Source organism: Hymenobacter monticola (assembly GCF_022811645.1).
Classification (GTDB): Bacteria; Bacteroidota; Bacteroidia; order Cytophagales; family Hymenobacteraceae; genus Hymenobacter; species Hymenobacter monticola.
In genome coordinates, this window is the sequence record NZ_CP094534.1 from 912,356 (window position 1) to 1,143,041 (window position 230,686).

The following is a 230,686-nucleotide window of genomic DNA, read 5'->3' on the forward strand; positions in this document are numbered from 1 at the left end:
ACGTCATGCGGAGCGTAGCGAAGCATCTTGCCCGCCATAGTAATCATTTACTTCTGCGGTAAAGATGCTTCGCTACGCTCTGCATGACGTTCTTTGTCGTTGTATTGCCCCCAAACCGAATGGAAGCCCAAGCCTACTATCAGCAATTTGAGCGCAACGTGCGCATCATCCTCGACGCATTGGCCGCGGGCCTCGACCTGCGCACCACCGCCCTCGAAACCAGCCTGCCCCTCGAAGTGTACGTGCTGTGTGAGGTGCTGAATCAGGGCGCCGGCGAGGATTTCGTGCTCTCGGCCAGCGGCGTGGCCCGGCTGGCCGAGTTTCAGCAGCAGTTTATGAAGCACGAGGGCCAGACGCTGGCTGCCATGCAGCGGGTGCTGGCCGACAAGCGCGGCACCATGCGCACGCCGGAAGGCCGGGTGCTGACCAAAGAAATGCTCATCCGCCGCCTCGAATTCTTCAACGAAGCCGCCCGGCAGGTGAACGTGATGCGCACCCAGCAGTCGCTGGGCAGCCCTTACCCCCACGTAGGCGCCAACAAATAATGCATCGTCTGCTTCACGAAAAAGGCCTTTCCGCACGCGTGTGGAAAGGCCTTTTTTATGAGCTGATACAACCAAATGCTTACTGCGGCGAGCGGCCCATCATGTGGCCGGCGTCCTGTGAGCGTATTTCGGTGTGGCCGTCCTTGCTGTGCTCCAGGTTCAGCTCGCCGTCGGGCTCTTTTTTCAGGTCGCTGGATACTTCGGCACCGGAGCTGCTCTTAGAAATGGTGACGCCGCCGTCGACGAAATAAATGGCGCCTGTAACGAAGCTGGCCTCGTCCGAAGCCAGAAACAGGTACACGTTGGCCACTTCTTCGGGAGTGCCGCGGCGGCCCATGGGCACGCCCTCCACGGTTTGCTTTTCCATTTTCGAGGTCATGGGACCGGTTTCCTTGTGGGTCCAGGCCGTGTCGATGGGCCCAGGCCCGACGCAGTTGGCGCGCACCCCGTTCTTGGCCTGCTCGCCCGCAATGCCCTTAATGAAGGCGTGTACAAAGCCCTTGGTGCCGCCGTAGGGCGTGTTCATGGGCTCGCCCATCTGGCCGGCCTCGGAGCCGGCGGCTACGATGTTGCCGCGCGTTTTTTGCAGCTCGGGCAATGCGGCCCGGCTCATGTGGAAGGTGGTGTAGATGTTGTTCTTCACCATGTACTCAAACGCCTCAACCGGGTACTTGTCTAGCTCTTCGGCGGCGGGGAAGGCGCCGGCGTTGTTCACCAGCACGTCGAGCTTGCCGAACTGGCCCACGGCCGTTTGCACGCAGGCCAGCGCGGTAGCTTCGTGCGAGAGGTCGCCCTGGAAGGCCACGGCCCGGCCGCCGCTGGCCAGGATTTCGTTGGTCACCTGCTGCACGGGGTCCTCGGCAAAGCCGGCGACCACGACGGCCGCACCTTCTTGCGCAAATTTTTTGGCGATGGCTTCGCCGATGCCCGCGCCGCCACCGGTCACGATGGCAACTTTGCCGCTGAGTCTGTTTGCCATGAAAATAAAAAGCCCAGTCTCCAGCTTGGGCCAGGGGTTAAGTGGAAAGGAAGGAAGGCCCGGGCTGGAGACTGGGCGGTATTTTCTTACCTTCTAAACCCGGGTTGGGTTACTACGGCCGCGCTTTTGCCGTACTTGCCTGCATGCTGCCCCGCGCTCCGCTCCTCACCGCCCGCCTCTGCCTGCGCCCCTACGAACCGGCCGATGCTGAGGCCTTCTTCGCCCTGCTCCACGCCGACCGGGCGCGCTTCCAGCCCTCCTTCCCCGACCGCCTGCAGGCCGTGCGCACTCTGGCCGATGCTCAAACCCTCCTTGGCACCTTCGCCGACGACTGGCGCACGGGCCGCTTCTACGTGTTCGGCATCTGGGAGCGCGCCACTGAAGTGTACCTCGGCGACATCTGCATTATGCCCCAGCAAAAAGGCCAGGCCGAAATCGGCTACTACCTAGCCGCTGCCGCCGAGGGCCAGGGCTACGCCCGGGAGGCGTTAGTGGCTACTACTGCTTTTGGCTTTGAAGCCATCGGCTGCCAACGCCTGCTGGTGCGCTGCTTCCTTAGCAACGAGAAAGGCCAGGCCGTGGCCCGCGCCGTGGGCTTCGCGCCCGAGCCGCCGCCCAAGCGCCCGCTCTGGTTCCGCAACTCGGACGCCCTCAGCCGCATCTGCCGCCTGTGGCTCACGCGCAAAGTGGAAGCAACCTAGGGCAACTCCGAGTTCTACTGCCCCACCCGCGCCCGCCGGCCGATGTTGCCCAGCAGCCATTCCTGCCGGAAATTGAAATACATGGCCAACGAATAATCAAGCGCGCCGCTGTTGAGGTCGTACACTGGCTCGACGCGCGCCGTGACGGCTGCCGCGTCCGAGATGCGGATGTCACGCATCAGGCGCACCATGATAATCTTGCGGTGGGGGTCCAGGAACCCGGGGTCCGACACCGTGCGCGAGGCGCTCTGGTAGAAATCGCCCCCCAGCGGCGAGAGGAAGCGCTGCCCCTGCCAATAGCTCACCATCACATCCAGAATACGGCTTTCAACGGTGCCGTTCAGGTACAGGCCCCAGCCGTTGCGAAACGGAAACTGCCCACGCGTGAACGAATAATCCTGGTAGCCCAGCACGTAGCCTTGGAAACGCACGGCCCGCACGGTGGGCCCTTGCAGTTGGTACCGCGTTTCCAGGCCCAGGGCGCCGTTGAATACGGTTTGCAGGGGCTTATCGAGCGTATCAATCTGCCCGCCGTGGTGGATGGCCGTGAACTGGAACGGGATGGTGGTAGTCCAGCGGCTACCGTCGCGGCTGGTGCGGTAGCTGGTGCTCAGTCCGCCGGCCACCTCTTCTTGGTAGTTGCTGTAGCGGTACTGCTGGCGCTGCCAGTCCACCCACTGGTCGAGGAAAAACCGATTGGTGCGAATGACCGTCTGAATGCCTTCCTCCAACGGGTTTAGCATCACCCGCTCAAAGTTGAACATCGGCTCGATGTAATAGTGGTGCAGGTGCGGGCGGATGTTGCCGAAGATAAGCTGCTGCTTGCCGTGCGTCCAGGTGGCCCGGAAGGTGGGCCGCACCGCCCGCAACTGCGGGTTGCCGAAGTCTTTCCACAAAAACACGCCGCCTTCCAGCCGCAGGTTTTGCGACGGGTAATAAACCAATTGCGGGTTCAGGTGCGTGCCGTAGAGCGTGTAGCCGTCGATGATTTTGTTGAAATACTCGTTGTCCTTGAAGAAAACGAAGGCATTGAGCGAAAGGCGCAGGTCGCCCTTGCGGAAGGTGTGCGCCCGGGTGTAGTCGGCTTTTTCCCAGGCGAGAGAATCAGGAGATAAGGCAGTGCTAATCTCGGCCGGGCGTCCCAGCGTATCACGCAACGCACCGGGCTCAGGACTGGTAAAGGCGCGGTTGTCCAGTTGGGCTTGGGCTGTTTCTACTCTAATTAGCAGAGCCACAACACCAACTAAAATTCTTAGATAATTCCTCATATATTTCCGCTTTCTGCGGCACGATTCCGGTGGGCGCTGTGTTAGAAAAAGCCGTCGCAAAAGGGGCTATTCGGAGGATTTACCAAAGAATAGATTTATCTGATTGCCACGTCGCCAAAACCCTTAACTTTACCAAACCTAATTCCTTTTTCCCAATCACCCCCCAATGGCACTAGCTACCAAAGCGGCTCCGAAAGCCGACAAAGTTGAAAAAGCGGAGCGAGGCGACATGAACGTCGCCGCCGAAAAAATGAAAGCCCTCCAGCTCACGCTCGACAAGCTGGACAAAGCCTACGGCAAGGGCACAGTGATGAAGCTCAGCGACCAGAAGGTGGGCGACATTCCGGCTAACAGCACGGGTTCGCTTTCGCTCGACATTGCCCTCGGCATTGGCGGGTTGCCCAAAGGCCGCATCGTCGAAATCTACGGGCCGGAATCGTCGGGTAAAACCACGCTCACCCTGCACGCCATTGCCGAAGCCCAGAAGGCCGGCGGCATGGCCGCCTTTATCGACGCCGAACACGCGTTTGACCCCATCTACGCCCAAAAACTGGGCATCGACACCGCCAACCTGCTCATCGCTCAGCCCGACAACGGCGAGCAAGCCCTCGAAATCGCCGACCAGCTGATTTCCTCGGGTGCCGTTGACATCTGCGTGATTGACTCCGTGGCCGCCCTCGTGCCGAAAGGCGAACTCGAAGGCGACATGGGCGACTCAAAAGTGGGCCTGCACGCCCGCCTCATGAGCCAGGCCCTGCGCAAGCTCACCGGCACCATCAACAAAACCGGCTGCTTGTGCATCTTCATCAACCAGCTGCGCGAGAAGATTGGTGTGATGTTCGGTTCGCCCGAAACCACCACCGGTGGTAACGCCCTGAAATTCTATGCTTCCGTGCGCCTCGACATCCGTCGCATCGGCCAAATCAAGGAAGACAAAGACAACGTGACCGGCAACCGCACCAAGGTGAAGGTGGTGAAGAACAAAGTGGCCCCGCCCTTCAAGGTGGTCGAGTTCGACATCATCTACGGCCAGGGCATCTCGAAAGTCGGTGAGATTGTGGACCTCGGCGTCGACATGGGCATCATTGCCAAGTCGGGCTCGTGGTTCAGCTACGGCGACCAGAAAATCGGCCAGGGCCGCGAAGCGGTGAAGACTTTGCTGCTCGACAACCCCGAACTGGCCGACGAAATCGAACAGAAAATCCGTACCATGGCCAAGGGCGACGTAGACGTCATCCCCGTAGACATGGCCGGCCCCGAAGACGGCGAAGACACGCTGTAATCGAGCCGAAAACAGTCAAAGAGAAAGCCCGTTGCCTTGTGCAACGGGCTTTTTTTACGTCCGTATCTTTGAGGATGCTTGGGCTGGCATTGCGTTTGTCTAGGGCTCCAATCGTTACCTCTACTTATCCCGTTATGAACCGCCGCTGGCTTCTTTTTACTCCTGCTATCCTGTTTGTACTTGCGTCGGCGCAGCTCGCGCTGGGCCCCGGCGATGCCGTGCGCCACGTGCCGCAAAGCAGCTTCGGTCGCGGCGAAACCATCAAGTACACCGTGCATTACGGCCTCATCAACGGCGGCGAGGCTACCGTGGAAACCGCCGGCGGCCTAGAGCGTGTGAACGACAGGCCCTGCTACAAGGCCACCGTGAGCGGCAAAACCACCGGCTCGTTCGACTTTTTCCTGCGCATCCGCGACCAGTGGCGCGCCTACATCGACACCACCAGCATCCTGCCCCTGCGCGCCCAGCGCGAGATTGCCGAAAAAAACTACCGCAAAAAGGAAACCGTCGAGTTCGACCACCTGCACGACGTGGCCGAAGTGACCGACCACACCCACAACAACGCCCGCTCCACGGTGAAAGTGGCCAACAACTCGCTGGAGCTGGTGAGCGGCTTCTACTACCTGCGCACCCTCAACTTCGACCGCATGCGCGTGGGCGATGTGGTGCGCGTGCCGGGCTATTTCGATGGTGAAAACTTCATGCTGGAAGTGACCTTTAAGGGGCGCGAGGTGGTGGAAACCAAGGCCGGCGATGTGCGCGCCTTCAAGCTGGTGCCCAAGATGCCGAACAACAAGCTGTTTCGGGGCGAAAACGCCATCTCCGTATATTTCTCCGACGACCGCAACAAGATTCCGGTGCTGTTTCAGGCCGAGATGTTTGTGGGCACCGTAAAGGTGGACATGTCGGGCTACAAAGGCTTGAAATGGAAGCTGAACATGGTTAATTAGCGGGCGGAGTAGCACCGCTACTCTGTTCTTACCTGTTTGTGCTTCCGTCCCAGTGGCGGCACTCCGGCCGCCCGCATGGATGCTCTCCCCTATTTTCTGCTGCATTTTGCCGTGGTGCCCGTTGCGGCCGCGGTGGCGGTGGGCCTGGGACGGTTCCGTCGGCTTGGCACTACCCAGCGCTATCTGCTTGCGCTGTGCTTGCTGGCTTTGCTGATGGAGGTGATTAGCCGGGTGCTTGCTTATTACAAGCAGCCCAACTTGTTTCTGGCCCCCGTTGATGCGGTGATTGAGTTGGTGCTGCTCGGGCTGATTTACCGGCGGGAGCTGCGGCCGGCCGGCATCAGCCGCCTTATTCCGTGGCTCCTGGGCGGGTTTGTGCTGGGCTCGGCGCTGGCTTACTCGCCAAGCGCTGACAAGCCTCAGTTCAGCCCGGTGCAGCACTTCATCGAGTGCCTGCTGGTGCTGGCCTTCGTGGGCTTTTACTTTCACCGCGAGCTCAACCGCCGGCACAACATCGGCCGGCTGGAGTGCGAGCCCATCTTCTGGATTTCGACCGGGCTGCTGCTCTACTTCCTCAGCAACATGTTGCTTTTTCTGGCCAGCAACTACCTGCTCACGCTTTCCAAAGAGATGAATGTGCAGGTGTGGGCCGCCCATGCGCTGCTGTACATGTTTCTGAACGTCATGTACGCCCTGGCCTTGTGGCTGCCCGAGCACCGCCCGGCCCCGCCACAGGTCACACAATCGTAACATCGCCCCGGCGTCATCGGGCGGTACTTTTGCGGAAACATTCCCTCGCTTCACTTTAGCCCCAACCGCCGTGAGCACTCCTAAATCCGCCGTGTACAAGATTCTGGTCGTTGATGACGACCCGGACATCGTTGAGTTGCTGGAGTTCAACCTCAAGAAAGAAGGCTACCAAACCGCCTCGGCCCCCGACGGCCGCAAAGCCCTTGAAATCGCCGCCGACTTCAACCCCGACATCATCCTGCTCGACGTGATGATGCCCCACCTCGACGGCATTGCCACCTGCCGCCTGCTGCGCGAGCAGCCCAAGTTTAAGGACACCTACATTCTGTTCCTCACGGCCCGCGCCGAGGAATTTTCCGAAGTGGCTGCCTTCGAGGCCGGCGCCGACGACTTCATTGCCAAGCCCATTAAGCCGCGCGCGCTGCTGGGCCGCCTGGCCGCCGTGAAGCGCCGCGACCAGGACCCGCACGCCGCCGTCGACGCCATCGACATCAACGGCCTGCGCATCGACCGCACGGCCTTCGCCGTGTACCAGGACGGCAAAAAAATTACCCTCCCGAAAAAGGAGTTTGAGCTGCTAGCCTTCCTGGCCGCCACGCCGCACAAGGTGTTCAACCGCGAAGAGTTGCTGCAGAACATCTGGGGCAACGATGTATTTGTGCTGGCCCGCACCGTGGACGTGCACGTGCGCAAAGTGCGCGAGAAAGTGGGCGACCACCACATCCAGACCATCAAGGGCGTGGGCTACAAGTTCAATGTAGACTAAGCAGACGCCGCCGCTCGTGGTTTTCGTGCCCACGAGCGGCGGCGCAGCATTTCATGTGGTCCCAGGACTATTCTTTTGACTGGCCGAAGGCGTAGCCAATCGACAGCCCGGGGCGCAGTTCCAGGCCGACTATTCCGCCGCGAATATCCAGCGTTCCCTGGTTGTCGTCCAGATTGTCAACTTTCCCACCGGCATACCCTACCCCCACAAACGGCTCGATGCTGAAGTGGCCGCTAATAATGCCCTGCCACCCCAACACGGCCCCGCCGCCGAAGGTGGTCAGCTTAGCCTTGTCCTGGCGGGGTGCATTGGACAGAAACGTGGAGGTTTCGGTAAAATCGAAATGCTGAAAACGCAGGTAGGGCCCAATAAAAAAGCCCCTCAATGCCTCAGTGCCGGGGTGAAACCGATATTCGCCGGTCAGACCAAAACCTTTGAATTGGGTTTCGGAAGCCAGCGGTCCGGAATGCTTGTCTTTGTAATTGGTGACGAAAAGGCCCAGATTGAGGCTCTTGTCAACGGCCAGCTCATGCTCTCAAAATACGGAGCCGGTCTGCACCGCCAGGCTCAAGGCGTTAATTTTGATGACGTTGGTTTGTGCCTGAACCGCCCCGGCGCTGGCGAATAAAACGGCAGATAAGAGTAGTGTTTTTTTCATTAAATTGAATGGTTGGTAGACCGGGCAATGGCTCCGGAAGCTTAAAAGTATGGATTAGTCTCCCAAGTCCATCCTTTTCATATTTGCGCATGAATCTCTCCTCCCGCACCATTGCCATTCTCATTGCGCTGCTGGTGGCCGGCGTACTAACTACTTATGCCCGCATTGGCCCCACGCTGCCGTTTCGAGAGGCGTTTCTGGCGGCGGGCGTCACGGTAGCGGCGTGTTTCCTGCTGGTGTACCTGTCGTTCGAAGCGCTGATTTTTCGGGAAATAAACGGCATCTACGCGGGCTTGGAGCACATCAAACGCAAGGAGTTTAAGAAGCTGAGCGCCAAGTTCCTGTTTCGGCCCGAGCCGGTGAAGCGCGTGCGGGACGAAATCCTGCAAATGGCCGAGCGCCGCCAGCAGGAGCTCGACGAGTTGGTACGCCTACAAGCCCTGCGCCGTGAGTTTCTGGCCGATGTGTCGCACGAGCTGAAAACGCCCTTGTTTGCCGCGCAGGGCTTCGTGCACACTATTCTGGACGACGAGGATGACGACATCGACCTGGCCACACGCCGCAAATTCCTGAGCAAAGCTGCCGCCAGCCTCGATACCCTCAATGCACTGGTGCAGGACTTGGTCACCATCGCGCAGCTCGAAAAGGGCGTGGTGCGCATGCGCCGCCAGCGCTTCGACCTCATTGTGCTGGTGCGCGAGATATTTGAGTTGCTGGAGCAGCAGGCGGCCCGGCGCGGCACCACGGTCGAGTTGTTTCCGCCCAGCCTGCCCGAATCAGGCCTGCTGGTCATTGCTGACCGCAACCGCATCCGCCAGGTGCTTATCAACCTGATTGACAACGCGATTAAGTACGGCCGTGACCGTGGCCGCGTGGTGGTGGCCCTGATAGAAGGCAGCCGCGGCGTGCGCATTGCCGTGCGCGACGACGGCAGCGGCATCGCCCCCGAGCACCAAAACCGCATCTTCGAGCGCTTCTACCGCATCGACAAAAGCCGTTCGCGCGAGTCGGGCGGCTCGGGGTTGGGCCTGGCTATTAGTAAGCATATCGTGGAGGCGCACAAGTCGACTATCAAGGTGAAAAGCACGGTGGGAGAAGGCACCACGTTGGAGTTCAAGCTGAGCAAGCCCAAGAGCGGCCCGGTGGGTAGCTAGCGTAATTCAATAAAAGATTCTAGCCTACTGGTATGCAAACAGGCATTCGCTATCTAGCAGAAGACGATACCTACAAAGTGTATTCTTTGTACGAAAGCGTGTACCTAAAAACGAAAGCAACTAGCCAGAAGCTCAGCGAAGCGGAGAAGGGGGATTTGCCTATTGCTTGGCATTACGGCGACCCGGCAGCAGCTATTCTCTTGTATTCAGGAAACCACGTTGTGGTGGTAGGCTGCGGCATTACGATTTATGATATCAAGCAACAGCTTGAAACGACGATGCTTGATGCGCCTGATAACATATGGTGGACGGATGGCCTGTATCAAGACGGAGCCGATGAGCCGACGGAATGCCGCTTTGTGAGCTTGCACGAAAATGGCGGCCTGCGCGTATTCAAGCTTAATGCGCTAACTCAGGAAGTACAATTACTGCCCTGAAGTACGCCTACAAACCTATCGCCCACCCGTAGCCGTACCTTTACGGCTGCCTATGAAGCTTCCGAATTTCTCCGACCTCGTCATTTTTGAAAACGACGACTACCTCGTCGTCAACAAGCCGCCGTTTCTGGCCACGCTCGACGAGCGGGTGGGCGGCGCGCCCAACATGCTGCGCCTAGCGCGCCAGCACCACGACGACATCCAGGCCGCCCACCGCCTCGACCGCGAAACCAGCGGCGCCCTGGCCTTCGCCAAAAACCCCGAAGCCTACCGTCACCTCGCCATGCAGTTCGAAAACCGCGAGGTGAAAAAGCAGTACCACGCCGTGGTGTGGGGCACGCCGCAGCTGCAGGACGAAGTGGTGGAGCGCAACATCGAAACCACGAGCCGGGGCAAGGCCCGCCTCGCCTTCAAAGGCAAGCCCGCCGAAACGCACTTCACCACTCTTGAAACTTACGCCCGCCACGCCCTGATGCTGTGCGAGCCCGTGACGGGCCGCATGCACCAGATTCGCCTGCATCTCATGTACCTGCAGGCCCCCATTGTGGGCGATAAGGACTACGGCGGCGAAGACTTCTACCTGTCGTCGCTGAAGAAGAAATTCAACATGAAGGAAGGCGAGGAAGAGCAGCCGTTCATCAAGCGCTTTGCGTTGCACGCCCTTAAGCTGCAATTCACCGGCCTGAATGGCGAGGAAATTTCCGTGGAAGCTCCCTACCCGAAGGATTTTCGGGTACTGGTGGAGGTGCTAGGCCAGAACCGATAATTATACCTTGAATTCGTATGCAGGAAACATGGGTCCGCTTTGAAAACTGGCTACAGACCAACGCGCCACAATTACTTAGTAACCTGAACCCCGGCGCTTCAGAAACTGCGTTAGACAAGTTGGCCAGGACATTGAACGTGTCACTTCCCGATGATTTCCTGGCTTTTTATCGAATTCATGACGGACAGCACAGCCAAGACGGCGGCCTGCTTAACGGCGAGGAATTACTGTCAACACAGCGTATGCTGGACGAGTGGACAGTCTGGAATGACTTGCTGACCAGCGGTGATTTTAGTGATGCTGAGTCTTCACCGGCCAATGGTGTGAGGGCGGACTGGTGGAATTCCCGCTGGCTTCCACTCACGTACGACGGCGCTGGCAATCATTGCTGCCTCGACTTGGCACCCGCTGAAGGCGGCCAATACGGACAGATTATCCGCATGTGGCACGACGATGCAGAACGCCCACTAATCGCCCATTCTTTTGCTGAATGGATGACAGATTATGTGCAAGGACTAGAAGCCGGCGAGTATGCGTTTAGTGAAGATTATGACGGCATTGTCTCGATAGACGACCTTTAGCCCTGCTGCAACGCGGAACTGCGCAAATGCCCCGCCAGCAATGCTCTGTTGGCAGCTGCCGCCTGGCTACCTCACCCGCTCGAAGATGATGATGCGCGTAGTGTCGTGCTCTGGATGTTCGGGGTGGCGGGGCAGGGCCGTTTGCCACCGCTCGCGGAAGCGCGTGTCGTTGCGCATGGTCGCCAGCGGCACCCGGGCCTCGGTGCGGGCAAACCAGTCGTCCCAAATCAGCAGCGCGCCCACGGGCAACTGTTCCAATTGGCCGTTCTGGTTCAGGCCCAGGCCGGGGTGCTCTTGCGGAGAAAAAGGATTATTGCCTGTGGCCACGGCTACGTAGGGGTATTCATAGGCCATGGGGCGCGTAGCCAGGTCGTCGGTTTGGCGCAGCCACTCAGCGGCTTCGTTCACCACTATCTGGTCGGGCGGCGGGGTGAAGTCGCGCTTCCAGCGGAAGGCGTTGCGGGCCCCCGTGAAGAGGAAAAGCACCGCTGCCACCGCAAAGCCAATTTGAATGCGTCGGCGGGCCAGCGGCGTGCGCCCTAGCAAGGCCAGTTCGGCCAGACCGCGTAGCGCCACCAGGGCAAACAGCGGCGTGGTCACGTCCAGCACCCGGGTCAGGCCGAAAGAATTGAACAAGCCTTTGGCCCAAAAAATGGTGTGCGCCGCGATAAACACCGTGACGCTGCCGTACACCAACAGCAGTTCGGCCACAAACAGGGGCTCTTGGCGCCGCGCTGGCCGGAAACAGTCGCGCAGCATGCAAATGCCGCCCACCGCCACCAGTGCCGACAACACCCAGCCCAGCAGGCCCGGCAGGCTCGCCACGAAATGCGGCCAGGCGCCGTGCCCGTACACCGAAATGGTGGCGTAGGGATTGTGCCCGAACACCCAGCCGAACTCGCCCAGCACGATGCCGCCCACGATGCTGAACAGCATGTAGCCCAGCACCACCAGCGGCAAGTAGCGCCACTGCCGCTCCCAGGCCAGGTACACCACCCAAATGCCAATCAGAATAAACCCTTCGGAGCGCACGAAAGGCAAAAATGAAATCAGCGCCGCCGACCAGCCCGGCCGGCCCGTCATGGCCAAGGCCACGGAGCCTACCAGCACCAGCCCAAACAGCGGCTCGGTGAGGCCTGAGAATTGAATGAGGAAGTAATCCGTCGCGGTGTAGCAAAACAGGATGGCCAGTTCCGGCATCGGCAGGCGCAGGGTGCGCGCGATGACGTAGGAGCACCACGCCGATGCGGCCACCACTGTGCATTGAAACAGCTTCATGCCAATGAAGCCGGCCTGCGCCGGCCCCGACGCCAGCAACGTAAATAGCGGTTTGGCCCAAGAGTCGAAATAATTCAGCGGGTACTGAAAGGCGTAGTGCGCAAACAGGTAGTGCTTCACGCTGTCGCCCGAGTCGTAGGTGCCTTTTGTGATAAAGGCCATGACCACGGAAATAAGGAAACCAGCTGCCAAGAGCAGTAGGGCGCGGCGGTTAGAAGCAGTGGTATCGGAAAGTGCAGCCGTAGGATTCATAAGCGACATTAAGCTTCAAAAGTACGCCCCAACCGCAAGCATCGCTATTTATTGGATTGAGCGGTGGGACCGGTAGTGAGGGAGTTTCAGAAAAACTACTGCAACACGTTTGCCTATTTCGCGACAAATCAGTACCTTTGTGTCCGTTTTTCCCGAAGCCTTCCGGGCTTTGAACTCTTATTCAATAGTTTAGCATACCTTTTTTTCGACTCATGGACCACCTGAGCTTCAAGACGACCCACGTCAATAAGGCCAACGCCCAGAAGAGCTGGGTTATCGTAGACGCCAGCGTGGCCCCGCTGGGCCGCGTTGCCAGCCAAATTGCCAACATCCTGCGTGGCAAGCACAAGCCTTCGTTCACCCCCAACTCCGACTGCGGCGACAACGTGATTGTCCTCAACGCCGACAAGCTGCGCGTGACGGGCAAGAAAATGACCGAGAAGGTCTACATCACCCACTCGGGCTACCCCGGCGGCCAGAAGCGTCGCACGGTGCGCGAGCAGATGGAGCGCGATTCGCGCCGCGTGATTGAACACGCTGTGAAAGGCATGCTGCAAGGCAACAAGCTCGGCTCGGCCCAGTACCGCAACCTGTACGTGTACGCCGGCACCGAGCACCCCCACGAGGCCCAGCAGCCCGTGGCAATCGAACTGAAAAACCTGTAAGCCAACGACGGCTTACGCTTTTATTTTTCCACTAAATGGCAATTACCAACACCTCTGGTAGAAGAAAAACCTCGGTGGCCCGCATCTACATGCAGGCCGGGCAAGGGAATATCACTATCAATGACCGGGACATGAAGTCGTACTTCAGCAACGAACTGCTGGAGAACGTCGTGAACCAACCCCTGGCAATTCTTGAGCAAGTCGGCCAGTACGACATCAAGGTGAACGTGCGCGGCGGCGGCATTTCGGCTCAGGCCGAGGCTATCCGTCTGGCTATCACCAAAGCTCTGGTTAGCGACAACGAAGAAACCCGTCCGGCTTTGAAGAAGGAAGGTTTCATGACCCGCGACCCGCGCATGGTGGAACGCAAGAAATTCGGCAAGCGCAAGGCTCGTCGTTCGTTCCAGTTCTCGAAACGCTAATCCAGGAGGAAATACATCATGGCCCAGACTACCTATAAGGACCTGCTCGACGCAGGTGCCCACTTTGGTCACCTCACCCGCAAGTGGGACCCCAAAATGGCGCCGTACATCTTCATGGAGAAGAACGGCATCCACATCATTGACCTCAACAAGACGCTGGTTTCGCTTGACTACGCAGCCCAGGCTATTCGCAACATCGCGAAGAGCGGCCGCAAAATCATGTTCGTAGCCACGAAAAAGCAGGCGCAGGAAATCGTTACGACGGAAGCCGAGCGTTTGAAAATGCCCTTCGTGACCGACCGGTGGCTGGGTGGCATGCTCACCAACTTCGCCACGGTTCGCAAGAGCCTGAAGAAGATGGCCACCATCGACAAGATGGTGAAAGAAAATACTGCCTACGCCGCACTGGCTAAGCGCGAGAAGCTGATGATGTCGCGTGAGCGCGAGAAGCTCGGCCGTGTGCTGGGTGGTATCTCCGACCTCGGCCGTCTGCCCGCCGCTCTGTTCGTAGTGGACGTGAAGCGCGAGCACATTGCCGTGAAAGAAGCGCAGAAACTGGGCATCCCGGTTTTCGCCATCTGCGACACGAACTCGAACCCCGAGCTGGTGCAGTTCCCGATTCCTGCCAACGACGACGCCTCGAAGTCTATCCAACTGATTGTTGGCGTGATTGGCAAGGCCATCGAAGAAGGCCTGTCGGAGCGCAAAGTTGACAAAGAAGACGCCGACCGCAAGGAAGCCGACGAGGCTGCCATTGCCGAGAAAACGGCTGCTGACGAAGAATAGTCTCTTCTATAGCTCTTTGAAAGAAGGGAACCTTCGAGTAGTCTAGGCTCCGGAGGTTCCCTTTTTCTTTTCCCTGAATTCCAACCCAACCAAACAAAATCTAATGGCCGCTATTACCGCCGCAGACGTAAACAAGCTCCGCACCATGACCGGTGCCGGCATGATGGATTGCAAAAAAGCCCTGACCGAAGCCGATGGCGACTTCGAAGCTGCGCGTGACATTCTGCGCAAGGCCGGTCAGAAAATCGCTGACAAGCGCGCCGAGAACGAAACGTCGGAAGGCTTCGTGACCGTGGCCGTGAGCGAAGACGGCACCAACGGCAAGCTGGTGGCTTTGGCCTGCGAAACCGAGTCGGTAGCCAAAGTGGCTAACTTCCGCGAGCTGGTGCAGCGCATTCTGGATGCCGCTGTGCGCACCAACGCTGCTAGCAAGGAAGAGCTGCTGGCCGTGAAAGAGGACGATGGCCTGACCATTCAGGAGCACATCACCGACCTGACCGGCAAAATCGGCGAGAAGCTGGACCTGACCTACGTGACGCTGACCGGCGAGAAAGTGGCTTCGTACATCCACTCCGACAGCAAGAAAGGCGTGCTCGTGGCGCTGAAAAACGTGGGCTCGGCCGATGCTGCTGCCGTGGGCCGCGACGTGGCCATGCAAATTGTGGCCATGAAGCCCGTTGCCGTTGACAAGGACGGTGTGGACTCGGCTACGGTGGAGCGCGAAATCGAAATCGGCAAGGAGCAGGCGCGTGCCGAAGGCAAGCCCGAGGCTATGCTGGAGAAAATCGCCCAAGGCAAGCTGAACAAGTTCTACAAAGAGCAGACCCTGCTGAACCAAGAGTTCGTGAAAGACGGCTCGATGACCATCGCCCAGCTGCTCGACAGCAAGTCGAAAGGCATGACCGTGACGGACTTCAAGCGCGTGGCTATCGGCGCTTAATTGCCGCTTGCAACCCATTGCAAAAAACCCGCTGGCGCAATGCCAGCGGGTTTTTTATTGTCCTTACGGTTTACGTTTATTCATTTGGCGGGTCATATCGGCCATACCGTTCAAATATTCTTGCAGCGGTCCCATTCCAATCGCAGCACGGCGTTTGTCTACGTTCTTGGAGTCGCGCAACGATACCGGAACAGCGACAACCTTGCTGTAATCATCGCCTACATTGCCGGTGTACTTTAGTTGGGTTCCGTATTCTTCGAGTTGACCCGTATTGATTGCCAAGCGGTCGACCAGGTACGCGTAATTAACCGGGTCGGCATTGTGCGGTTGCACTTCGCGTCGCATCAGCTTAAGAACTTTTCGTTGAAAATCGACGTGGGCGTCGGCGTGCTGCACGAGCAGCCAAAAGTTATAAGAACTGGTCTTGCCTACTTCTCGAAATCCGGGAAAGCCAAATTGACGCACAATCTTTTCCAGGACGGGCTGATGCCGCGCATAGTTGTCTTTTTCAACCTGTTCCAGATTTCTTCCGATGCTGTCGGGCTCCTGCCGCGTGATGCGTTGCATCGGCCATTGGTCTACGTTTCTTAAGCTGTCCAGTGTCTTGCTCAGCTTAGGATACAACACCGCCGTTTGGGCTTTAGCCGATACGCTCACAACTAACGCAACCAGCAACAAGCATATCAATTTTGCAGTAGTCATCAGTGCAGTGATTGCATGCTATTTAGTAAGGCAGAATCAGATAACGAAGCTAATAATAAAACTCATGACGATGACGAACTTAAGCGCGTAGCTATCGGCGCTTAATTGCGGCTGGTAACAGAAATGGAAAGCCCCGCTGGCATTGTGCCGGCGGGGCTTTTTCGCTTATATTCAATTTATGAATGATAATTCGCAGCCAGCACCAAAACCGTTGATACCATCCAATAGGCCTGAATTCGGTATGGGCCGTTTCTTCAAGTGGGTGGCCGGCACTTTCGCCTTCGAGGTATCGTGGATATTCATCTACATTGTTAATGCATTCACGTCTAAAATTTTTAATAGCATCACATTAATCATTGGAGCATTTGCGCTAAGCAACCTTACTTTACTTATCTATGCTGCATCTAAGGGTAGAGAGTCTATAATCGGGTTTGCTTGTGGTGTTTGTGCACCAGTTGGATTAACATTGCATTATTATCTATAACAACTAACGTCTCTGCCACGCCCGCACGCGCGCCTGCGAATTCTCCCGAATGTTCATGTAGAACAGCGCGTAATCGGCAATGTGGCGGGAGTAGCGCAGCTTCTTCTTGCCGGAGGGCGGGAAGTGCGGGAAGCCTTTGAAGCGCGGCGCGTGCACCCAGAGCTGGCCGTGGTGAATCTGAGCGTCGGTGAAATTGGGGTGGACGTGCCGGAAGCGGATGCTGACCGCGCCGCGGTTGAGGCTGGCCGGGGCAAGGGTAGAATCGAGCGTCCAGGTGAGGGGGTTGACGGCGATGCTGGGCTGAAACATGGTTGACTCGTGGCCGGCGTCTGAGGTGTTGTAGGCGACGAAGCAGTCGGTGGCGAGCGAGTCGGCGCAGGGCTTGATGGTGAGGAATTCGTTGGGCTTCACCTGGAAGCCGATGAGGTAAGCGGCCACGAGCTGGCGACGCAGCGCGGTGGGCTTGTCGAAAAACTCGTGGAGCAGACGGGTGGCGTGGTCGGTGCCCTGGCTGTGACCGGCGATGATGAACGGACGCCCCTGGTTGTAGTGCGCGAGGTAGTACTGGAAGGCGGCGCGCACGTCGGAATATGCCAGTTCTAGGGCTTTTTCACCGTTGGGCTCTTTGTCGAGGAAAGAGAATAGCGTGGCCTGGCGGTAGCGCGGCGCGTAGATGCGACCCGTGGCGTTGAACACGCTGGCCTGCTGCTTGATGGTGGTGCGGTCGGTATACTTGTTCAGCCACTTCTTGCGCACATCGCCGTTCCAGTGCCGGGGCGAATAGTAGGTGGTGGGATGCACAAAGAACACATCGACGGCCGCCGTGGCTTGCTCGTCGCGCAGCGTGGAGTGGCGCGGCACCGCATCGGCCGAGTCGCGCTTGGTGGGCAGGGCGGCCCAGCTGCTGGCCTGAGCGTAGTCCGGTGCGGGCGGGGGGGTGTATTTTTCAAAATCCCGGCCCGGCTTGAGCAGCAGCCGGATGCAGCCGTTTAGCGGCAGGAGCAGCGCCAGAATCAGCGCGGTACGGAGGAAAGGCGGTAGCGTGTGCATGTTTAAGAATGTCAGGCTCAGCATGACGTTCCTTTACTTCTCTAGTTGAGTTCCGGCCAATGCTTTAGTTCGCGCGGCGTGCCGTCGGCGTTGTAAAGCAGCGTCATGGGCTCGGCGGGCTTGGCTACTACATCGGCGAGGGTGATGTTCCAACGCAGCCACATTTCGGCCAGGGTTTGGGTGTAGGCGCTGTTTTCCCAGGGGTTGAAAATGGCGCCGGTCACGTCGTCGATGAGGGCGTCGAAGACGAGGTGGGTGTCGCCGGGGCGCGGGTGACGCGGATAGATGTCGGGCACGACGTGTAGCAGGTGGGCGGCGTAGTACACGCGGGCCTTGAACTCGGCTATCTGCACGGGGTGCAGCGGGCGCTGGGCATCGGCGTACACCTTGCCCATGGCCTGGCCCACGAGGCCCACATCAACCAGACAAGCCACCAGCACCGCCTTGTCGAGCTTAATGCTGAAAACAAGGGTGTTCAGGTCGTCGTCGTACTCGAATGGCGTCACGTCTTCGGTAGGGTCGGCTTCGAGCACGAACACGGAGCCGGGCACGAAATCGGCGTATTCGGTGGGCACGCGCAGGCCCTGCAGCAGCTGGAAAAACGCCTGGAAGCGACGCACCAGCGCGGCGTTTTCGGCCAGCGGGTACTTGGGCTTTATCAGCGGCTCAAACTCATTCAGCAGCTCGGTGATAAAGATGCCGTAGAACATTTTGCCCATCCACTGGAAGAGCGTGTCGTCGCCGAGGGCGCGCAGGGCGGCGGGGCCCTGCAGGCTGGCGGCTTCTACCCTACTTTCAAGCTCTTCGATGCGCTGGCGGGCGGCAGGGCTGGCAGGCAGGCGCAGGTCTTTGATGAGAACGGTGCGCTGGTCGAGCAACTGAATGGGACGCTCGGCCAGGTGGTAGCGGGTTTGCAGCCACTCGGCAAAGACGGGCACGGTATCGTCGGGGCCAACGGGCCGGCCGCTGAGGAAGCAGGTTTCGGGGCCGAAGCGCATGCCATCGAACGGGTCGTAGGGCAGCAGGTCGGCGGGAGTCAATGGGGCCATAAAGCAGTAGCGCGAACTTGGTGTTCCGCGTCGCCACGCGGCCGGCCGGAAAATCCGGCGCGGTGCGGGGACGCGAACTACAAAGTTCGCGCTACAATGGTTACGGTGATTTGGCCGCAGGCTTACGCTACTTCGAGAGCGAGTTGCCGGCTTTGAGCAATTGCTTGCTCAGATTGGTGAGCGGGCCGCTGTAGTCGCCGCCTGCGTCTTCGGCCACCTTGGCGGTTTCGGCCCCGAGGCTGGCCAGGATTTCGGCAATGTCGTGCGCCGGGCTCTTGGGGTCGGCCAGCAGCTCGCTGAGCTGATTCAGCTCCTGCTTAATTTTGGCCAGGCCTGGACGCTCGGAAGCAGCCAGCACGGCGGCCCAGCGCTCTACCTCGGTGCGGCCCTGGGGGCCGGAGTTGAGGGGCGTGCTCGCCGTCAGGAAGGTCAGGGTATCGTCGAGCAGGGCGGTATTTTGCTGGTCGCTCACGGCCAGGGGCACTTCGGGAGTGGGGGGCGTTTGCGGCGTGGAGGCAGTGGAGTCCATAGGAAAGCTGGGAATAGAGAATGCGTAGGTGGCTATACTAGCGCAAAGGCTAAAAAGTTAGCCCAGCCGTCGTCGCTGCACACGAATCGTGCCCGGCGTTGGGTTACCTTTTGCGACCTGTTTTGATTAAGCTCATCTGTTTACTTCAATTCCGTTTTCCCATGAAAATGTCGCTGAAATCCCTGCTCCTGGCTGCTGCCGTGGCCTTCGCCGCCACCGCCTGCGAAACCAAAACCGCCGAAACGACGACCGCCGCCGACGGCACCACCACCACCACCGTGACCACCGACAGCACGGCCCCCGCCGGCTCGGCCGCCGAAGCCGGCGCCAAAATTGATGCCGCTGCAGCCCGGGCTGGCGACAAGCTGGAGGCCGCTGGCGAAAAGCTTGACGCCAAAATGAACGCCGTCGGCGACAAGCTCGACGCAGCCGGCGAAAAGCTCGACGCCAAAATGTCTAAAGTTGACGACAAGCTGAAAGCCGCCGGCGACAAGATTGACGCTAAAATGGATGCCATGGGCAACGCCGCCAAACGCTCGGCCGAACAAACCAAAGCCAACGTGAAGGAAGCCAACCGCAACTAAGAACGGTTTCGGTTTGCATAGTAAAAGGCCCGTCTGCAGTTGCAGGCGGGCCTTTTCGTTTCAAATGCCGCGGAGAGAGGGCGCGTGCCCAAACCAGCTAAGCATACGCCAGTTCCAGCAGCACGTCGTAGTAGGGCCGGCCCAACGTTTGGGCGCGCAGCCAGGCGTAGAAGCTGAGCACTTGCAAGTCTTCGCGCTCCGAAGAAAGAAAATTGGGCATGTGCCAAACCCGGTTGGTAAATTCTGGCTGGCGCGCATCGGCAGGGTTTTCAATCACCTCGCGCACCAGGCTCAGGTACAGGAGCACGGCCTGGTAGGGCCCGCCCACGGGCACGGCGGGCGTGTCGGCGTCGGCCGGCACGCCCGGAAACTGCTCGCGCAGGTTGCGGTCGATGGCGCGCAAACGGCTCAAGGCCAACTCCTGGTTGCCCATTTCAAACTGAATGAGCAGCTCGCCGATGTTGCGGTTCACCATCCACTCTAGGCCCAGGTGCTGCTCCAGCCAGTGGTCGGTGCGGTTGAGGCTGAGCATGCTTTGGTTGGCTTTGGCGAATTTGCCTTCGGCGAAGTAGTGAAACGAGAGCTGGAAGCGGGCCGTGAGGTCGTCGGCAGCCGTCAGGGGCTTGGGGCCGCGCAGGGCATTTTCGAGCAGGGCAATGCTTTCGGCGTTGCGGCGCAGGAAGGCGTAGTTGGCGGCCAGCAGGAAGGTGAAGCGCGGCACCAGCTCGCCAAACTGCCGGGCCGGGCCAGCGGCAATTAGCGCCCGCCCCTTCTCCAGGTACGCCACCGACTCCTCGAAGCGGCGCGAGCGGTAGAGCGCGTGCGCCAGCATGTAGAGCAGCCGCAGCTGGTGCCCGCGCTGGGCCGGCGCAAAGCCGTGGCGCCGCTCCATGAGGTTGTAGCAGCGCTCGATGAAAGGGGCAAACGAGGTGAAGTCGCGCCGCACCAGCATGGCGTTGCGGGCAATGGACATGAGCCGGCTCAGCAACGAGGGCGAGCGGGCGAAAGCCTCCTGCAGGTCGTACTCGGCCAGAATCTGCTGCACAATGCCGTCCACGGCCACGGTGGCGCGGCCGCGGGCGCGCGACTCGCGCAGGCGCTGGCGCAGCAGGCTGTCGGCAATGTTGGCGCGCTCTTCCTCGTCAGCGGCCTTTTTGTTGGCGCGGTAGCGGGGCAGAATCTCATCGAGCGGCACGGCGTGGGGCGTGCCCGCGTACTGAATCTGGAGGTTGTACACCGCGTTTAGGGGCTCGTACTGCTCGTTTTCGCGGGCCAGCTTTTCGGCCTTGCGCAGGGTGCTCCAGGCCAGGCGCGGAATGCCGGTTTCGAACAGGTACTGGGCCAGGGTGAGCTGCCCGCGCACCGAGGCCGCGGCCGTGGTGTCGAGCTGGCGCTGGCGCAGCAGCAGGAAATCGGTGAGGTGGCGCAGCAGGCGCTTGCGCACCGCGTAGTAGGCCACGGGGTTAGGCTCGTCGGGGTAGAGCTTGGCGATGAGCTGCTCGGTTTTGAGCTCTTTGGCCTGCACCAGCAGCTCGTAGAGGCGCGAGTCTTGCCGGCCGGCGGCCTTGCGGCGCTGCCGCTGAATGAACACGCCAAAGTCGCGGCGCTCGTCGGGGGCCAAGGTTAGCAGCGTGGTGCGCAGGTCGTCCATGCGGCCAAATTACGGCGCGGCAAGCCGTTCGGGCTTTATCGGCGAAGAGGCTAGCAAAAAGCTTGTCATGCTGTGCGCAATACAGCCTCTCGCCGGTAGTGGAGATTTTCAATTGTCAGTATTTGCTTCAGCACACGAGCCCGCCGCTGCGCTCTGCATGACATATTTACACGCCCGTTCACACGAGCTAACGGCACTTTTATAAGCTCAGCCATAGCTTTTGGGTGGGTTACCTTTTGCTTGGCGGCCGATTAAGGGTAACTTTTTCAATCATTCCTTTCCTTAAAACATCATGAAGACCTCCTTCAAATCCCTGCTGTTGGTAGCTGCCCTGGGCACCTTCACCTTCGCTTCGTGCTCCGAGAAAAAAGCCGATGACGCCGCCACCACCACCGAAAACGCTGCTACCGCCACTGGCGACGCCGTGGAAGGTGCCGTAGACAGCGCCAAAGCTGACATGGCCCGCGAACCCGGCGACACCGCCGTGGTGCGCAACACGCCCGCCAACGGCGTGGTAGAAGAAACGCCCGCTACTCCCCAGAAGTAAGCGGCTTTCGCCCCGAACGCAAAAAGCCCCGCCAGCTGCATGGCGGGGCTTTTTGCGTTTTGAAGTGTCGGGTAATGAAATAATGATGGGTGCAAAATTCGGGCATTCGCCTCGGCGCAATAAACTCAGCCATTGGGCGGGGCGTACAAAGCCCACCAAACGACGTTTTTCCTTTTCATTCCCACCTCTTTCACTCATGGACGTTAACAACAATAACATCGGCGACAGCACCGAGCTCCGCGCTCGCGGCAACTGGGACCAACTGAAAGGCGAAGCCAAACAGAAATGGGCCGGCCTCACCGACGATGACCTGACTTACCACGAAGGCAAACAGGACGAGTGGTTTGGCCGCCTGCAAGAGAAAACGGGCGAAACCATCGACAGCATCAAAAACTGGTTCAACGAGAAAACCGACAACGCCACGGCTTCGACCACCGGCACCGAGTGGCGCGCCCGCGGCAACTGGGACCAGGTGAAAGGCCAGGCCAAACAGAAGTGGGGCAACCTCACCGACGACGACCTGACCTACGAAGAAGGCAAACAAGACGAGTGGCTCGGCCGCTTGCAAGAAAAAACCGGCCATGCTGTCGACGACATCAAGGCCTGGTTCAACCGCACCTTCTAACTTTCCGCATTTCCCCCGATGAAGTAAACGTGCCTTCCAGCTCCACACGCGGCTGCTTCGTCTCAAAAGGCCCCTTCTGAATTCAGGAGGGGCCTTTTCTTATCCGCTATTTCCGTCAGGTCAACTTTAGGTCTTTGCATCCGTGTAAGGAGTTCGCCTTTCCCTCCAAATTATGTCCGCTGCCGATACTCTCTTGTCCGCTGTCCCTACCTCCCCGGCTGCGGGCATCAAAACCCTGGCCCGGCTGGGTTTTGCCGCCATTGGGGTGGTGTATTTGCTCATGGGCGTGCTGGCACTCCTCGCGGCAGCCGGCCAGCAGCAGGGCGCCCACGCCGACAAGGAAGAGGCCGTGCAACGCCTGCAAGACCTGCCCGGCGGCCGTGTGCTGCTCGGCTTTATTGCGGTGGGGCTCGTGGGCTACATCGTGTGGCGCTTCACGCAGGCCGTGCGCGATACCGAAAGTAAGGGCTCTGGTGCCAGCGGCCTCGGCATGCGGCTGTGGTACATCGTGAGCGGCTTGTTCTATAGCGGCCTGGCGCTCTATGCCGGGCGCCTGGCGTTGAACGGCCGGGCCGAGAAAGGCAGCGACGCATCCAAGACGCTGGCCGCCCACGTATTGGGCTGGCCCGGAGGCGACTGGCTGCTGCTGCTGGGCGGGCTGGTGGTTATCGGCATTGGGCTGTTTCAGGGGTTCCGGGCCTATTCCGGCCGTTTCCACCGCGACGTGGACGCCAGCGCGCTGCCCGACAGCCAGCGGCGCCTGGTGTACCGCACCGGGCAGGCCGGCTTCACGGCCCGGGGCGTGGTGCTGGGTCTCGTCGGCTACTTTCTGGTGCAAGCGGGGCAGCAAGCCCGCGCCGGCGCCGTGGGCAGTACCGACGAAGCCTTCGACTTGCTGGCCGCCATGGGGCCGGTTGTGCTGGGTGTGGTGGCCGCCGGGCTGGCGGCTTATGGGCTCTACATGCTGGTACAAGCCAAATACTCGGTGCTGCGTGGCATTTAGGTAGTTGCTCGTTCGGCCACGTAATCAGCCAGGTAGGCATACCGCTCCGTGAGCTGGCCGCCCCGGGCAATGGTGGCCCGCGCAATCACGCCCTCCGCGTCGTTGCCGACCAAGTGAGGAAATACATTGTCGATGAGCTGGCGGCCGAAGTCGCGGCTGGCGTTGCGGGGCAACTCGCAGGGCAGGTTGTCCACGGCCATGATGGTCAGGTTGCCGGGCCGGGAATAGGCCGGCTCCAGCTCGCCGGTGGTGGGGTTGTAGTCGAAGGCCGGGTCGGCGATGGTGCTGCTGCGCTTGGTGGTCGGAATGGAGCCGTCCACGTCGCAGGTCACGTCGGCAATGGTGTTGATGCGGAAGCCGGGCATGCGGGTGTCGGCTTCTTCGAATAGCCGGGGCGCTGCCGGGTGCCAGTAGGCGCAGGCAATCAACAAATCAGTGACGGGCACAAACAAGCCAAAAGCCGACTCGTACTCCTGCGGGTTGCGGTGGAAATCGGGCGTGTCCCACACCCGGCCGTCGCGGCGGCGGTTGTAGTCGGAGCTGCACAGCTGCGTGTACACCGGCTCGGCGAAGTCGTGGTACAGGTAGTCGTACACGCTCACCCGCCTGATGCCCATGCGGGTGAGCACCTCCAGCGCGCCCTGTGCCACGCGGCCCGAGCCCGTCACGGCCATCTTAATGGGCGGGAGCTTCTTCACCTTGAAAAATTCCTCCTGCATGTCGTCCATGTCCACGCACTGGTGGGCGGGCTTCAGGTCGTAGAGGCCATGCTTGCGCCCGTAAGTGAGTAAGCCGTTGTAGGCGCCCACAATGCCGGCGTAGCGGCCAAAGGCCACGATGCGCTCGCCTTTTTCATTGGTGAGCAGCTCGTAGTCGATGAGGGTGATGTTCTTCTTCAACACGGCTTGCAGCAGCTTGCGGTTGGCGGGCTGCTTCTTCACAGTGTGCGAGAAAAAGAGATAGGTTTTGTTGGGGATGAGCTGGTCGACGGGTACTTCTTTCACGCCCATCAGCACGTCGCAGGCGCTCACGTCGTCGCGCACCTCCAGGCCCAGGTCGCGGTATTCCTGGTCGGCGTAGCTGCGGATGGGGCTGCTTTGCGCCACCACGCGCAGGCCCGGAAAAGTGGCCTGGGCTTCGACACATTTTTTGGGGGTGAGGGGCACGCGTTTGTCGGGCGGGGTTTTGCCTTCGCGAATGAGGCCGATGGTGAAGGGCATGAGCGGGGTGGGCTGGAGAATGGATGGGCTGGCAAAGCTAGAAATTTTGGGCTGTCGGGGCGGTACTTGCCCCTGTTTGGCGCTGAACAAAACGGTTGCTTCGGCCCTTAAGACCGGGCGGGGGCAAGCCCCGCCCCTACCGCCCCGGTCCGAATTATCTGCTGCGGCGGGAAGCCTTTCGGGGCTACCTTTGTTATCTCGGAAATCAGCTCTCTCCCCACCCCTTTTTCGCCTTTATGTCGTTGAAATTCTCGTCCGTTGACGTTTTCGAAGCTCGCCACAACGCGCCCGGCGCCGACGAGCAGGCCGCCATGCTCCGCACCATCGGCGTGGACAGCATCGAGCAGCTCATCAATGAAACCGTGCCGCCGGCCATCCGCCTGAAAAAACCCCTCGACCTGCCCGCCGCCCTCAGCGAACGGGCTTTTTTGGCGAAGTTCAAGCAGATTGCCAGCCAGAACCAGGTGTTCAAGTCCTACATCGGCCTCGGCTACCACGACACCACCCTGCCCCCCGTTATCCAGCGCAACATCCTGGAAAACCCCGGCTGGTACACCGCCTACACCCCCTACCAGGCCGAAATTGCCCAGGGCCGCCTCGAAGCCCTCATCAATTACCAGACCATGGTGATTGACCTCACCGGCCTCGAAATCGCCAACGCCAGCCTGCTGGACGAAGGCACCGCCGCCGCCGAGGCCATGCACATGCTGCACAGCCAGACCAAGAAAAAAGGCGCACACCAATACTTCGTATCGGAGCAGGTGCTGCCTCAAACCATCGACCTGCTGCGCACCCGCGCCACGCCGGTCGGCATTGAGCTGGTGGTGGGCGACCACCGTCAGGTGGACCTGAGCAACGAAGGCTTCTTCGGCGCCATGGTGCAGTACCCGGCCGCCGACGGCGAAGTGTTTGATTACAAAGACTTCATCGTTCAGGCCCAAAAAAATAACGTGTTTGTGGTGATGGGCGCCGACCTGCTGGCACTCACGCTGCTCACCTCGCCCGGCGAGCTGGGCGCCGACGTGTGCGTGGGCAACTCGCAACGCTTCGGCGTGCCGATGGGCTACGGTGGTCCGCACGCCGGTTTCTTCTCCTGCAAAGACCAGTTCAAGCGCGTGATTCCCGGCCGCCTCATCGGCCAGAGCGTGGACGCGGCCGGCAACAAGGCCTACCGCATGGCCCTGCAAACCCGCGAGCAGCACATTCGCCGCGAAAAAGCTACCTCCAACATCTGCACCGCCCAAGTGCTGCTGAGCGTGCTGGCCGGCATGTACGCCGTGTACCACGGCCCGCAGCGCCTGAAGCAGTTTGCCGTGAACACGCATGTGCTGGCTCAAACCCTCGAAGCCGGCCTGAAAAAGCTGGGCATCGAGCAGACCAACGAAAGCTACTTCGACACCCTGAACCTGCGCCTGGAAAGCGCCGAGCTGGCCCAGGCATTGAAGAAAGAAGCCGAAGCCGCCCGCATCAACTTCCGCTACTTCGACGAGGTGCGCGTGGGCATTTCGCTCAACCAGAACACCGAGCTGCACGACGTGGCCGACATTCTGGACGTGTTTGCCAAAGTGCTGGGTCAGGAAGCCGAGCAACTGACCGAAGCCGTGGAAGCCGACGAGCTGCGCGTGCCGGCCAGCCTGCAGCGCACCAGCGAGTACCTCACGCACCCCATCTTCAACACGCACCACGCCGAGCACGAGATGCTGCGCTACATGAAGCAGCTCGAAAACAAGGACCTGAGCCTGGCGCACAGCATGATTCCGCTGGGCTCCTGCACCATGAAGCTCAACGCCACCGCCGAAATGATTCCGGTGACCTGGGCCGAAATCGGCGGCCTGCACCCCTTCGCTCCCATCGAGCAGGCTCAGGGCTACCAGCAGATTTTCTCGGACCTGCAGCACTGGCTGTGCGAGGTGACCGGCTTTGCCGCCGTGAGCCTGCAGCCCAACTCCGGCGCCCAGGGCGAATACGCCGGCCTGCTGGCCATCAAAGGCTACCACGATGCCCGCGGCGACCACCACCGCAACGTGGCCTTGATTCCGGCTTCGGCCCACGGCACCAACCCCGCTTCAGCCGTGATGGCCGGCATGCAGGTGGTGGTGGTGAAGAGCACCGAAGACGGCAACATCGACGTGGCCGACCTCAAGGCGCAAGCCGAGAAGCACGCCGCCAACCTGAGCTGCCTCATGGTGACCTACCCCAGCACGCACGGCGTGTACGAGGAAACCATCGTCGACATCTGCGAAACCATTCACCAGCACGGCGGCCGCGTGTACATGGACGGCGCCAACATGAACGCCCAGGTGGGCCTCACTTCGCCCGCCAACATCGGCGCCGACGTGTGCCACCTCAACCTGCACAAAACCTTCTGCATCCCGCACGGCGGCGGCGGCCCCGGCGTGGGCCCCATCGGCGTGGTCGAAGACTTGGTGCCCTACCTGCCCGGCCACGCCGTGGTACCGGTAGAGGGCCGCGACGCTGGCTCGGTATCGGCCGCGCCGTGGGGTTCGGCCAGCATTCTGCCCATCAGCTACGCCTACATCTCGATGATGGGTGGCGACGGCCTGAAGCGCGCCACCGAAACCGCCATCCTGAACGCCAACTACATCAAGGCCCGCCTCGAAAGCCACTACCCGGTGCTGTACTCGGGCAGCAACGGCCGCTGCGCCCACGAGATGATTCTGGAATGCCGCCAGTTCAAAAAGGCCGGCATTGAGGTCGAAGACATCGCCAAGCGTCTGATGGACTATGGTTTCCACGCCCCCACCGTGAGCTTCCCGGTAGCCGGCACCCTGATGGTGGAGCCCACCGAGAGTGAAAGCAAAGACGAACTGGACCGCTTCTGCGACGCCATGATTTCCATTCGCAAGGAAATCGCGGCTGTGGAGGCTGGCCAGGCCGATGCCAAAGAGAACGTGCTGAAGCACGCCCCGCACACCGCCGCCACCGTCCTCACCCGCGAGTGGACCCGCCCCTACACCCGCGAGCAGGCCGTGTACCCCATGGACTATGTGCGCGCCAACAAGTTCTGGCCCAGCGTGGCCCGCATCGACTCGGCCTACGGCGACCGCAACCTCATCTGCAGCTGCACGCCCATCGAGCAATACGCCGATAAGGAAGAGGACCTGGTGCAAACCGATAAAGGCCCGTCGTACTAATCAGCTGTCATTGCGAGGCGCAGCCGAAGCAACCGCAGGTCAGCGTAGCTAATCCATCCTGTTCTCAGCGACCAGCCATGTAAAGTGACAAAGCCCCGGCACCATTGCGGTACCGGGGCTTTTTGGTAAAAGGGCGTGTCTGGTGTTGACAGGACGGATTAGCTACGCTGTCCTGTGGTTGCTTCGGCTGCGCCTCGCAATGACAAATACCTGTTACTTATCCCCCCGCACGCCAAAGCAGCGGCGGTCCATGTAACCAGTTTGCACTAAGCCTGCCTTTTCCAGACGCACGCGCACGAAGTAGGCGTTGATGGTATCGAGCACTTGTACGGTGTTGCCGGCGGTGGTTTGCGTCAGCACGTTGGAGGTTTTGGTCATGCCGTCGTACACGGGGCAGTCCACGATGGTGTTGTGCGGTACCGGCACGGTGTTGGGAGCGGTGCGCCGGACCTCGTCGCGGGCGGAGGTGCAGGCCGTGAACATGCCGGCAATGGCCAAAGCCAACAAGGCAGTACTTTTCATTGACGAAGCTGGAAAAGGATGAGGGGAATTCGGGGGTAAGGTAGGACAAAATCCGGTTATCTCAATCTGGGACGGTTGGAAATTCATCGCTCAAACCCGGGCTTCGTTCGACTAAAATGTGAACGACGGCCCCAAGTTTTTCGTTAGTGTAATAGCTTCCGAAACAGGCTCATGGGCTTTCGCTGCGCTTGTTTCCGTGCCTCTCCTAATCCGTATTCTAATCGTCTTTATGAACCGCATCACCCGTTCCCTGGCCCGCCCTGTTGGTTTAGCTGTGGCTGCCATTGCCTTGTTGCTGGGCCCCAGCGCCTGCTCGCCGGCCGCCCGCGTGGGCGTCACCAACGACTTCGACCACGCCGTTAACTTCCGTGCCTTCAAAACCTGGGCCTGGTACCCACAGCAGCCCAGAGACGCCGAAGGCGGCCCCGCCAAAGGCTACGAGTCTTTCCTCGACAAGCGCATGCGCGCCGCCGTGGCCGCTGAGATGACGGCCAAAGGCCTCACTGAAGTGACCACCGCCCCGGACATCTACGTGGCTTATAGTGCCCGCGTGGAAGACAAACAACAAGTGTCGCCCTATTATAACGGCCTCGGTTACCCCTACGGGTATGGCTATGGCTATTATGGCCGCGGCTACTCGCCCGTGACGCAGTACAAAGCCGGCACTGTAGTGATTGACATCATCGACGCCCGCCGCAAAGAGTTGGCGTGGCGCGGCACCGGCCAAGCCCAGGTCGACCAAAACACCATTGATGAGGCTGAAACCCACCGCATCGTGAACGGCATCCTGAGCACCTACCCGCCGCAGAACAACAACGCCCGCCGCTAAGGAGGCGGGTTGCCTGCAACCTCTTATCTCTCAAAAAGCCTCTTCTGCTCGAAGAGGCTTTTTTTATGCACTCAATTCACCTATTCTCGTGCGCGTCTTTCACTTTTCTTTCCTGGCGATGGGTCTGTTGCTAAATAGCTGCCAAGCCGTTTTTACAGGCATCTACGGTATTCGTGAACCCAAGCCGCTGGCAGCAAGCAGCTTGCCCAGGCTGGCAGAAACCTACGGCATCCCGCCAGGCAGCCACAATGCGGTGCTCGACACTGGTTTTCGGCGCATGCTACGTTGTATGCACCAGCAAGACGCCAGTGTAGCCAAAAACCATTGGCAGTTTTTACAGGCTATGTACTACAACGCGGCAGGCCAGCAGCAGTCCTTCCATATCAATTGCTATGCGGGCGGCTTCCCCAACCTGCAATGGGAACGTGACGGCATTATGGCGCATTTTCCGCCGGCCCAGCAGGCCCCGCGCGATTCTGCCCTATCCCTGGCAGCGCATCTGCAACACGTTTACACGGCTGGCTTGCCAACCACCTGTGCCCCCGGCGGACTACACCGTGGTGGTGCACTGGAGCCGCTTCATGACGCGGCAGAGCCGCCGGCTCATCCAAGCGGTGCGCCGCAACGCCGCCCTGGCACCTGCGGGCACCCGGGTGGCGCTCATATTTGTCAACACCGACGATTTCTACTACCTTACTTATAAGCGCGACGATGAGCGCAGGGCCGCCCAAGCAAAGGGCCCGGCTTACTAGCCGGGCCCTTTGCTTGCTGTCCATTTCTTTATAACCTTACACCGGTACGTTCACGTGGCGCTCGGCGTGGTAGGAGCTGCGCACCAGCGGGCCGCTTTCCACATACTTCAGGCCGCGGCGCAGGCCCTCTTCGCGGTAGTGGGCAAACTGGTCGGGGGTGATGAACTCGGCCACGTCGAGGTGGCGCTTGGTGGGCTGCAGGTACTGGCCCAGGGTGAGGATGTCGAGGCCGTTGGCCACGAGGTCGTCCATGGCCTGGTACAGTTCGTCGGGCTTCTCGCCCAGGCCTAGCATGATGCCCGATTTGGTGCGGTGGCCGGCCAGCTTCGTGCGGCGGATTTGCTCCAGGCTGCGGTCGTACTTGGCTTGCGGACGCACCAAGCGGTAGAGGCTGCCCACAGTTTCGATGTTGTGCGAAATCACCTCCTGGCCGCCCGAAATCATCACGTCCAGCGCGTCCCAGTTGGCTTTCACGTCCGGAATCAGGGTTTCGATGGTGGTGCCGGGCGAGAGTTGCTTGGTAAGCACCACGGTGTCGCGCCACACGCTGGCGCCGCGGTCTTTGAGCTCGTCGCGGTTCACGCTGGTGATGACGGCGTGCTTCACCTTCATGAGGGCAATGGCTTCGGCCACGCGGCGGGGCTCGTCGAGGTCGTACTCGGTGGGGCGGCCGGTGGCCACCGCGCAAAACGAGCACGAGCGGGTGCAGATGTTGCCCAGAATCATGAACGTGGCCGTGCCCGCGCCCCAGCACTCGCCCATGTTGGGGCAGTTGCCGCTTTCGCAGATGGTGTGCAGCTTGTGCTCGTCGACGAGGCGGCGCACGGCGGCGTATTCTTCGCCCACGGGCAGCTTCACGCGCAGCCAGTCGGGCTTGCGGGGGCGGGCGGGGGCAGCCGTTTCGGGCTGGATAACGGGCAAGTCTATCATCTTCGGATATCAGTTAGCAGCTGACGGAGCGCGTCAACCCTATGCAAAAGCAATTCGCAGCCAAAACGTTTCAACCAAACGGCTACACAAAAATAAGCACGAACGGCTGCGCGTTTGCGCAGCCGTTCGTGCCAAGCGGGGTGGTGCCCCTTAATGCTTCATTCAGAGGAAATACTGCTGCCGGTTTAGCTCCGGTGGCCGAAATACAGCGTCAGGTACACCGAGGGAAAGAACTGGCGGTTCACGGCCTGGTTTTCGGGACCAGCGTAGGGGCTGAGGATGACCATGCGCTTGGTGAAGGCTTCGACCAGCACGCCCACTTCCAGGCCGGTCACGGCGTCGCGGTAGCGGCCGTACTCAAAGCTGAGGCCGCCGCGCACGTGGAAGCCCGGCACCACCTTGGTATCGCTGATGCCGCTGAAGAGGGGACCGTGGTCGAGAATGGCTGGCAAAAACGTGTGCTTGAGCGGGTCGTACTGCTCGTTCACGATTTCGTCGGTAGACAGGTTGGGCACCTGCGTGCGGGCAAACGTGCGGTCGTAGGAAATGTAGTAGGGCATGAGCAGGCCGATGGACGGCCCCACGCTCAGCAAGCCGTTCACCTGCACGCCGGCATCGGCGGCTTTGCGGAAGAGGATGCGCTGCATGCCAAACGAGGGGCGCAGCACAAACCCGTAGTTGGTTTTGCGGTCGATGTAGCTGCCGCCCACGGCGGTGTTGATGCGCTCTTCTTTGGCGTTTTTCAGCATCACGCCCTCCAGGCTCCAGAAGCGCAGCAGGCGGTCGTCGAGCACGCGGGTAGAGCGGATGGACGCGCCGCCAATCAGGCCACCCTGGGTGTTGAAATTGATGCCGTAAACAAACTCTTTGCTGTACGACTGCTCATCGGACGGCGCGTCGGGCACCGGCGCGGAGCGCACGGGCGCCTGGGCCGGCGCTTCGGACGCCGGAGCCGAGGAACGGGGCGCCGGAGCGGCCGGGCGCGCGGGCCTGTCCTGCGCCTGGGCAGTTGCGGCCAGGCCAACGGCCGCCAGCAGGCCAAGAATACGGGGAAGGGAACGAAGCATAATCAACCGAAAAAGAGCCTCAATGGCCGCCACCGGCGCGGCGCAGGACTTGATACGTAATTTAGCGAAAGAAGAAACTACTTGGTAAAGGTAACTCGCTGACTTGATGAACACCGCCACCGCCCGCTATGCCGGCAACCTCCGCACCGAAGCCACGCACGTCGCGTCCGGCACCACCATTCAAACCGATGCGCCGGTGGATAACCACGGCCGGGGCGAAGCCTTTTCGCCCACCGACCTGGTGAGCACCGCCCTCGGGGCCTGCATCATCACGACGATGGGCATTGTGGCCGAGCGCCACGCCTGGGACCTGACCGGCAGCAGCTTCGACGTCACCAAGCACATGAGCACGGAAGCCCCGCGCCGCATTGCGCAAATCGACGTGACGCTGAGGCTGCCGGCCGCACTGGATGCCAACGCCCGCACCGTGCTGGAGCTTGCCGCCCACACCTGCCCGGTGGCCCTGAGCCTGCATCCCGACTTGGTGCAGAACGTGGTGTTTGAGTATCGGTAAGGGAAAGGTAGAATCGGCTGTCATCCTGAGCGCAGCGAAGGACCTGTTCACGTTCCAACGACTTGTTCTGACGTGAGAAGGTCCTTCGCTGCGCTCAGGATGACAACTTTTCAATAATTGCCTACTTCACCACACTTTGCACGTCGCTCAGGCGGATGCCCATGTGCGAGGCGTCGTAGGTGCACTCGCCGTCCTGGATGAGCAGCAGCTGGGGCGACTCGTGGCGCACGCCAAACTGCTCGGCAATTTGGGCCGAAAGGGGGCGGAAGCGCAGCAAATCGAGGTAATAAATGGGCAGGTCGAGGCCGCTATCGGCCCACTGGCGCTCAATCTTGCTCTTGGCCGCCGCGCTGATGGAGCAGGTAGTGCTGTGCTTGAAAATAAGCACCGGCTGCTCGTGCGAGGCCCGGGCCAGGTCGGTGAGCTGTTCGGGTTGGGTGAGGGGAAGCCAGGGAGTCGACATAGGAAATCGTAGTTAGGAGCGAATAAAGCGAACGGTCCGACACGCCGCGGGGCGCCAAATGGACGCCGGAATACTACAACAGTTTTTAAGCTAGTTGATTCCCGCGCGGGCGGTCATTTTTTATCGTCGTTGCGGGCGGCCAGCTTGCGGCGCTGGCGCTGCTCTTTGCGCACCAGGGTGGTGGTTTTGTCGCGGCGCAGGCCCAGCAGGCCGGCGGGCTTCACGTTGGGCGCGGTGCCTTTTCCGTAGTTCACACCGCGGGCAATGTCGGGCTGGGGCTGCGTGCTTTTGCCGCGCTTGAGCTGGTCAGCCGTCACGTCGAGGTGGCTGTCTTTGTAAGGCGAGTCGGTGCGCTTGGCCTCGCGCAGGGCGCGGCGGTTGGCGGCCTTCACCTTGGCCGGGTTTTCCTTCACAATTTGGGCGTGCGCTACCCCGCTGCCCAAGGCTAGCAGCAGCAAAGCCGATAGGGCGCTACGGCTTATCGCCGCCAGCAGGCGCTGCATCGGGCGCTGATTCTTCCTTGGGCGCTTTGGGAGAAGCACCGTGCTCGTAATCGGGTTTCTTGTGGAGGCCATATTTGAAGAAGTCACGGATGGATTGCCAGGGACGGAACGGTTTGTGCTGCTTGTTCACCTTGCGGCGCTTGAGCTTGGGCTTTTTCATCAGCCCTTTTTTGTCGTAGCGCACAGTTGATTTTTCGGGCAGGGTGCGGGCCGCCGGGGCTTGCGACGGGGCCGTGACCGTGCCCCCGCTGGGCGTCGACACATCGGTGGCAGCTTCCACATCGGGCCCGCCTTCCACCGACTTTTCTTTCTTTTTGGCGTGGCTAAAGGCCAGCAAGCCTTTCTCTTTCTCCTTTTTGGCCTTCTGCTGGGCGATGTATTCGGGCGAAGGCTTGGGCGTAGGCAGCCGGTACGGATGGAACACCTTGTGATAGAGCGAGCAGCTGCTCAGCAGCCACGCGCCCAGCAAGTACCAAAGAACAACGGAAGGTATACGTGTCAGCACCGTAAAACGGACAAATTCAGGAAGAAAGCAAAAGAAAGGTACGGCCTGGCCGCGCGAAAACCGCGCCAACCCCGCGCCGCCTAGTAGTTGCGCAGGGCCTGCACCTGCTCGCGCAGGCGCTGCTGGGGCAGGAAAGCGGCCTCCAGCGGCGGCGCAAACGGAATGGCCGTATCGAGCGAGGCCACGCGGCGTACGGGCGCGTCGAGGTGCTCGAAGCAGTTCTCTCCTATCCAGGCCGCAATTTCGCCGCCGATGCCGCCCGTCATGGTGTCTTCGTGCAGGATAAGGACGCGGCCGTTTTTGAGCACGGTGCGGCGCACGGCTTCCTGGTCCCAGGGCAGTAGGGTGCGTAGGTCCAGAATGTCAGCCGACACGCCCAGGTCCTGGCACACGTCGAGGGCCCAGCGCACGCCCATGCCGTAGGTGATGATGCTCAGCTCATTGCCCTCGGCGGCCAGCGCGGCCTGGCCGATGGGCGTGGTGTAGTAGGCGGCGGGCACGGGTCCGCTCATGCTGCGGTAGAGCATCTTGTGCTCGAAATACAGCACCGGGTTGGGGTCTTCAAAGGCAGCGCAGAGCAGGCCCTTGGCGTCGTGCGGGTTGCTGGGATACACCACCTTCAGGCCGGGCACGTGCGTGAACCACGCCTCGTTGCTCTGCGAGTGAAACGGGCCGGCGGCCGAGCCCGCGCCGGTGGGCATCCGGATAACCACGTCGGCGTTCTGGCCCCAGCGGTAGTGGCTCTTGGCCAGGTTGTTCACAATCTGGTTGAAGCCGCAGGTCACGAAATCGGCGAACTGCATTTCGACCATGCTTTTCTTTTTCTTGATGCTCAGCCCCAGCCCAATGCCCACAATGGCCGACTCGCACAAGGGCGTATTCCGCACCCGCGCCTTGCCAAACGCGGCCACAAAGCCTTCGGTGATTTTGAACACCCCGCCGTAGTCGGCAATGTCCTGGCCCATGAGCACGAGGTCGGGGTAGCGCTCCATGCTCTGCTTCATCCCTTCGGAAATGGCGTCGATAAAGCGCTTTTCGGGCGCAGCGCTGCCCGCGGGCGCGTCCGTCACGGGCGCTTCGAAGGGCTGGTACATGTCCGCAATTTCCTCGGCGATGTCGGCCGTGGGCATGGGCACGGCGTCGGCTTCCTGCAGGCCGGCCTCAATGGCGGCCTTGATGGTTTCGCGGATGCTGTGGCGGGCGGTTTCGGTGAGGATGCCTTCGGCCAGCAGCCACTTTTCGTAGTTTTCCACCGGGTCTTTGGCGGCCCATTCTTCCATCAGGCTCTGGGGCACGTACTTGGTGCCGCTGGCTTCCTCGTGGCCGCGCATGCGGAAGGTGAGGGCCTCCACCAACACCGGGCGCGGGTTTTCGCGCAGGTCCTCGGCCAGGCGCTTCACGGTGGTGTACACTTCGAGCACGTTGTTCCCATCCACCTGCACGGCTTCCATGCCGTAGGCGGGGCCTTTGTCCACGAACGACTTGAAGCGGAACTGCTCGTTGGAGGGCGTGCTGAGGCCGTAGCCGTTGTTTTCAATCATGAAAATGACGGGCAGCTGCCATACGGCGGCCACGTTCAGGGCCTCGTGGAAGTCGCCCTCGGAGGCACCGCCGTCGCCACTGTAGGTCAGGGTCACCTTCGGCTTTTTGTCGAGCAAATCGGCCAGGGCGATGCCGCCGGCCACAGCCAGCTGCGGGCCGAGGTGCGAAATCATGCCCACGATGTGGTGCTCGTTGGTGCCGAAGTGGAAGCTGCGGTCGCGGCCCTTGGTGTAGCCGGTGCGTTTGCCCTGCCACTGCGCAAACAGGCGGCCCAGCGGCACCTCGCGGCCCGTGAACACGCCCAGGTTGCGGTGCAGCGGCAGAATGTATTCGTCGGCCTCCAGGGCCAGGGTGCTGCCCACCGAAATGGCTTCCTGCCCAATGCCCGAAAACCACTTGCTCACCTTGCCCTGGCGTAGCAGAATCAGCATTTTTTCCTCAATCAGCCGCGGGCGCAGCAAGTGCTGATAGAGGTGCAGCAGGGTTTCGTTGGAAAGGTCTTGGCGGTCGAAGGTCATAAAAAGAGGGGTGGGTTGGGAGCGGCAAAGGTAGCGGGCCTGCCGCAGGTCGACACCGCCCCGGCTACTCTGGCCCAAGATTCTGCTCACGGACGTGAAAATGGAAAAGCAACCCCAGGCAGCCGTTGTGCTGTCGGCGCATTCGCCGGGGGCAATGCGTCAGTATGCCGCCCGCCTGAGGCGCTCCGAAACGCTAAGAAATGAGAGCAGCATGGCCCAGCGGGCGCACCCAACGCCTTTGCGAACCGGCCGCAGCCTGGCCCAGAGCCCAGCCTTTATCTTCGGCACCCATTTTCTGCCTGTATTTTAGGCCCGCGCCAATTCCCACCCAGGCCGTTGCCGAAGGGCTCTCCTGCTCACAGGAGAAACCTTTCGCCGAAGCCTCATTCTTAAATGAAGAAACACGCTCTCTCCTTTATCCTGGCTTTGTTCGTCCTGTTGGATTTGGGCTACACGTTTGTGCAGAGCTACCAATTGCCCCTCGACGGTGACCTGAGCCCCATTGTGCTGCCGGCGGCCGACTGCCGGCAGGTGCTGGGCGACCCTTTTGGTTGGGCTGCCCTCACCCGCCACGAGATATATGTGGCCCCAAACCGCTTTTTTGCGCACGCCGCCATGGTCGTGTGGTTTAAATCGGTGCCCTTGGCGCTGCAGCGGTTCATTAGTCCCATTAGCAGTGTGTACGCGGCCTGCGCCCTGTTTGCAGTGCTGGTGCAGAGCCTGTTGCTCTACGTGCTGGGCGTGTACATCAGCGGGAGCTACCGGCTGGGTGGGCGCTGGTGGCTGGCGGTAGCGCTGGTGGTGCCGCTGTTTCAGATGGCGGGCTACAACGACCAGATGGGCATCATCGACCAGTGCATTACCTACACGTTTTTCTACGCCTTCCCCATGGCCTTGCTGCTGCTGTTGCTGCTGCCCTTCTACCGGGCCGCCTTCCAGGGCCAGCCAATGCCGTCGGGCGGGCTGGCGAGCATGGCACTGGTGGGCCTTATGGTGGTGCTGGCGTTCAATGGCGTGATTGTAACGGCCGCCATGGGCGTGCTTTTTGTCTGCATCGCGCTGCACTGGGCGGCGCAGCTATGGCGGGTGGGTGCCCGCCTGGGGCTCAAACAAGGGCTGGCCGCACTACAGTCCCTGCCCAGGCGGCCGCTGGTGCTGCTGGGCATTTTTGGCCTGTTGTGCCTGTATTCCATCTACCTGGGGCTCTTCGAGCGCGAGAGTCTAAACCATTCCCTTCCCTTGTGGGAGCGGTACACGCGCATCCCGGCGGGCATCTTGTGGCAGTACCGCAAGCTGGGCATGCCGCTGCTCACGCTGGCTGTGCTGGCCAATGCCCAGCTCCTGCGCCGGCTGCTGCCCCAGGCGCCCGGCAGCCAGCGGGCCCTGCGCCTGCTGCGGTGGCTGGGAATATTCGCCCTGATTTTCCTGCTGCTATTGCCCCTGGGCGGATACCGCGAGTACCGGGAGCTGATTGTTCGTCGCGACTCCGTTCTGCCCCTCATCCTGGGGATGGTGCTGGCATATGGCCTTTCTACGTACATTTTGCTGCAACACCTCCCGGCTAGGCCCCGGCGGTGGTACCGGGGGGCTGTGGTAGCATTCTCCCTCATCTACCTCTACGCCGACCGGCACCTGCCCAATGTCTCGAACGCCTGCGAGCGGGCAAACCTGGCCCGTTTGGAACAAGCCACCGAGCCCGTGGTCCGGCTAAGTGCCGACTGCACCCTGATGTCGTGGGAGCCGCTGCCCCAGGCCCAGGACTCCGAGCTCAACGCCCAGCTTTTCGAATACTGGAACATCAATAAAGGCGGCAAGCTGTATTACCAGCAGGGCCAGTAAGAGGCAAGGTGCTTGCCCACAGGCGGTTGCAAAAACGCGTACTTCTTTGTTTTAAAATTGGCTGGCTTTGGGGCCGAACCCAACGAACCCCTCCGTAGTTTGCCCTTTGTTCTTTACGTTAGTTATGATTCATTTCCAGGAATTCACCCTCGACAACGGCCTGCGCTGCATCGTCCACGAAGATTTTTCCACGCCCATGGCCGTGCTCAACGTGATGTACGACGTGGGCTCGCGCGATGAGGACCCCGGCCACACCGGCTTTGCCCATCTGTTTGAACACCTCATGTTTTCGGGCTCGGTGAACATCCCAAGCTATGACGAGCCCCTGCAGCGTGTGGGTGGCGAAAACAACGCCTTCACTTCCAGCGACATCACCAACTACTACCTTTCGCTGCCCGCCGCCAACCTCGAAACCGGCTTCTGGCTGGAATCCGACCGGATGCTGAACCTGGCTTTCTCGGAAAATGGCCTCGAAGTGCAGCGCAAAGTGGTGGTGGAAGAGTTTAAGCAGAGCTACCTCAACCAGCCCTACGGCGACGTGTGGCTGCAGCTCAAGCCCCTGGCCTACCACACCCACCCCTACCAGTGGAACACCATTGGCAAGGAGATTTCGCACATCGAAAACGCGGTAATGGACGACGTGCGCGGCTTCTTCCAGAAGCACTACGCGCCCCAGAACGCCATTCTGGTGGTGGCTGGCGCCGCCAGCGCAGCCGAGGTGCGCCGCCTGGCCGAAAAGTGGTTCGGCCCCATTCCGGGCGGGCCGGCCTACCAGCGCCACCTGCCCCAGGAGCCCGCCCAAACCGCAGCCCGCCACCACACCGCCCAGGCCCCGGTACCGCTGTCGGCACTTTACAAAGCCTACCACATGCCCGCCCGCGGCGACGCCCGCTACCACTCCGTGGATTTGCTGAGCGACATGCTCGGCCACGGCAAGTCGGCCCGCTTGCACCAGCGCCTCGTGAAGGAGCAGGCCTTGTTTAATAACATTTCGGCTTCGCTCACCGGCTCGCTCGACCCCGGCCTGCTCGTCATCAGCGGCAAGCTGAACGCGGGCGTCGACCTCAAAGAAGCCGACGCCGCCGTGGAAGCCGTGGTGGCCGAATTTCTGGCCGCCGACGTGGACCCGCAGGAACTCGAAAAAGTAAAAAACCAGGCCGAAAGCAGCCTGGTTTTCGGCGAAATCGACCTGCTGAACCGTGCCCTGAACCTGGCCTACAGCAAGCTACAGGGCGACGCCAACTTGGTGAACGAGGAAAGCCGCCGCATTCAGGCCGTGACCGTGGCCAGCGTGCGCGCCGCCGCGCAGGAAGTGCTGCGCCCCGAAAACTGCAGCACCCTCTACTACGAAGCCGTGCCGCAAGAAGCGCTGGCAGAGGCGGAATAACATCAACGCGTTGACGCGCTTAAGACACAAAAAGGTCCTGTTGAGCAAGCTCAACAGGACCTTTTTAGATTTTCCCGGTGCCTATTTTTTCTTGGCTTTCACCTTGGTTTTGCCGGGCGCCACCGGCAGGTTGCTGTCGCGGCTCAGGGAGCTGTTAGCGGGCTTAGCGTAGCGGGGGCGCGGGGTGCGGTTGTCGTTGTAACCGCCGTTGGCGGTGTAGCCCACCTGCCGGCGCATGGGCGTAGCGGGGGCCAGGTACATCGAGCCGTTGCGGATGTCCTCGGGCACGCCAGCACCGTAGGGCTTGCCGGTGTGGGGGTTGATTTTGACGGTCGTTTTCACCTTGCGCGGGCCGCGCGTGGAGTAAGGGGTGAGTTTTTTGCTGCGCGACTGCGCCGAGGCATTGGTGGCAGCAACGGCGAGCAGGAACAGCGAAGCGAAAAGGTAGCGGAACATATGGCTGACGAAAAAAGATGAGACGAATTGATTGCCAACAGGCCGGTTGGCACCGGGCGAAAGCGAATCGGCTTCCATTCATACGCACAACTGCCGGGGGCGGATGGTGCCATGAAATGGAAGCCGATGCAAAAATAAAGCGGAGCAGGCAGCAGTTAGTTGCCGAGCGTGGTTTGGGTGGCGGCGGACTTGCGGGCCGGACGCACGCTGTAGGGGGTCAGGCCGTTGCTGGTGCGCACGTGCACGGGCATGCCGGGGGCGGCCGAAATGTTCTGGTTGTCGATTTCGCCGCGCGAAGTGGTAGCGGGCAGCACATCCGTGGTGCCCCAGCCGTCGTTGGAAGCCACGGCCGTTTGGGTGTTGTTTTCGATGGGCGGCCAGCCGTCGTTCAGGGGCGCGGCGGGGGCCGATTTTACGGCCACGCGGCGGGCCTTTTTGGCTTGGCGGGCGGCTACCTTAGCAGCTTTGGTGGTTTTCTTGGTGGCCTTCACCGGAGCGGTTTGGGCGCTAGCTTCAGCCAGCAGGAACATCGACAGGGCGAGGGTGAGGAAGGAACGAAGCATGGCTGAAAAGAATGAATGTGGAGTTGAAAAAGTTGATTACCGTAGCTGAGAGGACATATTCCAAACGCGTGCCAACTTTTTCAACTGCTGATTTTCGACCATCAAAAAAGCCCGGCCGGCCCGCAAACGCAGACCAGCCGGGCCAATGTCCCGACCAACACCGCAGTTTTATCGCGGCGTGAGCGTGGTGCGGCTTTTGGTGCGCGTGGGCGCGGGGCCGTTGTAGCCCTGCACGTTCTTGGGGTTGTCGACATTCACGGGCATGCCGGGGGCGGCGTAAATGCTCTGCCCCTTGCCATCAGCGGCTTCGGTGGAACCCACGGCGCCGTTGCCACCGGGGCCAATGTCGTTGCGGCCGCCGGAGCTGGCCGATTTAGAGGCCGACGCCGAACCGGCGGCCGGCTTCATGGTGGTGTTGCGGGTGGCGGACGTTCGGGTGGTTTTTGTGGCTGTCGCCTTGGTAGTTTTGGTAGCGGGGGCCGACTGGGCCGCCGCTTCGACGACAAAAGCTAGCGCGAGCAGGACGGAAAGCAGAGAGCGAAGCATGAACGGGGTGGTGAGGGGTGAAAGAAAAAGCAGCTTGGTGCCCTGCAGCAGCGCGAAGAAGCAGACGGCTTCCGCATGCTACGGTGGCGTTGGGCATACGCGAAACCTCACCGCCCGGTACATGCGTGCACGAAAGTTTTGTACCCGTTCGCCCCTGGCCTTGGTGCCACCATCCAACGCCAAACGGCCCGGCCGCCCCACCCAAAAGGTGAAGCAACCGGGCCGAATGATATAAATGCCGGTGCGGGCCGGGCTGGCTTACCAGCCCAGGGGCTCGGGGGCTTTTTTCTTGGGAGCCGCTTTCACGGGTGCTTTCGCGGGGGTTTTGGCTTTGTCGGCAGTGGCACCGCCTTTGGCGGCGGTAGCTGCTGTGCCGGCCATGGCATCGGCCGCGGGAGCCGCGGCGGGCTCAGGAGTAGCGGGGGCAGCGGCAGCAGCCGGCGCGGGCGCGGCGGCCGGCGCGGCGTCTACGGGGCGGGGCGGCCAGGGCTTTTCGCGGCGCGGCTTGCGGTTGAGGCGACGCTCGCGGGCGGCAATGGCATCGTCTTCCATCACGTGGCGGCCGCCGCGCATCATCACGGGCGCGCCGGGGGCCACCGAAATGCCGCCCACGCTGGCGCTGTTAGAGGCAGCAGCCCCGCCTCCGCCAAAGCCTTTATCGGCGGCGGGGGCAGCAGCGGCAGCGGCTTCCAGCGACGGAGCAGCTTCGGGTGCGGCGGGAGCTGCGGCCGGAGTAGCACCGCCGCTGGCCGTGGCCTTGGTGCTGGTGGCGGCGTTAGTTTTCGTTGTGGTTTTCTTGGCGGGAGCTTTTTTGGGGGCATCACCCCAGCCGCCGGTGTCCCAGCCGGCTTGGGCCGAGGCGGAAGTCGCTACACCTCCGAGAATAAGCAAGAAAAATAGCGCACGTTTCATGGTTAACACTTTAAGAGAGATGAAGGAAGATGAATCAGGAATTGCGGTAACTGAATGTGTTGGTGAATCGTTCGGCAAGGGCCGGGCCCTTGCCGTAACTTTGCGGCCTATGATGCAGGAATCCATTGCCGCTCTTACGGCCGAAATTACGAAGGCCGAACTGAATAATCCCGCCGCCCTCGATGCTTTTCGCATCAGCTACCTCGGCCGCAAGGGCCGGCTGGCCGATTTGTTCGACCAGCTCAAGACCGTGCCCAACGAAGAGAAGCGCGCCGTGGGCCAGCAGCTCAACGCCCTGAAGCAGCAGGCCCAGGCCCGTTTCGACGAGGCCCAGCAGGCCGCCGAAGCCGCCGCCGACAACGCCCCTGCCAACCCCGACTTCGACTACACCCTGCCGCCCGTGCCCAACGCCCTCGGCACCCGCCACCCCCTGAGCCTGGTGCGCGAGGAGATGCTGCGCGTGTTCGCCCGCATCGGCTTCGCCGTGGCCGAAGGCCCTGAAATTGAAGACGATTGGCACAACTTCACCGCCCTCAACTTCCCCGAAAACCACCCGGCGCGGGACATGCAGGACACGTTCTTTGTGGAGTCGCGGGCTGGTGGATTGGTGGATGCAGCGGCTGAAAACGATTCAACCCACCAGTCCACCAATCCACTACCTCACCTTCTAAGAACCCACACCAGCACCGTACAGGTGCGCGTGATGGAAAACGAGCCGCTGCCCATTCGGCGCGTGATGCCAGGCCGCGTATTTCGCAACGAGGCCATTTCGGCCCGGGCGCACATGATGTTCCACCAGGTAGAAGGCATTTTCATTGACGAGGGCGTGAGCTTCGCCGACCTCAAGCAGACGGTGTATTACTTCGTGCAGGAGCTGTTCGGGGCCGACATCAACATCCGTTTCCGCCCCAGCTTCTTCCCCTTCACCGAGCCCAGCGCTGAAATCGACATCACTTGCCTGATTTGCAAAGGCGCGGGCTGCAACATCTGCAAGTACTCGGGCTGGGTGGAAATTGGGGGCTGCGGCATGGTGGACCCCGCCGTGCTTGAAAACGCGGGTATCGACCCCGAGAAATACTCCGGCTATGCTTGGGGCATGGGCATCGAGCGCATTGCCATGCTCAAGTATCAGATTAAGGACCTGCGCCTGTTCACGGAAAACGATATGCGCTTCCTGCGCCAGTTCGAGGCGCTGTAACCATCCTTCCTCCTCAGCCGGCCAGCATGGGCTTCTTGTCATTTTTCAATAGGAAGCCGGCCGGGCCGGTTTCGCCGGCCGTCCGCGAGGTATTGTTTGGCGACGTGCCGGTGCTGGAATGGCCGCGGCCGGATGCCCCGCACCGCCAGGAGCCGCCCTGGTCACTATTTGCAGCCGCCCAGGATGCTTACCGGAGCGGCGACGCCGCGGCGGCTATTGCGGCCTTGCAGCAGGTACTGGACACGCCGGGGCTGGAGTCGCGCCATTACCTGCAGGCGTGGCATTTTCTGCGCACGCTGGGGGTGGCACCGTCTTCGGATGAGGCCCGCCGGGTGCTGGGCGTGGTGGTAGAGGTGTCGTTGCCCGAAGGGCTGGATTTGGTGGTGGCTTACGCAGATTTAACGGCCCGTTATTACAACCACAGCGGCGCGGGCGTGGTGTGGGAGATGGGCAACGATTTGGCCGACGCTCCAATCCAAAACCTGTTGGCGGCGGGCCAGACCGTAGTCAACGTTATCGGGCCGTCGCAAGAAGCTCGGCGTGCGGCCCCGCCTACGGGCCATGTTCGCGTCAATTCCCTTACAGCCGGCGGCCTGTACTTTGGCGAAGGACCGTTCAATACACTGTTTAACGACCCGCTGGCCAGCCCGGTCATAGCGGGCGGACTGGCGTTGATGCAGGCGCTCATTGCCTATCAGGCAGAAAATCCGCCCGCCGAGAAATAGGCCGGGCCTAACGGTGGTCAGCTTACTTTGCGGAGCCCTCCTCGTGTTCAGCAATTTATGCAAGCCGCTACCCCCGCCCGCCTCGACCCTTTCTTGAGCCAGAAGCTGCGCTTTTGGTCGCTGATGGCCATGGTGCTGCTGGTGTACGTGCACGCCTATAACCTGCACCCACGCTACCTGCAGCCCTTCACGCCGGTGCAGGAGGCGCTGGGGCCGGGCACCTGGCTGCAATACTTGCTGGCCAACGGGCTGCTGCGGTTTCGCATTCCCATTCTGTTTGCCATTTCGGGCTACTTGTTTGCCTGGCGCGAGGGCGCCGAGCCGCACGGCCAACGCGTGCGGCGGCGCTTGCGCACCCTGGGCCTCCCCTATTTGCTTTGGAGCTTAATATGGCTGGCGGCGCTGTGGGCGCTGGAGCAGTTCCCCGTCGCCAAACAGGCGGTGCTTGATGCCGAAATCAGCCCGTTCTGGCCCCGGCAATTGCTCAGCCAGCTTACGGCCGGTGAGCTGGTACAGCGCTGGCTGGTGGAGCCCGCGCCGTTTCAGCTGTGGTTTTTGCGCAGCCTGCTGGGGCTCAACTTGGTATATCCGTGGCTGCGGGTGGCCGTTTTGCGCAAGCCCGCCATCTACTTCAGCGTGGCGGGGCTGCTGTGGTTTTTTATGGTACCGGTGCCCTTAATTGGGGACGAAGGGCCGCTGTTTTTTGGGTTGGGCGCGTGGTTGGCGTTGCGCGGCAAAGACGTGCTGGCGCCACCCGGCTGGTTGCGGCCGGGGTTGCTGGCGGGGCTGTGGCTGGGCGCGTGCCTCCTCAAAACTTGGCTGGCGTTCCAGGTGGGGCCACCGTTTTCGCTGCCGCTGGCCCTTTCCATGCTGGCGTTGCACAAGGTAGGCGAAATCAGCGGGATGCTGGTGGCTTGGTTTGGGCTCAACGGGCTGGTGCGCTGGTGCATGGACCGCAACTGGTTTCAGTGGCTGACGGGCTTTTCGTTTATGATTTACGTGTTGCACGTGCCCTTAGTGAACTATGCTACCGAACTGGCGTTGCGCTATGGACGAGCCGTGCCACATATCCATTTGCTTACTTACCTGCTCCTGCCTTTGCTGGTAGTGGCTGTGAGTGTGGGCCTTGGTGCGCTGCTGCGCGCGGTGGCACCCGGTATTTATGCGGTGCTCACTGGTGGTCGGGGACTGGCTACGTCGTAATTTTGGGGTTCGGCCGGCAAGCAATCTATCCTATTCGCGCTTGCCGCCTTGTTTTTCTGAAGTGGCCGGTGCCCTTGCGCCGGGTTCCAAATCAGCGAAATCCCGGTTAATCAGTTTAAATCAGCGATAAGTGAAAGTTAGAAATCAGACCCAGAATAAGGTAAACGTCATCACCCTCGGCTGCTCGAAAAACATCGTGGACTCGGAGGTCCTGATGGGCCAGCTGCAGGCCAACCAGTTTGATGTGACGCACGAGGCCGAGAAATCGGACGCCAACATCGTCATCATCAACACCTGCGGCTTCATCGACAACGCCAAGCAGGAAAGCATCGACACCATTCTGCGCTACGCGGACGAGAAAGAGGCCGGCCGCCTCGAAAAACTCTACGTGACGGGCTGTCTCTCGCAGCGCTACAAGGACGAGCTGGAAGTGGAAATCCCGCAGGTAGACGCCTATTTTGGCACCCTGGAGCTGCCCCAGATGCTAAAAGTGCTGAATGCCGACTACAAGCACGAGCTTATCGGTGAGCGCCTGATTACGACGCCGCGCCACTACGCCTACTTCAAAATCGCGGAGGGCTGCAACCGCCCCTGCTCGTTCTGCGCCATCCCGCTGATGCGCGGCAAGCATGTGGACCGGCCCATCGATGACCTCGTGAAAGAGGCCAAGCGCCTCGCCGGCATGGGCACCAAGGAACTGATTCTCATTGCTCAGGACCTGACCTACTACGGCCTGCAAGCCTACGGCGAGCGCAAGCTGGCCGACCTGCTTCGCAACCTGTCCGACGTGAACGGCATCGACTGGATTCGCTTGCAGTACGCCTACCCGTCGCAGTTTCCGCTGGATGCGCTGGACGTGATGGCCGAGCGCGAAAACATCTGCAAGTACCTGGATATGCCTTTACAGCACGGCTCTGATAACATGCTGAAAACCATGCGCCGCGGCATCACCAAGCGCCGCACTATCGAGCTAGTGGACACCATTCGGCAGCGGGTGCCGGGCATCGCCCTGCGCACCACGCTCATCTCCGGCCACCCCGGCGAAACGGAGCAGGACTTCCGGGAAATGTATGATTTTGTGGAGCAGACGCGCTTCGAGCGCCTCGGCATCTTCACTTACTCGCACGAGGAAAACACGCACTCGCACACCTTGGTGGACGACGTGCCGGCCGAGCTGAAGCAGGAGCGCGCCGACGCCATCATGGAGCTGCAGCAGGGCATTTCGATGGAGCTGAACGAAGCCCGCGTGGGCCAGACCTATAAGGTGCTGTTCGACCGCAAGGAAAGCGGCCATTTTGTGGGTCGCACTGAGTTCGACTCGCCCGAGGTGGACAACGAAGTGCTGGTGCCGGTGGAGAAAAACACCTTCGTGCGCCTGGGCGACTTCGCCAACGTGAAGATTGACTCGGCTTCGGATTTCGACCTGTACGGGCACTTGGTGTAATCCTGAACGGCTAGCCGTTTTCAAGACGAAAAGCAACTTTTCCGGCGGGGCCGGGTTTAGTGCGGACTTTTGCTACTGGCAAGGGTTCGCACCGAACCCGGCCCCGCTCGTATTACCCCCATGCCCACTCGCTGTACCACCCTGCCCTACGCCGAAACCGGCGCTTTCTCCGGCCTGCTCACCGATTACCTGGCCCAGAAACCCGCCTTGGCACCTTTTTACAACCGCTTTCCGTCGCCGGAAAACTTTGCGGCGCAAATGGAGGAAAAGCAGGCCAGCTACAAGCCCGAGGCCCGGCAGCGGCTAGTGATAGCACTACGCGAGCAATACGGCAGCGCCGCCCCGGCCGCTACCGCCGCCAACATCGAGCTGCTGGCGCAGGAAACCACCTTCACCGTCACCACCGGGCACCAGCTCAATTTGCTCACCGGGCCGCTGTATTTCATCTACAAAATCGTGTCGGCCATCAAGCTGAGCCGGGAATTGAAGGCACAGTACCCACAGTACGATTTCGTACCGGTGTACTGGATGGCCACCGAGGACCACGACTTTGCCGAAATCAACCACTTCTCGCTGTTCGGCAAAACCTACGCCTGGGATGCGGCCGGCACTGGTGGGCCAGTGGGCCGACTCTCCCTCGACGGCCTTAGCGAGCAGCTGCTGAGCCAGCTGCCGCCCGAGGTGCCGGCGGTTTTTCACGAAGCGTATTCCACCTCAAAAAACCTGGCCGAGGCCACGCGCAAGCTGGCCGATGCCCTGTTTGGCGAGTTTGGGTTGGTAACGCTGGACGCCGACCGTCCGGCGCTGAAACAGGCGCTGGTGCCGCTGCTGACCAAAGAAATTCAGGAGCAGGCGTCCAACGCGGCGGTGCAGGCCACCAACGCACGCCTCACCGAGGCGGGCTACAAGCCGCAGGTGTATTCGCGGCCCATCAACCTGTTTTTCATCACCGACGAAGGCAAGCGCGAGCGGCTGGAACCCGACGCCGGCGGCGCCGACTGCGTGGAAGTGACCATCCGCAACACCGCCAAGTGCCACAGCCAAGCCGAGCTATTGGAGTTGGCCCAGACGCATCCCGAGCAGTTCAGCCCCAACGTGGTGCTACGCCCGGTGTACCAGGAAATCCTGCTGCCCAACCTGGTCTACATCGGCGGCGGAGCTGAGGTAGCTTATTGGTTCCAGCTGAAGGACGTGTTTGCCGCGTTTGGCGTGCCCTATCCTATCGTTCTGCCGCGCAACTCAGCCGAGTACATCAGCCGCGCTAACGCGGGCAAGCTCAAGAAGCTGGGGCTGACTTCACTGGAAATTTTCCGGCCGCTGCCCGAGCTGAAAAAGCAGGTAGGCGCCGCCCTGGGCCAGGAGGAGGTGAGCCTGAAAGAGCAGCAGCAAGCCCTGGCCGCCGCCTTCCAGCAGGTGCAGGACGTGGCCCAGCGCCTCGACCCCACCCTAGTAAAAACCGTGGCCGCCGAAGCCCAGAAAGCCGCTGCCGGCCTCGCCGGCCTCGAAAAGCGCCTGAGCAAAGCCGCCGAAACCAAGCACGAAACCGCCTACACACAGCTGGCCGCCCTCAAGGAAAAGCTGTTTCCCGGCGGCGGCTTGCAGGAGCGCAGCGACAACGTACTCAGCATTTTGATTAACAACCCTGAATTTATCGGGCAACTGGTGGAGGCGTTTGAACCGCTGGCGCTGGAGTTCACGGTAATGACTGAAGAATAGCCTAGCTTTGGCTGGCCGTCTGTTCTGGCCTCTTTCGCTCATGCTTCAGTTTTTTCGCTCGCTTTTCACAAAAGCAACCCCTGCCGCTCCCGACCTATCCTATGGCCTGCTCACTCAGCTTGAAATTGAGCCGCTGCTTACGGGTAATCAATGGGAAAAACTGGAAGCCACTGCGGCCGCGCTAGCCACCGACGACCTCACCCGCCTCTTGGATGGCTGGTGCCTGAGCCACCGCTACGCGCCGGCGATTCAGCGCTACCTGGCGGCCGGCGGCTCGGAGCTGCGCCAGTTGGTGGCGGGCGTGCACGCCACCTTTCTGGCCTGGGAAGCCCGGGGCGGCCTCATTGCCACCGAAACCACGCAGGGGCAAGCGGATGGGTTTTTCCACTACCTCAACCAGGCTTACGAACACCTCAACCAGCCCTTTGAAAACCCGACATTCCAGGCCGAAGCGGCCGCCCGGCTGGTGCGGGTGGGCATGGGCTTGGGCGAGCGGGAGCTGGCCACCGAAGCCTTTGCTCTGTGCGCTGAATTGGTTCCTACCCATTTGATGGGTCATTACAACTACATGCGGCTCGTGTCGCCGTGGTGGCACGAAGGCTTGGAGGACTTAACAAGCTACGTCGATTCGATTGCTGACCCGGCATTGCGGCGCTTATTCCAACTGCTGGCCTTACACGAGATTCATAGCTATCTGGCCCACGACAAGAATAGCAACGCCACCGCTACCAAGCTCCTGAAAAAGGACTATCAGGCGCGCATCGACCAGGTGCTGGCCGGGCCGGGCCGAGCCGAAAGCAACTCCTTGGCAGCCGTGTATTATAACAATTACCTGGCGGGGCTGCACCACCTCCTGGGCAACGTCGCTGCGCGCAACCAGCTTATTCAGGCATTGGGGACGCACTTCACCCCCTACCCCTGGCAGTATTTCGGTCTGAATAACGCCCCCGCCGTGCAGGGCCTTTTAAAGTCCTAATGCTTGGGCTGGGAGCAAAAAAAGCCGACCTGCGCCGCACCGCCCTGGCCCGCCGCCTGGCCCTGGACGCCGGCGAAGTAGCAAGCCGCAGCGACCAGTTGCGCGAGAACCTGTTCCGGGAATTTCCGGTGGCGCAGTGGCAGTGGCTGCACCTGTTTCTGCCGCTGGGAAAGCGGAATGAGCCCGATACGTGGAACGTCATCCGCTGGGTGTGGGGCGAAGAACTGTCGCTGCGCCTGGCCGCGCCCGTGGTGCAGCCCGACGGCGTTTCGCTGAAACATTACGAGCTGCTGCCCGACACGCAGCTTACCCGAAACCGCTGGGGAATTGACGAGCCTGTGCCCGACCCCATTACCGCGCCCGAGGTATCGCCGGGCGTGCTCGATGCCGTGCTGGTGCCGCTGCTGGCCGTGGACCGCACGGGCCAGCGCGTGGGCTACGGCGGGGGCTTCTACGACCGGTTTCTGGCCCAGTGCCGGCCGGGCACGCAGTTCATCGGGCTGAACCTGCTGGACGACGAGCCAATAGAGCGCATTGCCGACGTGCTGCCCACCGATGTACCGCTCACGGCCTGCATCACGCCAGACCGGGTGTGGCAGTTTTAGGACAACCTGATAGAACGGGATTTAAGAAGTTTAGTATGGCGTTAAAAAATTTATTTTTCCGACGTAAAACACTAGCAATAAGCTATTCATAAATAGCGTTGGCCGGGTATCTATCACCTCAAAAGGACAGAACTCATGGCCGAAATTCAACCGCAAGCCGCCGGGCCGAACAAGGCTGGCAAGCGCCGCGCCAAGAAGATGTCGACCCGCATCGACATGACGCCGATGGTGGACCTGGCGTTTCTGCTGCTCACCTTTTTCATGCTCACCACCACGTTTGCCAAGCCCAACAACCTGGAGCTGCACATGCCGGTGAAAAGTGAGGTGCCCACAGGCATTCCCCTGTCCAAGGCCCTGACCATCATTTTGGGAAAGGGCCACAAAGTCCACTACTTCTTCGGCTTAAATGCGCCCGCCGACAAAACCGTGGCCGCGCCGGAGCTGAAAACCACCACGTTTGCGGCCGATGGCATCCGGCGGGTAGTGTTGGCACAACAGCGCCTGCAGCCCGGCCTGGTGGTGCTCATCAAGCCCAGCGAGGACTCCAAATACAAGGACATGGTGGACATCCTCGATGAGATGAACATCACCCAGCAGCGGAAATACGCGCTGGTCAACATTACCCCCGCCGACCTCACCCTCCTAAAAACCGCAACGTTATGATGACCAATACCCAACTGGCCACGGCCAGCCTCAACGACATCGTGTTCGATGGTCGCAACCGCCAGTACGGGGCCTACCAGCTCCGCGCCCTTTACCAACGCCACGTGACGCGGGCGCTGATTATCGCCACCACCATTTTTGCGCTGATTCTGGTGTTTCCGCTGGCCGCGCAGTGGCTGAAGGACAAAATGCCTGTTGCGCCCCCCAAAAAGCTGGTGGAGCTCAACCCCATCATCCCGCCCCTTGAGCCCGATGTGGTGACGCCCCCGCCGGCCGAAAGCCGCCCTTCCACGCCCCCGCCCCCGCAGCCGCCCACTGTAAAAAACGTGGTGCCCGTGGTGGTAGAAGACAAAAAAGCGCCCGAGGAAAGCGAAGTGCCCGAACAAGAGGAACTGAAGGACAAAGCCTCCGGTGTGCGCAATATTGAAGGCGACAAGGACGCCAGCGTCGAAACCAACCTCGACGACCTGAAAACCGGCAAAGGAGAAAACGTCATCAGCGACGTGGTGGCCCCCACCACCTACACCTACGTGGAGCAAATGCCCCAGCTGCCTGGCGGCGGCGGCATGGGCGCCATCGTGGCGGCCATTCAGAAAGCCTGCCGCTACCCCCACAACGCCCAGAACCAAGGCATTGAGGGCAAGGTGTACGCCAGTTTCACGGTGAACTCGAAAGGCGACGTGACCGACATTAAAATCGTGAAAAGCGTCGGCTACGGGCTGGACGAGGAAGCCATTCGCGCCATTGGCACGCTGCCCAAGTTCATCCCCGGCAAGCAGAACGGCCGCGAGGTGAATGTGTCGTTCACCGTGCCCGTTACGTTCAAGATTCAATAGGCGAACAACTGTCCTTGCGAGTACGCGCGCTGTCATTGCGAGCGTAGCGAAGCAATCCGTCCTGTTAGCACCAGACACGCTCTTATTCCAGAAAGCCCCGGTGCCGCAATGGTGCCGGGGCTTTTTAGGGGCTTTAGCTTCGCTGGCCTTCGGTTGTCACAGTGTTAGGTTGGTCGCTGAGAACAGGACGGATTGCCGCGCTCCACTGCGTTCCGCTCGCAATGACCGAGGCTTACCTCTTCGCCGCCCCAGCATCCTCTACCCGCGCGATGCGCGCCTGGCCCCACGGTGCGATGCTGACGTGCACGCGCAAAGGGTGCAAGCGGCCGGCTTTTTCGCGGCGCAGGCCGCTGCCCTCGGGCACGTAGTAGCGCTCCAGGTTGAAGCGCAACGTGAGCGAGTGGCGGTACACATCGGTCACCCAGGCGCGCAGCACGGCCTGGTTGGGCCCGGGCGTGGGCGCTGTTGGGTAGATGCCGACGGTGGTACTGAGGCTGTCGGCCCCGGCGGCCAGCAGCACGAACACGCCCTGCCGGCGGCGCGGCGGCGCGGCTTCGCGCCACTGGCTCAGGGGCGCTTCGCTGATGGTGTAGCGCAGGCGCACGAAGTCGCCCCGGAGCAGGTCGCGCGGGTCGACGGGCGTGGTGGCCAGCACGATGTGCTGGCCCAGGGCCGTGGTGGCGTAGCCCGCCCCCGCCACGCCCAGCACGTAGAGCACCTGCGCGGCCACCAGCAGGCGCAGCAGCGGCCGGCGGCGCGCCGGGTCCGAAGCCCAGGTGAGCAGGTTGGGCATTTTTGGAGGGCTGAGGGTTAAATTATGAGTGTTGAATTGGCGCGTCGGGGCTGGTGGTGGCAGCAGTGTCTGCGGGCGGCGCGGAAGCAGCAGAGGCGGCCAGCGTTTGGGCGTTGCGGCGGCGCAGGTACCAGCTCAGGCCGAGCAGCAGGACGCCGCCGAGCAGGAAGAAAAGGGACTTGTCCAGGAAAGCCCAGGTCAGTTTGAAGTAAGCCACGGCGGTGGCCGCTACAAACAGCACCGCGCCCAGCGTGAGCTGGTCAGAATCCTGGTTGCGGTGGGCGCGCGCCAGCACCGAGCCGGCGTGGGCATACAGCACCACCAGCGTGGCCACCGCCAGCGGCAGCCCACCCGGCAGGTAAAACCCCGGCAGCAGCAGCAACCAGTCGAGCAGCGTATTCAGGCGGCCGTGTGCCCGCTTGCCGGCCACCGACAGCCCAAACACCGCCGCCAGCGACGCCAGATACGGCAGCAGCGGCGGCCGTAGCACGTTGGCATAGGTATCGGTTTCGCCGAAGGTGGCCAGCCCGAACATGAACAGGTAGGCCGCCACCAGCGGCGGGCCTTGCAGGGCGCGGGCGCCGGCACGGTTGGCCTGCCAGTCGCCCGCGGCGTAAATGGCCATAGCCGGCACAAAAAACCAGGTGATTTTGGCGTGGAGCACGGCCACCAGCAGCCCCGCCTGCCACAGCAGGCCCACGGCCAGCACCGTGCTGCTCACCACCGCCGGCCGGCGCCACCAATAGTAGCCCAGCCCCGCGGCCACCAGCGCCGCCGTGGCGTAGCTGAAGCTGCCCAGCACCTGCACGCAATACGTTTGCACGGCCGCCCCAATGAGCACCGTGAGCAGCACCAGCAGCCGCGAGCCGTACACGTAGCTCAGGGCCGTGCCGGCCACTACCCAGGCCAGCAGCCCGCTCACGTCGTAGCCCACCAGCTGGTAAAGCTGACTGACGAGGATGATGCTGGCCCCGAACAGTATCAGCCCCAGCCCGATAAGGCCGTGGCCCAGGTCGGCGATGCCGCGGCGCAGGAAATAAGCGCCCGCCCCGTACGAACCCAGCAAGCTGCCCAGCAGCAGCGCCAGCCGTAGCGCGGCGGGCAGGGCCTGCCAGTTGGCCGCCACCACGCTCAGGGCACTCAGGCCCACCAGCACGCTGCCCAGCAGCGGCAGCAGGCCCAGCGTGGGCGCGTCGGCGGGGTAGCGGGCCAGCAACTGCTGCTGCTGCGCCTCGCTGATGAGGCCGTCGGCCACCCAGCCGGGGCTTTCGGTTTCGAGAAATTTACGACTCATTCTGGCTGCAACATACGGCAACGGGCGCCGTCAGGGCTTCTTCCACCATTTCGGTTACTTGGGCATCCAGCCCGTGATACCAGTCGATGTGTGGCGACGACTGGCCGCAGCCGCCCGGCGCGGTGGGGCACCAGGTGCGGCGGTGCCGGTACCGGCAGCGCGGGCACACGGCGGCCGTGTCGAAGGTGTTCCAGCTGCAGCCGCAATGGCATTGCCAGTGCGCCCCGCCGTCGGGTTCCCAGTGGCAATGTGGGCAATAGATTTCCAGCGTCGAATCAGTAGGCATAGCGGAGAGCTAAAAGGGGCTAAGAACAACGAGTCCGATACCGCTCAAAAACTAAGCCGCCACGGTTTTGCGCGCCCGCGTCATTTCGCGCTTGCCGGGGGGGCCGGGCAGCTTTTCGGTGTGCCAGCCGGCGGCCCGCAGGTTGCGCCGGAACTGGCCCTGCGCACAGTAGCTCACCAGCACGGCACCCGGCGCGGCGGCGGCGTAGAGCTGGGCAAAAATGGCTTCCGTCCACAGCTCGGGCTGCTTTTCGGGGGCGAAGGCGTCGAAATAAATCAGGTCGTAGTAAGCGGCGGGCAACCGGGCCGCTTCCAGCGCCTCGGGCAGCTTGGTGAGGAAAAAGTGGGGCGCCAGCGGCACGGTTTCAGCCCAAGGCGCGGCGTGCAGCCGCTGGAGCAGCGGCACGGCTTCAGGCGACTCAACAGTCCACTTCTGAGCCAGCTCGGCTACTACTTCGGGCGGCAGCGGCACGGTTTCGAGGGCGTCGTAGGCCACGGCGGCACCGGCGGCCTGGGCGCGGCTCAACGTGAGCAGGGCATTGAGGCCGGTGCCCAGGCCCACTTCGAGCAAGTGCAGCGGCCGGGCGCAGGGCCCACCCCGGCCGGCTTCGAGCAGCGGCAGCAGCCCGGCTTCGATGAACACGTGCTCCGACTCCTGCCGGGCGCCGTGGCGTGAGTGGTAATGCTCGTCGAGCGCCGGCACGTAGAGCGTGGCCGAGCCGTCGGCCGTGCGCCGCACTTCTACCTTTGGCGACTCCAAAAATTGCTCACTGCTCATTGCTAACTGTTAACTGATTTTATGCCCCGCGTAAAAGTAGCCCTGCCCGATGCCTTCTCCTTTCGCACCGAAATCCCGGTGCGCATCACCGACCTGAACTACGGCGGCCACCTCGGCAACGACGCGCTGCTCAGCATCCTGCACGAGGCGCGGGTGCAGTTCCTGCGCTCATTGGGTCTCGAAAACGACTTTGACCCCGTGAGCAAGCTCGGCCTCATCATGGTCGATGTGGCGGTGGAGTACAAAGGCGAGGCTTTTCACGGCGACGTGCTGCACCTGCAAATGGCGGCCACCGATGCCAGCAAGTACGGCTTCGACGTGGTGTACCTCGTGCACAACCAGGCCGGCAAGGAAATAGCCCGCGCCAAAACCGGCATGCTCTGCTTCGACTACAACGTGCGCAAGCTGCGCCTGCTGCCCGAAGCGCTGGCGGCACAAGTAAGTTAGGTTTTTATACGTTATTTATTTTTTATTGCACTTGATATATTTATCTTTAAGCCCAGAATATTGATAAGCGGTTCATGCCCCTACTTTTACCCTCTTTTTTCATTCGCATCCAACGGTCGCTACTTGGTGTGTTTTGGCTATTATCGGCCCCCGCCATTGCCCAAAAGCTACCGATTGCCACCAGTGCCCCAGAACCAGTGTACGCAGTGGTGGAGCAGATGCCCCAACTGCCCGGCGGCGGGGGCAGCGCGGCCGTTGTGACGTTTCTCCAACAGCACGTCGTTTACCCCGCACCGGCGGCGCAAGCCCGGGCCGAGGGCCGGGTGTTCGTCAGCTTCACGGTCTCGCCTGCCGGCAAGGTGATGGACGCAGCCGTGGCCAAAAGCTTCCGGCCCGACTGCGACTCGGCGGCGCTGGCGGGTGTGCGGCAGCTGCCGCGGTTCGAGCCCGGCCAGCAGATGGGGCGGCCGGTGCCGGTGCGCTTCACGCTGCCGGTCACGTTCCGCCTGCCGGCGGCGCAGGCCGCTCCGTCCGACTCGACCAAGCAGGTGTATACCTATGTGGAGCAAATGCCCCTGTACCAAGGCGAAGAAGGCACCAAAAGCCTGAGCGAAGACCTGTTGCGCGAGTTTCGGGCGGTAGGTGGCAGCGGCTGCCCGGTGCCCAGCTTCCAGATTCTGGTTTCCATGAAGGTGGGCCCAAGCGGTACCATCTACGACGTGAAGAGCCTGCGCAACCAATCGGCGTACCCAGCCGCTAAGCAGCCCACCGAGGGCCGAGGCCCCCTGCCGTCGGCCTGCGACCAAGCATTGGCGGCGGCGGCCCGTAAGCTGCCCCGCCTCACACCCGGCACGCAAAACGGCCGCCGGGTGGCGGTAAGCTACACGTTTCTGCTTAATAGCAGCGGCCAGTAGCGCGGAAGCAATTTGGGAGGCGCCTTTGGGAACCCAACGCTTTGCTGGCTTGTATCTTTGCACTATGCTGCTCGAACTGCCCCTCGCCCCCGCCGTTAAAAAACGCGACATTCGCAAAACCTCGCCCGACGAGCTCAAGGCCTTTATGGTGGAGCACGGCGAGAAGCCTTTCCGCGCCAAGCAGGTGCTGGAGTGGCTGTGGAAGAACACCGCCGCCACGTTTGAAGAGATGAACAACATCTCGGTGGCTACGCGCGAGCTGCTCGATAAGCACTTCGTTATTAACGGCGTGACGGTGCAGAACCAGCAGCTCTCGAACGATGGCACCATCAAATCGGCCTTCCGCCTGTTCGATGGCAACATTGTGGAGGGCGTGCTCATCCCGCATGACACGCGCATGACGGCCTGCATCAGCTCGCAGGTGGGCTGCTCGCTCACGTGTAAGTTTTGCGCCACCGGCTACATGGACCGCAAGCGCAACCTCGACGCGGCCGAGATTTACGACCAGGTGGTGCGCATCCGGGAGCAGTGCGAGGCCCAGTACGGCACGCCGCTCACCAACATCGTGTACATGGGCATGGGCGAGCCGCTGCTCAACTACGCCAACGTGGTGGAAAGCGTGCGCCGCATCACCGCGCCCGACGGCCTGAACATGGCCCCGCGCCGCATCACCATCAGCACGGCCGGCATTGCCAAGATGATTAAGAAGCTGGCCGACGACGACGTGAAGGCCAACCTGGCCCTTTCGCTACACGCCCCTACCGACGCCAAGCGTAACGAAATCATGCCCATCAACGAGGCCAACTCCCTGGCCGCGCTGAAGGAGGCCCTGCAGTACTACCACCAGAAAACCGGCCGCAAAGTCACCTACGAATACATCGTGTTCGAAAACTTCAACGACGAGCTGGAAGACGCCGCCGAGCTGCTGAAAATTGCCAAATGGCTGCCCTGCAAGGTGAATTTGATTGAGTATAACCCCATTGAAAACGCCAGCTACCAGAACGCCGACGCCGACAAAATCACGGCCTTCCACAAGTTCCTGGCCGACCGCGGCGTGCAAACCAACATCCGCCGCTCGCGCGGCAAAGACATCGACGCCGCCTGCGGGCAGTTGGCCGTGAAGGAGAAAGCCGCCGCATAGCGCCCACCAGTTCACGCCAATTAAAAAAGGCCCGCCTGAGTATCAGACGGGCCTTTTTACGGTAGGTAGCGGCTCGTTATTTCACCCGACCAAAGCGAAACGTGACCTCGGCGTAAGGAAAAGCATCGGTGTAGTTCTGGCTCACCCGGCTGTAGGTGTACTGCTCGTCGTAGGCGGTGTGCACGTACATCAGCCCCAGGCTGCCGCTGATGCGGGGCCACGCCACGCGCAGGCCGGCGATGCCGGCCAGCCCCGTGCTTTTGCGGTTGGTGTCGGTGTAGCGCACGAGGTAGCTTTCGTTCATCAGGAAGATGCGGCGGCTGACGCGGGTGGCCCCGCCCAGCATGAACACCGGCGTGCTGCCGAAGCCCCCGCTGCCGCTGAAGCCGAAGCCCACGCCGCCGGTCAGGTTGTGGTCGGCACTGCCCACGGTGGCGTTGGCGTAGGTGACGCCGGCGGTGTAGCCGCTCACGAAAACCACCATGGCCCCCGCGCCGAAACGCAGGTTGTCCTTGGCCCCGAAGCTGACCTTGGGCGTGAGCCCAACCAGGTTGTAAGACCCCAGTCCCGGAATGAACGAGGCGATGACGCCCATCGAAAAATTATCGGTGATGCCGTAGTTCGCGCTCAGCAGGAAGATGTCGATGTCCTGCACGTAGCCTTCGCCGCGGCGCAGGTTGCGGGCCGTGGGACCGAAGAACAGGCGGTTGCCGTTGCCTACGTAGTCGTAGCCCCGGCGCGACTGCCCGTCGGTGAGCAGCACCAAATCGCGCAGGTTGGCCCGTTGCACGCGCACGGTGCCCAGGTCTTTGGTTTCGAATTCCATTTCCTGGGGGCCTGCTGTGCGCAGCACCCCCACGAAGCTGTTGCCCGATTTCAGCTCCACGCTGTAGGAGCGGCCAATGATTTCGGGCTGCGCGCCGGCCGCGCCGGAACTGCGGGCCAAGGCGGCGCCGGAGCCCCGGCCCGGGGCAGTGGTGGCGGCTCCCGCCGCGGCCGGCTCCAGTTCGCGCAGGCGCCGCTCGATGACTTCGCGCACGGCCTCGAACTCCATCGGCAGGCTGGGCCGGTTGAGCACCTGGCCGTCGCGCTGGCGGATGCGCAGCGTGAGGGCGCTGTCGGGGGCCAGGGCACGCACGAAACGGGCGTCCAGAAAATTGTCGGCGGCGTAGTTGGGAAACAAGCCAAAACGGGCTTTTTCCGCCGCATCGATGACCTCGCCCACGGCGGGGCTCGCCACCAGGGTGCGTTCGGCGGGCGCCTGGGCCCGGGCCGGGACACTGGCAGCTAGCGCCAAGCCTGCGAAACCAATACGTAGTAAAGAGTGCATACGAGGATGGGAATTTTCCTCAAAGATGCTGTTTTACAGGCAATACATTGCAAACTTAAATAGTTGGCACAAGGACATTACCGCAGCCCATTCCCGGCACCCAACGGCCAAGAGCCACCCCGTTATCTATCGTGTTATCAGCCTTTTGCAAATACCAACCCCTAAAAAAGCGTTGGCAAAAAAGGACATTACGGGCACTAATCCTTCCAGCGGCCCGTGGAGCGGGGGCGGCCGGTGGCAATTTCCTCGCTCGATTCGCCGGGGGCAATTTCCTCCAGCTTCACGCGCACGGCGTGGGCCTTGGGCTGCACCTTCTGGCCGAAGGCATCGGCAAACTCCTGGGTGAACTCAGCCCCGAAGAAGATGATGAGCGACGAGTAGTTGACCCACAGCAGCAGCACAATGGCCGAGCCCGCCGCCCCAAATGCCGAGCCGGGGTCGGACTTGGCGATGTAGAAAGCAATGAGGTATTTGCCGATAACGAACAGGATGGCCGTGATGAAGGCGCCAATGCCCACGTCGCGCCAGCGGATGATGGCATCGGGTAGGAAGCGGTAGATGAGGGCAAACAGCAGCGTGGTGATGCCCAGCGACAGCAGCACATCGACGATGTGAATGACGATGACGCCCACTTCGGGAATCTGGCGCTGCAGCCAGTCGGTGAAGGTAGTGAGCACGGCGCTGACCACGAAGGAGATGAGCAGCAGCAGGGCCACGCTCAGGATGAGGCCGAAGGAGAGAAAGCGCTGCTTGAGGTAGGCCCCGATGCCGATGCCGGTGGTTTTCACCTTCAGGTTCCAGATGTCGTTGATGCTTTCCTGCAGGGTGACGAAGAAGGTGGTGGCCGCAAAAATGAGCGTGGCCACCCCAATGGTGGTGGCCACCGGCCCGCGCTGCTGCACCGTGAACTTGGCAATGCTATCCTGCAGGAACTTCGCCGAATCGGCCCCTACCAGCCCCTTCAGCTGCCCGTAAATCTGGCCGGTGAGGGCTTCGCCCCCAAACGCCGCGCTGGCCACCGTGATGACGATGAGCAGCAGCGGCGGCAACGAAAAAATGGTGTAGTAGGAGAGCGCCGCCGCATGCCGGAACGAGTTGTTGTTGCTGAATTCGCCGGCCGAGGACTTGATGACGGCCAGGATATCGGAAAATTTGTAATGCGTAGCCATGCAGATAGGGAAGAGGTGCGTGCAGCACCTACTACGGGCGGTGGGAGGCCGCGTTATCAGAAAAAAAGATAACCTCTTCCGTAGCCGCCGTTGCACGTCGGCGCCGGCTAGGGTTTTTTGAGCGTCCAGCGCAGCACCTCAATGGGAGCATCGCGCAAGGCCGCGGCCAGCTCGGCGTCGTCGGCAAACTGCAGCTGCGTGAGCGTGCTGGCTTCCACACTCACCTCGATTTCGGCCGCCTGAAACGGCCAGGGTTCCACCAATACCGGCCCGCCGGCCACGGGCTGGCGCAGGTGGTAGCGGCGGCCGTCGGGGCCGTGGTGAATTTCGAGGGTGCGGCCCATTTCGGGGATTTCGTGGCGGCAAAGGATGAGCGAGAGCCGGTCGGCCCAGTGCAGCAGGTCGTAGGCCTGCTGGGCTTCGGCTTTGCGCAGCTTGAGGGCCCGGCGCCACTGCTGCTGCCGGACTTTCAAGTCATCCAGAAAGCTATCAATCTCTTTAGATTGGCCCCGCAGGCCTTCGTACAAGCAACTCAGGTGCAGGCTGGTGAGCAGGCTGCGCCAGCGCCCCTGGAAGCGCGCGGCGGCCAGCACCCCAGTGGCCTGTTCCAGCGAAAACTCTTTTTGGGTGAAGTTGGCAGGCGCGCCGGCGGCGGTGAGGCCGTAGTGGCCGCCGCGGCCGTGCCAGGCGGCTTGCTCGTCGTCGTGCTGGGCCACGGCGGCCAGCAGGCCCACCCAGCGGTCGGGCGGCAGGGCGGGCGGCCAGTGCCAGGCCAGCTGCATGGCCAGCAACGCATGGGCCTGCTGGTAGATGACTTGCCAGCCGGCGGGCGTGGAGTTGACTATCATTTGGAACAAAAAACAAGCTTGGGTACATACGGCAGCTGATTTGCATACCGTTAGTTGCCCAGGCAGGTTGTGAACACAAGCGCACAAATTCGGACGCCAACCGCTGCCTTTGCTTGCCGTACTTTCGGCCATGTCTTTCCCTACAGCCGGCCCGCCCCCGCCCCTCACCGTGGGGCTGCCCGATGGCCGCCGGTTGGGCTACACGCGCTACGGCGACCCGGCGCACCGAGCCGTGGTGTACCAGCACGGCTTTGGCACCTCGGGCCGGGCCCTGCCCCCCGATGCGGCCCTGCTAGCCCGACTGCAGCTCCAGATTCTGGCGCCCGACCGGCCCGGCACGGGCCAGTCCAGCGTGTACCGGCCGCTCACTTTTCCTTCGTTTGCCGATGACGTGGTGGCCCTGCTCGATGCGCTGGGCATTGCGGGGCCAGTGGGCGTAATGGGCTGGTCGGTGGGCGGGGTACACGCGCTGGCGCTGGCGGCGCGGCACCCGGCGCGGGTGGCGGCTGGCCAGCTGCTCAGCACCTGCCTCCCGCTGGGCGAGCCCGAAGCCTACCGCCACCTCTCGCCGCTGTGGAAGGCGCTGCGCTGGGGCCAGGTGAGCTTTCCGTGGCTGAACCGCACCACCTTTCTGTGGCTCAGCGGGCAGTGGCGGCGCCACCCTGACCGCACGATTGATTGGTTTATCCGCCTCATGTTTGCGGAAGAAAAACGTGTGAGCCACCAGCACCGCGCCCTGCTGCGCGACGCGGCCGCCTGGGGCTTTGCCCACCACGGACGCGGCGTGTACGACGACGCCCAGGCCTGGTGCCGCCCGCCCGGATTTCGCATTGAGGACGTGCAAGCGCCCGTGCGCCTCTGGCACGGCGCGGCCGACGGTGTGTGGGCGCCAGGCAACATCCCCTACCTGGCCCAACGGCTGGGCGGGGCCCCCGTGCACTTGCTGCCGGGCCAGGGCCACATGCTCTACCTGGAAAACTGGACGGCTATTCTGGAGGAAATGGCGGGAATGATGAATGCTTAGGATGACAGACGATAGTAGATACGTTACTTCATTCGCACCCGCATTTGATGCCAGCCGGGCTCTTCGTAGTGGTAGCTGAGCAGAAACCCGCTGGTTTCGCAAATCTGGCGGGCAATGGGCAGGCCCAGGCCCACGCTGCCCGGCGGCCGGCCGGGGTTGGCCCGAAAGCGGGCGAATAGTTGGTCGGCGGGCAAGGCTTGGGGGCGGCCGGTGTTTTGCACCGTGAGCAGTTGGGGCGTGAGGGACACGCGCACCACGCCGCCCGGCCGGTTGTGCCGGATGGCATTCACCACGAGGTTGCTCACCAGAATATCGAGCAGCGAGCGGTTCACGGGCAGCAGCACCTGTGGGGCCAGGTCGGTTTCGAGGGTGAGGTCGGCGGCGTCAATCTGCTCGCGCAGCTGCTCCAGCTGGGTGCGCAGGGTGGCGGCCAGGTCCACGGTTTCGGTGGGGAAGAACAGCTGCTGGTCGAGGTGCACGAGCAGCAGCAGGCTGCGGCACAAGTGCGTGAGGCGTTGCGTGACGGCCAGCAGCGGCTCGATGTGGCCGGCCTGCTCCTCCGTCAGCCCGGGGGCCTGCACCAACGAATCGAGCTTGGTGCGCAGGATGGCCAGCGGCGTTTGCAGCTCGTGGGCCGCGTTTTCAGCAAACTCGCGCTGGCGGTGGTAGAGGCGCTGGTGCTTGGCGAGCACCCGCGTCAGGGCCGCGTTCAGGGCCTTGAACTCCGGAATATCCGTCGGGGCCAATACCGGCGCGTGGTGCTGGTCGAGCTGGTACTGCTGCAACACGGCCAGCGTGTGGTAGAACGGCCGCCAGTAGCGCCGCGTGAGCACGTGCTGAATAAGCAGGATGCCGCCCAGCAGCACCGCCAGCAGGATGGCCCCGGCCACCGTAATGCCCACCAGCAAATCCCCGTCATCGAGCACTGACGTTCGCACTTCCAGCCGATAGGGCCGGCCCTGAAACCGGACGACCTCGGCTATTTGGCGATACTGCTGCGGCTGGCCGGTGATGGTGTTCAGCATCATCCGGTCACGGAATTGGTCGGGCCGGGCGGGATATTGTCCAGCCGCCAGGGGCACGAACTCCACGTTGTGGTCGATGCGGTGCCAGAACGCCAGGTCGGCGGGCGTGCGCAGCTCCAGGCGCGCGCTCCGCTTCACGCGCATTTTGCGCCGCGTGAGGGTACGGTCCACATACACGTAGTACAGCTTGCGAATGACGGTGTAGTACACCCACGTGCCCGCAGCGGCCACCATCGCGGCGTAGAGCAGGAAAATGACGGTGGTGCGGGCCAGCAGCTTCATGGGGTGAGTAGAGTGATTGGTAGAACAACGTAGGGGCGGGGCTTGCCCCCGCCCGGGCATTTGCGCCGTCACAACGATTCTGTTCAACGGCGGGCGGGGGCAAGCCCCGCCCCTACCTCTTTCAGGTCGCCCTTCTCACGCCGCCGGCTCCGGGTCGAACCGGTAGCCCAGTCCATACACCATCCGAATGTGGTTGGGCGCGCCAGCCTCCGTCAGCTTGCGCTTGAGGTTTTTGACGTGGGCGTACACGTTCTCGAAGGTATCAAACTGCTCGGCCGCGTCGCCGGAAAGGTGCTCGGCAATGGCGCCTTTGGTGATGACGCGCTTCTGGTTGGCCAGCAGTAGCAAGAGCAGGTCGAACTCGGTGCGAGTGAGGTTGAGGGGGCGGTCGGCCACGGCGGCGCGGCGGGCGGGCACATCCACGGCCAGCTGCCCCACGCGCAGCAGGTTGGTGCCCTGGAAATGGCGGCGGCGCACCAGCGCGGCCACGCGCGCGCTCAGCTCGGGCAGGTAGAAGGGCTTGGGCAGGTAGTCGTCGGCGCCCAGCTCCAGGCCGGTGATGCGGTCGTCGACGGCGGCGCGGGCCGAGGTGATGATGACGCCGGCGGGCTTCTGCTGGCGCTGCAGCTCGCGCAGCAGGTCGAGGCCGTCGCCACCGGGCAGCGTGAGGTCCAGGATGATGCAGTCGTAGTCATAGAGCAGCATTTTTTCCTGGGCCTGCGCGTAGGTAGTGGCCGTTTCGCAGTGGTATTGCTGGGCTTGCAGATAGCGAACCACGGTGTCGAGCAGTTCGGGTTCGTCTTCTACAAGGAGCAGCTTCATGGGTAGCGTTGGGTGGGATGTAGCGTGGACTCTGCGAGTCCGCGCATGGCGGGCGGTCCTGGCGAGGCGCGGACTCGCAGAGTCCACGCTACAATTCACCAGACCGCAAACGATTTTTCTACAAAAGCCAATTTCTTCCAAATGTATTCTAAATCGTCGGGCTACTTCGCTGCATCAACACCCCGCCGCCGGCTGGCCGGGGCCTTCCTCCTTCCCCAAATCCCACCCAATGCTCTCTCTCCTCGGATTCCTGATGATTAGTACGTTCATGTACCTCATCATGTCGAAGCGCATGTTTGCCATGACGGCGCTCATTCTGATTCCCATCGTGTTTGCCCTCATCGGCGGTTTTCGGGCCGAAATCGGAGACATGATGCTCGACGGGGTGAAGAAGATTGCGCCCACGGGCATCATGCTCATCTTCGCCATCATGTACTTCGGCATCATGACCGACGCGGGCCTGTTCGACCCCATCGTGGCCAAGATTCTGAAAGTGGTGGGCGGCGACCCGCTCAAAGTCGTCATCGGCACCGCCATTCTGGCTTTGTCGGTATCGCTCGACGGCGACGGCACCACCACCTACATCATTGTGGTGGCGGCCATGCTGCCGCTCTACCGCCGCCTCCGGATGAACCCGCTCATTCTCACGGCCACCGCGTTTCTGGCCAGCGCCGTGATGAATATTCTGCCTTGGGGCGGCCCCACGGCGCGGGTGCTGTCGGCCCTGCACCTCGATAGCTCGCAGGTGTTCACGCCCCTCATTCCGGCCATGATAGTGGCAGCGGGCTGGGTCATTTTCGTGGCTTACGTCTTCGGCAAGCGCGAACGGGCCCGCCTGGGCATCGTCACCATTACGGAGGATGCCGACGAGCTGGTGGCCGAGGCCAACCACGAGGACCTGAGCCTGCGCCGTCCCAAGCTGCTGTGGCTGAACGCGCTGCTCACGCTGGCGCTGCTGGTGGGTTTGTTCATGGACGTGGTGCCGCTGCCGGTGCTGTTTATGGTGGCCTTTGCGCTGGGCATGCTCATCAACTACCCCAAGCTGGGCGAACAGCGCGGCCGCCTGAATGCCCACGCCGGCAACGCCGTGATTGTGGCGGGCATGGTGTTCGCGGCGGGCATTTTCACCGGCATCCTGGCCGGCACCAAGATGGTGGACGCCATGTCGCAAACCATCGTCACGCTGATTCCCAACTCCTTGGGGCCGCACCTGCCCATCCTCACGGGCCTCACCAGCGCGCCGTTCACTTTTTTCATGAGCAACGATGCCTACTACTTCGGCATTCTGCCGCTCGTGACGAAGGCGGCCAGCCAGTTTGGGGTGAGCGTGGAGGCCATGGGCCGGGCCTCGCTGCTGGGCCAGTCGGTGCACCTGCTGAGCCCGCTGGTGCCCAGCACCTACCTGCTGGCCGGCCTGGCCGGCGTCGATTTCGGCGACCACCAGCGCTTCACCCTGAAGTGGGCCTGCGGCACCGTGCTGGTGATGCTGCTGGTGTGCCTGCTGCTGGGCGTGGTGCCGGTGTAGCAGATGTAGCGTGAACTCTGCGAGTCCGCGCCCCGCGTGAACAGCCAATACCGCCATCATCCGCCCATGCGCGGACTCGCAGAGTCCACGCTACAAACCTTCCATCCCACCCGCCACCCCGGCGGCTAAATTCCCACATCCAAAATGAAAAATATTCTCCTGCTTTTTGCCTGCCTTCTGCTGCTGGCCGGCCCGGTCCACGCCCAAAACCGGGGCAAATACAACGACTGGCTGCAATACACCGGCACCTATTCGCTCAACCAGCGGTTCGATATCAACCTGGGGGCGCAGTACCGCGCCTACAACGGCCTCACCGACAAGCGCCTGCTGCTGGGTCTGGCCAACTTGCAATACAACCTCAAAAGCCTGCCCATGTCGGTGGCGGCCGGCTACATGTACCTGCAGCTCCAACCCTACACCAATGCCGAACAGACCGACAAAGCCGACAACCGCGAAAACCGCCTCTACCAGCAGGTGATTGTGAATAACAAGCTGGGCCGGGCTCGCCTGCTGCACCGCTACCGCATTGAGGAGCGGTGGACGGCCACCGACTTCCGGCTGCGTTTTCGCTACCTGGCGTCGCTGCGCCTGCCGCTGGGCCCGAAGACGCTGGAAAACCCCAAATGGTACGCCACTATTAAAGACGAAATCCGCATCAGCGACCAGGAAAACCCCTTCGACAGCAACCGCGTGTGGGGCGGCGTGGGCTACGTGCTCAACAAGCACCTGGGCGGCGAACTGCTCTGGATGACGCAGTTCAACGGCGGCGCCGACCGTACGAATTACGTGGCCTTCATCCTGCGCCACGACTTTGGCTGGTCGGCCGACCGGCCCGAGCGCCGGCCACGCTTCCTGCCGCAATAATTTTCCGCTTTACTTCGCTTCATGTACGCGCCCCTTCAGCAAATTATTGACAACCCGTTGGCCGCTCTGGCCATCGTGGGCAACCTGGTCATCATCGAGAGCCTGCTCTCGGTAGACAATGCCGCCGTGCTGGCCACCATGGTGGGCGACCTGCCCCGCGAGCAACGCAAAAAAGCCCTGCGCTACGGCATTTTCGGCGCCTATATCTTCCGGGGGCTGTGCATTTTGTTTGCCTCTTTCCTCATCCAGTTCTGGTTTTTGAAGCCGCTGGGCGGCCTCTACCTGCTGTACCTGGTGTACGACCATTTCCGGGCCGGCCCGCCGCACGACGAGGAAAAAATTGAGAAGGAGAAAAGCTGGTTTTACCGCAACACGCTGGGGCTGTTTGGGAAATTCTGGGCCACCGTGGCCCTCATTGAGCTGATGGACCTGGCCTTCAGCATCGACAACGTGTTTGCCGTGGTGGCCTTTACCGACAACATCATTTTGATTTGCGCGGGCGTGTTCATCGGCATTCTGGCCATGCGGCTGGTGGCGCAGGGCTTTGTGCTGCTCATGGCCAAGTACCCGTTTCTGGAAACGGCCGCTTTCGTGGTCATTGCCTTGCTGGGTATTAAGCTAATGCTTTCCCTGGTAGAGCATTTCCTGCCGGGCCACCCCTTCAGCGTCTTCCTCACCAGCGAGGCGGCCGATGTGGGCCTGACGGTGCTCACCGTGTCCTGCTTCCTAGTGCCTTGGGCAACGTCGCTGCTCTTCAACGTGCCCCAGCGCCCGGCCGGCAACCGCGCCGCCGAAGCCCGCCGGGGCGAGGCCAGTTAGCAACCAGGCCCCCGCGTGGCCCGAGTACCCCGAAGCTCCTGCTTCGGCCCGCGTTAGCATCGTTCAACGGGCCGAAGCAGGAGCTTCGGGGTACTCGGGCCACGCGGGGCCTACCAGAAAACCAGTATTTTTTACCTCAAAACACTCCCTGGAGGGCCCGCTCCGACTACTGTGGCCCGCCGGTTGCTAGTTTCGAAGGGCATTCGGCGGCTTCCACGCTTCCGCCAGCGCCCCGTTTCTATGCTCCCCACCCTTACCCTTCTCGCGGCCCTGCTCCTGCCCCCGCAAGACGCGCCAATTGACACCACCCGCCAGTTCCGGGGCTACGGCGACTTGTCGTACGTGTGGGGCACCTTGGCCCTGCGCAACGGCAAGGTGCTACGGGCCTTCGTGCCCACCGCCACCCTGCGCGGCTACAGCATGGTAGTGCCTTACTACCCGCAAGCCCCCGCTCCCACCGGCAAGCCGCCCCGCCCCAAGCTGGTGGCCGCCCCCAATGTGCGCTGGATGCGCGCGGGCAGCCAGTACTGGGAGGTGCTGGGCCACACCCGCGCCGAGCCGGGCAGCCTGGCCTTGCGCCGGCAGGCCGGCTCCGTCGAGTTGTTTACCGTGAAGGCTACGGCGCCGCCCATTCTCACCGCCCTGGGCCCCAACCCCGTGCTCAGCTCGCCCGTGGGCACGCCCCAACGCGTCGAGCTTCCGCCCGACGACTGGTACCTGCGGCGGGCAGCCGAGCCGCCTGTGCTGGTGGAAATAGGCAACTTTGCCAGCCAGGTGGCGGCCTTTCTGCACGACGCCCCCGAGCTGGCCCGCAAAGTGGCCGCCGGCCAGCCCGGCTACCGCTACGAAGACTTGGAAAGCATCATTCAGCAATACAACAACCAGCGCGCGCGCCGCTAGCCGGCCTACAGCAACTGGTGCTGTGCCGCCAGCCGGATAAGCGCGGCCGTGTTGTTCACCTCGAACTTGGCCAGCAGGTTGCGGCGGTGGGTTTCGACGGTGAGGGCGCTCAGAAACAGGCGGTCGGCGATTTCCTGGCTGGTCTGCCCTTGGGCGATGAAGCCCAGTACTTCTTTCTCGCGGCGCGTGAGCGGGGGCACGGCCGCCCGCGCCGGCTCGGGCTGGAGCAGCAACTCCTGCACTTCTTCGCTGAAATACTTCTTGCCGGCCTGCACGCGGGCAATGGCCTCGGCCAGTTCCTCGGGCGAGGCGTTTTTGAGCACATAGCCAGCCGCGCCCTGCGCCATCATGCGCGTCACGTAGCTTTTCTCGTTGAGGGTAGTGAGGGCCAGGATTTTCAGGCCGGGGTATTCGCTCACCAGCCGGCCGCACACGTCGAGGCCGCTCTCGTCGGGCAGGCTGATATCGAGCAGCACCACGTCGGGGCGGTGGGCGGCCACGGCGGTGTAGGCTTCGGCAGCGGTGCCGGCGGTGGCCACTACTTCCAAGGCGGGCATGGGCGCCAGCAGGGCCCGCAGCCCGGCCACTACCATGGGGTGGTCGTCAACGAGGAGCACACGGGTGGGGAGCGTCATGGCAGGGGCAGTGGGTTGGAAATGCAAAGATGGGGCGGCAGGAAGTAAGGCCGCGCACGCCTGTTATCCTGAGCGCAGCAAAGGACCTTTGCAGGCTTGCAGCAATTTGATTACTGCTAGTCGTTCAGCGGTGAGAAGGTCCTTCGCTGCGCTCAGGATGACAGAAGGCGCGGTAAAGGTGCTGCTTCTTTGATGGCACTTGTTTGCTTGCGCGTCATTCTCTCTCCACCCGTAAATCCAGACTAAACGAAGTGCCCTGCCCGGGCGCCGACTGCACTTCCAGTGTGCCGCCGAGGTAGCGGGCGCGGGCCTGCACGCTGCGCAGGCCCACGCCGGTGCTGGCCACGGCGGGGTCGAAGCCGCGGCCGTCGTCCTCCACCACCAGGTGCAGCTCGGGGCCGTGGCGCATCAGCTGCACCAGCACTTCCTGGGCCTGGGCGTGCTTGAGCACATTGTTCAGCAGCTCCTGCACCAAGCGGTAGAGCTCCACTTCCAGCTTTTGGGGCAAGCGGGTTTCGAGGCCGTGGGTGTGGAGCTGCACGTGCGCGGGGCCGGCCTTTTGCGTGCTGGCGCAGAGGTCCTGCAGGGCCTGCTTCAGGCCGAAGGCCAGCAGGGCTTCGGGCATGAGGTTGCGGGCCACGCGGCGCAGCTCGCCAATGGAGCTGTCGAGGTGCTCGATGGATTGGCTGACCAAGCTGCTGGCTTCGTCGGGCCGGACGGCACGCTGGCGGGCCGAAGCCAGGTAGTGCTTCACGGTGGAAAGCATGCCGCCGAGGCCGTCGTGCAGGTCGCGGGCCAAGCGGCGGCGCTCTTCTTCCTGGCCCTGCAGCACGGCCTGGGCGGTGAGCAGGGCCTTTTCCTGCTCGCGCTGGCGGGCGGCCTGGCGCTGGCGGTACCGGAGCAGCGCCGCTGCCAGCACGCCAGCTGCCACTAATGCCAGCAACAAGGCCAGGTACACGGCGTTGAGGCGGCGCTGCTGGCGCAGCACCAACTGCTCGGCGGCCTGGGTTTGGCGCAGGGCGCGCAGCTGGGCGGCCTGTTGGCGGGTGCGGTAGCGGGTTTCGAGCTGGGCCACCTGCGCCCGCACGGCCGTGCCAGCCAGGGTGTCGCGCAGCTCGTGGCCGCGGCGGTAGTAGCGCAAGGCCTCGGCCCACTGCCCGGCCTGCTCGGCCAGCCGGGCCAGCCCATCGAGGTTGTCGGCGAGCTGGCGCGGGTCGCCCAGTTGCTCGCTGATACGCAGGCTGCGCTCCAGGCTGGCGCGGGCGGCGGGCAGGTCGCCGGCCTGGGCAGCCAGCTGGCTCAGCTCAATCAGCAGCTTAGCTTCGTCGCCGGCCGCGCCCTTACGCCGGGCAAAGCCCACGGCCTGCTCGAAGGCCTGCCGGGCGGCGGCCGGCTGCCCGGTGCTGCGGTAGTACTGCCCCAGCGTGAAGTAGTACTGGTCGGCGTAGAGCTCGCCGCCGGGCAGCAGCGGCCGGGCCGCGCGCAGAACCTGGCCAGCGCTGTCGGGGCGGGCATGCTGCAGGTGCAGGCGGGCCAGCTGCAAATACACGGGCAGGAGTTCGGGCACGGGGCCGGTGCGGGGCGCCAGAGAGGCGGCCAGCCGCCAGTAGCGGATGGCTTCGGTGGGCTGGTTGGCGGCCTGCAGGCTGTTGCCGAGGTTGGCATACACCGTGAGCAGGGTGCGGCCGGCCTCGGGCAGCGGGGCCAGGTAGGTGGCGGCCTGCAGGTAGTTGCGCACGGCGGCGGCGTACTGGCCCTGGCGGTCGGCCACGTTGCCGCGGTTGTTGGCAATGGCGGCCAGCAGCCGGGCCAGGCGTGGGGCCGGCCGCTGGCGGTAGAGTGGGGCGGCGGCGGCCTGGGCGAGGGCGCCGTAGCGGGCGGCGCGGGCATTGTCTTGGCGCAGAATGGCCAGGCCGCTCAGCTGCAGCCAGCTGTGGGCTTGGCCGTAGCCGAAGCCCGCGGCCTGGCTCAGGGCCAGGGCCTGGCGGGCGTAGCGCAGGGCCTGGGCGGTGTCGGTGGCGGCTAGGGCGGCGGAGAGGCGCAGGGCGGTTTTGGCACGGGCCGTATCGGAGGGCGCGGTTTGGAGGGCGCGCAGCAGGCTGTCGGGCGGCGCGGTGGGGGCCTGGGCGGCCAGCACAACGGGCAGTGGCAGCAGGGCCAGCAGCCCCGCGCAAACAAGATAAAAGCGTGGCCTCATCACCGTCAAAATTGGGCAGAATCCGGCGAAAAACCGGGGCCCGGGTTGAAACTACTGGTTTTTCGGGAGGCAGAATTACTGCTTTCCGGCGATTTCGCGGCGTGGGGACCGGGGCCAACTTTGCATCACCAAACAACGCTCTTTTTCAACCCCTTAACCACCTAATATCATGCAAAAAATTGTCGCCTCCGCCCTCGCCGCCACTGCCCTGCTGCTGGGCAGCACCGCCGCTTCGGCCCAAAACCACGCCCTGAAAGCAAACCTGCTCAGCCCCCTGTTCAAAACGGGCTCGTTCTTCTACGAGCACAAGCTCAACGACGCCAGCAGCCTGCAGCTGGGCGGCCTGGTAACGTACTGGGGCCTGGGCGACACCAAGATTTCGGGCTTCGCCATTACGCCCGAGTACCGGCGCTACCTCTCCAACGACAAGCAGGCGCTGGAAGGCTTCTACGTGGCCCCCTTCGCGCGCTACCAAAACCTGGGCCTGAGCCTGCAAACCAGCACCGACGACGGCAGCGCGGCCACGGCCAAAGCCACCCTGCACACCATTGGCGGGGGCGTGGTGGTGGGGCACCAGTGGGTGTTCCGCCGGCGCATCACGCTCGACACGTTCTTCGGCCCGTCTTATAACTCCAACGTAGCCAAGCTGGAAGCCAGCGGCGGCGGGGCTTCGGAAAGCTTCGACCTGGGCTCGTTCCAGGGGTTCAGCCTGCGCACGGGCGTCACGCTGGGGGTGGCGTTTTAGCACCGACCCTGTGCTGGCGCGGGACGCCGCGCCAGCACAGGGCCCGGGAGCGGGCGTATCGGCTGTTTTGCTTATAAGTCCTTGCTGGCCCGATAGGCAAATGGGCAAATGAAAAACGGACAGAAAAAGCGTGTGGCTGCACGCAACCAAAGCGCGAGCAGCGCGGTCAGAAGCAAAAGCGAGTACCGCAGGGGTGGCCGTGCTGCTAAACGTTGCCTGCCAACGTTTTTAAGGTCACCTTGCGGCGGCGTTGCAACTCGCTAGCGGTTTTTGCACTCTCCACTGTTGCACCATTGCCCTCTTTCCCCATGAAAAAGTTTACCTTGGATTTGCGCACCGTCTTTTGCGCCGGCTTGCTGGCCGCACCCGGCTTGGCCCACGCGCAGGCGCCCACGTGGCAATGGGCCGCGGCGCCCAGCGCCATCGTCGACGACAATACGGGGTTTGGGGGCTCCAGCATTTCCGCCGTGGCGCAGGACGCCTTCGGCAACACGGTGGTGGCCGGCAGCTTCTACGGCACCTTCACGCTGGGCAATACCACGCTGACCAGCGCCGGCTATAACGACATTTTCGTGGCCAAAATCAGCCCCACCGGCCAGTGGCTGCAGGCCGTGCGGGCCGGCGGCGCGGGCCAGGACGGGGCCGCAACCCTGGAACTGGACGCAGCTGGCAACGCCTTGGTGGGCGGCAGCTTTGGTAATCTGGCGCCGGGCGCCACGGCGGCGTTTGGCCCCATTACCCTCCTTTCTGCCGGAAACGCCGATGCCTTTGTGGCCACGCTCAGCACCACCGGCCAGTGGACGCAGGCTGTGCGCGCCGGCGGCACCGGCGCCGACTACGTGGCAGACCTGGTGCCCGACGGCACCGGCAACGTCCTGGTCGTGGGCAGCATTGTTGGCGCCGGCAACCTGGGCAGCTACGCCTTTAACGGCCCCGCCGGCGCCATGCAACTGTTTGTGGCCCGGCTCAACCTAGGCACCGGCACCTGGACGCTCCTCAACCAGGGCACGCCCCCCTACGGCGCCCAGCCCAGCGCCATCGCCCTCGATGCTGCCGGCAATGCCGTGGTGGCCGGCCGCTGCGGCAGCGGCATCACCTTTGGCAATACCACCCTGACTTCCAACCGCGGCGAGGGCACCTTTGTGGCGCGCCTGAACACAAGCAGTGGCCAATGGACCCAGGCGGTGGCCCCCGTGCAGTCGCGCAACAGCGCGGCCCCGCCCACCACCATCAACTCGCTGGCGGTAGATGCGGCCGGCACCGTGGCCGTGACGGGTGTACTGATTGAAACCGCCACCTTTGGCAACACCGTGCTGACCAGCGCGGGCAGCTACGACGTGTTTGTGGCCAAGCTCAACGCCGCCGGACAATGGACGCAAGCCGTACGCGCCGGCGGCGCAGCCAACGACATTCCTTACTCCGTCGTCTTCGACACGGCGGGCAACGCCATCGTGACGGGCCTTTTCGGGCCGTACGGCAGCTTCAGCCCCACCTTCTCGGCCGACTTTGGCAGCAACACCATCACCAGCGACGGGCAGTACGATGCCTTCGTGGCCACGCTCAGCCCCGGCGGGCAGTGGCTGCAAGCCGTGCGCGGCGGCGGCGGCGGCAGCGACATTGCGGGCCCGACCGTGGTGGACGCCGCGGGCAACATCACTGTGGCCGGCTACTGCTCCGGCCCGGCTGCCTTTGGGCCCTACACCCTCAACACCACCAGCAGCTACGGCATGGCCTACGTGGCCCGGCTCAGCACCAACATGCTGGTGACCCACGCCACCGCGCCCGTGCCCGCCGAGGTATTTGCCCTGGCTCCCAACCCCGCGGCCGGTGCTGTGCGCCTCACCTGGCCCGAAGCCAGCAGCAGCGCCCGCCCGGCGCAGCTGCTCGATGCGATGGGCCGCGAGGTGCGCCGCCAGCTGCTGCCTGCCCGCACCACCACCGCCACCTTTGATGTAACCGGCCTGACGCCTGGCCTGTACATGGTGCGCTGCGGTGCGGCCACCAGCCGCCTGCAAGTGCAGTAGGGTTGGTGCAAAGGCCCATCGTAAACGTTAAAAAGCCCGCCTGAGTCGTCAGGCGGGCTTTTTAACGTTTACGATGGGCATCAAGCCGGCTGCATCTGCTTCAAATGCAGCAGCATGTCGGCCGTCATTTTGTCGAGGTCGAAATCGGGCTGCCAGCCCCAGTCCTGGCGGGCCTTGGCGTCGTCGATGCTGGCGGGCCAGGAGTTGGCGATTTGCTGGCGGGCATCGGGTTTGTAGGTGACTTCAAACCCGGGCACGTGCTTCTGAATGCTGGCCGTGATTTCGGCCGGCGAGAAGCTCATGGCCCCCAGGTTGTAGCTGGTGCGCACCTTGATTTGCTCGGCCGGAGCGTGCATGAGGTCCAGTGTGGCCTTAAGGGCGTCGGGCATGTACATCATGGGCAGGTAGGTGTCTTCTTCGAGGAAGCACTCGTAGTTTTCGCCGGCCACGGCCTTGTGGTAGATGTCGACGGCGTAGTCGGTGGTGCCGCCGCCGGGCAGGCTCTTGTAGCCGATGAGGCCGGGGTAGCGCAGGCTGCGCACATCCAGCCCGTGCTTGCGGTGGTACCACTCGCACCACTGCTCGCCGGCCAGCTTGCTGATGCCGTACACCGTGTTGGGGTTCATGATGGTGACCTGCGGCGTGTTATCGCGCGGCGTGTCGGGCCCGAACACGGCGATGGAGCTGGGCCAGTACACCTGGGCCACGCCGTGGGCCACGGCCGCTTCGAGCACGATGAGCAGGCCGTCCATGTTCAGCTGCCAGCCGAAGAGCGGATTTTTCTCGGCCGTGGCCGAGAGCAGCGCGGCGAGGTGGTAAATCTGCTTGGGCCGGTACTGGCGGATGAGCTTGTCGAGGCGGGTGCGGTCGAGCACGTCGAGCAGCTCGAAGGGGCCGCCGGCCAGCATGTTGGGGTCTTTGGGCGGGCGCACGTCGGCGGCTACCACCAGGTGGGGGGCGTAGCGCTGGCGCAGGGCGGCCACCAGCTCCAGGCCCAGCTGCCCGCAGGCGCCAATGACCAGCACCGAGCCGGGTAAAACAGAAGTAGCGGGGTCGCCGGAAGTGGGGGTCATGGAGCGCGTTGAATGAGGGGTGGGATGGGAGAATGGGCGCAAAGATACCGGGCCCGTTGCAGCCCAAGCGTGGCTTGCTCCGTATTGTCATCTTCCACGTTGCTTGTGCGCCTCACCCAGGGCGCCCGGTCCTATGCCTGAATCCTCTCCCCTCTACTCGCTGCTTTACCGCAGCGAGGCTTCCCGTGCTGTGCACGAAGTCACCCTCGGCACGCTGGTGCGCAAGGCCCGCCTCTACAACCAGCAGGCCCGCATCACCGGCATGCTGCTCTACGCCAAGGGCCATTTTCTGCAGCTGCTCGAAGGCCCCGAGCCCGCCCTGAGCGACTTGTACGCCCGCATCAACGACGACAAGCGGCACTACGACGTGACCACGCTCTCGTATGGGGCCATCGAGTTGCGCTCGTTCGGCCGCTGGCCCCTGGCCTACGCGTCGGTCGATGCCGCTTTTCTGGACAAAGTGGCCAAGTGCCTGCCTCAGCCCACCACGGTGGGACTCACAGCTCCCCCCTGCCCCGAGGTGGCCCAGCTGCTGCGCGACTTTGCCAAGGAGCACGACCAGGCCGCGCATTAGGAGCCGTTCGAGTTGGTGTTTCAAGCTATCTGGGCGATGTAGAGACGCGTATTCGCGTCTCGCCGTGGAACGGTATCGCCCTATATAAAAGCCCGACGGTGCCAACGACGAGACGCAATTATGCGTCTCTACCTCGTGCCAGACAACTCCGAAAATCACCCAAAACTGCTCATAAGCCGGAGCTGGCGCTTCCGGTGGCCCCCGCGGTATCTTTGGACATATGACGACCCGGCTGGCTTCCCTGTTTTTTCTATTGAGTGCATTGCTGTGCGGCACTTCCGCACACGCCCAAACCCCGCCCTACCGCAACCTGGTGATGGAGGGCGGCGGCATCCGCGGCATTGCCTACGGCGGCGCCCTGCAGGAGCTGGAGCAGCGTGGGGTGCTGGCCGGTATCCGGCGGGTGGGCGGCACCTCGGCCGGCGCCATTCAGGCGGCGCTGCTGGCGGTGGGCTACTCGGCCCAGGAAATCATTGATGTGGTGAACGCCACACCCGTGCAGCGGCTCAACGACGGCCGCTTCATCTTTTTCGGGGGCACGCACCGGCTTATCACCCAATACGGCTGGTACCGGGGCGACGAGTTTGCCACCTACCTCAGCGAGTTGGTGGCCCGCAAAACGCAAAACCCCAACCTCACCCTGGCCGAACTGCACGCATTGGCGCAGAAAGAGCCCAGCCGCTTCCGCGACCTCTACACCACCGGCACCAACCTCACCCAACAGCGCGTGCAGGTGTTCAGCCACGAAACCAACCCCACCATGCGCGTGGCCGATGCCGTGCGCATCAGCATGAGCATTCCGCTCTACTTCCGGGCCGTGCTGCTCGATGCCCAAAACAACGTCATCACCGGCGACCCGGCCCCCGGCCAGCCCACGCAGGTGCTCGTCGACGGCGGCCTGCTGGCCAATTACCCCGTCGACTTATTCGACTACCCGCGCTACCTGCCCGCCGGTTTCACTGGCCCCACCGATGCCCGCGGCCGCGTCTACAACCCCGAAACCCTGGGCCTACGCCTCGACCGCGCCGAGCAGATTCCGCTCGACGCCTCCCCCACCGGCCGCCAGCAGCTCGCGCCCTACGACATCCAGGACTTCAACTCCTATCTGGCCGCTCTCTACACCGTGGCCCTCGAAAACCTCAACCCCGTGCAGCCCGCCGACCAGCGCCGCACGATAAATATTGATTTTCTGAACTTCAGCCCAAAAATTAAGCGGATTTCGGACGCCCAGAAAAAGCAGCTGATGGACAGCGGAAGGCGGGGCGTGCAGGCGTTTATGGCACGGCAGGCAGGCAAATAATTTTGTAATAACCCGATTACGGCGACGATAAGCCACTCATGAAAACCTACTTCCTCCGTTCATGAGCTCAGCAACAGGAGCAGGCATTCTGGCTCTATTGCTGCTAATCGTGGCGCTGCCGTTGCTGATAAGCACCGACGAGTACTTCCGTAATCAAAAGCTCGCTCAGCCAGTCGTTCATTTGATATATAGACCGTGGCGCGAAATGAGCTTTTGGTGGACATTATTGCAGACCTTTTACGGGCTTGCGTTGCTTGCGGGAGCGGTACTTACGACGATTAAATTAGGAATCGACCCGTTTGCTTTTGTTTTGAACACAGTGCTTTTGCTCGTGGCCTGGCGTTGTTTTCCGGCTATTTGCTTATGGTGGGCTTACTGGCAATGGGATGGCCGGGCTTCTCTTCGCTTCGACCGGGCGAGAAAGGAAATAACATACACCAACCGGGAAATCAACTTCAGTTTTTCAGTGTCGGAAATAGAACGGTTTGTACGTTGTACTCCCACTGCTACCCGGGCTGCAAGTGCCGGTTATAGCTATGCAATACTATACCTTACGGATGCTCGCGAACTGCTAGTAACTTCATTGTTGTGCGATGCAATTGACTGGCTATCTGTTTTACCAGTAGTCAAAGCCGAAGCTATCACTCGGCGTTTTGCATGGTTACCCACGGATTCTAACTTCAAAAAGTTTTTCAACCCTTTTTCCAGATAGTACCCAACTGAAACAAGGGGGGCAGCAACTTATAGTTGCTGCCCCCTTGTTTCAAACCGCTGCTAAACCCTGGCTAAGCTGCCCGAAAACCGGAAGCTTGACGAATGCTGCGCTCGTTGCCGGTGGCAGGGTCGGCGTAGGAATGGTCGCCCACTTCCACCGACAGGCGCTTGCCTATCAGCTGCTTGGTGTCGAGGTCTTTGCCGGCTTCGGGCTTGATGCCGACGGCGGAGTATAACTGGAGAATAATGGGGTGACCGGCTTCGGAATTGTAGAAGCGTTGCGACACGAAGCCGTCTTCGTTTTCCATGCGGGCGGCGAAAAACGGCACGTTCTGGTGCTCGCTGGTGCCCTCTTCGATGTCGGTGATTTCGACCGTGTGGCGGCCGTCGGGCAGGAAGCCTTTGTCCTGGCCTTTGTCAACTGCGATTTTCATATAACTAAATTTATTGGGAGAAAGAAGCTAATTTATTTAGCTTAACGATGCGGCCGGGCCAAGGTTACAAAGCTTCGGCCGGAGCCACCGAAATATCCACCGAATGCGTACTTGCCAGGCCACAGGCCCAGCCGGTTCGGCCCGGTATCTTTGGGGCCATCAATCACTAGCCCACCACTCCACCACTCCACCAACCCGCCTATGTACGCCACCCTCCAGCCCGACCTGCAGCAGCAGCTGCAGGAAATCAAAGATGCCGGCCTTTTCAAGAAGGAGCGCATCATCACCTCGCCCCAAGGCGCCGAGATTGAAACCAACGAGGCCGGCGACGTGCTGAACTTCTGCGCCAACAATTACCTCGGCCTGAGCTCGCACCCCGAGGTCATCAAAGCCGCCAAAGACACCATCGACACGCACGGCTACGGCATGTCGTCGGTGCGCTTCATCTGTGGCACGCAGGACATTCATAAGGAGCTGGAAGCCAAGCTGGCCGAGTTTCTGGGCACCGAGGACACCATCCTCTACGCCGCCGCTTTCGACGCCAACGGCGGCGTGTTCGAGCCGCTGTTCAACGAGCAGGACGCCATCATTTCCGATGCCCTGAACCACGCCAGCATCATCGACGGCGTGCGCCTGTGCAAGGCCCAGCGCTACCGCTACGCCCACAACGACATGGCCGACCTGGAGAAGCAGCTGCAGGACGCCCAGTCCAAGGGCACGCGTCACCGCATCATCGTCACGGACGGCTCGTTCTCGATGGACGGCACCATTGCCCAGCTCGACAAAATCTGCGACCTGGCCGACAAATACCAAGCCCTGGTGATGATAGACGAGTGCCACTCGATGGGCTTCCTGGGCAAAACGGGGCGCGGCACCCACGAGTACCGCAACGTGCTGGGCCGCGTCGACATCATCACCGGCACGCTGGGCAAGGCCCTGGGCGGAGCCATGGGCGGCTTCACCTCGGGCCGCAAGGAAATCATCGACATGCTGCGCCAGCGCAGCCGCCCCTACCTGTTCTCGAACACGCTGGCCCCGGCCATTGTGGGCGCCAGCCTGCGCGTGCTGGAGCTGCTGACCGAAAGCACGAAGCTGCGCGACCAGCTCGAAGAAAACACCAAATACTTCCGCCAGCAGATGACCGCCGCCGGCTTCGACATCACGCCCGGCGAGCACCCCATCGTGCCCGTCATGCTTTACGACGCCAAGCTGGCCCAGGAGTTTGCCGCCAAGATGCTCGACGAAGGCATCTACGTGGTGGGCTTCTACTACCCCGTGGTGCCGCAGGGCAAGGCCCGCATCCGGGTGCAGCTAAGCGCCGCGCACACCCGCGCGCACCTCGACAAGGCCATTGCCGCCTTCGAGAAAGTAGGCCACGAGCTGGGCACGCTCAAGGACCGCGCCGCAGCTGATGCCGCGCCTACCGGCCCGCAGGTGGTGACGAACACGCCGTGAAGTAGCCCTTTGCTTGTCTGCCGATAGTGCTAATGGACTAGCTATGCAACAAAGACGCTTCTTTGTCTCTGTTTTTCAAAGCTTTTGTATTATACCCCGCCACGGTCCCAGGCCATCGTGGCGGGGTTTTCTTTCACAGAAACGGCTTACCAAGCAGGCGCCATAATTTGTTTAGCAATCAGCTTTGTTTGTCACCTTTAGAAAGCGCTGTCGCTTCTAATTGGATTTCTTTCGCATCAGCGTTAAGGACATGCGTCGGCCCCGGCTACGGGTTTGGCGGTGAGCCAGGCATCAAGGAGGTGGTCGAAAGTGACGGGGTCGGCCATAAACTCCAAAATACCGTGACCAGGGCGCTTGCCCGCCGCCGCCATGCCTGGGGTGAAATTGAACAAGTAGGTATCGGCGCGGCTGCCCGCTTGACGCAACAACGGCACCACCCCAATGCGCGGTGGCGTGGTGCCATCGCCGCAATATTCCGCTTTGCGCACGCCCAGCGTCGTCGAGCCAAAGGCAGTAGCCGACAGCGGGCCCTTGCCGGTGGCAATGTCGTGGCGGTTTTGCCCCACCACAAACCGTTGGTAGCCATCGGGTGCCGCCTGGGTAAAGAGCTTGCCGGTGGCGTCGGTGCGGTGGGCAAAGTCCATAAAGTGCAGGCTCGGCATGGCCGGCGCCACAAAGGCTACGCGCACCTGGGCGGCATGGGGAGTAGCGTATTCGGGTTGCTTGACCAGGGCGCGGTAAGTTTGATTGCGTAGCCGCGGCCCCTTGGCATTGCCAAGCACGGAGGTGCTGTTCCAGAGTGCAACGCTGAGCAGCGGCGCGCCGGTGCTGTGTCCAAACAGGTAAAGCGGGGTGGCAGGATCTAAGCTGGCCAGCACCCGGCGCAGGCCCAGCCCCACCGGATACATGGTGGCCTGGGCCTGCTTCCAGATGCGAAGCAAGCCCACGCCGCTGGCCGTGCGTCCGTCCCAATACACCTCCAAAAATTGCACCCGGCGCCCTTTGAACTGATTGGTGCGAATTTCACGCTGCAGCGCCGGGTACCAGCGCGTGGCCCCTACTTCATTGTTGAAGCCATGCACCAATACGACCAAGACTTCGGGCCGCGAGGTGCGCAGGTGCTGGTTGAAACGCGCGATGAACTGGGTGAGCATGGCTTCCTGCAGCCGCCGCCACGCGGGGTAGTTTACAGAGGTATCGGCCGGGTTCGATGGAGTCAGCGGCACCCCGTAGTGCGCTTGTAGTCGTTCGTACTCCAAACGCTGTGCAGCCTGTTCTTTGCGGGCCGCGGGCAATTGGTAGTAGTCCTGCAAATCGGCGCCGGCTTTAGCCAGCCTTTTGTTGTCGACCGCTAGGAAGGCATCCGCCCCCGGGTAGAGGTTGCCATTGCGGTCAAAGTAAAGGCGCGCAATGTCGCCGCCGGTGGTGGCACCGTTGCTGCTGGCCTCCCAGCCGTAGTACACCGGACGGGCACACCCAGCAATAAGTATCCACAGCACCAAGAAGCATTTTGTATGTAAAAGGCGGGCAGAAGAAGACCGATTCATAAAAAAAGAAACATGAGTTCATGTAATTGAAGGCGCTACAGCTCCACTTCACAAGGGGATGCTGGCCACGGGGCTCCGTTTGATGCAGGCACCCGCCTCAAGCCTCTTCTTTAGTACACGGCCGATGAGAGCGAGCGGGTGGCCGGGGTGGGGCTGTTGGCGCTGGCAGGCAGCAGGGCCCCTAGGCTGATGGAATAGCCCACTTGCAGTTGCGCAAAATCGCGCTGCCGCGATTTTGGAAATACAAAGTTGGTAACGCGGAAAAAGAGCTTGTTGCTCGGCGAGCCAAAGGGGTAATAATAAAATTGCGCGCCGGGCCGCAGCACCCATTGCGCCTCATTGTTGGCAATGGGCGGCTGGTAGCTCTGCACGTTGTGGAGCAGGGTGGTGAAGAAAAAATCACAGCCGAAATTGCGCTGGCGCCGCACCGTGGCCAGCACTTCAAACCCGTACAAATTCTGGTAAGCGTTGCGCGAACGCAAGGTGTCGCGGGTGCCCAGCGGGCCGGCCACGCGCGCGATGGTGCGCGTCCACGAGGTGTTGAGTTGCCAGGTCACGTGACCTCCTCCGTCGAGCGTAAGCAAATTCAAGTTGGCCCCAAAACGCAGGTAGTTGCGCTGCAGAAGCGCGGGCCGGTCAATCAGCCCATTGCGGTTGGTGCGCAGTGTATCGAAACGGGTATCGAGGCGCGCCACCGACACGAAGGGCCGAACTGCTCCGAAAAGAAACAGGTGGCTGTTGCTCCAGGCCGGATTAGGGTTGAGTAGCAGGTTGCTGGCAATTTCGGTGGTCACCAAGGCGTTGGGCTCGTTATTGAGCGTGGCCAGCAGGTCGGTAAAGAGGCCTACTTCGAGCAAGCTGCCCAGCCCGCCGCCCGTATGAATATCGTAGCTTGGCTTTTCCGGCGTCAATTCCCAGTTTTCGTTGTCGGGCAGAAAGCGGCGCGAACCCATGTGCGTCACTTGCACTAGGTCAGAATAGCGTACATACTCGTTGGCCCCGCCCAACACCCCCAGGTAATTGAGCGAAGTCACCGGCTTGTTCAGCACCAAACTGGTGCGGGCGTTGGTAAAGCGCACGTCCTTCACCAATTCGTTGCCTTTTGAGTCCAGCACTTTACCATACACATTGGCCCGGGTGATGCGCCCATTTTCCGTGCTGAACTCCATGCGTGTCAGCTTAAAAACACTGTCCGGCACCTCCTGCCAATCCCCATTGGCAGCACGCTTATAAATTGGATAACTGCCCTTGGGATGCAGCGACATGGTGGCGATGTGTGACTCATCGCTGGCGTCGCGGGTGTCTGATTTCAACCGGGCGCGCAAGCTATCCACCACGGCTTTAAGCACGGCTTGGTCCGACCGTAGCTTTTCAACTTCTTTCTTGGTGGTGTCGGCGGAAGCGCTGCCGCTTTGTCCGCTGGGCTGTTCGGCCGGGCTGGGCGTTGCAGGAGGCGTTGTCTGATTGGCAGCGGACCGAGCGGGGCTGGTGCCTTCCACTACAACAGGCCTCGTTTGGGCCCAGGCTCCTTGGGCAAGCATTGCCAATAGGCAGCTTAATTGGTAGACTTGTTTCATGTATTAAATCAAAAAGGGTAGTTTTTGACGACCAGCGTTTCCAGTCACTTTGAATGATGACGCTAAATAAAACAATAAAATATATAATTTATGTATTTGTGTGATATATCTTGATTAATCATTCCTTTTTCAATTCTTATTATGTTGTACAATTGCTATTTTATCTTCTTTATTGTATTCAGACCATATACCATTTAAATTACACGAGGCTATCATCTTATCATCTAAATTCTTACAAACAAAGAAGCCCCGCTGGCAATGCCAGCGGGGCTTTTTAATGAGCCGAAGCGAAAGGCTACTGGCGCACCACGCGCTGGGTGAGCACGCCTTGCGCCGTCAGCACCCGGAAGGTGTAGACACCCGAAGCCAGCTGGCCGAGCTTGAGCTCGGCCGTGCCGGCCGCCACCGTGCCGGTGTGCACCACCTGGCCCAGGGCGTTGAGCACGGTCAGCTGCGAAGCCTTGGCGTTGACGCCGCTCAGCTCCACGCGCAGCTGGCCGTCGGCCGTCGGGTTGGGGAACACGCGCAGGCTTACGCCAGCCAGCGTGGCCGTTTGCGTGCCCAGCACCGTGGCCGTCACCGCCGCCGAAGGAATCGAGGTGCAGCCGTTGGCCGAGATGGCCTGCACCGTGTAGGAGCCGCTTTGGTTACCAGCCGTCAGCGTCAGCGTGCCCGTCGTGCTGGGCGTGCCCACGGCCGTGGCCGTGCCGTTCACGGTGCGGTAGAACCGGTAGGTCACGCCCGCCAGGGCCGGCGTGCTGAGCTGCACGGCCCCGCCCGCCTGCGGCGTGGCCGTGAGCACCGGCTGGCCGATGCCGAAAACAACGGTGAGCGTCGCCGACGAGCTCGACGCGGCCGACCCGCTGCAGGCGCCTGTGGCGGCTACGGTATTGGTGATGGTGAAGGTGCCGTCGATGTTGGTGTTGGCCAGGGTGATGACACCCGTCACCGGGTCGATGCGCAAGCCAATGCCCGTGGTCGAGAACGTGCCGGCCACCGCGCCGGGCGCCAGAATGGGCGCCACGGTCACGGGCGAGTTGGTGCAGTACGTGCCGGCCGGGTAGCTGAACGAGGAGTTGGGCGGCGTGGAGAGCGTGAGTACCGTGCGGGCCGTCTGGGTGCAGGCGGCCGAGGGGCCGGTGGGGGTCAGGGTCAGGGTCACCGTGCCGGCGGCCACGTCGGCGGCCGAGGGCGTGTAGGTGGCGTTGAGCGTGGTGGCGTTGGGCGCGAACGTGCCCGTGCCCGAGGTGGTGTAGGTGCCGCCCGTGGCCGTGCCGGCGATGCTGCCGTTCAGCGTGTAGGGCGAGCGGCCGCAGCTCGTGGCCGTGGCCGCGCCCAGCGTGGCCACCAGGCCCGGCGTCACGTTCACCTGTATCGGCGTGCGCGCGGCGGTGCTCACGCACTCCGACCCAATCTGCCAGTTGTAGAAGAAGTAGTAGTAGCCGGCCAGAGTGCCGTCAGTGATGCGCACCGTGCCGCTCGGCGACACGTAGGGGAAGGCCGTGGCCGGCGTGGAAGTGCCACCCGAGAAGTCCCGAATCAGGCTTGGGGTAGCCGTGCTCAGGTACAACGTGTAGTTGCCAGCAGCAGGCACTGCCAGGTTGAGGGTGAGGACTGCGGGCGAAATAGCGGCCGAGGTGTTGGCCGGTACGGGAACAGTAACGGAGGCTACCGGCGTCCCGCTCGTCGTGCTGCCCGTCAGCAGTTGCACGGTGGCCGTGCCGGCAGCGGCGTTAGCCGACCGGTACACGGTTACGCTGGTGATGGTAGTGGCGCCGGTGGTGGTGAAGTACAGGCCGCCATTCGTATTCGTGCCGTCGGCACCCGAGGTCGCGGGCTTGCCCACGTTTTCCTGCCCGCCCGAGAAGGCTTCGGCGTAGTAGGTGGTGCTGGCCGTGAGGGCCGGCGTGGTGTAGGGGTTGCCCGTGCCCACCAGCGTGCCGCCGGTAGCCGCCGTGTAGTAGCGCACGTTGATGCCCGTCGGCACCGTGGCCGAAAGCGAAGCCGTACCGCCGGCGCACACGCTCAGCGGCGACGGAGCGGCCGTGATGGCCGGCGTATTCACCGTGATGGCCGATACGTTGCTGTACACCACGTTGGTGTTGCAGCTCACTTTGTAGCGGTAGTAGGTGGTGCTGGTGAGCACCGGCGTGGTGTAGGTGGCGCTGGTGGCGCCGGCCACGTCGGTGAAGGTGCCGGTGGCGCTGCTGCTGCTTTGCAGCTGAATGCTGCCGTTGGCGAAGCCCGCGAGCGACAACGACGCCGTGCCGCTGAAGCAGAGGCTGCTGCTGGCCGGCGAGAGCGTGCCCGCCACCGGGGCCACCACCGTGCGGGTCACCGTGGCCAGGGTGTTGTTGGCGGTGTTGAGGTCGCCCACCACCGAAGCAGTAATGGCGAAGGTGTAAGCCCCTACAGCCGACATGTCCAGCGTGCCCGGCAGGGTCACGGTCTGGGTGGCGCCGGTCGCCAGCGTGCCGGTGCTCAGCGTGGCCGAGAACGAGCGGGTCTGGCCCGAAGGCAGCGTCACCACCACGGTCACGGTGCCGGCGTTGGTGGCAAAGTTGAGGGCGGCGCTACCGTTGTTGCGAATCTGCACGCTCACGGCTTCGGTGGGGCTGTAGCAGGTGGTGTTGGCAGCGGGCGTGAGCAGGCTGGCAGCAGCCACGTCCACGGCCACGGGCGTAAACTCGTAAGCGCCCATATCGGGGGCCGCGCCACGGGCGGTGCCAGCGATGTCATCGGTCACGCGCGCCAGGGGCGTGCCCGAGTTGTTGAGCAACACATTGCCCGGCGTGAGGTTGGTGGCGCTGGTAAATACCGGGTCGGTCGATACACTGTTCTGGTCGAAGGCGTTGCCGTTGGCGGCCTGCCAGTTGGCCAGCGTGGCGAAGTTGGCGTTGTAGTAGCCCACGTTGCCGGAGGGCACGTAAATGTCGTTGTAGTTGCTGCTCGTGCCGCTCACGGTGTAGTATAGGCCGTACTTGGTGCCGGTGCCCGCGCGGGTGACGCTCACCACGTTGTTTTTGATGTCAGCGCTTGTGCCCGAGCTGTAGATGCCGTAGGTGGTGCTTGTAGAACCCGCTTGGTCGGCGCTGTTGATGCTGTTGTTGTAAATCCGGCTGTTCGCCGAGCTCGCACTGTAAATAATATAGTGCGAACCAGCGCCGTTGAGGTTGTACAGCACGTTGTTCACCACGTCGTTGGGCGTGGCAGTCGTGGGCGTGGTGCCGTTGGACAGGTAAATGCCGTAAAGCGTGCTGGTCGAAGTCGGGTTGCCGGTGAAGGGGTCGTGCACGCGGTTTTTCTCGATAGCCAGCCCGCGTGAAGAGAAGCTATACAGGCCGTAGAAGGTGCTGCCGTTGGTGCGCAGCGGCCGGCTCACGTCGTTGCCGATGAACTGGGCGCCGTCCTGGTAGCCCGCGTACACGCCGTACAGGTAAAAGTCGCGAACGTTGTTGTTGCGCAGCACATTGCCCGTGTTGAAGGCCGTGGTGCTGTTGCCGTAAAGCGTGATGCCGTAGTAGCCGCCGTTCACCGTGTTGCCTTGCAGCGTCAGGTTGTTGGCCGCGTTGCCGCTCGTGGTAGCGCTGGCCACCGAACCGTTTACCGCGATGCCAACAAAGTTGCTGCTCGTGCTGCTCAGGTCGTTGTTGATGGTGCAGTTGGTGATGCGGTCATTGTCGGCCGCGTTGGTCAGCAGCACGCCGTAGCCGTAGGTGGCCGCGGGCGTCGCGCCGGCGCCCCCGGTCGGGTCAATCACCAGGTTGTTGATGGTGGTGTAGTCGGTGCCATTGAGCTGCACCACCGCCCGCTGGTTGCTGTTGGTGGAAGCAAACTGAATGGTGCGCCCGCCGCCGTTCACCACGATGGTGTTGGTGGCACTGGTGCCCGCCACTTCGTTCAGCAGAAATTGCTCGTTGTAGGGGCCGCCGCTCACCGTGAGCGTCACCGGGCCGTTGATGCCGTCGAGGTTCAGGCGGTTGGCCGCGTCGGTGAAGCTGTTGAAGTTGGTGCCGCCCGTGGGCTGCGCGTTGTTGATGGTGTAGGCGCCGCTGAAGGGGTTGGCGGTTTGGGACGTTGCCGACACGTTGTCAATCACGGCCGGGGGCTGCGTGCCCACCGAGCCGTCGTTGCGCCAGGTAAACACCAGGCGCTGCGTGGTGCCCGCCACGCTGGCCGGCAAGCGGAAAGAGGTGCGGCCAAAGGCGGCCTGCAGGTTAATGTTGCCGCCGAGCTGCACGGCGCCGGCCGTGCCATTTGTGAGTTGCGTGCCGGCCACCGGTGTCACCGTGGTGGGCACCAGAAACACCTGAATGTAGTCGAAGGTGCTTTCGCCGCCGGCCTTCCAGTCGAAGCCGAGCTGCAGGATATTTTGCCCGGCCGGGAACGTCACGTCGCGGTACATGTGCGCCACCGACAACGAGGTGATATCATAGGCGTTGCTCGTGCCGTTGTCGTTCGAGACATAAGCCGCTTTGGTGCCCGTCGTCGTCGGCCCGTTGCCGCCGGCCGTGCCCACGTACCATTGGTTGACTTGGGTGCCGTTGACGATGGTGAAGGAGCTGGTGGCGCCCTCGAACGTTTCGTTAAAAACGGTAGTGGTTTGCGCCTGGGCACCGAAGCCGCCCAGCAACAGGGCGCCCGCACCCAGCAGCCGCGCCAGGCGCTTACCGGGCATGAGGGCACTGAGCCGCGAAGACCGCAGCCCGTGAAGTAAATTTTTGTGCATGAAAAATGAAGGTAAAAGTGAACGGATACGAGAGGGTGTAGGAAGGGAAAAGTGTAAAAAAAGAATCTATGGGTGGTAGAGACAAAGGCTTGGGTAGGGCCTTATGCGAAAAAGTCCGGCGTGAGGGCGGCAAAGAAACGGTCCTCAAACCCCATCAGCACCAGCAGGCCCGACCGAACAGTCTCAGAAAAGTAAAGCTCAAACGGCTGAAAACCTAATTAAACCCCCATCGAAATTCCCTTGAAGACTTAGCAAATCTCTATTTTATCGATTGATAATCAATAAACAATCAATTTATTTTTATTAAAGCCAAAGATTTTAATAACCCGCCAGGCCTGGTCACCAACGCCTTGCTTAGCTTATGCGGCAATGCAAAGGCTGGCTTTATACTTCTAAGCGACCAGGCAACGGCATTTTTGTCGTAAACAAAGAACGGAATCAACAACCAGGGCCCACAAAAAAGCCCCGCCGGCAGTACCGGCGGGGCTTTTTTGTGTAGCGTCGCAGCGCCGTGTGTGTTTATTGGCGCACCACGCGCTGGGTGAGCACGCCTTGCGCCGTCAGCACCCGGAAGGTGTAGACACCCGAAGCCAGCTGGCCGAGCTTGAGCTCGGCCGTGCCGGCCGCCACCGTGCCGGTGTGCACCACCTGGCCCAGGGCGTTGAGCACGGTCAGCTGCGAAGCCTTGGCGTTGACGCCGCTCAGCTCCACGCGCAGCTGGCCGTCGGCCGTCGGGTTGGGGAACACGCGCAGGCTTACGCCAGCCAGCGTGGCCGTTTGCGTGCCCAGCACCGTGGCCGTCACCGCCGCCGAAGGAATCGAGGTGCAGCCGTTGGCCGAGATGGCCTGCACCGTGTAGGAGCCGCTTTGGTTACCAGCCGTCAGCGTCAGCGTGCCCGTCGTGCTGGGCGTGCCCACGGCCGTGGCCGTGCCGTTCACGGTGCGGTAGAACTGGTAGGTCACGCCCGCCAGGGCCGGCGTGCTGAGCTGCACGGCCCCGCCCGCCTGCGGCGTGGCCGTGAGCACCGGCTGGCCAATGCCGAAGATGACCGTGAACGTCGTCGACGCAGTGCCCGTAGTCGAGCCGCTACACGCACCCGTTCCCGCCACCGTGTTGGTCACGGTGAAGGTGCCGTCAATATTCGTGTTAGCCAGCGTAATCACGCCCGTCACCGGGTCGATGCGCAAGCCGGGAGCCGTGGTGGCAAAGGTGCCGGCCACCGCGCCGGGCGCCAGCACCGGGGTCACGGTCACGGGCGAGTTGGTGCAGTACGTGCCGGCCGGGTAGCTGAACGAGGAGTTGGGCGGCGTGGAGAGCGTGAGTACCGTGCGGGCCGTCTGGGTGCAGGCGGCCGAGGGGCCGGTGGGGGTCAGGGTCAGGGTCACCGTGCCGGCGGCCACGTCGGCGGCCGAGGGCGTGTAGGTGGCGTTGAGCGTGGTGGCGTTGGGCGCGAACGTGCCCGTGCCCGAGGTGGTGTAGGTGCCGCCCGTGGCCGTGCCGGCGATGCTGCCGCTCAGCGTGTAGGGCGAGCGGCCGCAGCTCGTGGCCGTGGCCGCGCCCAGCGTGGCCACCAGGCCCGGCGTCACGTTCACCTGTATCGGCGTGCGCGCGGTGCTGATGCAATCGTTGCCTACCAAGATGTTGTAGAAGAAGTAGTAGGTCGAGCTGGCGCCGCCGATGTAGCCCCCAATAATCGATACCGCCCCGCTGGGCGTGGTGTAAGGGAAACTGTTCACGTTGTCGCGGTACAGCGTGGGTGGGGTGCCGGTGGTGGCGGTTATCAGGCGGTAGGTGCCGGCAGCCGGCACGGCCAGGTTCAGGGGCAGCACGGTCGGAATCAACGAGCTGGCGCTGCCGGCCGCCACTGCGAACGGGCCCGCGGTGGCCACCAGGTTGCCGGTTACGTTGTCGCGCAGCTCCACGGTCAGGCTGCCCGCAGTGGCAGTGGCGTTGTACACCGTAGTCTCCTGAATGGTCGTGGGGCCATTGGTCGTGAGCACGATGCCGGTGTTGGTACCGCTATAGCCGCCGTTGGTCTGAACGGATGTCGCTTTGCCCACCCGCTCCGCGCCGCTGGCGAAGGCTTCGGCGTAGTAGGTGGTGCTGGCCGTGAGGGCCGGCGTCACGTAGGGGTTGCCCGTGCCCACGGCCGTGCCGCCGGTGGCCGTGGTGAAATAGCGCACGCTGATGCCCGCCGGCACCGTGGCCGAGAGCGAGGCCGTGCCGCCAGCGCACACGCTCAGCGGCGAGGGAGCCGCCGAAATCACCGGGTTATTTACCGTCACGGTGGCCACGTTGCTGTAGGCCACGTTGGCGCCACAGGTCACTTTGTAGCGGTAGTAGGTGGTGCTGGTGAGCACCGGCGTGACGAAGGTAGCGCCGGTGGTGGCACCGGCCACGTCGGTGAAGGGGCCGGTGGCGCTGCTGCTGATTTGCAGCTGAATGCTGCCGTTGGCCGGACCGGCCAGGCTCAGCGAGGCCGTGCCGCTCACGCAAATCGAGGACGAAGCCGGCGAGAGGGTGCCGCCCACCGGGGCCAGCACGTTCAGCGTGGGCGCGGGCGTCAGCAGGTCGTTGGTGGTGTTGCCATCGCCCTGCACCGTGGCCGTGATGGCGAAGGAGTACGTGCCCAGGGCCGTGAAGTCGGCCAGGCTGGTGAGCGTCACGTTCTGCGTGGCCGTCGAGGCCAGCGTGCCCGTGTTGATGGTTTGGGTCAGGGTCTGGGTCGAGGCGTTCGGGCCGCTGATGACGACCGTCACGGTGGCGGGAGTGGTGGCGAAGTTGAGCGCGGCCGAGCCGTTGTTGCGAATCAGCACCGTCACGGGCGTGTTGGCGCCGAAGCAGGTGGCCGTGCTGTTGTTCAGCGGCGACACCAGGCGGCCGGGGGCCAGGTCCGTCACGGCGGGCGTGAACTGGTAGGCGCCGAGGCTGGGCGCGGTGGCCGGGCGGGTGGCGCCGGAGTAGTCCACTGTGATGCTCAACGGCGTGCCAGCGGCGGCCACGACCGGCGACACCGGTAGCAGGTTGGTGTTCGAGGTAAACACCGGGTCGGCGCTGATGGAGTTCACGTCCTTGGCGGTGGCCGTTTTCAGCGCGGCCAGGGTGGTCACGTCGGCGGCCACGTAGCCGAGCACGCCGTTGGGGGCGCCCACGTAGTAGTCGTTGTAGTCGCTGGTGCCCAGCACGCTGGCGTTGGTGTAGTACACGCTGTAAGACTTCACCGTATTGGTGGTGGCCGCGCTGGCAATGGTGTTCGCAAAAATGTTGTTGCGCACGTCCAGGCCCGTTACCGAGGTGGAGGTAACGGCCAGACCCGCGCTGACGTTGCTCGGCGTGGCGTAGCTCGCATTGGGCGAGTAAGTGCCGGACAGGTTCACCGTGTTGTAGTACAGCTTGGTGCCGGCGCCGCCCGTTAGGTAAAGGCCGAAGGGGTTGTAGGTGCTGCTGCTCGAATAAGCCCCCGTAAGAATGTCGGAAATCAGGTTGTTCGAGATTTCCGTGTTGGTCAGGTTGTTTGTGCTGCTCAGGCTGATGCCGTAAGCGCCGTAGCCGCCGGTGTTGAGCTGGCGCAGGCCCGAAATAGCGTTGCGCGAAATCACGGCACCGGTCACGTTCTCGTTCAGCACAATGCCGCCAATGTTGGAGGCGATGGCCGAGCCATCGATGCCCAGAATGGTGTTGCGCGACACGAGCGGGGCCGTAGCCCCCTGCAGGTCGATACCGCGGTAGAGCACGTTGCCGAACGCCGCCGTGCCCGTGCCCGACGGTACCGCCCCGATGCGGTTGCCCACAATCTGCAGGCCGTCGTAGGAAGTGGGCACGCCGCTGGCTTTGGCAAAAATGGCCTCGAAGGTCGCCGTAATGGCGTTGTTCTCAATCACGAGGTTGTCGTTGTCGTCGCCGTAGGTGAAAGCGCTAGGCGTGGGAATAGCCACCGAAAGCCCCGCCGAGGCGTAGATGCCAAACGAGTTGTTGTTGCTGAACGAGTTGCTGCTGGACGAGCTGCTGCCCACCAGGTTGAGGTTGCGCAGCGTGATGTTGGTCGAGCCGTTGCCCGCGCCCTGGCTGCCCACCCACACCACGGCGTTGGCGGCGGTGTTGGCGCTGGTCAGGGTCAGGTTGCGGATGCTGCCGCCGGCGGTGTTGGCCCCGTCGAAGGTGATGTAGCGGGCATTGCTGAATACCACCACGGCCGCCGAGTTAGTCGGGCCCGTCACGGTGGCGCTCACGCCCGGGGCCGGGCTGATGAGCAGCGTGTTGGTGGTCGAGGCCGAAGGAATGTTGCCGAAGGTGATGGGGAAGGTTTCGCCCGTCGAAGCCGAGTACGTAGCGTCGAGCAGCAGGAACGTCGCCGGCCCCGTCAGCACGTTGATGGCGTAGGCGTTGGCCGCGGCCGTGAGGGTGGCAAACACGCGGTTGGCGGGCGTGCCGGCGGGCGGTGTGGAAGTGCCCACGTAGTACACGCCGCTCAGGTTGCCCACAATCTGGAACGAGGCCGGTGCCGCCGGCGCCGTGGTGCCGGGCGGGTTGATGCCACCGCCACCGCCGGGGCTGGTGCTGGCATTGGGCGTGGCCACCAGGTCCTGGGCCGATACGTAGTATTGAATCACGTCGCCCTGCGTCACGCTGCCGCCGGGCAGCAGCGCGTAGTTGAAGTTGAAGGTGTAGCTGCTGCCGCTCACGCTCGTGGCGTTCACAAACACGAAGGCGCCCGAGGTGCCCCTGCGGTAGTACAGGCGCGGGGCGTTGGCACCCGTGGCCACGCCGGCGGGGTCCGAGATGGTCACGACCAGCGCGGGGCCGGTGGTGCTGACGGTGTTGTTCAGGGGCGTGTACGTCAGCACGGGGCCGCTCAGGTCGAGCGGCTGGTAGGTGCCCTCGTAGGCGCCTAGGTCGGGCGCGGTGGTGCTGCGCGTCGCGTTGGCGTAGTCAGTGGTGATGCCGCTGATGGGCAGGCCCCCGCTTTCAATCTGCGTCGGTGTGGTGGTGCTCACCTTCAGGAAGTTGGCATTGGTGCCGCTGGTGCTCACGAAGGGCGGGTTTTCCGTCACCGAGTTGATGTCGCGGCCCGCCATGAAGTTCTTGTAGTCGGCCAGCGTCTGCTGGGCGTTGACGAGGGTCCCACTCTGGCCTTCCACGTAAATCAGGTTGGTGGCCGAAGGCGTGCCGGCGTAGTACAGGTTGGCGTTGGTCGTGGTGGTCAGGTTGACGGGCACCACGCCCGCCGTGCCCGCGGTGCGGCGCAGGGCCACGGTCACGCCCGTGCCGTTCGCCGTCGAGGTGTTCACCACCACGTTGTTGCGCAAGGTGATGGGCGAGGTATTCAGCGAGTTGTAGGTAATGCCTGAGGTACCGAAGTTGGTGCCCGTGCTGGTCGCGTTCAGGTAAATGCTGTTGTACTGGGCATTCACCACGGTGCCGCCCAGAAACAGACCCGAAATGGCCGTCACGCTTGAGGCATTGGGGGCGCTAATGTCACCCACGAGGTTGTTGGTCACGTTGGTCGTCGCACCCGAGGCGTAAATGCCGTACACGATGGGCGAAGCGCCCAACGCCGTCAGGCCCGATATCCGGTTGCGGTACACGTTGAGGGTGCTGCTGCCGAACAGGTTCGTGCCCCACAGGTTGTTGCCGCCGCCGTTGATATTCTGCATCACGTTGTCGTAGTACTGGGCCGACGAGGACGAGCCATGGAAGCCGTAGAAGCCATAGATGCCGCCGGTAGTACTGGTGCCGCTGAAATTGCTGATGGTGTTGCCAAACACGTTCTGCGTAGCCGTAGCCCCGGTGCCGATGTACACGAAGTAGGACGAGCCCGTGGTCGCCCCCGGCCGGGTCCAGCCGCTGAGCGTGTTGCCCGAGATAACCAGGTTGGCCACCGCCGCCGTGCTGTAGATGCCGTAGAAGGTCGCCACGTTGGCCGTGGCCGACGACATAGTCACGTTGTTGTTGTTGATGTTGACCGTGCCGTTGGTGGCGGTGGTGTTTGCGCCGCTGCCGCTCTGGATGCCATAGATGGAAGTAAAGCTGGAGCTGGGAGCGTTCGACACCAAGTTTACCGTGTTGCCCAGCAGGTCGGCAACGCCGCCGGTACTCGTCAGAATGCCGTAGAGCGTACTGGTGGGGCCCACCGCAGTGCCCGTTGGGGTCGACTCCAGGCTATTGCCCTGCACTTTCAGCGCGTTCTGGTAGATGGTGTAGATGCCGTAGGCCGTGGCCGTGGTGCCGAAGTTCGAAATGGTGTTGCCCGTGGCCGTGGTGCCGCTCACGATGCTGCCAACCTCGTTGTTCTGGTCGTAAAAAGCGTAGGGGCTCGAAGCAGCGAAACCCGTCACAGAAATCCCGTTGTTGACGCCGCTGATGGTGTTGCCGTAAAACTTGTTGTTCGAGTTCGTGCCATCCGCCGTGGTAGGCGTCAGCTGCACCGAGCTGAGGGTGGTGGGCAAGTGGTTATTGGCATAGATGCCCACCGTCGACAGTCCCTTTTGCAGGGTGATGACGCAGTTGCGGATAATCACGTTCTGGCAGCCATCCACTGTGGGCGTGCCGTTTTTTAGCAGCGCAAAGCCCCATTCCATCTGCGTCACCGGGCTGGTGTTGGACGCCGGGTCGAGCAGCGTCAGGCCATCAAACGTCACGTAGTCGGAGCCCCGCAGCACGATGATACCGTCGTTCGGGGCCGAGGTCCCAACGCCCGCCGTGATGGTGGGGTTGGCGCCGGTGCCCGACTTCTGGAACACGATGGGGTTGGCCGCCGTGCCGGTGGCTGTGATGAGGCCGGCGCCGGGCGAGGCGAAGGTTTCGGTGTAGCCCGCCGCCACGTTGAACGTGACGCCGCCCGGGCCCACGCCCTGCGCGTTCAGGTCGGTGATGGCCGCCGCCAGCGTGGCGTAGCCGGTGCTGCCCGCGCCGGGAATAGCCTTGGCGCCGCTGAGCTGGGCCTGCGCCCCCAGGCTGCCGAGCAGCAGCAGCCCGGTCCCGAAGACCTTGGCCAGACCGGCCCGGCGCGACAGTAGCCGCAGCAGCAAATCCTGCGGCTTCAGAAGTAGATTTCCTTGCATGTGCTGGAAGATAAAAGTGGGTGATGGAGAGATTGCCGCGCCCCGGCCAATGGCCGGGGCGGCCACCGCTTCGCGCCAGCGCCGCTGGGGGCGGCGCACGGCCAAGACAGCGTTGTGTAAAAGATTTTTCATGCGGGTGGAATGAGGGTGGGAAAAGCGGCAGGGTGCAGGCAGAACAAGGCCCCGGAAAGTGGCAAAGCCCCTCCGCATGCGGTGGCGCTAATGCCTGGCATAGCCTAGCCGATGGTGCGCAGGCGGCTGATGAGTTCGGGCAGGTAGAGGCGGCCCACGGGCAGCACCTGCTTGCCCACCTGCACCAGCAGGCGGGTGGGGTCGAGGCGCTCGATGTGTTCGATATTGACGAAGTAGCTGCGCTGAATTTGCACAAACCGCTCGGCGGGCAGGATGCGGGCCAGCTCGCGCATGGGCATGCGCACCGGGATGCTGCGCTCGGCCAGCATCAGGCTGCACGTCTTATTGTCGGCCGCAATGCTGAAAATGTCGCGCAGATGCACCTTTTCCAGCAGTCCGTTTTCTTTCACGAAGACTGATTCGGCGGCTCCCTGGGCAGGCCTCGGCTGCGGGGCGGCATCGGGAGTGGGCCAGGTGCTGCTGGCAAAGTTTTTCACGGCCAGGGCAATGGCGCGGTGCAGCGTATCGGCCACGGCGGGCTTGGTCAGGTAGGCCGCCGGGCCCACGGCCTGCGCCAGCTGAAAGGTCTGCTCGTCGCTAAACGAGGTGAGGAAGATGAGCGGGACGGGGCTATGCGCCAGCAGCTGCTCGGCCAGCTGCAAGCCGTTGGTGGCACCGCGCAGGCCAATGTCCAGCAGCACCAGGTCGATGGGCTCGGTGCGGTACAGGGCCATCGCTACTTGCGCACTCGCTGCCGGGCCCACCGTTTCGTAGCCCATGCCCAGCAGCATCGACTCGACCTGGTCGGCATACAGCGGCTCGTCTTCCACCACCAGCACCCGCACGGCCGCCAGGGCCGGCTGTTGGTCAATATCAGCGAACAGCTGTGCAGAACTCATAAAGCGAATGTCAAATGGTTATCAGCTACTTTGCCCGCGCTGCGCCTCGACTCCATTCACCGTGAGGCCGCGCTTGCTAACAGGAAGGCAATTGTAACCCGTGCCGCCCGCCCGGCCATCTTTCCCGGCGCGAGAAGACGATTTTGGGGTGTAAACGAGAAAATTTCGGGTGTCAGCCGCGCAGTGCCGAGCCCGCCGGCTGGCCGGGGCGCGGCAGCGAAAGCGTGGCGGTGGTGCCCTGGCCGGGGGCGCTACGCAGGTCCAGCTGCCCGCCTTGCAAGCGGGCAAAAAGCCGGCTTAGCCGCAGCCCCAGCCCGGCCCGGCCCCGGTAGGGGTCGGCGGCCGGCTGCGGCTGGTCGCTCATTACCCGGCGCAGCTCCGGCGCGCCCATGCCCGGTCCGGTGTCGGCCACGGCCAGCTGCAGCTGGTGGGCGTGCGTGTCGGCCACGCTGACCGTGATGCGCCCCCCGGGGGGCGTGGCCTGCAGGGCGTTGTTGACCAGGTTGCGCAGAATGGTGAGCGTCATGTTGCGGTCGGCCAGCACCAGCTGCTCTTCAGTGGCGGCGGGCACTTCCAGCGCGATGCCGGCCGTGTGGGCACTCGGCTGGTAGAGCGTCACAATCTCGGCCAGCAGGTCGGCCACCCGCAGGGGCTCCGGCACGGGGCGCAGCTCGCCGCGCTGCGACAAGGCCCAGTTCAGCAGGTTATCCAGCAAGGCCCGCAGGCTCTCGGCCGCCTGGCGCACGCGCCCGCCCAAGCGCAGCAGGCGCACGGTGTCCTGCCGCTCGCTGTAGGCCGTCAGCAAATCGGCCAGGCCGCCGAACGCCATCACCGGGCTGCGCAGGTCGTGGGCAATGAGGGCGTAGAGGCGGTCTTGCTCGGCGCGGGTGGCCTGCAGCTCGGTGCGCTGCCGCCGCAGCCGCCCGGCCAGCACGCCCGCCACCACCAGCCCGGCCACCACGGCCACCAAAAAGCTGCTCAACCCCCACAGGTACTGGCGCTGCTTGCGGGCCTGCAGCGCCTGCAGCTGGTTGCGGTTGGTCAGCTCCCGCACCCGGCTCCGTTCCAGCTCGGTGTCGAATTGCAGGCGCAGCTGGCTCAGGTTGGCTTCGCGCTCCACCAGGTTCAGGCTGTCGCGCAGCTCATGGGCTCGCTTGGCCAGGGGGTAGGCCTCGTTTCCGCGCCCGAGGCCGGCCAGCGCGTCGGCTACGATGTTGAGACAGCCCACCACCAGCGGACTTAGGTTGAGCTGCCGGGCAATGGGCAGCGCGGGCTGCGTCATGGCCAGGGCGTCGGCAAACCGGCGCTGCTCCAGCAGCAGCGTGCCCATGAAGATGCGCGTTACCACCACGCCGTACGATTTGCCCGCTTGCTGGAACAGGCGCAAGGCGCTGCGATGGTAGTAATAGGCCGAATCGAATTGCTGGTCAAAGGCATGCACCAAGCCTAAGCTGTTCAGGTACTGCCCCATGTTGGCTTTTGGCAGCCGGGTGGTACGCAAAATATTCAAAGCCAGGCGGGTGTGGTACAAGCACAGCCGCGTGGTGGAGTCCGGGTACGGTCGGCCCGACTTGAGCCAGCTGAGGTACAGCATGCCCAGGTTGTTGTGCGTCACGCCCAATTCTTCCGGCTCGGCCCGGTACTGCGGCCGCTGCAGCTGCTGAAGCGCCTGCTGGAAATACTGCTGGGCGCTCACAAAGTCGAGTTGCAGGCTGGCAATTCGGCCCAGCCCCAGCAGCGCCCGGGTGAGCAGGCGCTGCGCCCGGGGCAGGCCCATCGCCCGGCGCACCGACTGCTGGTAGTAGCGCACCGCCGACACCAGGTCTGTCTGTCGGAAATAATTATCGGCCAGCTGGTTGATAAGCGCTACTTCGCCGTAGGCATCGCGCAGCTGCCGGGCCAGCCGCAGGCCCTGCTGCCCATATAGAAGCGCTTGCGCGCTGTTTTCGCTGGCCGTGGCTTTGGCCAGCTGTTCGAGCAGGCGCACGCGGTTGGTATCGGCGGGTGTGGCCGTCAGGCGGTGCGTCAGGCTGTCGAGGTAGGGGTTGGCCGGCTGGCTTTGGCCAGGGCGCGCCCATCCCAGTAGCAGAACCAGAACAACGTATAGCCTATTCATTCACAGACTGCCAAACCATAACGCCAAAGGTATTGCTTTTGCAAGTACTTGCTTCGGCTGCAATGTAAACACCACTACGCCGCCCTGGGGCCCTACCCCTAGGCGGCGGCCTCCGACTTCAGGGAAGCCGATGCCGCCGGGCTGCCGGCGCTGCTCAGCAGCCACTCGTTCAGGCGGGTGCGCAGCTCGGCGGTGGCCAGGTTGCGGTACACTTCGCCGTGGTGCACCAAGCTCATGGCGCCGGTTTCTTCGCTCACCACCAGCACCACGGCGTCGGTGATTTCGCTCAGGCCGATGGCGGCGCGGTGGCGCAGGCCCAGCGAGGCGGGCACGTCGGGGTTTTCGCTCACGGGCAGGATGCAGCGGGCGGCCTGAATGCGCCCGCCGGCGATGATGACGGCGCCGTCGTGCAGCGGCGACGTTTTGTTAAAAATGGACAGCAGCAGGCGCTTGCTTATTTCGGCGTCGAGCCGGTCGCCCGACTCGGCGAAGCTGGTCAGGTCCGACGCCTGGGCGAAGCAGATGAGGGCGCCGGTGTATTTGTTCGACAGGCTTTTAGCGGCTTCCACAAACGGGCCCACGGCCAGCGGCGTGGCCTCGGCGGGGCGGCCCCAGCTCCAGCCGCGCATGCGCTCCAGGGCCGTGGCCTTGCCCACGTTCAGCAAAAACCGCCGGATTTCCTGCTGAAACAGGATGATGCTGGCCAGCACCCCCACGCTCATGAACTGGCCCAGAATCTTGGTGAGCAGCTCCATGCCGGTGGCTTTTACCAGCAGGTAGAGCACGTAGAAGGATAGTAGCCCCAGCGCCACGTTCAGGGCCACCGAGCCGCGCAACAGCTTGTAGAGCTGGTAGAGCAGCACCGTCACCAGCAACACGTCGGCCGCGTCAATCCAGCCGAAGTGCAGGAAATTGATGGGAAACGGGCCGGTCATGGGCGAATGGGTGAAGGGTAGCGGGAAAGGAAGCAGCTCGGCTTCCCTTGGCTGAAAGTGGCGCATCGGGGCCTGGGCGTTGCACGGCCGAGGCTTCGTCCTTCAAATTACGGCCTTTATTCGGCGTTTGGAAAGGTATGCGCAAATAATTCTATGGTTTGCCGGGCTTCGGCCACGTCGTGGGCGCGCAGCAGATGAGCGCCGCCCTGCAAGGCCACCATATGCAGGGCCGTGGTGCCGTTGAGGGCCGCTTCGGGGCCGAGGCCGAGGGGGCCGTACACCATGCGCTTGCGCGACAGCGCGGCCAGCAGCGGCAGGCCCAGCGCCCGCAGCTCGGGCAGGCGGCGCAGCAGCTCGTGGCTCTGGGCGGCGGTTTTGGCGAAGCCGAAGCCGGGGTCAATCAGCACGTCGACGGCACCGGCCTGGCGCAGGGCCGTGAGCCTGTCGCGGAAGTAGCGCAGCAGTGTAAGCACCAAGTCGTCTTCGTAGTGCGTCAGCTTGGCCATGGTTTGGGGCGTGCCGCGCAGGTGCATCAGCACGTAGGGCACGCGCAGGCGGCCCACGGTGGCAAACATTTCGGCATCGAGCGTGCCGCCGCCCACGTCGTTCACCAGGTCGGCGCCGGCGTGCACGGCGGCTTCGGCCACGTCGGCCCGAAAGGTATCGGCCGAGAGGAAAGTCTGGGGAAACTCCCGGCGCAGGGCCGCAATAGCAGGCAGCAGGCGGCGGGCTTCTTCGGCGGCCGGAATGTCCTCGGCCCCGGGGCGGGTGCTGTAGGCGCCGAGGTCGAGCACGGCGGCGCCGGCCTGCAGCATGGCTTCGGCGCAGCTGAGCAGGTCTTTCTCGGAGGCCACGCGGCTGCCGGCGAAGAAGGAATCGGGCGTGAGGTTGAGGATGCCCATCACCTGCGGCCGGTGCAGGCTGAGCAAGCGGCCGTGGGGGCTTAATAGGGTAAGGGGGTAGGAGGGTATGGGGGCAGGAGGGAAAAAGGACATGGGAACAACAGGGGAATATGGGGTCAATATCCGCACGTGCTACCGAACTTGCAGCGGGGATGAGCTATTGGCGAAAAACACTCCTACCCCCCTACCCTCATACCCTCCTGCCCTAACCTTGAGCACCCCCGAACACTACGACCTGCTGCTGGCCCGCTGCCGCACGCTGTTTCTGGCCAAAACCCACGACTACGGCACGGCGTGGCGCATTCTGCGCCTGCCCTCGGTCACGGACCAGATTTTCATCAAAGCCAACCGCATCCGCACCATACAGGAAACCGGCGTGCAGCTGGTGGCCGATGATGTGAACGAGGAATTTGTGGCCATCATCAACTACTGCCTCATTGCCCTGATGCAGCTGCACCTGCCCAAGGATACGCCGCTCGACATGGCCCCCGACGCCGTGGCCGAAGCTTACGACCACGAAGCCGCCGAAAACCGCCGCCTGTTGCTGGCCAAAAACCACGACTACGGCGAAGCCTGGCGCCAGATGCGCGTGGCCAGCATCACCGACCTGATACTGATGAAGCTGCACCGCGTGAAGCAGCTCGAAGACATCGGCGGGGCGGCGCTGGTGAGCGAAAGCGTGGAAGGCAGCTACCGCGACATGCTGAACTACGCCGTGTTTGCCCTGATTTTGCGGGGCGAGCAATAGAACGAGTACCCCGAAGCTCCTGCTTCGGCCCGTTGAACGATGCTAACGCGGGCCGAAGCAGGAGCTTCGGGGTACTCGTGCCAGGCAACGCAATGAGCCGTTTGGCCATCTACTCTGGTGTACCTGTCTTCAACAATGAAATCCCTCCTGCTTTCCTTCCTGCTCGCCGGCACTGCCTTCACCGCCGCAGCCCAGGCGCCCAGCCGCGTCGACTCACTTCTCAATGCGGCCCAGCAAGCCAGCAAGAAGAAGGACTACCCGGCCGCCATTGCCGCCTACCAGCAAATGGCGCACGAGCCCGGCGTGAAGCCGCGCTACAAAGCGGTTGGCCTCTACAACATGGCCTGCTACTACGGCCTGCTGGGCGATGTGCCTAGCGGCCTGGCCAACCTGCGCCGCGCCATTGACGCGGGCTACGTCGACAGCAAGCAGATTAGCTCCGACTCGGACCTGGAGAAGCTGCACGCCGACAAGCAGTGGCCCAAGCTGCTGGCCCGCGCCCGCCAGCTGGAGGCAAAGCAAACAATCAGCCGGCCCGAGGACGTGAAGCTGACCACCAGCGACATCGACCATTTCTGGACCGCCTACGCCGCCGCCCGGCGCGACACGGCCCAGGCCCGGGCCATTTTCCGGCGCGAGTACTTTGACAAAGGCTCGACGGGTCTGCGCGATTACTACGAGCTGAAAATCAGGAACGATGCTTCTTTCACCAAGCGCATTCTGCAGCGGCCCAACTACTACAATTCCATCAAGGCTACCACGCTGGCCATTGCCAACGAGAAGCCGAAGATTGTGGCAGCCTTCTGGCGTTTTCAGGAGCTGTACCCGACGGTGCGCTTCCAGAACATCTACTTTGTGGTGGGCGGCTGGGTGTCGGGCGGCACCGTATCGGACGCGGGCCTGCTCATCGGGGCCGACCAAACGGCCAACGGCCCGGGCGTGAACACCTCGGAGCTGAACCTGGTGCAGCGCAACCGCTGCGCTCCCGTGTCGGAGATGCCCTCGCTGATGGTGCACGAGCTGGTGCACCGCAACCAGGGCCCGCAGGACGGCACCCTGCTCAGCTACACCATTAATGAAGGCATGGCCGATTTCGTGGCCGAGCTGGTGACCGGCCACATCACCAACGCCCGCCTGCATCCCTACGGCAACGCCCACGAGAAAGAGCTGTGGGCCGATTTCCAAAAAGAAATGCTCGGCACCGACCCCGACAACTGGATGGCCAACGGCAACCAGGAAACGCCCGAGAAGCCCTGCGACCTGGGCTACTACGTAGGCTACCGCATTGTGCAAGCCTACTACAATCAGCAGCCTGACAAAAAGCAGGCCCTGGCCGACATCCTCAACATCCGCGACGCCAAGGCCTTTTTGGCTAAGAGCGGCTATGCCGAGGCAGTGGCGCGGCGGTAGACTTTCCGACAGGTCGCTTTGCCTAACGCCGGTTTCAACTTCCGGCCCGACCTTTATGCAAACATTGCGCGTTGCCCGCGCGTTTGCCACCGGCTTACTTTGCTCTTATGTCTCCCAACAGCTCCGCTCCCGCCGTTGCTCCGGCCCCTCACTTGTTGCGCACCGTCACCCGCGTGTGCTGGTTTGTGCTGGGCGCCATTTTCATTTTTTCCGGCCTCGTCAAGCTCAACGACCCCGTGGGCACGGCCTACAAGCTGGAAGAATATTTTGAAGTCTTTGCCGTGGCGGTGCCGCCGCTGGAGGGCTTCTTCCTGTGGTTCAAGAACATTTCGCGTACGCTTTCCATCATTCTCAGCTCGCTCGAAGTGATTTTGGGGGTGGCGCTGCTGCTGCGCTGGCACCTCAAAATCACGCTGTGGGTGCTGCTGGGCCTGCTGGTGTTCTTCGGCTTCCTCACGTTCTACTCGGCGGCTTTCAACAAGGTGACGGACTGCGGCTGCTTCGGCGATTTCATCAAGCTCACCCCTTGGACTTCGTTTGCCAAAGACATGTTCCTGCTCGCGCTGTGGTTTATGGTGTTCACGCACCAACGCTTTCTGCGCCACTCGTTTGTGCAGGGCACGTTCGGCATCATGGTAATGACGTTTGCCACGGCCATTGCCATCGGCATCGGGGTGCGGGCCCTGGGCCACCTGCCCTACTTCGATTTCCTGCCCTACAAAGTGGGCAACGACATTGGCAAGCTGATGAAGCCCGCCGAGCCCGCCCGCTACCGCTACACCATGACGCGCAACGGCGAAACCAAGGAATTCGACGCCTACCCCACCGACACCACCTGGAAATACCAAGCCATGACGTCGCTGAACCCCAAAGAGTCGACCCCGGTCATCACCGATTTCGAGGTATCAGACGCGGAAGGCAACTCCTATACCCAGGAGCTGCTGAAAGGCAGCAAGCTGGTGCTCATCGTGCAGAACACCAACAAGACGGACCGCGACCGGTTTGCCGCTATCAACGCCCTGATGGAGGGGGCGGCCAAGTCGCGCCGCGGCATCACGGCCCTCACCATTACCAGCACCAGCGCCGCCAAGTTCGACTCCTTCCGCCACGACGTGAACCTGGCCGGCCCCTATTACTTTGCCGACGCCACCGTGCTCAAATCCATTATTCGCTCCAACCCCGGCCTCATGGTGCTGCACAACGGCGTGGTGAAAGCCAAGTACCATTACCACGACCTGCCCGCGCTGTGGGAAGTGGAAAAGGTGCTGAAAGAGTAATCTTTTAGTGGTTAGTGATTAGTGGCTAATTATTAAGCATTTCCTCTGTTGCTGCCTTTGTCGAACTTAACCACTAATCACTAACCGTTAACCACTAAAAGACATTGTTCGCCTTCATCCTCCGTCGCCTAGGCCAGGGCCTGCTCGTGCTGGTGGGCGTGGCGTGCACGGTGTTTTTGCTCTTCAACGTGCTGCCTGGCGACCCGGCGGCTCTGCTGGCCGGCCAGCGCACCGACCTGGCCACCAAAGCCGCCATCACCGCCGACCTCGGCCTCGACCAGCCCCTGCCCACCCGCCTGCTGGGCTATCTGAATGATGTGTCGCCGCTGGGCCTGCACCCGGCCGACTCGGCCGGGCGGGCGCGCTACGGCGGTGTGGCCGTGCTGCCGCTGGGCTCACGGGCTTTGGTGCTGAAAACGCCTTATTTGCGTCGCTCTTTCCAGAGCAACAAGGACGTGCTGCGCATTCTGCTCGATTATTTTCCGGGCACCATGTGGCTGGCGCTGGCGGCCATGCTCATTGCCAGCGTGGGCGGCGTGGCGTTTGGCGTGGCGGCGGCGCTGCGGCCGCAGTCGTGGCTCGACAGGGTGCTGGTGAGCACTTCGGTGCTGGGTATTTCGGTGCCGTCGTTCGTGGCGGCCATTCTCATTGCCGTCACGTTCGGCTTTTACTGGAGCCGCTGGACGGGCCTGAGCCTCACCGGGCAGCTGTATGAGACGGACCCGTTTTCGGGCGAGCGGCATTTGGTGCTGCGCAACCTGCTGTTGCCGGCCGTGGCGCTGGGCATCCGGCCGCTGGCCATCATCACGCAGCTCACGCGCTCCAGCATGCTCGATGTGCTGAGCCAGGACTACATCCGCACGGCCCGCGCCAAGGGCCTGAGCCGCGGGGCCACCGTGTTGCACCACGCCCTGCGCAACGCCCTGAACCCCGTGGTGACGGCCGTGTCGGGCTGGCTGGCTTCGCTCATGGCGGGCGCGTTTTTCATCGAATACATCTTCAACTGGAAGGGCTTGGGCACCGTGACGCTACGCGCCGTCGAAAACCTCGATTTCCCGGTGGTGATGGGCGCCACGCTGTTCGTGGCCGCGCTATTCGTGGTCATCAACATTGCCGTCGACGTGCTCTACGCCGTGCTCGACCCGCGGGTGAAGCTGGGGTAGTTAATCGCCTTTAGGCCGCCTGTCATCCTGAGCAGAGCGAAGGACCTTATCACTGTCAAACGATTTGTAGTAATTCAAACGGCGCGGACGTGATAAGGTCCTTCGCTCTGCTCAGGATGACAAACAACATCAAAACGCCACCCTTTCCTACCGCCTCCCTGATACCCGGCGGCTCGGGCCACCTCAGCCTCGTGGGCTTGCCCGGCGCAGGCAAAACCACGCTGGGCCGGCAATTGTCCGCGCACTTCAACCGCCCGTTTCTAGACCTGGATATTGCCATTGAAGCCCATACCGGGCGTAGCGTGCGCGAGCTTTTCGCAGTAGAAGGTGAGGCCAGCTTTCGGGAAGTGGAGTCGGCGGTGTTGCGCAAGGCGCTGAATTACGCCGGAGCGCCGCTGGTGCTGGCCACGGGCGGCGGCACGCCCTGCTTCTACAGCAACATGGAGTTGCTCAACCAAGCCGGGCCGACGCTTTGGCTCGACGTGCCGGTGGCCGTGCTGGCGGCCCGCCTGCCCCCTGAAGAAGTGGCCAAACGCCCCCTACTGGCCGCTGCCGGCGGAGCCGAAGCGTGGCTGCGCGAAACCCTTAAGGCCCGAATGAAGTTTTACGCCCAAGCTCGACTACGTTGCTCGTCAGCGTGTACGTTGCCAGCCGTGGTGGCGCAGTTGGCGGGCATTGGTTTTGCCTTGCCCGGCACTTTGCCCCCGGCATTGTAATTTTGCCTCTTCATTATTTCGTCGTTCGCTAGTCATATGCAATCCGTATCCACCGAAGAACCAGACGTTAAGCCAACGCCCGCATTCGATGTCAACACCCCCATGCGGCCCAAGCACAAGGGTTCGGCACAGCTGTTTCAAAATCCTTTGTTGGAGCGCCTGTCGCACACGCACATTGCCCTGCCGGTGGGCATTTTCGCTATTACGGGCATCCTGAGCATGTATTACGGCCTCACCCGCGGCTTCATGACCGGGCTGGGCGCGCTTGGGCTGTTTTTGGCGGGGCTGCTGGCGTTCACGCTGGTGGAGTACCTGGTACATCGCTACGTGTACCACATCCCGGCCACCACGCCGGGCCGGGCCAAGTTCCAGTACACCATGCACGGCGTGCACCACGAGTACCCCAAGGACAAGACGCGCCTGGCCATGCCGCCCATCATCACGGTGTTTGTGGCCTCGCTGCTGTTCTTCATTTTCCGCTTCAGCTTTGGCTCCTATGCGTTTGGGCTGCTGTCGGGCTTCACGTTCGGCTACGCCATGTATCTGTTTGTGCACTACGCCATTCATGCCTACGCGCCGCCCAAAAACTTCCTGAAAGTGTGGTGGACGCACCACAGTCAGCACCACTACCGGCAGGATGAGGTGGCCTTTGGCGTGAGCAGCACGCTGTGGGACCACATCATCGGCACCATGCCCAGCAAGCGCAGCGAGTAGTTTTCCATTCGCTTACTATGCAAAAAAGCGCGGCTCCTTCGCAGGAGCCGCGCTTTTTTGTGGGTTGGCCGGCCAACTTAGGAGCGCGGGCCACGCATCTTGTTCACGATGAAGAACAGCAGCGCCACCACCACAAACACGGCAATGATGCCCGTGTAGGCACCGGCTTTGAAGATGCCGGCAATGGCATCGCAGCCGGTGAGCGTGGTGGCCAACGCGAAGAAAAAGAACAGCAGGGTTAGGCGGGAGGCATTCATGACATTGGGAAAGGAAGGTTGAAAGAAGTAGGGCAGTGCTTGGTTGCTGCCGCATAATAAGCTGTTACTAGGGCTGTGCGGAAAAGGTTGGATAGAGCGGCGTTGCAGGTGGGCGCGCGTCTGGATTCGGCTGTCATTGCGAGGGCAAAGCCCGTGGCAACCGAAGGTCAGCGAAGCTAATCCGTCCTTTTCCCTACAACCAGCCTTTTATGCGATAAAGCCCTGCTAAAGCGAAAAGCCCCGGCACTGCGTAGTGCCGGGGCTTTCTGGTATAAGGAAGTGTCTGGTGTTAACAGGACGGATTAGCTTCGCTGCCCTTCGGTTGCCACGGGCTTTGCCCTCGCAATGACAGATGGTACTCGTTGCCAACCGCATGGTGCCTCTTACCAGCTACCGCTGGCGCCGCCGCCGCCGCTGCTGCCGCCCCCAAATCCGCCAAAGCCGCCGCCGCCGCCTCCACCGCCCCAGCCGCCACCGCCGCCGCCGAAGCCACCGCCGCCGAAAATGATGGGGGGTACAAAGCCGCCGCCAAAGCCGCGGTTGCCGCGCCCTCCTCCCCCGCCGCGGTTGCGCAGCATGATGAAGATGAGCACCATGACGGCGATGATGACCCAGAACGGGATGCCGGAGCCGCTGCGGTCACGCGTGCGCGGCTGGCGGGCATCGGCCGGGTCCATTTTGTACTCGCCTTTGGCGAGGGCAATGAGTTGGTCGGTGCCGCGGTCGAGGCCGGCGTAGTACTGGTTTTCGCGGAAGGCGGGCACCAGCGTGTTGCTGATGATGCGCTTGGCGATGGCGTCGGGCACGGCGCCTTCGAGGCCATAGCCGGTCTGGATGCGGGCCTGGTGCTCCTGCTGGGCCACCAGAATGAGGATGCCGTTGTTCTTGCCTTTGCGGCCGATGCCCCAGCTTTCGTAGAGGTTCTGGGCGTAGTTGGCAATTTCGTCGCCGCCCAGGCTGGGCACGGTCACGACGGCGATTTGCGAGGAGGTGCTGTCGTCGTAGGCCACCAGCTTGCGCTCCAGCGCCTCGGCCTCGGCGGGCTGCATCAGGCCGGCCAGGTCGTTGACCAGGCGCGGCGGGTTGGGGCGCGGGGGCACGCCCTGGGCCGCGGCCGTGAGGCTGGCCCAGGCCAACAGCAGCACCAGCAGCCAACGCCACGGCACGGGCCGCAGCGCTAAGAGGCGGGCGTCAGCCACGGAGTTTTTCATGCGTCGGAAGACGGCTTCTGGCCGCCGAAGGAAATAGAATCGTCCAGCTCGTTCTGGTCGGTGCTGGCATTGTAGGGGAAGTAGCGCTTGAGCTGTTCGCCCACCATCTTGATGCCGCGCTCCAAGCCCAGCACGTAGTTTTCGTGGCGGAACTGCTCCAGCACGGCTTCCTTGGTGGTTTCCCAGAAGTCGTCGGGCACAGCGGCGTTGATGGCCGAGTCGCCCACCACGGCAAATTGCCGGCTTTTCCAGGCCAGGTAAAACAGCACGCCGTTGCGGGCGGCGGTCTTGTGCATGTTCAGCTCGCCAAACACCTGGGCGGCGCGGTCGAGCGGCTCGGGCGTGGGGCAGGTGTCTTCGAGGTGCACCCGGATTTCGCCGGAGGTCGTGACCTCGGCCTGCCGGATGGCGGCCACCAGGGCCGCGTCCTGGGCCGGAGTGAGGGGAGAAGTCATGGGCGGGAATAGTTAACTCCTGTCATCTTGAGCGTAGCGAAGGACCTTCTCACGGAAGCACGAAATGCAGTAAACCAATTTGTGCTTTGGTGAGAAAGTCCTTCGCTACGCTCAGGATGACAGGTAGGAAGCTTTAAAACTGCACCGTGGGGGCCTTGCTGGCAGCCGGGTCGGCCTCGAAGTAGGGCTTGGGCGGGAAGCCGAACATGCCCGCAAACAGGTTGTTGGGGAAGGAGCGAGTGAAGGTGTTGTAGTCGTTGGTGACGGCATTGAACTTGTTGCGCTCCACGTTGATGCGGTTTTCGGTGCCCTCAATCTGGGCTTGCAGCTCCTGGAAGTTGGCGTTGGCTTTCAGGTCGGGATAGTTTTCCGACACGGCCAGCAGGCGGCCCAGGCCGGCCGATACCTGGCTCTGGGCTTCCTGGAAGCGCTTGATGTTTTCGGGCGTGAGGTCGTTGGCGTTGAGCTGCACGCTGGTGGCCTTGGCGCGGGCTTCCACCACGCTGGTGAGGGTGCCCTGCTCGAACTTGGCGGCGCCCTTCACGGTGTTCACCAGGTTGCCGATGAGGTCGTTGCGGCGCTGGTAGGCGCTTTGCACGTTGCCGGCCTGGGCCTTCACGGCCTGGTCGCGCTGCACCATGCCGTTGTAGCCGCACGACGACTGGGTGAGCAACAGGGCCAGGCCCGCGAAATACAGAAGAAAGCGTTTCATTTTAGAAAAAAGAAGGGGTGAAGGTGAAAGAAGCGAAGGTTTTGCCGGGGCGCCGAAACCTGGCGCCGCTGGCCCGGTTTAGGCCCGGGCTTGGCGCAAAGTACGCAGCTTGGCCCCAGTAGTTGTAGCTTGCTGCTTAGCTGGGCGTGCCCGGCCTTCTTTGCTCCCCTTTCATCGGATTCTTCCCCGGTTCATTACAATGAAAGTCGTCATTCCCGTTGCCGGCATCGGCTCGCGCCTGCGCCCCCACACCCACACCCAGCCCAAAAGCCTGGTGCCGGTGGCCGGCAACACCATCCTGGGCCACATCATCGACCGCCTGCGCGTGGCCGGGCTCACCGAGTTTGTGTTTGTGGTGGGCTACCTGGGCGATAAAATTGTGCGCTACGTGCGCCGCAACTATCCCGACCTTAACGTCACCTTTGTGCTGCAAGAGCCTCGCGAGGGCCTGGGCCACGCCCTGTGGCTGGCCCGTGAGGAGTTCCGCCACGACCCTGACGGCGTGCTCATTATGCTCGGCGACACCATTGTGGACGTGGACCTGCCCGCCCTGCTGGCCACACCCGGCTCGGTGCTGGCCGTGAAGGAGGTGAAGGACCCTACCCGCTTCGGCATTGTGGAGCTGGGCGCGGGCGGCCGGGTGAGCAAGGTGGTGGAGAAGCCCAAGATTCCGAAATCGAACTACGCCATGGTGGGCCTCTACAAGCTGGCCGACGCCGACAAGCTGGCCCAGGCCCTGGAGTGGCTGCGCGAAGCCGAGGTGCGCACCCACGGCGAGTTCCAGCTCACCGACGCCCTCATGCACCTCATCGAGGAAGGCGAGGCCATGACCACCTGCCCGGTAGACAATTGGTTTGACTGCGGCCGCAAGGAAACCCTGCTCGAAGCCAACGCCCGCCTGCTGAACACCGCCGAATTCCTCGACGACCGTGATTACTCAGAATTTCCCGACTCGGTGATTATTCCGCCGGTGAGCATCGGGCGGGGCTGCCAGATTTCGCAGTCCATCATTGGCCCCAACGTGGCCATCGGCGACAAAACCATCATCAGCCGCACCATCCTCACCGACTCCATCATCGGCAGCTACTCGGAGCTGCGCTCGGCCGTGATGCACGACTGCATTGTGGGCTCCGATGCCTCGTTCCGCGGCATGAACCACTCGCTCAACATCGGCGACAACACCGAAATCGACTACAGCTGAGGGCTGAAGCTACCGCCCAATAACCTCCGCGCCTTGGCGGTGTTTTAGCGGCATGCTCTCCTTCCTGCATTCTTCGGCCAGTGTGGTGCATCTGGTGGCCGCGGGGCTGGCCCTGGCCACGAGCACGCCCCTGGTGCTGGCGCCCAAGCGCACGCGGCGGCACCGGTACCTGGGCGCGGCGTACGTGGCCAGCATGGCGGTGCTGCTGCTGAGTGCGTTCCGTATGTATTTTCTGTTCGGCCGGTTCGGCATTGTGCACTACGGAGCGGTGGCCAGCACGCTGGCCCTGGGCGTGGGCACGGGCGCGGTGCTGACGCGGCCAGTGCTGCCCGCGTGGCGGCAGTGGCACTACCTGGGCATGGGCGTCTCGGTGACGGGCTTGTACGCAGCGCTGGTGGTGGAAAGCACCTACCGCTTGTTTCCGGCCGCCTGGTTCTGGTGGGTGACGCTGGGCCCGGCCGCGGCCGTGCTACTGGCAGGGGCACTGGTGCTATGCTGGCGCTTTCCGCCCTGGCCGCGCAGCAGCATGGCTTTGCCATCGGCCGACGAGGTGGCTGCGAACCAGGCTTGGGAATCTTCCGATATTTATCGCTACGCAAGTGCCGCAGAAGCTCCCAAAACGCGCTAAACTGAAACGACGGCTTATTAGAAAGAGCTTCTGCCGGGCAGGCACCAACGGATGGTAGAAACGAAAAAGCCCCAACTGCTCGCGCAGCCGGGGCTTTTTTCTATCGTCAATCAAGCCTGCTTAAGAGCCGGCCCGGGGCAGGACCGGCTCAGACGGGCTAGTTGATGACCACGCGCTTGGCCAGGGTGGCATCGCCGGCGCGCAGGCGCAGGGTGTAGACACCGGCCGCCAAATCGGCGGTGGACACCGTGAGGCGGGCACCGGTGGCGGGCAGGGGCGCCGACTGCGTGCGCACTACCTGACCCAGGGCGTTGAGCAACTCTGCCTGCACGTGCTTAGCGCCGGGCACAGCCGGCACCACTGCCGTGAAGCTCTCGTGGGCCGGGTTGGGGAACACGCTCACGCCAGCCGCCGCAAGGGCGTTGGCAGCGGCGGAGATGGTCACGTAACGCACGTTCACGTTGTCGAGGCCGATGTCGGTGCTGCCGTTGTCGCCGGTGGCGCGGAAGCGAATCACGCTCGTGGCCGTGGCCGTGGGCAAGGACACGGTGTAGGTGGTCCAGGCCGTGTTGGTCACCTGCGTGAAGAGCGGCGCGCCGAAGGTGGTGCCGCCGTCCGTGCTCAGCAGCACCTCAATCTTGTCCGTGCCGCTCGTGTTGATGTAATCGAACGTCACGGCAGGCGTGCCGGTACCGCCGCTGATGTTGGCGTACAGGTCGAAGGTGGCAAACTCGGTCACGGGCGAGACGTTGCCGGAGTGGTAGCGGGCCGAGAAGTTGGAGCTGGCACCACCCGCGTTGCTGCCGGCCGGCGTGTAGCCGTAGTTGCTCGAACCGCCCGTCCAGTTGGCGGCCGCCCCGTCGTCGTAGCGGCGGAACGAAGCGTCCGGGTCGGTGGCGCCGGGCGTGAGCTTCCAGTTCAGGCTCGGCACGTCGCGCAGGGCGCAGTTGCTCACCCACGTATTTTCAAACGTCTGCGTGTACGGCACCGTCGCATAGGTCGGCGTTACGCAGTTGAAGGGCGTAGTGAACGTGACCGGGGCGGAAGTCGTCGAGGTGCTGGTGCCGCAGTTAGTGGTCAGCGTGACGGTGTAGGTGGTGCCGGGCGTGAGGCCGGTGAGGGTGATGGGCGAGGTGGTGGCGTTGGCCTGGGTGGTAGCCGGCGAGGTCGTTACCACGTAGCTGGTTGCGCCGCTCGGGGCCGTAAACGTTACCTGGGCCGTGGTGGGCGTGAGCGTGGCCGCGGCCACAGCCGCCGCCGCCGCCGGGGCGCAAGCCACGTAGTTCACGTTCACGTTGTCGAGGCCGATGTCGGTGCTGCCGTTGTCGCCGGTGGCGCGGAAGCGAATCACGCTCGTGGCCGTGGCCGTGGGCAAGGACACGGTGTAAGTGGTCCAGGCCGTGTTGGTCACCTGCGTGAAGAGCGGCGCGCCGAAGGTGCTGCCGCCGTCGGTGCTCAGCAGCACCTCAATCTTGTCCGTGCCGCTCGTGTTGATGTAATCGAACGTCACGGCAGGCGTGCCGGTACCGCCGCTGATGTTGGCGTAGAGGTCGAAAGTAGCAAACTCGGTCACGGGCGAGACGTTGCCGGAGTGGTAGCGGGCCGAGAAGTTGGAGCTGGCACCACCCGCGTTGCTGCCGGCCGGCGTGTAGCCGTAGTTGCTCGAACCGCCCGTCCAGTTGGCGGCCGCCCCGTCGTCGTAGCGGCGGAACGAAGCGTCCGGGTCGGTGGCGCCGGGCGTGAGCTTCCAGTTCAGGCTCGGCACGTCGCGCAGGGCGCAGTTGCTCACCCACGTGCTTTCGAACGTCTGCGTGTACGGAACCGTCGCATAGGTTGGCGTTACGCACGGGAAAGCCGTCGTGAACGTGGTGGTAACCGTGCCCGACGTACCGCCCACCGAGCAGTTGCTGGTCACATTTACGGTGTAGGGCGTACCGGCCGTAAGGCCAGTGAGCACCAGCGGCAAGGCCGTGGTGGCGCTGCTCACAGTGTAGGTGGTGGTGGCGGGCGTGGTGGTCACGGTGTAGTCGGCCACGCCCGAGGCGGGCGCGGTAAACGTGAGGCTGGCCGTGCTAGTGGTGATGGAGCCAACGGTCAGGGCCGTGGGCGCGGCGCAGGCCGTGGACGTCACAAACCGGGTTTCGGTGGGCACCGAGGCCCCGGCCGCGTAGTTGGCCACAATGCTCACGGCGTAGCGGGTGTTGGCCGCCAGGCCGGTGAGCGAGAAGGGCGAGGCCGTGACGGTGAAGGGGCTGCCCGCGACGGCCGGCGTCACAGTAGCCATGTAAGAGGTGGGAGCCGTGGCGGCAGTAGCCGGGGCCGTGAAGTCAATAGTAGCTGTGTTGCCGGTGATGGCCGAAGCCGTGGGCCGGATGGCCGTCAGCTGCGCCGTGGCCGAAGGCGTGTAGATGAAGGTGAGGCCCGAAGCCGGCACCAGCGCGGGCCCCACGGCCACCGTCGAGGTGTTGGTGACAGTGGCAGCGGTGTTGGTCAGGTCCCAGCCCACGGCACTCGCGCGGTTGTTGAAGTCGGTGTTGGCCGCGCCGCGCAGGCCCACCTGCGGGTTGGTGCCCGCCGATACGCCGGTGAAGCTGCCGTAGACAATGCGAATGACGTTGGTGGTTTCGGCCAGGCGAATCTGGTAGTTCTCCACGCCGCCCACGCCGCCGTAGGCACCCCAGTTGGCGTACTGCACCACAAACTCGCGGTTCGGAGCCGTGCCCTCGGTGGAGGTGCTGATGGCCGCGCCCGCGTTGCTGCGTCCGCCGCCGTCGAGGCCGAAGGCCGAGACGGCGCCGGCGTAGGCGGTGCTGGAAGAAAGGGGCACGTAGCTGCTGGCGCTGGGCGCGGTGGCGCCAAACGTGATGAAGCCGTTGGAGCTGACGCGCAGGCTGGTGTAATCCGTACCCGCGAAGTTGAAGGTGAAAGGAATGGTGCTGGCGGGGTACACCGTGTTATCGTCGGTGATGCCGGCGCTGATGACGGTGCCAGTGATGGCCGTGTAGGTGCCCGTGGTTTGGGTGAAACCGTAGGCGTCGGCCCGGCTCTGGGCCTGGCTTAGCTGCGGCAGCAGCCAGACCAGCAGTGCCAGGGCGCTGGCCCAGCCGCCCTTCCTCCAGGAGAAAGGCGGCGTGAAACGTAAAGAAGATGCCATGAATAAAAAGGGGAAAAAGGTGGAAAAGTAAGAGGGTGAGATGCAAAGCTAGTGCTTTGGCCCGGGCGGGCATCGGCTGCCACGCCCCCCAACTTGGGGAAGCAGCGCCAGCGCGCCCAGTTAGCCGAGCATTTGAAGCAATAAGCACCAGATTATAAGGCCATATTGCCAAGCCCTGCTGCGGCAGTATAGCCCGACAATCCGTTCCAAGCGAAACTGGGAATCAGGCCCCTGGCGGCAACAAACTTGTCCGGCTGGTGGGCAGGCCGTGGCATGCTGGCGCGGCGGCTTTCCGCCCCCGTGGCGCCGCTGTGCGGCATATGGCGCTTAGAAACTATAAAAGTTCTATCCGCGCCGGCCGCGCCGCCAGCAGCAAACCGGTGGCAGAAGCGAAAGAAGCCTTGGCTGCGTGTGCGGCCGGGGCTGCTTTGTGTGAACCCGTTTGCTACAAAATAAAGGACTCCCTTTGGCGGTGTGTTAGATGTACTCACGAATCCGACTCCTTATGCGACAACGAAAAGCCCTCACATCGATGCCTTGTCCTTACCCACATCTTTGAAAGCGCTGGCTGATAGGCCAGCGCTTTTTTAGTTAGCTGAAATTATAGGTTCTGAGCGTTGCGAGGCGCGCCCATTCTACCAAACAGTGCCATCCTACGCCAAAGGGTTTGCCAACTTGGCGGCCCGTTGCCGCCGGGCTATTTGCTTAGCTCCTGAATGGCTCGTTCCTCTGCTTTCGTGGCCGCTACCGCGTTGCTTTCCAGCCAATAAGGGTATTCGTACCGGGTCCCCCGGCGGAATAACGGGCCCGCGTAGCGCTGCGCGTGGGGGATTGGAGCGGGGTTCGCGCCCAAATCCGTCACCACCAATTCGCTGGAGAAATTATACTGGGTTGGGGCTTTCGCCAACGCCACCACTTGCCACCCCCGCTCCATGCGAACAAACGCGGGATACACCCGGCCGTGCACCTCCCGGTATTCCAACCGCTTGTAGAACGTGGTCACGTTGGCGGACACGACACCCGCGCGCACGCTGTAATTGTACGGTTGCAAGGCCACGGGTACTTCGGACTCAATGCGCCGAATGTGCAGCGTGGTGGGGTCAATGTACACCGTCGCCTGCCGCAGGTGGCGTTCGGCGCGGGTGCGGGGCGTGCAGGTGATGACGTAACCCGTCGCCTCGTTCGTCTCCGCATCGGCGACCAGCACCTGGAGACGATACGTATAAAAATAGAACGCCGTGCTGTCCAGAAAAGGACTGCTTTGCAAGATGTTATAGTAATCGCCGGCCATTGTCACATCCAGGGGTTTGGGGAGCAACGCGGTCAACAGCCCCCCGCCGTGGGCGGGGGATTCCCCGACCCGCGACTGCAACACCTGGGCTTGGACGGTCGGGTGTTCGGGTTGCCGGGGATTGGCTTCCAAATAATAATCAATCAGCGCGTCGGCAAATTTGGTGTACACGCCGTCGCGGGTCACAAACTCCCGGTAGTAGGTTTTGAGCAATAACGGGCTGGCCATGTCGGCGCGCGTCTGGCGCACCGCTTGGTTGAGCAACGCGGTCGGCGAGGGCCCCGTGACGCGCACGGGGGCCAATTCCATCGCTTGGGGCTGCAAGGAAAAAACCGGCGGGTTTGCCAGCAGGGTGGCCGAAAGCGCCTGTTTCTGTGCCGCGTAGCCCAAGGCCTGCACGAGCACGGTATCTGCGGCGTGGCCGGCCACCTGCAAGCGAAAGGCCCCCTCGCCGTTGCTGACGGTGCCCACCGTTGTGTGCAAAAGGCTGACCGAAGCGTACGGCACGGGACGCTGTGTTTGGCCGTCCCGAACGGCACCCGTTAGCACCAGCGGTGCCAACGCTTGCCCCGTCGCGGAGCCGGCGCCCAAACTTCGCCCCAGCAGCAGAAAAGCGAACAATAACAAACGCATAGCAACAGCAACCTGAGCGGTGGTCAACCGGAGATGGAATGAAAAAGTCCCCTTGCGCGAGCAAGGAGACCTTTCGGTGCGACACCACGACCACCCGCGCTAGTCAGTGGTCCTGGTGTCGCACAGGGTTAGCCGCGGCGGCTCACGGCGCGGGCGGCTCGTTCCAGAAGATGATGGACAGGACCGCCACCACGGCCGCGCCGATGATAAAGCCGCCGTCCAAGGCCACCAAAAACAAGTACCACCCCAGCCGGTCGCCCCGGGCCGCGACGGTGGGCTTGGTGGGCCCTTGCGTGGTGGGGTACCACAAATTGTCGGGGTTTGCTTGCGCCGTTAACCAATACAGCGCGCTGTGCTCGGTGACCGAGGCCATCGCCAGCAGGCGGGCCGTCGCGGTCGCGTCCAGTCCGGCGTTTTCCACCAGGTCGGAAAAAGCGGCCACTTCTTGGCGCAGGTGCTCAAAAGTGCCCGCCGTCACCGTTTCCGCGTTGAGGTTATTCGCCGCGTATTGGTCCAAGGCATTGGCCAGGTAATATTCCTTTTCAGAAATAAGGTTTTGCTCGTACAGATACTGCAACGGATTGGTCATGGTGACCAACGGCGTTACCGCTTCTTTGAACGTAGCCCACGAAACAGGCGTCTGGGCCGGCAGATTCAGGCTTTCCGCGAAGGACACCGCATTCTCACAGGCAAAGTTGTAGACTTGCTCGTGGGTGAGGGAGGAAAACCCGGGTTGATGGGCGATGGCATCCAGCGTAAAATTATGGAAGAACCCCGCACGTCTTGCAATTTCATTGTCGGTCATAGAATTGAAAGTAGTTGATTTGGGATGAGGAAGTTAGCGCGCTTCAAGGTACTAACGTTTTTTTTCATCTCCATCGTATGCGGTGAATAGAATACGTCGATGCACCATAATCTTTGCGACGAGCTTTTGCCCCATGCCTTAAATGAAAAGCGCCGGCCTACCGGCCGGTGCTTTTTTTAGTCTTCCTCCAGCCGAAGCTGCGTGGCCAGCCGTACGCCTTCAACCAGTTGGCGCAAACTCAGCAGCCCCCGCCACAGCGTTTGCCAGCCCGGCGGCCCGTCGCCGGCGCGCCCCAAGTGTCCACCCAGCCCGGCCAGGGCGTAATACACCTCCCGCACGGTGGTAAGCGGACGTTGGCACTGCCCCCGCAGCACGCGCAAATAGCTGACCGACAAGCCGGCCCGCTCGGCCGGCGCGTCTGGCTGCTGGCGGCTGTGCTCGCGCAGGGCCACCAGGGCCAGGGCTACCACACTCAGCACGGCCACGGCCGCGAACAGGCGGGCCGCCGTTTGCAGTTGCAGCCGCTCGGCACCCAGCCCCGTTTTGAGGGCCTTGTGGAATTCCTCAATCAGCCAGCGGCTGGCGTACTGCCGCCCCACGGCCTGGGCCTGTGCGAGGTCGGTCACGGGAAAATCAGTCAGCAGCAGCCATTCCAGCCCCGGGATGCCATCGGCCCGCACTTCCCACACGCGCACGACCGTCGCGGCCACCGGCGCACCCTTGCCCGTGGCGCCCCCCGGCCGCTGGGGGGCCCGCAGGGCCAGCGGCGGGCTCCAACTCAGGTGCAGGGTCACCTGCCGCGCCGGCTGGCCCGGCCGTCCGCGCAACGACAGGGCCAGCGTGCCCTGGCTGGGCTGGGCGCGGGCGCGCTCGAAGAGGCGGCCAGCTGGTTCCTTGGCGGGCCCCACCACCAGGCCCCGGTCCTGGGCAGCGCGCACCACGAACCCCAGCCCTTGCTGCTGGCACTGGTACAAATGCTCATAGACATCCGCGCCCCGGTCGGCCACCACCACCCAGCGGGTGTCGGGTGGGGGGCTGCCCACCGCCCGCAGGCTCTGCGTCCACAGGGCCGATTCGCGGGCCCGGGCCTGCCGCAGGCGGGCCTGGTTGTGGGGACCGGCTTTTTCGGCGTCAGGCGCGGGCTGGCGCACATGAAACTGCTGGTCCAGCAGGCCCAGCAGCGGCAAGGGGGGGCGCTGGGCCCGAGACGGGGCGGGTCCGTCGGCGGGCCAGGCGGCGGCTAGCAGCGAATGGAGCAGCACCCCCTGGTGGCGAACCGTGCCCGGCCCCACGGGCCCCAGGCCCGGGCGGCGAGTGGCCGCCTCGGGCCAGAGCAGTTCGGTGGTGTCTTCCAGCAGCAGGTAGGTGCCCGGGGCCTGGAGCTGATGGCTAACCACGTGGCGATGCGGCTGTTGAAAGGCGTCGGGCGTGGCCTGTGGGTGGTCGAGCAGGCGATAGGCGGCCTTGCTGGCCCCGGCTTGGCCCTGATTCAGGCGCGGGATGCTGGCCCCGGGCTGGCGACACCAGCCGGCCGCGAGTAGCACCAGCCGCCGGCTCCGGCGCGCGTCCCCCAACGGTGCGGCCCCAAAATGATGCTGCGCCCAGCTTAGCGGGTCGCAGAAATGCGTAGCAATCGACATGACCGAAAGCTACGCGCTGGCCAAAAAAAACGCCGGCCTACCGGCCGGCGCTTCTCAATAAGATGTGGGTAAGGACAAGACATCGATGCAAGGGCCTTTTTCGCTTATTTCGTTTTAGTTCGGCTCCGCTTTCAGGTAGCGGTTGACCGTGTCTATTGATATTTCCAGTTCCCGGGATTCTGGTCTTTGTCGCTGGTCGACACCCGGTCGTAAAGGGCTACTCGCATGGTTGAAGTCACCCCTCAATAAACGACGTTAAAAGTGGCTTGGCAACCCTGCGTATTATGGAGGTACGGGAGTTTACGAAACTCATCACTCTTGTGCGTTTCGTAAACTTTGATTCGTAGACAAGTTTTTTAAACTCCGTCAGTGCTGCAAGGGCCTATTGGCCGCCTTTTGCCGAACTGCTGGAGTAGTTTAGCAAACCGAGCGTATGTTTAGCACCCGAATTTTCCCGTTGTTTTAGAAGTGCTCAAAACCTCATGAACCAGGAAAAGCCGGAACAGAACGGATGGGTGTTGGGGGTGTGGCTCGGCTGCTTGCTGCTGGTGGGACTACTTTGGTTTACCCCCCTGGAGTTGGCCCCACGCCCGCTGGAAAACCTGCCTCGCTGGGGGCTCTGGCTGTTGGCGGTTCCGGCGTGTCGCCGCCTGCAGGCCCATTGGACGCGGCTGCGCCGGTTATGGGCGGCCCTGCCGTGGCTGTTGTGGGGGCCACTGGCCCTGGTGCTCACGCTTTATGTGCTCGGTTGGCTGTCGGACAACCGCCCGCAAGCGGGGTACTGGCTCGGGGTGAACGTGCTAGAGTGCGTGGCCGATGACCGGGTGTCGCGCACGACGCATGTGCTGTTTCGAAGGGGGCGCCAGGAAGTGGTCCACCAAGTGCTCGTGCCCTTCCACGCGACGGCTCCCCGCACCTTGCGGCTGTGGCGAACCGTGCAGGTAACGCACGTGGTACCGGGCGTGCGGTGGATTACGTGGTTGCCCGAACCGGCGAATCTGGACGCCTCCTGGCAGGCCGCGAACCTGGACGGGCGCGATGCGGAGGAGCAGTACTACATGGCGTATAAGCAACTCACTTTAAGCAACGACTCGGCCCTGCACCGGCGGCTACGTGCCGGGCAATGGAAACGATTGGCGGCGGTTAGGCAGCAAATGAGGGAGCAACGGAAAGCGCCACAGCTACGCGACAAATAGAGCCCACCACCCGGCGTTTAGGCAAACGGTCCGAGAGGAGTACGAGGATTGAGATTCGCTACTTTGCCAGCGTGATAGAACGAGAAAATCGCAAAACACTTCTTTACCTGCTATCGAGTACGGTTGTATTAGTCGGCTTCGTGCTCTGGCATTACCCACTGGGCCGGGCCACAGACCCAACGAATGGCGTGGTGTTGGAGGCAGCCAGTGATGTTCCTCGGCTGCGCATTGTCTGGGCTGTGGCGCGCACTTCCCTCCTGTTGCTAGCATTGCCGGTTTTGTATGCGACACTCAGAAAGCCATCGGCCTGCCGACTTTGGCTATTTTGGGCGTTGCTCGTTGCTGGCTGGCTGTTTGCAGGGGATTGGTACCCCAAGGTGGACTAAGTCGCGCCGGTGAGGATTTAGCAATTCAGGTCATCGTTCAAGGAAACGGTAGTAGTTTGAAAGGGACAGTTGTTCAAATTACGCCCTGAAAAAGGCCCCGAAAACTGCGTTTCCGGGGCCTTTTGGCGGGTGTCAAAAAGTATTCAAAAAGCAATCTGATGTGGAACGCGGGGAGTCGCTCGGCGCTGGGCGGGCTATTCCGTGAACGTCTGGGCCGGCGTTTGGGCAATAACGGTGCTGGTGTTGCCGCTCACGCGCTGCAAGTAGTAGTAGCACGTGATGGGATGGGCCGGGGCCGGGTTGGTGCGGTCCCAGATGAGGCTAAGGGGGTACTGCAGCGTGAGGGTGCCTTTGCGGTTGGGCAGCGTCACGTTGTTGGAACCGACGGAAAAGGTGCTGTTGCTGGTGGTTGAGGCAAACAGAATGGCCACCCGGTAGCCATCCGACGAGGTTTCCCCGTCGGCCAAGGAGTATTTCAGTTGCGCCGTGAGGGTGGACGTGCGCGAAACAATGGCGCCGGCCGCGGGCGTCAAGGATTCGAGCGTCAAACTTGTTACTTCGGGGGGGACGGGGGCCGGCTTGGCCGCTTCTTCTTTCTTGCCGCAGCTGAGCAGCAGACTGCACAAGAAGCCCATTGCCGATGATTTAAGGGAAAACGCCATGAGGAGAATGGGAGGGTTCGTAGATGCCAAGATAAGCCCGCGGCGCCGAAGCGGCTCTGAATCGGCCACCAGTACCGCGCCAGTTCGGCGACCGCTTCGGCGAAAGGAGGGGTTTATTTACCCGGCACCGGCTTGACCACAATGGAGTCGAAGAACCGGCGGCGCTGCGCATTGCCGCTCGTGCCCGTGCTGTCCTGTTGGTCGCGGGGAGTGAAAGTGAAGCCGTACGAGGTCGTGCCCACGAGCAGGTGCCGCGCCACCGCAAGGACGGGTTTCCCGCTCCCCCGGCTCACGTGCCGGTACGCGAATTCCACGCCTTCCCCGCCCGCCGTCGGAAAAGGGGATTGGGCCAGCAGCGTGCCGTGCTCGTGCCGGAGCACCCCTTGGAGCATCCGCTGATAAAAGGCGGCGCGGGTGGCGGCCAACGCGGCCTGTTCGGCGGAAAAGCCGGTCGCCGACTGGACGACCTGATAAGTCCCGTACGCGTCGGTGGTGAGGTACACGTGATTGTTCTTGACCTGTTCCGGCGACAGCGTTTTGGCCTGTTCCGGCGACAACGTTTTCGCCACTGCCAGTTCGGTCGGCTGGACGGGCAATTGCACGGAGACCCGCTCATCGAGGGCAAAGGTGACCCAGTCGGCCCGGGCAAACGCAGCCAAGGACAAGCCGCCAACCAGCAGCCAGAGGAGGAAGTGGGACTTTTTCATGCCACAAGGTAAGAAGCAGTACCCCACCGGGAAATGGGCCCTCCCCAGCGGTCGGTTTTCCCCGTCTGTCTCATCCCATTCCAGCCTGTCGAATACGTGAAAAGCCTGGTAACCAGACGCGAACGATTTACTGGTGTTGGAAGAGGACGGGTGATAGACGAGATGCGGGAGGAGCCAACAGCCAATGCTTAGGTTTACGAAAACGGTAGTTTTAGTGAAAGATAGCCTATTCAAATTACTCTCAAAAAGGCCCCGAAAAACTGCATTTTTGGGGCCTCCAGGTGGGTATCAAAAAGTATTCAAAAAGTAATGTTTTTAAATACTTTCTGCACCTTACTTAACTGCTGCGCTGCTTCCATAAGTCGGCATCAAGGGCGGCGAATGCCACTACTTTGCGTGGATGGCTGAAACTGCAGAAGCCCTGCCTGCGTCGCCAGATTCTCCTGCCCCGCCACCACGCCGGCCGCTGGGGTAACCGCAGCGCCTGCCCCCCGAAGCAGTGGATGCCGGGCTCTCACCCCAATAAAAAAGCCCTGCCGGAATACCGGCAGGGCTTTTTTCAACTCAGCGTCTCGCTATTCGAGTACGAGGCGGGTAACGGCTGTTTCGCCGTTTACCTGCACGCGCACCGAGTACACGCCGGTGGGCAGGCCCATGGCGTCAAACGGCACGCGGGTACCGCCGGCGGTCAGGCCCACGGTCTGGCGGCTGATGGTCTGGCCCAGCACGTTCACCAGCTCAACCTGGGCGGTGCGGGCAGCAGGCAGCGCCGGCAGGCTCACGGTGAAGGCCTGGCGGGCCGGGTTGGGGTACACGGCCAGCTCGCCGCCGCCCAGGGCGGTGCGGGCGGCCAGCACCGTGTTGAACGTCACGGTAACGGGGCTGGAAGTGCCGCCGCCCGGGTAGTTGGCCACAATGGTCACGGTGTAGGCCGCGCCCGAAGTCAGGCCCGTCAGGGTCACCGGCGAGCCGGTCACGGTCTGGGTCTGGGCCGTGCCGCCGGCACGGGTGTAAGTCACGGTGTAGTTGGTAGCACCAGCCGCGGCCGTAAAGGCAATGGTAGCGCCCGTACCCGTGATGTTCGAAACCGTGGCATTGGTCGGGGCCGGGGCCGTGGTGGTGAAGGTGGTGGTAGCTGCCGTCGAGGTCTGGCCGCCGCCGCAGTTGGTCACCACGCTCACCGAGTACTGCAGACCAGCTTGCAAGCCCGTCAGGGTCACCGGCGAGCCGGTAGCGGTCTGGGTCTGGGCCGTGCCGCCAGCGGCCGTGTAGGTAACCGTGTAGCTGGTGCCGGCGCTGGCCCCCGTGAAGGAGAGCGTAGCCCCGGTGGCGGTGATGCTACCCGCGGTGAGGCCGGTCACGGCCGTGCAGGGAGTCAGGGTGGTGAAGGTGGTGCTGGTAGCAGCCGAGGTCTGGCCACCGCCGCAGTTGGTCACCACGCTCACGGTGTAGGCCGTGCCCGAAGTCAGGCCGGTGAGCACCACCGGCGAGCCGGTGGCCGTCTGCGTCTGGGCCGTGCCGCCGGCAGCCGTGTAGGTCACGGTGTAGCCCGTGGCACCAGCAGTCGGCGCCGTGAAGGTGAGCGTAGCACCGGTGGTGGTGATGCTGCCAGCCGTCAGAGCGGTCGGCGCCGAGCAGGGCGCGAGGGTGGTGAAGGTAATGCTGGCCGAGGGCGAAACCTGGCTGCCGCAGTTGGTTACCACGCTCACGGTGTAAGCCGTGCCCGGGGTCAGGTTGGCCAGCGTCACCGGCGAGCCAGTGGCGGTCTGGGTCTGGGCCGTGCCGCCAGCAGCCGTGTACGTCACGGTGTAGCTGGTGCCGGCGCTGGCGCCCGTGAAGGAGAGCGTGGCGCTGGTGGTGGTCACGTTGCTCGTAGCCAGGCTGGTCACGGCCGTGCAGGGCGTCAGGGTGGTGAAGGTAGCAGTGGTAGCCACCGAAGTCTGGGTAGCGCTGCAGTTCGTCACCACGCTCACGGTGTAAGCCGTGCCCGAAGTCAGGTTGGCCAGGGTCACCGGCGAGCCGGTAGCGGTCTGGGTCTGAGCCGTGCCGCCAGCAGCCGTGTACGTCACGGTGTAGCTGCTAACACCCGTGGCGGGTGTGAAGGTGAGCGTAGCGCCCGAAGTGGTGATGCTGCCGGCCGCCAGGGCGGTCGGGGCCACGCAGGGCGCGGTACCCGTGCCCGTCACGCAGATGGTGAAGGCACCTTGCGTATCATTCGAGCCGTAGCCAGCCACCGAGATGTAGTAAGTCGTGTTGGCCGTGAGGCCGGTCAGGCTCACCGGACCGGCTACCGTGTTGTTGGCCGAGCCGGCCGAGCAGTTCACCTGCGTGAAGGGGCCGGCGTTGCTGGCGGCCGAGAATACGCGCACCAAACCGGCCGGGACGCCGGTCACCGTCACCGTGGCGGCCGTCTGGCCGGGCAGCGTGGTGAAGGAGTACCACACGTCCTTGGGGCTGGCGGCGATGCCGCAGGTGCCGGGGTTGGCGTAGCCGTTCACCGTGGTGGTGGTGGCACCGGCGTTGGTGCCGTTGGTGGGCGTGCAGGTGCTGCTCACGGTCAGGGCAGTGGCACCGGTCGGGTTGTCGTTGGCCGGCGCGGGTACGGGGGCGCCCGAGGTGAACACCACGGTTACCGGTGCAGAAGTGCCGCCGTTCGAGCAGTTGGTCACAATGGTAACCGTGTACGAGGTGTTTGGCGTCAGGCCCGTGAGGCTGATGGGGCTGCCCGACAAGGTGCCGGTCGCGGGGGGGGCAGTGCTGCCCGTTTCGTTCAGCGTCAGGGTGTAGTCGGTGGCGCCGGTGGCGGCCGTGAACGTCAGCGAGGCTGTAACCGCGGTGGCGGTTCCACCAGTATTGGTCACGGCGGCGTTGGTCACGCCCGCGCAGGTGGCCGGAGCGCTGCCACCCGTCACGCAGATGGTGAACGTTCCCGCAGTGGTACCATAGGAGTACACGCGCACGTAGTAGGTTTGGCCCACGACGAGGCCGCTGAGCGTGGCCGTTTCGGTGCCACCGGAAAGCGTAGCGTCGGCGCAGCCGATGTTGGTGCTAGAGGCGCAGCTGCCGCTGCGCACGTCCACCACGGCATCGAAAGTGGCGCTGCCCACCACCGTCACGGTGTGTGAGGTGGCCGTGGCCACGAACCGATACCACACGTCGTCGTCGGCGTTGCCGGTGAAATTGCCGCAGGCAATGGCCGCCAGCGTCTGCGTGGCCCCGATGGTGGTGCCGTTGGTGGGCGTGCAGGTAGCGCCCGTCGTCAGGGCGATGGCCCCGGCGCAGTCGTCGTTGGCCGGTGCCGAAACGGCAGCGCCCGAGGTAAAGGTCACCGTGACGGGGGTCGAAGTACCGCCGCCAAAGCAGTTGGTCACGATGGTCACCGTGTACGGCGTGTTCGGCGTCAGGCCCGTCAGGCTGATGGGGCTGCCCGACAAGGTGCCGGTGGCGGGGGTGCCCGTACCGCCGGTTTGGGCCAAGGTCAACGTGTAGTTTGCGGCGCCCGTGGCGCCCGTGAACGTCAGCGTCGCATCCGCCGTGGTAGCAGTGCCGCCGTTGGCAACCACCGTCGCGTTGGTCACACCCGCGCAGGTAGCCGGGGGCGTCACCACGTCGAAGCGGTAGGTGCGGCCCGCGTCGGGGCCCACGTTTGCCCGGTAATTGTGGGTGCTCGTGCCGTACTGGCCTGTGATGAAAGTAGAGGTGGACCAGGCACCGGAAGAGCTCGCCTTGTTCACCAGCACCGTTTGCCCGCTGGCCGCGCCCGAACCCTTGATGCCCACCGTGGGGTAACGTGCAATGGCGGTATTGGCCGAAGCCGTGGCCGTGTTGTACACGAACTCGACGCGGTTGCTGGTTTCGTAAAGCTTGACTTGGAACGAGAAGTTGGCGTATTGGCTCAGGGTGGTCGTGCCCGACTTGTCGCTCACGTTTTTCCACTGAATGGTGCACACCCGGTTGGGCGCGGCACCGGTGGTGGCCACGCGGTACTCGGTGTTGCCGGCCGAGCCGGGGCCCAGGTCTTGGTTAAACGGCATAATCAGGTTCACGTCCGCCGCACTGGTGCTCGAAATCGGGTCCACGCCAGGAGCTTGGCCGGTTTCGTAGTTGGCAAACAGGTTGGTCACCGAAGGTGCCGCGCTACCCAGGCGGATGAGCCCGTTGGTGCTGAGCACGAATTGCGTAAACGACGCCCCGTTGTAGCTGAACGTGAAGCCGATGTTCTGCGCAGCCGAGTTGGCGTCGTCGGTGTTGGCCGTGCTGATGGCCGTGCCCGTGGTGCCCAGGTCGGTGTAGGTGCCAGCCACGTTGGCCGCAGTGGCCGTGGAGTAGTTGAGCACCTGCCCTTGGGCGGCGCCGGCTCCAAGCAGGCCGCCCAGCAGCAGTGCCCAGCGCCTCAGTTTTGGAATGGAACGTATGGGTTTTGTCATACTAATGATGAAATGAAAAAGAGAAAGAAACGGAAAGAAATGAACGGTTAATTATGGCGCTGCAAGGCTATTTGTTGTGGAAAGCCCATTCGCGTGCTAAAGTAAGGACTAACAGCTCATATGCTCAGCTTGCCAGCCAACTTACTATTCTCATGGTCCCATTCAACCGGTGCTTTCTGCTGACGTTTGCCCGCTCCAGCACTCACCGAATGCTATAAAATCGGGCTTTTTGAGAAAACAGCAATTGGCATTCACTGTCCACCGGCTGGGCAGGAAGCAGCTAAGGGGCTTATTCATCGCTCCTACTGTCCAAGTAGCCGCATTTGCGCGCCGAAACGGGGCTTCCAGCAGGCGTTCTGCTGCTGAGCAAGGCGCGGGGCGCCGCCTGCCTCCATTATTTTCTACGCCAGCAACCCGCCCACCCAGGGCGGGCCCGGCCGCAGTAGCAACAAACCCATAATAAATAGCGCCCCAGGCCGTACTTTTCGGGCAAAACCGCGCTGCTTATGTCCTTCCGCTTTGTTCTGGCCGCTCTGGCCCTGTTGCTGCTCACCGGCCCGCTCCGCGCCCAAACGGCCCTGGGCCAGCCCTCGCTCGACGAAAGCAAGGTGCAAATCTGGTGCGCCACGGTGCGCTTTGTATACGACGACGCCGGCCGCCCCAACCTCAAAAGCACCGTGCGCTGCGAGGGCGGCAACCTCGACGCCCTGGCTGCCAGCATCCGGCCCGACAGCCTGCGGGTGTACTCGCTGCTCTACCAGCCCCTGGAGGGCCGTGGCGCCCTCTACCAGGGCAAGAAGGACAACCCCGCCCGGCTGGCCGCCCTAGCCAAGGCCATTGTGAGCAAGCTGAAAAGCTCGCCCGCCCGCCGCAAAGACCCGGCCCGCATGGCGCGTGTGGCCGCCCTCGAAACGGCCCTGACCAACTACGTGACCTCGGGCACGCCGCTGGGCGAAGTGCCCGCCGCCATGGCCCCCGAGAAGCCCGACACCACCGCCGTACCCGGCGCCCCCGGCCCCGCCGAAGCCGCCGAAGCCCAGGCCGCCGCCGAGCGCGACGCCGCCCGCCCCGACGGCGCGGCCCTGCCCACCACCGGCCCGGGCAACCTGCTTTTCCGCTTTGCCGCCCCGCTCTCGCTCATCCTGAGCATTCTGAGCTTGGTACTCTACATCATGCTGCGCGTCACGCTGGGCCATTGGCGCCGGCAGCAGCGCCGCGAAACCCTGGAAGCCAAGCACGCCGCCGCCGCCGCCCAAACGGCCGCCGCCGAAACCAACGCCGCCGTGGCCGACTCTCTGGCCCGCGTGAAGCGCGCTGAGGCCCTGGTGCTGGCCGCTTCTGAAACCAATGCCCCCGCCACGCCGGCCCTCGACCAGCTCAGCCCCGCCCAGCGCCTGGAAGTGGAGCGCCTGGTGAGCCAGCGCGTGGACGAGGAGCTGCGCTGGCTGCGGGCCAACCTGCCCGAGCTGGTGGCCGCTGCGGTGGCGGCCCCGGCGGCGGCAATGGACACACCGGCTGCTCCGGCCGCTGCTGCTGACGATGTGTAGGCTGCGTTCGGCTGCTTAACCCCACCCCCGGCCCCTCCCCCCAGGGGAGGGGAGCCACGGCATGGCTGACGCTGTTCTATTTGAATTTTTACCTTCTAAAATATACAGAATACTCTTAAATCGTCTGGCTCCCCTCCCCTGGGGGGAGGGGACGGGGGTGGGGTTAAGCACCTGAACTACATTCAATTTCTTACATTTATGAAAGCTGCTTTCCGCCCGCTCGTGCTGCTGGCAGCCCTGGTGCTGCCGGCCTGCCGGGCCAGCTCGCCGCCGGCGCGCAACACCCTGCCCCGCCGCCAGCCCCTCACCGAAGCCACCACCCCCGAAAACGCCGAGCCCAGCCGCAAAGCCGGCCTGGAGCTCGTGCCCGACACCACCCGCCGTGACCTACCCCAACAGCCGTAAAACCGACACCACCGACACCTATTTTGGCACCGCCGTGCCCGACCCCTACCGCTGGCTCGAAGACGCCGACTCGGCCGAAACCGCCGCTTGGGTGAAGGCCCAGAACGAAGTCGCGTTTGATTACCTAAGCCAAATTCCGTTTCGGGACGCCATTCGGGCCCGCCTCACCCGCCTCTGGAACTACGAGCGCTACAGCGTGCCCGAACAGGTGGGCGACGAGCTGGTGTACGCCAAAAACGACGGGCTGCAAAACCAGGCCGTGGTGTACCGCCAGCGCGGCAATGAGGCGCCCCGCGTACTGCTCGACCCCAACCAGTTTTCGGAAGACGGCACCACCGCCCTGGCGGGCATGGAGTTCAGCAACGACCACCGCTACCTGGCCTACGCCACCAGCCGTGGAGGCTCCGACTGGAACCAGGTCCGCATCATGGACCTGCGCACCCAGGAGTTGCTGCCCGATGTATTGGATTGGGTGAAAGTCTCGGGTACGTCGTGGACGGCCGACGGCTTCTACTACAGCCGTTACGACGCGCCCGCTCCCGGCGAAAACGACCTCTCGGGCAAAAATGAGTTTCACAAGGTCTACTTCCACTGGCTCGGCACGCCGCAGTCGGACGACCGGCTGGTGTATGAGAACGCCGAAATGGCTTTGGGCTTCCGCATGGCCGGCGCCACCGAAGACGAGCGATTTCTGTGCCTCTACCTTACCGATGGCGTGAGCGACGGCAACCGCCTGCTGGTGCGCGACCTGAACGTCCTGGCCCAGGCCGACAGCTGGGTGACACTGTTCGGTTCATATGAATTCAACAACACCGTCATCGGCAGCGTGGGCGGCGAAGTGCTGGTATATACCAACTACCAAGCGCCCAACTACCGCCTGGTCGGCATCGACTCCAGCCGGCCTGCCGAAGCCCACTGGCGCGAGGTGCTGCCCGAAACTGCCAACAAGCTCGAAGGCGTGAGCCAGGCGGGCGGCTACCTGCTGGCCAGCTACCTGCACGATGCCAGCTCGCAGGTGAAAGTGTACTCAGAGCAGGGCGAGTTTCGGCACGACGTGGCGCTGCCGGCCATCGGCACGGCCAGCGGCTTTGGCGGGCGGCGCGAGGCTACGGCGGTGTACTACGCTTTTACGTCCTTCACCTACCCCACCACCATCTACCGCTACGACGTCGCCACGAACACCAGCGCCGTGTTTCGCGCCCCAGCAGTGGACGTGCGGCCCGCCGACTACGAAACCACCCAGGTGTTCTACCCCAGCCAGGACGGCACGCGCATTCCGATGTTCATCGTGCACAAGCGCGGCCTGGAGCTGAATGGCCAGCACCCCACCTACCTCTACGCCTACGGTGGCTTCAACGTGAGCGTGACGCCGGCCTTCTCGGTGGCGCGGATGCTGTGGCTCGAAAACGGCGGCATCCTGGCCGTGGCCAACCTGCGCGGTGGCGGCGAATACGGCGAGGACTGGCACCGCGCCGGCATGACCCCGCACAAGCAAAACGTGTTCGACGACTTCATTGCCGCCGCCGAGTACCTCAAAACAAACCGCTACACCGACACGCAGCACCTCGCCATTGCGGGCGGCTCCAACGGCGGCCTGCTGGTGGGGGCCGTGGCCAACCAGCGCCCCGACCTGTGCCGCGTGGCCCTGCCCGCCGTGGGCGTGATGGACATGCTGCGCTACCAGAAATTCACCATCGGCTGGAACTGGGCGCCCGAATACGGCACCTCCGACGACGAAGCGCAGTTCCGTAACCTACTGGCCTTTTCGCCCCTGCACAATCTGCGGCCCGGCACCGCCTACCCCGCCACGCTCATCACTACCGCCGACCACGACGACCGGGTGGTGCCCGCGCACTCCTTTAAGTACGCCGCCGCCCTGCAGGCCGCCAACGCCGGCCCCTACCCTACTTTGATTAGAATCGATGTGAACGCCGGCCACGGTGCCGGCAAAAGCACCGCCCTGCTCATCGACGAGTGGGCCGACGTGTGGAGCTTCTGCTTCGCCAACATGGGCGTGACGCCAGTGGTTGAAATGTAGGGGCGGGGCTTGCCCCCGCCCGGGCGTCTGTGCCGCTGTCATATTTTCGTTCACTGACGGGCGGGGGCAAGCCCCGCCCCTACTCCCTCTAGCTTATGCAAATCGGAATCAGCTCATTTGGCGAGGTCGCCCCCGCCCACGTGGCCGGCCAGGACCACGCCGCCGCCCAACGCATGCAAGAACTGCTGGCCATGGGCCAGCTGGCCGATGAAGTGGGCCTCGACGTGCTGGCCCTCGGCGAGCACCACCGGCCCGACTTTATCATCTCGGCCCCCGAAGTCATTCTGGCCGCTGTGGCCGCCGTCACCAAGCGCATCCGCCTCAGCAGTGCCGTCACCGTGCTCAGCTCCGTCGACCCGGTGCGGACCTTCCAGAACTTTGCTACGGTGGACCTCATTTCCAACGGACGGGCCGAGATTATCGCCGGCCGCGGCTCTTTCATTGAGTCGTTCCCGCTGTTTGGTCAGGATTTGAAGGACTACGATGCGCTTTTCATTGAAAAGCTGCAGCTGTTGCTCAAAATCAATGAGAACGAAGTCGTTTCCTGGAAGGGCAAGCACCGCGCGGCCATCGACGCCAAGGGCGTGTACCCGCGCCCGGCACAGGCCAGAATTCCGGTTTGGATAGGCGTGGGCGGCACGCCGGCCTCGGTCATTCGGGCCGGGCAGCTGGGGCTCCCGCTCACCATTGCCATCTTGGGCGGGGCGCCCGCGCAGTACGTGCCGTTTGCCGAGCTCTACCGCGAATCGGCCCAGAAGGCCGGGCACGACGTGGCCGCCCTGCAGCTGGCCATCAACTGCCACCTGCACGTGGCCGACACGGCCCAGCAGGCCCGCGACGAGTTTTTCCCGCCCTACTCCACGCTCATGAACCGCATCGGCCGCGAGCGGGGCTGGTCGCCCATGGACCGCCGCCACTTCGACTACCTCTGCGGCCCGCAGGGCCCGCTGCTGGTGGGCTCGCCGCAGGACATCATCGACAAGCTGCTCTACCAGCACCGGCTGTTCAACAACACCCGTTTCCTGGCCCAGCTCGTCATTGAGGGCATTGCGCACCAAAGCGTGCTGCGCTCCATCGAGCTGCTGGGCACGCAGGTGGCGCCGGCCGTGCGGGCGGCGCTGGGCGTCACAGGCTCCGAATCCACAAAAGTTTCGGCCTGAGAAGCAACCCCGAACGTCCCAAAGCGGTCAGCAGCAGAAAGGTAATATACAAACTCAACCGTTCTGCTATGCGTCATTTCGTCTTCTTGCTGCTCTTACTGAGCCAACAGGCTTATGCTCAAAATGTCACGGCCTACAAAATACTGCCGGCCAATGCGTCCGCCAACGACAACCTCAAGCTGGTGCTCACGGTGGCCCACGGGGGTTGCGGCGGCTACTTTAGCTACAGCGTCACCCGTTCGGGCAATGCGCTGGCGGTGAGGGGGTGCTACCCGGCTGTCGTCATCGCCATGCCCTGCGTCACTTCCGACACGGTGCAGCTAGGCCGGTTGCCGGCCGGCACCTACAGCGTTTCTGCTGCCAGCTACATTGCCCAAACGGCCAGCGACTGCCCGGGCACCGCTGTGGTGGCGCCCGGGCCGCCCAATGCCACCGGCAGCTTCACCGTCGGGCTGGCGCTGGCTAGCCGGGCAGCAACCCCGGCCTGGACGCTTTCGCCCACCGTGGTGCCCGCCACGGCCACTGCCCTGGCCCTATCCGGTGAGGCAGCCTGGCAGCAAGTGGCCATTTACGACGTGAGCGGCCGCCAGCTGGCCCGTTACGCGGCTCCGGCCCTGCCCGTCCTGAACGGCAGCCCGCAGGTGCCCGTGCTTAGCCTGGCCCCGGCCCTTTATCTGTTGCGCGTGACGGACCAAAGCGGCCTCACCAGCACGCGGCGCTTCGTCCGGCAATAGCTGCGCGGCACCCACGAAAAAGCCCCGCCTGCATGCACAGGCGGGGCTTTTCACTTCACTAATTTGCTACTAGTAGCGGTACAGGTCCGACTTGAACGGGCCTTCTACCGGCACTTTGATGTAGTCGGCCTGCTTGCTGGTCAGCTCGTCCAGCTCCACGCCGATTTTGGCGAGGTGCAGGCGGGCCACCTTCTCGTCGAGGTGCTTGGGCAGGGTGTACACCTGGTTTTCGTACTGGTCAGCGCGCTGCCACAGCTCCAGCTGGGCCAGCGTCTGGTTTGTGAACGAGTTCGACATCACGAACGAGGGGTGGCCGGTGGCGCAGCCCAGGTTCACAAGGCGGCCTTCGGCGAGGATGATTACCTCTTTGCCGTCGATGGTGTAGAGGTCCACTTGCGGTTTCACCGTGTCCTTGGTGTGGCCGTAGTTCTGGTTTAGCCACGCCATGTCGATTTCATCGTCGAAGTGGCCGATGTTGCAGACAATGGCCTTGTCCTTGAGGGCGCGGAAATGCTCCTCGCGGATGATGTCGCAGTTGCCGGTGGTGGTGATGACGATGTCGGCGCGCGGAATGGCGTTTTCCATCTTCTTCACTTCGAAGCCGTCCATGGCGGCCTGCAGGGCACAGATGGGGTCAATTTCCGTGACAATAACGCGGGCACCGGCGCCGCTCAGCGAGGCAGCGGTGCCTTTTCCTACGTCGCCGTAGCCGGCCACCACGGCCACTTTGCCGGCCATCATCACGTCGGTAGCCCGGCGAATGGCGTCCACGGCCGATTCTTTGCAGCCGTACTTGTTATCAAACTTCGACTTCGTCACCGAGTCGTTCACGTTGATGGCGGGGAAAGGCAGGGTGCCGTTTTTCACGCGCTCATACAGACGCAACACGCCAGTGGTAGTTTCTTCCGAAACACCTTTGATGCCGGCGGCTAGCTCGGGGTAGCGGTCCAGCACCATGTTGGTGAGGTCGCCGCCGTCGTCGAGAATCATGTTCAGGGGCTGGCGGTCTTCGCCGAAGAACAGCGTCTGCTCGATGCACCAGTCAAACGAAGCCTCGTCCATGCCCTTCCAGGCGTACACCGGGATGCCGGCGGCGGCAATCGCGGCGGCGGCGTGGTCCTGCGTCGAGAAGATGTTGCACGACGACCACGTGACCTCGGCGCCCAGGGCGGTGAGGGTTTCGATGAGCACGGCCGTTTGAATGGTCATGTGCAGGCAGCCGGCAATGCGCGCGCCTTTGAAAGGCTGCGAAGCGCCAAACTCCTCCCGCAACGACATCAGGCCGGGCATTTCGGCTTCAGCGAGGCGGATTTCCTTGCGGCCCCACTCGGCGAGGCTCATGTCTTTTACTTTGTACGGAACGTACGTTTTCGTCGTGGTTTCCACCATGATGCGGATTAATTTGGTGTATCGCGTGTCAACTGCAAAGATACTCGATTTGTTCAGCGGTGCGGCACACGAAAAAGCCCGCGCTGCGGGCGCGGGCTTTTCTGAAATCAGGCGAACCGGCTAGAATGCCTGCCGTTAGTTGTTCTGGATGACAACCGCCTGCAGTTGTTGGGCCGCCGGTACGGTTTGGCCAGTTGTGGGCACAAGGCCTCGCACCACAACCGTGTAGATTTTGCCCGCTTCGTACGTTTTGCTGCCCGTTCCGGAGCCCGAGCCATCGCCCACGGCAAGTTGCTGGGTAGCAGGGGTGCCGCCGATAATGGTCAGGTTGAGGGGACCGGGGGCGAGGCGCACAAAATCGGAGGCCGCACCAAAGGGTACGTCGCCGGTCAGGGGAGTGCCGGGCGTGGGCGGCGATACCGAAGGCCCGGCCAGGCGCACGGGGCTGGGGGCATTGAGGCCCAGGTGCACAATCCGGATTTTGGCCTCGCCCGCAACCGGCGCCGCCAAATTATCGGGCACCGAGAGCAGGGCCAGGCTGCCCAGCGTATTATTGGGCGAGTAAGCAAACACCGAATAGCTCTGGTCCTTGGCGACGGCCAGCGTCTGCGTGGCCACTACCTGGCTGCCGTTGTTGGCGCGAATGGTGGCGTTTCCGGCATTCACATTCGAATAACCCGCGCTCTGGCCATAGTTGAGCTGGCTCAGTTGCTGGTCATTGCCAAAGAAGGTAATCTGCGCGTTGGCGGCAACGGCCGCGTTCGAGAAGGTCACCTTGCCCGTGTCGGGCACGGGGGTGGGCGCAGGCGTGTCAGATTTACCGCAGGCGGCCAGCAACATGGTGGCGGGTACCAACGCCCGCAGTGCACGGGAAAGGACGAATGTTTGCATAACAAAAGGAGCTAAAAAGAGGAAGGCAAGCCGTCCGAAACACAACCGGCCGACCCGGCCTGAACGTGTGCGCCAGCTGGTTTGTTGAGGTGACACTGCAAAAAAGTGCGGCTCATCGGAGTTTTCTCCCCCTGGGCGCATTCTATCTTTGTTATATGCACAAACTTACCGGGTTGAATTCGGCAACGTTGCGCCTCCGCGCTACGGCAGCTACGGCCTTGATTTTTACAGCCCTTGCCTTGGCGCAGGCGCAGCAGGCACCCGCCACCATCCGCCTGCACCCCGACGATGCCGCCCGCGGCCTCAACGGCTCGCAGCACAATTTCGACTTCCTGCCGCCGGGCGTGGGCGGCGAGCAATACCAGACGGCTGGCTTCTTCGGCCAGAAGCTGCGCCCCTACCTGGCCGGCAACCCCGAGGCCGTCGGTTTTCTCAACCAATACCGCCGCCAGAAAACCGTGTATTTGATTGACCGGGTGGTGGCCGTGGGTTCGTTCGGCCTGTGGGGCCAGCAGATATTTGCCGGCGATGAGAAGCAGTATTTCAACAACACGCAGAAAGTGGCGTTGGGCGTGTTTGCCACCAGCCTGCTGGCCACGGTGTTCATCAACCGCAACACCAATACCTATATGAAGCGCGCCGTCGAAGCCTACAACGCCGGCCCGGCCCACGGCAGCGCGTGGCCCCGCCTGCGCCCCACCGCGGTGGGCCTGGGCCTGGCCCCCACGGGCCAGCCGGTGCTGGGCCTGCGCTGGGCGGTGCGCTAGGGAGTAGTAAGTATTGCGTAGCCAGAAACGCGATTTGCGCCCCGAAGCCCGAAACGCTTGCCGCTTGTTACCCAATTCTTACCACCGACTCCAACCCGTCCCTTTTCCGTATAAGCCCTTTCATGGACTACCCCTTGCCTGAGGCAGCCCGGCGCTACGTGGCCGCGCACCTGCACGACGACCCCGCCCACCTGGCCCTGCAGGCCCGCCGCCACCCCGGCTTGCCAGTGCCCGAGCTAGTGCGCCAGATTCAGGCCCGCCAAAAAGCCCGCACCAAGCTGCCCGACTGGGCCGACAACCCCGACCTTATTTTCCCGCCCGCGCTGTCTGTGGAGCAGGCATCGTCGGCGCGCACGGCCGCCTTCAAGGCCGGCCTGGTGGACGGCGAGCGCCTGGCCGACCTCACCGGCGGCTTCGGGGCCGACTCGGCGGCATTTGCCGCCCGCATGAGCCACGTCGACTACGTGGAGCGCAACCCGGCCCTGGCCGAGGTGGTGCGCTACAATTTCGGCCAGCTGGGCCTCACCAACGTGGACGTGCACGCCGCCGAAGCGCTGGCCTTTCTCAAGGAAACCACCCAACACTACGACTGGCTTTACCTCGACCCGGCCCGGCGCGACACCGCCGCGCGCAAGATTTTTCTGCTGCGCGACTGCGAGCCCGACGTGGTGAAACTCATGCCCCTGCTGCTGCACAAAGCCGATAAAATCCTGCTCAAAACCTCGCCCATGCTCGACATCGAGCAGGCCGTGCAGGGCCTGGGCCACGTGCGCCGCCTTTGGGTGGTAGCCGTCGACAACGAGGTGAAGGAGGTGCTCTACGAGTTGGGCCAGGAGCCGGCCATCGACCCCGAACGCTACGCCCTGAACCTGCGCCGCGACGGCACGCAGCAGGAGTTCCGCCTCAACCGCGCCCGCGAGGCCCGCGCCACCCCGCGCTATGCCGAGGCGCAGCAGTACCTCTACGAGCCCAACGCGGCCGTGCTCAAGGCCGGGGCTTTCCGCAGCATCGGCACGGCGTTCGAGCTACTCAAGCTGCACCAGCACAGCCACTTGTACACGTCCGATGTGCTCCGGCCCGACTTTCCGGGCCGCATCTTCCGGGTGCAGGCCGTGGAGAAAGCCGACGGCGCGGCCCTCAAAGCCCACCTCGGCCCCGAAGCTCGCGCCCACGTCACCACCCGCAACTTCCCCGATTCGGTGGCCGATTTCCGGCGCCGCACCGGCATTCGGGAGGGCGGCGACGTGTACCTGTTTGCGACCACCGACCTGCGCAGCCGGCCCGTGGTGCTGGTGTGCACCAAAGTGGCGCCGGTCGCGGTTGTGTCTTAGTTGCCGCCCGGGCTCTGTGGTGGCGGGCGTGGCTTTTTTCTCAGCAGCGCAGCCCCCTTGGCCAGCAGTCCGTACAAACAGCCATTCCGCCGGCTGGTGGACTTCGTTAAGCTGCTTGTTTGCTATGCGTTTTACCAACAAAATATGCCTGGTCACGGGCGGCACCTCGGGCATTGGCCAGGCGGCCTGCCTGCGCCTGGGGGCCGAAGGTGGCCAGGTGGTTGCCCTGGGCCGCGACAAAGCCGACGGGGCAGAAACGGTGCGCCTCATCACCGAAGCTGGCGGCAACGCCGTGTTCATGGCCTGCGATTTGGCCAAGCCCAAGGCCATTGAAGCCACCGTGCAGAAGGTGCTGGCCAAATTCGACCGCATTGACGTGCTGGTGTGCGACGCGGCCATGATGACCTTCGACCCGCTGGTGAAGCTGGACCTCGACCAGTGGGACATGCTCATGCGAGTGAACCTGCGCTCCTTGGCCCAGCTCACCCAGCTCTGTCTGCCGCACATGCCCAAAGGCAGCGCCATTGTGGCCGTGAGCTCGGTCCACGCTCACCAGACCACGGCCAACGTAGTGCCCTACGCCACCAGTAAGGGCGGCATGGAAGCGTTTGTGCGGGGCATGAGCCTGGAGTTGAACTTCCGCCAAACCCGCATCAACGCCGTGGCGCCCGGCGCCGTCGACACGCCCATGCTGTGGAGCAACCCCAACGTGAAAAGCGGCAAGGAGAAAATCGACAAAGCCACCGTGGGCCGCCCCGACGAGTTGGCCGCGGCCATCGCCTTCTTGGCCTCCGATGACGCCAGCTTCGTGCACGGCACCACCCTGGCTGTCGATGGCGGCCGGCTGGCGCAGTTGTAGGAGTCCGCCCGGCACTCGCCACCATTTCGGGCTGCGGGCAATACCCCGAAGTTTCGTACTTTTGCCCAGCGCCCGCCCGCCGTCTATCTGGCTGGGCGGGCGCCTTTCTTTTCTTTTTGCTCTTTTCGCGCACTCAATGCCCTATCTGTTTACTTCCGAATCGGTTTCGGAAGGCCATCCCGATAAAGTTGCCGACCAGATTTCCGACGCCATTCTCGATGAGTATTTGCGTCAGGACCCCACTTCTAAAGTAGCCTGCGAAACGCTTGTGACTACTGATTTTGCCCTTGTAGCCGGCGAAATCAAGTCCAAAGCCCACGTTGATGCCGAGCCCATCGTGCGCGCCACCATCCGCCGCATCGGCTACGACAAGCCCGAATACCTCTTCAACGCCGACACCTGCGAGGTGATGAACCGCCTGCACGAGCAGTCGCCCGACATCAACCAGGGCGTGGAGCGTGCCAAGGATGAAGACCAAGGCGCCGGCGACCAGGGCATGATGTTTGGCTACGCCAGCCACGAAACGGCCAATTACATGCCCCTGGCCCTCGACCTCTCGCACCGCCTGTTGCAGGAACTGGCCGCCATCCGGCGCGAGAAGAGCGACATGCCCTACCTGCGCCCCGACGCCAAAAGCCAGGTCACCATTCGCTACTCCGACGACCACAAGCCCGAGGCCATCGACACCATCGTCATCAGCACCCAGCACGACGAGTTTGATGCTTCGGAAGAAAAAATGCTCGAGAAAATCAAGGCCGACGTGCTCAGCATCCTCATCCCGCGCGTGAAAGCCGGCCTGAGCGTTGACGTGCAGGCCCTGTTCACGGACGAGATTACCTACCACATCAACCCCACGGGCAAGTTCGTGATTGGCGGCCCCCACGGCGACTCCGGCCTCACCGGCCGCAAAATCATCGTGGACACCTACGGCGGCAAGGGCGCCCACGGCGGCGGTGCCTTCTCAGGCAAAGACTCCTCGAAAGTGGACCGCTCGGCGGCTTATGCCGCCCGCCACATCGCCAAAAACCTGGTGGCCGCCGGCGTGGCCGACCAGGCCTTGGTACAAGTGGCCTACGCCATCGGCGTGGCCCAGCCGGTGGGCGTGTTCGTCACCACCTACGGCACCATCAAGGCAAAAAACGGCAGCGGCCAGCCCCTGACCGACGGCGAAGTGGCTGAGAAGGTGCAGAAGCTGTTCGACCTGCGCCCCTACGCCATCGTAAAGCGCTTCGGCCTGCAAAACCCCATTTTCGCCCAAACGGCCGCTTACGGCCACATGGGCCGCCCGCCCGGCACCGTGAACGTGGTGATGCCCGACGGCGAAACCAAAACCTTCGAAACCTTCACCTGGGAAAAGCTCGACTACGTGCCGCAGATTAAGGCCGAGTTTGGTCTGTAATCAGTGATGAGTGGTTAGCGGTTAGTTGCTGACGTCATTATCACCATTCAGCAAAAAGCCCCACCTGTATTTGCAGGCGGGGCTTTTGTTTGGAAACAGGCGGCAATACTAACCGTTAATCACTAACCACTAAAACCTAGTGGCTCATCGTCTTCTCTTTGTACCGCGTAATCTGGCGGCGCAGGCTTTCGGTGGCGGCATCCGCGGCGGCTTCGAAGGAAGCGGCGTCTTCGGCGCTGAACAAGGTAGAGCCCGGCACGAAGAGCTTTATTTCGACCGTTTTGTTGTCAATCCCGTCTTTGTTGTTGAGGCGCATGATTACCTCACCATCGGTGAACTTATCATAAAAAGTTTCCAGCTTGTTGAGGCGTTGCTGTACGAAGTCAAGCAATTTCTTGTCGGCGTCGAAGTGCACCGAATGCATCTGAACTTTCATAAAGAAGTTGATTAAGAGGTAAAAAGGGTGTGGTAAACTCAGGCCCGGGGATGGGCCTGTTCAAATACGGATTTCAGGCGGTCGACGGACAGGTGGGTGTACACCTGCGTGGCGGCCAGGCTGGCGTGCCCCAGCAGCTCCTTAATGGAATTGAGGTCGGCCCCCTTGCCCAGCAAATGCGTGGCAAACGCGTGCCGCAACGCGTGTGGATGCTGCTGCGCGCTGGACGTCGTAATCTGGCTCAAATACTTCTTCACGGTCCGGTACACCAGCTTTTCGTACATGGGCTCGCCCTTGTCGGTGAGCAGCAGCGGCCCACCGATGGCCCCAAACTCGTGTGCCCGCCGGGCCTGGTATTTCTCAATCACCAGCTTCAGCGTGGGGTTCAGCGGCACAATGCGCTGCTTGTTGCCCTTGCCCGTGACGCGCACCGTGCCCGCGCCCAGGCTCACGTCGTCGGGGTGAATGCCAATGAGCTCCGACAAGCGAATACCGGTGCCGTAGAGCATTTCCAGCACCATCTGGTCGCGCTGGCCCACAAAGTCGTCGCTGAACTCGAAGGTGTTGAGCAAGCCGTTCAAGGCTTCTTCGGGCACGAACTCGGGCAGCTTCTTGGCCATTTTCGGCGCCTTGATGCGCAGCATGGGGTTGCTGGCAATGGTGCCGGCGCGCAGCAGGAACTTGTAGTAGGAGCGCAGGCAGGCCACTTTGCGGTTCACGGTGCGCGGGTCCAGGTCCTGCTGCATCAACTCCACCACCCAGCCGCGGATGAGCGGGTGCGTGGCTTGGGCGGGGTCAGCCAGCTCGTAGGCCGATTTCAGGTAAGCGGCAAACTGGCCGAGGTCGGTTTGGTACGAGGTGAGCGTGTGGGCACTGTAGCGCTTCTCAAAGCGCAAAAAATCGAGGAAAGCATCCATACCAACAGCAAAAATGCCCGGCGTTGGGCCGGGCATCCAATGTAGCACTATTTTATTTTCTAACAACTAACCGTTACTATACGGACGCGAAAAAACCGGCTGGACTGCCCAATAGAGCAGTCCAGCCGGTTTTTAACAAAGCTAACCGAAGCCTACAGCAGCGGGCTATTCGCCGGGCTGGCCGTAGGTGGCCAGCTTGTACACTGCCTTCTGCTTCATCTTGCGCTGCGTGATGCTGGGCTTCTGGAAGAACGTGCGACGACGCAGCTCTTTCAGCACGCCGGTGCGCTCAAATTTCTTTTTGAAGCGCTTCAGAGCGCGGTCAACCGATTCGTTGTCTTTGATTTGAACGATAATCATATCAGGGAATGAGGGGAGTTTTCAGAAGAGGGCGGCGTAAACCGGGCCGCAAAGATAGCAACTGTTCGCTTTCCAATCAAGCGTTTCGCTTCAATTATTGCGCGTGAGTTGACTTCTCATCGGACAAATCCGCTGTGTTGTTTGCTTTAACCACCTGCTTTTCCGGTTGACGTGGACGCAGCCGTACCGTATACACGCGGGCAAACTCAGGGTTTGCCGCGATGACTCTTTGTAAAGTAGGCTCCAAAACAACCGACGACTGAGGACGGTGCATGTGCGTGTACCGACGCAGATAAGCGGCGTATTCGTCCCGAATTATCCAAATCACACCGGGCTTGACGGCTAGGCGCTTTAAGCTTTCTTCAAAATCGCGAGTGCCCGTGAGTTGATTCCGCAACTCTACCAGTGAGGGTTCCAGCGTTAGCCAACTCATCAGCGTGACCACGGGTTTGTCGGATAGTTCGTAAGTGGTGAAGGGAGAGAGCATTTCATATGCCCACTCCACCCCTGCCGATACCAGTGTCTTATGCTGGGCCAACGCGTAGATTTGTTTCAGGTACGCTTCGTTCTGTGCTTGGCTGAGCTTATACTCCCGGCTGTCGCGCCACAGCTTGTAACTAAACAAAGGCAGTATCGCATAGAGCGCCCACCGCCACACAGCAGGGAGCCGCAACGGCCCAAGACTTCTCTGGGCTATGTAGATAACGATGCCCGCGGTCCATACGCTCAAAAGCGGCGATGCCACGCGCAAGGGCAGTTTCATGGCAATGGTCAAGACCAGCAACAACGCGGTAAAGGCAATTTGGGCCAGCCAAAACTCCCAGTTTTGAAGCCACTTCTTATTCCAACTCAACCACAGGCCGACGGCCATGGGGAACAGAACCAATAAGGCATAATAGTCCCGTAATACGTAGAATGATGCAAATGCTTTGTGCAGAATGGTTTGCCGGACAAATATATCCTGGTCAAAATGAAAAACTCGCTGAAACAGCTGCTCATTCACCACCGTTGAATCGCCCAAAGACCAGTGTTGCACCGACAGAATGCCTAAACTATCGGCTTTGGTAACTGGCTTGGTCTGGTACAGCAAAAAGTCAGAGTAGCTAGCCTTCCACACGTCCAGGCGGCGATAGGTCTTTTCCACCGGCGTGTACGAAGAAGAAATCAGGACGCTGCCCATCACCATCAGCCCCCCTGCGCTGAGCACAGGCACAACGGCCCGGAATCGGCTTAGCCACCAAGCCCCCGGAATGGCTGCTACCAGCCCTAAAATGCCGGCACTCGGCCGAATACACCATCCCAACACCACTGCCACCATGCCGATACCCAAAGCCGACCATTTCCCCCCCCGATGGGCTGCAAAGAGCACTCCGCTTCCCACCAGCAATACGGGCAGGCGGGTGAAGTTCATCAGCAACGCCGTTTCTTGCCAGGCAAACCAGTAGAGCAAAGCAAAACAGCTCCCCATGGCCAAGGCCGACATCCTGGGTTGAAGCACCTCGAACAAGACGTGGTACAACAAGACTAGGCTGCTGTAGAGCAACAGGTAAAGTGTAATGCCAAACCACGGCACCAACGGCGCTATTTTATACAAAGCAGCTAGCAAAAACGACAACCCGTGGAAATACAAATGCAGATTCCCTACCGGGCCGGGCGCGGCTTGCCCACGCATAACTTGCGTAATAGCTACGTCGTCGTTTGACTCATAATAATATCCAAATAATATACCAGTCAGTCCAATTAGCAATGCTGGCAATATCCAAACTAAGAATGTCTTAGTGCGTAGCAGTTCTTTCATCACAGCAAAAGTAGCTGCGTGCTATGCTTTTTCCACCACCTTCAAGGCGCAAGTTAAGGGCTGCAGGTGCTACATTTGGTGTCGTATATTGTTTGGCCTGAAACACACAAACAGCTTCTGCTTATGACCCCTGATATATCTGTCATTATACCCATTTATAACGAAGGCTCCAATATTAATATGCTGCATAGCAGGCTGTCAACCGTTATGCAAGGGCTTGCTCTGCCGAATGGCTTCGAGTTTGTGTTTGTAAACGATGGCTCCAAAGACAACTCGTTGTTCTTGGTTCGTAGTCTGGCCGATGCCGACCCCATGGTGCGCTACATAGATTTAAGCCGCAACTTTGGCCACCAGATTGCTGTGTCTGCCGGCCTTGATTTGGCTCGCGGCAAAGCCGTGGTCATCATCGATGCCGACTTACAGGACCCTCCGGAACTGATTGTGCCTTTATACCACAAGTTGAAGGAAGGCTACGAGGTAGTGTACGCTAAGCGTCGCTCGCGCGAAGGCGAAAGCGTCGCCAAAAAATTCACCGCAAAGTTGTTTTATCGGATACTAGCCCGCATCACCAACATCGAAATTCCGGTCGATACCGGTGACTTTCGCATCATCTCTCGGAAAGTTGTGGAAGCATTGCGGCAGATGCCCGAACAAAACAAGTTCTTAAGAGGCCAGATTTCGTGGATTGGCTACCGCCAAACATTTGTGGAATACGACCGCTCGGAACGGGCAGGCGGCGAAACTGGCTATACCTATCGCAAAATGATACGCTTGGCGCTTGATGGCATCACGGCTTTTTCCGATGCGCCTTTGAAAGCGGCCACGCTCATGGGGTTTGGCGTTTCCATCATTGCTTTTTTTGTGATGCTGTACACGCTATATTCAAAATTCATCCTGCACGACTACCAGCCGGGCTGGCCATCACTGATGATTAGCATACTGTTCTTGGGCGGCGTGCAGCTCGTAGCCGTAGGCATAATTGGTGAATACGTTTCCCGCCTGAGCGCCAACGTTCGGCGTCGCCCATTGTATCTCATTGCGGATACCAATCTGCCTCAAATAGACAATTCACCTATTGAGTCGACAAATTACTAACCTCCACACAGCTGTTATCCCTCGCCAGTTACCCACTCTTAAATGTATTGAGAGCGGGCACTAGCGAGGGGTAATAGCTGTATGGGCCAGGATACTATGTGCTTAGCGCAGCAGCTCTGTTGCGCTACTTCAGCAGCACCCGGGCAATGACCAGCTTCTGGATTTCGCTGGTGCCCTCGCCAATGGTGCAGAGCTTGGAGTCGCGGTAATACTTTTCGGCGGGGTAGTCTTTGGTATAGCCGTAGCCGCCAAAAATCTGCACTCCTTCGTTGGCCGTGCGCACGCACACTTCGGATGCGTAGAGCTTGGCCATAGCCGACTCGCGGTTCACGTTCTGGCCGGCGTCTTTCATCGCGGCGGCGCGGTAGGTGAGCAGGCTGGCGGCTTCAATCTCGGTGGCCATGTCGGCCAGCTTGAAGGCAATGCCCTGAAAGTTGCTGATGGGCTGGTTGAACTGGTGACGCTCCTTGCTGTACTGCAAAGCCGCTTCGTAGGCGCCCTGCGCAATGCCCAGGCTCAGCGCCGCAATGCTGATACGGCCGCCGTCGAGCACCTTCAGGCTTTGCACGAAGCCGTCGCCCACCTTGCCAATCACGTTGCCCACGGGCACTTTGCAATCGGTAAAAATCAGTTCGGTGGTTTCGGAGGCGCGCATGCCCAGCTTGTCTTCCTTGCGGCCGGCGGCAAAGCCGGGCGTGCCCCGCTCGATGATGAAGGCCGTCATGCCGTGCGAGTCGCCTACTTCGCCGGTGCGGGCGATGACGACGGCCACGTTGCCGGTTTTGCCGTGGGTAATGAAATTTTTAGCGCCGTTGAGAATATAATTTTCGCCGCTCTCGTCAAGCACGGCCGTAGTGCGCATGTTGCCGGCGTCGGAGCCTGTGTTAGGCTCGGTGAGGCCCCAGGCGCCAATCCACTCGCCGCTGGCCAGCCTGGGCAGGTACTTGTGCTTCTGCTCCTCGGAGGCGTGCTGCAGAATGTGGCCAGTGCAGAGCGAGTTGTGGGCGGCCATACTCAGGCCAATGCTGCCGTCAATTTTGGAGAGTTCGGCAATGGCTGTGACGTACTCCATGTAGCCAAAACCGGCGCCGCCGTACTCCTGGGGCACCAGCACGCCCATCAGGCCGAGTTCGCCGAGCTTGTGAAAAACATCAACGGGAAATTCCTGGCTTTCATCCCACTTCATCATGTGGGGCTTGATGTGCTGGGCGCCAAAGTCGCGCACCATCTGCGCAATCATGGTTTGGTTTTCGGTGGCTACGGCTTCCATGGAAGTAAGAGCGGTTGGTGGGAATTGTGAGTACGTGAGAAAGTATTTTCCGAAGCGAACAACTGTTCGTTTTGGCTACACGAAAGTACGCGTTTCGGCGTTGGCAACGGCGGAGCCGGGGCCGCGCGCCGGGGCCAGATGTTGAACGGGCGCGGCAAAAGCGTTACTTTTGAGGCTTTTTGGGGGGAACCCGCCGCCGATAGCTGCGGGAATTTCCGGATTTTTTTCTTTGATTCTGCACTCCTTGGCCTTCATGCCGTCTTTTTCTCTTCGCCGCCTGGGGCGGCTGCGGCTGCTGGCCTTGCCCGCTCTGCTGTTTTTTTCGTCGTGCGTTTCCACGAAATACTATCAGAAGCGGACGCTTTTCCGCCTCACCGACAGCCAAGGCCGCCAGCTCGACAGCACCAAGCTGCGCATTGCCGTGAACCGCACCGAGCGCAATTATGTCATTCAGCCCAACGACTTTCTGGAAGTGCGGGTGAACACCAACCGCGGCGAACGGATTCTGGACCCCAACGGAGAGCTGCAATTTGGTTCGCCGTCGGGCTCGCTGCCCAGCCGGGGCAGCGTGGTGGGCGGTGGCGGGCGCAGCGCCCAGCCCGCGCGTGGTGCGGGTTCTGGTTCGGGGTCCGGGGGCTCGGAGTTCTTGGTGCAGGCCGATGGCGCCGTGGTGCTGCCCATGGTGGGCCGCATCCGCATCAGCGGGCTATCGTTGCTGCAGGCCGACAGCCTGTTGGCCACCCGCTACCAGGAGTACTACGTTCAGCCCTTCGTGACCACGCGCGTGACCAATAACCGCGTGATTGTGCTGGGCGCGGTGGGTGGCCAGGTCATTTCCCTCACCAACGACAACATGAACCTGCTGGAAGTGCTGGCCCTGGCGGGCGGCATCGACGGGCAGGGCGGCGGCGGCGCGGGCCTTTACCGCAACGGCGGCCGGGCCGACAATATCCGCATTATCCGGGGCGATTTGAAGAACCCACGGGTGCAGCAAATCGACTTATCGACGTTTGATGGAATGCGGCGGGCCAGCCTGCAAATCGAGCCCAACGACGTGATTTATGTGGAGCCCATCCGCCGCCCCTTCCTCGACGCGCTGAGCGATGCCTCGCCAATTCTCAGCTTGGCCAGTTTGGTGTTGACTTCTACATTCTTTATTATCTCTCAGGTTCGGCGCTAACCGCTTCGCGGCTTCAGCGCACACAGTTCACCTTTGGGAGCGGCAAACCTGGCAATTATTAGTGCAATGGCTATTAACGAAAACCTCGAGCTCGAACAACTCATCCGCAATGCGGCGGGGGGGGGCACAGCTCCGCCGGCCCTACTTCCCAACGACCCCGGCGCCGAGGATGACGACTCGGCCGGCCTGGACATAACCACACTGGTGCTGGTGGCGCGCCGCAGCCTGCTGTGGACGCTGCTGCTCATCGTACTGGGCGTAACGGCCTCGTGGCTGTACCTGCGCTACACCAAGCCGGTGTACCAATCGGCGTCACTGCTAAAAATTGACGAGCGGGCGCAGGCCGCCGACCTAGGCATTGCCGCGCAAATAGGCCCGGCAGCCGACAAAGGCCGGGGCGGCAAGCTGGCCGGCGAGGTGGAGTTAATCAAGTCCGACGTCATCTATCAGCGCCTCAAGGACTCCCTGGCCCTCGACGTGAACTACTACGTGCAGGGCACCGTGCTCGAATCGGAGCTCTATGGCACATCGCCCTTCCACGTCAAATACACCATCAGCGACCCTTCGCTCTACAATCGAAAATTCAGCCTGAAATTCTCCAGCCTGCAGCGCTTTAAGCTGGAGTTTATAAACCAGGGAAACACGCTGGGCGGTGAGTATGCCCTGGGCCAGCCCATCAACCTGCCCGGCATTCAGCTGCAGATAGACGGCACGCCCCGGCTGACCCAGGCCGCCTTGGAGCAGGATTTTCACTTCACCGTCCAGGACGGGCAGGCCGTGAACGCCTACCTGGACAAGAACCTGGCTGTGGAAATTGTGAACCCCGACGCCAATACCATCGGGATTTCATTTAAGGATTTTACACCCGCCAAGGCCCGGAGCATTGTCAACAAGATTGACACGGTGTACAAGGAGGCGAAACTGGCCCAGAAAGCGCTGTCGGTGGATTTGCAAACCAAGTTTCTGGACAAAACCCTCAACGATACCAAGCAGCAGCTGCAGGAGGCCCAGGCACGGCTGCAAGCCTACATCGAACGAAGCAGAACGTACGATGCCAATGCCGAAGCCGGCGCCCTGACCACCCGACTGGAAAAGCTGGAGCTGGACCGCGCAGCGCTGAACGAGAAACTCGGCCTGCTAGCTGAGCTCAGCCGGCTCATCAAAGAGGAAAGCATCACCTCCTCGGAGGACGAGCGGGTAGAGCAAAGCATTCCCGCCATTACGGGCCTCGAAGACCCACAGCTCGCCTCTGGGCTCAACGAGCTGAACGACCAGCAGTGGCAGCTGCGCCGGCTGCGCCGCTCCAGCACCGACAAAACTGAGGGGGTGCAGGTGCGCATTGCCAACCTGGAATTTACGCGCAACAAAATCCGGCGCGCGCTGCTGCAGGACGAGAAGCTGCTGCGGCGCCAGATGGGGCTACTGGACCAGCAGAGCAGCAAGCTCAATGCGGAGTTGGAGGGCAAGCCACGCCAAGCCACTGAGCTGGACCGCCTGCGCGGCCCGGTGGAGCAGTACCGCAAGCAATACCAGGACTTGTTCCAGCGAAAAATTGAATTTGAGATTCAGAAGGCCGGCAACATTGCCGACTTCACGGTACTGTCGCCGGCTTCGCTGCCAACGGCGCCCATTTTCCCCAACAAGCTCTTGGCCTACGCCATTGGGCTGGCGGGCGGCCTGCTGCTGGGCCTGGGCCTGATTGCGGTGCGCTACTTCATGCACAACACCATCACGACGGTGCGGGAGCTGGAGCGCAGCACCAAGGCCTCGGTGCTGGGCATCATCCCGACCTACGACAAGGAAAAGATGGAGATTTCGCGCTTGGTGGTGGATAAAAACCCCAAATCGGCCATTTCCGAAGCCATCCGCTCCATCCGCACGAACCTGGATTTTATCAGCTCTTCGAAGAAGAAACGCTTGATTTCGGTGACGTCGACCATCTCGGGCGAAGGCAAAACCTTCGTGACGGTAAACATGGCGGGCATCATTGCTTTGTCGGGGCAGCGGGTGATTATTCTTGACCTGGATATGCGCAAGCCCAAGGTGAACCTGGCCTTTGGCACCGAAAACACGCGGGGCGTGAGCACCATCCTCATCGAGCGTCACTCGGTGCAGGAATGCATTCAGCAGACCAGCATCGAGTCGCTGCAGTTCATTTCGGCCGGGCCCACGCCGCCCAACCCGTCGGAGCTGATTCTGAGCGACCGGTTCGATGCCATGATTGAGGAGCTGTACCGCAGCTACGACGTGATTTTGATTGACACCCCGCCGGTGGGCCTCGTCACGGACGGCATCCTGATTATGCGCAAGGCCGACATCCCGCTCTACATCGTGCGGGCCGACTACTCGCGCAAAGCCTTCATCAAAAACATGAACCGGCTCATGCGCAGCAACAACTTCACCACCATGTGCACCATCCTCAACGACGCGCCGTCGGGAGCTGGGTATGGGTATGGATATGGCTACGGGTACGGGTATGGCTACGGCAACTACGGCGGCTACGGCCAAGGCTACTACGAGGAGCCGTCGAGCCGTCCCCTGACCTTTGGCCAGAAGCTGAAGAAGTTTTTCACCTAACGCCCGGTACACACCATGGCTTCGTTCTGGCAAAAGCTTTTTGGCGGGGCGGCGCCCGAGCCCGCGCCGGCCGCGCCCGTAGCGGCCCTGGCCACGCTGGGGGCCGACATGCACTCGCACCTGCTGCCCGGCCTCGACGACGGTGCCGAAACGGTGGAACACTCGCTGGATTTGCTGCGGGCCCTGCGCGCCCTGGGCTACCGCAAGCTGGTGATGACGCCCCACATCATGGGCGACTTCTACAAGAACACGCCGGAGGGCATCCGGGCGGCCTTGCAGCTCATGCGCGAGGCCGCCACGGCCGCTGGCCTCACCGACGTGGAGCTGAGTTGTGCGGCCGAGTATTACCTGGATGAGTTTCTGGGCCGCAAGCTGGCCGATGGCACCGAAATGCTCACCTTCGGCGGCGAGAAGCGGTATCTGCTGTTCGAAACGTCGTACATGAACGAGCCGCTCAACCTGTACGAAATCATTTTCGAGATGAAATCGCAGGGCTACCGGCCGGTGCTGGCCCACCCCGAGCGCTACACGTACTTGTACGGCCGCTTCGCCGAGATTGAGAAGATGCGGCGCGACTACGACGTGCTGCTGCAAGTGAATCTAAACTCTTTGGCCGGCTATTACTCGCCGGGCGCCAAGAAAGTAGCTGAGCAACTCATTGATGGCGGTTTGGTTGATTTTGTGGGCACCGACACCCACCACCTGCGCCACACCGACACCTTGCTACGCCGCACCGTGCCACAGCCGTACCTGGAGAAACTGCTGAAGCTGCCGTTGCTGAACAATACGCTGTAAGCAATGATTAACGATTAATGCTCAGTGATTAGTAGTTATAAAACAGCTATTATCTCAAGCAGCCATTAATCATCAACCGCTAATCATTAATCACTAAAAAAATGGTTTTCGTCACCGGCGGCACGGGCCTCATTGGTTCCTTTCTGTTGCGGGCCCTGCGCGAGCGGGGGCTGCCGGTGCGCGCCCTGCACCGGGGCGCGGTGCCCACCAACGCTGCACCGGGCGTGGAATGGATAGCCGGCGACCTCCTCGACACCGAGCAGCTGCGGGCCGCCCTCACGCCCGACGTGACGCACGTGTTTCACTGCGCGGGGCTGGTGTCGTATGCCCCGCAGGACGAAACGCTGCTGCTGCAAGTGAACGTGGAAGGCACCGCCGCCGTGGTAGACGCCTGCCTGGAGCGGCCGGGCATTCGGCTGGCGTATGTGTCGTCGGTGGCGGCGCTGGGTTCGCCGGCGGGCGCGGCCACCGCTACCGGCACCCTCACGGTGACGGAGGCAGCTACCTGGGACCTGGGCGCTGCCCACCCGGCCTATGCCACGTCTAAATACCTGGGCGAGCTGGAGGTGTGGCGCGGCGTTGCCGAAGGATTATCGGCCGTTATTGTGAACCCCTCGGTGGTGCTGGGGCCCGGCAACTGGAACCGCAGCAGCACCCGGCTGCTGCGCTATGCCCACCAGCAGCACCGCTTTTATACCCGGGGACTGGTCAATTTTGTGGACGTGCGCGACGTAGTGGCGCACTTGCTGGCCTTGGCCCTCGACCACCCCGAGCTGAGCGGGGAGCGCTACATTTTGAGCGCCGAAGCCGTGCCGCTGGGCGAGTTTTTCCGGCAGGCCGCGGCGGCCCTGGAACGGCGCCCGCCCACGGTGGCCGTGCCCGACTGGGCGGCTGAAGTTATCTGGCGGCTCGAGCACGCCCGCGCCGTGCTCACCGGCGCCCGGCCCCTCATCACCAAAGACACGGCCCGGGCCGGCCGCCGGCCGGTGGTGTACGCGCATGGCAAAGTGCAAAGCACTACCGGGCTCACTTTCCGTCCGTTAGCTGATACGCTGGCCTGGTGCGCAGCTGGCTTGCGCGAAAACCCAGCCAGCGCCCCGGCGGTTATCGTATCTTAGCAAGAGCCGGATTGCACGGTTTTGCCCAATATTTGTTTATCATTGAGAGAGTACTAGCAAGTGGAGTGAACAGCGGTTTGCTGACGGCTTAATTTTCTGGATTTGCCGCCGCGTCTGCTCGTTCGCAAAACCCCGATTAATCCACTTAACTGCGATTTTATGCGCATGAACGAACATTTTGAAAACCACCGGACTGTGCTGGATACCGTGCGCCGCTTCGAGCGCATGCTGGCCCAGCAAGAGTCTGTTTTCTTCGACCTGGAGGACTTCGAGAACATCATCGACCACTACGTTACCAACGCCGAGTTTGACAAGGCCCTGCAGGCCTGCGAGGCCGCGCTGGGCCAGTACCCTTTCTCGACCGAGCTGCTGATTGACCGCGCCCAGGTGACGGCCATGCGCGGCGACTATACCGAAGCCGAGCGCCAGATTGACGCCGTGGCCGAGCTCGACCCCACCAACGCCGACGTGGCCGTGACGCGGGGCATCATCAGCACGCAGCGCGGCGAGTTTGCCGAGGCAGTAGAGTTTTTCAAAGCTGGCCTGGAGCAGGAGCCCGAGCGCGAAGACATTCACTTCAACCTGGGTTTGGCGTTTCAGAGCTGGCAGAAGTTTAAGAGCGCGGCCAAGCATTACAAGCAGAGCCTGCGCCTGAACCCCGACAACGAAACCGGCGTGCAGGAGCTGCTGCACTGCCTCGACATCACGGGCCGGCTCGAGGAGCACGAGGAGTTCTTCAAGCGCTTCACCGACGACGACCCCTACTCGCCCACGGCCTGGTATAACCTGGGCCAGTACTGGTACCGCCGCGAAGACTTTGCCAAGGCTGCCGAGGCCTTCGACTTTGCCGTGACCATCAGCCCCGACTTCCACGACGCCCATCACTGGCTGGCCGATACTTTTGTGTGCCAGCAGGAATACAAGAAGGCCATTACCGAGTTTGAGCAGGCCTACCCGGCCGGCCAGCCCACCGATGAGGCCCTGTGCAACATCGGGGAGTGCTACGAGAAGCTGCGCGACTGGGAGCCCGCCCGCAAATACTACCGCCAGGCCCTCGAAATCAACCCTGAGATGGACGAGGCCTGGTTTGGGCAGGGCGTGCTGCTGCAGGAGCAGGGCCGCTGGTTCGAGGCCATTCACTACTTCCGCAAAGCCACCGAGCTGTATGGGGAGAGCGGCGAGTACTGGTCGGCGCTGGGCGCGGCCGAAAACCACGTGGGCAACGTGGTGAGCGCGCTCGAATCGTACGAGAAGGCCACCGAGGTGGCTCCCGACGACGTGCAGGGCTGGGTGAGCTGGAGCGCCATTCTCTACGAGCAGGGGCACTACTCCGAGGCGGTGGACCTGGTGCGCCACGCCGTGGAGCTGCACCCCATGGAGGCGCATTTCCACTACATGCTGTGCGCCTACCTGCTGGCCGATGGCCGCATGCGCGAAGCCTACAACACCCTGGAAACGGCGCTGACGCTCAACTACGAGCAGCACGTGCTGCTGTTCGACTACTTTCCGGAGCTGCGGGAGCAGCCGGGGCTGCGCAAATTGATTGAGCAGTTCCGGAAATAACATTTCCCTCGCTTAGACGCTACTTTTGTAACCGCCCGTTCGTGAGAACGGGCGGTTTTTTGTTGCCGGTCCCACCCGTTTCCGGCCGCTGTTTTCGCCTTAACTAACCTCTTTTACCCCCAATTGATGAATTACGACCTTTCTCAACTGCCCGAGCGCACGGCCAAGCCCCGCGAGCAGGGCTATACCATGGTGATGGACAAAGGCATGAGCCTGCGCGAAGTAGAAGACTTTCTGGAAGTGAGCGCCACCTATACCGACGTGGTGAAGCTGGGCTGGGCCACCTCCTACGTGGTGCCCAACCTCAAGCAGAAGCTCGAAATCTACCGCGCGGCCGGCATTCCGGTGTACTTCGGCGGCACGCTGTTCGAGGCCTTCATCATCCGCAACCAGTTCGATGATTACCGCCGCCTGCTCGATAACTTCGGCATGGAGTACGCCGAGGTATCGGACGGCAGCATCGACCTCGACCACGGCCGCAAGTGCGAGTACATCCGCGAGCTGAGCAAGAGCGTGCGCGTGCTGAGCGAAGTGGGTTCGAAGGATGCTGAGAAAATCATTCCGCCCTACAAGTGGATTTCGCAGATGGAAACCGAGCTCGAAGCCGGCGCCATCAAGGTGATTGGCGAGGCTCGCGAGGGCGGCAATGTGGGCCTGTTCCGCAGCACCGGCGAGGTGCGCTCGGGCCTGGTGGAGGAAATTCTGACCAAGATTCCGTCGGAGCGCATCCTCTGGGAAGCGCCCCAGAAGGCCCAGCAGGTGTGGTTCATCAAGCTGCTCGGCACCAACGTGAACCTGGGCAACATTGCCCCCAACGAAGTGGTGAGCCTCGAAACCATCCGCCTGGGTTTGCGCGGCGATACCTTCACCCACTTCCTCGACATGGACGCCGTGGACCCCATGTTTCACCCGGCAGCTAAGAGCACCAAGCCCGGCACCTCCATGCCCCGCGGCTAAGGCCGCGGGTACTCAGTCGGGCATCCGCTCCGCTGCAGTATAGCTAAACAGCAAAAAGGCCGGCCCCCTTGCGGGAGCCGGCCTTTTTCGTGCGGGTGGCGCAGGTTACTGCTTCACCACTTTCAAGTTCTGAACTGCGCCCGAGGGCAGCGTCACGCGCACCATGTAGATGCCGGACTTCAGCTCTTTCACGCCGCTCACCGGCATGTCGGACACGCCCTTGCTCAGCTCAATCGACTCTTCCCGTACCGTGCGGCCGGTCATGTCGGTGATGCGCAAACGGCCTTGGCCAGCTTCATCCGACTGCACGGCGAGGTGCAGTTCGTCGTTGGAGTCGTAGGGGTTCGGGTAGGCCACCAAGGTAGCGGCAACAGCCTTGCCATCGAAGTTGACAGTGCGGGGGCCGAAGTAAGCGTCCTTGCCGTCGAGGTCGAGCTGGTGCAAGCGGTAGTACACCGTCTTGGCGCTGTAAGTCGTCTTGTCTTCGTAGCTGTAGTTGGTCAGCTTCGTGGAGTTGGGAGCAGCGCTGGGCACGTAAGCCACGGTGCGGAACTCTTTGCCATCGGTCGAGGACTGCACCTCGTAGCCTTTGCTGTTCTCCTCGGTAGCGGTCTGCCAGGTCACCAGGGCGTTGTTGCCGAGGCGCTTGGCGTCGAACGCCGTGAGGCGCACCGGCAGCGGGTTGTTCTGGTCGCCGAGGGTGAAGGTAGCGAAGTTGGTTACGCCCGTCTTCGTTACGGTGTTGTTCGCCACATCCACCGCACCGTCGCGGCCAATAGCACCGAAAGTGTTACCCGAGTTCGTCGATAGGAAGATAATCAGGTTCGGCTCGGGAATGCTGCCGGTGCCGGGCGTGATGGTGTTGGGACCATTCAGGTTCCGGGTTTCAGCGTCGCGGTAACGGAAGACCATTTGAGCCACCAGGCCGCCGGTCGTGGTTTGCGGGTCGCTGGGGCGCACGCCGAAGATGCGGCGGATGCCGAATCGGCCGGCCACGGGCGAATAAGCTTCCACCGTGTTGCGGGTCACTTCTACGATGCCGGGGTTGTTAGTATTGGCAGCATCACCGAAGGTCAGCGTCATACCCATGTTGCCATAAGTCCGGGTTTCGCCCACCAGCACGCCTACGCGGCTCGTGCGCACAAAGCCGTACAGGAAGGATGCATCCGTTTCGCCGGTGAGCTGGGCACCGTTGTTCGAGTTAACCAAGCCACGGTCGGACAGAATCACCACGTTGGCACCGGGGTTGCTGATGTTGGTCGACAAAACACCCGCGTTGGCATTGGGAGCCGTGTAGGGGTTGGTGGCGGCCGGTTGGTCGCCGGTCGATACGCCGGTCAGGAAGTTGAGCGACTGCGAAATGTTCATAATGCCGCTCAGCGTCTTATTGCCACCACCGGAGATATCAACACGGATGAAGCTACCGTTTGAGATGGTCTGGTTGGTGCCGGCAAACTCCATGATGGTGCCTTCGCGCTGAATGAAGCTGTCCTGAATGTTGCTGAAGTCGCCGTACACCTGCAGCTGGCCTTGCTCGAGGCGGCAGATGGAACGCGAAGCCTGCGAGGTACCACCCAAAACCAGGTTGCGGGCGCGGGCCGGACCGGAGTTGGTGTTGTCGTAGAGCACCGCACCGGCGGCCGTTGTTTTACGCGAGTCGGAGTTGACGTTCGGATACGGAACGCTGTTGCCGACGCCCAGGTCACGCACCAGGGCATTGATACCAGCATTCGGCACACCGTTGCTCCAGTTGCGCACGTCAAACCAGTTGTCGTTGAAACCACCCGTCCAGATGGTGTTGGCGGCAAGCGTACCCGAAACGGTGAAGTTGGCCGTGTAATAGGTATTCGCCGTGGGCGGGTCGGTAATCGTGACGGTATTACCGGTAGCACTGTTAAAGCCGTTGGCCTGGTAATACACTTCCAGCACGTAGGTGCCAGCCTGGGTTACCGCAGGCGTTGCAATCAGGTTAGGCTGCGAAAGGCCGGTGCCGGCCTGACTGGGGTCGAGCACAAAGGTTTTGGTAGTCGAAGTAGAACTACCCGTTTCCGTAAGGGTAATGGGTTGGAAAGCACTGACAGCAGCGCCGTTCAACGGGCGGGTGCGGTAGTAGAGCACCACGCTGGCAATGTTAACCGGCCCAGCTTGCGTTACCGTTACCGAGGTACCGCTGAGCAGCAATTGTCCTGAGTTCACATCATAAGCACCACCCGTAGCCGAAGCGCTCAGGTTAGCACCCTGGAAAGGGTTCGGCGTGGGGGGGTTGATGTTATAGGTTTCGAAGGAATTGGTAGGATTGGGGTTTTGGCTAGTAGCCGGGGGAACACCGTTGGGGTCGAACGTGATGGTGTTGGCCGTAACCGTGGGAGGAGGCGTCGGAATACCAGTAACCGTAAAGTAAGCCGTGTAAGGAGTACCAGCAGGGTCAGAAACAGTCGAGCGCCCAAAGTTGGCCTTAAAGGTCACTTCTACGCCATAATCACCAGCACTAGTAACCGATGAGATTAAATCACGCAGGGCATTGGTTTCGCTGTAAACAGAACCACCTGTGGTAGTAGGCACCAAGTTAATGGTTTGCAGAGGACCTACGTTCGCAAAAGTAGTGTTGTTAAACACTTGATATTCAAGGCGCACACTAGTCGGGGCAGCAGCACCTGTTTGCGTCACGGTAACTTCCCCGCCATTGATGAGCAGTGCACCTGGCGTATTGATGTCGTAACTACCGAGTTGGGCGTTATTAAAGTTGGGAGAAACGCTTGAACTGCCACCATAAGGCGTATTGGTATTACCAGGCGTGGTTTTATCAATGAAGATGGTGCTGTTCGTCAAAGTACCTTGTGCCTGCACGTTCAGTGCCGAGCCCAAGCCGACAAAAATGGCGAAGAGAGGAAGCAGGAAGCTTAGGAAGCGCCGCTGTCGCAACAGCTTCTGAGTAAAGGTTAAAGTTTGCATTGGATTGGGAATTGGATGTTAAAGGGAGGGAAACGAAAATCTCGTGTTTCGTCACGAGGCGCGTATACGCAGGGGTCAAAAAAAGGTACAGTTGTTACCAAAAAGTCAAATATTTTGTTAAAATGTTTTAAATTAGCATTATGCTATATTGAGCAAAAGCAGTTCCAGCCAATTTCTTGGTAGCCGTACGAATCACCAGGCTGGGGCTAATGGATTACGCTGTAGGGAACAGAAGCCAGCGCCTTTTTCTCGGCGGGCAGTTCCACTCCCAGCAAATCATGCACGCTTACTCGAATCTTGTTGGAAAGTTGCGTGATGGGCAAGTCATTGCTGTCGTAACCAAAAGGATTTTCAATTTCGTTGCCAATCATCTCGAGGCCCAGCATGGCGTAGGCCCCAATCATGGTGATGGGCACCATCCACCAGCCGCACGAATCTACGAGCACCAACGGCATTATCATAATAAACACCGTAATATAGCATTTGATAAAAAAGCTATAGGAATAGGGAATGGGGGTGGCTTTGATGCGCTCGCAGGTGCCGTTCACGCTCATCATGCTCAGGTAGTGCTGCTTGATGTTGATGAGGTGAATGGGGTCAAAAATCTGAACCTGACGCAATTGCTCCACGCTCTCCATGAGCACGGCAATGATGGTAGAGGCCACGTTTTCGGCCTTTTGCAGGCGGTCGATGATGTCGGGCGTGGCCTCCATTTTGTCGAAGCGCACGCGGTTGCGCAGGCTGCCTTCGAGGGCGATGGGGAAGTTGGAGATGAGAGCCGCGAAGTAGCGGCGGCTCGATTTGGCCTCGCGCGGGAGCAGGGCGTTCATTTCCATGGCCAAGCCCCGGCACTGCGACACCAGCACGCCCCACACCTTGCGGCCTTCGTAGTACCGGTCGTAGGCCGTGTTGGTGCGGAACACCAGCAGCAAGCTGAGCAGAATGCCCAGAATGGACAGGTACTCGCGCCCGATGCGCACGTTCATCGTGTGGAAGTCGAGGCTTATCACGGCAATGGCCGAGCCATAGAGGCCCACCAGCGCCACGCGCTTCAGCAGCAAACGAATAACGGCGGAGGTGTGGAAGTGCTTCAAGGCCCGCCACCAATCGCCCCCTTGATAAACAATCATCGGTCGAGTAAAATATTAAGCCTGCAACGGCAAAGGATTGGCAGAGGTTGGGCGTTTTTTTTTGGTGCCACACTGCGGTGCTGCCTCCGAGCCGGCGGCTGCGGTGGCGGGCCAATCATACGGCGTGCCAACTTTTAAGCAGCGGGCACAAATCGGGGGCCTCAACGAGGAGGCTTTTCGCCAGTTCCAGGGCCAAACGGCCACCGGAGCTGGATTAAGCGGAAATTTGAAAGCTTAAAAAAATGATGACAAAATTACAACTTCGTTGCGCGCCAACCAACCGGCCTTGGCAGCCAAGGCCAACTATGCAAGTGCTGGAAGCATGAAGCCCAACGGCTAAAGGCTTAGGATAATTTTTAAAAAGAATGGAATACCCCCGCCAAATCGGGGGCTGAGGGCGGGCCGCTGCAGCTTTGGCGCCGGGACTTCGGCCCGCGACGGTTTTCTTTGTGGTTCACTTTACGCCCGGCATGGAAATTATTAAGCACTTCTTCGACTTATTGCTGCACCTCGACAAGACGCTGGTTAGCGTGGTGCATGAGTACGGCAGTCTCACCTACCTCATCCTGTTTCTCATCATCTTCACCGAAACCGGGGTGATTGTGATGCCTTTCCTGCCCGGCGACTCGCTGCTGTTTGTGGCCGGCACGCTGGCTGCCCAGCCCAACCCCGACACGGGCCACCCCCTGCTCAACATCTGGCTGCTGATTCCGCTGCTGATAGCGGCGGCCTTCATCGGCGATAACCTGAACTATGCCGTAGGCGACTACCTCGGGCCAAGGGTGTTTCGGGAAGACTTCAAGTTTTTGAACCGCAAGTACCTCGACCAGACCCAGGCTTTCTACGCCAAGCACGGCGGCAAAACCATCATTATGGCGCGCTTCGTGCCCATTGTGCGCACGTTTGCGCCGTTTGTGGCCGGCATTGGCACCATGACGTACCGCTATTTTGCTTCGTACAGCATTGCGGGAGCGGCGCTGTGGGTGATTTCGCTCACGCTGGCCGGCTACCTGTTCGGCAACATTCCGCTGGTTAAAAACAACTTCACGCTGGTTATCTACGGAATCATTCTGATTTCGGTGCTGCCGCCGCTGTGGTCGTTTGTGAAGAGCAAGCTGAGCCCCGCGCCCGAGGCTAATGCCCGTTAAGCTGCTGGCCTGCTTTTGGCCACGATAAATTGTCATTATTTAGCGAAACGCCCTCGGCTGACAGGTCGGGGGCGTTTTTTTGTGTTCTTTTGACGCCCCTCCCCTTCCACCCTCCCACCCAGCTCCATGCGCCAGTTCGGGCTTATCGGCCGCACCCTCCGCCATTCTTTTTCCCAGACGTATTTCACGCAAAAGTTTTACACCCTGGGCCTCGGCGACCACGAATATGAGCTGTTCGAGCTGGCCTCCGTTAACGAGCTGCCGGGCGTGCTGGCCACGCACCCCGACCTGGTGGGCCTTAACGTGACGGTACCTTATAAGGAGTCGGTGATGCTGTACCTGGACGAGCTGGCGCCTTCGGCCACCCGCGTGGGCGCCGTGAACGTGATAGAGCGCACGGCCGAGGGCCGCCTGCGCGGCCACAACACCGACCACGTGGGCTTCCGGGAGTCGTTGCGGCGGTTTTTTCCGGCCCAGCCGGAAGCGCGGGCGCTGGTGCTGGGCACGGGCGGCGCTTCCAAAGCGGTGGCCACGGCCTTGCAGGACCTGGGCATTGCGCACTGGACGGTGAGCCGCGACCCGCTGGCTCACGGCCTCACCTACGCCGACCTGACGCCGGAGCTGGTGGCGGCCCATCACCTCATCATCAATGCCACGCCGCTGGGCACCTTCCCGCACACCGACGAATGCCCGCCCCTGCCCTACGAGGCGCTAACGGAGCAGCACTACCTGCACGACCTGGTGTATAACCCCGCCGAAACATTGTTTATGCAGAAAGGCAAGGATGCCGGCGCACAGGTGAAGAACGGGTTTGAGATGCTGTGCTTGCAGGCGGAGGCGGCTTGGGAAATCTGGAACACTTCGCTTAATGAGGATTGAGAAAGTGAGAAATAAAACCCGTCTGTCATCCTGAGCGCAGCGAAGGACCTTATCACCGCTGAACGCCTAAGGTTCGAACGTGATAAGGTCCTTCGGTGCGCTCAGGATGACAGACGGGTTTCAGCTTGTGATAAGGTCGCCCTTATTGCTGGCCGCCCTGGCTTTCGCCGGCTTTGGTGTCGTCGTTGCGGATGCTGCGGCGCTGCTTGGGCGGGGCCGCCTCGATTTTGCCGAAGCGGTAGCTGAAGGCCAGGCGGATGCCGCGCAGGGCGATGTAGTTGTGCTGCTCCAGGGTGAATAAGGGTGTGCTGACGTTGGAGTTGAGGTCGCGCCGGTCGGTGAGGAAGTTATCGGCGTTGAGGGTGAGGTCGCCTTTCTCCTTCAGAACGGTTTTCTTGATGCCCACGGAATAGTAGTTCCAGGCAGCGGCGCGGCCCTGCAGCTGCACGCGCGACGAGCTGATGCCGCCGTAGAACTGCGCGCTCAGCGTTTTGGTGAATTTGTAGGTCGAATTGAGGTTGAAGTTGTACATCAGGCCCTCGTTGGTGGTGTTGAGGTAGCCCGAGCGCAGCACCACGTAGTTGAAGGAGGTGGAGCCGCTGACTTCCCACTTGGGCATGGGCTTGAAGGAGCCGAACACGCTGGCGCCGTAGGTGTGGTTGCGGGCCACGTTGGCGTAGGTGGTCAGAGTGGTTTCACCGGACCGACTCCGAATAGCCTCAATGGCGTTGTTGGTCTGGCGCGTGAAAAGCGAGAAATTCAGCACCGAGCCCTTCACGAAGGTGCTGTAGTTCAGCTCGTAGCTGTCGGTGAATTCCGGGTCGAGCGTGGGGTCGCCTTTGCTGATGTTGAATTTATCGACGCGGTTTTCGTAGGGGTTCAGGTAGTAGATGTTGGGGCGCTGAATGCGCTTGCTGTAGGCCAGGCGCAGGGTGTTGCCGGGCTTGCGGGTGTAGCTGACGCTGGCGTTGGGCAGCAGGCTGGTGTAGCCGCTGGTGAAGCGGGTGATGTCGTTTTGCTGGAAGCGGCCCACGATGTCGGTGCGCTCGAGGCGGGTGCCCACGCGGGAGTTCAGCTTTTTGCCCAGCGGGAAGCCGTAGGTGCCGTACACGGCGGCCACGTTCTGGTCGTAGTCGAACACGTTGGAGCGCTGCTGGTCTACCACAAACGGGGCGTCAGTACCGGTGGCGGTTTGAATCTGGTAGTCGCTCAGCACCCGACGCAGAATGGCCTTGCCGCCCACTTCCACGCTTTGCTTGTCGCCAATGGGGTGCGTGTAGTCGGTCTGGAGCGTGGTTTCGAGGTTGCGCGAGAGGTTGTCGCTGCTTTCGCGGTAATTGGGCAGGCCGGTAGCGGTGAACTGGTTTTCGTACTGGTTCAGCGCGTAGGGCTGCAGGTTGCGGTTGCGCGAGTGCTGAGCCAACAGGCTCCACTCGCGGCGCGGCTTGCCTTCGAAGGTGCGCGTGTAAGTGCCGTTCACGTCGTAGCTCGACGAGTTGAAGGTGTACTCGGTGGCGCGGGTGAACAGCTGGCTGGGCGAAGGGCCGGCGATGTTCACGAAGTTGTTGATTTGCTCGCTTTCGCTGTTGTTGCGGTTGAGGCTGCCGCTGAAGCCCACGGTGAGGCTGTGGTTTTTGGCGGGGTCGTAGTCGAGGCTCATGCGGCCGTAGGCGCCGCCGCCGAGGTTGTCGCCGCTGCCGTTCTGGCTCAGCCGCGAGATGACGTTGTCGGGCGAGCCGTTGAAGCTGGTGCGCTCCGAGGTGCTGGCGCTGGGGCTGTAGTAGAGGTAGCTGCTGAGGTTGGTATTCACGCCCACTTTGCCGCGGCGCACGTTGAGGCTGCCGCCAGCGTTGGAGCTGCGGTTGCCGGCGGCGGCGTTCACGCTGCCGTTCACGCCCTGCAGGTTGTTCTTTTTCAGAATGATGTTCACGATGCCGGCCGTGCCTTCGCCGTCGTACTTGGCGCCCGGCGTGGTGATGACTTCCACGGAGGCAATCTGGTCGGCGGGCAGCTGCTTGAGGGCGTCGGCCAGGTTGCCGGCCAGGATGCTGCTGGGCTTGTTGTTGATGAGCACCCGGATGTTGGAGGAACCGCGCAGCTGCACGTTGCCGTCGAGGTCCACGTTCAGCAGCGGCACTTTGCGCAGCACGTCGGCGGCCACGCCGCCCTTGTTGGTGAGGTCGCGGTCGGCGTTGTACACGATGCGGTCGGGCTTCACCTCCACGGTTTCCTTTTCGCCGGTCACGGTCACGTCGCCCAGCTGCTGAGCGCTGGCCGCGAGGCTGAGCGCGCCCAAGTCGGTAGTGCCACTGGTCACGGTCACCTCCCGCGTCAGGGCCGCGTAGCCCAGGAAGCTGAGCTGCAGGCGGTAGGTGCCCGGTGCCAGTCCGCGCAGGCTGAAGCGGCCCTTCTCGTCGGCCACGGTGCCGTCGATGGGCGTGTCGCCGGTGGGGGGCAGCAGGGCCACGGTGGCAAACTCGACGGGCTTTTTGGTGGCCCCGTCGAGCACGGTGCCGCTGAGGCGGCCGGTGCCTTTGGGCGCGTCGGGCAGTACCAGCGGCTTGGGCGCGGCGAGCTTAGGGGCCGTAGCGGCAGGTGCGGGGGCCGTAGCGGGGGTTTGGGCGTAGGCAGAGCTAGCGCAGGTCGCCAGCAGCGACAAGCCGAGTAGGGTGTGTTTCATTTGCAGAAAGAAGGTGCAGGCGAAGGATGCGGAAAGAAGGCAAGCGTTGCGGTGAGCAGTCAGAAAATCAATTGGTCACAGCAAGCATTATATCGACAAAGGTCCGTTTTTATTACACGGCCTCAAAGAAAATTCGCACTCTTGAAGCGGTTTTGGCATTGGGCCTACCCACACGGTGTAGGGGCGGGGCTAGCCCCCGCCCGTCGTTGAACAGAATCGTTGAGCCGGCGCACGCGTCCGGGCGGGGGCTAGCCCCGCCCGGACGCGTGCGCCGCTACTCCACCTTTGCCGCCCGTTGGGCAGCGCCGCCCTGGTGCAGGATGAGCTGGGCCACCTGGCCGCTGGTGTTTTTGGCAAATTCGACCTGCGCGGGCACCCCCTTCAGCGAAAAAAGCACGGGCGAGGCGGCTACGGTTTCAAACTCCGACTGTCCGGTAGCTTGCACGAAGAGCTGGCCCGCCCGCTCCCGCACCGTGATGCGGAAGCTCGGCGACAGCTCGTACACGCCCACGTAGGTACCAAGCACAGCGGCGCTCACGGCCACCGGCGCGCCGGCAGCAGCCGGCCCGGCCACAGACACTGGCGCCGCGGCCGGCTGGTGGTGCATAATGCGCAGCAGGCCGCGGCGCAGCTCACCCAGCGACTGGCTGTTGTGGTTATCGAGCAGCACAATCACCTGCTGGCTCTGGGGCACCCGCACCAGAAAGGAGCTGAAGCCGTTGATGCCGCCGTTGTGCTCTTGAATGAGTGAGGTGTCGGCCTCGGCCCCGATTTTAGCCTTGAACACCATCCAGCCATAAGCGTAGTTCTTGAGCACGGGCGTGAACAGCTGCTTCTTGCTGGCTTCCGTCAGCACTTTGCCTGCATCCAGCGCCTGGCTCCAGCGGTATAAGTCCGAAGCGGTGGAGGTGATGGCGCCGGCCGCGTAGGGCACCGTCAGGTCGATGGGCGGAGTGGGCACCAGGCCGTTGGGCGTGGCTTGGTAGCCGGCGGCGCGGCGCGGGTCGGCGGCTTCCACCACGTCTAGGGAAGTGGCTTTCAGCTTAAACGGCCGGGCAATGTTTTCTTGAAAAACCTGGGCGTAGGGCTTGCCGGTTACCCTTTCGATGATTGCTCCCAGCAACACGTAGTTTGAGTTGCTGTAGCGGTACTGGGTGCCGGGCGCAAACTCCAGCGGCAAACCCGAGAACAAAGCCACCAGCTGCGCGGGCTCTTGGTGGCTGCGCATCACGGCCGGGAAGGTGGGCAGGGCGGTGTAGTCGGGCAGGCCGGCGGTGTGCGACAATAGCTGGTGCACGGTAATCTGGCTGCCGGCGGGCTGGGGGTAGCTGGGGAGGTAATCGGCCACCTTGCCGTCGAGCCGGAGCTTGCCCTGCTCCGCCAGCTGCAGTACCAGCGCAGCCGTAAATTGCTTGGTGAGCGAGCCGATGCGAAACTTGGTTTCGGGCGTGTTCGGTGTGCCTTTGTCGCGGTTGGCCAAGCCGTAGCCTTTTTGCAGCACTACTTTGCCCTGGTCGGCCACCAGCACGGTGCCCATGAACAGGCCGGCTTTCTCGTATTGCCGCACGTAGTCGTCGAGCTGCTGAGCCAGGGGAGCGGCGGGAGTGGCAGCAGTAGCCGGGGGCGCTGCCATAGCCGCAGCGGTGGGTTGTGCCTGTAGAATGGAATTGGCCACTAAGCTGAGCAGCAAAGTGCCGGTGCAGGCAACACGGAGGCGGAATGCTTTTTTCATGACGGGGCAGGTGAAGATGTGAGTGCTGAGTTTGTTGTTGAGTTCTGTGGCAAACCTAGACCCGCCCAAACTGCCCCAAATACTTAATCAACCAACCCCAACCGGGCCGGCGGCAACGCCCTTTTTTTAGCCTTCAACCCCTTGCCTGCTTCTACCAACCGGCAACCGGATGCCGGGTCTGGCGTTGGTGGTGTGGCTGTCGGCGTTGCGCTAGCCGGGCAGGGCGTTGGTTGAATGCCGACGCGGCGCCTTTCGGCTTTTCCTACCTTTCGGCGTGGAAAATTCCCTTCTTTCGCCTACGTCTGCTGCTTCTGCATCGGCCGCTTCTGAGCAGCTGCCGCCGGCCCGCCCCCACGGTACCGGCCCGGCCTGGTGGCGCCCGGCGCCCGACAACACCCCCATTCCGTGGTGGGTGCACGCGCTGCTGGTGGCCGTGCTGCTGGCCCTCGATGGCCTGCTCTACTACGCCATGCGCCTCAACCCCAAAAACACCGTGAAACTCGACGCGGTGTGGGTGGTGCGCAATCTGGCCCTTGACGGCGTCACGGCGTTGCTGTTTTACTGGAATTGGCTGGCGGTGTTTCCGCGCACGCTGTCGCAGGGGCGCGTGGGTCGCTATTTCCTGGAAGCGCTGGTCTGGGCGGCGGTATTTTCGCTGCTGCGCATCACGGTTTCAGACATGGTTTACCGCGTGATGAACGGCAGCCATCCGGGCCTGGATTCCTACAACTGGGGGCTGTGGGCCGGGCTGCTGCTGGGTGGACTGCTCACGATGGGCGCCAGCTCGGGCGTCCGCATCACCCTCGACTACCTGCACGGCCAACGCCAGCGCCGCGAACTGGAACGCCAGCACCTGCTCACCGAGCTGGGCATGCTCAAAACCCAAATCAACCCGCACTTTTTGTTCAACACCCTCAACAACATCTACTCCCTCACCAGCCGCAAGTCGGACCGCGCCCCGGAAGCCGTGCTGCGCCTGGCCGAAAGCATGCGCTACCTGCTCTACGACAGCAGCGCCGACGCCGTGACCCTGAGCCAGGAGCTCACTCACCTGCGCAGCTTCCTCGACCTGCAGCGCCTGCGCCTGCCCGCCGCCGAGGCCGCTACGGCGATTGTCCTCAACGTCTACGGCCCCGTGGAGGCCGCCCCACCCGTGGCCCCGCTCCTGCTGCTGCCCCTGGTCGAGAATGCCTTCAAGCACGGCGACCTTGCCGCCCGCCCCGAAGCCATCCGCATCGAGCTCGAAGTAGACGGCGCCGAGTTGCGCTTCTCCGTGCACAACTACGTGGCCGCCATCGCCGACCTGCCGCGCCAGCCCGGCGGCCTCGGCCTGCACAACCTGCGCCGCCGCCTGGAGCTGCTGTACCCGGAGCGCCACGCGCTGCACGTCCGCACCTTGCCTGGCGAATATGCGGTGGAATTGGTGCTACAGCTTGATGGGAATGAGCATGTTTTGCGGAATTCGTTTTGACCTGGAGCCTCACCCCCGGCCCCTCTCCCTGGGGAGAGGGGAGCCTTATGCCAGCGCAAGACCGGTGCCCCCTCAGGGGGTCAGGGCGTGAGGGCCCACGCCTGAACGCAGCCCGCATGACGTTCTTTGAAGCCTACCAACTCTTATTCCCATGCAACGCCTAACCTGCGCCATTCTTGATGACGAACCGCTGGCCCTCGAGCTGCTGACCGACTACTGCGCTCAGGTGCCTTTCCTGGAGCTGCGCGGTCAGTTTCACGACGCGCTGGCCGGCCTGGCTTTCCTGCAGGATAACCCGGTGGATGTCGTGTTCATGGACATTCACATGCCGCGCCTCACCGGCCTGCAACTGGTGCAGCTGCTGCCCGCGCCAGCGCCCCGCATCATCTTCACCACCGCCTACGACCAGTACGCCGTGCAGAGCTACACCCTGAACGCGGCCGACTACCTCCTGAAACCCATCGCCTTCGACCGCTTTTTGCAAGCCGTGAGCAAGGTGCGCCAAGCGCTGCCGAGTAGCTCAGTGGCCTCGGTTGCGACCGTTCCGGAAGTGCCCGCGCCAACTCCAACACCCGCGCCGGCCGATGCCATGTTTGTGAAGAACGAGCACCGGCTGCAGCGCGTGGCTTTCGATAACATTCTTTATATAGAGGGCATGAAGGAATACCTGCTGCTGCACACCGCCAGCGCCGGCAAAATTCTCACCCTGCAGTCCTTCCGCCGCGTGGAGGAAGTGCTGCCGCCCGAGCGGTTTGCCCGTATCCATAAGTCATTCCTCGTAGCTCTCAGCCGCATCGAGCACGTGGAGCGCGGCAAGGTGCAGGTGGCCGGCCGCCTGCTGCCCGTGGGCGACACCTACCGCGAGTCGTTTGCCGAGCTGATTCGGGCGCATAATCAGCTGTGAGATGGTGGATTGGTGGGTTGATGGAGTGGCGGGTTGTCATTGCGAGCGAAGCGCGGCAATCCGTCCTCTCCATGTGACCAGCTTTGAAACGTGACAAAGCCAAGCAAAAAGCCCCGGCACCATTGCGGTGCCGGGGCTTTCTGGTAAAAGAGTGTGTCTGGAATTTACAGGACGGATTAGCTACGCTGTCCTTCGGGTGCTACGGCCTGCGGCCGCAATGACACCCACCATTCCGCCAACTCACCAATCCGCTACTTCGCGGCCAGCTTCTTGGCGATTTCCGAGGTGTGCTTGCCCTGGAAGCGGGCGCCTTCGAGCTCGTTTTCGCTGGGCTGACGCTCGCCCTGGCCGCCGGCCACGGTGCTAGCGCCGTAGGGCGTGCCGCCGGTCACTTCGTGGTGGCCCATCTGGCCCTGCCAGGCGTAGGGCAGGCCCACAATCACAAAGCCGTGGTGCAGCAGTTCGGTGTGGAAGCTGCGGATGGTGGTTTCCTGGCCGCCGTGCTGGGTGGCGGTGCTCACAAACACGCCGCCGACTTTGCCCACCAGCGCGCCCTTGGCCCACAGGCCGCCGGTGCTGTCCATGAAGGCCTGCATCTGGCCGCAGAGGTTGCCGTAGCGGGTGGGCGTGCCGAAGATGATGGCGTCGTACTCCACCAGTTCGTTGGGCGTGGCCACGGGCACGTGCGCGAAAGCCTGCTGGGCGCCGGTGGCGCCGGTTTGGTCCAGAATTTCTTTGGAAAGCGTTTCGGGCACGCGCTTCACCACCACTTCGTTGCCTTCTATCTGGCGGGCACCTTCGGCCACGGCTTCGGCCAGCTTCCAAACGTGGCCATAGGTGGAGTAAAACAGCACAAGGGTCTTCATGCGAAAGGGGTTTAAGGGGTTGAAAAAGGAAATAGTTTAGACAAGCTGATTCAGTACGCGCCGGCAAAAAATAAGGCCGGAGCCGAGCCAATATCAATGTACCTACATTGATAATACCGCTAAGCGTCCTCGAAGGTTACTAATCAGGCATTAAATATATTCGACGATGGATTGGTGTCTGGCTTTGCTTCAGCTTTTGTTTTGGGAGGTTTGCAACGGGCTTGCAACCATTCGGCGCGGGCTTGCATCTCCCTTGCAACACGCCCCCTGCGGGGCGGGCTTCCCTGGCTCGACTCGCCTTTCCATGCTGCAAAAAATGACCTTCTCTGCTACCTTCTCCCTCGCCGGCTCGGGTTACCGGCTGCCGGCATGAGCGCCGCCACCTGGTTTGCCTTCGGCGCCGACGACGTGCTGCCCGACCAAGCGGCCCAGCCCGTGGCGCCGCGCCTCACCGCCAGCCGCCACTCGGCCGTGACCAGCCCGCCCACCGAAGCCGAGCTGATTGACGGCTGCCTGCGCGGCCGCCAGCTGGCCCAGAAGCTGCTCTACGACAAGTACGCCGGCAAGATGATGGCTGTGTGCCTGCGCTACGCCCAAACCACCTTCGAGGCCGAAGACGTGCTGCAGGAAGGCTTCCTCACGGTGTTCCGCACGCTGGCCAGCTTCCGGCGCGAGTGCCCGCTGGAATTCTGGATTCGCCGTATCATGATTAACGCGGCCCTGCGCCAGCACCGCCGCAACGCCTCGCTGGTGGCGGTGAGCGACGGCGAATATCCCGAGACGCTGTCGAGCGAGGAATTCACGCTCAGCAACTACAATTTTCAGGAATTATTGGCGATGGTGCAGGAGCTAGCACCGCGCTACCGGATGGTCTTCAACCTTTACGCCATTGAAGGCTATACGCATAAGGAAATCGGCGAATTATTAGGTATCACCGAGGGCACGAGCAAGTCGCAATATTCTCGGGCCCGCGTCATCTTGCAAACTAAATTGGAGCGCCTGAGCGCGCCCCCCCGCCATGTCAGCTAATCCTATCGACGATAACGCTACGCCCAAAAACACCGGCAGCCTGGAAGACCTGTTTCGCCACCACCTGGGCGAGGAGGCCGCCGTGCCCCCGCGCCCCATGCTGTGGGACCAGATTGACAACTCCCTGCTGATTCGGCAAAACGAAAGCTACCGCAAACGCCTCACGGCCACCCGCTGGGTGGCCGCGGCCAGCCTGCTGCTGGCCACGCTGGCCGGCACCGGCTGGTGGACCCAGCACGACGGCGGCTTCGGCGGTGCCGAAGTGGCCACGGTAACAGGCCCGGCCGCCTCGCGCAATGGCCAGCAAGCCAGTACAACAGCGGCTTCGACCAAACAGGCCGTAGCTGTCAACGGCAGCTTAAACGGTGTAGCCAGCCGGCCGGCCACCACGGCACCGGCCGGCGCCGCACCCGGCGCCGCACCCGGCGCCGCGGGCATAGTCGCTGCTTCAGAAGCTGGCTTGAATGGCCGTAGCAGCGCTACCGCACCGACTTATGCAGCGAATGTTGCACCGGCCGGTACCGGTTTCGGGGCCGCTTCGGTTCGTGGCGGCTTTGAGCGCAATGCCCACGCCACCGTCGGCCGCAGCACCCGTGCCGCTCAGCCGTTGGCCAACGGCAGCCGCTTCGAAAACGCCAGCCGCGCCATTGTTGCCCAAACCCAACAGACGCCCGCAGCCACTGCCGGCACCACGGAAACCGGGCTACTGGCTGCCGGAGCCGCGCCGGCTGGCACCGTTTCAGCCAATGGTGTTGCGGCTACTGGCGGAGCCAGTTCCAGCCTCGCCACGGAAGAAACGGGTACTGCTTCGGCAGCATCGATGCCCTCTTCGACTGCAATTGCTTCGCAGCAGGTGGGCTTTCTCGCTGCCCGGCCGGCGGCCCTCAGCCTGCTGACGGGCGCCACGCTGCCCAAAGGCCTGTCCCCGGTGGCGTTGCCCGAGCCCACGCCGGCTGCCGACTTCAGCAAGTGGCACTACAGTGCCAGCTACGCGGCCTCGGTTTTCAACCCGAACGTGAACTTCTCGCGGGCCGGCATCGAGCCCGAGTTTGGCTACAATCCCGCCCTGGGTCCCGATTCGCCGGCCCTAACCGAAGCCGCCGCCGCCCAATACCGCGAAAACCTGCGCCCGGGCCTGAGCCAGCGCATTGCGCTGCTGGCCACGCGCCACCTCAAGGGCCACTGGTCGGCCAGCACGGGTTTGGAGTTCAGCCAGTCTACGGCTAAATCGGCCTCTACTGCGGCCTTTGTAGGCGAGCAGCTCTATGACCTGGGCTCGTTCACCAACGGCCAGATGCGCACCACGGACTTCCAATACCGCATGGGCAGTGTGCCCCTGCAAGTAACCTACTCCAACCCCGTGAAGCGCGGCTGGAGCCTTTACGGCCGCTTAGGCGGTGTAGTGAGCGCCCTGCTAGGAGCTCGCAGCGCCGTAGAAGGCGAGCCGGAAGCTACCAAAACCTATTCGGCGTTTTCGGCCGGCATGCCCTACCGCCTGGTGCTGGGCAGCGTGCGCGGTGCGGCGGGCGCGCAGTTCCGCCCCGTGGCCGGCAATTGGGCCTTCACCCTGGGCCCCGTGGCCGAGTTTGGCCTGACGCCCCTCAACGCCCACCCCGCTCAGAGCTTCATGGCCCAAAGCCGCCCCTACAGCTTTGGCATGGAAGCCGGCGTGGAGTTCGGTCGGTAAGAACGAGTACCCCGAAGCTCCTGCTTCGGCCCGGGCGAACATCAACCGTTCAACGCGGGCCGGAGCAGGAGCTTCGGGGTACAAGTTGTGTCATACTTTTCCTCGCTTCCCGCGAAACCCAATTTCCTCCGTTATGGTTAAGGTAGGCTGAGCATTTCGGCCTACCTTTCCCGTTGCATGGAGTACCAACTTACCTCTGAATTTAAGCCCACCGGCGACCAGCCCACCGCCATTGCCAAACTCGTGGAGGGCGTGAACAACGGCGAGCCGGCCCAGGTGTTGCTGGGTGCCACCGGCACCGGCAAAACCTTCACCATGGCCAACGTCATTGCCGAAACCGGCAAGCCGGCCCTGGTGCTGTGCCACAACAAGACGCTGGCCGCCCAGCTTTACGGCGAGTTCAAGGCATTTTTTCCGAACAACGCCGTCGAGTACTACATCAGCTACTACGACTACTACCAGCCGGAAGCCTACATCGCCAGCACCGATGTCTTCATCGAGAAAGACTTGGCCATCAACCAGGAAATCGAGAAGCTGCGGCTGCACACCACCTCCACCCTGCTCAGCGGGCGGCGCGATGTCATTGTGGTAGCTTCGGTGTCGTGCATCTATGGCATCGGCAACCCCGAGGAATTTGCCAAAAACGTCATTTTTCTGAAGCCAGGCATGCGCTACACGCGCAACAACCTGCTCTACCAGTTCGTGCAGATTCTGTACTCGCGCACTGAGGTGGAGTTTTCGCGCGGCACCTTCCGGGTGAAGGGCGACACGGTGGACGTGTTTCCGGCCTACGCCGACTACGCCATCCGTATCTACTTCTTCGGCGATGAAATCGAGTCGGTGCACAAGATTGACCCCGTCAGCGGCAAGAAGCTGAGCGACGAGGCCCACGGCATTGCGCTGTATCCGGCCAACCTGTTCGTGACCGGCAAGGAAACGCTGAATTCGGCCATCAAGCAGATTCAGGATGACATGGTGCACCAGCACGCCTACTTCGAGAAGGAGGGCCGCGACGCCGAAGCCAAGCGCATCATGGAGCGCACCGAGTTCGATTTGGAGATGATTCGGGAGTTGGGCTACTGCTCGGGCATCGAGAACTATTCGCGCTATTTCGACGGGCGCACGCCGGGCTCGCGGCCGTTCTGCCTGCTCGACTATTTCCCCAACGACTACCTACTGGTGGTGGACGAAAGCCACGCCACCATGCCCCAAATCCGGGCCATGTGGGGCGGCGACCGTAGCCGCAAGACGGCGCTTATTGAGTACGGCTTCCGCCTGCCCTCGGCCCTCGATAACCGCCCACTGACCTTCAACGAGTTTGAAAGCATGTACCGGCAGGCGGTGTTCGTATCGGCCACGCCGGCCGACTACGAGCTGGAGCAAAGCGGGGGCATCATCGTGGAGCAGATTATCCGCCCCACCGGCCTGCTCGACCCCGAAATCGACCTGCGCCCCAGCATCAACCAGATTGACGACCTGCTGGACGAGGTCGACAACCGCGTGAAGCAGGGCGACCGCGTGCTCGTGACCACCCTCACCAAGCGCATGGCCGAGGAGCTGAGCAAGTACATGGACCGCTTGGGTATCAAGGTGGAATACGTGCACTCCGACGTGAAAACGCTGGACCGCGTGGAGATTCTGCGCAAGCTGCGTCTGGGCGACATCGACGTGCTCATTGGGGTGAACTTGCTGCGCGAAGGGCTCGACTTGCCGGAGGTAAGCCTCGTGGCCATTCTGGATGCCGACAAGGAAGGCTTTCTGCGAGACCAGCGCAGCCTGATTCAGACCATGGGCCGCGCGGCGCGGAATGACCGGGGCAAGGTGATTATGTACGCCGACCGCATCACCGGCTCGATGCAGCGCGCCATCGACGAGACAAATCGCCGACGCGCTACTCAAATGGCCTACAACGAGGAGCACGGCATCACGCCGCGCACGGTGCGCAAGTCGCGCGAGGCCATTATGGGCCAGACCGACCTGGCCGACTACCGCATTGTGGAAACCACCGGCTACGCCACGCCCGACGACGGCGCCGCCCTGGCCTTGGCCGCCGAGCCCGTGGTGGCCATGATGACCAAGCCCGAACTCGAAAAGCTCATTAAAACCACCGAAAAGCAAATGGAAGCCGCCGCCAAGGACCTGGACTTCCTCACGGCTGCCAAGTTGCGCGACGAGCTGGCCGCGCTGCGCACCATGCTCAAGGGCAAGCGCGACTAGCCGGTTGGCACGATATTCGGCACGGAAGGACCGGGCAGCCACGGAGGCTGCCCGGTCCTTTTCTTTTCAGCCCTATGAAACCTTGGCTACTTTTCGCCGCCCTGTTGCCGTGCCGGCTGGCTGCCGCGCAGGCGGTGCCCGTACCGCTGCCGCTGCCTCAAACCAACATGCAGCCCACGGTCGTCATCACCCCGATGGAAAACACGCCGAGGGTGCGCTATCAATATCAGTTGGTACACCCGGTGTCGGATTGTGTGTGGCTGGCGCCGGCGTGGCGGGGCCAGGTGAAACTAGAGCCCGCCCGCAAGTTTATCAACACTAATTTTCAGGGTGAGTTGGAAGGCTTGCTCATGCGAACCATCAACGAGTTGGTGGCGGAGGGCTGGGAATTCGTTGAAATCCGCACCGAATCAAAGCCATACGGGGCTACGCAAAAAATCGAGAAATCTCCCCAGTCAGCCGACCCCACCAATCCCATTTATGTGAGCACGACCTCATTTCATACTTCGTCGGACACGCGCTACCTTTTCCGCAAAGCCCTGTAGATTTGAGGAAGCCAGACAACCGGAAGCACGGGGCTGGCAATTGAATCACTTTCACCTTTTATTCTGCATTTCTGATGAAAACACTCCTTTTTTCCACGGCTGTAGCGGCCGTCACGTTTGCCGCCTGCACGGCCCAGGCCCAGGTGAAACAGCCCCGCCAGGTAGGCAGCTTCCAGGCAATAGAATCCAGCGGCGGCATCGACGTGGTGCTGACGCAGGGCAGCGGCACCTCCGTGGTCGTCGAAGCTTCCGACGAGGCCCAGGCCCACCTCGTGACCAAAGTGGAAGGCAGCGCCTTGAAAATTGGCTGGGAATCGGGCTTCTCCTGGAAAAACCTGCTCAGCAACAACCACCATGCCACCGTGTACATCACCTGCCCGCGCCTCTCGGGCCTGAGCCTGAGCGGCGGCTCCGACGCCAAGGGCCAGTCCGCCTTCTCGGCCGACGACTTCCGCCTCCAGGCCAGCGGCGGCTCCGACGTGAAGCTCAGCCTCACCGCCAAAAGCCTCACCTGCTCCGCCTCGGGCGGCAGCGACGTGGACCTGAGCGGCCGCGTGGAGCGCCAGACCGTGGACATCAGCGGCGGCTCCGACTACAACGCCTTCGGCCTGCGCAGCACCGCCGCCACCGTGCGCGCCAGCGGCGGTTCCGACGCCAGCCTGACCGTGGATGGCGAGCTGACCGCCAGCGCCGGCGGTGGCTCCGATGTGCGCTACAAAGGAGCCGCCCGCCTCACCAACGCGTCCCACTCCGGCGGCAGCAGCGTGCGGCGTGTGCAATAAATCGAGCATAAATGCTTGGCACACCCTATTTTCGCAAATTAGATGAGCCCGTTGGGGCATAAATTCTAAAGCCCAAACCTGACCTGTTTGGGCTTTTTTTATACCATTTATGCAGCACAAACCTTTTGTGCACTTAGTCAACCCTTGCTAAGGCTGCTTGTAAAGCGCGCCGCCCTTCATTACCAGCCGCACTTGGCGCACGGCGGCTACGTCCTGCGTGGGGTCGCCGGCCACGGCCACGAGGTCGGCCAGCAGGCCGGGGCTGATGCGGCCGCGGTCGGCGAGGTGGAAGATGCGGGCGTTGCCGCTGGTGGCCTGGCGTAGCACCTGCAGCGGGCTGAGGCCGTAGTCGCGCACCAGCAGCTCCATTTCGCGGGCGTTGTCGCCGTGGGCAAATACTCCGACATCGCCGCCCAGCGCCAGCGTCACGCCGGCTTTCAGCGCGGCCTGCATGCTGAGGTGCTTTTGCTCCACGCGCGGCGGTAGGGCATCCTGGCCTTTTTTCCAGCCTTTGTATTGGGCAATGGCGTCGGTGGCAGCCACGGTGGGGCACAGGGCCACGCCGCGCTTTTTCATTAGCTGGAATACTTCCAACGTGCCTTCGTCGCCGTGCTCAATGGTTTCGACGCCGGCCAGCACGGCGCGGCGCATGCCCTCGGGCGTGCTGGCGTGGGCCACCACGCCCCGGCCCGCCGAGCGCGCGGTTTGCACTATCAGGGTTAGCTCTTCTTGCGAGAAGGTGGGCTGGGCGCTGCCGCCCGGGCCCCAGCGGTAGTCGGCGTACACTTTCACCACGTCGGCGCCCTTGCCCATCTGCTCGCGCACGGCCCGGGTGATGCCGTCCACGCCATCGGCTTCCTGGGCACCCTGGGGCACGTCTTCGTCGACCGACAGCTTAGGGCCGTAGCTGCCCGTGGCCACCAGCGCCCGCGTGGCCACCAGCAGGCGCGGGCCGGGAATAATGCCCTTGTCGATAGCTTGCTTAAGGCCCACGTCGGCGTAAACCGCCCCTTCGGTGCCCAGGTCGCGGGCCGTGGTGAAGCCGGCCAGCAGCGTGCGCTGGGCATGCGCCGTGGCCCGCGCCACGCGCAGCGCCTGCGATTCCAGCAGCACCTGGTCGTTCCAGGGCGTTTCGTTGTAGGGGTGCAGCAGCAGGTGCGAGTGGCCTTCGATGAGGCCCGGCAGCAAGGTAAGGCCGGGCAGTTCCAGGGTGCGCCCGCCCGCGGGCAAGGCCAGCTGCGCCGCCGGGCCAGCCGCCGTTATCCGGTCTTTTTCGACCAGCACGGCCCAGCCGGCGTGCAGGTCCTGGCCATCGAATACGGCCGCAGGCCGCAGCAGCACGGCCGCCGGGGCTACGGGTCCAGCAGCGGGCTGCGCCTGCGTTTGCCAAGCCACACCGGCCAGCGAGGCCGCGAGGCCCCATCGCCGCACGCACCCGGCCAACGCCACCCTGCTTAATCTTTTACATAAAATTCCAAACCGTCGCATGGCGCAAGGCAAGCATCCTGGCATCACCCGATGCCGGCGAAGCGAAGCTACAGCCCGGACTTGATGAAGGCCGCGCCCCGGGCTTTAAACTACAGCGCCCCCAGCCGGAAAGGGCTGGGGGCGCTGGTAACACGCAACGAAAAATGCGGAATGGGTCCGAACTAGAGGCGACGCAGGGTGCGGCGTACTTCGCGGTGGGCGGTTTTCATATAGGCTTTCAGCTCCTGCTTGCGGCCGACTTTGATGGGCTGGGGCGAGGCCAGCCGCAGGGTGGTATCGGGCGAGTCAGGCTGCACCGACACAGTTTCGTCGGCGAAGCCGGCGTAGCTCACGGTGAGCGGCACGGCGGCTGCGGTAACCGGCAGCAGCACGCTGAATTCACCGTTGGAGTTGCTCACGGCCATTTCTTTGGTGCCCACCACCTTTATCACCGCGCCGGGCAACGGGCCGTCGGGGTTCACCACGCGGCCGATGAAGGTGCGGGTGGCGCCGTCTTCGCGCGGGCTGCTGGCCGTGCGCGGCGTGTAGGCCGAGCTGCTGGCATAAACGGCTTGCGCCTGCGCGGTGAAGCTATTGAGTGTCAAGACCGCGAAGAAGGAAACTACCGAGAGAAACGAAGCGCGCATGAGCAGAGAAAAATGGCGTGATGGCTACCGTTGTTGAACGATATAAATTTAACCTTGTACCCTTCCCATTTTTACCACTCCCTGGCTCAATCGACTGACTAGCACGGCCAATGGCAGCATTTTCTCCGGCAACGGAAATAAACGGCTTGCAAACGTGGCATAACCAATAACGACTTGCCTCTAACCAAGAAGCCACACGTCCTCAATGACTGAGTGACATTCATTGCCCTGCTACCGCAAGGTGAGGCATGCACCGCTGGAAACGTAGCGGCGGGCGAAAAATTCGGGCCGGATGGCAATAGGATGCGGCGGCTGCACCGGCTGGCTGTAGTTTTGTGTAGCACCTGCGGAAAGCAAAGGAGGCACAGCCGCCTGACTGCCTACTCTACTTTCCGCGCTTGCCCACGCCAACTACATCTTACTTAAGCTTTTACCCATGACCAAAATAAAAGTAGCCAACCCCGTGGTGGAACTTGATGGCGACGAAATGACGCGCATCATCTGGAAATTCATCAAGGACAAGCTGATTACGCCCTATCTGGAGCTCGACATCAAGTACTACGACCTCGGCATTGAGTACCGCGACCAGACGAACGACCAGGTGACCATCGACGCGGCCAACGCCATCAAACAGTACGGCGTGGGCATTAAGTGCGCCACCATCACCCCCGACGAGGAGCGGGTGAAGGAGTTCAACCTGAAGCAGATGTGGAAGTCGCCGAACGGCACCATCCGCAACATTCTCGATGGCACGGTGTTCCGCGAGCCCATCGTGATGCAGAATGTGCCCCGCCTGGTGCCCAACTGGACGGCCCCGATTTGCATTGGACGCCACGCTTTCGGCGACCAGTACCGCGCCACCGACTTCGTGACCAAGGGCAAGGGCAAGCTCACCATCACCTTCCAGCCCGAGGACGGCGGCGAGGCGCTGTCGTTTGAGGTGTTCAACTTCAAGAGCGACGGCGTGGCCCTGGCCATGTACAACACCGACGAAAGCATCCGCGGCTTCGCCCACGCCTGCTTCAACCAGGCCCTGATGAAGGGCTGGCCCCTGTACCTGAGCACCAAGAACACCATCCTGAAGAAGTACGACGGCCGCTTCAAGGACATCTTCCAGGAGATTTACGAGCAGGACTACCTGGCCAAGTTCCAGGCCGCCGGCATCACCTACGAGCACCGCCTGATTGACGACATGGTGGCCTCGGCGCTGAAGTGGAACGGCAACTTCGTGTGGGCCTGCAAAAACTACGACGGCGATGTGCAAAGCGACACTGTGGCCCAGGGCTTCGGCTCGCTCGGCCTGATGACCAGCACGCTGGTGACGCCCGACGGCGGCACCATGGAGGCCGAAGCCGCCCACGGCACCGTGACGCGCCACTACCGCGACCACCAGAAGGGCAAGCCCACCAGCACCAACCCCATCGCCAGCATCTTCGCCTGGACGCGCGGCCTGGAGTTCCGCGGCAAGCTCGACGGCAACCAGGAGCTCATCGACTTCTGCCACGCCCTGGAGCAGGTGTGCATCGAAACCGTGGAAAGCGGCAAAATGACCAAGGACCTCGCCGTCTGCATCCACGGCAACAAGGTGGAGCACGGCCGCGACTACCTCTACACCGAGGAATTCCTGGAAGCGCTGGACCAGAACCTGCAAGCCAAGCTGGGCAAGTAATTCGGTCTTATTTTAAAACGAAAAAAGGTCCCCGCCGATTGGTGGGGACCTTTTTTATGCCCCGGCTACCGCTTTAAGTAATGGGGCAGAAGTAGGCAGATGAAGCAAGGCACCGCCGGTCCGACTGCCCCAAGCGGTCAGACCGGTTGAAGCCACAACTTTCGGTTGCCCAACGGCCTGGTCCGACCGCATAGGCATTTCCTTTAGCCCGACTCTTTAAAGGGAGGCTGTGCCGCGAATCATAATGCGCGGCGGGCTCCCGGGCGCAGGGGCCGGCTTGGGTATTTCTTTGTGCGCAATCTGAATTTCAACCCAAGTAATGGCCCCGAGAGCAGCGGCGTGGGTTACCTTGACTTCGCCAATGGAAGCATTCGCCACGCGAATACTGGCCTCGCTCGTCAGCATCCCGTTTATTGAATAGCGCACGGTCCCCTCGGCCCCGAACAGCTGACCTATTTCGGCCAGCGTGCGGCTTTTCACTGCTGCATGCGCTCTTGGCGTAGGAGTAATGTCGATGATGCCGTAGGTCGTCAGATTGTGCCAGGGTCGGGGCGCATCAGCCCCTTTGTACACGCGCAGCTTCTGCACGTCGTCCGGTTTGATATTCGCGAAGCCGTTGTCGATAATTACCTGCGAGTTGAGGATGTACAGCGGAGCGGGGGCTGCCGCTGCGGGCCGGGGCGCTACGTTGACCTGCGGCACCGCAGCTCCGGCGGACGGCCCAACAGGCACGCCGACCAGCGGCCTCCCGGACAGCACAGCCGGCATTCGAGGAGCAAGGGGAGCTACTGCTTTTTGCTGCGCCCAAGCCGGTAGCCCGGTCAGGCAACAGATGGTTAGCAGCAGCGAGGCAATTCGGAGGTGGCGCATGGCGAAGGCGTTAAGGACAAGAGAGCAGTGTAAAGACGCAACCCTTTGCGTCCGTCGATGCACAACATCCCTTGGCAACGGATGTCTGAACAGCAAGGTACCGGTCGCTCAACTACGAGATGCGAAGCGTCACGCTTTTACACATCCTTGGGCCCTACAGCTTCTTGTCATCCACCAGTCGCAAGGTATAGGTGTAGGAATACTGCTTGTCGAGCAGGCGGTAGGGGTCGTGGGGATAAGCGCCCCAGCTGTTGTCGCCGCCCACGCCGCGCTGCTTCAGGTCCACGTTCAGGAACACCCGGTCGTGGCGCTTCACGTCGCTGATGTGCTGCTGCTTTTTGGTGAGGCCGGGGTCCAGTTCTTCGGTGCGCACGTCGAGGGCGCTGAAGCTGAGCGGCTGGGCGCCTTCGATGCGCAGGCCCTGGCCGGTGGCGTTGGTGAGGACAAGCCAGCGGACATCGGTATGGTAGCCGGCTTCCTGCGGCCGGATGTAGGTGTTCGGAAACTGGTTGCGCACCGAGTCGCGGTACAGGCCCAGGAAGGTGGCGGTGTTGCGGTCCTGATAGTTTTCCCAGGGGCCGCGGCCGTAATAGCTCAGCTGGTTGTAGCGGCCGGGCAGTTCCATGCGCATGCCAAAGCGCATGAGTTCGGGTAGGTCGCGGCCGGTCATGTCCATGGAGGCCGTCACCTGCACGGCACCGTCGGGGTTGATGAGGTAGGCCACGGTATAGGGCACGTTGATGTCGGTGAGCAAATACTCCACCTTAATGGGCAGGCCGGCGGCCGATACCCCCCCCACCGTCACGCGCTGCACTTGGCGGGCCGCGTGGGCCGTGCGCCACACGCCCAGCCGCTGCGGGACGCCGCTGCCGAAGTCATTGTCGGTGGGTGCGCGCCAGAAGTAGGGCTCCGGGTACTGCCCAATTACCTGGTTGCTGCCGCGGCGGTAGTTGCTCAGGCGGCCCTGGGCCGTGTTAAATTCGCCGCTGACCTCGCCGGCGGCAAACGTCAGCTTGTCGCCCTCGCGCTTGATTTGCAGGTCGGGGGCGGCCACCGCCGGACGCGCAAAGTAGGCCGCGTCGGGCGTGAGGCGGAACTGCTCGCGGGCCACCTCGTGGCTGGCCGGCAGCAGCGCTTCGGCGGCCTTGGTGTGGGCAAACACGTTGAGCACGTACTCGGTGCCAGGCTCGCCCGAGAGCTCGGGCAGGGCCAGTTTCACTTCCTGCTGCTGGCGCGGAGCGGGCTTGGCGGTAAAGGTGCCCGACTTCACGGCCACGCCGTTTTTCAGCAGCTCCCAGCGAAAGGCGTAATTATCCAGGCGTTTAAAAGAAAACCCGTTGAGCACCGTGATGCGGCCCGAAGCCGGCTGCGCGGCGCTGAAGCGGATGTCCTGGTACACCTTTTTCACCTCCCACAGGCCGGGGTGCGGGGTGCGGTCGGCGGCCACGAGGCCGTTGGCGCAGAAGTTTTCGTCGTTCTGGCGGTTGTAGCCGCCCAGGTCGCCGCCGTAGGCGAAATAGGGGAGGCCGTGGTCATCGGCCCGCAGGCCTTGGTCAACCCAATCCCAGATGAAACCGCCCTGCATGTGCGGCTTGCTCCGAATCAAGTTCCAGTACTCCTGAAAATTGCCGCTGCTGTTGCCCATGGCGTGCGAATATTCGCACATGATGTAGGGGCGCTTCTTGTCGGTGGCTTCGGCGTAGCGCCGCATCGCGCCCATGCCAGGGTACATCGGGGCCACGATGTCGGTGTTCACATCCTCGCCGGCCTGCTCGAAGGAGATGGGGCGCGAGGGGTCGCGCTGCTTCAGCCAAGTATAGGCCTCGTGAAACACCGGGCCGTTGCCGCACTCGTTGCCCAGGCTCCAGATGATGACCGAGGGGTGGTTTTTGTCGCGCTCCACCAGCCGGTCGATGCGGTCGCGGTGCGCGGCGGCCCACTCGGGCAAGTAGGCCGGGTGCTTGCTCTTGTCGAACCCGCCCTGCAGCTCGGCTCCGTAGCCGTGGGTTTCGATGTTGGCCTCGTCCACGAGGTAGAAGCCCAGCTCGTCGCAGAGGCGGTACCACCGCTCATTGTTGGGGTAGTGGCTGGTGCGCACGGCGTTGATGTTGAAGCGCTTCATCAGCTCCAAGTCCTTGCGCATCCCGGCCTCGGTCACCACGCGGCCGGTGGTGGGCTCCCACTCGTGGCGGTTCACGCCGTGCACCTCTACGGGCATACCATTCACCAGCAGCTGGGCGTTTTTGATTTCCACTTGGCGAAAGCCCAGCGCACACCCCGTCACAGCCAACGGCTGGCCCTGCGCGTCCTCCAGCGTAAGGCGGCACTGGTAGAGCGTGGGAATTTCGGCGCTCCACAACTGCACGTTCCTGATGGTGCCGGCCAGCCTCACCGTCGCGGTGCCCCTGGCGGCCAGGGCAGGCGCGGGCTGTTGCTGGCGCAGCACGGTTTTGCCGCTGGGGTCGAGGATTTCTACCGTCAGCCTGCCGGCGGCACCGGCAGCGGGCGCAAAGTTCCGCAGCGTCACGTCTGCCGCGAACTGACCATTCTTGTAGCTGGGGTCAAGGTCGGCATGGGCGAAGAAGTCCCAGACGGTTTGCTTGGGCAGACTGTAGAGGTACACGTCGCGGTCAATACCCGACACGCGCCAGAAGTCCTGGTCTTCGAGGTAAGACCCGTCGTGCCAGCGGAACACCTGCACAGCCAGCGTGTTTTCGCCCGGCCGGAGGTACTTGGTGATGTCGAATTCGGCCGGCGACTTGGCTACCTTGCTCATGCCCACGCGCTGCCCGTTCACGAACACCACCGCGTAGCCCGAGATAGAGCCAAAATTCAGCAGCACCTCCCGGCCCGCCCAGCCAGCCGGCACCGTGAAGCGGCGCCGGTAGCTGCCCACCGGGTTGTCGCGCCCGTCAATGAACGGCTGATTGCGCGGAAACGGGTACGCCACGTTGGTGTAGATGGGCAGCCCGAAGCCCTGCATCTCCCAATTGGCGGGCACGGCAATGGTTTTCCAGTTGGCGTCATCAAAATCAGGCTGCTGGAAATCGGTGGGCCGCCGGTCGGGCCGGGCCACGTAGCTGAATTTCCAGGTGCCGTTCAGGCTTTGGTAGTAGGGCGAGCGGGCGTAGTCGTTGGCGGCCACATCGGCTGCCCGGTCATATACCATAAAGCTGGCGTGCGCCTTTTCTTTATTTTGGTCCACGGCTTGGGGGTTCTCCCACTCGTTGGGCGGGGCCGACTGGGCCCGGGCCGCACCACCCGCCAAGAGCAAAGCGGCGGCCAGGTAATAAAGAACGAACATATTTAGCGTTTGGGATATGGCCGTCATGCCAAGCTTACAGAGGCATTTTCTGTGCTGAAGCCCTTAGTTATGCTGTCACGTTGAGTACAAAGCAGAACGTTCTCACGTTGAAATGAATGTTTCATCTTGAGAAGACCCTTCGCAGTGCTTAGCAGCATGACAGCTTTGGGCCCCTCTCCCCTACTTCAGCTCCAGCACGACCACCGACTTGGCCGGCAGCGTCACAGCCAGCTTGTCGCCCTTCTTTTTGGCGCCGGTGAAGGCGGCCAAGGCCACAGTGCCGGGTTTGTCAAACGTGTTGTAATCGTTGATTTTGGCCGAAGTCAACACCCGCCCGGTCACGGTTTTCCAACTCACGCCGGGTAGGGCCGTTTCCAGGGCTAGGGGCTTGTTGGGGTCGAGGTTGACGAGGGAAATGTGCACCGCGCCGCTTTTGTCTTTGGAAGCCGAGGCGTTCAGGGCCGGGATTTTTTCGTTGCCAAACACGTAGTCGGGGCTGTTGAACTGTACGGGCAGAAACTCGGCGTCCTGGTGCACCTGGTAGAGGTCGAACACGTGGTAGGTGGGCGTGAGCAGCATCTTCTCCTTGTCCGTCAGCACCAGGGCCTGCAGCACGTTCACGGCCTGGGCCAGGTTGGCCCCGCGCACCCGGTCGCAGTGGTTGTTGAAGATATTGAGCGTGGTACCGGCCACCAGCGCGTCGCGCAGCGAGTTCTGCTGGTACAGGAAGCCGGGGTTGGTGCCGGGTTCTACGTCGGTCCACACGCCCCACTCGTCCACCAGCAGGGCCACCTTCTTGTCCTTGTCGTACTTGTCCATAATGGCCGCGTGGCGGGCCACAATGGCGTCCATGCGCAGGCAGTTGCGCAGCGTGCTGAAGTACATATCCTCCCCGAAGCCAGTAGCCTTGCCCTTGCTGCCGCTCCAGCTGCCGGTGGGCAGCGTGTACTGGTGCAAGGTAAGGCCCCACATCTGGTTCAGCGGGATGTTTTTCATGCACGTCTCGGTCCAGTTGGCGTCGTCGCCGTTGGCCCCGCTCACAATGCGCTTGAGCTTGGTGCCGGGGTAGTCGTGGGCGAAGGTGGCGTAACGCTTGTACACGTCGGTGTAGTACTGGGCGGTCATGTTGCCGCCGCAGCCCCAGCTTTCGTTGCCGATGCCCCACCAACTCACCTTGTAAGGCTCGGGGCGGCCGTTTTTGCGCCGCTCCAGCACCAGGGGCGTTTCCTCGTTCGAGTTGAGGTACTCCATCCACCCGGCCATTTCCTGCACGGTGCCGCTGCCCACGTTAGCCGCCAGGTAGGGCTCGGTGCCCAGCAACTGGCACAGTTCAAGAAACTCGTGTGTGCCGAAGCTATTATCCTCCAACGTATTGCCCCACCACAAATTCAACATTTTGGGGCGCTGGGCGGCGGGGCCCACGCCGTCGTGCCAGTGGTAGGTATCGGCGAAGCAGCCGCCGGGCCAGCGCAGGTTGGGCACGTGGATTTTTTGCAGCGCCTGCACCACGTCCATCCGAATGCGGCCCTGCTTGGGCACGTTCAATTGCTCATCCACCCAAAAACCGTCGTAGATGCAGCGCCCTAGGTGCTCGGCAAATTGCCCCTGAATGTGCTTACTGATAAGAAGCTTGGGGTCGCCGGGTTGCACGGTAAGTTGCACGGGCTGGGCCGCAGCCAGCAGCGGCGCGCCTGCGGTCAGCAGGGCAGCAAGGGAGCGAAAGAAGCGCATTTATAAACGAGGTATTGGGTGGGATAAAGTCAATGAGCGAAGCAACGCTGCAAGTTAGATTATCGATTGTGTAAATGCGTCGCGCCTAAAACAAACATTGGGGTTCAATCACGAAAATCTACAGCCTAACAGGCCAAACTAATTTTCACCCGTAACGCACTGCCTCAGATTCTACCCCAAACCCCGACTTTTAGCGGCTAGCAGCACACGTTAGCTCCTTGCAATATGGCATGGTCGAGGATAGCCAACTTATATTGCTCGGGCTTGAATAGCTCCAGCACGTCTCTGGCATTTATAGCCTTTTTTCAGCCACCTGGCCAGCACGTACGAAGTTTGCTGCGAGCCGATAAACCCGTAACATTCCAATTTATGGCCGTTCATCCACATCACGCCCCTGCCCCAAGCACGCAGGTCGAGGTAGGTATCAGCGGGCTTGTCTACGCCGAAAGAGGCAGTACGTATAACCAGCCTCGTATTGGCTGCAGGCTGTTTGCAGGCGGCTCTCACGGCGGTGGGGGCATAGTCGAAGGGCAGCCCGGACATCTGCTAGTCCCGCACCTTTTGTCCATCCAAATACTAGATTTTAGTGATGTTCTAGCTATTCTGCAACAGGTAGGGCCCGAAGTTGATGTGCACTAGGTTCTCCACCAGATTGTCCAGCTGCACTTGGCCCAAGGACAACGCCACATCAACGCCCTCCTGCCGCAGTTGTGGTTGAGGGTGCTCATTGCTGCGCGTTCACCAGCATCATGGCGCATTCACGCAAGCCGTCAATGTGCAGCATTTTAGTGCCACCGTCGGATACCAAGGTTCGGTACACGACAAAGCCGTACGCCTGCTTCAAAACCTCAAACCTAAGTGGCGTGGTGCTTGCCACCGGCGCGGTTAAGCACTTAAGCAGGTCCACGCTGGCAGAGAGCTGTAACGCCGGCAAAGCCACGCTCGACTTGACAGCGGGCGCATACAGCAGCGGCTGGTTAGCGGGCCGGTACCGGGCTATTACTTACCGGAAGGCCATAAATTTATGTGTTGCATACCGGCCTAATCCAGCGGGCACATCGTAATCGTAGCTACTGATTTGGGGCTCGTAGGGCTCAGCACCACTTACAGGCCCTGCTCCTGCGTCATCGTCACGAAAGCGCCACATCGTTATTTCCCGTGAACTCATACTGGCTCAACTAGAGCTGGTGCACATTTCAGAACAGCAAGTTCCCACCCTATGCAAGTTACGGGCATAAAAAGCAAAACCCCTCCTGGTTCGCTGATGAAAGCGTTCGAGGAGGGGTTTCCTGTTGATAAGATTGGCGGCGACCGACTCTCCCACCGGTGAAGGCAGTACCATGGGCGCACCGGGGCTTAACGGCTCTGTTCGGAATGGGAAGAGGTGAACACCCGGGCTAAAGCCACCATTGCTGGCGGGCTGTTGCGTGTTCGTGCAACAACTCAATAACTCGACGCAAGGGGACAAAAACGAAGCGCTGGGCGCGCACTTGACGACATAGTAGAGAAGCCCTCGGACCCTTAGTACGGCTCAGCTATTCCATTTCTGGTGTTTCACCTGCCGCCTATCCACGTCGTCATCTCCGACGGTCCTTCCATTGGGAAATCTCATCTCCAGGGGAGTTTCGCACTTAGATGCTTTCAGCGCTTATCTCGTCCCAGCGTAGCTACCCGGCGCTGCACCTGGCGGTACAACCGGCGCACCAGCGGCTGGTCCATCCCGGTCCTCTCGTACTAAGGACAGGTCCTGTCAAATTTCCAACGCCCACCACAGATAGGGACCGAACTGTCTCACGACGTTCTGAACCCAGCTCGCGTGCCACTTTAATCGGCGAACAGCCGAACCCTTGGGACCTTCTCCAGCCCCAGGACGTGACGAGCCGACATCGAGGTGCCAAACCTCCCCGTCGATATGAGCTCTTGGGGGAGATCAGCCTGTTATCCCCGGCGTACCTTTTATCCTTTGAGCGATGGCCCTTCCATGCGGAACCACCGGATCACTATATCCGTCTTTCGACCCTGCTCGGCTGGTCGGCCTCACAGTCAAGCCCGCTTCTGCTATTGCGCTCTGCGTCCGGTTACCAAGCGGACTGAGCGGACCTTTGAAAGCCTCCGATACTCTTTTGGAGGCGACCACCCCAGTCAAACTACCCAGCAGCCACTGTCTCCCGGCGTCCGGGATTAGGCAGCAGGCACAGTAAGGGCGGTATTTCAACGTCGGCTCCCCGAGAACTAGCGTCCCCGGCTCAGCGCCTCCCGCCTATGCTACACATACTGAACCCACCACCAATGGCAACCTATAGTAAAGGTGCACGGGGTCTTTCCGTCCCGTGGCGGGTACTCGGCATCTTCACCGAGACTACAATTTCACCGAGCTCACGGCTGAGACAGCGCCCAGATCGTTACACCATTCGTGCAGGTCGGAACTTACCCGACAAGGAATTTCGCTACCTTAGGACCGTTATAGTTACGGCCGCCGTTTACCGGGGCTTCGATTCAAGCCTTCGCCTTGCGACTAAGCTCCCCTCTTAACCTTCCGGCACCGGGCAGGTGTCAGGCCTTATACGTCCGCTTGCGCGTTAGCAAAGCCATGTGTTTTTGTTAAACAGTCGCCTGGGCCTTTTCACTGCGGCTTCTGGTATTGCTACCAGGAAGCGACCCTTCTCCCGAAGTTACAGGTCCATTTTGCCGAGTTCCTTGGCCGTGATTCACTCGAGCGCCTCAGGATGCTCTCCTTGACTACCTGTGTCGGTTTGCGGTACGGGTGATAATGACGTTAAAACGCTTAGCAGGTTTTCTTGGCAGTCGGATTAGGCACACTATCCGCGTGGCCCGAAGGCCGTGCGGTACTGTCAACTTTCGGCTAGGTCCGCGTACTTAACTACGGTCCCACTACCTACGGTCTTTAACGGGCACTTCCGTCCGCCCGCGGTGCTTTCACTTCTGCGTCACTGCATCACTTGCCATCATCAGTACAGGAATATTAACCTGCTGTCCATCGAGTTCACCTTTCGGCTGCCCCTTAGGTCCCGACTAACCCAGCTCCGATTAGCGTTGAGCTGGAAACCTTAGTCTATCGGCGTGCGGGTTTCGCACCCGCATTATCGTTACTCATGCCTACATATGCGTTTCTCCACGCTCCACCATCCCTGACGAGACGGCTTCACCGCAAGGAGAATGCTCCCCTACCACGTAGTCATCTTGCAGACTACATCCAAAGCTTCGGTACTAGATTTGATGCCCGCGTATTATCGATGCCCGGTCGCTCGACCAGTGAGCTGTTACGCACTCTTTAAAGGAATGGCTGCTTCCAAGCCAACCTCCTGGCTGTCAAAGCAACTGGACCTCCTTTGTTCAACTTAATCTAGATTTAGGGACCTTAGCTGTTGGTCTGGGTTCTTTCCCTCTCGGCCGGGGACCTTAGCACCCCAGGCCTCACTGCCGGCTATAGCCGTTGGCATTCGGAGTTCATCAGGATTCGGTAGGCTCTGACACCCCCTAGTCCTATTGGTAGCTCTACCTCCAACGACCTCGACGCCGACGCTGTACCTCAATACATTTCGGGGAGTACGAGCTATTTCTCAGTTTGATTGGCCTTTCACCCCTACCCACACGTCATCCAAATCCTTTTCAACGGAAACTGGTTCGGTCCTCCAGTGCCTGTTACGGCACCTTCAACCTGCGCATGGGTAGCTCACAAAGTTTCGCGTCTACCCCCTCTGACTGCGCGCCCTGTTCAGACTCGCTTTCGCTGCGGCTCCGCGTTTACAAACGCTTAACCTTGCCAGAGAGGAGTAACTCGTAGGCTCATTATGCAAAAGGCACGCCATCAGGAGACGAACTCCCTCTGACTGCTTGTAAGCACACGGTTTCAGGTTCTTTTCACTCCGGTATTCCCGGTTCTTTTCACCTTTCCCTCACGGTACTCGTTCACTATCGGTGTCTCAGGAGTATGTAGCCTTAGCGGATGGTGCCGCTCGCTTCAGACGGGGTTTCTCCGGCCCCGCCCTACTCAGGGTACCGCTACCGTGAACCAGAATTGTCGCCTACGGGATTCTCACCCTCTACGATGTGCTTTCCCAAGCACTTCGGCTAACTCGGTTCAATCAGATGTCGCGGCCCTACAACCCCGGACTGGCCGTAACCAACCCGGTTTGGGCTCCTCCCCGTTCGCTCGCCACTACTTGGGGAATCATTGTTATTTTCTTTTCCTGCAGGTACTTAGATGTTTCAGTTCCCTGCGTTTGCCACTGTGAGTCAAGCTCATCAGTTCTCACATCTTCCATGTGAGGGGTTGCCCCATTCGGAAATGCTGGGATTAACGGGTATGTGCCCCTCCCCCAGCCTTATCGCAGCTTATCGCGTCCTTCGTCGCCTCTGAGACCCTAGGCATCCCCCGTGTGCTCTTCGTTACTTCTCTTTCGTAATCAACACTTGTTTGAATGCTCCATTGCTGGAGCCAAGTGCGCTACGCTTCGTTTTTGTTACCCCTTACGTCAAAGAACGTGTACTGCTTTTGTGTCTAACAGTAGTGTAGAAAAGCCCCTGTTGAGCTAATCCAGTATTATATAACAACGGGTTACGGTCGTTAGAGTGGGCCTGCCTGGACTCGAACCAGGGACCTCTACATTATCAGTGTAGCGCTCTAACCACCTGAGCTACAAGCCCAAAACCCGTGTCAAGATTATTTGAATGATGGAAAAGACAACAGCAAGTTGTTCATTATAAGCGTCTCACTTTACACGAACCCACGAGTCGAACTGCTCCAGAAAGGAGGTGATCCAGCCGCACCTTCCGGTACGGCTACCTTGTTACGACTTAGCCCTAATTACCTGTTCTACCCTAACCGGCTTCGTTGCGGAGCACCGGCTTCAGGTCTACCAGACTTTCATGGCTTGACGGGCGGTGTGTACAAGGCCCGGGAACGTATTCACCGCGTCATTGCTGATACGCGATTACTAGTGATTCCAGCTTCACGGAGTCGAGTTGCAGACTCCGATCCGAACTGAGAACGGCTTTTCGGGATTGGCGCACCATCGCTGGTTGGCAACCCGCTGTACCGTCCATTGTAGCACGTGTGTAGCCCTAGGCGTAAGGGCCATGATGACCTGACGTCGTCCCCGCCTTCCTCACTGCTTGCGCAGGCAGTCCATCTAGAGTCCCCGCCTTGACGCGCTGGCAACTAAATGTAGGGGTTGCGCTCGTTGCGGGACTTAACCCAACACCTCACGGCACGAGCTGACGACGGCCATGCAGCACCTTGCTTTGTGTCCCGAAGGAAAGCCTCATCTCTGAGGCGGTCACGCGCATTCTAGCCTAGGTAAGGTTCCTCGCGTATCATCGAATTAAACCACATGCTCCACCACTTGTGCGGGCCCCCGTCAATTCCTTTGAGTTTCACCCTTGCGGGCGTACTCCCCAGGTGGGATACTTAACGCTTTCGCTAAGCCACCGACATTCTATCGCCGGCAGCGAGTATCCATCGTTTACGGCGTGGACTACCAGGGTATCTAATCCTGTTCGCTCCCCACGCTTTCGTGCCTCAGCGTCAGTTACAGCCTAGTCAGCTGCCTTCGCAATCGGGGTTCTGGATGCTATCTATGCATTTCACCGCTACAGCATCCATTCCGCCAACCTCGTCTGTACTCAAGCTATCCAGTTTCCAGGGCAGTTCCGTTGTTGAGCAACGGGCTTTCACCCCAGACTTAAACAGCCGCCTACGCACCCTTTAAACCCAATAAATCCGGACAACGCTTGCACCCTCCGTATTACCGCGGCTGCTGGCACGGAGTTAGCCGGTGCTTATTCACCAGGTACCGTCGTCGGAGCACGCATGCCCCTTATTCTTCCCTGGCAAAAGCAGTTTACGACTCAGAAAGCCTTCATCCTGCACGCGGCATGGCTGGGTCAGGATTGCTCCCATTGCCCAATATTCCCTACTGCTGCCTCCCGTAGGAGTCGGGCCCGTATCTCAGTGCCCGTGTGGGGGACCAGCCTCTCAGCTCCCCTAGACATCGTCGCCTTGGTGGGCCGTTACCCCGCCAACTAGCTAATGTCACGCAACCCCATCCTTGACCAATAAATCTTTAACAAAGAGACGATGCCGCCACCTTGTTTTATGCGGTATTAATCCGCCTTTCGGCGGGCTATCCCCCAGTCAAGGGCAGGTTGGTTACGCGTTACGCACCCGTGCGCCACTATGGTATTGCTACCACCGTTCGACTTGCATGTATTAGGCCTGCCGCTAGCGTTCATCCTGAGCCAGGATCAAACTCTCCATTGTAAAATTTCTCTACACCCATGCGAACATGGGCTGATGTCGAGTGCGAATCCGACTCGTATTTGACGAGTTCATGTCTTCGTATTACGCTTGTAATTGCTGCTTCCGACATTGCTGCCGGAAGCCCTTACTACTTGTCTTTTCCAAACATTCAAAGAACGTGTACCATGCCCAGTTGGCGTGATAGTGCGGCCGTTACCGGCCTGTTTTTCTTGCTTCGTTTTCCCTTTCTTTTCGATTGGGAGTGCAAAGGTAAGAAGAAGTTTTGAAGTGGCAAGCGAAAGAGGAAAATTTTTATTTTTCTTCGACCCGCTTTTCAATTCCTGGCCGCCTCCTTTTGAAGCGGGGTGCAAAGGTAAGGCCCTTTTTTCGACCGAAGCAAGGGGCGCCGAAAATTTATTTTTCTAGCACTTTGCCCGGCCGCCGTGAGAGACCAGACAACGCCGCCTTTCGGGAAGTTCCTTCTCTTTTCAACTTTTTCTGCCGACGCTTTCGCGGCAGCACCCGATACCCGTTTGGCGATTGGGAGTGCAAAAGTAGTGGGACTTTTTCAGAAAGCAAGGGCTAGTTCAAGAAAAAAACTTGGGCTACTCTCAAGTTTTACTACAACAGGCTCTTTAGCTGGCAAGTAAAATCATTAACCGGAACACTCAACCGCCCTTGTCACATAATAGGTCTTAGGATTGGTATTGAGCCAGGGAAGTGATGTCGTTTTATGCGAGGGAATAGTTAGGCTACTTTGCTCGGCGCACGGATTTTCGGGTGCGGGCTGGTGAGGGGGTGATGCTGAATCGGATTTTGGGCGAGCCAGCAATCATTTCAAGGGCGAAGTCAGCTGAATTGAGGGAGGTGGGACGGGCCTGGGCGGTTTGTATCTTGGTGACCAGACTAGCAATGTCCAGTACCTGTTGGGATGGATTGCGCCACGGAATGGGGTCGACAATGGCTTTGTCGGTACTTCCGTCGACTTGACGGAGAAGCTTGACGAAGACACCTTCTTCTTTCGACTCTGGGTCATCGAGGCCGAAATGTAGCGCTTCGGGCTTGAGTTGTATATCCAGCATTTGTATGCTTCCTGTGAACAGGCACAACAGGACGTTTTTAGAAAGCGCGGCCCGGCGTATGGGTTGTTGAGGTGTCTTATCATCAGCGCTGGTGTAACCCTGCACTACCATATCGGGCCAGCCGGCTACTATTTCGGAGCGGATAAGCACACCGCTGAGGCCTTGGGCACGGTAGGGAAACCGAAAGGCATCGTTGAGGACCTGTTCGTGTTCCAGGTCTTGGCCAATTACCCGGCCGAGGCTGGCGGCTCCGTCTAGTAGCATGTCCATCCAGTGGGCGTCGACCTGGAAAAACCGTATTGATTCGGCCGGCAATAGGTTTTCGTCGGGCACGAGGTAGCTGAAGGGCACATCAACGAGGAGGCTGGTATCGGCAAACCATTTGGTTACGGCCGGTGGCACGTCGGCTGTGGCGGGGGCCTGGGCTAGCGCGGCGGGTGCAGCCAGCTGCAGTGGCGAGGTATGCAATAATGCTTTCTCCGCGACTAAATGCTGCTGGGAAACGGTGCGCTTCCAATTATACAGGGCTACAGAGAAAGCTTTGCTGCTCAGGCCGAGCAAACGTCCTAGCTCCCAGGCAGCGGCGTAGGATACGTCGAGCAGGCCGGTATTGGTGTGATAGCGCAGGAGGGCGTCGGCGGCGCGCACGGGTGGGCCGGCGACGGCTACGGGGTCGGCAGCTGGGGTGAGGGGGCCGTGATACCATGAGACGAATTGCTGGCCGTCGCGGAATTGGTGCGGCAGGGGGAGGAAGCCGGCCCCAAGCAGGTTTTCGGCAACGCCGTTGCGGGTGGGCAGGCACAGTGTCGCAACGTCGAGCGCGTGCACCAATTCGCGGAAGGTGATGAGCCGTTCGGAGGCTTTGAGCAGGGCGGCGCGGTATTCGGTGGGTACGTCGTGGCCCAGCAGCTTACCGGCCTGAGCGAGGAAAGCGGTTTGGCCATCTATTTCCACCTCAATGAGGGACGCAAGCTTATCGGCGTCGGCCTTGAAGGCGGCGTTTTGGCTTTTTAAGGTTTCGGCGGCGGCCGGTTGCAGCAAGTAGGTGCGCAGGCAGGTGAAACTCCAGCTTTTCAGGCTTACCAAACTCACAGAATTGCCGGTGCCGGCGTCGAATGTGCCGTTGGGGTAGCGGTTTTCCAGCGAAACCAGGTGGACGGTGCTGCGCACGCCCTTGGCCGGCAGCCGATTGCCGACAATGACGGCTTGCTCGGGGCCTTCGATGCCGGCGGCGTCTTTGCTGCGGCGTACGTGGCAGAGCAGCTTGAGCTCGGCCAGAGTGGGCAGTGACTGCACGGCCGTGCCCTGGACTGGCAGTTCCAACAGGGTGACGGGCGCATCGGGGTCTTCGCCCGGCTCGGGGGTAAAGCGGGGTAGTTGCTCAATAAGCTTCGAGAGCTTGACGGTGCTGGTGGTGAACTCCTCCCCTTCTTCTAATAAGAGCAACGCCAGCCACGGGCTTTCAGGGTCGTCGGGTTTGGCGAGACGCTCCCAGGGGGCGGTGCTGCGCGTGAGCACGAGGTGAGGCAGGATGTTGGCGTGGTCGAGCTGGCTGCCTTCGGGCGGAAACACGGCCTGGATGTGGATGGGCTTCAACAGCAGCCGTTCGCCGGCTACCGAAAAGGCCAGTTGGGTTTCGAACTTATTGTTGGCATCGATGCCAGTAGCGCTCAGGGCTTGGGACACGGCAACGGTGTAGTCGCCGGGCAGCAGGCCGGGTAAGTGAAACTGCAGAAACTCCAGCTGCGCAGGTTGCTCGTCGACCATGGGAAGGGGAAAAAATGTGGCGAAGGAATTGGGATAGGGCAGAATCAGACCAGCTGCGGGGCAAAGACGAAGGCCTGGGCCAGGGATTGGTCGGGGAAGACGGGAGTGGTGATGCCCAGCTGGCGCAGCAACTCGCTACGTTCGGCCTGCACGGTTTCGAGGTGCTTGCGCAGGTAGTCGCGGCGGTCGGCCTCCTTTTCCGGGACATTGAGCTGCTGCTCGACGGCTGTGGCTTCGGAGCCGGGCACGCTGGCCCACTGCCACAGGGGGCTGGCGGCGGTTTCAAGCTCGAACTCCAGTTTCTTGGAATCGATGAATGCGGTTTGACCGGCGGTCGGCTCCACGGTGCGGATGTCGAAGCCGCACACGGCGCCTTTCACGAGGCGCGGGCCGTTGAGCGCGGGGCTTACCGACTGCCCCCATAGAGCCACCGGCACGCCTTTCGTGGTAGGTGTTACCAATAACTGGCTAGCGCTTATCGGGCGGCCACTGCTGCTGGTAATGGTGACAACAGCCTCGGAGGCAACGGCCGCAGCTGGCAGCCCCATGGGGCCCACGCCCCAGTTGGTGGCTCCGCCGTCGAGCGCCAAGGGGGCGCTCTTGCTGCCGATTTTCAGGCTAGCTTTCTTGAAGGGCACCACTGAATCGAAGCTCAGCACAAACCCTTTGGGACTCAGCACCGGATGGGCGGCCTTATCCTGACCTTCCTTCTTCAGCTCCGGCTTGTTCTCCAAGCCCTGCTTCACGGCCAGGCTGCACACGGCGGCAGGGTCGGGCAGGAAAGACTGGCGGAACTTGGTCCAGGAAATGGGGGCCGGCTGCTGGGGGCCGCCGTTGCCGAAATTGACGGTGAACGAGACAATCCAGAGGTGCACCTCGGCGGTGCCGGCAAACTCGGGACCCCAGATGTGCAGGTCGGCGCCTACGTCTACACTAATATGGTGCGTGCCGAAGAAGTGGTACGTATAAGACACGCCCATGTCGACGTACAGGCGGGCGTCGTAATGGTAAGGCTGCCAGGCCAGGAAGAAGTCGGCACCGGCGTTGAACCAGGCGCGCAGGTTGCCATCTTCCCACACCGCGCTCAGGTGGGTGCCGGCCATCACCATGGAGGGTACCAGGGCAAAGTAGGCGTCGCCTTTGATGCTGAGGCGGCTGCTGAGGGCCCAGTTGAAGCCTAGCTTATCGACCACGGGGTAGTGGGCGGGGCGCTGGTAGCTGGGGTGGTAGCCGCCGAGCGTGACGGCGAAGTCGTCCTTGTGCTCGCCCAGAAACCAAGTGTAGAATGCGAAGCCGCCGGTGAGGTGGCAGTCGTGCGAGAACAGGAACGAGGCCGGGGTGAGCTTGGCTTCCACACTGAGAAAGCCGACAGCGGGCAGGTAGCTGGCCTTGAGGGCCATCTGCACTTCGGCCAGGGGCGGCACCACGCCTTCGGTTTGGGCGGGCAGCACCAGCGTTGACAGGCCCAGCAGGTCGATTTCGAGGCTATTGCCCAGGCTCACGATGAGCAGGGCGAAGGAATCGATGATTTTGAACGTGGTGAAGCGGATGCCCACGGCCAGGAAATACTCCCCCACCGCCGGGGGGATGTACTTATTCAACAGGGTCATCTGAGCCACGATGTTGCCGTCGTCGCTGGTGGGGCCGTTCACGGCGCGGCTCACCAGCGGAAAGTTCTGTATCTGGTCGATGCCCGGGATTTTGAGCGCCCGGTTGAAGCCGAAGCCCGCCGCCAGCCCCGTCACGAAGAAGAACGCCGGGCCGCCCAGGGGCGAATCGAGCACGGCGTAGATGAACATGGAAGGGTGCCCCTGGTAGTCGGCGTAGGAACCGATGGCCGAGAGCGAAAAGCTTTCGGCCTTGATGAGGGCCGCGCCGTTGTAGGCGGTATAAGGTTTGCCGGCGGGGTCGGTTAGCTCCTCACGCAAGAAAGCGCCGCTGATTTCGAAGCCGGCGCCTTTGTAGTCGAGGGCCAGTCCATCGAGCCCGAACGACATTTTGAAAGGGTGTAGCTGCGTGGTGGCCGAAAGCCCCATGAGGGCAATGGTGAGCCCGGCCACCGAAAAGCCGCCATCGAGCAGGAAGGTGAGCTGGCCGCTCTCGTACTTCACCCCCACACGCTCCAACTGCAAGGGTCCGAACGACTTCTGCAGCTTCAGCCAGGTCACTTTATCGGGCGGGGCGGGTGCGCTGCTGGCAGGAGACGCAGGGGGCTTCGGCTGGTCAACCAGCTTGCCTTTGTCCAGGCCAATAGGCAGGGCCAGTGGTATCACGGTGGTGCCCAGGCTTAGCTCAATGTTGAGGGTGAGGCCTTTGGCAAAGGTTTCGGGCAGAGCAATGGCCGAACCCGAAATCAGGGTTTTCAGGGCTGTTATATCACCCGCGGTGAATTCATCGGTGGCGATGCGTGGCTGGAAGGCCAGACGCAGGGCTTCGTCTTTGGGAATGAACTTGCCCACCAGCGGCAGGGCGGTGAGGTCGGCGCCGAAGTCCATGTCGAGGCCCAGTAGCCATTTGGCTTTGGCATCGACGGCGGCTCCTTTGAGGTAGCCGACGAAGGCATCCTTGAGGTTGAACTGCAGGCCCTGGGTGATGCTGAGCAGGTCGGCGTCGGTGGTGAGCAGGGCCAGCAGGTCGCGCACGGCCAGCTCCCGGCCGGCGGTGTTTTCGTAGTCGCCCCAGAAGGCGGTGGTGTCGCCGCCGGTGTTGAAAGCTAGGTCGAACTGCATGCCCAGCAGATTCAAGCGGCCTGCGAAATGCTTGAGGTATTGGCCGTTGACGTGGCTGAGCTGGATGGCCAGGTTGAGGTCGGGCCACTGCGGAGGTTTCACGTTTTCGAGCGGAAACAGCGTTTCGACACTCAGGCTCAGGTCACTGGTTTTGGTGGCGTAGGCCACGGCCAGGCTCTTGAGCTGCATTTCGCTCAGGAACGCCGGAAACTCGACGCCGAAGAAGTGCTCCAGGTCGGCCATCAGGTTGGCCATTTCGAGCACCTGACCCGGCACAGTGCCCCCGGCAAAGGTCCAGCCCTCATCGGCGGCCGGGTGGTCGGCTTTGAGGTAAATAAACTGGTTGTCGAAGCCCAGCACGCCTTCGAAGCGGGCCAGCAGGCCCTGCGCCTTGCCGTAGTCGACGGCCAGCGCCAACTCTTTAATCGCAAACTTGCCCCCGGCCACGGGCAGCTTCCAGTCGCCGTCGAGCTCCACGGCCAGGGCATAGCTGGCGCCGGGCTGAATGCTTACTTCCAGGTCGACGACGCTCAAATCGGGCACGGCCTCGGAAGAGTAGCCGAGTATTTGCGTGAATAGCTCGCGCAGCTGAATCTCGGTTTCGGCTTTCAGCGTGCCCTCGAAGCTCAGGCCGGGGTAGGCCATGTCGAGCTCGATAACGCCGTTTTGCCCCACGCCAATCTGTCCATTCAGGCCAAGGAATAAGTTGTCGCGGCCAAAAGGCGCTTCGATGCCGAACGAAACCTGCACGCCCTTGAGCTCCAGAATGGCTTTGCCGGTGGCATCCTGCGCCAGCACCCACGTGCGCGTGGTGTCCACTTCCAGGCGCACGGCCCGCAGCTTGTTGGTTTCGCTGGGGTTGATTTGCACATTCAGGTCGGACAGCCGCACCGTGTTTTCCAGCTGAAAATCACTGGGCAGCAAGGGTTTCGGACTAAAGCCATTGAGTAGCGAAGCCAGCTCGTCCACGGCCGCATCGACCAAGGCCGTCACGTCGGCATCAAACTGAATGTCGCTGGCCGGGTCGTGGAGCGTGGCGCTGAGCGGCAGGCGATGAATCGTGGTTTGCGGCGTGTGGGTGGCAAACTCCAGCGCCGTGGCAAACTCCAGGTAGGAAATGCTCAGGTAGGACTTGGTGCGGGTGTTGTACTCCGACTCGACGTGCAAGCGCAATTCCAGCGGCTGCGTGGCCAAGAAGCCCAGGGCCACGCCGGCCCCCAGCGGGGCCGCCAGCGTCATGCGAGGCACGTCGTTGGCGTAGGTAATGGGGCCGGCCAGCACCACAGTAGCCAAGCCGGTGGCCAAAAAAGCGTAGCGGGCCAAGCCGCCCTCGCCCGGCTGCAGCGTACCGCTAAACGACAGCCCCGCCGGCTGCTCCCCGGCAGGCGCCGAACGCAGCACCAGCGCCGTGGGCGGCGCAAACTGCAGCTGGGGCAGCAGGCCCGTGGCCAGCGACGGAAAGCTCACCCCCAAGTGCCAATTGGCCTTGGGAGTGCCCGTCACCAGCACGTCGAGCCGGTCGGCGGTCCAGTCGAGTTGCACGGTTACGTCCATGCCCGCGAAGGGCAAGCAGGCCCCCAGCCCCTTGAACTGGGCGCTGGCGTCCGAAATATCCGGCTTGGTGATGCCGGTGATTTTCAGGCGCTGGTCGGGCGTGTTCTGCGTCAGGGTTTGCGCGGCCGGACCGGGGCCCAGGGCCGTGGCGGGCAGGTCGAGCGTGCCGTTCTGGTAACAACCGGCGATGATAGACTTATAATCCATGGGCGGCAGGCAGGAAAGGGGCTAGTGAACGGGACAGAAATAGCCGCTGGTTTAAGCCTCGGCGTCGGTTATCGCATAATCCACGGCGCCAAGGGTGCCCGTGGAAACGATGTCGACCAGCAGCCGCCGCTTGTAGTAGTAGGGTTCGCTTTCGGTGTCGTCCCGCGTCCGCTTTCCACCCGAGCCTTTCGGCACGTAGGTGGTTACCTGAGCCAGATAAGCGTGCACCGCCCGGTCGGCGGCCAACAGCTGGTTGGGAGCTTTCATGTAGCGCTTGATTACTTCGTAACGGGGCAGTTGCAGCCGTTCGCCGCTGTCGATGGAAGCCGTGATGATGATGCGCCGGGGCTTGACATGTCCCACAAAGTCGATGGCATTTATGTTGTCGTCGGGGGAGTCGGCCCACGACGACGAGGTCATGCTGCTGTGGTGCGGCAGCTGCAGCAGCTCCAGATTGGCAATGTTGGCGCCGTAGGTGTCTTTCAAGAACTTTTCCGTGTTGAACGTGGCATCGCCGCAGAGCATGATGCGCTTGCTGCCAAACACAATCAGGGTCACGATGCTGCCCCGGTTCCTGTCGGTCGAATTGTCTTGCACACCGGGGTAGGGCACCACGTTGCTGGCCAGTATAAACACCTCGCAGTTCTTACCACCCGCTTTGGTACCGTCCAGAATTCGCACAAATCCCCGGGTGCCGGCACTCCGGGAACGCACATTCGTGGGCCGGTTGGGCGCCGCGGGCAGCGTGGCAGGCTCTTCGGGAATCGCCACGTTGTTGATGGTGCGAGCAGTCAGGTTGAGGGTGATGTTGTAGTAGTTAGCCACATTCGCCTTTACGCGCAGCCATTTTCCAGCGCCACCCTGGGCGTACTTGGTCAGGTCATTGAAGCTGAAATACACGGCCCCGATGGCCGGACTCTTGACCATCAGGCTGTTTTGCAACTCGCTGCAGTGGTCTTTGTCGGGATGGGTGAGCACCAGGGCATCCAGGCGGTTGTTGGCATGCATGAAGCGGGGCTCGAACAGCATGTTGACCACCGCCTGGCGCAAATCCAGAATCTCGTTCCGGTGTTCTTCCTTTGATTGTTCCGCCCCCGCGTTTCTCTTCGTATCCCAGCGCGAGGTGCCGCAGTCAACCATCAGGGTCTTCCCATTGGGTAGCGAAACCATCGTACAGTCGCCCTGGCCCATGTCGGCGAAGGTGAGGTAGAGGTTGCCGTCTCCGTTCAGTGCTGGCATGGTGCGTGGGGCAAAAAGGTTGCTGATTAACGAATTAAGCCAATTGCGCTTTCGACATTTCCTGCAGCTGCCCGCGCAGCGCCTCCAGGTGCCGCTGCTGCTCCTGCAGCGTTTGGGTTAGCGTGGGCAGCAGCTCCTCGTAGCTGGCCAGCTTCGCGTCCTGGGTTTCGAGGCGGCGTTGCAGTTCCTGCACCTGTTGGGCCAGGGCCTGCGTTGCCGAAACGTTGAGCATGGCCAGGGCCTCGTAGTCCACGGTGCGTACGTCGGCGTGCTCCAGGCCGAAGACGAAAACGGGCTCGGTGGTGTCGGCCAGGCTGTCGGCGCCGCTTACCAGCAGCTCCTGGCTGCCAGCGGCGGCGGGCTCGGCCAGGGTGGCCAGCACTTCGCCTGCGGGGCCCACCAGCCGCAGCCGCTGCCCGGCCGTGGCGGCCTGGGGCAAGCCAGCGGGCAGCGTCACGCGCAGGATTTCGCCGTGGCGCTGCACCTGAACGGCGGGGGCGTAGATGTCGGGCAGGAAGCCGGTGTGCTGGTGCACGGCCTGCGGGAATACCTCCTCCAGCTCCTGGCCGATGACTTTCTTATAGGTCTGGTTTCCAGACTGCGCCCGGTCGCGCATGGTATAGTCGGTGATGCGCAGGCGTTGGAGAAGGACCAAATCGGCGGCGCTGTCGCTGCGGCCCATTACCACTTTGAGGCGGGCATCGGACAATGCATTTACTTCCGGCGCCACCACGCGGCCTTCCGCTTTGATGCTCACATCATAGGTGTTTTTACCTTTGTTTTGCCCGGCGCCGTCATGATTGATGTAGCCATACACATCCGCAGTAAATTTATCTGATGATGCCACGTGCAGGGGCACCCCGGGGCTGGTGGTGCCAATGCCCACCCGGCCGTATTGGTCAATGCGCATCACCTCGCGGCTGATGGCGATGTTGCACCCCCAGGTGTAGAATTTTAGGTTGGCCCCGTTGCCATTTTGTTTGGGCTGCACATCTTTCCCAGCCACAATTTCGGTTTCAATGCCCGCAAACTCCTTGGCATTAAAGCGACCCAGGCGCCAAGTGCCCCGCGAGTCGGGGCTGTGCTGGTCGGCGCCTACGTTGTCGGCATTGCCCACGGGTCCGTTGAAATAGGCCCCGCCCTCGTTCCAGAATTGAATTTTGCGATTGGTACCGCTCGTGCCCGCACCCACAATGTTGAGCGAGGCCCCGCCATCGAAGGTGCCGTAGCCAATCTTACCGGCATTTGCTTCTTTGCCGACTACACCCGCACCAAATTCTACGGCATTGTTCTTGGTGATTTTCACAGCCCCATCCACGTGCAGTTTGGCGGTGGGCTTGATGTCGCCCATGCCCACGTTGCCGTCAGTGGTAAGCACAAACTGGGAAGTAATGGGCCCGTTGGCTGACAGGTATAGGTTGGCAGCGGTGGTGTATAGGCCCACGTCGTTGCCTTTGCTGTAGTTGCGCTTAATGCCGTGATTAGCGTTTCCCAGGTACATGGCCCCGGCCGTGTGGTCGGTTTTGCCAACTGTGATGGCAGCCGAGGCGTCGTCCGTGCGCACATCAAAGGTGGTGGCCGGCCCGGGTGTGCCCACCCCCACTTGGCCGTCGGCCACCACCAGCGGCGACTTTTCCAGCTGTGTCCGCAATTGTCCGTCCCAGTAGCCGGGAATGTTGTCGTAGCGCAGATGCACGGTAGTGAGGCCGGCCGGATGCGCCGTCGACAGCTTGTTCAGCGTCACATCGAGGTAGGCGCCGGGCGCCAGTGGCGGCACCGGAATCATCCATTCCGGCGTTTTGCCCGGCAGCAGCACGGCGTCCACCGGCTGGCCGTCGCGCAGGTAGCGTACCTCAATGGCTTTTACCTGGGCCGCCGTGCCCAGCGCCCATTCCTCGGCCACCGTGCCCACGTCGAACGACAGGTAGAAATTGCTGGCCGGCTCGGTACCGGGCTGAATGGCGTCGGTGGGCGAGGTGTTGCTGATGCGCAGCTTCAGGGGCGAATTGGCCTGGCCGTTGTTGAGCACCTTGCCCGCCCCCACCGCACCCAGGTGCAGCGGAATGGCAGTCTTGCCCACGTGGGTGACGATGTTGAGGTGGGTTTCGCGGAAGCCGCCAATCACGGCGTCGGCGCCGTGCACCTGCAGGTTGGCGTAGCGCAGCAGCACCCGGGTGCCGCGGCTGCCGAGGCGGCCGTCGGGCGCCAGGTGGTTCAGCGTGAAGGTCAGCTTAGCGCCGGGCTCCAGCGTCTGGGCGGGGCCGGTGAGCTGCAGCGAAACGGTGCCGTCGGCGTTTTTCACCTGGCTCATCTTTATCCCCTTCTCGCCGACGGTAATGTCTTTAAGGGTATCCTCATTGAGCACACCCGGCCGGAACACCAGCTCCAACTGGTAAGGCTTGGTGGCCTTTTTAGACGGCGCCAGCAAGTCGAGCGGTTCGCCCGAGGCGTTGGTCAGCTCCAGCGTCAGGGCTTGGCCGCCGGGCGTGCCCAGGATGTAGAGCACGTTCAAAGCCTGCTCGTTGCGCAGCGAGAAGTCGAGCAAGACGGTTTTGCGGGTATCGAGTTGAAGGACCATAAAAGGAAAGTGGGCAGTGACACCGCCGGGCGGCATGAAGGTGATGGTAGCAAGCAGAAAAAGCGCAGCCTAACCAATTAGGCTTCGGCGGGTTCGGGCACGGGGCTCAGGCGCAGCCAGCCCTCCCGAATAACCTGGGGCGCCGCAAACGTGGCCGTGCTGGTCATGGGCTGCAGGTGCTGGCCGTAGGCGTCGAATACCTGGTTAAGCGTATCGGCGGCGGGCAGGCCAGGGCTGGCCGCTGGCCGCTGGTCTTTGGGTACAATGGTGGCCACATCGGGCCGCTTGGCCACGGGCCGGAGCCAACCCGCGGCCAGCAGCGCTTCCCACAGACCGGGAGTGGGCAGCTTTTCTTCCAGCAAAGCCCGCTCGATGACGGCCTCGCGGCACAGCTCGCGCCACTGGGCCGGGGCCGTTTGCTCCAGCCACGACCAGTTGAAGCCGGGCTCGCCGGGCAGGTTGATTTTGGTTTTGCCCTGGTCGCTGAGCAGCGGCGTGACCAAAAACGTGACGGCGATGTTGCGCAGGGCGGGCCCATACTGCGCGGCCGGAATGTCGATGACCTTGGTGGGCAAAATGCCGGAGGTGGCGTGCAGCTTGCCGCGCGGGTCCAGCAGCAGCGTGTAATTCTGGGCCGCGCCCTGCACCCGCACGCTCACGTTCAGCGGCTCACCGCCTTCTTCGTACACCTTTATGCCGGCGGGCAAAGCGCCCGCCTCGGCAAGTGACGTGGCCACGGGGCTGAAGAAAGTGGGCCCCAACTGCCCGTCGGCGGCTTCGGGCCAGTAGCCCAGCAGGCCGTCGTTCAGCTGCCGGTGTTCGCCCAGCCGCACCGGGAATTCGACGAGGTCAAAGTTGTCGGTTTCGGGCTCGGCGCCCTGCAGGGCTTTGATGAAGACGCTCCAGCCCTGATGCTGCGCGGGCTGGCCCAGCAGCTGTAGGTCGAGCGCCGCGCGCACCACCGCCACCGGGCGGCCCATGAGCAAAGCCAGGTCGGGGTGCTGGGCGAAGTTTTCGGGAGCAATGTTTTCCAGTCCACTCTCCAGGGTGTCGATAAACTGCATCAAAAACGACGGGCCGCCTTGGCGCAAGCTGTCCGTTTGTTGGTTGTAGAGCGACTGCGCTACGCGGCGCAGGTGCAGGTTGTCGATGTGGTCGATGGTGACAGGTGCGGGGCTGCCGGGGGCGCTTTGCCAAGGCGCGTCGGGGTTGGGCGAGAGGCTACCCAGGGGTTGGCCGTTGCCGTCGTAGAAGGCGAGGCTGTTGTCTAAGTAATTCGGCAGCAGCCAGCCGCAAATGGGGTTGGTATCGGGGTGGGTGTTGGTTTCCTGGTCGGAATCGCGGGCCGAAAGCCAGCGCAGGTTCAGGCGGGCCGCCTGGCTGAGCCGGGGCGACAGCGCCACCCGGCCCTTGAGGTCGGGGTCGCTCAACGGCTCACTGGCCACTAGCTGGTCCAGGTCGGCCACGTCCTGCACCTGTCCGAAGTTATCGACCAAGCGCAAGCCCCGCAGCTCCAGGTAGCCCGAGCGCAGCGGCACAAAGTCGTTGAGGGCCAATGGGGCGCTGGTGCTTTTGCCAGCGCCGACGGCCCGCACCTGGTCGGTAAAATCTTGGTACTCGGCAAAGCCCAATGGGTCGGCGATTTCCAGCTGCCGGGCCTGCTGCCGCATCAGCAGCGCCTCGTTGAAACCACTCAGCGACTGCGCCAGGCATTGCCATTGCTGCATTTGCTGCTGCGCGCCCAACAGGTTCTGCACCAGTGCAGGCACCGGGCTGGCGGGCTTCGCAGCATACCAAGCCACCAGCTGCTCATAATTAGCCGACCACCACGCATCCAGCTGCGGGACCAGGTCGGGTACATCGGGCGCGGGCAGGGGGCTGAGCGACAGGCCCTGGCCGGGCAGCCAGTCGGCAAACGCAATCAGGTGTTCGCCCAGGTAGCCCGGCTGACGCTCGGCCGGGTCCACCTTGGTAGCATTGTAGAACCGGTTGGGCAGGTCGGTCTGCATCCAGGTTAACAGGAACTGCTGCAGGTCGGCGCCCAGCTTGATGCCGGCGTTGGGTGTGAGGATGGACAGGCCACGGTACACCGTTTCGGTGGGAATGGGCAGGGCCGTAGGCGCGGCCTTGGCTCGCCGCCGGAAGTCCGTTTCGGTTTCGTCGAGTAGGTAGTTTTGGTTGATGAAGTCCGGTGAGTAGCTTCTTTCCTTGTCGGCGAGGTTGCTGGCCTCCCCCATCGGAAACAGCGCCGTTTCCCATTCCAGCAAAAACGGCTGCCACGGGTTTCGGTCCCAACTCGTGGCCACCAACTGCTGAGCCTGGTATAGCTCGCTGGCTTGTTGTTGAAGCGCCAGCAAGCCCTTGGCGTCGAGTTGGTCGGGGTCGAAGCCTTTGGCTTCCAGCGCCGGGCAACGCAGTAGGGCGCGGGGGTCGCGGCCGGCGGCCGGCACGCCCGAGTTGGCCTCGCCGGGCTGCGCCAGGAGCACCACCGGGTCGGTGGGGCGCCAGTAGCGGGGGCCGGCCAGAGGCTTGAGGAAATACTGCTTGTTGGTTTCGCGCAGGCTGGGCTTAGCGTTAGCATCCGCCACCTTGGCCAGCACCGTTTTCAGCTGCTCGCTGAGCTGTGTGGCCAGGTCGTCGGGGTTGCCGGGGGTGGCGCTAGCGCCCAGCAGGTGCCGCTGCTCGTTGCGCTGCACCAGCAACGTGCCCCGGCCGGCGCGTAGCTGCGCCATGGGCGTCAGGTACTGCTGCTCGATGTAGCGCCGGGCCTCGTCCACGTCGGGGTAGGCATCCAGGCTGTCGTGGGGCGGGTAGGCGCACAGCATGTACTTGGTCCAGTCAGCGAACAGGTGGCGCTGCCAGGTTTCCAGGTCCAGGCCAGCCTTTTCGTACTGCCGCTGCAAGGTGTTGAGCAGGTGCAGGTCGGCGGCGTCCACGGCTTCATCGGTCACCAGCTCGTCGCCGTCATCGGGCTGGGCCGAGGTCGAGCGTAGCACCACGGCCCAGTGCGTTTCGCCGCCCAACGCGGCAAAGCCTTTCTCGTGCCGCGCTTCCCGAAACTTGGCTCCCAAGTCCAGTTGGCGATTGCTGAGCGCGGCCGTGAGCTGCACGGCTTCCAGCTGCTCTTCCACCAGCACTTTATCGCCGGGTAGCTGGTCGGCCAGGAAAGCCGACAGGGCCTCCGTGCCGGTGTTGCCCATGGCCACCCGGTAGGCAGCGGCGGGCTGTGGCCTGACTGCGGCCCTCACTTCCAGCCGGGCCGAAAACAGGCTTTGCGTCGGCAGCGTCACATCATCCAGCGAAAAATAGGAACTCGCTTTAACCGCACGCTTCTTGGGAATTTCGAAGGTCACGTCCCAGCTAAACTGCTGTTTGATGGCTGCATGCAGTTGTTCATTTAGCGCCGCCGCAGTGTCGTGCTCAGCCGGCACCTGTGCCACAAAGTCGGCAATGAATTCCGTCAGGCGGTCGTTCGCGGGCCGGGCGTAAAACCCCAGCACCTGGTAGCTCAGGTTGCCGCTGGCGGCCGCGGCTGTATCCACCTCCTGGTCGTAAAAGCCGAAAACTGAGCTGCAGTGCGGGTAAAAAGCAGCAAACGTAGGCTCACCGTAGCCCGTGGCGCCAGCCTGAGGCTCGTAGCCTACGGCGGTAAGGTACTCCAGGCGCTCGCCCGTGAGCGGGGCGTTGCGCTGCCAGTCGGGGCCCAGCTCCTGCACCCGGCCCAGGTAGCGGAAGGGCTGGGCCGTGCTGCGGGGGTTGCCGTCGTAGTAGGGCACGTGGCAGGGCACCGTGCCGGTGGGCGCGTCGGGGCTGAGCCAGTCGCTTTCCACCAGCCAGTTTTTCTCGATTGCCCAGTCCTTGGCGGCCGACTCGCGCCGGTAGCGGGTCACCAGCCAGCGGTCGGGGGCGGCGGGCATGGTGCGCGCGGACTCGGCCGGGGGTGCGGCCGCGGCCTGGGCATCGGTGGTGCCCAAGCTGCGGGTGAGCACGCCGGGCAGGTACCAGTGCAGGTGCAGGCCAGCGGGCAGCACCAGGTTCTGGTCCTGGAAGGGCGGCGTGAGCACCTCTTCGCTGAGGTAGGGCACGTCGGGATTGTAGTCCTGCTGCCCGTCGCTGTAGGGCAGGCGGGTGTAGTCGGCCAGGCCTTCGCGCACCGGCGTAGGATGTTCCAGGAAAAGAGCTTCCAATTGCACCGGCACCAGTAAAACTTTCTTCATCCTGTGGGTAGCAAAATGTATGGCCTGTTCAATTTGGGTACTGCCGTGAGCCCGCGACAACCGCTGGCTCGACGCTTTGCGGTTAGCCTTGCTAATCCGCTTTCATATAATGAAGGCTAATGCGCTCCACCACGAGGCTAGCCGCCTCAGGCAGCGGACGACTGGGCACGATGCTTACGCTAATCTCGGCCCCCAGCGGAGCGGTACCCAGCACGTCAAATAATACCTGGGTGACGTCAATAGACACGTTCAGGCCAGCGCCTTGCTTCTCGTCTTGCCCGGGGCTGAGGCTGGCCATTCGCAGCCCGAACAGCGCCCGACTGCCCGCCAGCAATTGAGCACTGGCGGCCGACGAGCCGAGATACACGTTCAGCACGGCTGCATCGTGGCGGCCCCGGATGTGCTCCAGCACGAGGTACACCCGGTCGCCCGGCTTTTGGCCGGCGGCCAGCAAAGCGGTCAACCGGCGCTGGCCGCCGGCCAGGAGCTTGACGACGGCGCTACTCCCCTCACTCCGGATGACAAGGGGAGCCGCGCTTGCGCCCAGCAAGTTGGGGTCGGTGGTGGGGGTTGCTGCATTCATCGCATCGAAACCAATTCTGTGTGCAAAAAGCGCCGCGGCCCCAGCAGGCGCAGCCGCGCAAAGCCCACGGCCGTTTTGAATCCGCGCCAGCGCCAGGCCGGCTGGCCGGGCGGGTCGAGCCGCTCGCAGTACATGAGCAGGCCCACGGCGGCCATGGCCCAGAGGTGGCCGGAGGGCAGCAACGGCGGTACCAGCATAAGGGCCCAGCACGAGGCCGCGCACCAGCCGCCGTGCTCCAGCCCCAGCCGCAGGGCATCGGCGTCGGCGCGCACCCCGAACGCGGCCAACGCCCGGTGGCGGTGGCCACGGTTGAGGAAGCGCTGCTTCAGCGGCGAGGCCTGCCAGACCAGCGCCAGCAGCACCGCCGCGCCTGCCAGCAGGTAAGGGTTGGCGAACCATCCTTGCACCAGCCGCTGCAGCCCGAGCAGCCCGCTCCCCACCACCAGCCACACCGCTCCGTAGCCGAGCACGAACAAACTCATGGCCCGGGCGCGCCGCCGCGCAAAGCTGCGGCTGTGCACGTGGCAGAGCGGAGCCACAAGGGTGGGCAGCATCATGGCCACCAGCATCAGCGCCCAATTGCCGGCCCAGGCCCAGGTGAGGCCCGGGGAAAGCGGGGTGACAGACGCTAACAGCTCGCCGGACGGAGCGTAGGTGGCGAACGAGGGAACTGGCACCGGCGCCCCGCAGTAAGAAATGGCGAGGTGCTCAGCCCCAGCCTCCTGTCCTGCAAGCACCGGCCAGAGCACGGCCAGCCAGGCACAAAGGCTGAGGCCAAACACCGCGCTGCGGAGCCACGCATATTCCCAAGCAGGGGTTGCCATCGTTCCGTTTTAAAAGGCCTGCCGGTACACGCTGATGCGGCCCACTTGCACCTCTTTGCCCGGGGCGAGGGGCTTGTTGGGCACCAGACGCACACTCAGCTCCGAGGCCGTGAAGTTGTTCGTCAGGTGCAGCTGGTCCACTATCGGGGTGATGTTCAGCGTGAACGTAAGCCCCTCGCCGCCGTGCTTGCCATCGGCCAGACTGGCTAAGCGCAGCCCAAACAGCGCAATGGTGCCCGCAAATACGGCCGGGTCCGTATCCTCCCTGGATTCGACGTACACGTTGAAAATGGTGGCCTCGGAATCGCCCGTGATGTTTTCCAGCTTGAGGAAAACGCGGTCGGGCAAGGCGGGCGTTGAAACTTGCGCGTTGGCCACCGAGTCCGAAAAGGACTTGAGGCGGGCGGCGGATTTGGCCTGCACGCTGGGGTCGAACCGCACGGGCGCGCTGATGCCGGTGCCCTGCACCCGCAGGTTGTTGGCGCTGGCTCCCATCAGCTCGGTGGCCGTGGTCTTGGGTTCGGTGCCCGGTGCGGGGGCCAACGCGGCCGCTGCCTGGGGCGTTGCCCCCAGCTTGAGCAGCCGGGCAGCCACCGGCGAGGGCCCGACGGGCACCGGGGTCAGCTCCTGGTAGGAGTAATTGAGGCTATCGAGCGCCTGCATTTCCGCCGGCGTGTACACCCAGGGCTGGCCGTTGGGTCCGGGCATGGCAAACTGCGGAGTTGGGCCTTGCAGCCAGGCGGGGTCGGTCGGGTTGGCATTGCCGGCGGCGTTCCAGCTGGCCCACATGCGGTCGATGTTGCAGTGGTGCAAGTAGAAGACGGGGTCCAGGCCAGCCGTGTTTGGGTCGCCCATCAGGCCGTACAAAGACTGGCCTTCCGGCCCGTTGGGCTGCCCGCCCACGTAGGCGTGCACCAGGTCGTGGGGGTTGCTTTCCAGGCCGCCGTGGTGAGCGCCGGAGTGCGAAAACGTTGTGGCAGGGCCCCCGAAACCCGGAATTATCTGGCTGCCCGTGCCGGTGTAGGTGTACACGGTATCATTCAGGGAGGTATCCGTCACCTCGCCCATCGAGGGGTTGGGGTCGTTGCTGGCCGGGGTCGGGACGAAGATGTTGTCGTCGCCATTAGGGCCGTAGCGCATCGTGAAAAACAGGGGATTGGGGGTGTTGTCCGGCAGGGTGGGCTGCTTCAGGGCCGGCGGCATGGGAAACTGGCTGCCGTTGTTGCCGAAGTAGTCCCAATAGGGCAATGCCCACGTGGCGGGGCCGCCCTGGTCAACGATGTCTTGCCGGAGCTGGGCTTCCAGCGAAAGCAGGTAGCCGCGGTGCCAGGGCGCAAAGTACCAGGAGCCGTGCTGGCACTGGTTCCAGTACTGCGTCATCACCTCGGCGCTGGGCAGGGGCGTGGTGGCGAAGGCGGGCGGCGCCACAACAGCGCTCCAAGCCGGAAACACCCCGTTGGGCGCGTATTCCTTGTACCAGGCCGTATTGGGGTTGGCGTATTCGCCGTGGATGGCGGCGTAAAACCACCAGCTTTGCGGGTCCGCAATGGGCCGGCTCATCATCCGGCCCACCCCTTTGGCGTACCAAAGCAGGTCTTCGTTGTCAAAGGTGCCCCCGCTGTTCCAGGCGTTGTTGCGGACGTACTGTGCATTTGCCATTTTTCAGGTAGAAAAAAACTGACATGAATGTTTTGCATCGCCCTCAGTGGTAGCATCAGCAAGGGCACAGGTGGGCGTCCACCTGACTCTACAAAGAGAGCAGCTTGTTTACTAAGCCAGTAGCGTAGAAGTACCCGTTTTTAGAAACACGTATTTATACCTGACATGGCAGAAATCGACAGTTGTTTTCCCCTTATGCCTCCGCCTACCGTGCCGGGCACACCAACTGAACATCAGCCTGTTTGATAACCCCGGTGTACGCGACGGGCCACCTTTGGCCCGCATCGTTGAAAAAGTGGCTTGATGAGCCGTTTACGCAAGGTGCATACGCGCCGCCTACCCATACTTTTGCTTCGAAGCTCCAGCAATTACCTGCTCACCCTGAGAGGGTTTTGCCGTTGGTGCTGCTTTTAAGCGTGGCGTTTGCCCCACCTACCAAAACGGTGGCCGAAGTGCGCTACCAGCTTGTGCTTCGCAATATCCTGCACCCGCGCATTCGCGGGAAAGTGAGCGAGCAAAGAGTGTACTCCTTCGTCGGCCGGTTCAACCCGGCGGTGTACCCGGATACCCTGACCATGTATCATGACGGCGCTCCGGCCAAACCCAGCTCCGGTGCCGACCCTACGGGCAAGTACATTGTTCGCAAGATGGACCGGGCCTACCACGGCAGCTTTGGAAACCTGGCCACTTTCGACGGCAGTGCGACGGCAGCCTCCCGGCGGTGGTGCAATGCCTGCGCACCATCCTGCGCGACTACGACCCCGTCGCGCTGAGCCGGCTCAAAAGCTGAAATCAACCGAGGCAAGCAATTAGCTGATGTAATTGCGGAGCAAGACTTCCTCGTTAAGCCGCAGCACCATCAACTTTTCCAACTGGTCGGCTTCGTCTTCGAGGCCCGCCACGGCCGCCAGGTCCAGCAGGTTGTTGCGGCTGTCATCGGTTTCCCACCCAAACAAGGCCGGGTAGAGTTCGACAAATGGTTCGGCTGGGTGTTCGGCCCAGGAATGCGGCCCGACTTTCAGGGCCAACAGGGCCAGCAACACGCGCACGGGGAAGCCCCGCTTGGTTGGGTCGGCCAGGCCCCGGATGTCGGCGTACAATTGCCGGAAGGTGAGCCCCAGGTTCTGCATGCCCTGGTAGGCATACCAGCGGGTGCCGCTGCCGCTGCTGTGGGCTTCCCAGGCCGGGCTAAGCAGCGCCTGCTGGAAGTACGGGGCCCCTTCGGTCCCACAGAGCGAAAAGCCCAGCAAAATACCGGCGTTGCAGTCCGTTGAGCAATATTCGGTGCCGGAGGCGTACAGCCGCGCCAGCATCTGGGTCCGGTCCGGCAGTTTGCACACCAGGGCCGGCAGGAATTCGGGAAAGAGGTTTTTGCCGTAGGTGGCCTCAATGGCCGCGCGGATGGGCTGTTCCAGGTCCCAGCAATCGACGTGCAGCAGGCCCAGGGCCGCATGCTTGGCTAAGTCGTAGCCCGAAGGTTCAAACGCATAGCGCACCAGCAGGGGCTTGATGTCCGGGTGCCCCAGGCGGGCGAGCACGCCTAGCGTTTCAGCGGGTGCGTCGGGCAGCAAATCGCCGTTGGAGCAACTGGCCGCAAACAGGGCCCGGGCCATGGCATCGTCACCATGGCGCTCGAATACCGGCAGCAGGCAGTCGGGCCTTGCCTCCGCCGGCTGCCGGAAGTATTCGGCCAGCAGGGCGTGCGCATCCTCGGCGCTGCCGCTGCGCCAAACGGCATAAACCAGAGCCTGCCGCACAGTATGGTCCTGCCGGGCAGCCGGAAGGCGGAGGTAGCGAAGCAGTTGCGAGGTGGTTGGTAGCATGGGTGAGCAAAGTTGAAGAGCAAGCAGTAACCATTGTTGAGCCTGCTAACGGTATGGGCCCCCATTTTAAGGCAATAATTGACGCCCGGGCTGGGGGCTACAGGCTCAGCCCATATAAAGCCAGCCCGTCGGTTTCCTTAAGACGCGCGGAGCCCTGCCCGCCTCACCGATGTTATGCTTCGCCAAAAATTTATTCAGCCAACAAAGCGTAGGATGAAGCCGGCGGGCGCAGAAGCCGAATACCTACTTAAGCAGGATAAACTCCAACGAGCGGTTGGCAATTTTCTCTAAGTCTGCCTGATGCACGCGGGCGTAGAACAGGTACAATTGCACGCCACTGTCATAAAAGTGCAAATCGACAAAATCCTTCCCGTTGTCCGGGGGTAAAATGCCTTTCAGGGCCTGGGGAGAATGCAGAGCCGGCTTATTGGGGTTGGCGCCGAACACCAGCCCACGCATCCGCCGCGCGCGTGGCAGCGAATCGGCGGGCAGCGTTTGGTCGCGCTGGTTGTAGGCGGTAATCGCGCCACGCTCCAAACGGGCAACAAGTGTATCCGAAAATACTGGCTTCCAGGTGCGATTGGCAGCGAAGTCAACCACCTTGTCGGATTCATCCAGTGAATAGCTCAACGGTATCTTGGAGGGCGCATTGGGCGGCGCGCAGCTCGCGAGTAGAGTGACCGTGAAGCCATATAAAATTAGCCGGGGCAATGACATGAAGGCGGAAAATGAAAACGAATAAGGGTACGGGTTAGCAAAAGCGCCCCAGCAACCGACAACGGCACTATTTCACCACAGTATAGGGCACCCGCAACCGGAAGGTAGAGTCGCGGCGGCTCACGCTGACCGTGATGCTACCTTCCCAGAAGGCTTGCAACGTGCGGCCTTGCCCCGGAACGGCCGTTGATAACTCAACCTGGCCAATGCCGTCCGGCCCCACAGGAATGGTGCGCCCGTTCACCTTCATGGCCAAGGCCCCGGGCTGGTACCTGACCTGGGCAAGGCGCACTTGGGCACGGTAGGTGTCACCGGGCCTGACAACGCTCTTTTCCGCCGTTGCCATGGCGTGAAAGGCGGCGCGCAAACGGCTGGGGGTAAGCTTGGCACTCAGCCTGGCCAGGGCCGCCTCTTCCTGCAGCAGCAGCACCGTCTCGTAGCGCGCCAGGGCGGCCTGGGCTCCGGCCAAGGTGGTGTTGCCAAAGTCAAAAGGACTGAGGGCATAGGCTTCCGCATTCGGCGCGGAGGGCGCGGCGTGAGGCGGGTCGATTTGCTGCAGCCGCTGCGCATGGCGGCTCAACCGCAGTTGCAACCTGTCGGCCTGGGCCTGCATGATTTCGCCCACAGCCCCGCGGGTGCCAAGCTGTGCCAGCAAATCTCGCTCGCGCGTGCGCTGGCTGAGTTCCTCCCGTAGGTTGCGCAGGTACCCGGCCAGCGCGTGGGTGCTGTCGTGCAGCACTCGCCCCTGGCTCAGCACCGCTACATCGGGCGGCCGCATGCCGGTGGCGTGCACCTGGGTTTCCATCTGCTGGAATTGGGTTGCGTTTGCCTTGGACAGGTTGTCGTTGCCGCTCAGCAGCATTTCTCTCAACTGATGCAGGCGCACCAAGGCAACTTCCTGCGACGAAGGCCCCCGGCAGCTTGAGGCAGCGGCGGCCACCAGCAGCAAAGCCGGGAGCACCGGCTGCTTTGCCCGACTAACTACCCAGAACAGCGGATTCAAAAGGGTCCTGACTTTCATCGAGCTTCAATTTTGTACGGTACGCGCAGCGGAAATGACACCTGGCGGCCGCGGTAAGTGCCCTGCATCGTGCCCTGCCAAACAGCCGTGCCGGGGCGCGCATCTGCGGGCACCTGAAAGCGGACTTGCCCGCTACCGGTGGCAGGGTCCACGGCAAACTGCTCGCCATTCGCGCTTAGGCGAAGGTGCTGCACGTCGGGCGAGGCAGCAGCCATAAATAGCCGTGCCCGGTAGGGCTCTCCCGCACGCACCGTTTGGGATTCGGCAACGGCCGCGGGCCCAATTTTATCAAAAAACAACCCCATTGGCCCCATCCGCCCGACAAGTTTGGTCAGGGCGTCGCGTTCAACCCGCAGCACCTGTTGCTCGTGCCAGCCCAACATAGCGGCGCGGCCCGCACCAGCGTTTGCGCCAAAGTAGTATTCCTGAAAAGTTTGGTCATCGAGGCGGTGGCCGGCCACGGCCTGAATGCCCGGGTCTTCCTTCATGTTCAAGCCCAGGACGGCCCCGGGTACGTACGGGTGCACGTACTGGCTGTAGCTGCGCAGGCGCTGGCGCAGCGTATCGGCGGCCGCGCTCACCGAGGCCGGCTGTTGCCGCAGCCGGTGTAGGCGGGCAACCTCCGCCCTGGTACGAGCGCGCAACGCCTGGGCCTGCCGTAGGATGTCGCTGTCCGAGAATCCATTCCGGTCAGCTATTTCGGCCATGCGGTCGAGCTGCTTCGCAGAGGCGTTCGTCTGCGATTGGTTAAGGGCTTGCAGGGTGGCGTCCAACTGCCGCAGCTGCAGCTCGTCCGCATCAGAGGCCGCCGACTGGCACGCTCCCAGGCAGCTGAGCAGCAGCAAAGAGCAGCGCCCTGCCAGCAGAAGAAAGGGTTGAGGCATAAACGAAGCAGCAAGCCCGGTGGCCTGCAGCCGCGAATATAGCGTTACCGCCTTCGCTTGTGGCAGCAAATATCGGCCACCATGCCACCTAGAAGCGCTTCCATCCTGGCTCGCTTTGCGCCAATGGCATCAAGGACAAGGAGAATTCGAATAAACCATTCAGGCATCGGGAAAGCCCTTGGTTTTAACTGGAAGCTTGCGGGGGAGCAGTAATACCTGAGCATCCTCGGGAGAGTTGTGGCTTGTAACTGGCTCAACTGGTTGAAAAACGAATGGCCCATCTGCTCCACTTGTTTCGTTTTGAACTCTACAACTCAAAGTGCAGTCGTTTCTTACAATCTACTAGAAATAGAAAGCCGCCATTCCAATGTCCCCGCGCATCTCGGTACCGCCTACTAAGGATAGCTTCCGCCGCTAACCGCCGCTATCGCATTATACACCACAGTAAAACTCTGTAAACCAGCGCATAGCCCAAAAACAAAACAGCCACCTAGCACCGAAGCTAAATGGCTGTATTTGAATGAGCGAGAAACGAGGTTCGAACTCGCGACCCTCAGCTTGGGAAGCTGATGCTCTACCAACTGAGCTACTCTCGCGGAATGTCTTGGTGGCCCGAAATTACGCCAAAGAACCGGATTTGCAACCTTTGCCAACCCCGGGTTTGGGGGCGGCGTATGACGGAGCATTATGCCTGCTCCTCCCCTACCTCCTGTTACGCGCCGCCTGGTGGGCCTTTTGCTTATGATGAGCGGCGTGCTGCTGGCGCTTGGCTTGTTGCTGAAAGTGTACGTGGCTGTGGTGAGCTGGAACGCGACCGGCCAAAACTATTCCTTCTCCATACTGTCGGTGCTTTTGCTGGGTTTGCTGGCCAGTGGGCTGCTGGTGCGCATGGGCCTGCGCATGCGGCGCGGCGATGATTTGTCGCGCCGCGACCCTGATACCGACGGGATACTGTAAATCGGCCACCTTGGGCCGACCTTTGCTCTATGTCATCTCCCCTGCGCATTTCGTTGGCCAAGGCCAACGCCGCCACCGCCGCCCAACTGGCCGACCTGGGCCGCCAAACCTTCCAGGACACCTTTGCCGCCACCAATACGGCCGCGGACATGGCCACGTACCTGGCCGAGAATTTTGGTCCTGACATTCAACTGGCCGAGTTGCAGGACCGTGAAAACACTTTCCTGCTGGCCCACATGCAGGCCGAGCTGGTGGGCTACGCCAAGCTGCGCGACAACTCCGCCCTGGGCCTGGCCGAAGGGCAAAACGCCGCCGGCCGCCTCGAAATCGAGCGCCTCTACGTGCGCGACGACTGGCAGGGCACCGGCCTGGGCGCCGCCCTGATGCGGGGCATTCTGGCCCTGGCCGAGCAGCTGCACTGCACCGCCGTGGTGCTGGGCGTGTGGGAGAAAAACGACAAGGCCCGCGCCTTCTACCAGCGGTTCGGTTTCCGCGAGATTGGGCAGCACGAATTCCGGCTGGGGCAGGACGTGCAAACCGACCTGATTTTGCGCAAGGGCCTGGCGGGGCGCTAAACCACCTACTTTTGGGAATGCCGATAACCGCTTTCATGCGCTTAGTGAGAAGCCGCGCTGCCGGTGCCGGGCTCGCCCTGGCCGCCGCGGCTGCGGGCGCCTGCCAACCGCAGCACGATGCCACCCGCACCGCCACGCCCCCGCCGGTGGGGCACTACGAAGGCAGCCTAACCCAGGCCGGCCGGCCCGACGTGCGCGCGGCCCTCGACATTCGCCACCCCAGCCCGGGCCACTACGAAGCGGAACTGACCGTGCCCATGGCCCCGGGCCTCAACTTTGTGGCCGACAGCGTTTTATTCAATAATAAGCAGTTTCGCCTCACACGCCCGGCCCGCCCCGGCCAACGCCTGACGCTCACGCCAGAGGGCGATTTTTGGCGGGGCACGCTGGAAGTAGATTCGGCCAGGGCGACTACGGTGCTGCTCAAGCGCGGCAACCCCACGCCCACCACCTACCGCGTGGAGGAAATGCCGCAGGACAATGGCTCCGCGTGGCTTTTTGCCCCAGCCGATGCGAGCACCCGGGGCCCGGTACTGGCCCTGCTTCCCGATTCGGCTACGGCGGCGGCTGCGCCGCTGTGGGCCGATGCGCTGGCCCGCGAAGGCGTTATCGTGCTGGTGCTGCCCATGGCCAATTCGGCCACGCCCGAAACCGAAACGCCCCGCTTGCAAAGGGCCCTGCGCCTGCTCCGCAACACGCCGGGCGCCGATACAGCCAATATCGGCGCGTGGGCGGCCGGGCCCCGCGCGGCGGCCCTGATGCAGGCCATAGCGGCACCTGGCAGCCCACGGGCAGCCTATGTCGTGGTCCAGAATGCGCTGGTCGACCTGGTTACGCGGGCAGCGGTTCGGGAGTTGAAAAACCGAAAAGTGCCCGTGCTGGGGTTGTACGGCGGGGCAGGCGCTGCAACCCAGGCGGCTGCGCTGCGCAACGCTTCGGGCGGACGGCAGGGGGCTGCGGTGCGCGCTTATCGCCAGGCCGGCCCCGATTTGCTGATGGCCGGGGAACTGGGCCCGGGCCTCGCACCGGGCTTGCCGGGCGATGTGCTGGAGTGGCTGCGCCAGCGGTAGCAGATAATGGTGAGAACGTGGCACCCGGCCGCTAAATGAGCAGCAGGCCTTTTTCGCGCAGCAGCTGCCAGGCCGGCGTTTGCAGAAAGGCCTCGAATGAGCCTTCGGACTTAGGAAAAGAGGCCGCCGCATCGCGCAGCAGCACCTTGGTATCATAATCGTGGCTGAGCTGCGTGAGCAGCTGGTGCAGCCAGCGTCCGGCGGCTTCGGTGGTTTTCACCTCGAAATCCTCGGCCTGCTCGTAGCAGGTGAGCACAGCGCGGGGTGCTTTTTTGCCGGCTTCGAGGCGGAACTCGGGGGCGTTGCCGAGCCAGAATAGGCGCTGGTTCGGGCGGGCGAAATCGGGCTTCTCGGGGGCCTGCAGGGCCTGTTGCACGAGGTGGCGCGGCGTGGTGGGGCGCGGCGTTTTGAAATCAAACCAGCGGGCCAGGGGCTCGTCCAGCGCTACGCCGTGCAGGTAGTTGTAGAGGCTCTTGGCCAGGCCGGGGCCGAAGGCTTCGTGGTCGGCGCCGAGGGGGTCGTCGTGCCAGAGGTCGTTCCAGGCGAAGCCGGCGGGCTCGGGGCCCACGGCCTGCACTTGGTACTTCGCCGGATTTTTGCCCACGGGCGAGTGCGCCGTCATCGAGAAGCGGTGCCAGTAGCCGCTTTGCACCACGCCGGCGGCGAAGAGCTGGCGCACCACTTCGAGGCTGTCCACGGTTTCCTGCGCGGTTTGGGTGGGGAAGCCGTACATCAAATAGGCGTGCACCATGATGCCGGCCTGGGTGAAGCCGTCGGCCACGCGGGCCACTTGCGCAATGGTGACGCCCTTTTCCATCAGCGTCAGCAGCCGGTCCGAAGCCACTTCCAGCCCCCCGCTCACGGCAATGCAGCCCGAGGCGGCCAGCAGGCGGCAGAGGTCGGCCGAGAAGGTTTTCTCGAAGCGAATATTGCCCCACCAGGTGATGGGCACGCGGCGCTTGAGCAGCTCCACGGCCAGGTCGCGCAGGGCCAGCGGCGGGGCAGCCTCGTCCACGAAATGAAAGCCGGTCTGGCCGGTTTGCTGAATGATTTGCTCGATTCTATCCACCAATAAGGTGCTGGGGGCGGTTTCGTACCGACTGATGTAGTCCAGCGTCACGTCGCAAAACGAGCAGCGCTTCCAGTAACAGCCGTGGGCCACGGTGAGCTTGTTCCAGCGGCCGTCGCTCCAGAGGCGGTGCATGGGGTTCAGTACTTCCAGCACCGAGAGGTACTCCGTCAGGGGCAGGTCGGAGTAGTCGGGCGTGCCTACTTCGGGGTGCGGAATGTCGGGGTGCGGGTAATTGATGTACTCAATCTGGCCCTGCTCGTTGCGCAGGAAGGTGCGCTGCAGCTGGTCGCGGCGGGGCGGGCTGTAGAGGGCGGTTTGCAGGTCGCAGTGCACTTCGTCAACGACATCACTGCTCTCCCGAACGTCATGTCGAGCTTTTTGCTCGTTCTGAACACCCAAATACTCCAGCAGCCGCAACCACGGGCCTTCGCCGTCGTCCAGGGTCAGGTAGTCGATGTAATCGAAGAAACGGGGCTCCTGAATGGTGCGCAGCTCGGTGTTGGGGTAGCCGCCGCCCATGATGGTATGGGTGGCGGGGCGGAGGTGCTTGATGTGCTTGGCCAGCCGCAGGGCGCCGTAGAGGTTGCCGGGAAAAGGCACGGTGAAACCCACCACATCGGGCTGCACCCGCGCCAGCAGCGGCTCCAACTCCTCCAGCAGCATGCGGTCGAGGAGGTTGGGCGCGGCTTCCAGCTCTTGGTGCAGGGGCTCGAAGCTGGTGGCCGAGAGGGCCAATTTCTCGGCGTAACGCGAGAAGCCGAAGTGCGGGCCCACGGTTTCCTTGAGCAGGTCGGCCAGGTCTTCGAGGTAGAGGGTGGCCAGGTGGCGGGCCTGGTCGGTGAGGCCCATGGTGCCGAAGGCGGTTTCGAGGTCGGCCACGTTGTCGAAGCGGCTGGCTTCGGGCAGGAAACGGCCGTGGCAGATGCGCGGGGCCAGCGTCAGGTCTTTGTTCTGCAGAAACCGGATGACAGGGCCAATGGTGGCCAGGTAGCGGTTTTGCAGCCGCAGCATGCGCCGGGCATTGTCGCTGAGGTCAAAATTGCCCGCTTCAATCTCCAGAAAGACCCGCTTCAAGCCCGCTTCCGAAAACAGGCGCAGCACCAGCTGCAGGCCCAGGTCGGCCTGCGTCACGGCGTAGCCGCGCCCCGTCAGGAAGCCCTTGATGTAGGCCGTGGCCGGGTATGGGGTGTTGAGCTGCGTGAGCGGCGGCGTGAGCAGCAGGATGCGGGGCGAGGCAGTGGACACAGTGGGGACTAACCCGGCAACGGCCGCCGGGGTTCATTTCCGGGCAAAGGTCGGCACGGCCGGGTGGGCTTTTCCGTGGCAGCTAAGGCAACAGGTTATTTCAATGCGTCCGGGTTTTGGTAGTTGTCCACGTAGGTCTTCAATTTCGCCGCCATTCTATCGCATTCGAGTATTTTACCCTCATTCTTGGGAACCTCGGTGAGCAGCCGGACTTTTTCATCTAGCAAAAACTGGTAGATGGTCTTGCCGTCGTAAGCATCTTTGAAACCGAGGTCGAGCTTCCATTTCTTCATAAAGACATTGAGCACTACCGGGAAGTCCACGCCCATGCTGAATTTGCCCACGTTCCTTTCAGTGGCCAGAACTCCAGTGTAGCCGAAGCATCTGAAATTTCCCCGGTTCGCCAGCCACATCTTCCGCACCAAGGCAAATGCTTCCTCTTTCGGTTTTACAACGTGGTTCGCGTCTATGGCGCCGGCCATTTCCAGCATCAATTCCTCGAACCGAAAATCAATGAATTCTGAATCTACCTGTAGCTTCTCGTCCCGGTTGTAAATGGCGTTACAAACCCGCTGAAAATCCATGTTGGTTGGTTTGGCAACGGTCTGCGCTGATGCGGCCCGGCCGCACAGCAGCAGGGCTAAAGCAAGGACAGCGGAAAGCGGCTTAACCATGGAAGTAGTTGAGAATCGTTTGCAGACAATAAGTTACGCCAGCGTTTTGAGCACCGACTGCTCAAAACGCTGGCGTCGCAAATTTAGCGCTGTCCCGCTGTTCCCGGAATGCGGCACCAGTCCACCCCAATCGTCTTGGTAAGGGCAGGCCACCGCCGGTTTTGCTTACATTTTCATGCCCTTCATTGCACCCGAGCTCATGCCCTTCATGCTCATCCACGGAGCCGTGAGGCGCAGGTATACGGAGGCCGAGAGCGGCAGCTTGCCGTAGCCGGGCCCTACGTAGCCAAAGCCATACCGGTCGTTCTGCAAATTTTCAGAAATGAAATAGCCCGTGAGCTGTCCGCCCACGCTCAATTCCGGCCCGCGCGGACCGCCCAGGCTGGCCAGCCGGTAGCTGCTGCCCAGCGTGAGGGCGTGGATATTGAACACCATAACGTCCAGGCCCTCGTAAAGGCCGAAGGAATAAAACGCCAGCTCATCGCTGTCTTTCTGCACCCACTCGTAGCGGCCGTAGAAGGTGGGGCGGCCCAGCGTGAGGTTGGTTTCGGCCAGCACGGCGTGCTCGCCGTGGTGCCCCCCGCCGTGCTCGTTCAGGCCCCACACCAGGGCCGAAGCCAGGTAGCGGCGCTCGCCCCAGGTGCGGCTGTGCAGCACCGAGGCCGTGGTGCGCGTCACGTTTTCGTCGGGGTGCAGGTCTTCGGGGCTTTTGATGAAGGCGCGGCTCACCTGCAGGGCCAAGGCGCGGCTGGGGTTCCAGTTGAGGCGGCCGGCCCAGGAATCGGCGCGGGGTTTATCAAAATCGTAGCGGTACTGGTCGGGCTCGCGGCCGGTGAAATTGCTGCCCTCCAGTTTGAACTGCTTGTAGCGCACGCCCAGCGTGGCCACCCCAAAGGTGATGTGAGTGGCGTCGGTCCAGTGGTGCGAGAGGGGCGCGTCGGGGTTGGGCATGGCCGAGATGCGGTGCATAAATGCCACGGGGCCAATGGCCGGCTCGCCGGGGTAGCCCACGTAGAGGCTCACGTCCACGTCCTCGTTCACGGCGTGGGTGTAGCTGGCCGTCAGGCCCGAAATGAGGTCGTGCGGGTGCTGCTTGTCGATGAGGGGCTGGCCCCGGTAGCTCTCGCCCGTTTGAAACAGCAGCGGGTAGCCGCCGTTGGTTTCCGTGAGCGGGTCGAGGCTAACCATCAAGCTCAAATTCAGCAGGCCGCGCGCGCCGATGGTGCGCTGGGCCATGGCCATGCCCCAGTTGGGTCCGTCGATGGCGTTGGCGTGGCCGCGCTTGCCGCTGTTGTTAAAGTTCTGGCTGGTGTAGCGGCCGTAGGCGGCGGCGTGGTACATCAGCATCCAGGGCCCCTTGTGCTGCATCCACATGTACATGGGCGTGGCGTCGGGGTGCCAGCTGGTGCCCGAGCCGTTGCGGTTCATGGGCAGGTTGCGGGAAAGCGAGTGGCTCATGTTGTCCATGTGCATGGCGCTGTCGTGGGCCATGGCCATGCCCCCCATGTCGTGTTGGGTCCCCGACATGTCCATGCCAGGCGTGTGCTCGTGCGGCGGGGTTGGCTGGCCGGCTGGGGCAGGCTTGGCCGGGTCCGTGTGCATGCCTTCCATCGAGTGCATGGGGGCCGCGCGGTGGCTGGTATCGGCAGGCGCAGCAGTGACTGGCGTAGCCGGTTTTGGGGTGGGGCGGGCGGCTTTGGGCGCAGCCGGTTTGGGTGCAGCCGGGCGGGGCTTCGCTGGCTTTGGTTTGGACGGCATGGGCATGCTCATGTCCATGTGATTGTGGTCTTGCGCCAGCGCCGCCCGGCCCGGCGCGGTGGCCAGCAGCATCGCTGCCACAAAGCCGGCCACAGACGGCACAGACATTCGATTGAGAATACAATACTTCATGCCGCTAATACCCAGAATTCAAGGCCTGGGTTAAGGTAGCATTTTGCTGAAAACATACAGCACCCGGGCCAGCACCGAATTATATAAGCCACAAGCGCCAATTCTACACTTCCTCGCAGCGATTTTATGCGTAGAATCAGCTAGTTGTTTACAGTTGTTCACCTAACCGACTTGCCATGCAAATGCCCGCCGCCGCGCCCCGCGCCCGCCAAAACAACCAAGCCGTCCTCGACGCCCTGAGCCGCTGCATCGCGGCCTGCGAGCTGTGCGCCGACGCCTGCCTCGACGAAGAAGATACCAAGATGATGGTGCCCTGCATCCGCCTCGACCGCGACTGCGCCGACATCTGCCGCCTCACCGCCGCCTTCATCGCCCGCGGCTCCGACCACGCCCAGCACGTGCTCAAGGAGTGCATCGAAATTTGCCAGAAGTGCCACGACGAGTGCGCCCAGCACCAGCACGACCATTGCAAGCAATGCGCCGAAGTCTGCCAAGCCTGCGTGGAGGCGTGCAAGAGCTACCAAGGCGCGTAACCGTATTGCGAGCAGAGCGAAGCAATACGTCCTGTCAGCATCAGACACGTTCTTTTACCAGAAAGCCCCGGCACTGCACAGTGCCGGGGCTTTTCATATTATTGGGTTGGTCGCTGAGAACAGGACGGATTGCCACGGGCTTCGCCCTCGCAATGACAGATGCCTCCTTCTTCTTACGCCAGCGCGTCCAGCGACATGCGCTCGGGCAGCATCAGGCGGCGGAACTCGCTCACGGAATAGCCCGTCACCTGGCGGAACTGGTTGCTCAGGTGCTGGCCGGAGCTGTAGCGCATCTGGTCGGCTATCTGGTTCAGGGTCAGCTCGCCGTAGCTGAGCAGCTCCTTCACGCGCTCGATTTTGAGGCGGATGAGGTACTTCTCGATGGTGAGGTGGGCGGTGCGCGAAAACACCTTGCTCAGGTGCGAGTAAGTAGCTGCAAACCGGTCCGTTAGGAAAGCCGACGTGGTGAGTGGCGAGCGCGCCGTGCGCAGGTGCTCCAGGTACTCGGCCAGGGTGGCCTTGATTTGCTCGGTGAGCTGCTCGGCGCGGCCGCGCAGCAGCTCGAAGCCGGCAGCGTGCAGCAGCGGGGCCAGGGCTTCGGGGTCGGCGGGGGTGGTTTCGTCGAGCTCAGCCACGCCCAGGCTCACGGCTTTGGGCCGGTAGCCGGCGCGCTCCAACAGGTTTTGTACGGCCTCCACGCACCGGGGGCACACCATGTTTTTGATATGCAGTAGGTTGGTTTTCAATGGCTTTAACGTGTTTCTGGCCGCCGCGAGGCGGCCGGTGAGGAATGAGAACGCGCCGCTGCAGAACCGGCAGAAGTCCGGCGCGGGCGAGGCGCCGGAGTAGAGACTTCGGCCCACCCGCGCCCGAACCAGTGCCCCGTGGCCCAAGTCACGAACGGCACCACGACCAGGAACGTGACGGCCAGCAGCCAGACGAATACGAGAAAGGCAAAAAAAAGTCGACTAAAGAAATGGTCACCCGTGCCGAACAAATAACCGACCAGCATAAGTGCCAACACGAAGCTCACGCCGGCCAGCACGCCCACCCGCCGCCAGGGCCAGGCGGCAACGTGTTTTTCAAGGCGACGGCGCAACGGAAGCAGCATAAGCAATGGGCAAAGAGGCGGTGAAAATAAGCGAAAATTTATTGAAGCCAATGGCTTAGCCCAACAGGGCCAGCAGCTCGCGCTGCACGGCCGCGCCATTGTCGGCCTCGTACCAGGCGTTCATCTCCTTTATTATTTGGTTGACGTGCAAAGATTTATCAGCATGCAGCTGATGGGCTAGCTCCTGCGCCTCCGCCGGGCGCGGGCCCCAGTCGCCGAGGTCGGCACCGGTGGCGGCGTCGAGCCGCACGAGCTTGGGAATGCTGTCACCGCCGTTGGTTTGGTGAGCGGCCATCAGGGCGGGGTGGTCGGAGCGCAGCAGCACGTGCAAGGTCACGCGGCCGGCGCTTACCTCGGCCAAGTGCGCCAATATGGGCAGGGTGTGGGCCGTATCGCCGCACCAGGCTTCGGCCAGCACCAGCCACTGCTCGGGCCGGGCCAGGTTGGCGATTTTTGAAACCAGTTCCGGCAGCAGCGGCACGGCGTGGGCGCGGTCGAGGTGGGCCTGGTTCTGGTCGGTGTAGCGGATGAGGCCGGGCGTCTGCTCGGGGCCGGTGGTGCGGCGCTCGGCGGCCAGCGTGGCCACCAAGGCCCGGAACTCGGCGTAGGTATACGCGGGCTGCGGAAGGGTGGCGGGCGAAATAAGGGGGCTGGACATCAGGGGCTAACAAAGCGAATGGAAGGGCTGCACGGCACCGGGCGCAACCCCAGGGCCGCGCCCACCGCTACAACCGTACCCGCCGGCCAAGGTTCGGGTTGCGCCGCGGGAGGTTATTTCTTTACCTTGCAACGTCGCTCATTTCTTACTCCTTCACCTTCACGCTTTCATGCTTCTGAAATCCTTCCTCCGCCCCCTCGCCGTGGCCTGCGCCCTCACCGCCACCCTTAGCGCCTGCAGCTCGGGCACCAAAGAGGGCGATACCAACGTGGAGCGCGGCTATACCAAAAAAGGCCCCGCCGCCGGCACCGACGGCACCGCCAACGGCGACTCGGCCACCGCCGGCCTCGCCCGCGACACCACCCACCGCCCCACCGGCAAAGAGCTCTACAAAGCCGCCGAAAACGCCACCGACCGCAACCACGACGGCATTGCCGACTAACCTTGTGGCATTAGCATCAATAAAAAGGCCCACACCTTCCGGTGCGGGCCTTTTCCTTTTATGCAGAAAGGAAGGTGGAATGTAGAAAGGAAGGTGGAAATTCAGGACTGAGTTATGAGCGGTGGGCGTCCAGACAAGGCATTAATAGCAAAAGCTTCCTTGCTGTTACACGTTATCTTCTCCCACGGGCTCAGGGTTTAGTAAAACACAAAGCCGTTCGGTCCCACTTTCACCTCGAAAGAATCGATGGGGGCGCCGGTGGCCTGGTAGCGGATGAAACGGCCGTTGCTGTTGTAGCTGGGCGAAACAGCGCCGTACACGGTGTTGTCGCGCGGGTCGATGGCGAAGCCCGACAGGCTGCGGCGGATGAACGGAGCCGTGGGCAACGCTGTGGCCGTGGTGCTTACCTGGTATTCGGCCCCGCCAAAGCTGTAATACAGCTGGTCTTTGGCCGCGTTGGTGCGCAGCTTGCTGGGGCTGCCCGTGCCGGGGAAGGCGAGGCGGAGCTGCGTAGTAGGGCTGCCCGGGTTGAAGCGCACCAGCGCACCGTTCGACACGCGGGTGGCGGCGTAGGGCGGCGAAGTCTGGTAAACCACGAAGCCGGTGCACAGCACCCAGATGTTGCCGTCCTTGTCGGCCACCATGCTGCTGGGGCCGTCCGAAACCGTAATGGTGGAAGTCAGCGTGCCGGTGGCGTCGTCAATTACTGACACGGTGTTTTCGAGGCTGTTGGGCACGTAGATTTTGCCGCCCAGCGCCAACAGCTGCTCGGGGTTGCGGCCCACCGTCACGCGGCTGGTCACGGTATTGGTGCTCAGGTCCAGAATGCTGAGCACGCCGGGCGAGTAGGCGGGGTTGGAATTGTAGACGCCGCGCCACTCGGTGAGGTAGCCCCGGGTGGCCGAAGTCGAGGTGAAGTAGCGGGGCTGGTCGACGCCGCTGATGGTGCCGGCCGTTTTGAAATCGGGCAGGGTCACGACTTCCACCTTCTTGGATGCATTCACCACCACATAGCCCTTGTTGCCTTGCACGCCCATGTGCTGCACCACGTCGCCCAGCGGCGCGCCGTTGTTGGCGCTGCCAAACAAATCCAGGCCCGTCAGGGCTTTGGCGCCCCGGTTGAAGCCGCTCACCGCGCCGTCTTTCGCGCCAAACTGGCCTTCACTGAGAATGAACACATCGGGCGAGGGGGCCGGCGTTTCTTTTTTGTCGGGGCTACAGGCCGCCAGCAGGGCCAGGCCGGTGAGGAAGGGAATTAGTTGTTTTTTCATGCGAAAAAGCGCCGGCGGCTGCCGGCCAGGAATTAGTAAGAGAGTTTAGAAATAAGGGAAAACATCCGAGCTAGCGCCAGCTCAGGCGCAGGCTGGCACCGAGGGCCCGCGGCGGCGCCGGCCGGCCGGGGTAACTGAAATACCTTTGGTTGAGCAGGTTGGTGGCTTGCAGCAGCAGCAGCACGCTAGTACCGGCGGGGCCGGCAATGCTGCGCCCCAGCGTGGCGCCCAGCAGCGCAGTGCCCGGCAAAAAATCGACGCCCGACGCATTGATGTAGCGGTAACTGGTGAAAACCAGCGTCGTGCTCAGCAGCCAGGCCCGCCAGTGCTGGTCAGTGCTGAGGCTGGCCTGGTGCAGCGGCACGTAAGCCAGCTGCACGCCCACGGGGTCAGAGTCGGCCGCGGCGCCCTGGGTTTTGCGGGTGTCGGTGTAGTGGTAGGCTGCTTGCATCCGGCCGGTGTAGCGGCCTTGGCGCAGGCGCAGGGCGGTGCTGGCTTCCAGGCCCTGGCTGCGCACGCGGCGCAGGTTGCGCGGGCTCCAGATGCCGGTGCCGGCGCCGGGCAGCCACTGCACCCAGTCGTCCACGTCTTGCCGGAAAGCCGTCAGCTCGCTCTCCAGCGCCCAGCGGCGGCCCCAGGCGCGGCGGTGGCGCAGGCCGCCCTCGTAGCCCACGCCCGACTCGGGGCGCAGCTCGGGGTTGCCGCCGGGCAGCCAGTATCGTTCGTTCAGGGTGGGGGCGCGGTAGCTGCGGGCGGCGCTGGCTTTCAGCGTGAGCACCTGAGCGGCCGAATCAGGCGCACCCAGCAGGTCCCATTCCAGCCCCAGGGTGGGCGTGAGCGGAGCCAAGCCAGCGGGCAGCACTGCCTGGCGCAGGTTGGCTGAAAGGCGCAGGGCGGGGCGCGGGTCGTAGCGCAAGAGGGCGAAAGCGGCCGCGCGGTTTTCACCGATTGCGACGGTGCCGTAGCCGTCTACCTGGGCGGCGAAGTGCTGCGCTTCGGCCCCCAGGCGCAGGCTGCCCCGCGCGCCCAGAGCAGTGGTGTGCTCGGCCTGGGCCTGGGTGGTGCGCACGCGGGAGTTGCTGGGAGCGCCGCCGTCGCGGTAGTTAATTATATCTTCAAACCAAGCCCCGCGCACGGTCCACTGCTGGCGCGCGCCCACGTGGCGGTAGCCCAGCGTGAGGCGGCGACTTTGGTCGCGCTCGCGGGCCTGGGTGCCCGCAATGCCCACACCCGACTGGATTTCGCGGTCTGCGTCGGTCAGCCAGGCGGCGGCGGTTAGCTCACCGGCTTGGCCCACGCGCCAGGCCACGTCGGGGCTCAGGCTCCACTGGTGGCGCAGGGCGGCGTTTTGCAAGGTGTAGCGCACGGTGCCGCGGGCCTCCTGCTGCAGGTAGGAGTAGTTGTTCTGGGCCTCGCGGTAGCTGGCGGCCACGCGCACGGCCACACTGGGGGTGGCGGTGCGGGCCTCCACGCTGCCACCGGCCAGGCCGAAGCTGCCGGCATCGGCCTGCACGCTGCCGCGCAGGCCGGGCCGCCAGTCGGGGGCCGAGTTGAGCAGCACGGCGCCGCCCACGGCCCCGCTGCCATAGAGGGCGGCGGCCGGGCCGGGCTGAATGGCCACGCTGGTGCCGGCGCCCACGGTCAGCAGCGAGAAGTCGTTCTGGCCCAGCGTGGGCAGCATGATGTTCAGCCCGTTCCAGAGCACGGCCGTGTGCTGGGCCGAGGTGCCGCGCAGGGCAATGGTGGCCAGCTGCCCCGGGCCGTAGTATTTAAGAGCCAGCGGGGTGCGGGCCTGCAGCACGTCGGCCAGGTTGCTGCCGCGGTACTGCGCCAGCGTGGCCGAATCGAGCTCCAGGCGGGTGCTGCCCACAGCGAAGCGCTCGGGGCCCACGGCGCGCACCTGCACCTCGGCCAGCCGATGCCGCCGCTGGCTGAGGCGGGCCGAATCGGGCGGCGCGGTCTGGGCCTGGGCGGCGCCGGCTAGCAGGCACAGCAGGGCCACTCGCCGTAGCGAGGCCGGATGCAGGGAAGTAAAACGCAGCAGAATCAAATTCTCAATCAAGAAAATTCGATTCAAAATCCGGCGCCAACCAACTGCCATCAGCAGCCAGCTACCGTCAGACCGAGGCCGAAAAACAGGGGTACTCTGGCCGCCCGAAGGTGGCCACTGTTCTCTTTCTCCATTCGTCCTCCGCGAATGCTGAACCTATGAGTGCTCGGGCAGGTCTCCTGGCTTGCTCCGCCGAGCGGGCCGCCTTCCCATTTTGTTACTTGATAATCAAGCAACAAACAGTGGCATTGTGGCCCGCTCCGATGTGAAGCGTACAGTTGCGGGGACAGCTCCGGCTTCGAACCGGATTCCCTTTTCAGCCGCGCCCCAAGGCTGGGGGTTGGCACCAAAGCAGGGCAAAGGTACGGACGTAGCGTGGACTCTGCGAGTCCGCGCCTTGTCGAACATTCTGGAGTGCGCGGACTCGCAGAGTCCACGCTACAGATTTAACGGCGGAAGGTGAGGCCGACGAAGTACTCGTGGTCGGTCAGTCGGTTCAGGGCCAGGTGGGTGCCGAGGTCGAGCTGCAGGTTGGGCGTCACCTTGAAAATGGGGGCAATGTTGGCGGAGGTCTGCCAACGGCGCTGCTCGGTGTTCCACATGGCCACGGCTTCGGTCACGAGGCCTACTTTCTCCGTTAAATCATACTCCAAGGCCATCGAGGGCACGAAGCGCACGTAGCGCTGGTTGGTTTCCCGGTCGTATTTCAGGTCGGCTTCCACCTGCGCTTCAAGGTTGGCCTTGTCGCTCAGCTCCAGGTCGATGGGCAGTACCACGCCGTATTCGGCGGCGCCGTCGCCCACGTTGCCGCCACTGGGCAGGCGCACGTAGCCGATGACGGACATGGCGAATTTGCCCAGCTGGTCGTCGCCCACAAAGTTGTGTTTCACGCGCACGGTCACGTCGCCGAAGCCGGCGTGGCGCTCCTGCCAGTCGTCGGCGTCTGAAGGCCGCTGCTTGGCCACGCTGTAGAGCGGCAATTCCAGCTGCAGGTCGGTGCGGCGGCTCAGGCCGAGCTTGAGCATGGAGTAGGCCAAATGCAGCTCGCGGTTTTTGCCGTCGTTGCCCGAGCCGCTGTTGATGAGCCGTAGCGCGTCCATCTCAAGCTGGAAGTGGCCGGCATCAACTGTGAAAGGGCTTTCGGTCACGCCGGGGCGGTCGGGCTGCAGCTCGCGCAGGCGGTTGCGCGGCACGGGCTTGCGCCAGCTGAAGTGGGCGGAGTCGTAGGGTGAAGTTTTGGCCGGGGCCTGCGCCAAGGTGAGCGAAGGCAATAGCAGTAAGGAGAGAAAAAAGCGCTTCATGGGGCCCTCTACGCAGAAAACCAGCCACGGTGGCATTGGCCGAATACTATATATCAACTCAAGCCCAACGGTCCGATAAGCTACTAAAACGGCACCAGTACCTTCACCCCCACGTTGCGCCCTGGATTATAAATGCCGCTGCGGCCGTTGGGCGAACTGGCGTAGTATTCAAAGTACTTCAACCGGTTGAGGTGGGCCTGGTATGCGGTGTCGAACAAGTTATCGACCTGCACAATGAATTGGGCCACGGCCCGCCCCGCGCGGTTGGTGTAGGTGGTGCCGGCGCCGAGGCCCAGCAGCACGTAGCCCGGCGTGGCGGTTTCGGTGTTGTCGAGGGCGTAGAAGCGGTTTTGGCGAGCGCTGCCATCCAACTGGAGGCGGCCATAGGTGCCGGTGAAACGGCCGGCGCGGGCCGGCGCGGTGGCGCGCAGCTCGGTGCGGCCGCGCAGTGGCGGAATGAGCGGCAGGTAGCGAGCAGCCTCTATTTGATGGTCGGGCAGGTTGGTTTGGGAGCTTTCGCCGGTTACGAAGGCCGCGCTGCTGCTCCAGGCCAGCCAGGGCAGGGCCGCGGGGCGCCAGTTCAGGCTGGCTTCCAGGCCGTAGAGGCGGGCGGCGGCTTGTTGAAACTGGTAGGTGGTGTTGCCGGGCACAATGACCACCGGCTGGCCGCTGGCGTCCTGCAAACGGGCCTGGTAGATGAAGTTCTGCACGTAGTTGTGAAACACTTCCACCGAGGCGTCCACCTCGGCCTGGTGCCAGAGCACGCCCACGTCCTGCTGCCAGCTGAATTCGGGCTCGAAGCCCCGGTTGCCGAGGTACACGATGTGGGCGCCGGGGTCGAGGCCGTTGGAGCCAATTTCGGGGATGTTGGGGGCGCGGTAGCCGCGGGCCAGGTTGGCGCGCAGCGTGAGCTGCTCGGTAGCCACGTAGCTCGCCCCCGCGCTGGCCGACCACCCCTGGTAGCGCCGCCGAAACGCCGGAAACGGCAGCGCCGCATCAGGCTGGGCCGGCCCAGCCGCTTGGTCGAACCCCGTGGCTGGGTTGGAGGCTACGTGAAAGTCGGCCCAGTTCACCAGCCGCGTGTCGTAGCGCAGCCCGCCGCTGACTTCCAGCTTGCCCAAGGGCTTTTTCAGCAACACAAAGCCACCCGCATCCAGCAAATTATAATTGGGAATGGGAAAGTCGGTGGCGTTGAGGTGGCGGTTGAGCTGGCCCATGCCGTTGCTGCCCACGCTCATTTCCAGCCCCTGCCAGGTGGGCAGGTGGTAGCGCACGTCGTAGGTGAAGGTGCTGAGGCGCAGAGCCAGGCCCGGCTGGGACGGCGCGGTGGGGTGGTTGAACTCCTCCCGCTGGTTTTGCTGGGCGCCCAGCAGTAGGTGTAGCTCACCGCCGCCCAGCGCCACCTGCGTTTTGGTGAACACACGGTAGTGCCGGATGCGCTGGTGCAGCGGGCCAATGGCGTAGCTGCGCAACTCATTATCTGTTACCAGAGGCCGGTTCTTGATATCATCGAGCCCGCTTTCCGCCACCTGCCGCGTGAAGCGGCGGCTCAGCGAATCGCGGCTGCCGTCGGGTATTTCCTGCTGGTTATCATAAAGCGTGAGGTACCAGTGCGAGCTGCCCCAGGCTTTGCGCACGCCCGCCATGCCCGTTAGCGTCAACTCCCGGAAACCGGTGTTGTACACTAGGCCGTCCACGCCATTGCGGTAGTCGCGCGCCAGGCGGTGGCTGGCCCGGAAGCTGGTTTGAAAGCCGTTTTTTTGATAGTTCAGCCCCAGCGAATTGCCTACTAAGCCATTGTTCGACTGGTATTCGGCCAGCGCCTCGCCGCGCAGCTGCCCTTCAGGGCCGCTAGGCAGGGCGGGCAGCAGGTTCACTACGCCGGCCACCGCATCAGAGCCGTAGAGCAGGCTGGCGGGGCCTTTCACCACCTCCACGCGCTCGATGTCGTAGCCGTCCACCTCCACGCCGTGCTCGTCGCCCCACTGCTGGCCTTCCTGGCGCAGGCCATTGTAGAGCGTGAGCACACGGTTGTAGCCCAGCCCGCGAATGAAGGGTTTCGACACGTTGGGGCCGGTGGTCACGGCGCTCAGGCCCGGAATGCCGCGCACGGCCGCGTCGATGACGTTGGTATTGGCGTTGAGGCTGATTTCGCGGCGGCTCAGGGTGGCAATGGGCACAGGGCTGCGGCGGATTTCGGTGGCCCGGCTCACGCCCGTCACCACCACGTCGGCCAGGGCGGCGGGCGCGGCGGCCAGGGTTAGCGGCAGGGTCAGGGTTTGGCCCGCGGCCACGGTCACATTGCGGCTGGCAGGCGTGTAGCCCACGGCGCTGGCCAACACCCGCACCGTGCCGGCGGGCACATTCGTAATACTGAAAGCGCCCTGGGCATCGGCTGTGGCCCCGAGGCCGGCGGCGGGCAAGGCCACGCTGGCGAAGGGCACCAGCCGCTGCTGCTCGTTGCGCACGGTGCCCGCGAGCGTGCCCGTTTGGGCCAGCAGGCCGCTCGGGAGCAGCCACAACAGCGCGAGTAGGAGCTGTTTCATACCTAGAATGATAAATATTTATGGATATTAAAAGCGGAGACAGAGGGCTAAAATCTTCGCAGACGAAGACTTTAGCCCCAATTTTCCACTGCACCTTCCCTCCTAGCCTACCGCCGTTTGCCAGAGCAGATAGCCATTCAGCGCAATGATGACGGCCGACACCGACCAAGCCAGCACGCGCACCACCGGCCGGTTCACGAACACGCCCATCTTGGCCCGGCTGCTGGTGAAGAGCACCAACGGCACCACCGCAAAGCTGAGCTGCATCGAGAGTATAACCTGACTGAAAACCAGCAGCTTTTCGGTTCCGCTTTCGCCATAAATGATGGCCACCACCAGCGCCGGCACCACGGCTACCAACCGCGTGATGAGCCGTCGCACCCAGGGCCGCAGCTTGATGTCGAGGAAGCCTTCCATCACAATCTGGCCCGCCAGCGTACCGGTCAGGGTCGAATTCTGGCCCGAAGCCAGCAATGCCACCGCAAACAATACGCTGGCCGCGCCGGCGCCCAGCACCGGCGCCAGCAGCTTGTAGGCATCCTGAATTTTAGCCACTTCCAGCATGCCGTTGTGGTGGAAGGCCGCGGCCGCCAGGACCAAAATGGCGGCGTTGATGAAAAAGGCCAGAAACAGCGCCACCGTCGAGTCGATGGTGGCAAACTTGATGGCCATGCGCTTGCCGGCCTCGGTTTGCTCAATGGCCCGCGTCTGCACAGTGCTGGAGTGCAGGTAGAGGTTGTGCGGCATCACGGTGGCGCCCAGAATGCCAATGGCCACGTAGAGCATACCCGGCGTTGTCACCACTTGGCGTTGCGGCACCAGCCCGTGAGCCAGCGCCACCCAGTCGGGCCGCGATACGATGAGTTCGTACACGAAGCAGCCGAAAATCAGCACCATCAGCCCCGCCACAATGCTTTCGATGATGCGGAAACCCTTGTTCTGGAAAAACAGCACCACCAACACGTCCAGCGTAGTCAGCACCACGCCCCAGGCCAGCGGCAGCCCAAACAGCAGGTTCAGGGCAATGGCCGAGCCGATGACTTCTGCCAAATCGCAGGCCGCAATGGCGATTTCGCACAAAAACCACAGCATCAGGCTAATGGGCCGGGAGTAGTGGTCGCGGCAGGCCTGGGCCAGGTCGCGGCCCGTCACGATGCCGAGCTTGGCCGCCAGATGCTGCAGCAGCATGGCAAACAAATTGGAAATCAGCACTACCGACAGCAGCGTGTAGCCATACTTGGAGCCGCCGGCCAGGTCGGTGGCCCAGTTGCCGGGGTCCATGTAGCCCACGGCCACCATCAGGCCAGGACCCCAGAAGGCAAATAGTTTGCGCCAGAACGAGGCATTGGCGCCCGGCACTTTAATGCTGGCGTACACCTCGCTCAGGGAATTGGCGCGGCGCGGGTGTCGCCAGCCCGTTTCGGCCTGGGCGTTGGTTTCAGTAAGGGTAGCGGGAGGCACGTTGAATAGTTGTTTCAATACAAACGTACTAAAATTTAGGCTTATCTAAAAAATCATTTCGACTACCTTAAATACTCAATTCATCAGAAAAGGTTTCGCCAAGCGCACCCTTCTTCCCCGAATTGCTTTTACCTGAATGCAAAGCACATCGGTTGCTCAAAGGCGAGTGCCGGCTTGGGTTGCGCGTGCCGGTTGGCGCCAGCCGCCCGACCTTTGCGCTGAAATCTATTCCGCATGACCCCTTCGCAAACCAAACGCCGCCTTGGCCTGCTTTCCCTCGTGGTAAGTGTGGTGCTGGTGGCTATCAAATTCTACGCCTACCGCCTCACCCGCTCCCAGGCGGTGCTCACCGATGCGTTGGAAAGCATCATCAACGTTTTCACCAGCGGGTTTGCGCTCTACAGCCTCTACCTGGCCGGCCTGCCCAAGGACGAAAACCACCCCTACGGGCACGGCAAGGTCGAGAACCTCTCGTTGGGCTTCGAGGGCGGGCTGATTTTCATGGCCGGCGCCTTCATTCTGTACCACGCCTCCCAGGGCCTGCTGCACCCGCAGCCCGTGGCCCGGCCCGACTGGGGCGTGGCCCTGCTGGCCAGCACGGCCTTCGTGAACCTGGGCGTGGGCCTGGTGCTGGTGCGGGCGGGCAAGCAACTCAAGTCGGTGGCGCTGGTGGGCGACGGGCAGCACCTCTATATCGATGCCCTCACTTCCATCGTGTCGTCGCTGGCGCTGGTGCTGGTGGCCGTCACGGGCGTGGTCCGCTTCGACACGGGCGCGGCCCTGCTGCTGGGCGGCTTCATCCTGGTGAACGGCTGGCGCATGCTGCGCCGCGCCGTTTCGGGCCTGATGGACGAGGCCGACACGGCCACCGTTTCCGCCGTCATTGCCGAGCTACAGGCCCACCGGCGCCAGCCCTGGATTGATGTGCACAACCTGCGCGTGCAACGCTATGGCGCCAACCTGCATATCGACTGCCACATGCAAATGCCCTACTACTTCACCTTGGAAGAGGTACATTCCCAGCTGTTCGACATTGAGGAGCTCATCAAGGAGCGTTTCGCGGTGGAAGTGGAAATGTTTGTGCACGCCGACCCTTGCACCTTTGCCGCGTGCTCGCTGTGCCACATGGCCGAGTGCCCGGTGCGCTTGCACCCTTTCCGCCACGAGGTGGCGTGGGATATTCACAATGCCGTGCGGAACGAACGGCATCACTTGGTTTAAGGCTCCGCTGTGAGTAAATGGTTGCCAAGCCGGTGAGCTTTCGCATCTCACTTCTCATGCCGGGTTAAACAAAAAAGGGTGCCGCGACAAGCGCGGCACCCTTTTTTGTGGTGGCAGGAAGTAAGCAGCGCTTAGCGCACTACTTCAATCCAGCCTTTGGTTTGAACACCCTTGCCGTCGGTGAGCAAGTAGTAGTACACGCCAGCGGGTTGGTTATCACCGCCCCAGTTGTTGGCGTAGTTGTTCTGCTCGTACACCTTGCGGCCCCAACGGTTGAAAATCTCCAGCTTGCTGCGCGTGTTGGCAGTCGAGACTTTGAATACATCGTTCTGGTTGTCGCCGTTGGGCGTGATGATGTTCGGAATCTGCAGGTCCGGCACAAACACTATGCGCTCGAAGGTAGTCGGCGCGCAAGTCACGTTAACGCCCGGCACCGTAGACGACACCGTAGCGGTGAGCTTAATTTTATAGTAGCCCGACTGCGAGAGCTGCAGCGGCGTAGCGGGCGTAGCAGCAGTGCTGAAGTTAACAGCCGATTCGTTTACCCCGTCACCCAGTACGTCGCGCACGCGCTGGTAGCTCCAGGAGTAAGCTACTGATGCGCCAGCGGCCGTGCCCGTGGTGTTGTTGAAGGTGAAGTATACCGGCGGACGCGTGGGGGCGCGCTTGCCGTTTACCGGGGCGTCAACGGAGTCAGCAGTAGCGAAGGTAGCCTTCAGGGCCGGCACCACGCGCACCACCACCGAAGTCGTATCGGCGCAGCCGGTCTGTGGGTTGCCCGAAATCGTCACGCGGTAGCGGGTCGTCACGGTCGGGGTGACCGTCGGGTTGGCCTTGGTCAGGTCAGCCGTAGCCAAGCCATTGGCTGCCTCAAAGCGGTAGGTATAGGTATCGGTGAAGCCGGGTACCGAGGGCGTCGTGGCCGAAGCCGTGAGCGTGGCCGGGCTGCCCGAGCACACGTAGGCGTTGCTCGTAACGAGGCGCACGGTGGGCGGCGGCACCACCGTCACGCGCACCGTGTTGGTAGCCGTGCAGGCATAAGGCGAAGCGCCGTTCACCGTCACGGTGTAGGTGTTCACACCCAGGGTGGTGGGACGCACCCGCAGGGTCGTACCCGCACTGTTAGCCGGCACGCCGGGGCCCGTCCAGCGGTAGGTATAGGTATCGTTCAGGTTATTGCCGGGGCCGTTGGGGCGGGTGGTAGCAGCCGTCAGCAATACTTCCGCGCCAGCGCACACAGCCGTCAGCGAAGCCGTAGCCGTCACGATGGGCTGGGGCACTACGCGCACCACTATCGACGTCGTGTCGCCGCACAAGCCTTGGGCAAAGCCGAACCGAGGCGCGATGCGCAGCAGGTAGCGGGTGGTGGCGGTCGGGTTCACAGTGATGTTCTGGGTGTTGGTCACGGCCGGCAGGCCGGTGCCGCCCGCAGCTACGCTCCACTGGAAGGAGTATTCCTGGGGAACGGTGG

General features: G+C 62.3%; 186 protein-coding genes, 2 tRNA genes, 3 rRNA genes and 1 riboswitch (1 of these 192 only partly in view). Of the genes, 89 read left to right on the forward strand and 102 right to left on the reverse strand.

Annotated features, from left to right (window positions below):
• Positions 1 to 119: 119 nt before the first annotated feature.
• Positions 120 to 545 (forward strand): hypothetical protein, encoded by a 426-nt coding sequence (locus tag MTP16_RS04020; RefSeq protein ID WP_243516149.1) that lies wholly within the window; start codon positions 120 to 122, stop codon positions 543 to 545.
• Between the two features lie 79 nt (positions 546 to 624).
• Here MTP16_RS04020 and MTP16_RS04025 read toward each other — a convergent pair whose 3' ends face one another.
• A complete protein-coding gene (locus MTP16_RS04025) occupies positions 625 to 1,524 on the reverse strand; it encodes an SDR family NAD(P)-dependent oxidoreductase (RefSeq protein WP_243516151.1) in 900 nt (299 codons plus the stop codon).
• Positions 1,525 to 1,667: 143 nt separating this feature from the next.
• On the opposite strand from MTP16_RS04025, the gene MTP16_RS04030 reads away from it, so the two are divergent.
• A complete protein-coding gene (locus MTP16_RS04030; protein WP_243516153.1) occupies positions 1,668 to 2,225 on the forward strand; it encodes a GNAT family N-acetyltransferase in 558 nt (185 codons plus the stop codon).
• Between the two features lie 14 nt (positions 2,226 to 2,239).
• Here the strand turns inward: MTP16_RS04030 and MTP16_RS04035 are convergent, their stop codons facing one another.
• Positions 2,240 to 3,460 (reverse strand): hypothetical protein, encoded by a 1,221-nt coding sequence (locus MTP16_RS04035; RefSeq protein ID WP_243516155.1) that lies wholly within the window; start codon positions 3,458 to 3,460, stop codon positions 2,240 to 2,242.
• A 262-nt stretch (positions 3,461 to 3,722) separates the two neighbouring features.
• Between MTP16_RS04035 and recA the strand changes: the two genes are divergently transcribed.
• The 4 genes from recA (at position 3,723) to MTP16_RS04055 (ending at position 7,241) form a co-directional block, all read left to right on the forward strand.
• Complete coding sequence (gene recA / locus MTP16_RS04040) at positions 3,723 to 4,775, forward strand: recombinase RecA (RefSeq protein ID WP_243519961.1); 1,053 nt, start codon at positions 3,723 to 3,725, stop codon at positions 4,773 to 4,775.
• Between the two features lie 134 nt (positions 4,776 to 4,909).
• Positions 4,910 to 5,725 carry a DUF3108 domain-containing protein gene (locus MTP16_RS04045; RefSeq protein WP_243516157.1) on the forward strand — a complete coding sequence of 272 codons (816 nt, stop codon included), beginning with the start codon at positions 4,910 to 4,912 and terminating at the stop codon, positions 5,723 to 5,725.
• 75 nt (positions 5,726 to 5,800) lie between these two features.
• Positions 5,801 to 6,475 carry a hypothetical protein gene (locus MTP16_RS04050; RefSeq protein ID WP_243516159.1) on the forward strand — a complete coding sequence of 225 codons (675 nt, stop codon included), beginning with the start codon at positions 5,801 to 5,803 and terminating at the stop codon, positions 6,473 to 6,475.
• A gap of 70 nt (positions 6,476 to 6,545) precedes the next feature.
• Complete coding sequence (locus MTP16_RS04055) at positions 6,546 to 7,241, forward strand: response regulator transcription factor (RefSeq protein ID WP_243516161.1); 696 nt, start codon at positions 6,546 to 6,548, stop codon at positions 7,239 to 7,241.
• A 67-nt stretch (positions 7,242 to 7,308) separates the two neighbouring features.
• Here MTP16_RS04055 and MTP16_RS04060 read toward each other — a convergent pair whose 3' ends face one another.
• Entirely contained in the window at positions 7,309 to 7,767 is a 459-nt protein-coding gene (locus MTP16_RS04060) for a DUF3575 domain-containing protein (RefSeq protein WP_317244107.1), read from the reverse strand.
• Positions 7,768 to 7,776: 9 nt separating this feature from the next.
• A complete protein-coding gene (locus MTP16_RS25845; protein WP_262922656.1) occupies positions 7,777 to 7,899 on the reverse strand; it encodes a hypothetical protein in 123 nt (40 codons plus the stop codon).
• 89 nt (positions 7,900 to 7,988) lie between these two features.
• On the opposite strand from MTP16_RS25845, the gene MTP16_RS04065 reads away from it, so the two are divergent.
• From MTP16_RS04065 to MTP16_RS04080, 4 genes are read left to right on the forward strand one after another with little or no spacing between them, the layout of a single operon-like run.
• The gene (locus MTP16_RS04065; protein ID WP_243516163.1) at positions 7,989 to 9,053 is read left to right on the forward strand and encodes a sensor histidine kinase; all 1,065 of its coding nucleotides are present in this window, start codon (positions 7,989 to 7,991) and stop codon (positions 9,051 to 9,053) included.
• Positions 9,054 to 9,085: 32 nt separating this feature from the next.
• Positions 9,086 to 9,490 carry a hypothetical protein gene (locus MTP16_RS04070; RefSeq protein WP_243516164.1) on the forward strand — a complete coding sequence of 135 codons (405 nt, stop codon included), beginning with the start codon at positions 9,086 to 9,088 and terminating at the stop codon, positions 9,488 to 9,490.
• A 52-nt stretch (positions 9,491 to 9,542) separates the two neighbouring features.
• Positions 9,543 to 10,256 carry an RluA family pseudouridine synthase gene (locus MTP16_RS04075; protein ID WP_243516165.1) on the forward strand — a complete coding sequence of 238 codons (714 nt, stop codon included), beginning with the start codon at positions 9,543 to 9,545 and terminating at the stop codon, positions 10,254 to 10,256.
• Positions 10,257 to 10,273: 17 nt separating this feature from the next.
• Positions 10,274 to 10,837 carry an SMI1/KNR4 family protein gene (locus MTP16_RS04080; protein ID WP_243516166.1) on the forward strand — a complete coding sequence of 188 codons (564 nt, stop codon included), beginning with the start codon at positions 10,274 to 10,276 and terminating at the stop codon, positions 10,835 to 10,837.
• Positions 10,838 to 10,903: 66 nt separating this feature from the next.
• On the opposite strand, the gene MTP16_RS04085 is transcribed toward MTP16_RS04080, so the two are convergent.
• On the reverse strand, positions 10,904 to 12,277 hold the full coding sequence (locus MTP16_RS04085; protein WP_243516167.1) for a hypothetical protein: 1,374 nt from the start codon (positions 12,275 to 12,277) through the stop codon (positions 10,904 to 10,906).
• Positions 12,278 to 12,579: 302 nt separating this feature from the next.
• Between MTP16_RS04085 and rplM the strand changes: the two genes are divergently transcribed.
• The 4 genes from rplM (at position 12,580) to tsf (ending at position 15,180) form a co-directional block, all read left to right on the forward strand.
• The gene (gene rplM, locus MTP16_RS04090; RefSeq protein WP_243516168.1) at positions 12,580 to 13,032 is read left to right on the forward strand and encodes a 50S ribosomal protein L13; all 453 of its coding nucleotides are present in this window, start codon (positions 12,580 to 12,582) and stop codon (positions 13,030 to 13,032) included.
• A 35-nt stretch (positions 13,033 to 13,067) separates the two neighbouring features.
• A complete protein-coding gene (rpsI, locus tag MTP16_RS04095) occupies positions 13,068 to 13,454 on the forward strand; it encodes a 30S ribosomal protein S9 (protein WP_208176116.1) in 387 nt (128 codons plus the stop codon).
• An 18-nt stretch (positions 13,455 to 13,472) separates the two neighbouring features.
• Complete coding sequence (rpsB, locus tag MTP16_RS04100) at positions 13,473 to 14,240, forward strand: 30S ribosomal protein S2 (RefSeq protein WP_196285716.1); 768 nt, start codon at positions 13,473 to 13,475, stop codon at positions 14,238 to 14,240.
• A gap of 103 nt (positions 14,241 to 14,343) precedes the next feature.
• On the forward strand, positions 14,344 to 15,180 hold the full coding sequence (gene tsf, locus MTP16_RS04105) for a translation elongation factor Ts (protein ID WP_243516170.1): 837 nt from the start codon (positions 14,344 to 14,346) through the stop codon (positions 15,178 to 15,180).
• A gap of 63 nt (positions 15,181 to 15,243) precedes the next feature.
• Here tsf and MTP16_RS04110 read toward each other — a convergent pair whose 3' ends face one another.
• The 4 genes from MTP16_RS04110 to MTP16_RS04125 form a co-directional block, all read right to left on the reverse strand.
• Complete coding sequence (locus MTP16_RS04110) at positions 15,244 to 15,882, reverse strand: DUF6624 domain-containing protein (RefSeq protein WP_243516171.1); 639 nt, start codon at positions 15,880 to 15,882, stop codon at positions 15,244 to 15,246.
• Positions 15,883 to 16,369: 487 nt separating this feature from the next.
• Positions 16,370 to 17,416, reverse strand: a complete 1,047-nt coding sequence (locus tag MTP16_RS04115) for a DUF3089 domain-containing protein (RefSeq protein WP_243516172.1) — start codon at positions 17,414 to 17,416, stop codon at positions 16,370 to 16,372.
• Positions 17,417 to 17,457: 41 nt separating this feature from the next.
• Positions 17,458 to 18,465 carry a hypothetical protein gene (locus MTP16_RS04120; protein ID WP_243516174.1) on the reverse strand — a complete coding sequence of 336 codons (1,008 nt, stop codon included), beginning with the start codon at positions 18,463 to 18,465 and terminating at the stop codon, positions 17,458 to 17,460.
• 127 nt (positions 18,466 to 18,592) lie between these two features.
• Positions 18,593 to 18,994 (reverse strand): hypothetical protein, encoded by a 402-nt coding sequence (locus tag MTP16_RS04125; protein WP_243516176.1) that lies wholly within the window; start codon positions 18,992 to 18,994, stop codon positions 18,593 to 18,595.
• Between the two features lie 161 nt (positions 18,995 to 19,155).
• On the opposite strand from MTP16_RS04125, the gene MTP16_RS04130 reads away from it, so the two are divergent.
• Positions 19,156 to 19,578 (forward strand): hypothetical protein, encoded by a 423-nt coding sequence (locus tag MTP16_RS04130; RefSeq protein WP_243516178.1) that lies wholly within the window; start codon positions 19,156 to 19,158, stop codon positions 19,576 to 19,578.
• Positions 19,579 to 19,675: 97 nt separating this feature from the next.
• On the opposite strand, the gene MTP16_RS04135 is transcribed toward MTP16_RS04130, so the two are convergent.
• Positions 19,676 to 21,229 carry a tetratricopeptide repeat protein gene (locus MTP16_RS04135; RefSeq protein WP_243516179.1) on the reverse strand — a complete coding sequence of 518 codons (1,554 nt, stop codon included), beginning with the start codon at positions 21,227 to 21,229 and terminating at the stop codon, positions 19,676 to 19,678.
• Positions 21,230 to 21,521: 292 nt separating this feature from the next.
• Between MTP16_RS04135 and MTP16_RS04140 the strand changes: the two genes are divergently transcribed.
• The 3 genes from MTP16_RS04140 to MTP16_RS04155 all read left to right on the forward strand — a co-directional run bounded on the left by MTP16_RS04140 (position 21,522) and on the right by MTP16_RS04155 (position 23,404).
• Complete coding sequence (locus MTP16_RS04140) at positions 21,522 to 21,776, forward strand: hypothetical protein (RefSeq protein WP_243516181.1); 255 nt, start codon at positions 21,522 to 21,524, stop codon at positions 21,774 to 21,776.
• 196 nt (positions 21,777 to 21,972) lie between these two features.
• Positions 21,973 to 22,401, forward strand: a complete 429-nt coding sequence (locus tag MTP16_RS25985; protein WP_317244090.1) for a CsbD family protein — start codon at positions 21,973 to 21,975, stop codon at positions 22,399 to 22,401.
• Between the two features lie 172 nt (positions 22,402 to 22,573).
• Positions 22,574 to 23,404: a DUF1206 domain-containing protein gene (locus MTP16_RS04155; RefSeq protein WP_243516183.1), complete on the forward strand. Its 831-nt coding sequence runs from the start codon at positions 22,574 to 22,576 to the stop codon at positions 23,402 to 23,404.
• Here MTP16_RS04155 and MTP16_RS04160 read toward each other — a convergent pair.
• A complete protein-coding gene (locus tag MTP16_RS04160; protein ID WP_243516185.1) occupies positions 23,401 to 24,624 on the reverse strand; it encodes an NAD(P)-dependent oxidoreductase in 1,224 nt (407 codons plus the stop codon). The two genes, MTP16_RS04155 and MTP16_RS04160, sit on opposite strands and share 4 nt — an antisense overlap.
• A 236-nt stretch (positions 24,625 to 24,860) precedes the next feature.
• Here MTP16_RS04160 and gcvP point away from each other — a divergent pair, with 236 nt between their 5' ends.
• Positions 24,861 to 27,779, forward strand: a complete 2,919-nt coding sequence (gene gcvP / locus MTP16_RS04165) for an aminomethyl-transferring glycine dehydrogenase (RefSeq protein WP_243516188.1) — start codon at positions 24,861 to 24,863, stop codon at positions 27,777 to 27,779.
• Between the two features lie 213 nt (positions 27,780 to 27,992).
• On the opposite strand, the gene MTP16_RS04170 is transcribed toward gcvP, so the two are convergent.
• Positions 27,993 to 28,301: an SH3 domain-containing protein gene (locus MTP16_RS04170; protein WP_243516190.1), complete on the reverse strand. Its 309-nt coding sequence runs from the start codon at positions 28,299 to 28,301 to the stop codon at positions 27,993 to 27,995.
• 229 nt (positions 28,302 to 28,530) lie between these two features.
• On the opposite strand from MTP16_RS04170, the gene MTP16_RS04175 reads away from it, so the two are divergent.
• Complete coding sequence (locus tag MTP16_RS04175) at positions 28,531 to 29,130, forward strand: DUF4136 domain-containing protein (RefSeq protein WP_243516191.1); 600 nt, start codon at positions 28,531 to 28,533, stop codon at positions 29,128 to 29,130.
• Between the two features lie 536 nt (positions 29,131 to 29,666).
• The gene (locus MTP16_RS04180) at positions 29,667 to 29,882 is read left to right on the forward strand and encodes a hypothetical protein (protein WP_243516193.1); all 216 of its coding nucleotides are present in this window, start codon (positions 29,667 to 29,669) and stop codon (positions 29,880 to 29,882) included.
• 36 nt (positions 29,883 to 29,918) lie between these two features.
• Here the strand turns inward: MTP16_RS04180 and lipA are convergent, their stop codons facing one another.
• Both lipA and MTP16_RS04190 read right to left on the reverse strand, forming a co-directional pair.
• Positions 29,919 to 30,812, reverse strand: coding sequence for a lipoyl synthase (lipA, locus tag MTP16_RS04185; protein ID WP_196285701.1), 894 nt, complete (start codon positions 30,810 to 30,812; stop codon positions 29,919 to 29,921).
• Between the two features lie 185 nt (positions 30,813 to 30,997).
• Positions 30,998 to 31,879 (reverse strand): hypothetical protein, encoded by an 882-nt coding sequence (locus MTP16_RS04190; protein WP_243516195.1) that lies wholly within the window; start codon positions 31,877 to 31,879, stop codon positions 30,998 to 31,000.
• Positions 31,880 to 31,985: 106 nt separating this feature from the next.
• Here MTP16_RS04190 and MTP16_RS04195 point away from each other — a divergent pair, with 106 nt between their 5' ends.
• Complete coding sequence (locus tag MTP16_RS04195) at positions 31,986 to 32,393, forward strand: OsmC family protein (RefSeq protein ID WP_243516196.1); 408 nt, start codon at positions 31,986 to 31,988, stop codon at positions 32,391 to 32,393.
• Between the two features lie 121 nt (positions 32,394 to 32,514).
• On the opposite strand, the gene ytxJ is transcribed toward MTP16_RS04195, so the two are convergent.
• The 4 genes from ytxJ to MTP16_RS04215 form a co-directional block, all read right to left on the reverse strand.
• The gene (ytxJ, locus tag MTP16_RS04200) at positions 32,515 to 32,856 is read right to left on the reverse strand and encodes a bacillithiol system redox-active protein YtxJ (protein ID WP_243516198.1); all 342 of its coding nucleotides are present in this window, start codon (positions 32,854 to 32,856) and stop codon (positions 32,515 to 32,517) included.
• A 113-nt stretch (positions 32,857 to 32,969) separates the two neighbouring features.
• Positions 32,970 to 33,314: a hypothetical protein gene (locus MTP16_RS04205; RefSeq protein ID WP_243516200.1), complete on the reverse strand. Its 345-nt coding sequence runs from the start codon at positions 33,312 to 33,314 to the stop codon at positions 32,970 to 32,972.
• 13 nt (positions 33,315 to 33,327) lie between these two features.
• Complete coding sequence (locus MTP16_RS04210; protein ID WP_243516202.1) at positions 33,328 to 33,864, reverse strand: hypothetical protein; 537 nt, start codon at positions 33,862 to 33,864, stop codon at positions 33,328 to 33,330.
• Positions 33,865 to 33,944: 80 nt separating this feature from the next.
• Positions 33,945 to 35,924 carry an alpha-ketoacid dehydrogenase subunit alpha/beta gene (locus MTP16_RS04215; protein ID WP_243516204.1) on the reverse strand — a complete coding sequence of 660 codons (1,980 nt, stop codon included), beginning with the start codon at positions 35,922 to 35,924 and terminating at the stop codon, positions 33,945 to 33,947.
• 393 nt (positions 35,925 to 36,317) lie between these two features.
• Between MTP16_RS04215 and MTP16_RS04220 the strand changes: the two genes are divergently transcribed.
• Together MTP16_RS04220 and MTP16_RS04225 are read left to right on the forward strand one after the other, a co-directional pair.
• Positions 36,318 to 37,763, forward strand: coding sequence for a hypothetical protein (locus tag MTP16_RS04220; protein ID WP_243516206.1), 1,446 nt, complete (start codon positions 36,318 to 36,320; stop codon positions 37,761 to 37,763).
• Between the two features lie 124 nt (positions 37,764 to 37,887).
• Positions 37,888 to 39,150 carry a M16 family metallopeptidase gene (locus tag MTP16_RS04225; protein ID WP_243516207.1) on the forward strand — a complete coding sequence of 421 codons (1,263 nt, stop codon included), beginning with the start codon at positions 37,888 to 37,890 and terminating at the stop codon, positions 39,148 to 39,150.
• Between the two features lie 81 nt (positions 39,151 to 39,231).
• On the opposite strand, the gene MTP16_RS04230 is transcribed toward MTP16_RS04225, so the two are convergent.
• The 4 genes from MTP16_RS04230 to MTP16_RS04245 all read right to left on the reverse strand — a co-directional run bounded on the left by MTP16_RS04230 (position 39,232) and on the right by MTP16_RS04245 (position 41,606).
• A complete protein-coding gene (locus tag MTP16_RS04230; RefSeq protein WP_243516209.1) occupies positions 39,232 to 39,606 on the reverse strand; it encodes a hypothetical protein in 375 nt (124 codons plus the stop codon).
• 155 nt (positions 39,607 to 39,761) lie between these two features.
• Entirely contained in the window at positions 39,762 to 40,169 is a 408-nt protein-coding gene (locus MTP16_RS04235; RefSeq protein ID WP_243516211.1) for a hypothetical protein, read from the reverse strand.
• A gap of 168 nt (positions 40,170 to 40,337) precedes the next feature.
• Positions 40,338 to 40,715 (reverse strand): hypothetical protein, encoded by a 378-nt coding sequence (locus MTP16_RS04240; protein ID WP_243516213.1) that lies wholly within the window; start codon positions 40,713 to 40,715, stop codon positions 40,338 to 40,340.
• Between the two features lie 258 nt (positions 40,716 to 40,973).
• Positions 40,974 to 41,606 carry a hypothetical protein gene (locus tag MTP16_RS04245; RefSeq protein ID WP_243516214.1) on the reverse strand — a complete coding sequence of 211 codons (633 nt, stop codon included), beginning with the start codon at positions 41,604 to 41,606 and terminating at the stop codon, positions 40,974 to 40,976.
• A 133-nt stretch (positions 41,607 to 41,739) separates the two neighbouring features.
• Here MTP16_RS04245 and pheS point away from each other — a divergent pair, with 133 nt between their 5' ends.
• From pheS to MTP16_RS04290, 9 genes are all read left to right on the forward strand, one after another.
• Positions 41,740 to 42,825, forward strand: a complete 1,086-nt coding sequence (gene pheS / locus MTP16_RS04250) for a phenylalanine--tRNA ligase subunit alpha (protein WP_380287137.1) — start codon at positions 41,740 to 41,742, stop codon at positions 42,823 to 42,825.
• 26 nt (positions 42,826 to 42,851) lie between these two features.
• Positions 42,852 to 43,550, forward strand: a complete 699-nt coding sequence (locus MTP16_RS04255) for a hypothetical protein (RefSeq protein WP_243516216.1) — start codon at positions 42,852 to 42,854, stop codon at positions 43,548 to 43,550.
• 57 nt (positions 43,551 to 43,607) lie between these two features.
• The gene (locus MTP16_RS04260) at positions 43,608 to 44,753 is read left to right on the forward strand and encodes an acyltransferase family protein (RefSeq protein WP_243516217.1); all 1,146 of its coding nucleotides are present in this window, start codon (positions 43,608 to 43,610) and stop codon (positions 44,751 to 44,753) included.
• Between the two features lie 130 nt (positions 44,754 to 44,883).
• Positions 44,884 to 46,197: a 30S ribosomal protein S12 methylthiotransferase RimO gene (gene rimO, locus MTP16_RS04265; RefSeq protein ID WP_243516218.1), complete on the forward strand. Its 1,314-nt coding sequence runs from the start codon at positions 44,884 to 44,886 to the stop codon at positions 46,195 to 46,197.
• A gap of 120 nt (positions 46,198 to 46,317) precedes the next feature.
• The gene (gene bshC, locus MTP16_RS04270; protein ID WP_243516219.1) at positions 46,318 to 47,913 is read left to right on the forward strand and encodes a bacillithiol biosynthesis cysteine-adding enzyme BshC; all 1,596 of its coding nucleotides are present in this window, start codon (positions 46,318 to 46,320) and stop codon (positions 47,911 to 47,913) included.
• 40 nt (positions 47,914 to 47,953) lie between these two features.
• Complete coding sequence (locus MTP16_RS04275) at positions 47,954 to 48,889, forward strand: hypothetical protein (RefSeq protein ID WP_243516221.1); 936 nt, start codon at positions 47,954 to 47,956, stop codon at positions 48,887 to 48,889.
• A complete protein-coding gene (locus MTP16_RS04280; RefSeq protein WP_243516223.1) occupies positions 48,889 to 49,494 on the forward strand; it encodes a 5-formyltetrahydrofolate cyclo-ligase in 606 nt (201 codons plus the stop codon). Before MTP16_RS04275 ends, MTP16_RS04280 begins: the two co-directional genes overlap by 1 nt.
• Positions 49,495 to 49,629: 135 nt before the next feature.
• Positions 49,630 to 50,157, forward strand: a complete 528-nt coding sequence (locus MTP16_RS04285) for an ExbD/TolR family protein (protein ID WP_243516225.1) — start codon at positions 49,630 to 49,632, stop codon at positions 50,155 to 50,157.
• Positions 50,154 to 50,993: an energy transducer TonB gene (locus tag MTP16_RS04290; protein WP_243516227.1), complete on the forward strand. Its 840-nt coding sequence runs from the start codon at positions 50,154 to 50,156 to the stop codon at positions 50,991 to 50,993. Before MTP16_RS04285 ends, MTP16_RS04290 begins: the two co-directional genes overlap by 4 nt.
• A gap of 232 nt (positions 50,994 to 51,225) precedes the next feature.
• On the opposite strand, the gene MTP16_RS04295 is transcribed toward MTP16_RS04290, so the two are convergent.
• Genes MTP16_RS04295 through mnmD form a run of 4 tightly spaced genes read right to left on the reverse strand, consistent with a single transcriptional unit; the run spans position 51,226 to position 54,143 of the window.
• Complete coding sequence (locus MTP16_RS04295) at positions 51,226 to 51,786, reverse strand: GDYXXLXY domain-containing protein (protein ID WP_243516229.1); 561 nt, start codon at positions 51,784 to 51,786, stop codon at positions 51,226 to 51,228.
• A 22-nt stretch (positions 51,787 to 51,808) separates the two neighbouring features.
• Positions 51,809 to 53,080 (reverse strand): DUF2157 domain-containing protein, encoded by a 1,272-nt coding sequence (locus tag MTP16_RS04300; RefSeq protein WP_243516231.1) that lies wholly within the window; start codon positions 53,078 to 53,080, stop codon positions 51,809 to 51,811.
• On the reverse strand, positions 53,070 to 53,366 hold the full coding sequence (locus tag MTP16_RS04305) for a hypothetical protein (RefSeq protein ID WP_243516232.1): 297 nt from the start codon (positions 53,364 to 53,366) through the stop codon (positions 53,070 to 53,072). The genes MTP16_RS04300 and MTP16_RS04305 overlap by 11 nt, the downstream gene beginning before the upstream one ends.
• 51 nt (positions 53,367 to 53,417) lie before the next feature.
• Positions 53,418 to 54,143, reverse strand: coding sequence for a tRNA (5-methylaminomethyl-2-thiouridine)(34)-methyltransferase MnmD (gene mnmD / locus MTP16_RS04310; RefSeq protein WP_243516234.1), 726 nt, complete (start codon positions 54,141 to 54,143; stop codon positions 53,418 to 53,420).
• A gap of 21 nt (positions 54,144 to 54,164) precedes the next feature.
• Between mnmD and MTP16_RS04315 the strand changes: the two genes are divergently transcribed.
• The 3 genes from MTP16_RS04315 (at position 54,165) to rlmN (ending at position 56,645) form a co-directional block, all read left to right on the forward strand.
• Complete coding sequence (locus tag MTP16_RS04315; protein WP_243516236.1) at positions 54,165 to 54,590, forward strand: thioesterase family protein; 426 nt, start codon at positions 54,165 to 54,167, stop codon at positions 54,588 to 54,590.
• A gap of 128 nt (positions 54,591 to 54,718) precedes the next feature.
• The gene (locus MTP16_RS04320) at positions 54,719 to 55,504 is read left to right on the forward strand and encodes an energy transducer TonB (protein ID WP_243516238.1); all 786 of its coding nucleotides are present in this window, start codon (positions 54,719 to 54,721) and stop codon (positions 55,502 to 55,504) included.
• Between the two features lie 64 nt (positions 55,505 to 55,568).
• Positions 55,569 to 56,645 (forward strand): 23S rRNA (adenine(2503)-C(2))-methyltransferase RlmN, encoded by a 1,077-nt coding sequence (gene rlmN / locus MTP16_RS04325; RefSeq protein ID WP_243516240.1) that lies wholly within the window; start codon positions 55,569 to 55,571, stop codon positions 56,643 to 56,645.
• A 76-nt stretch (positions 56,646 to 56,721) separates the two neighbouring features.
• Here rlmN and MTP16_RS04330 read toward each other — a convergent pair whose 3' ends face one another.
• The 3 genes from MTP16_RS04330 to MTP16_RS04340 form a co-directional block, all read right to left on the reverse strand.
• Positions 56,722 to 57,975 carry a hypothetical protein gene (locus MTP16_RS04330; RefSeq protein WP_243516242.1) on the reverse strand — a complete coding sequence of 418 codons (1,254 nt, stop codon included), beginning with the start codon at positions 57,973 to 57,975 and terminating at the stop codon, positions 56,722 to 56,724.
• 197 nt (positions 57,976 to 58,172) lie between these two features.
• Positions 58,173 to 59,144, reverse strand: coding sequence for a YihY/virulence factor BrkB family protein (locus MTP16_RS04335; protein ID WP_243516245.1), 972 nt, complete (start codon positions 59,142 to 59,144; stop codon positions 58,173 to 58,175).
• A 107-nt stretch (positions 59,145 to 59,251) separates the two neighbouring features.
• A complete protein-coding gene (locus MTP16_RS04340) occupies positions 59,252 to 59,992 on the reverse strand; it encodes a DUF3891 family protein (protein ID WP_243516247.1) in 741 nt (246 codons plus the stop codon).
• A 130-nt stretch (positions 59,993 to 60,122) separates the two neighbouring features.
• Between MTP16_RS04340 and MTP16_RS04345 the strand changes: the two genes are divergently transcribed.
• On the forward strand, positions 60,123 to 61,016 hold the full coding sequence (locus MTP16_RS04345; RefSeq protein ID WP_243516249.1) for an alpha/beta fold hydrolase: 894 nt from the start codon (positions 60,123 to 60,125) through the stop codon (positions 61,014 to 61,016).
• 23 nt (positions 61,017 to 61,039) lie between these two features.
• Here the strand turns inward: MTP16_RS04345 and MTP16_RS04350 are convergent, their stop codons facing one another.
• The gene (locus MTP16_RS04350) at positions 61,040 to 62,323 is read right to left on the reverse strand and encodes a sensor histidine kinase (protein ID WP_243516251.1); all 1,284 of its coding nucleotides are present in this window, start codon (positions 62,321 to 62,323) and stop codon (positions 61,040 to 61,042) included.
• Between the two features lie 135 nt (positions 62,324 to 62,458).
• Positions 62,459 to 63,145 (reverse strand): response regulator transcription factor, encoded by a 687-nt coding sequence (locus tag MTP16_RS04355; RefSeq protein WP_243516253.1) that lies wholly within the window; start codon positions 63,143 to 63,145, stop codon positions 62,459 to 62,461.
• 229 nt (positions 63,146 to 63,374) lie between these two features.
• Between MTP16_RS04355 and MTP16_RS04360 the strand changes: the two genes are divergently transcribed.
• From MTP16_RS04360 to MTP16_RS04375, 4 genes are all read left to right on the forward strand, one after another.
• Complete coding sequence (locus MTP16_RS04360; protein ID WP_243516254.1) at positions 63,375 to 64,670, forward strand: CitMHS family transporter; 1,296 nt, start codon at positions 63,375 to 63,377, stop codon at positions 64,668 to 64,670.
• A 144-nt stretch (positions 64,671 to 64,814) separates the two neighbouring features.
• On the forward strand, positions 64,815 to 65,534 hold the full coding sequence (locus MTP16_RS04365) for a DUF2490 domain-containing protein (RefSeq protein ID WP_243516255.1): 720 nt from the start codon (positions 64,815 to 64,817) through the stop codon (positions 65,532 to 65,534).
• A 21-nt stretch (positions 65,535 to 65,555) separates the two neighbouring features.
• Positions 65,556 to 66,353, forward strand: coding sequence for a TerC family protein (locus tag MTP16_RS04370; protein ID WP_243516256.1), 798 nt, complete (start codon positions 65,556 to 65,558; stop codon positions 66,351 to 66,353).
• Between the two features lie 240 nt (positions 66,354 to 66,593).
• Positions 66,594 to 67,253 (forward strand): hypothetical protein, encoded by a 660-nt coding sequence (locus tag MTP16_RS04375; protein ID WP_243516257.1) that lies wholly within the window; start codon positions 66,594 to 66,596, stop codon positions 67,251 to 67,253.
• Positions 67,254 to 67,258: 5 nt separating this feature from the next.
• Here MTP16_RS04375 and MTP16_RS04380 read toward each other — a convergent pair whose 3' ends face one another.
• The gene (locus MTP16_RS04380) at positions 67,259 to 67,888 is read right to left on the reverse strand and encodes a response regulator (RefSeq protein WP_243516258.1); all 630 of its coding nucleotides are present in this window, start codon (positions 67,886 to 67,888) and stop codon (positions 67,259 to 67,261) included.
• 214 nt (positions 67,889 to 68,102) lie between these two features.
• A complete protein-coding gene (locus tag MTP16_RS04385; RefSeq protein WP_262922657.1) occupies positions 68,103 to 70,085 on the reverse strand; it encodes a tetratricopeptide repeat-containing sensor histidine kinase in 1,983 nt (660 codons plus the stop codon).
• Positions 70,086 to 70,254: 169 nt separating this feature from the next.
• Between MTP16_RS04385 and MTP16_RS04390 the strand changes: the two genes are divergently transcribed.
• Positions 70,255 to 70,830 carry a DUF3575 domain-containing protein gene (locus MTP16_RS04390; protein ID WP_243516260.1) on the forward strand — a complete coding sequence of 192 codons (576 nt, stop codon included), beginning with the start codon at positions 70,255 to 70,257 and terminating at the stop codon, positions 70,828 to 70,830.
• Positions 70,831 to 71,138: 308 nt separating this feature from the next.
• Positions 71,139 to 72,854, forward strand: a complete 1,716-nt coding sequence (locus MTP16_RS04395) for a T9SS type A sorting domain-containing protein (protein ID WP_243516262.1) — start codon at positions 71,139 to 71,141, stop codon at positions 72,852 to 72,854.
• An 80-nt stretch (positions 72,855 to 72,934) separates the two neighbouring features.
• Here the strand turns inward: MTP16_RS04395 and MTP16_RS04400 are convergent, their stop codons facing one another.
• Complete coding sequence (locus MTP16_RS04400) at positions 72,935 to 73,927, reverse strand: NAD-dependent epimerase/dehydratase family protein (RefSeq protein ID WP_243516263.1); 993 nt, start codon at positions 73,925 to 73,927, stop codon at positions 72,935 to 72,937.
• A 133-nt stretch (positions 73,928 to 74,060) separates the two neighbouring features.
• Here MTP16_RS04400 and MTP16_RS04405 point away from each other — a divergent pair, with 133 nt between their 5' ends.
• From MTP16_RS04405 to MTP16_RS04415, 3 genes are all read left to right on the forward strand, one after another.
• Positions 74,061 to 74,501, forward strand: a complete 441-nt coding sequence (locus MTP16_RS04405) for a BLUF domain-containing protein (RefSeq protein ID WP_243516265.1) — start codon at positions 74,061 to 74,063, stop codon at positions 74,499 to 74,501.
• A gap of 220 nt (positions 74,502 to 74,721) precedes the next feature.
• A complete protein-coding gene (locus tag MTP16_RS04410) occupies positions 74,722 to 75,801 on the forward strand; it encodes a patatin-like phospholipase family protein (RefSeq protein ID WP_243516267.1) in 1,080 nt (359 codons plus the stop codon).
• A 61-nt stretch (positions 75,802 to 75,862) separates the two neighbouring features.
• Positions 75,863 to 76,513, forward strand: coding sequence for a hypothetical protein (locus MTP16_RS04415; RefSeq protein WP_243516269.1), 651 nt, complete (start codon positions 75,863 to 75,865; stop codon positions 76,511 to 76,513).
• Between the two features lie 73 nt (positions 76,514 to 76,586).
• Here MTP16_RS04415 and MTP16_RS04420 read toward each other — a convergent pair whose 3' ends face one another.
• Positions 76,587 to 76,949, reverse strand: a complete 363-nt coding sequence (locus MTP16_RS04420) for a hypothetical protein (protein ID WP_243516271.1) — start codon at positions 76,947 to 76,949, stop codon at positions 76,587 to 76,589.
• A 201-nt stretch (positions 76,950 to 77,150) separates the two neighbouring features.
• Between MTP16_RS04420 and kbl the strand changes: the two genes are divergently transcribed.
• Positions 77,151 to 78,404, forward strand: coding sequence for a glycine C-acetyltransferase (gene kbl / locus MTP16_RS04425; RefSeq protein ID WP_243516273.1), 1,254 nt, complete (start codon positions 77,151 to 77,153; stop codon positions 78,402 to 78,404).
• A gap of 242 nt (positions 78,405 to 78,646) precedes the next feature.
• Here kbl and MTP16_RS04430 read toward each other — a convergent pair whose 3' ends face one another.
• From MTP16_RS04430 to folP, 8 genes are all read right to left on the reverse strand, one after another.
• Positions 78,647 to 79,903 (reverse strand): hypothetical protein, encoded by a 1,257-nt coding sequence (locus MTP16_RS04430; RefSeq protein ID WP_243516275.1) that lies wholly within the window; start codon positions 79,901 to 79,903, stop codon positions 78,647 to 78,649.
• Between the two features lie 158 nt (positions 79,904 to 80,061).
• Entirely contained in the window at positions 80,062 to 81,492 is a 1,431-nt protein-coding gene (locus MTP16_RS04435) for a hypothetical protein (RefSeq protein WP_243516277.1), read from the reverse strand.
• Positions 81,493 to 81,823: 331 nt separating this feature from the next.
• Entirely contained in the window at positions 81,824 to 86,257 is a 4,434-nt protein-coding gene (locus MTP16_RS04440; RefSeq protein ID WP_243516279.1) for a beta strand repeat-containing protein, read from the reverse strand.
• 519 nt (positions 86,258 to 86,776) lie between these two features.
• Positions 86,777 to 93,451: an Ig-like domain-containing protein gene (locus MTP16_RS04445; RefSeq protein ID WP_243516281.1), complete on the reverse strand. Its 6,675-nt coding sequence runs from the start codon at positions 93,449 to 93,451 to the stop codon at positions 86,777 to 86,779.
• A 104-nt stretch (positions 93,452 to 93,555) separates the two neighbouring features.
• Positions 93,556 to 94,350: a LytR/AlgR family response regulator transcription factor gene (locus tag MTP16_RS04450; protein WP_243516282.1), complete on the reverse strand. Its 795-nt coding sequence runs from the start codon at positions 94,348 to 94,350 to the stop codon at positions 93,556 to 93,558.
• A 172-nt stretch (positions 94,351 to 94,522) separates the two neighbouring features.
• The gene (locus tag MTP16_RS04455; RefSeq protein WP_243516284.1) at positions 94,523 to 96,466 is read right to left on the reverse strand and encodes a sensor histidine kinase; all 1,944 of its coding nucleotides are present in this window, start codon (positions 96,464 to 96,466) and stop codon (positions 94,523 to 94,525) included.
• A 98-nt stretch (positions 96,467 to 96,564) separates the two neighbouring features.
• A complete protein-coding gene (cdaA, locus tag MTP16_RS04460; RefSeq protein WP_243516286.1) occupies positions 96,565 to 97,401 on the reverse strand; it encodes a diadenylate cyclase CdaA in 837 nt (278 codons plus the stop codon).
• Between the two features lie 116 nt (positions 97,402 to 97,517).
• Entirely contained in the window at positions 97,518 to 98,396 is an 879-nt protein-coding gene (gene folP / locus MTP16_RS04465) for a dihydropteroate synthase (RefSeq protein WP_243516287.1), read from the reverse strand.
• 118 nt (positions 98,397 to 98,514) lie between these two features.
• Between folP and MTP16_RS04470 the strand changes: the two genes are divergently transcribed.
• The 6 genes from MTP16_RS04470 to MTP16_RS04495 all read left to right on the forward strand — a co-directional run bounded on the left by MTP16_RS04470 (position 98,515) and on the right by MTP16_RS04495 (position 104,331).
• Positions 98,515 to 99,051 (forward strand): DUF1599 domain-containing protein, encoded by a 537-nt coding sequence (locus MTP16_RS04470; RefSeq protein WP_243516288.1) that lies wholly within the window; start codon positions 98,515 to 98,517, stop codon positions 99,049 to 99,051.
• A gap of 135 nt (positions 99,052 to 99,186) precedes the next feature.
• A complete protein-coding gene (locus MTP16_RS04475) occupies positions 99,187 to 100,461 on the forward strand; it encodes a gliding motility protein GldB-related protein (RefSeq protein ID WP_243516289.1) in 1,275 nt (424 codons plus the stop codon).
• 107 nt (positions 100,462 to 100,568) lie between these two features.
• On the forward strand, positions 100,569 to 101,738 hold the full coding sequence (locus MTP16_RS04480) for a BT_3928 family protein (RefSeq protein WP_243516290.1): 1,170 nt from the start codon (positions 100,569 to 100,571) through the stop codon (positions 101,736 to 101,738).
• Between the two features lie 104 nt (positions 101,739 to 101,842).
• Positions 101,843 to 102,901: an ABC transporter permease gene (locus MTP16_RS04485; protein ID WP_243516291.1), complete on the forward strand. Its 1,059-nt coding sequence runs from the start codon at positions 101,843 to 101,845 to the stop codon at positions 102,899 to 102,901.
• 116 nt (positions 102,902 to 103,017) lie between these two features.
• Positions 103,018 to 103,617, forward strand: coding sequence for a shikimate kinase (locus tag MTP16_RS04490; RefSeq protein WP_243516292.1), 600 nt, complete (start codon positions 103,018 to 103,020; stop codon positions 103,615 to 103,617).
• Between the two features lie 36 nt (positions 103,618 to 103,653).
• Positions 103,654 to 104,331 (forward strand): sterol desaturase family protein, encoded by a 678-nt coding sequence (locus MTP16_RS04495; RefSeq protein WP_243516293.1) that lies wholly within the window; start codon positions 103,654 to 103,656, stop codon positions 104,329 to 104,331.
• Between the two features lie 77 nt (positions 104,332 to 104,408).
• On the opposite strand, the gene MTP16_RS04500 is transcribed toward MTP16_RS04495, so the two are convergent.
• The 4 genes from MTP16_RS04500 to MTP16_RS04515 form a co-directional block, all read right to left on the reverse strand.
• A complete protein-coding gene (locus MTP16_RS04500) occupies positions 104,409 to 104,588 on the reverse strand; it encodes a hypothetical protein (RefSeq protein ID WP_243516294.1) in 180 nt (59 codons plus the stop codon).
• Positions 104,589 to 104,971: 383 nt separating this feature from the next.
• The gene (locus MTP16_RS04505; RefSeq protein WP_243516295.1) at positions 104,972 to 105,799 is read right to left on the reverse strand and encodes a TPM domain-containing protein; all 828 of its coding nucleotides are present in this window, start codon (positions 105,797 to 105,799) and stop codon (positions 104,972 to 104,974) included.
• Positions 105,796 to 106,254 (reverse strand): TPM domain-containing protein, encoded by a 459-nt coding sequence (locus tag MTP16_RS04510; RefSeq protein WP_243516296.1) that lies wholly within the window; start codon positions 106,252 to 106,254, stop codon positions 105,796 to 105,798. The genes MTP16_RS04505 and MTP16_RS04510 overlap by 4 nt, the downstream gene beginning before the upstream one ends.
• A gap of 133 nt (positions 106,255 to 106,387) precedes the next feature.
• Complete coding sequence (locus MTP16_RS04515) at positions 106,388 to 106,966, reverse strand: LemA family protein (RefSeq protein ID WP_243516297.1); 579 nt, start codon at positions 106,964 to 106,966, stop codon at positions 106,388 to 106,390.
• Positions 106,967 to 107,165: 199 nt separating this feature from the next.
• Here MTP16_RS04515 and MTP16_RS04520 point away from each other — a divergent pair, with 199 nt between their 5' ends.
• Together MTP16_RS04520 and MTP16_RS04525 are read left to right on the forward strand one after the other, a co-directional pair.
• Positions 107,166 to 108,167, forward strand: coding sequence for a sugar phosphate nucleotidyltransferase (locus MTP16_RS04520; RefSeq protein WP_243516299.1), 1,002 nt, complete (start codon positions 107,166 to 107,168; stop codon positions 108,165 to 108,167).
• Between the two features lie 52 nt (positions 108,168 to 108,219).
• Positions 108,220 to 108,795, forward strand: coding sequence for a DUF2306 domain-containing protein (locus tag MTP16_RS04525; protein ID WP_243516300.1), 576 nt, complete (start codon positions 108,220 to 108,222; stop codon positions 108,793 to 108,795).
• Between the two features lie 157 nt (positions 108,796 to 108,952).
• Here the strand turns inward: MTP16_RS04525 and MTP16_RS25855 are convergent, their stop codons facing one another.
• The 4 genes from MTP16_RS25855 to MTP16_RS04545 all read right to left on the reverse strand — a co-directional run bounded on the left by MTP16_RS25855 (position 108,953) and on the right by MTP16_RS04545 (position 116,318).
• Positions 108,953 to 111,949, reverse strand: a complete 2,997-nt coding sequence (locus MTP16_RS25855; protein WP_262922658.1) for a T9SS type A sorting domain-containing protein — start codon at positions 111,947 to 111,949, stop codon at positions 108,953 to 108,955.
• Between the two features lie 697 nt (positions 111,950 to 112,646).
• Positions 112,647 to 113,873 carry a carboxypeptidase-like regulatory domain-containing protein gene (locus MTP16_RS04535; protein ID WP_243513453.1) on the reverse strand — a complete coding sequence of 409 codons (1,227 nt, stop codon included), beginning with the start codon at positions 113,871 to 113,873 and terminating at the stop codon, positions 112,647 to 112,649.
• 142 nt (positions 113,874 to 114,015) lie between these two features.
• Positions 114,016 to 114,678 carry a hypothetical protein gene (locus MTP16_RS04540; RefSeq protein ID WP_243513452.1) on the reverse strand — a complete coding sequence of 221 codons (663 nt, stop codon included), beginning with the start codon at positions 114,676 to 114,678 and terminating at the stop codon, positions 114,016 to 114,018.
• Positions 114,679 to 114,854: 176 nt separating this feature from the next.
• Complete coding sequence (locus MTP16_RS04545) at positions 114,855 to 116,318, reverse strand: IS4 family transposase (protein WP_243513451.1); 1,464 nt, start codon at positions 116,316 to 116,318, stop codon at positions 114,855 to 114,857.
• Between the two features lie 482 nt (positions 116,319 to 116,800).
• Between MTP16_RS04545 and MTP16_RS04550 the strand changes: the two genes are divergently transcribed.
• Positions 116,801 to 117,514 carry a hypothetical protein gene (locus tag MTP16_RS04550; protein WP_243516301.1) on the forward strand — a complete coding sequence of 238 codons (714 nt, stop codon included), beginning with the start codon at positions 116,801 to 116,803 and terminating at the stop codon, positions 117,512 to 117,514.
• A gap of 580 nt (positions 117,515 to 118,094) precedes the next feature.
• On the opposite strand, the gene MTP16_RS04555 is transcribed toward MTP16_RS04550, so the two are convergent.
• The 3 genes from MTP16_RS04555 to MTP16_RS04565 form a co-directional block, all read right to left on the reverse strand.
• Positions 118,095 to 118,562, reverse strand: coding sequence for a hypothetical protein (locus MTP16_RS04555; protein WP_243516302.1), 468 nt, complete (start codon positions 118,560 to 118,562; stop codon positions 118,095 to 118,097).
• A 113-nt stretch (positions 118,563 to 118,675) separates the two neighbouring features.
• Entirely contained in the window at positions 118,676 to 119,269 is a 594-nt protein-coding gene (locus tag MTP16_RS04560; RefSeq protein ID WP_243516303.1) for a hypothetical protein, read from the reverse strand.
• Positions 119,270 to 119,844: 575 nt separating this feature from the next.
• Entirely contained in the window at positions 119,845 to 123,696 is a 3,852-nt protein-coding gene (locus MTP16_RS04565; RefSeq protein ID WP_243516304.1) for a beta strand repeat-containing protein, read from the reverse strand.
• A 506-nt stretch (positions 123,697 to 124,202) separates the two neighbouring features.
• Here MTP16_RS04565 and MTP16_RS04570 point away from each other — a divergent pair.
• From MTP16_RS04570 to MTP16_RS04590, 5 genes are all read left to right on the forward strand, one after another.
• Positions 124,203 to 125,243 (forward strand): hypothetical protein, encoded by a 1,041-nt coding sequence (locus MTP16_RS04570; protein ID WP_243516305.1) that lies wholly within the window; start codon positions 124,203 to 124,205, stop codon positions 125,241 to 125,243.
• Between the two features lie 198 nt (positions 125,244 to 125,441).
• Positions 125,442 to 125,648 (forward strand): hypothetical protein, encoded by a 207-nt coding sequence (locus MTP16_RS04575; protein ID WP_243516307.1) that lies wholly within the window; start codon positions 125,442 to 125,444, stop codon positions 125,646 to 125,648.
• The gene (locus MTP16_RS04580) at positions 125,626 to 127,686 is read left to right on the forward strand and encodes a prolyl oligopeptidase family serine peptidase (RefSeq protein WP_243516308.1); all 2,061 of its coding nucleotides are present in this window, start codon (positions 125,626 to 125,628) and stop codon (positions 127,684 to 127,686) included. The genes MTP16_RS04575 and MTP16_RS04580 overlap by 23 nt, the downstream gene beginning before the upstream one ends.
• A gap of 95 nt (positions 127,687 to 127,781) precedes the next feature.
• The gene (locus tag MTP16_RS04585) at positions 127,782 to 128,846 is read left to right on the forward strand and encodes an LLM class flavin-dependent oxidoreductase (protein WP_243516310.1); all 1,065 of its coding nucleotides are present in this window, start codon (positions 127,782 to 127,784) and stop codon (positions 128,844 to 128,846) included.
• Between the two features lie 68 nt (positions 128,847 to 128,914).
• A complete protein-coding gene (locus tag MTP16_RS04590; protein ID WP_243516312.1) occupies positions 128,915 to 129,580 on the forward strand; it encodes a T9SS type A sorting domain-containing protein in 666 nt (221 codons plus the stop codon).
• 69 nt (positions 129,581 to 129,649) lie between these two features.
• Here MTP16_RS04590 and ahcY read toward each other — a convergent pair whose 3' ends face one another.
• Together ahcY and MTP16_RS04600 are read right to left on the reverse strand one after the other, a co-directional pair.
• On the reverse strand, positions 129,650 to 130,969 hold the full coding sequence (gene ahcY, locus MTP16_RS04595) for an adenosylhomocysteinase (RefSeq protein ID WP_243516314.1): 1,320 nt from the start codon (positions 130,967 to 130,969) through the stop codon (positions 129,650 to 129,652).
• 135 nt (positions 130,970 to 131,104) lie between these two features.
• Positions 131,105 to 131,860 carry a DUF4397 domain-containing protein gene (locus tag MTP16_RS04600; protein ID WP_243516316.1) on the reverse strand — a complete coding sequence of 252 codons (756 nt, stop codon included), beginning with the start codon at positions 131,858 to 131,860 and terminating at the stop codon, positions 131,105 to 131,107.
• A 155-nt stretch (positions 131,861 to 132,015) separates the two neighbouring features.
• Between MTP16_RS04600 and MTP16_RS04605 the strand changes: the two genes are divergently transcribed.
• From MTP16_RS04605 to metK, 4 genes are all read left to right on the forward strand, one after another.
• A complete protein-coding gene (locus tag MTP16_RS04605) occupies positions 132,016 to 132,627 on the forward strand; it encodes a hypothetical protein (protein ID WP_243516318.1) in 612 nt (203 codons plus the stop codon).
• A 122-nt stretch (positions 132,628 to 132,749) separates the two neighbouring features.
• Positions 132,750 to 133,958, forward strand: a complete 1,209-nt coding sequence (locus MTP16_RS04610) for a class I SAM-dependent methyltransferase (RefSeq protein ID WP_243516319.1) — start codon at positions 132,750 to 132,752, stop codon at positions 133,956 to 133,958.
• A gap of 124 nt (positions 133,959 to 134,082) precedes the next feature.
• Positions 134,083 to 134,817, forward strand: a complete 735-nt coding sequence (locus MTP16_RS04615) for an SDR family NAD(P)-dependent oxidoreductase (RefSeq protein WP_243516321.1) — start codon at positions 134,083 to 134,085, stop codon at positions 134,815 to 134,817.
• 136 nt (positions 134,818 to 134,953) lie between these two features.
• Positions 134,954 to 136,216, forward strand: a complete 1,263-nt coding sequence (gene metK, locus MTP16_RS04620; RefSeq protein WP_243516322.1) for a methionine adenosyltransferase — start codon at positions 134,954 to 134,956, stop codon at positions 136,214 to 136,216.
• 136 nt (positions 136,217 to 136,352) lie between these two features.
• Here the strand turns inward: metK and hpf are convergent, their stop codons facing one another.
• From hpf to MTP16_RS04640, 4 genes are all read right to left on the reverse strand, one after another.
• The gene (hpf, locus tag MTP16_RS04625; RefSeq protein ID WP_243516323.1) at positions 136,353 to 136,652 is read right to left on the reverse strand and encodes a ribosome hibernation-promoting factor, HPF/YfiA family; all 300 of its coding nucleotides are present in this window, start codon (positions 136,650 to 136,652) and stop codon (positions 136,353 to 136,355) included.
• A 38-nt stretch (positions 136,653 to 136,690) separates the two neighbouring features.
• The gene (locus MTP16_RS04630; protein WP_243516324.1) at positions 136,691 to 137,569 is read right to left on the reverse strand and encodes a tyrosine-type recombinase/integrase; all 879 of its coding nucleotides are present in this window, start codon (positions 137,567 to 137,569) and stop codon (positions 136,691 to 136,693) included.
• A gap of 165 nt (positions 137,570 to 137,734) precedes the next feature.
• Complete coding sequence (gene rpsU, locus MTP16_RS04635) at positions 137,735 to 137,929, reverse strand: 30S ribosomal protein S21 (RefSeq protein ID WP_243516325.1); 195 nt, start codon at positions 137,927 to 137,929, stop codon at positions 137,735 to 137,737.
• 94 nt (positions 137,930 to 138,023) lie between these two features.
• Positions 138,024 to 139,727, reverse strand: a complete 1,704-nt coding sequence (locus MTP16_RS04640) for a hypothetical protein (RefSeq protein ID WP_243516326.1) — start codon at positions 139,725 to 139,727, stop codon at positions 138,024 to 138,026.
• A 123-nt stretch (positions 139,728 to 139,850) separates the two neighbouring features.
• On the opposite strand from MTP16_RS04640, the gene MTP16_RS04645 reads away from it, so the two are divergent.
• On the forward strand, positions 139,851 to 140,822 hold the full coding sequence (locus MTP16_RS04645; protein WP_243516327.1) for a glycosyltransferase family 2 protein: 972 nt from the start codon (positions 139,851 to 139,853) through the stop codon (positions 140,820 to 140,822).
• 124 nt (positions 140,823 to 140,946) lie between these two features.
• Here MTP16_RS04645 and MTP16_RS04650 read toward each other — a convergent pair whose 3' ends face one another.
• The gene (locus MTP16_RS04650; RefSeq protein ID WP_243516328.1) at positions 140,947 to 142,092 is read right to left on the reverse strand and encodes an acyl-CoA dehydrogenase family protein; all 1,146 of its coding nucleotides are present in this window, start codon (positions 142,090 to 142,092) and stop codon (positions 140,947 to 140,949) included.
• 253 nt (positions 142,093 to 142,345) lie between these two features.
• Here MTP16_RS04650 and MTP16_RS04655 point away from each other — a divergent pair, with 253 nt between their 5' ends.
• The 6 genes from MTP16_RS04655 to MTP16_RS04680 all read left to right on the forward strand — a co-directional run bounded on the left by MTP16_RS04655 (position 142,346) and on the right by MTP16_RS04680 (position 150,282).
• Positions 142,346 to 143,272: a polysaccharide biosynthesis/export family protein gene (locus MTP16_RS04655; RefSeq protein WP_243516329.1), complete on the forward strand. Its 927-nt coding sequence runs from the start codon at positions 142,346 to 142,348 to the stop codon at positions 143,270 to 143,272.
• A gap of 66 nt (positions 143,273 to 143,338) precedes the next feature.
• On the forward strand, positions 143,339 to 145,849 hold the full coding sequence (locus MTP16_RS04660; protein ID WP_243516331.1) for a polysaccharide biosynthesis tyrosine autokinase: 2,511 nt from the start codon (positions 143,339 to 143,341) through the stop codon (positions 145,847 to 145,849).
• A gap of 15 nt (positions 145,850 to 145,864) precedes the next feature.
• The gene (locus MTP16_RS04665; RefSeq protein WP_243516332.1) at positions 145,865 to 146,644 is read left to right on the forward strand and encodes a tyrosine-protein phosphatase; all 780 of its coding nucleotides are present in this window, start codon (positions 145,865 to 145,867) and stop codon (positions 146,642 to 146,644) included.
• Between the two features lie 101 nt (positions 146,645 to 146,745).
• Positions 146,746 to 147,762 carry an NAD-dependent epimerase/dehydratase family protein gene (locus MTP16_RS04670; RefSeq protein WP_243516334.1) on the forward strand — a complete coding sequence of 339 codons (1,017 nt, stop codon included), beginning with the start codon at positions 146,746 to 146,748 and terminating at the stop codon, positions 147,760 to 147,762.
• Positions 147,763 to 147,927: 165 nt separating this feature from the next.
• Positions 147,928 to 149,325 carry a tetratricopeptide repeat protein gene (locus MTP16_RS04675; protein ID WP_243516336.1) on the forward strand — a complete coding sequence of 466 codons (1,398 nt, stop codon included), beginning with the start codon at positions 147,928 to 147,930 and terminating at the stop codon, positions 149,323 to 149,325.
• Positions 149,326 to 149,451: 126 nt separating this feature from the next.
• Positions 149,452 to 150,282 (forward strand): phosphosulfolactate synthase, encoded by an 831-nt coding sequence (locus MTP16_RS04680; RefSeq protein WP_243516338.1) that lies wholly within the window; start codon positions 149,452 to 149,454, stop codon positions 150,280 to 150,282.
• A 105-nt stretch (positions 150,283 to 150,387) separates the two neighbouring features.
• Here the strand turns inward: MTP16_RS04680 and MTP16_RS04685 are convergent, their stop codons facing one another.
• Entirely contained in the window at positions 150,388 to 152,844 is a 2,457-nt protein-coding gene (locus MTP16_RS04685) for a T9SS type A sorting domain-containing protein (protein ID WP_243516341.1), read from the reverse strand.
• 596 nt (positions 152,845 to 153,440) lie between these two features.
• The gene (locus MTP16_RS04690; protein WP_243516342.1) at positions 153,441 to 154,364 is read right to left on the reverse strand and encodes a bestrophin family protein; all 924 of its coding nucleotides are present in this window, start codon (positions 154,362 to 154,364) and stop codon (positions 153,441 to 153,443) included.
• A gap of 470 nt (positions 154,365 to 154,834) precedes the next feature.
• On the opposite strand from MTP16_RS04690, the gene MTP16_RS04695 reads away from it, so the two are divergent.
• Positions 154,835 to 155,512 (forward strand): DedA family protein, encoded by a 678-nt coding sequence (locus MTP16_RS04695; RefSeq protein ID WP_243516344.1) that lies wholly within the window; start codon positions 154,835 to 154,837, stop codon positions 155,510 to 155,512.
• A gap of 126 nt (positions 155,513 to 155,638) precedes the next feature.
• Complete coding sequence (locus tag MTP16_RS04700) at positions 155,639 to 156,391, forward strand: shikimate dehydrogenase family protein (protein ID WP_243516347.1); 753 nt, start codon at positions 155,639 to 155,641, stop codon at positions 156,389 to 156,391.
• Positions 156,392 to 156,533: 142 nt separating this feature from the next.
• Here MTP16_RS04700 and MTP16_RS04705 read toward each other — a convergent pair whose 3' ends face one another.
• The gene (locus tag MTP16_RS04705) at positions 156,534 to 159,071 is read right to left on the reverse strand and encodes a TonB-dependent receptor domain-containing protein (protein ID WP_243516349.1); all 2,538 of its coding nucleotides are present in this window, start codon (positions 159,069 to 159,071) and stop codon (positions 156,534 to 156,536) included.
• A 274-nt stretch (positions 159,072 to 159,345) separates the two neighbouring features.
• Positions 159,346 to 160,803 (reverse strand): serine hydrolase, encoded by a 1,458-nt coding sequence (locus MTP16_RS04710; RefSeq protein ID WP_243516351.1) that lies wholly within the window; start codon positions 160,801 to 160,803, stop codon positions 159,346 to 159,348.
• A 274-nt stretch (positions 160,804 to 161,077) separates the two neighbouring features.
• On the opposite strand from MTP16_RS04710, the gene MTP16_RS04715 reads away from it, so the two are divergent.
• Both MTP16_RS04715 and MTP16_RS04720 read left to right on the forward strand, forming a co-directional pair.
• Positions 161,078 to 162,274, forward strand: a complete 1,197-nt coding sequence (locus MTP16_RS04715) for a sensor histidine kinase (protein WP_243516354.1) — start codon at positions 161,078 to 161,080, stop codon at positions 162,272 to 162,274.
• Between the two features lie 151 nt (positions 162,275 to 162,425).
• Entirely contained in the window at positions 162,426 to 163,178 is a 753-nt protein-coding gene (locus MTP16_RS04720; protein WP_243516356.1) for a LytR/AlgR family response regulator transcription factor, read from the forward strand.
• Between the two features lie 251 nt (positions 163,179 to 163,429).
• On the opposite strand, the gene wrbA is transcribed toward MTP16_RS04720, so the two are convergent.
• On the reverse strand, positions 163,430 to 164,044 hold the full coding sequence (wrbA, locus tag MTP16_RS04725; protein WP_243516357.1) for an NAD(P)H:quinone oxidoreductase: 615 nt from the start codon (positions 164,042 to 164,044) through the stop codon (positions 163,430 to 163,432).
• A gap of 369 nt (positions 164,045 to 164,413) precedes the next feature.
• Between wrbA and MTP16_RS04730 the strand changes: the two genes are divergently transcribed.
• The 5 genes from MTP16_RS04730 (at position 164,414) to MTP16_RS04750 (ending at position 170,304) form a co-directional block, all read left to right on the forward strand.
• Positions 164,414 to 165,073: an RNA polymerase sigma factor gene (locus MTP16_RS04730; RefSeq protein ID WP_243516358.1), complete on the forward strand. Its 660-nt coding sequence runs from the start codon at positions 164,414 to 164,416 to the stop codon at positions 165,071 to 165,073.
• On the forward strand, positions 165,063 to 166,760 hold the full coding sequence (locus MTP16_RS04735) for a hypothetical protein (RefSeq protein ID WP_243516359.1): 1,698 nt from the start codon (positions 165,063 to 165,065) through the stop codon (positions 166,758 to 166,760). Before MTP16_RS04730 ends, MTP16_RS04735 begins: the two co-directional genes overlap by 11 nt.
• A gap of 177 nt (positions 166,761 to 166,937) precedes the next feature.
• Positions 166,938 to 168,977: an excinuclease ABC subunit UvrB gene (gene uvrB, locus MTP16_RS04740; protein ID WP_243516360.1), complete on the forward strand. Its 2,040-nt coding sequence runs from the start codon at positions 166,938 to 166,940 to the stop codon at positions 168,975 to 168,977.
• Between the two features lie 74 nt (positions 168,978 to 169,051).
• Positions 169,052 to 169,522, forward strand: coding sequence for a hypothetical protein (locus tag MTP16_RS04745; protein WP_243516361.1), 471 nt, complete (start codon positions 169,052 to 169,054; stop codon positions 169,520 to 169,522).
• Positions 169,523 to 169,596: 74 nt separating this feature from the next.
• Positions 169,597 to 170,304: a head GIN domain-containing protein gene (locus MTP16_RS04750; protein WP_243516362.1), complete on the forward strand. Its 708-nt coding sequence runs from the start codon at positions 169,597 to 169,599 to the stop codon at positions 170,302 to 170,304.
• 147 nt (positions 170,305 to 170,451) lie between these two features.
• On the opposite strand, the gene MTP16_RS04755 is transcribed toward MTP16_RS04750, so the two are convergent.
• Positions 170,452 to 171,699: a metal-dependent hydrolase family protein gene (locus tag MTP16_RS04755; protein WP_243519972.1), complete on the reverse strand. Its 1,248-nt coding sequence runs from the start codon at positions 171,697 to 171,699 to the stop codon at positions 170,452 to 170,454.
• Between the two features lie 254 nt (positions 171,700 to 171,953).
• Positions 171,954 to 172,418 (reverse strand): carboxypeptidase regulatory-like domain-containing protein, encoded by a 465-nt coding sequence (locus MTP16_RS04760; RefSeq protein WP_243516364.1) that lies wholly within the window; start codon positions 172,416 to 172,418, stop codon positions 171,954 to 171,956.
• A gap of 436 nt (positions 172,419 to 172,854) precedes the next feature.
• Between MTP16_RS04760 and MTP16_RS04765 the strand changes: the two genes are divergently transcribed.
• On the forward strand, positions 172,855 to 174,087 hold the full coding sequence (locus tag MTP16_RS04765) for an NADP-dependent isocitrate dehydrogenase (RefSeq protein ID WP_243516377.1): 1,233 nt from the start codon (positions 172,855 to 172,857) through the stop codon (positions 174,085 to 174,087).
• Between the two features lie 216 nt (positions 174,088 to 174,303).
• On the opposite strand, the gene MTP16_RS04770 is transcribed toward MTP16_RS04765, so the two are convergent.
• The 17 genes from MTP16_RS04770 to MTP16_RS04845 form a co-directional block, all read right to left on the reverse strand.
• Positions 174,304 to 174,957 (reverse strand): hypothetical protein, encoded by a 654-nt coding sequence (locus MTP16_RS04770; RefSeq protein WP_243516378.1) that lies wholly within the window; start codon positions 174,955 to 174,957, stop codon positions 174,304 to 174,306.
• A gap of 154 nt (positions 174,958 to 175,111) precedes the next feature.
• The gene (locus MTP16_RS04775; RefSeq protein WP_243516379.1) at positions 175,112 to 178,261 is read right to left on the reverse strand and encodes a glycoside hydrolase family 2 TIM barrel-domain containing protein; all 3,150 of its coding nucleotides are present in this window, start codon (positions 178,259 to 178,261) and stop codon (positions 175,112 to 175,114) included.
• A 180-nt stretch (positions 178,262 to 178,441) separates the two neighbouring features.
• Positions 178,442 to 179,992 (reverse strand): alpha-N-arabinofuranosidase, encoded by a 1,551-nt coding sequence (locus MTP16_RS04780; protein ID WP_243516380.1) that lies wholly within the window; start codon positions 179,990 to 179,992, stop codon positions 178,442 to 178,444.
• A gap of 249 nt (positions 179,993 to 180,241) precedes the next feature.
• Positions 180,242 to 180,535 (reverse strand): hypothetical protein, encoded by a 294-nt coding sequence (locus MTP16_RS26070; RefSeq protein WP_380286595.1) that lies wholly within the window; start codon positions 180,533 to 180,535, stop codon positions 180,242 to 180,244.
• Positions 180,536 to 181,291: 756 nt separating this feature from the next.
• Positions 181,292 to 181,403, reverse strand: a 5S ribosomal RNA gene (gene rrf, locus MTP16_RS04785).
• 90 nt (positions 181,404 to 181,493) lie between these two features.
• Positions 181,494 to 184,412: ribosomal RNA gene (locus MTP16_RS04790) — 23S ribosomal RNA — on the reverse strand.
• 174 nt (positions 184,413 to 184,586) lie between these two features.
• Positions 184,587 to 184,660 (reverse strand) — tRNA-Ile (locus MTP16_RS04795).
• A 101-nt stretch (positions 184,661 to 184,761) separates the two neighbouring features.
• Positions 184,762 to 186,275: ribosomal RNA gene (locus tag MTP16_RS04800) — 16S ribosomal RNA — on the reverse strand.
• Together the 16S, 23S and 5S rRNA genes with 1 tRNA gene alongside form the textbook arrangement of a ribosomal RNA operon.
• A gap of 68 nt (positions 186,276 to 186,343) precedes the next feature.
• Positions 186,344 to 186,625 (reverse strand): hypothetical protein, encoded by a 282-nt coding sequence (locus tag MTP16_RS04805; RefSeq protein ID WP_243516382.1) that lies wholly within the window; start codon positions 186,623 to 186,625, stop codon positions 186,344 to 186,346.
• A 381-nt stretch (positions 186,626 to 187,006) separates the two neighbouring features.
• Positions 187,007 to 189,103 (reverse strand): hypothetical protein, encoded by a 2,097-nt coding sequence (locus MTP16_RS04810; protein ID WP_243516384.1) that lies wholly within the window; start codon positions 189,101 to 189,103, stop codon positions 187,007 to 187,009.
• A gap of 44 nt (positions 189,104 to 189,147) precedes the next feature.
• Positions 189,148 to 193,593 carry a DUF6603 domain-containing protein gene (locus MTP16_RS04815; protein WP_243516386.1) on the reverse strand — a complete coding sequence of 1,482 codons (4,446 nt, stop codon included), beginning with the start codon at positions 193,591 to 193,593 and terminating at the stop codon, positions 189,148 to 189,150.
• A 51-nt stretch (positions 193,594 to 193,644) separates the two neighbouring features.
• Entirely contained in the window at positions 193,645 to 194,832 is a 1,188-nt protein-coding gene (locus tag MTP16_RS04820) for a ComEC/Rec2 family competence protein (RefSeq protein ID WP_243516387.1), read from the reverse strand.
• Between the two features lie 34 nt (positions 194,833 to 194,866).
• Positions 194,867 to 197,410 (reverse strand): hypothetical protein, encoded by a 2,544-nt coding sequence (locus MTP16_RS04825; protein WP_243516388.1) that lies wholly within the window; start codon positions 197,408 to 197,410, stop codon positions 194,867 to 194,869.
• A 77-nt stretch (positions 197,411 to 197,487) separates the two neighbouring features.
• Entirely contained in the window at positions 197,488 to 201,627 is a 4,140-nt protein-coding gene (locus tag MTP16_RS04830; protein ID WP_243516389.1) for a hypothetical protein, read from the reverse strand.
• Positions 201,628 to 201,718: 91 nt separating this feature from the next.
• Entirely contained in the window at positions 201,719 to 202,210 is a 492-nt protein-coding gene (locus MTP16_RS04835; protein ID WP_243516390.1) for a DUF7868 domain-containing protein, read from the reverse strand.
• A complete protein-coding gene (locus MTP16_RS04840; protein ID WP_243516391.1) occupies positions 202,207 to 203,034 on the reverse strand; it encodes a copper chaperone in 828 nt (275 codons plus the stop codon). The genes MTP16_RS04835 and MTP16_RS04840 overlap by 4 nt, the downstream gene beginning before the upstream one ends.
• A gap of 9 nt (positions 203,035 to 203,043) precedes the next feature.
• Positions 203,044 to 204,693, reverse strand: coding sequence for a tyrosinase family protein (locus MTP16_RS04845; protein ID WP_243516392.1), 1,650 nt, complete (start codon positions 204,691 to 204,693; stop codon positions 203,044 to 203,046).
• A gap of 401 nt (positions 204,694 to 205,094) precedes the next feature.
• Between MTP16_RS04845 and MTP16_RS04850 the strand changes: the two genes are divergently transcribed.
• Positions 205,095 to 205,466, forward strand: coding sequence for a hypothetical protein (locus tag MTP16_RS04850; RefSeq protein WP_243516393.1), 372 nt, complete (start codon positions 205,095 to 205,097; stop codon positions 205,464 to 205,466).
• Positions 205,467 to 205,502: 36 nt separating this feature from the next.
• On the opposite strand, the gene MTP16_RS04855 is transcribed toward MTP16_RS04850, so the two are convergent.
• From MTP16_RS04855 to MTP16_RS04875, 5 genes are all read right to left on the reverse strand, one after another.
• Positions 205,503 to 206,516, reverse strand: a complete 1,014-nt coding sequence (locus tag MTP16_RS04855) for a hypothetical protein (protein WP_243516395.1) — start codon at positions 206,514 to 206,516, stop codon at positions 205,503 to 205,505.
• A 243-nt stretch (positions 206,517 to 206,759) separates the two neighbouring features.
• Positions 206,760 to 207,233 carry a hypothetical protein gene (locus MTP16_RS04860; protein WP_243516397.1) on the reverse strand — a complete coding sequence of 158 codons (474 nt, stop codon included), beginning with the start codon at positions 207,231 to 207,233 and terminating at the stop codon, positions 206,760 to 206,762.
• A gap of 67 nt (positions 207,234 to 207,300) precedes the next feature.
• Positions 207,301 to 208,194, reverse strand: a complete 894-nt coding sequence (locus tag MTP16_RS04865; protein ID WP_243516399.1) for a hypothetical protein — start codon at positions 208,192 to 208,194, stop codon at positions 207,301 to 207,303.
• 56 nt (positions 208,195 to 208,250) lie between these two features.
• Positions 208,251 to 209,138: a hypothetical protein gene (locus MTP16_RS04870; protein WP_243516401.1), complete on the reverse strand. Its 888-nt coding sequence runs from the start codon at positions 209,136 to 209,138 to the stop codon at positions 208,251 to 208,253.
• A gap of 523 nt (positions 209,139 to 209,661) precedes the next feature.
• A tRNA-Gly gene (locus MTP16_RS04875) sits at positions 209,662 to 209,734 on the reverse strand.
• A 91-nt stretch (positions 209,735 to 209,825) separates the two neighbouring features.
• Here MTP16_RS04875 and MTP16_RS04880 point away from each other — a divergent pair.
• From MTP16_RS04880 to MTP16_RS04890, 3 genes are read left to right on the forward strand one after another with little or no spacing between them, the layout of a single operon-like run.
• Complete coding sequence (locus MTP16_RS04880) at positions 209,826 to 210,095, forward strand: hypothetical protein (protein WP_243516403.1); 270 nt, start codon at positions 209,826 to 209,828, stop codon at positions 210,093 to 210,095.
• Positions 210,096 to 210,124: 29 nt separating this feature from the next.
• A complete protein-coding gene (locus MTP16_RS04885) occupies positions 210,125 to 210,670 on the forward strand; it encodes a GNAT family N-acetyltransferase (protein WP_243516405.1) in 546 nt (181 codons plus the stop codon).
• Between the two features lie 35 nt (positions 210,671 to 210,705).
• Positions 210,706 to 211,740: a hypothetical protein gene (locus MTP16_RS04890; RefSeq protein WP_243516407.1), complete on the forward strand. Its 1,035-nt coding sequence runs from the start codon at positions 210,706 to 210,708 to the stop codon at positions 211,738 to 211,740.
• 31 nt (positions 211,741 to 211,771) lie between these two features.
• Here MTP16_RS04890 and MTP16_RS04895 read toward each other — a convergent pair whose 3' ends face one another.
• The 3 genes from MTP16_RS04895 to MTP16_RS04905 form a co-directional block, all read right to left on the reverse strand.
• Complete coding sequence (locus tag MTP16_RS04895; RefSeq protein WP_243516409.1) at positions 211,772 to 214,057, reverse strand: B12-binding domain-containing radical SAM protein; 2,286 nt, start codon at positions 214,055 to 214,057, stop codon at positions 211,772 to 211,774.
• 95 nt (positions 214,058 to 214,152) lie between these two features.
• A complete protein-coding gene (locus MTP16_RS04900; protein WP_243516411.1) occupies positions 214,153 to 214,731 on the reverse strand; it encodes a hypothetical protein in 579 nt (192 codons plus the stop codon).
• Positions 214,732 to 214,896: 165 nt separating this feature from the next.
• On the reverse strand, positions 214,897 to 216,597 hold the full coding sequence (locus tag MTP16_RS04905; protein ID WP_243516412.1) for a hypothetical protein: 1,701 nt from the start codon (positions 216,595 to 216,597) through the stop codon (positions 214,897 to 214,899).
• A gap of 200 nt (positions 216,598 to 216,797) precedes the next feature.
• Here MTP16_RS04905 and MTP16_RS04910 point away from each other — a divergent pair, with 200 nt between their 5' ends.
• On the forward strand, positions 216,798 to 217,154 hold the full coding sequence (locus MTP16_RS04910; protein WP_243516413.1) for a four-helix bundle copper-binding protein: 357 nt from the start codon (positions 216,798 to 216,800) through the stop codon (positions 217,152 to 217,154).
• 173 nt (positions 217,155 to 217,327) lie between these two features.
• Here MTP16_RS04910 and MTP16_RS04915 read toward each other — a convergent pair whose 3' ends face one another.
• The 3 genes from MTP16_RS04915 to MTP16_RS04925 are packed head-to-tail and all read right to left on the reverse strand — an operon-like array spanning position 217,328 to position 218,923.
• Positions 217,328 to 217,900, reverse strand: coding sequence for a helix-turn-helix domain-containing protein (locus tag MTP16_RS04915; protein ID WP_211537995.1), 573 nt, complete (start codon positions 217,898 to 217,900; stop codon positions 217,328 to 217,330).
• A 5-nt stretch (positions 217,901 to 217,905) separates the two neighbouring features.
• Positions 217,906 to 218,265, reverse strand: coding sequence for a hypothetical protein (locus tag MTP16_RS04920; protein WP_243516414.1), 360 nt, complete (start codon positions 218,263 to 218,265; stop codon positions 217,906 to 217,908).
• A 55-nt stretch (positions 218,266 to 218,320) separates the two neighbouring features.
• On the reverse strand, positions 218,321 to 218,923 hold the full coding sequence (locus MTP16_RS04925; protein ID WP_243516415.1) for a thioredoxin family protein: 603 nt from the start codon (positions 218,921 to 218,923) through the stop codon (positions 218,321 to 218,323).
• Between the two features lie 169 nt (positions 218,924 to 219,092).
• On the opposite strand from MTP16_RS04925, the gene MTP16_RS04930 reads away from it, so the two are divergent.
• Positions 219,093 to 219,365, forward strand: coding sequence for a hypothetical protein (locus tag MTP16_RS04930; protein ID WP_243516416.1), 273 nt, complete (start codon positions 219,093 to 219,095; stop codon positions 219,363 to 219,365).
• Positions 219,366 to 219,562: 197 nt separating this feature from the next.
• Here MTP16_RS04930 and MTP16_RS04935 read toward each other — a convergent pair whose 3' ends face one another.
• From MTP16_RS04935 to MTP16_RS04955, 5 genes are all read right to left on the reverse strand, one after another.
• The gene (locus MTP16_RS04935) at positions 219,563 to 220,636 is read right to left on the reverse strand and encodes a DUF5074 domain-containing protein (protein WP_243516417.1); all 1,074 of its coding nucleotides are present in this window, start codon (positions 220,634 to 220,636) and stop codon (positions 219,563 to 219,565) included.
• Between the two features lie 70 nt (positions 220,637 to 220,706).
• Entirely contained in the window at positions 220,707 to 222,698 is a 1,992-nt protein-coding gene (locus MTP16_RS04940) for a TonB-dependent receptor plug domain-containing protein (RefSeq protein ID WP_243516418.1), read from the reverse strand.
• A gap of 140 nt (positions 222,699 to 222,838) precedes the next feature.
• Positions 222,839 to 223,052: riboswitch (cobalamin riboswitch) on the reverse strand.
• 80 nt (positions 223,053 to 223,132) lie between these two features.
• A complete protein-coding gene (locus MTP16_RS04945; RefSeq protein ID WP_243516419.1) occupies positions 223,133 to 223,987 on the reverse strand; it encodes a transporter in 855 nt (284 codons plus the stop codon).
• Between the two features lie 83 nt (positions 223,988 to 224,070).
• Positions 224,071 to 226,533 (reverse strand): TonB-dependent receptor, encoded by a 2,463-nt coding sequence (locus MTP16_RS04950; RefSeq protein WP_243516421.1) that lies wholly within the window; start codon positions 226,531 to 226,533, stop codon positions 224,071 to 224,073.
• Between the two features lie 102 nt (positions 226,534 to 226,635).
• Positions 226,636 to 227,994 carry an Nramp family divalent metal transporter gene (locus MTP16_RS04955; RefSeq protein ID WP_380286579.1) on the reverse strand — a complete coding sequence of 453 codons (1,359 nt, stop codon included), beginning with the start codon at positions 227,992 to 227,994 and terminating at the stop codon, positions 226,636 to 226,638.
• A gap of 234 nt (positions 227,995 to 228,228) precedes the next feature.
• On the opposite strand from MTP16_RS04955, the gene MTP16_RS04960 reads away from it, so the two are divergent.
• Positions 228,229 to 229,215 (forward strand): cation diffusion facilitator family transporter, encoded by a 987-nt coding sequence (locus tag MTP16_RS04960; RefSeq protein ID WP_243516423.1) that lies wholly within the window; start codon positions 228,229 to 228,231, stop codon positions 229,213 to 229,215.
• A 131-nt stretch (positions 229,216 to 229,346) separates the two neighbouring features.
• Here the strand turns inward: MTP16_RS04960 and MTP16_RS04965 are convergent, their stop codons facing one another.
• Positions 229,347 to 230,686, reverse strand: partial view of a gliding motility-associated C-terminal domain-containing protein gene (locus MTP16_RS04965; RefSeq protein ID WP_243516425.1) — the 3' end only. The gene runs 1,567 nt beyond the window's last position; 1,340 of the gene's 2,907 nt are visible here — the last part of the coding sequence; its start codon lies off the right edge, out of view; the stop codon is at positions 229,347 to 229,349.

Coding starts and splice junctions, on each gene's coding strand:
- MTP16_RS04020 (WP_243516149.1), top strand. CDS start 120: ATGGAAGCCCAAGCCTACTATCAGCAATTTGAGCGCAACGTGCGCATC.
- MTP16_RS04025 (WP_243516151.1), bottom strand. CDS start 1,524: ATGGCAAACAGACTCAGCGGCAAAGTTGCCATCGTGACCGGTGGCGGC.
- MTP16_RS04030 (WP_243516153.1), top strand. CDS start 1,668: ATGCTGCCCCGCGCTCCGCTCCTCACCGCCCGCCTCTGCCTGCGCCCC.
- recA (WP_243519961.1), top strand. CDS start 3,723: ATGAACGTCGCCGCCGAAAAAATGAAAGCCCTCCAGCTCACGCTCGAC.
- MTP16_RS04045 (WP_243516157.1), top strand. CDS start 4,910: ATGAACCGCCGCTGGCTTCTTTTTACTCCTGCTATCCTGTTTGTACTT.
- MTP16_RS04050 (WP_243516159.1), top strand. CDS start 5,801: ATGGATGCTCTCCCCTATTTTCTGCTGCATTTTGCCGTGGTGCCCGTT.
- MTP16_RS25845 (WP_262922656.1), bottom strand. CDS start 7,899: ATGAAAAAAACACTACTCTTATCTGCCGTTTTATTCGCCAGCGCCGGG.
- MTP16_RS04065 (WP_243516163.1), top strand. CDS start 7,989: ATGAATCTCTCCTCCCGCACCATTGCCATTCTCATTGCGCTGCTGGTG.
- MTP16_RS04070 (WP_243516164.1), top strand. CDS start 9,086: ATGCAAACAGGCATTCGCTATCTAGCAGAAGACGATACCTACAAAGTG.
- MTP16_RS04075 (WP_243516165.1), top strand. CDS start 9,543: ATGAAGCTTCCGAATTTCTCCGACCTCGTCATTTTTGAAAACGACGAC.
- MTP16_RS04080 (WP_243516166.1), top strand. CDS start 10,274: ATGCAGGAAACATGGGTCCGCTTTGAAAACTGGCTACAGACCAACGCG.
- MTP16_RS04085 (WP_243516167.1), bottom strand. CDS start 12,277: ATGGCCTTTATCACAAAAGGCACCTACGACTCGGGCGACAGCGTGAAG.
- rplM (WP_243516168.1), top strand. CDS start 12,580: ATGGACCACCTGAGCTTCAAGACGACCCACGTCAATAAGGCCAACGCC.
- rpsI (WP_208176116.1), top strand. CDS start 13,068: ATGGCAATTACCAACACCTCTGGTAGAAGAAAAACCTCGGTGGCCCGC.
- rpsB (WP_196285716.1), top strand. CDS start 13,473: ATGGCCCAGACTACCTATAAGGACCTGCTCGACGCAGGTGCCCACTTT.
- tsf (WP_243516170.1), top strand. CDS start 14,344: ATGGCCGCTATTACCGCCGCAGACGTAAACAAGCTCCGCACCATGACC.
- MTP16_RS04110 (WP_243516171.1), bottom strand. CDS start 15,882: ATGACTACTGCAAAATTGATATGCTTGTTGCTGGTTGCGTTAGTTGTG.
- MTP16_RS04115 (WP_243516172.1), bottom strand. CDS start 17,416: ATGCACACGCTACCGCCTTTCCTCCGTACCGCGCTGATTCTGGCGCTG.
- MTP16_RS04120 (WP_243516174.1), bottom strand. CDS start 18,465: ATGGCCCCATTGACTCCCGCCGACCTGCTGCCCTACGACCCGTTCGAT.
- MTP16_RS04125 (WP_243516176.1), bottom strand. CDS start 18,994: ATGGACTCCACTGCCTCCACGCCGCAAACGCCCCCCACTCCCGAAGTG.
- MTP16_RS04130 (WP_243516178.1), top strand. CDS start 19,156: ATGAAAATGTCGCTGAAATCCCTGCTCCTGGCTGCTGCCGTGGCCTTC.
- MTP16_RS04135 (WP_243516179.1), bottom strand. CDS start 21,229: ATGGACGACCTGCGCACCACGCTGCTAACCTTGGCCCCCGACGAGCGC.
- MTP16_RS04140 (WP_243516181.1), top strand. CDS start 21,522: ATGAAGACCTCCTTCAAATCCCTGCTGTTGGTAGCTGCCCTGGGCACC.
- MTP16_RS25985 (WP_317244090.1), top strand. CDS start 21,973: ATGGACGTTAACAACAATAACATCGGCGACAGCACCGAGCTCCGCGCT.
- MTP16_RS04155 (WP_243516183.1), top strand. CDS start 22,574: ATGTCCGCTGCCGATACTCTCTTGTCCGCTGTCCCTACCTCCCCGGCT.
- MTP16_RS04160 (WP_243516185.1), bottom strand. CDS start 24,624: ATGCCCTTCACCATCGGCCTCATTCGCGAAGGCAAAACCCCGCCCGAC.
- gcvP (WP_243516188.1), top strand. CDS start 24,861: ATGTCGTTGAAATTCTCGTCCGTTGACGTTTTCGAAGCTCGCCACAAC.
- MTP16_RS04170 (WP_243516190.1), bottom strand. CDS start 28,301: ATGAAAAGTACTGCCTTGTTGGCTTTGGCCATTGCCGGCATGTTCACG.
- MTP16_RS04175 (WP_243516191.1), top strand. CDS start 28,531: ATGAACCGCATCACCCGTTCCCTGGCCCGCCCTGTTGGTTTAGCTGTG.
- lipA (WP_196285701.1), bottom strand. CDS start 30,812: ATGATAGACTTGCCCGTTATCCAGCCCGAAACGGCTGCCCCCGCCCGC.
- MTP16_RS04190 (WP_243516195.1), bottom strand. CDS start 31,879: ATGCTTCGTTCCCTTCCCCGTATTCTTGGCCTGCTGGCGGCCGTTGGC.
- MTP16_RS04195 (WP_243516196.1), top strand. CDS start 31,986: ATGAACACCGCCACCGCCCGCTATGCCGGCAACCTCCGCACCGAAGCC.
- ytxJ (WP_243516198.1), bottom strand. CDS start 32,856: ATGTCGACTCCCTGGCTTCCCCTCACCCAACCCGAACAGCTCACCGAC.
- MTP16_RS04215 (WP_243516204.1), bottom strand. CDS start 35,924: ATGACCTTCGACCGCCAAGACCTTTCCAACGAAACCCTGCTGCACCTC.
- MTP16_RS04220 (WP_243516206.1), top strand. CDS start 36,318: ATGAAGAAACACGCTCTCTCCTTTATCCTGGCTTTGTTCGTCCTGTTG.
- MTP16_RS04225 (WP_243516207.1), top strand. CDS start 37,888: ATGATTCATTTCCAGGAATTCACCCTCGACAACGGCCTGCGCTGCATC.
- MTP16_RS04230 (WP_243516209.1), bottom strand. CDS start 39,606: ATGTTCCGCTACCTTTTCGCTTCGCTGTTCCTGCTCGCCGTTGCTGCC.
- MTP16_RS04235 (WP_243516211.1), bottom strand. CDS start 40,169: ATGCTTCGTTCCTTCCTCACCCTCGCCCTGTCGATGTTCCTGCTGGCT.
- MTP16_RS04240 (WP_243516213.1), bottom strand. CDS start 40,715: ATGCTTCGCTCTCTGCTTTCCGTCCTGCTCGCGCTAGCTTTTGTCGTC.
- pheS (WP_380287137.1), top strand. CDS start 41,740: ATGCAGGAATCCATTGCCGCTCTTACGGCCGAAATTACGAAGGCCGAA.
- MTP16_RS04255 (WP_243516216.1), top strand. CDS start 42,852: ATGGGCTTCTTGTCATTTTTCAATAGGAAGCCGGCCGGGCCGGTTTCG.
- MTP16_RS04260 (WP_243516217.1), top strand. CDS start 43,608: ATGCAAGCCGCTACCCCCGCCCGCCTCGACCCTTTCTTGAGCCAGAAG.
- bshC (WP_243516219.1), top strand. CDS start 46,318: ATGCCCACTCGCTGTACCACCCTGCCCTACGCCGAAACCGGCGCTTTC.
- MTP16_RS04275 (WP_243516221.1), top strand. CDS start 47,954: ATGCTTCAGTTTTTTCGCTCGCTTTTCACAAAAGCAACCCCTGCCGCT.
- MTP16_RS04280 (WP_243516223.1), top strand. CDS start 48,889: ATGCTTGGGCTGGGAGCAAAAAAAGCCGACCTGCGCCGCACCGCCCTG.
- MTP16_RS04285 (WP_243516225.1), top strand. CDS start 49,630: ATGGCCGAAATTCAACCGCAAGCCGCCGGGCCGAACAAGGCTGGCAAG.
- MTP16_RS04290 (WP_243516227.1), top strand. CDS start 50,154: ATGATGACCAATACCCAACTGGCCACGGCCAGCCTCAACGACATCGTG.
- MTP16_RS04295 (WP_243516229.1), bottom strand. CDS start 51,786: ATGCCCAACCTGCTCACCTGGGCTTCGGACCCGGCGCGCCGCCGGCCG.
- MTP16_RS04300 (WP_243516231.1), bottom strand. CDS start 53,080: ATGAGTCGTAAATTTCTCGAAACCGAAAGCCCCGGCTGGGTGGCCGAC.
- MTP16_RS04305 (WP_243516232.1), bottom strand. CDS start 53,366: ATGCCTACTGATTCGACGCTGGAAATCTATTGCCCACATTGCCACTGG.
- mnmD (WP_243516234.1), bottom strand. CDS start 54,143: ATGAGCAGTGAGCAATTTTTGGAGTCGCCAAAGGTAGAAGTGCGGCGC.
- MTP16_RS04315 (WP_243516236.1), top strand. CDS start 54,165: ATGCCCCGCGTAAAAGTAGCCCTGCCCGATGCCTTCTCCTTTCGCACC.
- rlmN (WP_243516240.1), top strand. CDS start 55,569: ATGCTGCTCGAACTGCCCCTCGCCCCCGCCGTTAAAAAACGCGACATT.
- MTP16_RS04330 (WP_243516242.1), bottom strand. CDS start 57,975: ATGCACTCTTTACTACGTATTGGTTTCGCAGGCTTGGCGCTAGCTGCC.
- MTP16_RS04335 (WP_243516245.1), bottom strand. CDS start 59,144: ATGGCTACGCATTACAAATTTTCCGATATCCTGGCCGTCATCAAGTCC.
- MTP16_RS04340 (WP_243516247.1), bottom strand. CDS start 59,992: ATGATAGTCAACTCCACGCCCGCCGGCTGGCAAGTCATCTACCAGCAG.
- MTP16_RS04345 (WP_243516249.1), top strand. CDS start 60,123: ATGTCTTTCCCTACAGCCGGCCCGCCCCCGCCCCTCACCGTGGGGCTG.
- MTP16_RS04350 (WP_243516251.1), bottom strand. CDS start 62,323: ATGAAGCTGCTGGCCCGCACCACCGTCATTTTCCTGCTCTACGCCGCG.
- MTP16_RS04355 (WP_243516253.1), bottom strand. CDS start 63,145: ATGAAGCTGCTCCTTGTAGAAGACGAACCCGAACTGCTCGACACCGTG.
- MTP16_RS04360 (WP_243516254.1), top strand. CDS start 63,375: ATGCTCTCTCTCCTCGGATTCCTGATGATTAGTACGTTCATGTACCTC.
- MTP16_RS04365 (WP_243516255.1), top strand. CDS start 64,815: ATGAAAAATATTCTCCTGCTTTTTGCCTGCCTTCTGCTGCTGGCCGGC.
- MTP16_RS04370 (WP_243516256.1), top strand. CDS start 65,556: ATGTACGCGCCCCTTCAGCAAATTATTGACAACCCGTTGGCCGCTCTG.
- MTP16_RS04375 (WP_243516257.1), top strand. CDS start 66,594: ATGCTCCCCACCCTTACCCTTCTCGCGGCCCTGCTCCTGCCCCCGCAA.
- MTP16_RS04380 (WP_243516258.1), bottom strand. CDS start 67,888: ATGACGCTCCCCACCCGTGTGCTCCTCGTTGACGACCACCCCATGGTA.
- MTP16_RS04385 (WP_262922657.1), bottom strand. CDS start 70,085: ATGAGGCCACGCTTTTATCTTGTTTGCGCGGGGCTGCTGGCCCTGCTG.
- MTP16_RS04390 (WP_243516260.1), top strand. CDS start 70,255: ATGCAAAAAATTGTCGCCTCCGCCCTCGCCGCCACTGCCCTGCTGCTG.
- MTP16_RS04395 (WP_243516262.1), top strand. CDS start 71,139: ATGAAAAAGTTTACCTTGGATTTGCGCACCGTCTTTTGCGCCGGCTTG.
- MTP16_RS04400 (WP_243516263.1), bottom strand. CDS start 73,927: ATGACCCCCACTTCCGGCGACCCCGCTACTTCTGTTTTACCCGGCTCG.
- MTP16_RS04405 (WP_243516265.1), top strand. CDS start 74,061: ATGCCTGAATCCTCTCCCCTCTACTCGCTGCTTTACCGCAGCGAGGCT.
- MTP16_RS04410 (WP_243516267.1), top strand. CDS start 74,722: ATGACGACCCGGCTGGCTTCCCTGTTTTTTCTATTGAGTGCATTGCTG.
- MTP16_RS04415 (WP_243516269.1), top strand. CDS start 75,863: ATGAGCTCAGCAACAGGAGCAGGCATTCTGGCTCTATTGCTGCTAATC.
- MTP16_RS04420 (WP_243516271.1), bottom strand. CDS start 76,949: ATGAAAATCGCAGTTGACAAAGGCCAGGACAAAGGCTTCCTGCCCGAC.
- kbl (WP_243516273.1), top strand. CDS start 77,151: ATGTACGCCACCCTCCAGCCCGACCTGCAGCAGCAGCTGCAGGAAATC.
- MTP16_RS04435 (WP_243516277.1), bottom strand. CDS start 81,492: ATGCTTGCCCAAGGAGCCTGGGCCCAAACGAGGCCTGTTGTAGTGGAA.
- MTP16_RS04440 (WP_243516279.1), bottom strand. CDS start 86,257: ATGCACAAAAATTTACTTCACGGGCTGCGGTCTTCGCGGCTCAGTGCC.
- MTP16_RS04445 (WP_243516281.1), bottom strand. CDS start 93,451: ATGAAAAATCTTTTACACAACGCTGTCTTGGCCGTGCGCCGCCCCCAG.
- MTP16_RS04450 (WP_243516282.1), bottom strand. CDS start 94,350: ATGAGTTCTGCACAGCTGTTCGCTGATATTGACCAACAGCCGGCCCTG.
- MTP16_RS04455 (WP_243516284.1), bottom strand. CDS start 96,466: ATGAATAGGCTATACGTTGTTCTGGTTCTGCTACTGGGATGGGCGCGC.
- cdaA (WP_243516286.1), bottom strand. CDS start 97,401: ATGACCGGCCCGTTTCCCATCAATTTCCTGCACTTCGGCTGGATTGAC.
- folP (WP_243516287.1), bottom strand. CDS start 98,396: ATGTCCTTTTTCCCTCCTGCCCCCATACCCTCCTACCCCCTTACCCTA.
- MTP16_RS04475 (WP_243516289.1), top strand. CDS start 99,187: ATGAAATCCCTCCTGCTTTCCTTCCTGCTCGCCGGCACTGCCTTCACC.
- MTP16_RS04480 (WP_243516290.1), top strand. CDS start 100,569: ATGTCTCCCAACAGCTCCGCTCCCGCCGTTGCTCCGGCCCCTCACTTG.
- MTP16_RS04490 (WP_243516292.1), top strand. CDS start 103,018: ATGACAAACAACATCAAAACGCCACCCTTTCCTACCGCCTCCCTGATA.
- MTP16_RS04495 (WP_243516293.1), top strand. CDS start 103,654: ATGCAATCCGTATCCACCGAAGAACCAGACGTTAAGCCAACGCCCGCA.
- MTP16_RS04500 (WP_243516294.1), bottom strand. CDS start 104,588: ATGAATGCCTCCCGCCTAACCCTGCTGTTCTTTTTCTTCGCGTTGGCC.
- MTP16_RS04505 (WP_243516295.1), bottom strand. CDS start 105,799: ATGAAAAACTCCGTGGCTGACGCCCGCCTCTTAGCGCTGCGGCCCGTG.
- MTP16_RS04510 (WP_243516296.1), bottom strand. CDS start 106,254: ATGACTTCTCCCCTCACTCCGGCCCAGGACGCGGCCCTGGTGGCCGCC.
- MTP16_RS04515 (WP_243516297.1), bottom strand. CDS start 106,966: ATGAAACGCTTTCTTCTGTATTTCGCGGGCCTGGCCCTGTTGCTCACC.
- MTP16_RS04520 (WP_243516299.1), top strand. CDS start 107,166: ATGAAAGTCGTCATTCCCGTTGCCGGCATCGGCTCGCGCCTGCGCCCC.
- MTP16_RS04525 (WP_243516300.1), top strand. CDS start 108,220: ATGCTCTCCTTCCTGCATTCTTCGGCCAGTGTGGTGCATCTGGTGGCC.
- MTP16_RS25855 (WP_262922658.1), bottom strand. CDS start 111,949: ATGGCATCTTCTTTACGTTTCACGCCGCCTTTCTCCTGGAGGAAGGGC.
- MTP16_RS04535 (WP_243513453.1), bottom strand. CDS start 113,873: ATGCGTTTGTTATTGTTCGCTTTTCTGCTGCTGGGGCGAAGTTTGGGC.
- MTP16_RS04540 (WP_243513452.1), bottom strand. CDS start 114,678: ATGACCGACAATGAAATTGCAAGACGTGCGGGGTTCTTCCATAATTTT.
- MTP16_RS04545 (WP_243513451.1), bottom strand. CDS start 116,318: ATGTCGATTGCTACGCATTTCTGCGACCCGCTAAGCTGGGCGCAGCAT.
- MTP16_RS04550 (WP_243516301.1), top strand. CDS start 116,801: ATGAACCAGGAAAAGCCGGAACAGAACGGATGGGTGTTGGGGGTGTGG.
- MTP16_RS04555 (WP_243516302.1), bottom strand. CDS start 118,562: ATGGCGTTTTCCCTTAAATCATCGGCAATGGGCTTCTTGTGCAGTCTG.
- MTP16_RS04560 (WP_243516303.1), bottom strand. CDS start 119,269: ATGAAAAAGTCCCACTTCCTCCTCTGGCTGCTGGTTGGCGGCTTGTCC.
- MTP16_RS04565 (WP_243516304.1), bottom strand. CDS start 123,696: ATGACAAAACCCATACGTTCCATTCCAAAACTGAGGCGCTGGGCACTG.
- MTP16_RS04570 (WP_243516305.1), top strand. CDS start 124,203: ATGTCCTTCCGCTTTGTTCTGGCCGCTCTGGCCCTGTTGCTGCTCACC.
- MTP16_RS04575 (WP_243516307.1), top strand. CDS start 125,442: ATGAAAGCTGCTTTCCGCCCGCTCGTGCTGCTGGCAGCCCTGGTGCTG.
- MTP16_RS04585 (WP_243516310.1), top strand. CDS start 127,782: ATGCAAATCGGAATCAGCTCATTTGGCGAGGTCGCCCCCGCCCACGTG.
- MTP16_RS04590 (WP_243516312.1), top strand. CDS start 128,915: ATGCGTCATTTCGTCTTCTTGCTGCTCTTACTGAGCCAACAGGCTTAT.
- ahcY (WP_243516314.1), bottom strand. CDS start 130,969: ATGGTGGAAACCACGACGAAAACGTACGTTCCGTACAAAGTAAAAGAC.
- MTP16_RS04600 (WP_243516316.1), bottom strand. CDS start 131,860: ATGCAAACATTCGTCCTTTCCCGTGCACTGCGGGCGTTGGTACCCGCC.
- MTP16_RS04605 (WP_243516318.1), top strand. CDS start 132,016: ATGCACAAACTTACCGGGTTGAATTCGGCAACGTTGCGCCTCCGCGCT.
- MTP16_RS04610 (WP_243516319.1), top strand. CDS start 132,750: ATGGACTACCCCTTGCCTGAGGCAGCCCGGCGCTACGTGGCCGCGCAC.
- MTP16_RS04615 (WP_243516321.1), top strand. CDS start 134,083: ATGCGTTTTACCAACAAAATATGCCTGGTCACGGGCGGCACCTCGGGC.
- metK (WP_243516322.1), top strand. CDS start 134,954: ATGCCCTATCTGTTTACTTCCGAATCGGTTTCGGAAGGCCATCCCGAT.
- hpf (WP_243516323.1), bottom strand. CDS start 136,652: ATGAAAGTTCAGATGCATTCGGTGCACTTCGACGCCGACAAGAAATTG.
- MTP16_RS04630 (WP_243516324.1), bottom strand. CDS start 137,569: ATGGATGCTTTCCTCGATTTTTTGCGCTTTGAGAAGCGCTACAGTGCC.
- rpsU (WP_243516325.1), bottom strand. CDS start 137,929: ATGATTATCGTTCAAATCAAAGACAACGAATCGGTTGACCGCGCTCTG.
- MTP16_RS04640 (WP_243516326.1), bottom strand. CDS start 139,727: ATGAAAGAACTGCTACGCACTAAGACATTCTTAGTTTGGATATTGCCA.
- MTP16_RS04645 (WP_243516327.1), top strand. CDS start 139,851: ATGACCCCTGATATATCTGTCATTATACCCATTTATAACGAAGGCTCC.
- MTP16_RS04650 (WP_243516328.1), bottom strand. CDS start 142,092: ATGGAAGCCGTAGCCACCGAAAACCAAACCATGATTGCGCAGATGGTG.
- MTP16_RS04655 (WP_243516329.1), top strand. CDS start 142,346: ATGCCGTCTTTTTCTCTTCGCCGCCTGGGGCGGCTGCGGCTGCTGGCC.
- MTP16_RS04660 (WP_243516331.1), top strand. CDS start 143,339: ATGGCTATTAACGAAAACCTCGAGCTCGAACAACTCATCCGCAATGCG.
- MTP16_RS04665 (WP_243516332.1), top strand. CDS start 145,865: ATGGCTTCGTTCTGGCAAAAGCTTTTTGGCGGGGCGGCGCCCGAGCCC.
- MTP16_RS04670 (WP_243516334.1), top strand. CDS start 146,746: ATGGTTTTCGTCACCGGCGGCACGGGCCTCATTGGTTCCTTTCTGTTG.
- MTP16_RS04675 (WP_243516336.1), top strand. CDS start 147,928: ATGAACGAACATTTTGAAAACCACCGGACTGTGCTGGATACCGTGCGC.
- MTP16_RS04680 (WP_243516338.1), top strand. CDS start 149,452: ATGAATTACGACCTTTCTCAACTGCCCGAGCGCACGGCCAAGCCCCGC.
- MTP16_RS04690 (WP_243516342.1), bottom strand. CDS start 154,364: ATGATTGTTTATCAAGGGGGCGATTGGTGGCGGGCCTTGAAGCACTTC.
- MTP16_RS04695 (WP_243516344.1), top strand. CDS start 154,835: ATGGAAATTATTAAGCACTTCTTCGACTTATTGCTGCACCTCGACAAG.
- MTP16_RS04700 (WP_243516347.1), top strand. CDS start 155,639: ATGCGCCAGTTCGGGCTTATCGGCCGCACCCTCCGCCATTCTTTTTCC.
- MTP16_RS04705 (WP_243516349.1), bottom strand. CDS start 159,071: ATGAAACACACCCTACTCGGCTTGTCGCTGCTGGCGACCTGCGCTAGC.
- MTP16_RS04710 (WP_243516351.1), bottom strand. CDS start 160,803: ATGAAAAAAGCATTCCGCCTCCGTGTTGCCTGCACCGGCACTTTGCTG.
- MTP16_RS04720 (WP_243516356.1), top strand. CDS start 162,426: ATGCAACGCCTAACCTGCGCCATTCTTGATGACGAACCGCTGGCCCTC.
- wrbA (WP_243516357.1), bottom strand. CDS start 164,044: ATGAAGACCCTTGTGCTGTTTTACTCCACCTATGGCCACGTTTGGAAG.
- MTP16_RS04730 (WP_243516358.1), top strand. CDS start 164,414: ATGAGCGCCGCCACCTGGTTTGCCTTCGGCGCCGACGACGTGCTGCCC.
- MTP16_RS04735 (WP_243516359.1), top strand. CDS start 165,063: ATGTCAGCTAATCCTATCGACGATAACGCTACGCCCAAAAACACCGGC.
- uvrB (WP_243516360.1), top strand. CDS start 166,938: ATGGAGTACCAACTTACCTCTGAATTTAAGCCCACCGGCGACCAGCCC.
- MTP16_RS04745 (WP_243516361.1), top strand. CDS start 169,052: ATGAAACCTTGGCTACTTTTCGCCGCCCTGTTGCCGTGCCGGCTGGCT.
- MTP16_RS04750 (WP_243516362.1), top strand. CDS start 169,597: ATGAAAACACTCCTTTTTTCCACGGCTGTAGCGGCCGTCACGTTTGCC.
- MTP16_RS04760 (WP_243516364.1), bottom strand. CDS start 172,418: ATGCGCGCTTCGTTTCTCTCGGTAGTTTCCTTCTTCGCGGTCTTGACA.
- MTP16_RS04765 (WP_243516377.1), top strand. CDS start 172,855: ATGACCAAAATAAAAGTAGCCAACCCCGTGGTGGAACTTGATGGCGAC.
- MTP16_RS04770 (WP_243516378.1), bottom strand. CDS start 174,957: ATGCGCCACCTCCGAATTGCCTCGCTGCTGCTAACCATCTGTTGCCTG.
- MTP16_RS04775 (WP_243516379.1), bottom strand. CDS start 178,261: ATGTTCGTTCTTTATTACCTGGCCGCCGCTTTGCTCTTGGCGGGTGGT.
- MTP16_RS04780 (WP_243516380.1), bottom strand. CDS start 179,992: ATGCGCTTCTTTCGCTCCCTTGCTGCCCTGCTGACCGCAGGCGCGCCG.
- MTP16_RS26070 (WP_380286595.1), bottom strand. CDS start 180,535: ATGTCCGGGCTGCCCTTCGACTATGCCCCCACCGCCGTGAGAGCCGCC.
- MTP16_RS04810 (WP_243516384.1), bottom strand. CDS start 189,103: ATGGTCGACGAGCAACCTGCGCAGCTGGAGTTTCTGCAGTTTCACTTA.
- MTP16_RS04815 (WP_243516386.1), bottom strand. CDS start 193,593: ATGGATTATAAGTCTATCATCGCCGGTTGTTACCAGAACGGCACGCTC.
- MTP16_RS04820 (WP_243516387.1), bottom strand. CDS start 194,832: ATGCCAGCACTGAACGGAGACGGCAACCTCTACCTCACCTTCGCCGAC.
- MTP16_RS04825 (WP_243516388.1), bottom strand. CDS start 197,410: ATGGTCCTTCAACTCGATACCCGCAAAACCGTCTTGCTCGACTTCTCG.
- MTP16_RS04830 (WP_243516389.1), bottom strand. CDS start 201,627: ATGAAGAAAGTTTTACTGGTGCCGGTGCAATTGGAAGCTCTTTTCCTG.
- MTP16_RS04835 (WP_243516390.1), bottom strand. CDS start 202,210: ATGAATGCAGCAACCCCCACCACCGACCCCAACTTGCTGGGCGCAAGC.
- MTP16_RS04840 (WP_243516391.1), bottom strand. CDS start 203,034: ATGGCAACCCCTGCTTGGGAATATGCGTGGCTCCGCAGCGCGGTGTTT.
- MTP16_RS04845 (WP_243516392.1), bottom strand. CDS start 204,693: ATGGCAAATGCACAGTACGTCCGCAACAACGCCTGGAACAGCGGGGGC.
- MTP16_RS04855 (WP_243516395.1), bottom strand. CDS start 206,516: ATGCTACCAACCACCTCGCAACTGCTTCGCTACCTCCGCCTTCCGGCT.
- MTP16_RS04860 (WP_243516397.1), bottom strand. CDS start 207,233: ATGTCATTGCCCCGGCTAATTTTATATGGCTTCACGGTCACTCTACTC.
- MTP16_RS04870 (WP_243516401.1), bottom strand. CDS start 209,138: ATGCCTCAACCCTTTCTTCTGCTGGCAGGGCGCTGCTCTTTGCTGCTG.
- MTP16_RS04880 (WP_243516403.1), top strand. CDS start 209,826: ATGCCTGCTCCTCCCCTACCTCCTGTTACGCGCCGCCTGGTGGGCCTT.
- MTP16_RS04885 (WP_243516405.1), top strand. CDS start 210,125: ATGTCATCTCCCCTGCGCATTTCGTTGGCCAAGGCCAACGCCGCCACC.
- MTP16_RS04890 (WP_243516407.1), top strand. CDS start 210,706: ATGCGCTTAGTGAGAAGCCGCGCTGCCGGTGCCGGGCTCGCCCTGGCC.
- MTP16_RS04900 (WP_243516411.1), bottom strand. CDS start 214,731: ATGGTTAAGCCGCTTTCCGCTGTCCTTGCTTTAGCCCTGCTGCTGTGC.
- MTP16_RS04905 (WP_243516412.1), bottom strand. CDS start 216,597: ATGTCTGTGCCGTCTGTGGCCGGCTTTGTGGCAGCGATGCTGCTGGCC.
- MTP16_RS04910 (WP_243516413.1), top strand. CDS start 216,798: ATGCAAATGCCCGCCGCCGCGCCCCGCGCCCGCCAAAACAACCAAGCC.
- MTP16_RS04920 (WP_243516414.1), bottom strand. CDS start 218,265: ATGCTGCTTCCGTTGCGCCGTCGCCTTGAAAAACACGTTGCCGCCTGG.
- MTP16_RS04925 (WP_243516415.1), bottom strand. CDS start 218,923: ATGTCCAGCCCCCTTATTTCGCCCGCCACCCTTCCGCAGCCCGCGTAT.
- MTP16_RS04930 (WP_243516416.1), top strand. CDS start 219,093: ATGCTTCTGAAATCCTTCCTCCGCCCCCTCGCCGTGGCCTGCGCCCTC.
- MTP16_RS04935 (WP_243516417.1), bottom strand. CDS start 220,636: ATGAAAAAACAACTAATTCCCTTCCTCACCGGCCTGGCCCTGCTGGCG.
- MTP16_RS04945 (WP_243516419.1), bottom strand. CDS start 223,987: ATGAAGCGCTTTTTTCTCTCCTTACTGCTATTGCCTTCGCTCACCTTG.
- MTP16_RS04950 (WP_243516421.1), bottom strand. CDS start 226,533: ATGAAACAGCTCCTACTCGCGCTGTTGTGGCTGCTCCCGAGCGGCCTG.
- MTP16_RS04960 (WP_243516423.1), top strand. CDS start 228,229: ATGACCCCTTCGCAAACCAAACGCCGCCTTGGCCTGCTTTCCCTCGTG.